Below are 229,408 nucleotides of genomic sequence, written 5' to 3'. Positions count from 1 at the left end.
TCACGGTGCGGTCGCGGGGCGGAAGCGGCGGCGGTACTCGGCCGGGGGCGTTCCCAGGGCCCTGACGAAGGCGCGGCGCATGGCCTCGGGCGTGCCGTAGCCGCTGGTGCGGGAGATCTCCTCGATGCCGCCGGCGGTGTCCTCCAGAAGGCGGCGGGCGTGCTCGAGGCGGACGCGGTCCACGTAGCGGCCCGGTGTCATGCCGGTCTCGGCGCGGAACGCGCGGGCGAAGTGGCGGGGTGAGAGGCGGGCGCGGGCGGCGAGGGTGTCGACGCAGAGGTCCGCGTCCGGGTGGTCGGTGATCCACCGCTGGACGTCCCGCAGGGGCTCGCGGTGTGCGGTCTGGGCCGCGAGCTGGGCGCTGAACTGGGCCTGGTTGCCGGGGCGGCGCAGGAACACCACCAGATGGCGGGCGACGGTGAGGGCGGCGTCCCGTCCCAGATCCTCCTCGACCAGGGCGAGGGCGAGGTCGATGCCGGCGGTGACACCGGCCGAGGTGGCGATGTGCCCGTCGCGTACGTAGACGGGGTCGGGGTCGATCTCGACGGCCGGGTAGGCGCGGGCGAGCCGGTCGCAGTACGCCCAGTGGGTCGTGGCGCGGCGGCCGTCCAGCAGCCCCGCCTCGGCGAGCACGGCCGCGCCGGTGCACACGGAGACCAGACGGGCGGCGCGCGGCCCGCGCTCGCGCACCCACGCCACCAGACGCGGGTCGGGCCGCAGGCTGCCCGGTCCGCCGGGGACGAGGAGGATGTCCGGGTCGGGCGCGGTGGTCAGGGACTCGTCGGGTACGAGGGTCAGGCCGCTGGTGGTCCGCACGGGTGCGCCGTCCAGGGACGCCGTGCGGATCCGGTACGCCCCCGGGCGGAGCAGCTCCGCGCCCGCGAAGACCTCCACGGGCCCGGTGACGTCGAGACTCTGCAGGCCGTCGAAGAGGACGGCGAGAACCGTGTGCTGGGCCATGCCGTCGATTCTCCGCAGGGCCAGAGCGTGGCCGCAAGGACGGGTCCCCCACCTTTCCTGCCATGAGATGCGTGACCATGGAGGACATACCAAGCGGTTGGTAACCTGCCGGGCATGACGACTGCCGCCCTGGAGCCGCGCGCCGGCCGACGCTGCCACAACATGCTCAACTCCCTGCACTCGACGCACTACTTCTCACCCGACCTCGGGCGCGAACTGGGCGCCGTCGGGATCACCGACCCGCGTGCCGTGAACTTCGCCGTGCGGGCCGCCGCCCTCGGACCGGTCGGGGCCGGTGTCGTGACGGCGGCCTTCTACAACTACAAGTACGAGCTCGTGGCCCGGCACGTGCCGGCGGTGTGGGAGACCGCCGCACCCGGGCAGGTCCTGGCGGCACGCGCGCGTGCGGTCGACGCGACACTGCGCCGCCTGCTCGGTGCGGACGTCCTGGCCTCGGCGGAGATGGCCGAGGCCGCCCGGCTCGCGCTGCGCGCCGCCGAGGCCTGCTCGCGCGAGGCACGGCCGCTGTACGCCGCCCACGCCGATCTGCCCGTCCCCGAGGAACCGCACCTCGCCTACTGGCACGCGGCGACCCTGCTGCGCGAACACCGCGGCGACGGGCACCTGGCCGTCCTGATGTCCGCGGGTCTCGACGGCCTGGAGGCGATGGCGACCCACACGGCGACGGGCAAGGGGATGACCCCGAAGTGGGTCCTCAGGACCCGGGGCTGGAGCCAGGGCGACTGGGACGCGGCGACGGACCGGCTGCGGGGGCGCGGGCTGCTGGACGCGTCCGGCGACCTCACCGAGCAGGGTGTCGCCCTGCGCCGGGAGATCGAGCACGAGACGGACCGTCTGGACCGTGCCCCGTACGAGCACCTGGGCCCGGAGGGAGTGGCCCGGCTGACCGAGCTGGGCGGAGCGTTCGCGCACGCGGCGCTCGTGGCCGGGGCGTACCCGGCGGATCTGATCGGCAAGGGTGACGCATAGTGACGTGGCTCTGAGGTACCCGCTCTCCACCGGCCGCCGCGGCCGGGAGTGGAGAAAGGGGAATTCCGTGTTCCGTGCTATCGCAGATGTGCTGCGCCAGATCGGCGGCGCCATCGCCACCGTCGTCACGCTGCCCTTCCGGGCCCTGGCCCGGCTGTTCGGCGGGGCGTCGTCCTCCACCCGCAGCCGCAGGGCCTGACCCGGACCGCGACCTGCCGGGTGCCGCCCTGAGCCCCGAGTGTCCGTGCCACCTGCCACAATTGCCGCGCAACCTCAGCGGAGAAGGCGGTACGGGATCGTGACGACACCCGGGTCCATCGGGTCCATCAACGCAGTGTCCATCGAAGGCAGGATCGCCGGGGAGCTCGGCGTACGGGAGCGGCAGGTCAGGGCCGCCGTGGAACTGCTCGACGGCGGTTCTACGGTGCCCTTCATCGCCCGCTACCGCAAGGAAGCGACCGAGATGCTCGACGACGCGCAGCTGCGCACCGTCGAGGAGCGGCTGCGCTATCTGCGGGAGCTGGAGGAGCGGCGGGCGGCGATCCTGGAGTCGGTGCGCGAGCAGGGCAAGCTCACCGAGGAACTCGAGGCGAGCATCCGGGGCGCCGAGACGAAGGCGCGCCTGGAGGACATCTACCTGCCGTACAAGCCCAAGCGGCGCACCAAGGCGCAGATCGCCCGCGAGGCCGGACTCGAGCCGCTGGCGGAGGGGCTGCTCGGCGATCCGTCCGTCGACCCCCTCGCCGCGGCCGCCGCGTTCGTCGACGCCGACAAGGGCGTGGCGGATCCGCAGGCCGCCCTGGACGGCGCCCGGGCGATCCTCACCGAGCGGTTCTCGGAAGACGCCGACCTGATCGGCGAGCTGCGCGAGCGCATGTGGGTGCGCGGTCGGCTGTCCGCCAAGGTGCGGGACGGCAAGGAGGAGGCGGGGGCGAAGTTCGCCGACTACTTCGACTTCGCCGAGCCGTTCACGGAGCTGCCCTCGCACCGCATCCTCGCGATGCTGCGCGGCGAGAAGGAGGAGGTCCTCGACCTCGTCCTGGAGCCCGAGGAGCAGACGGACGGCCCCTCCTCATACGAGGGGATCGTCGCCCACAAGTTCGGAATCGCCGACCGCGGCCGCCCGGGCGACAAGTGGCTGAAGGACACGGTCCGCTGGGCGTGGCGCACCCGCATCCTCGTCCACCTCGGCATCGACCTGAGGCTGCGGCTGCGCACGGCCGCCGAGGACGAGGCGGTGCGGGTCTTCGCGGCGAACCTGCGGGACCTGCTGCTCGCCGCCCCGGCCGGCACGCGCGCGACGCTCGGCCTCGACCCCGGTTTCCGTACCGGTGTGAAGGTCGCCGTCGTCGACGCGACCGGCAAGGTCGTCGCCACGGACGTCATCCACCCGCACGTCCCGGCCAACCGGTGGGACGAGGCCATCGCCAAGCTGGCCCGGCTCGCGAAGGAGCACGCGGTCGAGCTGGTCGCCATCGGCAACGGCACGGCGTCCCGCGAGACCGACAAGCTCGCCGGTGAACTGATCACCAAGCACCCGGAGTTGAAGCTCACGAAGGTGATGGTGTCCGAGGCCGGCGCGTCCGTGTACTCGGCGTCCGCCTTCGCCTCGCAGGAGCTGCCCGACATGGACGTGTCGCTGCGCGGCGCCGTGTCGATCGCCCGCCGGCTCCAGGACCCGCTGGCCGAGCTGGTGAAGATCGACCCGAAGTCGATCGGCGTCGGCCAGTACCAGCACGACCTGTCCGAGGTGAAGCTGTCGCGTTCGCTGGACGCGGTGGTGGAGGACTGTGTGAACGGCGTGGGTGTGGACGTCAACACGGCGTCGGCCCCGCTGCTCGCCCGGGTCTCCGGCATCACCTCCGGGCTCGCCGAGAACATCGTGGCGCACCGGGACCAGAACGGGCCGTTCACGTCCCGCGGTGCGCTGAAGAAGGTGGCGCGGCTCGGCCCGAAGGCGTACGAGCAGTGCGCGGGCTTCCTGCGGATCCGCGGCGGTGACGACCCGCTGGACGCGTCGAGCGTGCACCCCGAGGCGTACCCGGTGGTCCGGCGCATGGTGAAGACCGCCGGGCAGGAGGTCGCCTCGCTCATCGGCAATACCGGGGTGCTGCGCTCGCTGAGGCCGCAGGACTTCGTGGACGAGACGTTCGGCCTGCCGACGGTCACCGACATCCTGAAGGAGCTGGAGAAGCCCGGCCGCGACCCGCGCCCGGCCTTCAAGACGGCCGTCTTCAAGGAGGGCGTGGAGAAGATCTCCGACCTGTCGTCCGGGATGATCCTGGAGGGCGTCGTGACGAACGTCGCCGCGTTCGGGGCGTTCGTGGACATCGGCGTCCACCAGGACGGTCTGGTGCATGTCTCCGCGATGTCGAAGACGTTCGTGAAGGACCCGCGGGACGTGGCGAAGCCCGGCGACATCGTCAAGGTGAAGGTGCTCGACGTCGACATCCCGCGCAAGCGGATCTCGCTGACGCTGCGGCTGGAGGACGAGGCGGCTGCTTCGCAGGGCCAGGGCGGGGGCTCCGGTGAGCGCCGGCAGCGGGGTGGGCGTCCGCCGCAGCAGCGGCAGGGTGGACGTGGCGGTGGCCGTGGCGGTGGTGGCGGTTCGCGTCAGGCGCCGCCGCCCGCCAACAGCGCGATGGCCGATGCGCTGCGCCGCGCGGGGCTGGCGGATCCCAAGGGCGGCAAGCGCTGACTGTTCCGTCGGGGAGGCCGTGGGGAGCTGCGGGCCCGTTGTGGCTGGTCGCGCAGCTCCCCGCACCCCTGGGAAAGAGGCGCTTCGCGCCCTTTCCGTTCTAGGGTTGCCGAATGCGTGCCATCACCTGGGAAGTGTCCGGGAGCCACGGGTTCGAGACCGCCTGGGTCCAGCTCGGAGAAGGCGTGCTGCGGGCGCGCGGGCGGGCCGTCGGTACCGTTCCGGAGCCGTACTGGATCTCGTACGAGCTGGAGACCGCAGAAGGATTCGTGACCAAGCGGTTGACTGTCACGGCGGAGGCCGAGGCCGGGACCCGGGCGCTCGATCTGCTCCACGACGGTGAGGGCGGCTGGACCGCGAACGGCGAGCCGCTCCCCGACGTCGACGGAGCCCTCGACTGCGATCTCGGGCTGTGTCCGCTCACCAACACCATGCCGGTGCTGCGGCACGGGCTCCATCAGACGCCGGGCGAAAGGGAGTTCCTGATGGCCTGGGTGGCGGTGCCGAGCCTGACAGTGCGGCCGTCACGGCAGACGTACACGCATCTCGGACCCGGGCGGGTCCGGTACTCCTCCGGCGACTTCCGCAGTGACCTGGAGTTCGACGACGAGGGGTATGTCGTCGACTACCCCCGGCTCGCCACGCGCCTGACGGCCCGTTAGCGCTCGGTCACCTTGCCGTCCGCCACCTCCAGGCGGCGGGTGACGTGCACGGCGTCCAGCATGCGCCGGTCGTGGGTGACCAGCAGGAGGGTGCCCTCGTAGGCGTCGAGGGCGGACTCCAGTTGCTCGATGGCGGGCAGGTCGAGGTGATTGGTCGGCTCGTCGAGGACCAGGAGGTTGACGCCCCGGCCCTGGAGCAGCGCCAGGGCGGCCCGGGTGCGCTCGCCCGGGGAGAGGCTCGCCGCGGGGCGCAGGACGTGGTCCGTCTTGAGGCCGAACTTGGCCAGGAGGGTGCGGATCTCGACCGGTTCGGTGTCCGGGACGGCTGTGCGGAAGGCGTCGAGCAGGGACTCCTCGCCGTGGAACAGCTTGCGGGCCTGGTCGACCTCGCCGAGCAGGACGCCCGAGCCGAGCGCGGCGTGCCCGGCGTCCAGCGGGACACGGCCGAGGAGGGCGGCGAGCAGCGTGGACTTGCCGGCGCCGTTCGCGCCCGTCACCGCCACCCGGTCCGCCCAGTCGATCTGCAGGGAGACGGGGCCGAGGACGAAGCCGCCGCGGCGCACCTCGGCGTCCCGCAGGGTCGCGACGACGGCGCCCGAGCGCGGGGCCGACGCGATCTCCATGCGCAGGTCCCACTCCTTGCGGGGCTCCTCGACGACGTCCAGGCGCTCGATCATGCGCTGGGTCTGGCGGGCCTTCGCGGCCTGCTTCTCGCTGGCCTCGCTGCGGAACTTGCGGCCGATCTTGTCGTTGTCGTTACCCGCTTTGCGGCGCGCGTTCTTCACGCCCTTGTCCATCCAAGAGCGCTGTGTCTGGGCGCGGTCCTGGAGGGCCGTCTTCTTGTCGGCGTACTCCTCGAACTCGTCGCGGGCGTGCCGGCGGGCGACCTCCCGCTCCTCCAGGTAGGCCTCGTAACCGCCGCCGAAGAGGTTGATCTGCCGCTGGGCGAGGTCGAGTTCGAGGACCTTGGTGACGGTGCGGGTGAGGAACTCGCGGTCGTGGCTGACCACCACCGTCCCGGCGCGCAGGCCGGTCACGAAGCGCTCGAGGCGCTCCAGGCCGTCCAGGTCGAGGTCGTTGGTCGGCTCGTCGAGGAGGAAGACGTCGTAGCGGGACAGGAGCAGGGAGGCGAGGCCGGCGCGGGCCGCCTGACCGCCGGACAAGGACGTCATCGGCTGGTCCAGGTCGACCGCGAGACCGAGGCCGTCGGCAACCTCCTCGGCGCGTTCGTCGAGGTCGGCGCCGCCGAGGCCGAGCCAGCGCTCCAGGCTCGTGGCGTAGGCGTCGTCGGCGCCGGGTGCCCCGTCGACCAGGGCCTGGGTCGCCTCGTCCATGGTGCGCTGCGCCTCGTCGACGCCGGTGCGGCGGGCCAGGAACGCCCGTACGGTCTCGCCGGGCCGGCGGTCCGGCTCCTGCGGGAGGTGGCCGACGGTGGCGGTCGGCGGGGACAGGCGCAGGTCGCCCTGCTCGGGTGCGATGAGTCCGGCGAGCATCCTGAGCAGGGTGGACTTGCCCGCGCCGTTGGCTCCGACCAGGCCGATCACGTCGCCGGGCGCGACGACGAGGTCGAGGCCGGTGAACAGGGAGCGGTCGCCGTGGCCGGCGGCGAGGTTCTTGGCGACGAGGGTGGCAGTCATCAGAGCGCCGATCCTAACGGCCGGGCCGCTCAGTGGTTCACGGCCACCGCCAGGACGCTTCGGGAGGTGCGTGCCACGACGAAGGACCGGCCCCTGACCGCCTTCGCGTCGAGGGCGATGCGGTGGCGGCCCGCTTCGAGGACGCCGTCGAAGATCTCGTGGGTGTGGGTGCGGGAGAGCCGGTCGAGCCGGTAGGCGGTGACGGTGATCCGGCAGGCGGAGGAGACGTCGACGTCCGCGCTGCCGCCGGCGGCGGTGAGGCCGGTGAGGCGGCGCCGGTCGGCCGGGCTGCGGTCCAGGGCGTGTTCGATCTGGGCGACGAGGAGCGGGACGATCGGGGCGAGGCCGTCGACGTGGGCGACCGGGACCCGGGCGCGCTCGAAGGCGCGGCGGACGGCGGCACGTTCCTGCTCCCCGGCCGTGTGGCCGAAGACGACGGCGCCGTAGCCGCGGAGTTCGTCGGCGGGTACGCCGTCGGCGTCATGGGCGATGTCGGCGCCGACGCCGATGGTGCGTAAGGCCGCGGCCAGCTTGGCGAGGACGGCGACGCGGGCGCCGATCAGCAGCACGCGGCGCCGGGGATCGGGCGCGGAGCCGTTCAGCAGGGCGCTCAGCGCCGTCCGGTACTCGGCGCCGCGGAAGCGGAACGGGCCGATGCCGTGGTAGCCGTTGAGCTCCAGGTCGGCGTGTTCGTCGGTCTGCCAGGCGAAGTCCCGCCAGATGAAGTCCTCGCCGTCGCTCTGGATGACCGCGGTGACGGCACCGCAGGCCAGGTCCTCGCACTCGGGGCAGCCGTAGACGACGTAGCGGCCGCCGGGCAGCGGGGCCGCGCTCTCCAGGAGCAGGCTGCGGACCTGCGCGGTGAAGATCGCGGGTGGGACGTCGGAGGCGAGCGGGGAGACCGCGTCGAGGTCGGAGAGCTGGAACAGCAGCGGGCGTCCGTCGACGATGAAGTCCACGAAGTCCCGGTGGACCTGGTAACCACCGTCATTGAGGACTCCCCCGGCCCGCATCGCGGGCGCCAGGCCGAAGGTCGCGTACTCGGCACACATGCTGTGAGTATCCCCACACTGCGCGTGATGTGAGCACGGCATGACACATTCCGCTACGGTCCGGGCATGGCGAGTGAGTCGAGTGGCGAGATCGTGGTGGTCGGCGGCGGGGTGGTCGGGCTGACGACCGCCCTGGTTCTCGCGGAGCAGGGGCGGCGAGTGCGGGTGTGGTCGCGCGACGCCGTCGAGCCGACCACCTCAGCCGTTGCGGGCGCGCTGTGGTGGCCGTACCGGATCGAGCCGGTCGCGATGGCACGCGCGTGGGCGCTGCGGTCACTGGAGGTGTACGAGGAGCTGGCGGCACGGGCCGAACCGGCCGGCGTACGCATGGTCGAAGGGGTACAGGGTGAGACCCGCCTCGACGAGGCCGACGAGTGGCTGGCGGGGCGGGTGCCGGGGCTGCGGGCGTCCACGGCCCGGGAGTACGCGGGCACGGGCGTCCGGGCACGGCTGCCGCTCATCGACATGCCGGCCCATCTGCCGTGGCTGCGGGAGCGGTTCGTGGCTGCGGGTGGCGTGGTCGAGACGCGTACGGTGTCCGGGTTCGCGGAGGTGGACGCGCCGGTGGTGGTCAACTGCACGGGACTCGCCGCGCGGGAGCTCGTGCCGGATCCCTCCGTGCGGCCCGTGCGCGGGCAGCTCGTCGTCGTGGAGAACCCCGGGATCGACACCTGGCTGGTCTCCTCCGACGCGGCCGGGGAGCACACGTACCTGTTCCCGCAGCCGGGCGGGCTCGTCCTCGGCGGCACTTCGGAGGAGGACGCGTGGTCGCTGGAGCCGGACCCCGCGACGGCCGAGGCGATCATCCGGCGCTGTGCGGCACTGCGGCCGGAGATCGCCGGGGCCCGCGTGCTGGGGCACCGGGTCGGGCTACGGCCCACCCGGCCGGCGGTCCGGCTGGAGCGCGACGCCCTGCCGGACGGGCGGCTCCTGGTGCACAACTACGGCCACGGCGGCGCGGGCGTCACCGTGGCCTGGGGGTGCGCGGAGGAGGCGGCCCGGCTGGTCTCCGGCTGAGGACGAGCGGCGGCGTCCGAACCGCGAGGGCGGCCCGGTTCACGGAACCCGGGCCGCCCGCCGCCGTTCGGATCAGTGCTTGCCGATCGGGTCCCCCTCCACGTCCGGGCCGCGGCCCGGGCCGACGCGGAACTCGAAATCGCCGTCGTACTTCTTGTGGCCTGCCATGACGGCCATTTCGACGGCCTCGGAGCCCATCTGCTCCCGCACGATCACCGGGTCGCGGCGAAGGTCACGCATGAGGGCGACACACATGAAGATCATCACGATCACGAACGGCGCCGCCGCGAGGATCGTGAGGTTCTGCAGACCTGTCAGCGCGTCGCCCTGGCCGCTGCCGACCATGAGCATGATCGCGGCCACCGCACCGGTGACCACACCCCAGAACACCACCACGAAGCGACCGGGTTCGAGGGCGCCCTTCTGCGACAGGGTGCCCATGACGATCGAGGCCGCGTCGGCGCCCGAGACGAAGAAGATGCCGACGAGGATCATCACGAGCAGGCTCGTGGCGGTGGCGATGGGGAACTGCTGGAGCACGCCGAAGAGCTGGCCCTCCGGGGTCGCCTCCTTGGCGAGCTGCCCCTCCTCCTGCATCTTCATCGCCGAGCCGCCGAAGATCGCGAACCAGATCAGGCTGACCGTGCTGGGCACGAGGATGACACCGCCGACGAACTGGCGGATCGTGCGGCCCCGGCTGATGCGGGCGATGAACATGCCGACGAACGGCGTCCAGGAGATCCACCACGCCCAGTAGAAGACCGTCCAGCTGCCCAGCCAGTCGGCGACGCCCTCGCCGCCGCTCGCCTCGGTGCGGCCGGCCAGCTGGGGCAGGTCGCCGAGGTAGGCGAAGACGGAGGTGGGCAGCAGGTCGAGGACGATGATGGTCGGGCCGACCACGAACACGAACAGGGCGAGCACCAGCGCCAGCACCATGTTGGTGTTGGACAGCCACTGGATGCCCTTCTCCACACCGGAGATCGCCGACGCGACGAAGGCCAGGGTCAGCACCGCGATGATCGTGACGAGCAGCCCGGTGCTCACCTTGTCCATCCACTTCAGCTCCTGCACACCGGAGCCGATCTGGAGCGCGCCGAGGCCGAGGGAGGCGGCGGAGCCGAAGACGGTCGCGATGATCGCGAGGATGTCGATGGCCCGGCCGATGCCGCCGTTGGCGTTCTTCTTGCCGATCAGCGGGGTGAAGACGGCGCTTATGGTCTGCCGGCGCCGCCTGCGGAAGGTGCTGTAGGCGATGGCGAGACCCACCACCGCGTAGATCGCCCACGGGTGGAGCGTCCAGTGGAACAGGGTGGTGGCCATGGCCGTCTCCATGCGTTCGCCGGAGTCAGCCGGGTTCGAGCCGGGCGGGGGCGTGCCGTAGTGCGACAGCGGCTCGCTCACGCCGTAGAACATCAGGCCGATGCCCATGCCCGCGCTGAACATCATCGCGACCCAGGACACCGTGCGGAACTCGGGTTCCTCACCCTCCGCACCGAGGTGGATACGGCCGTAGCGGCTGATCGCGAGCCAGAGGGCGAAGACGACGAAGCCGGAGGCGGCGAGCATGAACGCCCAGCCGCCGTTGTGCATCAGCCCACCGAGCATGCTGCTGGAGACGCTTTCGAGGGAGTCGGTCGCCGTCGCGCCCCAGACCACGAAGGCGAGGGTGAGCGCCGCCGTGACACCGAAGACGATGCGGTCGGTCTGCGGCCGGTCCTGACCGGGCAGGCCCGCTTCCGACCCCGGCAGCGCGGCTCCCTCCTGGGAGCCCTTGTCGCTTGGTCGTTCTTGTGTCACAGGCGGCACCTTTCATCGTAAAAGCAGGGGAGGACGTAGGTCCTCCGTAAACGCTGCTACCACGTGTGGCGGAATTTCACCCCTCTCAACATGCAGTTTCGGATGAACCTCCTGTCAGGTGGTACTCGGCCCGGTCGTCGAGCAGCAGCGGCACGAGCGCCCGCAGGGGCTGGCGCAGGGGCACGAGCACGCCCTCGGCGTCCCGGCGTACGCGCACACCGTGCAGCGCGAGTTCGTCGCCCACTTCGGCGTACTGGGCGGGGGTGAGCCGGTAGCCACAGGGCGGATTCTGGATGATTTCGGCCGGTTCGGGTGGGTCGTTGTCGGCGCCGCCGACGTACACGGGGCCGGTGGTGGCGTAGCCCGCGAGCCGGGCTTCGGCCGTCGCCGTCTCAATCCGGGCGCGGCGCTGGTCGGTGTAGCCGAACAGGCCCTTGAGAGCATCGAGTTGGGAGGTGACCCGGCGCCGGTTGTTCAGGGCCTCGTCCGCCTTCTCCGCCTCGGTGAGCGGGTCCACGCGGCTCTCGATGAGCAGCCCGACGGAGTGCTTCACACCGGACATATTGCGAAGAATGCGCTCTTGTCCGTCGCCGGCGACTTGCTTGATCGGCTCACCGGTCTCCGGGTCCGTCCAGATGCCGTAGGTGCCGGTCGAGTGGCCGGCCCGTCGGGCGGCGGGGCGGACGTACGCCTCGGACAGGGTCTGCGCCTCGTCGTGGACCGCCTCGTGGGTGTTGAGGTTGCGCGGCCACAGATCGAAGAGGTCCTTGTCGTAGTACGGGGGTGTGGCGCCGTACTCGTGCAGGTCGTAGACGACGTCGGGGCGCTGGTCGCGGATGAGGGCGGCCAGGGCGCGGCCCTCGGCGGTCTTCAGGGCGAGATGGTCGCGGTTGATGTCGACGCCGTCGCCGTTGCCGCGCGTGTTCGCGGCCCGGCCGTCCGGGTTGGCGGTGGGCACGACCAGGACCGTGGTGCGGTCCAGGAAGCGCCGGGTGCGACTGTCACGGGCGTAGGCGAGGTCGCGGACGGTGGTCAGGCAGGCCTCGCGGCCGGAGGGTTCGTCGCCGTGCTGGCTGCAGACGAGCAGCACCTTGTTGGGGCTCGGGCGGTTGCCGATCCGCACCAGCCGGAGCGGGCGGTCCTGCTGCGTCGTGCCGAAGCGGGTCACGGAGACGCGGCTGCCGGACCGGTCGACGGCTTCGAGGAAGTCCTGCTCCTCGGGCTGGGTGGTCCAGCGGGCGCCGTTCGACTGCTCGAAGCCGGTGCGCGGCGGGGAGCCGGTGGTCGTCGCCTGGGCGGGGGCGGCGACCAGGGAGGCCACGAGGGCCGCGGTGGTCAGGATCAGGGCGCGGACGCGGGTGGTGTCGCGGGTCACCGGGTTCCCTCCGGGACGCGGTGCGTGGTGCGCGGCTCCCGTACGCCGTCCAGGACCGTGGCGTCGGGGGTGGCGAACGCGGTGCCCGTGGTGGCCCGGGCGAAGGCGGTGGCTCCGCCGGCGAACGGGACGCGCGCCGAGGTGCGGGAGAGGTCGAGCGTGAGCTTCGGCCGGTCGGCGGGAGGGTCGATGAGGCCCTGGTCGGTGCCCGCGACGATCAGCGCGAGGCGGTGTCCCTCGGGCACGACGTGGTCGGTCGCCGCGAGGTCGAGGGTGATCGTGTACCGCTTGCCCGGGGTGAGCGGGGAGCCCTTGTGACCGGAGGCGTGGTTGCCGAGGTCGGCCCAACCGCGGCTGACGACCGTGTAGTCGACGTCGGCGGTCTTCGCCTTCGTCTCCTTGAAGCAGGAGCTGTCCGCGGGGGTGCTCGGGCCCCAGCAGGTGCGGTGCGTGAGAGTGGTGATGCCTTCTCCGGCGTCGGCGTAGTCGCGGACGGTGGCGGGGCCGATGTCCACGAGGACGGCGGAGAGGTGGGCCGTCGGGGTGGAGGGCGTCGCGGTGACGGTGACCTCGGAGGAGCCGGACAGGCGCAGGTCGCGGGTGAGCGGCCCGGTGACGAAGCCGGCCTTCTCCGGTGTCGGCTTGTCGATCCGGGCGGCCCAGTCGGTCTCGCTCAGCTTCGGGTCGTCGGTGAACGTCTCGGTGCCGTGCCCGCGGTGCAGACCGAGGGTGCCGACGCCGGCCTGGGTGCCCCGGTCGGGGCGCAGAGTGGCGGCCCGGGTGCCGCTCGGCGGCCAGACGCGGGAGGTGTCCCACTGGTCGGGTGCGCGTTCGATGTCGGCCATGGGCTCGCGGTCGATGCCGTTGTCGATGCCCATGAGTTCGTGGTCGAACCAGCGGTGCAGCGTCCTGACCCAAGCGCCGCGGCGGAAGTCGAAGGGGTCGACGTGGCCGGTCTGCGACAGCCAGATCTTGCGGTCGACGCCGTTCTTCGCGAGGGCGTCCCACCACTGGCCGACGTGCTTCATGCGGACGTTGAGGTCCTGCATGCCGTGGATCAGGAAGACGCTCGCCCTGACCTTCCGCGCGGCCTTCACGTAGTCGCGCTCGGTCCACAGCGGGGTCCAGTCGCCGGTGCGCGGGGCGCCGTCGACGAGCTTCTGCTGGACGGCGTCGCACTTGGCCCGGGCGTCGGGGCTGTTGACGTAGTCGGACAGCCACTCGGGGCCGGAGTCGTAGAGCGGGGCGCCCTGCTGGAAGTAGTAGTCGTACCAGGAGGAGATGGCGCTGATCGGGACGATGGTCTTCAGGCCCTTGACGCCGGTGGCGGCGACGCCGTTGGCGATGGTGCCGTCCCAGCTCTTGCCGATGATGCCGGTGCGGCCGTTGGTCCAGCCGGCCCCGGCGCGGGTGCCGCCCGTGCGGCTCGTGTAGGCCTCGGCCCGGCCGTTCAGCCAGTCGACGACGGCCTTCGCGGACTGGATGTCGGAGCGGCCGCCGACGTCGACGCAGCCGTCAGAGCGGTTGGTTCCGGCCAGGTCGACGCCGACGAAGGCGTAGCCGCGCGGGACGAAGTAGTTGTCGTAGTACAGCGGCATCTGCGCGACGTCGCCGTCTGCGTCGTACGTCTTCTTCTGGCTCTCGTTGCCGCGCCCGCAGCAGGAGTAGTACGGGCTGGCGTCCATGATGACGGGGACTTTGCGGCCCTGCCGGGCGGTTTCGCGGGGGCGGACGATGTCGACGGCGACCCGGTCGGTCTTTCCGTCGCGGTCGCCGTCGAGCCCGGTGTCCACCCAGACGGCCTCGCGGATGGCGTTGTCGTACGAGTAGACGGGTTCGCTCCCGCGCGGGGCGCCCTGTGCGGCCGCCGGGGTGAGCAGTGTGGCCAAGAGGGCGGCCGTGGCCGCCGTCGCGAGCGGTCTCCAGGTCGTGAAGCGCGTGCGTTTCGGCATGCGCCGGACGGTACATCGGTGAACTCCCGTTCAGAAGAGGGCAGCTGACGGACCGGCGTGTCCGGGACGAGCCTTCGGGGCGGGTGTCTCATGTCGGCCGAATGGCGATCGTGTGACAGCGGGGGCCATGGACATGATCAGGAGCACAGGGAGTCAATACGCTCCGGACAGACTCCGGAAGACCTCAAAACCCTACGACTTGGAGCCTTGCGTGCACCGCAGAATCATCGCGCCGGGAGCCCTGGCAGCGGCCGTTCTCCTGCTGGCGATCCCGGCGTCGGCCGCCCCCCACTCCCCCGGCGCGCCGGGTATCGGCGACCCCTACTACCCGGCCTTCGGCAACGGCGGATACGACGTCTCCCACTACGACCTCCGGCTGAAGTACCAGCCGGCCACGGACGAGCTGGAGGGCACGGCGACCCTCGTCGCCCGCACCACGCAGGACCTGTCGAGCTTCAACCTGGACTTCCTGCTGGACGTCGGAGAGGTGCGCGTCAACGGAACGAAGGCCTCGTTCCGGACCTCGGGCGAGCACGAGCTGGAGATCACGCCGAAGAGCCCGCTGGCCAAGGACACGTCCGTCACGGTCGTCGTGCGCTACCGCGGGGTGCCGTCGTCGAAGCAGGCCTACGGTTTCACCAGCTGGCACCGCACCCCGGACGGGGGCGTCGCGGCGAACGAGCCCGAGGCGGCGGCGTGGTGGTTCCCTGGCAACGACCATCCGCTCGACAAGGCGACCTACGACGTGTCCGTGCTGGTTCCGGACGGCACGCAGGCCATCTCCAACGGCACGCTCCAGTCCACGAGTTCGCGGCTCGGCTGGACCCGCTGGAACTGGCGGTCCGACAAACCGCAGACCACGTACCTCGCCACGCTCGCGGTCGGGAGGTTCGACATCACGACCGGCACGACCGAGGGCGGCATTCCGGTCCTCAACGCCTACAGCAAGGATCTCGGCGCCCATGCCGGGGCGGCGCGGGCGAGCATCGAACGGACCGGGGAGATCGCGGACTGGCTGGCCGGGTACTTCGGGCCGTACCCCTACAACGCGCTCGGCGGGTACGTGCCGAACACGAACACCGGGTACGCGCTGGAGACCCAGACCCGGCCGTTCTACAGCCCGCGGCAGTTCGCGAACGGGTCGAACGTGTCCCTCGTCGTCCATGAACTGGCCCACCAGTGGTACGGCGACGAGGTGTCGCTCAAGGGCTGGAAGGACATCTGGATCAACGAGGGCTTCGCGCGCTACGCGCAGTGGCTGTGGTCCGAGCACGAGGGCGAGGGCACGGCGCAGGAACTCGCCGACCACGTGTACGCCTCGCATCCGGCCGACGACCCGTTCTGGACGGTGAAGCCCGGGGATCCCGGACCTGACAACCAGTTCCACACGGCGGTCTACGACCGGGGGGCGCTGGCCGTGCAGGCCCTGCGCAACAAGATCGGCGACGAGGCGTTCCTCGCGATCCTCAAGGGCTGGCCGTCGAAGTACGCCCACGGCAACGCGTCGGTGGCGGACTTCCGGCGGTACGCGGAGGAGGTCTCGGGCAAGCCGCTGGCCGCACTGTTCGACACGTGGCTGTTCCAGCCGTCGAAGCCGGGGGTACCGGCGGCCCGGGCCGCGGCGGTGGCCAAGGCGTCGGGGGCCGTTCCGCAACCCAGGTCGTGGAAACGGATCGAGGCGACGAACGGGGTGCACGGGCACGGGGAGCACGGGCCGGGACGCCACTGACAGGGCTGGCCCGGGCTGGGCTTCGGATGCCGGGGGGCTGCGGGCGGCCCAGACCCCCTGTCTCCGGTCGACCCGGCCCGCTCAGCTGCGGGCGGTCGTGCCGCTGGGGCGGAACGGGTGGGCGGCGCGGCGCCCCGCTGCGCCGGGTTGCGCAACGCCCCGCCGTCGGCTCCGAGGCAACGCGCTTCCTTCCGGCCCTCGGTCTACGGTGAGCCCATGCACCGGGCGCGTCCGTCCGGCGGGTTTGTCGGGCCGACCGAGGAGCCGGACGTGCGGAACGTGACGATCGTCGAGGCACCGTCCGTGCTCGGGCTGCGCCCCACCGGTGTCGAGGACCTGCCGGCGGCGCTCCTCGGGGCCGGGTTGGCCGAGGGGCTCGGGGCGGGGCACGCGGGCCGGGTCGAGCCGCCCCCGTACGACCCGGAGCGGGACCCGGCGACGGGGATCCTGAACCCGGACGGCATCGCCGCGTACTCCGTCGCCCTGGCCGACGCCGTGGGCGAGGTCCTCGACGAGGGCCGGTTCCCCGTCGTGCTCGGCGGCGACTGCAGCGTGCTGCTCGGCAACCTGCTCGCCCTGCGCCGCCGCGACCGGCACGGTCTGCTCTTCCTGGACGGGCACACCGACTTCTACCAGCCGTCGGCGGAGCCGGCCGGCGAGGTGGCCTCCATGGAACTCGCCCTGGCAACCGGGCGCGGCCCGCGCGTGCTGGCCGACCTGGAGGGCCGGGGCCCGCTCGTGCGGGACGAGGACGTCGTCGCCCTGGGGTTCCGGGACGCGGAGGAGTCCGCGGCGTACGGGATGCAGTCGCTGCCGACCGCGCTGCACGCGCTGGAACTGGACACCGTGCGCGCCCTGGGGGCGGCCGAGTCGGCCCGGCGCGCGGTCAGGCTGCTGACCGGTGACGGCGTCGGCGCCGGTTACTGGATCCATCTCGACGTCGATGTCCTGGACGACGCGATCATGCCCGCCGTCGACTACCGCCAGCCGGACGGCCTGACCTGGCAGGAACTGGAAACCGTCCTGCGCACGGCGCTGTCGGGCGGCGGGGCGGTCGGCCTCACCGTCGCGATCTTCAACCCCCGCCTGGACCCCGACGGGAGCATCGCGCAGAGCCTCGGCGACTGCCTGGTGCGGGCCTTCGACAGCCAGGGCTGAGCCGATCGATCCGCACCGGGGTCTCGGTCCCCGTGGTCGTCCATGACGCCACCGTAGCCGCGGCCACTGACAACGGGCCGCCGCCGACTACTTCGTCAGCTGTGACAGCTCCTGGTCCGCCGTCCGCGAGACCCGGCGGCGGATGGCGAACCAGCCCGCGACCAGCATGGCCGCGATCAGCGGGATGAGCAGGAGGGTCTTGCGGCCGACCTCGTGGTCGTTCCACATCATGCCGAGGCAGGCCAGCAGGAAGGCGATCGTGGTGATCTCGGTGACCGGGCTGCCGAAGAGGCGGAAGGACGGGCGGCGGATCAGGCCCGCCTTGGCGCGGCGGACGAAGACCAGGTGGCAGACCATGATGATCACCCAGGTGCTGATGATGCCGAGCGAGGCGACGTTCAGCACGATCTCGAAGGCCTGGGCCGGCACGAGGAAGTTCAGGCCGACGCCGAGCACGCACACCGCGCAGGTCAGCAGGATGCCGCCGTAGGGGACCTGGCTGCGGTTCATGCGCGCGGTGAACTTCGGGGCGGAGCCCGCCATCGCCATGGAGCGCAGGATGCGGCCCGTGGAGTACAGGCCGGAGTTGAGGGAGGACATGGCGGCCGTCAGGACCACCAGGTTCATCACGTCGCCCGCGGCCGGGACGCCGATCTTCGACAGCACCGTGACGAAGGGGCTCTGGTCGGCCGAGTAGACCGAACCCGGCAGCAGCAGGGCCAGCAGGACGACCGAGCCGACGTAGAAGAGGCCCACGCGCCACATGATCGAGTTCACCGCGCGCGGGACGACCTTCTCCGGCTCGGCGGTCTCGCCCGCGGCGACACCGACCAGCTCCAGCGCGGCGTACGCGAAGATCACGCCCTGCATGACGAGGACGACCGGCATCATGCCGTGCGGGAAGACGCCGCCGTTGTCGGTGATGACGCTCAGGCCCGGGGTCCGGCCGCCCACCTCGTGCTGCGTGGCGAGCAGGAAGATGCCGATGAGCATGAACCCGACGAGCGTGGCGACCTTGATGATCGCGAACCAGAATTCCATCTCGCCGAAGATCTTCACCGAGATCAGGTTCACCGCCAGCACCACCGCGAGGGCGACCAGCGCGAGCACCCACTGGGGGATGTCGGTGAACAGGCTCCAGTAGTGCGTGTAGAGCGCGATCGCGGTGATGTCGGCGATGCCGGTGGTCGACCAGTTCAGGAAGTACATCCAGCCGGCGACGTACGCGCCCTTCTCGCCGAGGAACTCGCGCGCGTACGACACGAAGGAGCCCGAGGAAGGGCGGTAGAGCACGAGCTCGCCGAGGGCCCGGACCACGAAGAAGGCGAAGATGCCGCAGACCAGGTACGCGATCGCCAGCGCCGGGCCCGCGGTGTGGAGGCGGCCGCCCGCGCCGAGGAAGAGTCCGGTGCCGATCGCGCCCCCGATGGCGATCATGTTGACGTGGCGGGCCTTGAGGTCCTTGCTGTAGCCGGCGTCGCCCGCGTCCGCGGGCACTGCGGCCGCCTCGGTACGCGGCGTGGCCGCAGCCGTGTTCACGGCGTCCTTGCTCACGGGTGGTTCCACTCTCTGGATCGCCCCGGACGTCGTGGGCCCGGGGTCCGTACAGTGCAATGGCCCGCACCACCCTTGTGACGCGGCGCAGACCAAGGCAGCACCTTCCCACACCGATCCGTGCCCATTCGGTGGCCCGCGTCACAGAGCGTCACCTCTCACAAGGTCCACTACGGACACGCACAGGGGCCACCGGCCGTTCACCGCATGGTCATCAAGGGCTGCGGGTGAGGTTTCACAGCACTGGTGAGACAGCGATACTGCTGCACATGACGACCGACACCGAGGAGCCGACCCTCACGATCGACGAGCTGGCCGCCCGGGCCGGCGTCACGGTGCGCACGGTCCGCTTCTACGGCACCAGAGGGCTGCTGCCCCCGCCGGTGCTCGGTCCGCGGCGCGTGGGGCATTACGGGCGCGAGCATCTGGCCCGGCTGGCGCTGATCGAGGAGTTGCAGCAGCAGGGCATGACGCTGGCCGGCATCGAGCGCTACCTGCGGCAGCTGCCACCGGACCTGACCGCGCACGACCTCGCCATCCACCGGGCCGTGGTGGCCTCCTGGGCGCCGGAGACCGTCGAGACGGTCGGCCGTGCGGAGCTGGAGCGGCGAGCCGGACGGCCGTTGGGCGACGAGGACGTCGAGCGGCTCGTCGCGATGGGCGTGGTCCGGCCCGCGGACGGCGGGTACGAGGCCGACCTCGGTCTGCTCCGGCTCGGCGCCGGACTGCTGGACGTGCCGCTCTCCCAGGAGGCGATCGTCGCGGCGCGCAAGGTGCTCATCGAACACGCGCGCGCCGCGGCCCGGGAGCTGTCGCAGCTCTTCCGCGGCGAGGTGGCGGAGCGTGACGCACGGGACGTGCGGTCCCTGTCGGCGCACATGCACCCGCTGGTGGTGCAGGCGCTCCTCACCGCCTTTCAGCGGTCGCTGAAGGAAGAGCTGGGCGAGTGGCTCACCGGGCCTTCGGGCTCCGGCGGGTCAGGCGCGGGCTGAGTCGCTGAACCGCTCCCCCTTCTCCGCCTTCTCCACCAGCAGCGCGGGCGGGGCGAAGCGCTGCCCGTACTGCTCGGCGAGTTCACGCGCGCGTGCCACGAATCCGGGCAGGCCGCCCTCGTAGCCGTTGATGTACTGGAGCACGCCGCCGGTCCAGCCCGGGAAACCGATGCCGAAGATGGAGCCGATGTTGGCGTCGGCGACGGAGGTCAGCACGCCCTCCTCCAGCAGCCGGACGGTGTCCAGCGCCTCGGAGAACAGCATGCGCTCCTGCATGTCCCGGAACGGGATCCGATACCCCGGCTTGGTGTAGTGCTCGCGCAGTCCGGGCCAGAGTCCGGTGCGCTTGCCGTCGTCGCCGTAGTCGTAGAAACCGGCGCCGCCGCTGCGGCCGGTGCGGCCGAACTCGTCGACCATGCGGTCGATGACGGCCTCGGCGGGGTGGGCCGTCCAGGTGCCGCCCGCCTCCTCGACCGCGCGCTTCGTCTCGGCCCGGATCTTGCGGGGCAGGGTCAGCGTCAGTTCGTCCATCAGGGACAGCACCTTGGCCGGGTAGCCGGCCTGGGCGGCGGCCTGCTCGACCGAGGCGGGTTCGATGCCCTCGCCGACCATGGCGACGCCCTCGTTGATGAAGTGGCCGATGACACGGGAGGTGAAGAAGCCGCGCGAGTCATTGACGACGATCGGCGTCTTGTTGATCTGCCGGACCAGGTCGAAGGCCCGGGCCAGGGCCTCCTCGCCGGTGCGCTCGCCCTTGATGATCTCGACGAGCGGCATCTTGTCGACGGGCGAGAAGAAGTGCAGGCCGATGAAGTCGCCCTGGCGCTCCACGCCTTCGGCGAGGGCGGTGATGGGCAGGGTGGAGGTGTTGGAGCACAGCAGCGCGTCGGGCTCCACGACGTGCTGGATCTCCTGGAACACCTTGTGCTTGAGGGAGGTGTCCTCGAAGACGGCCTCGATGACGGCGTCGCAGCCGGCCAGGTCCTGGACCTCGGCGCTGGGGGTGATGCGGGCGAGCAGCGCGTCGGCCTTGTCCTGGGTCGTGCGGCCCTTGGCGACGGCCTTGGTGCACAGCTTCTCGGAGTAGTCCTTGCCCTTGAGGGCCGCCTCCAGGGACACGTCCTTCAGGACGACGTCGATGCCGGCGCGGGCGCAGGAGTAGGCGATGCCCGCGCCCATCATCCCGGCGCCGAGGACGGCTACCTTGCGGACCTTGCGGGGCTCGATGCCCTGGGGGCGGTTGGCGCCGGAGTTGACGGCCTGGAGATCGAAGAAGAAGGCCTGGATCATGTTCTTCGAGGTCTGGCCGGCCGCGAGGTCCACGAAGTAGCGGGCCTCGATGACCTGCGCGGTCTCGAAGTCGACCTGGGAGCCCTCGACGGCGGCGGCGAGGATGTTGCGCGGCGCCGGGTAGGGGGCGCCGTTGGTCTGCTTGCGCAGGCTGGCCGGGAAGGCGGGCAGGTTCGCGGCGAACTTGGGGTTGGCCGGCGTGCCGCCCGGGATCCGGTAGCCGGGCTTGTCCCAGGGCTGCTGGGACTCGGGGTTGGCGTCGATGAAGGCGCGGGCCTTGGCGAGGAGTTCCTCCTGGGTGGCGGCCACGTCGTCGACGAGGCCGTTCTCCTGGGCGCGGCGCGGGCTGTACTGGGTGCCCTGGAGGAGGACCTTCAGCAGGGCGTCGGCGATGCCCAGCAGGCGGACGGTGCGGACGACGCCGCCGCCCCCGGGGAGCAGGCCGAGGGTGACCTCGGGGCAGCCGATCTTGGAGCCGGGCGCGTCGAGGGCGACGCGGTGGTGGCAGGCGAGAGCGATCTCGTAACCGCCGCCGAGGGCCGCGCCGTTGAGCGCGGCGACGACCGGCTTGCCGAGGGTCTCGATGCGGCGCAGGTTCCGCTTGATCGCCATGCCGCCGTCGAACAGCTCCTGGGCCGTCTCGGGCGTGACGCGGATGAGGTCGCGCAGGTCGCCGCCGGCGAAGAAGGTCTTCTTGGCGGAGGTGATGATGACGCCCCGGATGGAGTCCTTCTCGGCCTCCAGGCGGTCGGTGACGGCGGCGAGCGAGTCGCGGAACGCCTGGTTCATGGTGTTCGCGGACTGGTTCGGGTCGTCGATGACGAGGGTGACGAGGCCGGTGCGGTCCTGTTCCCAGCGGATGGTGGTGGGCTCAGTGCTCATGTGGAGGTGCTCCGTGTGATCCGTCGGGAGGGGGTCAGATGCGCTCGACGATCGTGGCGACGCCCATGCCGCCGCCGACGCACAGCGTGGCGAGGCCGTAGCGCTTGTCCTGGCGCTCCAGTTCGTCGACGAGGGTGCCGAGGATCATCGCGCCGGTGGCGCCGAGGGGGTGGCCGAGCGCGATCGCGCCGCCGTTGACGTTGACCTTGTCCAGGGACAGGCCCATGTCCTTGACGAAGCGCAGCACGACCGCCGCGAACGCCTCGTTGATCTCGACGAGGTCGATGTCGTCGATGGTGAGTCCGGCCTTGGCGAGGGCCTTGCGGGTGGCGGGGGCGGGACCGGTGAGCATGATGGTGGGCTCGGAGCCGGACACGGCCGCGGAGACGATCCGCGCGCGGGGCGTGAGGCCGTAGCGCTCGCCGACCTCCTTGGAGCCGATCGCGACGAGGGATGCGCCGTCGACGATGCCGCTGGAGTTGCCCGCGTGGTGGACGTGGTCGATCTTCTCCACCCAGTGGTACTGCTGGAGCGCCACCGCGTCGAAGCCGCCGAGTTCGCCGATGTCCGCGAAGGACGGCTTGAGCTTCGCGAGGGAGTCGGCGGTGGTGCCGGGACGCGGGTGCTCGTCGTGGTCGAGGACGACGAGTCCGCCGCGGTCCTTCACGGGGACGACGGACTTCTCGAAGCGGCCCTCCTTCGTGGCGGTGGCGGCCCGCTCCTGGGAGAGGGCCGCGTACTCGTCGACGTCGCGCCGGGAGAAGCCCTCGATGGTGGCGATGAGGTCGGCGCCGATGCCCTGCGGGACGAAGTTGACGTCGAGGTTGGTCATCGGGTCGTTGAACCAGGCGCCGCCGTCGGAGGCCATCGGCACCCGGGACATGGACTCGACACCGCCCGCGAGGACGAGGTCCTCCCAGCCGGAACGCACCTTGGCGGCGGCCAGGTTGACGGCCTCCAGGCCCGAGGCACAGAAGCGGTTCTCCTGCACACCGGCCACCGTGTCGGGCAGTCCGGCGGCGATGGCGGCGGTCCGGGCGATGTCGGAGCCCTGGTCGCCGACCGGGCTGACGACGCCCAGCACGATGTCGTCGACGGCGGCCGGGTCGAGGCCGGGGAACCGGGCGCGGATCTCGTGGATGAGTCCGACGACCAGGTCGATGGGCTTGGTGCCGTGCAGGGCGCCGCCCGCCTTGCCGCGGCCGCGCGGGGTGCGGATCGCGTCGTACACGTACGCTTCGGTGCTCACGAGGAGGCCTTTCACTGAGGGTTTCGGGACGCTGGGAGGAGCCCGGGGACGTCCCAGTCCCGGGCGACGTCCGCCGTGTCGGCGCCCGGCCGGGCCGGGCCGGTGCGGACGGAGGTCGGGGTCGCGGAGAAGCGGGGGGCCGGGGCGGGCTGGGTGATGCCACCGTGGTCGGTGAAGGTGCCGCGGGCGGCCAGGTGCGGGTGGTGCGGGGCCTCGCGCAGCGACAGCACGGGCGCCACGCACGCGTCGGAGCCGTCGAAGGCGTCCGTCCACTCGTCCCTGGTACGGGTCTTGAAGCGGGCGGCGACCTGCTCGCGCAGTTCACCCCAGCGGGTGACGTCCTTGCGGGCCGCGGCCTGGTCCTCGATGCCGAGGAGGGCGAGGAACTCCGCGTAGAACTGCGGTTCCAGGGCGCCGACGGCCATGTACCGGCCGTCGGCCGTCTCGTACGTGCCGTAGTACGGGCAGCCACCGTCCAGGAGGTTGGCGCCGCGGCGGTCCTGCCAGCCGCCGGCGGCGAGCATGCCGTGGATCATCGTGGCGAGATGGGCGGTGCCGTCGACGATGGCGGCGTCGACGACCTGGCCGGTGCCGGTCGCGCGGGCGTGGTGGAGGGCGGCGAGGACACCGACGACGAGGTAGAGGGAACCGCCCGCGTAGTCGCCGAGCAGGTTGGCCGGGACCGCCGGCGGCTCGTCCGGCCGGCCGATCATGCCGAGGGTGCCGGTGGGGGCGATGTAGGCGATGTCGTGCCCGGCGCGCTGGGCGAGCGGTCCGTCCTGGCCCCAGCCGGTCATACGGCCGTAGACCAGACGCGGGTTGCGGGCGTGGCAGGCCCCGGGGCCGACACCGAGGCGCTCGGCGACACCGGGTCGGTTGCCCTCGACCAGGATGTCGGCGCGGGCCACGAGGTCGAGCACCTGGTCCGGGCCGTCCGGGGCCTTCAGGTCCACGACGACCGAGCGCTTGTTGCGGTTGGTGACGTCGCAGGCCGGGTCGATCGCGAGTCCGGGGCCGCCCGGGCGGTCCACGCGCACGACGTCGGCCCCGAGGTCGGCCAGGAGCATGGCGGCGAACGGGCCGGGCCCGATGCCGGCCAGCTCGACGACGCGCACGCCGGTGAGCGGGCCGTGTGCTGGCGTCGTTGCCGTGGTCATCCAGCCCCCATGCTGTGACACAACTGATGTAACACCAGTGATGCTAAGAACGTGTCCCACTCGACACAAGACCTGAACGAGCAAGCGCTTAGCAATCTGCCGGACGGGGTCAGCTTCCGTCCAGCTCGACTATCAGCCGCTTCGGGGCGATCACCCGGTAGCTCTCCTCCACCCAGTCGCAGAGCACCTCCGCGGCCGGGGCGCCCTGCTGCTCCAGGGGGATGCTCACCCAGCCCGCCTTGCCCAGGCCGTAGCCGGCGGGCTCTGCGCCGGGGCAGGCCAGCGCGTGCGCGTGCGCCGTCTCGTCCTTGAGCTTCACCGTCACCCCCAGGGGGTAACTGCCGTCCTGGACGCCGAGGAAGACGAACACCTTCTTGTTGACCTTCGCGACGGACTCGCCCCAGGGGAACTCCTCGGCGGCATCCGGCAGCCCCAGTGCGAACGCGCGCACTTTCTCCCACTTCTTCAGGGCATTCCTGGGCACGGCCATCGTGGTCCTCCGGGCTCGTCGTCGGGCACCGCACTCCTCACGCTAGCCTCGGCCACCGACAGCGGCACGGGCTGCACGACCGAGGGGTGTCATGAGCAGGCAAAGCAGGACGGACCGTCCGTACGACATCGTGCTCTTCGGAGCGACCAGTTTCGCCGGGGCGCTCACCGCGGAGTATCTGGCCGCCCACGCGCCCGAGGGGCTGCGCTGGGCGATCGCGGGCCGCAACGCCGAGAAGCTGGAGCGGCTGCGGGAACGGCTGCCCGCCGAGGTGGGCGTGGAGCGGGCGGACGTCTCCGACCCGGCCTCGCTGCGCGACCTCGCCGGGCACGCACGCGTGGTCGCCACGACGGTCGGCCCGTACGTGACGTACGGCGAGGAACTCGTCGCCGCCTGCGCGGACGCCGGGACCGACTACCTCGACCTGTGCGGCGAGCCGGAGTTCGTGGACCTGATGTACGTCCGGCACGACGCTCGCGCACGGGAGACCGGTGCGCGGCTGGTGCACGCCGCCGGGTTCGACTCGATCCCGCACGACCTGGGCGTGTACTTCACCGTGCGGCAGCTGCCCGAGGACGTGCCGCTGACCGTGGAGGGCTTCGTCACCGCGGACGCGGCCTTCTCGGGCGGGACCTTCGCCTCCGCGCTCAACCAGTTCGCGCGGCAGCGGGAGATGGCGGCGGCCGCGCGGGACCGGCGGCGGCACGAGCCGCGGCTGGTGGGCCGGCGGACGTCGGCGCCGGTGGGCGGTCCGCGGTTCGCCAAGGAGGTCGGCGCTTGGGCCCTGCCGATGCCGACGATCGACCCGCAGATCGTGCGGCGCTCGGCGTCGGCTCTCGACCGGTACGGGCCCGACTTCCGCTACCGGCAGTACGCGGCCGTCCGGCATCTGCCGGTGGCTGTGGGCGGGGTCGCGGCGGTCGGCGCGCTGGTCGCGGCGGCCCAGGTGCCGTCCGCGCGGCGCTGGTTGTCGGACCGGCTCAAGCCCGGGGACGGGCCGAGCCCTCAGAAGCGGGCGAAGAGCTGGTTCTCCGTGCGCTTCGTGGGCGAAGGCGGCGGCAAGCGGGTGTACACGGAGGTCTCGGGCGGCGATCCCGGCTACGACGAGACGGCCAAGATGTTCGCCGAGTCGGCGCTGTCCCTGGCCTTCGACGACCTTCCGAAGACGGCGGGACAGGTCACCACGGCGGTGGCGATGGGCGACGCGCTGATCGGCCGGCTGCGCGCGGCGGGCATCCGCTTCCGCGTCGCGTCGACCCGCTGACGGTCCTACAGCGGCCACTCGGCGATGGTGTAGATCATCCCTGCGATCCAGCCGAGCCCGGCCAGCACGGCGAGGATCAGCCCTATGGTGACGGCCCGCTCGACGGTCTGGGTCGGGCCGGCGACAGGCTTGGGGGCGCGGTGCGTTGTCATGCGCCCCAGCCTGCCGACGGGGGCGCCGGCGGGGCATCCGTACTGCTACTCAGAGGCGGTACTCAGATCCGTCCGCCCGCCCCGCCCGCCCTCTTCCCCCCGGCTTGAGACTTTCGGCGTTCCGCCCCCGGTGACCGCTCGCAAAGTGCCAACAAGGAGTTCGATGAAACCCTTGAAGGCATGAGATTCCTCCTGGAAGTTTCCCTGGACGACGCGGCGTTGGCGGAAGACCCGGCGGGCGAACTGGGCCGGATCCTGAGGTACTGGGCCGGCAATCTGCGTCACTACGCGCTCGCCCCCGGGGACGAATCGGCGATCTACGACTCGGAGTACCGCGAGGTGGGCCGCTGGCGGGTGGACGGTCAGGCCGAGTAGGTCTCCCGAAGTGCCTCGCGGCACAGCGCGTCCGCCCTGCGCGTGGTCTCCGGGAGGCGGTAGGCGGGGGTCAGCGCGAGGGTGTGCGCGCAGGCGTTGTCCAGCGTCACCCGGTGCCCGACGGAGACGAAGACCGGCTTGACGGCGTCCCGGGTGCGCAGGGCCCGGCCGACCTCCTCGGAGCCGGCGAGCAGCGGGGAGGTGCTCCCCCGCGGCGTGTCCGGGGCGTCGTGGGTGAAGGTGAACGGGTTCTTCGCGACGCCGATCGTGGGCAGGCCGGTCAGGACGCCGAGGTGGCTGGCGAGGCCGAAGCGGCGGGGGTGGGCGAGGCCGTAGCCGTCGCAGACCACCAGGCCGGGCGGGCAGGGCAGGGCGTCGAGGGCGGCGAGGACCGTGGGGATCTCGCGGAACGCCAGCAGCCCGGGCACGTAGGGGAAGGAGACCCGGCCCACGGCCGTGGCCTCGGCGACGACCGCGAGACTCGACGCGTCCAGCACGACCGCTGCCGCCGCGACCACGTCCCGTTCGTCGTCGTACGCGACGTCGACGCCCGTCACCCGGCCTGTTCGGGGCGGCGGTCCCGGTTCGCCGAGGACCACGTGGGCGCGCAGTTCGTCCTGGACGGCGCGGGCCTGTTCCTCGGTGGCGGGCCAGTCCTCGGGGATGCGTACGGTCGTCATGGTGGCCCTGAGCCTACGGCCTTCCCGGCGGCCGCTCGGGTGCCCGGGGGTAGGCTCGTGATCATGTTCGTGCTGGAGCTGACCTACACCGCCCCGCTGGAAGCCGTCGACGCCGTGCTGGAGGCGCATGTGGTGTGGCTCGACGGGCAGTACGAGCGGGGTGTCTTCCTCGCGTCCGGACGCAAGAACCCCCGCGACGGCGGGGTGATCATCGCCGTCGCGGGGGACCGTGCGCGGATCGAGGAGATCACCGCCGGGGACCCGTTCGTCACCGCGGGCGTGTGCGCGTACCGCGTCACCGAGTTCGTGGCGACGAAGACGGCACCCGCGCTGGAGGCCTACCGGGAGACCCTGTGAGGCGGGTGTCTCACTTGTCCAGCGCGCGCTGCAGCTGGCTCTTGTTCATGCTGGAACGGCCCTCCACGCCCTTGCGCTTGGCCTCCTGGTACAGCTGGTCGTAGGTGGGCCCCTGGGAGCCCTGCCCCGACCGCTGACCGCCCCGCTTGCCGGAGGACATGTCCTGGGTGGAGGTGCGGCTGGCGGTCTTCGACTCGCCGGAGCGGGCGCGTTCCTTGTTCACCGTCCGCGCGGCGATCTCCTTGGCGCGGCCGGTGCTCTCGCCCCGGTCCTTCGCGCTCTCCTTGATGTGCTCGTACTGGCGCTCCCGCTTGGAGCTCGAACCGCGTGGCATTCTCGCTCACTTCCTTTCACGATCAGTGAACGGGTACCCACACTGCCGACGATCAGGGCATGCCGCATGTTCAGTGCTCCAGGCGGGCAACCCGGCCCTTCTCGCCGGCGGCCCAGCACCCGTGGTCCGGGGTGCAGTCGACGGTGTCGTAGGAGCCCGTGCCGACGGTCCGCCAGGTCCGGCCGGCGTCCGTGGTGAGGTCGGTGCCGGTGGGTCCGACGGCCAGGGCGGCGGTGCGGCTGTGCGGGAGCCAGGCGACGCCGGAGCGGTAGGCGGGCGGGGGCGCGGCGGCCGGGCGCCAGGTGCGGCCGCCGTCGGAGGTGCGTGCGGCGGCGCGCGGTGAGGGCTGGTCGGGGCGGAAATCGCCGCCGACGGCGAGGCCTCGGGTCCGGTCGCGGAAGGCGAGCGCGAAGACGCCGCGGGCCGGGTCGCCCGCCGGGAGGGCCGTGTCGGTGGCCGCCCAGGTGAGTCCCCGGTCGGCGGAGTGCAGCACACGCGCGCGCGGCGCCCCGCCGGTGGCGAGCCAGACGTCCTTCGTCCCGGACGTCACCAGGCACTGGCCGCTCGCCGCGAATCCGGCCTCACCCTCCTGTGCGGCCGGCATGCCCCGGTCCGGCAGCACCTTCCAGGTGCGGCCGCCGTCGCCGGTCGACAGGATGCGGAACCTGCCGTCCACCGGGTCGCTCATCGCGAGGCCGTGGCGGTGGTCGAAGAAGGCGAGGCAGTCGTAGAACGCCTTGGGGTCGGTGTTGCGGAAGGACTCGGTCCAGGTCGCTCCGCCGTCGTCGGTGCGGTAGACGCGGGACGCCTCGCCCTCGCCGATGGCCAGGACCACGGCCCGGCGCGCGTCGAACGCCTCGACGTCCCGGAACTGCAACTCCCCCGCGCCCGGCGGTGAGACGTTCCGCCAGGTCGCCCCGCCGTCGGTGGTGCGCAGGACGGTGCCGCCGGTGCCGGCGACCCAGGCGGTGTTCCGGCTGACGGCGGCCAGGCCCCGGAAGCGTGCCTCCGGGGCGCCGGTGTCCTTGAGTTCCCAGTGCGGCACCCGGTGCTCCGGTTCGTGCGCCTGTGCCGGTACGGCGGTCAGGGCTGCCAGTGCCGCCGCGCAGGCCACCAGCGCGGTCGCCCTGCCCCGTGTTCGTCCCGTCCGTCGCGTGCTCCCCATGCGCCTCATGGCGGGGGAAGCTAGCCCACCGCCCGGGTGCCGTCCAGATGGCCTCGCGGGTGCTCCGGGTGGTGCGGCGGGCGCCACACGTGCCCTCGGGGGCACACGAGGAGAGTCACGTCACTCTGGTGCATGAACGCGGTGACAGAGGTCACTCGCATTTCGTGTGCACGGATTGGCTGATTCCGTCGTCTCTTCCAATGCCCGGCCTCATCCGCCCGGAAGTGTCCGTCCAGCCGTCACAAGGGAGCAAGGCGTTGTCCATCGTCATCGAGCAGCCCGTGGAGGCCCGCCTCGTCGCCGCCGCGCCGCGTATGCCGAGCATTCCCGCGACGCTGCACTACGACCGGCGTGATCCTTTCGCCGTCCGCATGACCTTCCCCGCCCCGGCCACGCTGGAGGGTGTCGAGGTCTGCTGGACCTTCTCCCGCGAGCTGCTCGCCGCCGGCCAGAAGGGCGCCGAGGGGCACGGCGACGTGCGCGTGCGGCCCTACGGCTACGACCGCACGGTCCTGGAGTTCCACGCCCCCGAGGGCACCGCCGTGGTCCACGTCCGCTCGAGCGAGATCCGCCGGTTCCTCGAGGCCACGAGCGAACTCGTGCCCGTCGGTCTGGAGCACCTCCAGCTGGATCTGGACAACGGTCTCGCCGAGCTGATGCGGGACGCGTGCTGAGCTGACGGGCCCGCTCCAGCAGCTCCCGGGCGGCCCGGCGGACCAGGGCGCGGCTTGGGCGACGCGCCCAGGGCGGCCACTTCGGCGACCGGGGGCGCGCCGGGCCCGGGCAAGGCGACACCCTCACCGCGGCGGCCGACGGGGGGGACGCCGGTCAAGCAGCGTATCGCCACCGGCGCAGTCGGCTGTGACGTGCGTCAGGGCGAGGTCGCCACCGCAGGCCCCGTGGCCAGCGCCGTGCTCACCTCGCGCAGGATTCTCCCCAGACCGGGCGTCGACGCTCCGGCCCGTTCGGTCAGCTCCTCGGCCCGCTGGTCGGGAGTGCCGGCGCCGAGGAGGCCCGCCGCGGCGACGAGGGCGGCGACCGCGGCGTCCCGCTCGGAGATCTCGGCGGCCGGCAGCGGCCCGCGGAGGATCTGCCGCGTCTCCTCCCGCAGCACGTCGACGACAGCCACACGCTCCAGCGCGTACTCCACGGACGGGAACACACCGAGGACCCGTCTCTTCTCCGCCCGGAGGTAGCCCTCGGCCACCAGCTGCTCCCGCACGGCGTCGAAGGTCACCCGCGTCCGCAGCGTCACCCACGTGCGCCACGGGTGCGGGCACGACTCGCGGACGAGTTCGAGCAGCCCGTCGAGGACGGCGTCACCCGAGCTCGCATCCAGGTCGACCGGTGTGGCGATGCCGTCCTCGTCGGTGAGCAGCCCGCGCCGGGCCAGCTCGACGAGGGCGCCGGCCCGCACCAGGCCGGGCCGGTGTGCGCTGCCGTCGGCCGCCGGGTGCGCGGCGTCCCAGGCCAGCAGGCAGAGCCGGGCCGGCAGCGAGAGCGAGCCGTGCGGCACGGCGGCCTCCTCGGGGCAGGAAGATCGAGTTCCACGTTAATTCGTTGACAGGCTCAGAGCGTCCTCGTACGGTCTGAAGCGTCCTGTTGCCGCCGATTGGAGAAGGACGTTGCTCGTCTGAGGTCCTGAGACACCGCGTCACACCCCTGGGGTGTGTGCGCTGCGTGCGACCTCGGCGTTCGAGCCGTCCTCCGGTGCAGGGCATTTTTCATGTCCGTGACGTACCCATGGAGCCTCCTCCCCTGGTCGCAGGTGTCTCGACACGCGTTTGCCCCTGACCGCTTCGAGCAACCGCGAGTGAGGCCCCTATGCCTACTTCCATCACCGTCACGTCCCTCTCGTTCACCTGGCCCGACGGCACCCCCGTCTTCGAGGGCCTGGACGTCGCGTTCGGCCCCGGCCGGACCGGCCTGGTCGGCGTCAACGGGTCGGGAAAGTCAACCCTGTTGAAGCTGGTCGCCGGTGAACTCGCACCGGCCGACGGCACCGTCCGCGTGGCCGGCGAGGTCGGCTATCTCCCGCAGAACGTCACGCTCGACACCACCCTGCGCGTCGACGAGACCCTCGGCATCGCCGAACAGCGCGCCGCCCTGCACGCCATCGAGGCCGGTGACGTCTCCGAAGCGCATTTCGAGACCGTCGGCGATGACTGGGACGTCGAGGAGCGCGCCCTCGCCACCCTCGGCGAACTCAGCCTCGGACACGTCGAGTTGGACCGCACCATCGGCGAGGTGTCGGGCGGCGAGTCGGTCCTGCTGCGGCTGGCCGCACTACTGCTGCGGCGGCCCGACGTGCTGCTGCTGGACGAGCCGACCAACAACCTCGATCTGTACGCCCGCAGGCGGCTGTACTCGGCCGTCCAGTCCTGGCCGGGCGTGATGGTCGTCGTCAGCCACGACCGTGAACTGCTGGACCTCGTCGACCAGATCGCCGATCTGCGCCGAGTGAATCCTGCGGCGCGTAGCGCCTCGGTTGAGGGTGGTGGCGGGAGACGGGTGGGCGAGATCACCTGGTACGGCGGCAACTACTCCGACTACGAGGACGCACTGGAGATCGAGCAGGAGGCGGCCGAGCGCATGGTGCGCGTCGCCGAGTCCGACTTCCGCAAGCAGAAGCGCGAACTGACCGACGCCCAGGTCAAGCTGGCCCGCCGCAAGCGGTACGGGCAGAAGATGTGGGACCAGAAGCGCGAGCCGAAGATCGTCATGGGGGCGCGCAAGCGCGCGGCGCAGGAGTCCGCGGGCAAGCACCGCATCATGCACGAGGAGAAGCTCGCCGAGGCCAGGGAGCGGCTCGACGAGGCGGTGGTGGCCGTACGGGACGACGACGAGATCCGCGTCGACCTGCCGTACACGGCCGTGCCGCCGGGGCGTACCGTCCTCACCCTCCAGGATCTGGGGCTGCGGTACGGCGGCCGCGTACTGGGCGGTCTCGAGCTGCGCGGACCCGAGCGGGTCGCGCTGATCGGGCGCAACGGCGCGGGCAAGACCACGCTGCTGCGCACCGTCACCGGCGAACTCGAACCGGAGTCGGGCGACGTCCGGGCGCACGTCCCGCTGCGCTTCCTGCCGCAGCGGCTCGACGTCCTCGACGGGGAGCTGTCCGTCGCCGAGAACGTGGCCCGGTTCGCGCCCGGCGCCACCAACAACCGGGTCCGGGCGCGGCTGGCGCGCTTCCTGTTCCGGGGTGCCCGCGCCGACCAGAAGGCGGCGACGTTGTCCGGCGGCGAACGCTTCCGGGCCGCGCTGGCCGCGCTGATGCTGGCCGAGCCCGCGCCGCAGCTGCTCATGCTGGACGAGCCGACGAACAACCTCGACATGGCGAGCGTCCGGCAGCTCACCACGGCCCTGGAGTCGTACGAGGGAGCGCTGGTCGTGGCCAGCCACGACCTGCCGTTCCTGGAGTCGATCGGCATCACGCGCTGGCTGCTGCTGGAGGAGGGGAAACTGAAGGAAATCACGCCAGAGGCTGTCGGGTTTTCCTCCTAGCGTCGGTGGCATGACCGACTTCGCGCACGATGCCATCACCCTGACCGGAGCACGCGAGAACAACCTCAAGGACGTATCCCTCCGCATCCCGAAAGGCCGGCTGACCGTGTTCACCGGCGTTTCGGGATCGGGGAAGTCGTCCGTCGTCTTCGACACGATCGCGGTGGAGTCGCAGCGCCAGCTGAACGAGACGTATCCCTGGTTCGTCCGCAACCGGCTGCCCAAGTTCGAGCGGCCGCACGCGGACGGCCTGGAGGACCTCACCCCCGCGATCGTCGTCGACCAGCGGCAGGTCGGCGGCCACTCCCGGTCGACCGTCGGCACCATGACGGACGTCTATTCGGTGATCCGGGTACTGTTCTCCCGGCACGGCACCCCGAGCGCCGGAGCGGCGACGGCGTACTCGTTCAACGACCCGTCGGGCATGTGCCCCGCGTGCGACGGCCTCGGCCGGACGGTACGGCCCGACTGGGACCGCATCCTGGACCCGGGCCGCTCCCTCGCGGACGGGGCGGTCCGCTTCCCGCCCTTCGCCGCCGGGACCTGGCAGGGGCAGGCGTACACGAACAGCTCCGATCTCGACCCGCACAAGCCGGTGGGGCGGTTCACGGCCGCCGAGCGGGAGTTCCTGATGCGCGGGCGGCCCGGCAGCAAGGTCACCGTCAGCGGCACCGGCGGCACCTGGACCACCGAGTACGAGGGGCTGGCCGTCCGCTTCGAGCGGCTGTACCTGAAGCGGGACCTGTCGGCCATGAGCCAGAAGACCCGGGACCTGGTCCGCGCGTTCCTGGTGGAGGGCCCCTGCCCGGACTGCCGTGGAGCACGTCTGAACGCGGCGGCGCTCGCGACCCGGATCAACGGCCGGTCGATCGCCGACTGCACCCGTATGCAGGTCACGGACCTGATCACCGTACTGAAGGAGATCGACGACCCGGTGGCCGGACCGATCGCGCGGGCCGCCGTGGCCGCGCTGGAGCGCATCGAGGCGATCGGCCTCGGCTACCTCAGCCTCGACCGGGAGACGGCCACGCTCAGCGGCGGGGAGGGGCAGCGGCTGAAGACGGTGCGGCACCTCGGCTCCAGCCTGACCGGCATGACGTACATCTTCGACGAGCCGAGCGTCGGCCTGCACCCGCGGGACGTGGGCCGCCTCGGCGACCTGCTGCTGCGGCTGCGCGACAAGGGCAACACCGTGCTGGTCGTCGAGCACGACCCGGATGTCATCGCGCTCGCCGACCACGTCGTCGACATGGGGCCGGGCGCCGGTGCCGGCGGCGGCACGGTGGTCTTCGAGGGGACCCCGCGGGAACTGGCCGTGTCCGGCACGCTCACCGGGCGCTGCCTGCGCACCCGCACGGCGGTCAAGGACGAGGTGCGGGAGCCCACCGGCGAGCTGTGGGTCAAGGGCGCCGACCGGCACAACCTGCGGGACGTGACCGTACGGTTCCCGGCCGGTGTGCTCACGGCGGTGACCGGGGTCGCGGGGTCCGGAAAGAGCACCCTGGCCGGGGAATTCACCGCGGCGCACGACGAGGCCGTGGTCGTCGACCAGTCGTCGATCGGCATCTCGGGCCGCTCCACCCCGGCGACGTACCTGGGGATCATGGACACGGTCCGGAAGATCTTCGCCCGTGAGACGGGGGCCGGGGCGGGCTTCTTCAGCTTCAACTCCTCGGGGGCCTGCGGCACCTGCGAGGGCCGGGGCATCATCTACACCGACCTCGCCTTCATGGACCCGGTGACGACGACCTGCCACGACTGCGAGGGGCGGCGCTTCAAGGAGGAGGTGCTGCGGCTCACGGTGAAGGGCAGTTCCATCGCGGACGTCCTGGAGATGACGGCCGAGCAGGCGCTGGGCTTCTTCGACGACACGGGCGTACGGCGCCGGCTGCACGCCCTGCGGGACGTCGGACTCACCTATCTGACGCTGGGACAGCCCCTCTCCACGCTCTCCGGCGGCGAGCGGCAGCGCATCAAACTGGCCACGCGACTGCACCGGACGGGCGCGGTCTACGTGCTCGACGAACCGACGACCGGCCTGCACATGGCGGACGTGGAGGGGCTCGTCGCCCTGCTGGACCGGCTGGTCGACTCGGGCAACACCGTGGTCGTCGTCGAGCACAACCTCGACGTGATCGCCCGGGCCGACTGGGTGATCGACCTCGGCCCGGACGGCGGCCGGGCCGGCGGCGAGGTCGTCTTCGAGGGGACGCCTCGACAACTGCTGAAGGCGCAGGGGTCGTTCACGGGCGAGCATCTGCGGCGGGCGGTGCGGCATCGCACGTGAGCGTCTGACGGACGCGCCGGGCCGGGTCGCCGCTGCGATGGTCACGGTGACGCCGCCCGGCATCCCGGTCCTGATGCCGGGCGAGAGCGTCGGAGAGCCGGACGGCCCCCTCCTGCGCCACCTCGGCGCCCTGGAGTCCTTCGACCGCCGCTTCCCCGGCTTCGGCAGCGAGACACACGGGGTGACCCGCGACCCCGACACCGGCGACTACCTGATCGAGTGCCTGCGTCCGGACGAGCGGGAAGGTGCCGCCGGTGCGGTGACGCCTGCGCAGCGACAGGGTCTGGAGGGTGCTGGGTCGGTGGGGTGATCCGGAGGGGGCCCTCGCTGAACCGCCGGCTCGGGCTGCTCGACGCCGGCGGCCGCCTGAGTTCCCCTCTCCCCCCCTCAGCCCCTCCGTCCCTCCCCAGGGCTGTCCTCTCCCCCGTTCGCCCTGCATGATGGCGGCCGACGCCCCGATGGGTTCCGGACGATCCCGGAGGCTCTGTGGGTGCGGTCCCGACACGTCCCATCCGATACGGAGTCACGCTCGTGCCCAGCAAGAAGGCCCTCGTCCGCCGCCCCAGCCCGCGCCTCGGCGAAGGGCTGGTGACGCACATCGAGCGGGAGAAGGTCGACGCCGACCTCGCCGTCGAGCAGTGGGAGGCGTATGTGGAGGCCCTGCGCACGCACGGCTGGGAGACCATCGAGGTGGACTCGGCCGACGACTGCCCGGACTCGGTGTTCGTCGAGGACACCGTCGTGATGTACAAGAACGTGGCCCTGATCGCCCGCCCGGGCGCCGAGTCCCGGCGTGACGAGACCGCCGGCATCGAGGAGGCCGTGGCCGGTCTGGGCTGCTCGGTGAACTGGATCTGGGAGCCGGGCACGCTGGAGGGCGGCGACGTCCTGAAGATCGGCGACACCGTCTACGTGGGACGGGGCGGGCGCACCAACGCCGCCGGCGTCCAGCAGTTGCGCGCCGCGTTCGAGCCGCTCGGCGCGCGGGTCGTCGCCGTACCGGTGAGCAAGGTGCTGCACCTGAAGTCGGCGGTCACGGCGCTGCCGGACGGCACGGTCATCGGGCACATCCCCAAGATGGACACGCCCTCGCTGTTCGCGCGCTTCCTGCCGGTCCCGGAGGAGGCCGGGTCACACGTCGTCCTGCTCGGCGGCGCCAAGCTGCTGATGGCGGCGAGCGCGCCGAAGACCGCCGAGCTGTTCGCCGACCTCGGGTACGAACCGGTCGTCGTGGACATCAGCGAGTTCGAGAAGCTCGAGGGATGTGTGACGTGCCTCTCGGTGCGGCTGCGGGATCTCTACGCCTGACCGGACCCCGCACGCCCCCGTCCCACCCTCGACCTGCGGGTCCGGGGAGCTGACACGCAGGAGAGCGACCCCGCTGATCAGCGGTCTTTACAGCACCCTTAACCTACGGCATCGTAACCTACGGCAACGTAGCCTACGATGCCGTAGGTTTACCGCACACCGCTCATACGCTTGTCCCCCTGGAGAGTCCATGACGATCACCACTCCCCACCTCGGCAGCCCGGCCGGCGCCTGGACCGACGCTCAGCTGCTGTACGCCCTGGAGGAAGTGGTCGAGAAGGAACTCAACCGGCATCTGAAGGTCGCCAAGGACTGGATGCCGCACGAGTACGTGCCGTGGAGCGACGGCCGCAACTTCCCCGGCGTCTTCGAGGACGGCGAGGCCTGGGAGAAGGAGCAGTCCAAGGTCACCGAGATCGGCCGTATCGCGCTCGTCGTCAACCTTCTGACCGAGGACAATCTGCCCAGCTACCACCACGAGATCGCCTCGCTGTTCGGCCGCGACGGCGCCTGGGGTACCTGGGTGCACCGCTGGACCGCGGAGGAGGGCCGGCACGGCATCGTGATGCGCGACTACCTGCTCACCTCGCGCGCGGTGGACCCGGACAAGCTGGAGGAGTTCCGGATGTCCCACATGAGCGAGGGCTTCGAGTCGGACAACCGGCACTCGATGCTGCACTCGGTCGCCTACGTGGCCTTCCAGGAGCTCGCGACCCGCGTCTCGCACCGCAACACCGGCCACCAGTCCGGTGACCCCGTCTGCGACCGCATGCTGGCGCGCATCGCCACCGACGAGAACCTGCACATGGTCTTCTACCGGAACCTGCTGAAGGCGGCCTTCGAGCTGGCGCCCGACCTGACGATGCAGGCGGTGCGCGACGTCATCGTGAACTTCCGCATGCCCGGCCACGGCATGCCCGGCTTCGAGCGGGCCGCCGCGCAGATGGCGATCGGCGAGATCTACAACATGCGCATCCACCACGACGACGTGCTCCAGCCCGTGCTGCGCTTCCTGAAGATCATGGAGATCGACGGCCTGGGCCCCGAGGGCCGCAAGGCGCAGGAGGAGCTGGGCCTGTACATGGGCGGTCTGGACTCCGAGGCGTCGAAGTTCGACGCGAAGCTGGCCGCCCGCAAGGCCCGCATGGCGGCCCGGGCCGGCGCCTGACGCCGACCCGCACACACGGCCACAGGGCCCCGGCCGCCACGAGCGGCCGGGGCCTTGTGCGATGTCCGGCAGCGGACGTGGCGGGCCCGGGAGACCCCACCCCGGGTGGCGGCTACCGCGACACCCGCCGCAGCTCCAGCCGCTCCTTCTCCGAAAGACCGCCCCAGACGCCGAAGCGCTCGTCGTGGTCCAGCGCGTACGCGAGACAGGCCGCACGGATCGGGCACATACCGCAGATCCGCTTCGCCTCCCGCACCGAACTGCCCGGCTCGGGGAAGAAGAAGTCCGCCCCCGTCTGCGCGCACAACGCCTCTTGCTGCCATTCCAGTTCGGGCGAGGTGATCGTGTCGATGTGCATGACCGAAAGCGTTGCGGGCAGCGAAAAACGTTCGATCAACGCGGGATCAACGCCGCGTTCACTGGCCCCCGGCCGCTTCGATGGTCGCCCGCCGGACGGGCCGACGCACGGCGGCGCGCGGAAACACCGGAAACCACGTTCCGGCGGCGCTCCGGCGGCGGTCGCCACCGGGCGGTGCAAGACTCGGCAGAACGGACGACGGGCCCCTGCGCGAGGAGGGCGACGATGCTCACCACCCGTTATGTCACCGGTGCTCCGAACTGGATCGATCTCGGCACCCCCGACATCGACGGCGCCGCCGCCTTCTACGGCGGGTTGTTCGGCTGGCGGTTCCAGCCGGGCGGCCCGGAGGTCGGAGGGTACGGCCTCTTCCAGCTCGGCGGCAGGACGGCCGCCGGTGGCATGCAGACCACGCCGGAGCAGGGCCCGCCCTCCTGGACGGTGTACTTCCAGGCGCCGGACGCGGACGCCACGGCCCGGGCGGCCGAGCAGGCGCGCGGCTCGGTGGCGGTACAGCCGATGGACGTTCAGGACCTGGGCCGGATGGCGATCCTCACCGACCGGGCCGGGGTGCCCTTCGGCCTGTGGCAGCCGGGCCGCAACCAGGGCCTGGAGGTGGTCCAGGAGCCCGGCTCGCTGTGCTGGGTCGAGCTGTACACGGCGGACGTCCCGGCCGCGGCCGCCTTCTACCACTCCGTGCTCGGTCTGGAGACCTTCGGTGCGGACTTCGCGGGCGGCACCTACACCACGTTCGCCCCCGCCGGGGAGAGCGAGGACGCCATGTTCGGCGGGGTCGTCCCCCTGACCGACGACCCGGGCGAGGAGGAGGCGTACTGGCTGCCGTACTTCGAGGTGGCCGACACGGACGCCGTCGTCGCCAGGGCCGAGGAGCTGGGCGGCACGGTCCGCCTCCCCGCCACGGACCTCCCGTCCGTCGGCCGTCTCGCCAAACTCGCCGATCCGCACGGCGCCCGCTTCGCGGTGATCCGCAGCGAGCCGCGGCAGGGCTGAGGCCGGCCACGGGCTGTCACGAAAGCGGCGCCTGCCGCACGATGCCCGGCACGCCTGCGCGCCGCACCGCCCGCAGGCCCGCCCGGAGCGAGGGCTCGTCGGGCGGCGGGCCGAGAGCCGCACCGGACGCCGCGCGGCCGCCGTCCTCCGGGCGACGACGCCCCTTTCGCAGCAGGCCTACGCGGACCCGCGCCGCACCAGTGTCGTCGGCAGCACCACGCTCGACGGCGTCGCCCCGACGCCCTCCCGCGGGACGTCCCGGTCGAGGTCGCGCAGCAGCAGGCGGGCCATCAGGCGGCCCATCTCCTCGATGTCCTGACGAACCGTGGTGAGCGGCGGGTCGGTCTGTTCCGCGACGGGCCGCATGTCGTCGAAGCCGATCACGGCCACGTCGTCGGGGATGCGGCGGCCCGACTCGCGCAGGACGCGCAGCGCCCCGGAGGCCATGAGGTCGTTGGCGGCGAACACCGCGTCCACGTCCGGGCAGCGGTCGAGGAGTTCGCGCATCGCCCGCTCGCCGCCGGCCGGGGTGAAGTCGGCCTCGGCGATCAGCCGCGGGTCGGCGTCCACCATGACGTCCCGGTAGCCGTCGAGGCGGTCCGCGGCGGAGGTCTGGTCGAGGGCGCCGGTGATGTGCGCGATTCGGGTGCGTCCGAGGCCGGCCAGGTGGCGGACGGCGTCACGGGCGCCGCCGCGGTTGTCGCTGTCGACGTAGACCACCGCGCGCCGGTCGCCGCTCCAGCCGGGCCGGCCGCCGAAGACGGTGGGGACACCGGCTCGCTGGATGAGCTCCGGCAGCGGGTCGTCGAGGTGCAGGGAGAAGACGAGGGCGCCGTCGACATGTCCGCCGGCGAGGTACCGGCCGACCCGGGCATGGTCGTCCCGGCCCTCCGTGAGCAGCAGCACGAGCTGGTTGTCGTGGGCGGTGAGCTCTTTGCTGATGCCGCGCAGCTGGAGCGCGAAGAACGGGTCGGCGAAGACCCGGGTCTCCGGTTCGGCGACGACGACCGCGACCGCGTCGTGCCGCCGGGTCACCAGGGAGCGGGCGGCCTGGTTGGGCACGTACCCGAGCTCGTCCACGGCTTTGCGGACCCGCTCCACCAGGATCTCCCGCACCCCGTCCCCACCGTTGACCACGCGGGACACGGTGGCCCGCGAGACACCGGCCCGGGCGGCCACGGCCTCCAGGGTGGGACGCGGCGCTGTGTCGGTCACTTCGGGGCTCCTCACCTGCGGCTGCGGATCAGGATAGCCCCGGGACGCAGCGTGGTGAGAGCGCTCTCGCGTGCTCCGGAGCGCAGCCGCCCGGTCAGTGCTCGTGGCCGCCGCCCGGCGGCTCCTCCCCGTGCTCGTGCGGGTCGTACCCCGGAATGGTCCCGTCCGGCTTCTTCACCAGGAACAGTCCGACCATCCCCATGTCGGAGTGACTCTGGACATGGCAGTGGTACATCCAGGCGCCGGCGCCGACCCCCTCCCCCGCGATCACCTGGAAGCCGAAGGAGTCGGCCGGGCCCGTGATCTTGTTGTCGATGACCTGGCTGGGGTCCTCGGGGCCGGTCAGCATGCCGGTGCGGTTGTCCGCCCAGCGATGACCGTGCATGTGGAACGTGTGGTAGAACTCGCCGTGCGTGATCACGATGAACTCGACGCGATCCCCGACCGTGGCCTCGAAGTCCGGCCCGGAGTGCGGCGGCTTGTTGTTGATGCGCATGTCGTTGAAGACGACCGTGTGCGTCCGGTCCGGCAGGACGTCGCCCTTGCGGCGGACGACGACCGGGCCGTAGAGGCCCTTCTGGAGCCCCTGCGTCCCGTGCTCCGTGCCGACGACGTGGTCGTGGTAGTGCCAGTAGCCCGCGCTGCCCGAGCGCCAGGTGCCGTCCCTCCGGCGGCCGGGGGCGTGGGTGCGCCAGGTGTAGGTGCGGGTGCCGCCCGGCTCGACATGACTGCGGTTCAGTTTCGTTCCGTCGCTGGTGATCTCGTAGTCCAGGCCGTGGACGTGCAGGCTCACCGCCACGTCCATGGTGTTCTCGAACTCGACGTGCAGCGTGTCGCCCTCGTTGAGTTCGATCAGCGGGCCCGGGATGCTCGCCTTGCCCTTCTCCAGGCCGTAGCCCATCTGCCCGTCGGGGAGCTTCTCGGCGTAGAGCCTGATGCGCTTCACCTCGCCCCCGGCGGGCGCCGTCTTCGCCGGTCCGGCGGCGCTCACGGCCTCCGGCGCCACGGACAACGATGTCGCGACGGCCGCGCCGCCCAGCAGGACCCGCCGGTTGAAGCTGCGTCTGTCCATGCGGAACTCCCCACCCTGGTAAGGCACTTACGGAGGCGTACCTGTGATGAACCTGTGCGACGGTACCGGCCGAGCTCCCGTTTATCCACACTCAAGACAAAGTTGAGGCCATCCCGGTCATAGGTATTGGCGAGACATGCAAAGGGGTTTAGCTTCCTTGGCGGTGTTGCTGTGGCCGAGGAGGTGCCCATGCACTTACGAGGGTTGAGCAAGAGAAGACGCGTCTGGGCGGCGTCCGTCGCCGCCGGGGTCGTGACGGCGGGACTGCTGTCCGGCCCCACCGCGAACGCGCGCCCCTATCCCGAACCCCCGCTGACAACGATGTCGATCAAGTCGCCGCCGGGCGGCGCGAACGTACGGGTGCTGATCTTCCACGGTTCGGCGGCGGCCGGGGAGGAGTCCCCGGTCGTGAACGCCGGGATCGAGGCCATCGAGGAGATCGGTCTTTCGGGCCCGGCGAACCGCCGCTTCAAGGTCCAGGCCACCGACGACGCCTCGGTGTTCACCGACGAGACGAGGCTCGGCCGCTTCAACGCGATCGTGTTCCTGACCGGCGGGGGCGATGTCCTCGACGCGGAGCAGGAGGCGGGCCTGGAGGCCTATATGGAGGCCGGCGGCGGGTTCGTCGGCATTCATGACGCGGCGCGCGCGGAGCCGTACTCGGACTGGTTCACCGGGCTGGTCGGTGCCCGCCCGGCCGCGTCGAGCCCGACGGCCGTCCAGCGGGCGACCGTCGAGGTCGGCGACCGCGGGCATCCGGCCACCAAGAATCTGCCGGTGCGGTGGAAGCGCCCGGACCAGTGGCTGAACTGGGTGAAGAACCCGTCGGGTGACGTGCATACGGTGGCCCGGGTCCGCGAGTCGACATACCGGCCCGGCACGGGTGCCAACGGCTGGGACCATCCCGTCAGTTGGTGCCGGGACTACGACGGCGGCCGCTCCTTCTACACGGGCATGGGCGGGACGGTGTCGTCGTACGACGAGACCGACTTCCGCGATCATCTGCGCGGTGCGCTGCTGTGGACGACCCGTCTGGAGCAGGCCGACTGCAAGGCGACCATCAACGCCAACTACGCGGCGGAGCGGCTGACCAAGCCCAACCAGCCGGGGCAGAACGACCAGATCGGCGAGCCGCACGGGCTGGTCACCGCACCGGACGGCCGGGTGTTCTACATCGGCCGGGGCGGTGCCGACTCCTCGCAGCCCGTGGTCACGGACTGGAACAACCCCGACATCGGCAAGGGCAAGGGCGAGATCCACGTCTACGACCCGAAGACCAAACAGGTCACCCTGGCCGGTGCGCTCACCGTCTTCGGCAACAAGGGCGGCGGCGACGAACTGGTCAAGGTCGAGGAGGGACTGCTCGGCATCGAGCTGGACCCGGGGTTCGCGCAGAACGGCTGGGTGTATCTGCACTACACGCCGCACGCGCGGATCAACCGCGAGACGCGGATGGCCGAGCGGCGGGTCTCCCGGTTCACACTCGACCGGGCCACGAACAGGCTGGACCTCGGCAGTGAGAAGGTGCTGCTGAAGTGGCCGGTGCAGATCCACAGTTGCTGCCACGCGGGCGGCGGGATGGCCTGGGACTCCAAGGGCAACCTGTACATCGCCACGGGTGACAACAACTCCAGCGGGTTCAGCGGCGGTTACTCGGGCAACAACCCGGAGCCGGACTACAAGGGCGTCTCCTTCGCGGACGCACGCCGCACCGCCGGCAACACCAACAACCTCAACGGCAAGATCCTGCGCATCCACCCGGAGCCGGACGGGACGTACACGCTCCCCGAGGGCAACCTCTTCACCGGGAAGGAGCCCGACGAGGGCGGCGGAAAGACGCGCGGCGAGATCTATGTGATGGGCGTCCGCAACCCGGCACGCATCTCCGTCGACACGTCGACCGATGTGCTCTACGCGGGCTGGGTCGGCCCGGACGCGAGCGCGCCCTCGACGACCTGGGGCCCGGCCAAGTACGACACGTTCGCCGCCATCACCGAGGCGGGCAACCGCGGCTGGCCGTACTGCATGGGCAACAAGCAGCCCTACCGGGACCGCAATCTGCCGGACCCGTCCAAGCCGCTGGGCTGGTACGACTGCGACCACCCGAAGAACGAGTCGCCGAACAACGACGGCCTGGTGAACCTGCCGCCGGTGACCGGCAACAACATCTGGTACTCGCCCTCGGGCGGCGGTCCTGACTACCCACGCGACGCGAACGGCGTCCCGTCGTACAAGCCGGAGGAGGCCACGTACCGGCTGCCCTGGCTGAAGGGCGGCGGGCAGGCCGCGATGAACGGGCCGGTCTACCGGTACGACACGGTCGCGGCCGACAGCGCGGTCAAGTGGCCGTCGTACTGGGACGGCAAGTGGTTCGTCGGTGACTTCTACGACGCCGACCAGCCGCGCAACGCGGTGCTCATGGACCCGAAGACGCAAGGGGACGGCGGTCTGCCGGTGCACTCGGAGTCACTGAAGAAGATCGTGCCGGTCGGCAACGACGGCATCAGGAACCTCATGGACTGGAAGTTCGGTCCGGACGGCGCGCTGTACGTCCTCGACTACGGGCGCGGCTTCTTCACCTCGGACTCCAAGTCGGCCCTGTGGCGGGTCACCTACAAGGGCGGCGGGCCGACCCCGGCCGCCGCTCGGCTGGCGAGGGGGACCGAGTGATCCGGCAACGAAGAATCTGGGCCGCCCTGCTGGCCGCCCTGCTGATGCTGCTCGGGCTGCAGGCGCTGCCCGCGGCCTCCGAGCCGAAGGCACAGGCCGCCGAGCAGGTGCTGACCTGGACGGCCGGCAACGACATCGACAAGTACCTCTCGGCGCCGAAGACGGCGGTCGCGGGCACGGCCACGATCGTCTTCGAGAACAGCGCGGCCACCGGCAACACCACGGGCATGCCGCACACGCTGACGTTCGTGACCAGCGACCCCGAGTTCAACGACGATGTGCAGCTCAACATCCTGGCCAACCCCAACGACGCCCAGGGCGGCAAGCACACCGCCCAGGTCACGCTCACGCCGGGCCGGTACTTCTACCACTGCACGATCCCCGGCCACGGCCAGATGCAGGGCATCCTCACGGTGACCGAGGGCACCGGCGAGGACACCACGGCGCCCGAGGCGTCCGCGCACGTGAGCGGCACGCAGAACGCGCAGGGCGAGTACGTCGGCTCGGCGAGCGTGGCGCTGCACGCCACCGACGAGGGCGGCTCCGGCGTCGACCGGATCGAGTACGCGCTCGGCGACGCGGGTGCCTGGCAGCCGTACACCACGCCGGTCGTCGTCGACCAGGTCGGCAGCCACAAGGTCCGCTACCGGGCGTTCGACAAGGCGGGGAACGTGTCCGCCGAGCGGAGCGCCGAGTTCACGGTCGTGGCGCCGCAGTCGGACGACACCACCGCGCCGGAGACCTCGGCGACGGTGAGCGGTGAACGCGACGCCGACGGGGCGTACATCGACATGGCGACGGTCACCGTCTCCGCGTCCGACACGGGAACCGGCGTCAACACGATCGAGTACGCCGTAGGTTCCGGCGCCTGGCAGCCGTACACCGCGCCCGTGATGGTGCACGAGGCGGGCGCGCACACCGTCCGCTACCGCGCCACCGACAAGGCGGGCAATGTGGCGGCGGAGAAGAGCGTGCGGTTCACGGTGGTCGCGGCGCCGCCGCAGGACACCACACCGCCGGTGACGGGCGTGGCCGTGGAGGGCACGAAGAACTCCGACGGGGCGTACGTCAACAGTGCCCGGGTGACGGTCACGGCGACGGACGAACACGGGTCGGGCGTCGAGAGGATCGAGTACTCGCTGGACGGCGGCCCGTACCTGGCATACTCGGCGCCGGTGGTGGTCGACCGGGCCGGTGCGCATACCGTGGCGTACCGGGCGACGGACAAGGCGGGCAACACCGCGGCGGCCCGCACGGTGACCTTCACGGTCGTCTCCGGGCAGGTCCCGGCCCCGAACTGCCCCGAGTACGACGAGCGCTTGACGGTGATCGTCGGCACGGTCGACTCGGGCGTGCGCAACCGGGTCACCGACAACCGGTGCCGGATCGGCGAGCTGATCGAGGACGAGAAGGAGTGGACGTCCCAGGCGCTGTTCCTCAAGCATGTGACGGCCGTGCTCGACGACCTGCTGAAGGAAGGGGTCGTCGACCAGCGGGAGTCCAGGGCGATCCGGAAGGCGGCCCGCGAGTCGGGTATCGGCAAGCCGGGGCAGACCGAGGGCTACCGTGCGCTCTTCGACGGCACGGCGGAGTCCCTCGGCAAGTGGCAGCAGGTGGGCGGCGGTTCGTTCGGGCTGAACCCCGACGGGACGATCACCTCCGGCACCACGACGCCCGGGCTGGGCATGCTGTGGTTCCCGCAGCGCAAGTACGGCGACTTCTCGCTGAAGCTCCAGTGGCGTGACGACGCCCCGGGCACGGGCAACGCCAACTCCGGTGTGTTCGTGCGCTTCCCGTGGGTCCACGACCACCCGGAGGAGTCCCGGCCGGAGTGGGTCGCCATCAAGTACGGGCACGAGGTGCAGGTGTTCGACCGGCCCGACGGCGACATGTACAAGACGGGTTCGGTCTACGGGTTCGACCGGGTGGGCCTGGCCGGCGCGGGCGTGACGCAGAAGGGCACCTGGAACGACTACGAGATCCGGGTGGAGGGCCAGCACTACTCGGTGTTCCGCAACGGTGTGCTGATCAACGAGTTCGACAACACCGGCGGCCAGGAGTTCAGCCCGCCCCGCTCGGACGACCCGGGCACGGACGGGCGGCGGTTCGCCTCCGGCTACATCGGGCTCCAGGTGCACGGCACGACGGATGTGGTCTCGTACCGGGACATCCGGATCAAGGAGCTGTAGGAGGCTCCTTCTCCTTGCGGGCCCTGCTCGGCTGTACCCGTCTGGGTTCTCCCGGCATCTTCGGATACTCGGGCGGGTACGGCAGGTCCCCGAGCCCGTGGTCGTGTTCGTCGCGGCGGGCGAGGTCCAGCAGGGCTTCCAGGGAGTAGCGCGTGTCGTCCATGTCCGCGTGCACGTCGCCGAGTTCGGCGAAGCGCGCGGGCATGGTCGCGAGGTCGAAGTCCTGGGGGTGCGCGACCCCGACCTCGTCCCAGCGCAGGGGCGCGGAGACGGGGGCGTGCGGGCGGGGGCGTACGGAGTAGGCGGAGGCGATCGTGCGGTCGCGTGCGGTCTGGTTGTAGTCCAGGAAGATGCGCTCGCCCCGCTCCTCCTTCCACCACTTGATGGTCACGTGCTCGGGCATCCGCCGTTCCATCTCCCGGCCGACGGCGATGGCGGCGCGCCGGACCTGGGTGAAGGTCCAGCGCGGTTCGATGGGCACGAAGACGTGCAGGCCCCGGCCGCCCGACGTCTTGGGGAAGCCGCGCAGTCCGCCGAACTCGTCGAGCACCGACCGGAGTTCGTGGGCGGCGCGGACGGCGTCGTCGTAGTCGGTGCCGGGCTGCGGGTCGAGGTCGATGCGGAGTTCGTCCGGGTGGTCGACGTCGTCGCGGCGCACCGGCCAGGGGTGGAAGGTGAGGGTGCCGAACTGGGCGGCCCACACCACCGCTCCCGCCTCGGTGGGGCACATCTCGTCGGCGCTGCGGCCGCTGGGGAAGGTGATGTGCGCGGTCGGGATCCAGTCGGGCATGTTCTTGGGCGCCCGCTTCTGGAAGAAGTTCTCGCCGTTCATGCCCTCCGGGTAGCGCTCCAGGGTGGTCGGCCGGTCGCGCAGGGCGCGCAGGATGCCGGGGCCGACGGCGATGTAGTAGCGGGCGAGGTCCAGCTTGGTGAAGCCGCGCTCGGGGAAGAACATCTTGTCCGGGCTGGACAGCCGCACGGTCCGCCCGCCGACCTCCAGTTCCACCGCGTCACCCATGCTCGCCACGGTAGGCGTCGCCCGCACACCTCGCATATCGGGCACAACGGGGTGTATCAGAGCAGAATCGAGCCATGGACCTGCCGGTGATGCCCCCCGTCCTGCCGATGCTCGCCAAGTCGGTCGCGGCGATCCCCGCGGGCATGCAGTATGAGGCCAAGTGGGACGGGTTCCGGGCGATCGTGTTCCGCGACGGGGACGAGGTCGAGCTGGGCAGCCGTACCGGGAAGCCACTGACCAGGTACTTCCCCGAGCTGGTGGCGGCCGTGCGGGAGCGGTTGCCCGAGCGGTGCGTGGTGGACGGGGAGATCGTGATCGCGCGGGAGGGGCATCTGGACTTCGACGCACTGACGGAGCGAATCCATCCGGCGGACTCGCGGGTGCGGATGCTGGCCGAGCGGACGCCGGCCTCGCTCGTCGCGTTCGATCTGCTGGCGCTGGACGACGCGTCGCTGATGGACGCCCCGCTGACCGAGCGTCGGGAGCGGCTGTCCGGGGAGCTGTCCGGAGTGAGGGCGCCGGTGCACCTGGCGCCCGCGACCACCGACATCGAGGTGGCGCGGCGGTGGTTCGAGGAGTACGAGGGGGCCGGGCTCGACGGTGTCATCGCCAAGCCGCTGACCGTGCGCTACCGGCCTGACCAGCGCGCCATGTTCAAGATCAAGCACGAGCGGACGGCGGATGTCGTGGTCGCCGGGTACCGGCTGCACAAGAGCGGCCCGGTCGTCGGTTCGCTGCTGCTCGGCCTGTACGACGACCACGGGGCCCTCCAGCACGTGGGGGTGTCCGCCGCCTTCACGATGAAGCGGCGCGCCGAGCTGGTGGAGGAGCTGGAGCCGCTGCGCCTGGACGACGTGGCGGGGCATCCGTGGGCGGCCTGGTCCGAGGAGGCCGCCCACGAGAAGGCCCGGCTGCCGGGGGCGCCTAGCCGCTGGTCGGGCCGCAAGGACCTGTCGTGGGTGCCGCTCCGGCCGGACCGGGTGGCCGAGGTGGCGTACGACCACATGGAGAACGGGCAGCGCTTCCGGCACACTGCCCGTTTCCGCCGCTGGCGCCCGGACCGCACACCCTCCAGCTGCACCTACGCGCAGCTGGAGGAGCCGGTCCGCTACGACCTGGCGGAGATCCTCGGCGTCTAGTGCCGCGGCAGGCGACGTTTGCCCGTCAAGGAGCGGCGTCCGGTGCGTGCTCTCGGCGTGCCGGCCGGAAGCCCTCGTACTGGACGTACTTGGGCTTTCGGCCGGTGCGGCGAGTGGGGGTCCCCCCTGCTCGAAGAGCTTGGGGGAGCGTGCCGGGCGTCGCGACGGGGCGAACGTTGCCTGTCGCGGCACTAGGGAGCGTCAGGGCTGCATCAGGATCTTGACCGCGCCGTCCTGCTTGCGCTGGAACATCTCGTACGCGTGCGGAGCCTCCGACAACGGCACCCGGTGGGTGGCGAAGTCGTCCACGCCTAGGGGGTCCTCGTCGGTCAGGTACGGGATGATGTCGTCGCTCCAGCGGCGGACGTTGGCCTGGCCCATCCGCATCTGGATCTGCTTGTCGAACAGGGTGAGCAGCGGCAGCGGGTCCGCCATGCCGCCGTAGACGCCGGACAGTGAGATGGTGCCGCCGCGGCGCACCAGTTCGATGGCGGTGTGGAGCGCGGCGAGGCGGTCGATGCTGAAACGCTCGGCGATCGGGCCGCCCAGCTTGCGGGGCAGGATCGCCGCGGCGTTCTGCACCATGCGCGCGGCCGCGCTGCCGTGGGCCTCGGTGCCGACGGCGTCGATCACGGCGTCGGGGCCACGGCCGTCGGTCTGGTCGCGGATCGCTTCGACGAGTTCCTTCTCGTCGTCGAAGGACCGCAGGTCGAAGGTCTCCACGCCCCGTGCCTTCGCCCGGCGCAGCCGCTCCGGGACCAGGTCCACGCCGAAGACCCGGCCGGCGCCCTGTACCTGGGCGACGCGGCAGGCCATGTCGCCGATGGGGCCGAGGCCGAGCACGGCGACGCTGCCGCCCTTCGGGACGTCGGCGTAGGCGACCGCCTGCCAGGCGGTGGGCAGGACATCCGAGAGGTAGACGAAACGGTCGTCGGGCGGCCCCTCGGGGACCTTGATCGGGCCGAACTGTGCCTGCGGGACCCGCAGGTACTCGGCCTGGGCGCCCGGCACCGCGCCGTACAGGCGGGTGTAGCCGAACAGGGCGGCGCCCATGCCCTCGCCCTGCACCTGGGTGGTCTCGCACTGGGTGGGCAGGCCGGTGAGGCACATCCAGCAGTTGCCGCAGGCGATCTGGAACGGCACCACGACCCGGTCCCCCACCTGCAGGTCCGGTACGCCGGCGCCGACCTCCTCCACGATGCCCATGGGTTCATGGCCGAGGATGTCGCCCGGGGTCATGAACGGGGTGAGCACTTCGTACAGGTGCAGGTCGGAGCCGCACAGCCCGGTGGAGGTGATGCGGATGACCGCGTCCGTCGGCTCCTGGATCGTCGGATCGGGCACGTTCTCCACCCGCACGTCCCGCTTGCCCTGCCAGGTCACTGCCCTCATCGCCTCGCGCTCCCTCCGTCAGCGTGCGCGTCGGTCGTACGGCCACGTCCGGGTACCCGGACGCCCCGCGCTGAACCTTGAGCCGATCGACGGACGCGGCGGAGACACTTCCCCGTCAAGAACGATCGACTATGGCCATCAATGTTCAGATAAGCGCACAATCAAGGCAGATCGATGACATGAGGCGCGGTGGCGACGGTGGGCATGGGACGAGGGGCGCGCAGACGGCGCGCCGCGACGACGGCGGCGCTGCTGGCCGCCACGGTGACGGCCGCGCTGGCGGCGGGCTGCACGAGCGGGGGCGGACCGGGCGACGACGGACGGGGAGCACCGAAGATGTCCGAGCAGGGGGCGTCACCCTCGGCGACCGGCACCTCCGCCCTCGCGGTCAAGATCGACAATGCCGCCCCGGCCCGTCCGCACACGGGTGTCGACGCCGCGGACGTGGTCTACGCGGAGCAGGTCGAGGGCGGGCTGAGCCGGCTGATGGCGGTGTACGCGACCCGGCTGCCGAAGACGGTCGGGCCGGTGCGCAGCGCACGCGAGTCGGATCTTGAGCTGCTGCGCCAGTACGGCCGGCCCACGCTCGCCTTCTCCGGCGCGCAGAAGAAGCTCCTGCCGCTGATCGACGAGGCGCCGCTGCGGGCGGAGACGCCGGGCAACGCCGCCGACGCCTACTTCCGCGGCTCCGGCAAACCCGCCCCGCACAACCTCTACCTGCGGCCCGAGCGGATCGTGCCAAAGGCCCCGGGCCAGGCCGCCCTGACCACCGGATTCCGCTACGGACCGGCACCCGAGGGCGGCACGGCGACGGACTCGCGGACGGTGCGCTACCCGGCGGCCCGGTTCACCTTCACCTGGTCGGACTCCCGCGACCGCTGGCTGATCGGCATGGACGGCACGCCCGCGACGACGGCCGACGGCGAGCGGATGGCGGCCGCGACGGTCGTCGTGCAGTACGTGAAGGTGCGCGAGTCCGCCTTCCGGGACTTCCTCGGCAACAACACGCCGTACACCGAGACGGTCGGCTCGGGGAAGGCGAAGGTGCTGCGCGACGGGCGGGCCTGGGACGTGAACTGGACGCGGGAGAACGCCGCGGACGGCACGACGTTCACCACCGGCGACGGCACACCGGTGAACTTCGCGAAGGGCCAGGTGTGGGTGGTGTTCGCCAAGAACCCCTGACCGGGCCGTTCGAGCCGCGTCCGTCAGTGGGGCGCCACCAGGGGCTCCCCGGGATCGCGCAGCCCCTCGGCCGCGTCCGCGACCCGCCGGATGAGGTCGAAGAACACCGTCCGCTCGTCGGCGGTCAGCGGGGCGAGGAACACCTGGTTCATCCGGGCGGTGCGCACGGTCAGCTTGCGATGCGTGCGCGCCCCCTCGTCCGTGAGATGCAGCAGGGAACGGCGGCCGTCCTGGGGGTCTCGGACCTTGTCGAGCAGTCCGCGCCGGCTGAGCCGGCTGATCACCTCGGCGATGGTGGACCGGTCGAGCCCCACCCGCTCCCCCACCGTGCGCTGGTCCAGGCCCGGCTCGGCGACGAGCGCGTTGAGGACCGCGAACTGGGGCGAGGTGATCTCCTCGGAGACCATCGCGTTCCACAGCAGGTAGTGCGCCTGCTGGAGCCGCCGGGCCAGGTGCCCGGGGTGGGTGGTGAGGTCCGCGGCCGCCATGTGCACCCCTCGGTCGTTTTCGTCGGTGCACTGAACAATACTCAACGCGTCGGCCGCTGTCTGCTGTCCGCACAAAGGATCGCAGGCGGATATGCCGAGGTCTTGACGCCCCACCGTCCCGATGGCAGCGTGAGGAACAGCTCGCAGAAATACTCAGTGCCCTGATTAATTTGGTCGGTCGCTCGGAAGAGATGGGGCTTCTCGGATGGACAAGGTGGTCGCCACAGCCCTGGAGGCGGTGGCCGACGTGCCGGACGGCGCGTCGCTCGCGGTGGGCGGATTCGGGCTGAGCGGTGTGCCGAACGTGCTGATCGAGGCACTGTACGAGCGCGGCGTGGCCGGGCTGTCGGTGGTCTCCAACAACTGCGGGGCGATGGAGTCGGGCCTAGCGGTGCTGCTGGCCGCCGGCCGGATCGCCCGGGTCACGGGTTCCTACATCGGCGCCAACAAGGAGTTCGCCCGCCAGTACCTGGCCGGGGAGCTGGAGGTCGAGCTGATCCCGCAGGGCACGCTGGCCGAGCGGCTGCGGGCCGGGGGTGCCGGGATCCCCGCCTTCTACACCCCGGCCGGCGTCGGCACGCAGGTCGCCGACGGCGGGCTGCCCTGGCGCTACGACGGTGAGGGCGGGGTCGCGCTCGCCTCGCCGCCGAAGGAGGTCCGGGAGTTCGAGGGCACCGAGTACGTGCTGGAGCGGGGCATCCGCACCGACTTCGCCCTGGTCCGGGCCTGGAAGGGCGACCGGCACGGCAACCTGCTCTTCAACAAGTCCTCCCGGAACTTCAACCCGCTGGCCGCGATGGCCGGGCAGGTCACGATCGCCGAGGTGGAGGAGCTGGTGGAGCCCGGCGAGATCGACCCGGACGCGGTGCACCTGCCGGGCATCTTCGTGCAGCGGGTGCTCGCGCTCACCCCTCAGCAGGCGGCGGACAAGAAGATCGAGCAGCGGACGGTGAGGTCCTGATGGCCTGGACGCGCGAGGAGATGGCCGCACGGGCGGCGCGGGAGCTGCGGGACGGCCAGTACGTCAACCTCGGCATCGGCCTGCCCACCCTCATCCCGAACCACCTCCCCGAGGGCGTCGAGGTCGTCCTCGAATCGGAGAACGGCATCCTGGGCACCGGCCCCTACCCCACCGAGGACGCCGTCGACCCGGACCTGATCAACGCCGGGAAGGAGACGGTGACGGTCCTGCCGGGCGCGTCCTTCTTCGACTCGGCACTGTCGTTCTCGATGATCCGGGGCGGGCACATCGACGTCGCCGTGCTCGGTGCCATGCAGGTGTCCGAGCGGGGCGACCTGGCCAACTGGGCCGTCCCCGGCAAGCTGATCACCGGCATCGGCGGGGCGATGGACCTGGTGCACGGCGCCCGTACGGTCGTCGTCGTCATGACGCACACCGCCAAGGACGGCTCGCCCAAGATCCTCACCGAGTGCGCCCTGCCGCTGACCGGCAAGGGGTGCGTGAACCGGATCATCACCGACCTCGGCGTCCTCGACGTCACCGACGACGGGCTCGTCCTGGTCGAGACCGCGCCGGGTGTGACCGCCGACGAGATCGTCGCCAGGACCGATGCCGAACTGACCGTGCCGGAGGGCCTGAAGTGAAGGACGTCTACATCGTCGACGCGGTCCGCACGCCGATCGGCCGCTACAGCGGGGGCCTCGCGAGCGTGCGCCCGGACGACCTGGCCGCGCATGCCGTACGCGAACTCCTCGGCCGTACGCCGGAGCTGGACCCGGCCCGGGTCGAGGACGTGTACTTCGGCAACGCCAACGGGGCCGGGGAGGAGAACCGCAACGTCGGCCGGATGGCCGCGCTGCTCGCGGGTCTGCCCACGTCCGTGCCGGGCGTGACGGTCAACCGGCTGTGCGCGTCCGGTCTGGAGGCCGTGATCCAGGCGGCCCGGGCCATCGCGCTCGGCGACGCGTCCATCGCGCTGGCCGGGGGCGTCGAGTCCATGACCCGGGCTCCGTACGTGCTTCCGAAGAGCGACAAGCCCTTCCCGGCCGGGCACACCGAGCTGTACTCGACGACGCTCGGCTGGCGGATGGTCAACCCGCGTATGGAGCCGCAGTGGACGATCCCGCTGGGCGAGTCGGCCGAACTCATCGCCGACAAGCACAAGATCGGCCGGGAGCAGCAGGACGAGTTCGCGCTGCGCAGCCATGAGAAGGCCGCGCGGGCGCAGGCCGAGGGCCTGTTCGAGCGTGAGCTGGCGTCCGTGGAGATTCCGCAGCGCAAGGGCGAGCCGGTGGTCTTCGCCGCCGACGAGTGCGTCCGGCCGGGAGCCTCCCTGGCGGCGATGGCCAGGCTGAAGCCGTCGTTCCGCAAGGAGGGCGGCACCGTGACGGCGGGGAACGCGTCGCCGTTGAACGACGGTGCGGCGGCGCTGCTGCTCGTCGACGACGAGGGGTTGAAGGCGACGGGCCGCGAGCCGCTCGCCCGCGTCCGCGCGACGGGTGTCTCCGCGACCGACCCGCACTACTTCGGGCTGGCGCCCGTGGCGGCGGTCGACCGGGCGTTGGCCAAGGCGGGCAGGGGATTCGACGACCTGTCCGTGCTGGAACTGAACGAGGCGTTCGCCGCGCAGGTGCTCGGATGTGTGGCCGAGTGGCCCGAGTTCGATCCCGCGATCCTCAATCCGCAGGGCGGTGCGATCGCCCTCGGTCATCCCCTGGGGGCGTCCGGGGCACGGCTGGCCGGGACGGTGGCCCATCAGCTGGCCCGGCGGGGCAGCGGCGTCGGGGTCGCCACGCTGTGCATCGGGGTGGGGCAAGGTCTCGCCCTCGTTCTGGAACGCTGAGCGATCCGCGCGGCTGCGGGCCGTTCGTGGCTGGTCGCGCCCGCGCGGCGGAGCCGCATATCGATCCAGCCCCGCGCCCCTTAAGGGCGCGCTCCTCGCCCCGTTGACGACAACCGTAGGAACCTTCAGGGACGCTCATGACTCTCACCCAGAACGACATCGACCAGGAGATCGCGGCCCGGCGCGCCGCGTACGAGAAGCGGCTCGCCGACGGGGGGCCCGTCGAGCACCAGCCGCGCCGCGACTACGCGCCGTACCGGTCCTCGGTGCTCCGGCATCCCAAGCAGCCGCCGGTCACCATCGACGTCGGCCAGGACCCGGAGCTGGTGGAGCTGTCCTCCCCCGCCTTCGGGGAGCGGGACATCACCGAGATCGACAACGACCTCACCCGGCAGCACGACGGCGAGCCGATCGGTGAGCGCATCACCGTCTCCGGACGGCTGCTGGACCGCGACGGCCGCCCGGTGCGCGGCCAGCTCGTGGAGATCTGGCAGGCCAACTCGGCGGGCCGCTACGCCCACCAGCGCGAGCAGCACGACGCCCCGCTGGACCCCAACTTCACCGGGGTGGGCCGCACGCTCACCGACGACGACGGCCACTACCGCTTCACCACCGTCCAGCCGGGCCCGTACCCGTGGCGCCAGCACGTCAACGCCTGGCGGCCGGCGCACATCCACTTCTCGCTCTTCGGTACGGCGTTCACCCAGCGGCTCGTGACGCAGATGTACTTCCCGAGCGACCCGCTGTTCCCCTACGACCCGATCATCCAGTCCGTGACGGACGACGCGGCCCGGCAGCGGCTGGTCGCCACGTACGACCACAGCCTGTCGGTGCCGGAGTTCTCGATGGGCTACCACTGGGACATCGTGCTGGACGGCCCGCAGGCCACCTGGATCGAGGAAGGGCGCTGACCAGCCATGACGAAGATCGACACCAGCCGGCCGGACAGCGTGCTGCCCACCCCCTCGCACACCGTCGGCCCGTTCTACGGTCACGCCCTGCCGTTCCGCGGGGGCGAGGACATCGCGCCCCTCGGGCATCCGGACACGGTCACCGTGCACGGCCGCGTCACCGACGGCGAGGGCAACCCCCTGCCGGACGCCCTGATCGAGCTGTGGGGCCCGGGCCCCGACGGCACCCTGCCGACGGCCGACGGTTCCATGCGGCGCGACGCGGCCTCGGGCGGCTTCCTCGGGCGCAACGGCGTGGAGTTCACGGGCTGGGGACGCATCCAGACCGACGCGAACGGCCACTGGTACGCGCGGACGCTGCGGCCCGGCGCACGGGGGCGGAGCGCCCCGTACCTCAGCGTGTGCGTCTTCGCGCGCGGGCTGCTGGTGCACCTGTACACCCGGATCTATCTGCCGGGCGACGCGGCGGTGCTCGCCGCCGATCCGCTGCTGTCCGGGCTGGAGGACGCTCGCCGCGACACGCTGATCGCCGTGGCGGAGGGGGACGCCACGTACCGTTTCGACATCCGCCTTCAGGGCGAAGGCGAAACGGTCTTCCTGGAGTTCCAGTGACAGCTCACCCCGGCGACACCGGCCTGCTCGCCCCCGGGTGGGCCGGTTCGGCGGCCGCGGCCGCCACCGGCGACCACGCGTATCTGCGGGCGCTGCTCGACGCGGAGGCCGCGCTGACCCGCGCCCAGGCCGCCCTGGGGCTCGCCCCGGCCGAGGCGGCGACGGCGGTGACCGAGGCGGCCGCCACCGGTTCCTTCGACGTCCGGTCCCTCGCCGAACGCGCCCGTACGGGCGGCAACCCCGTCATCCCCCTGGTCGCGGATCTGACGAGCGCCGTGGGCGAGACGTACGCTCCCTACGTCCACCGGGGCGCGACCAGCCAGGACATCATGGACTCGGCGACGATGCTGGTCGCCGCGCGGGCCATGGACCTGGTCCTCGCCGACCTCGGCCGTACCGCGCGGGCACTGTCGCTGCTGGCCGCCGAGCACCGCGACACCGCGATGCCGGGGCGGACGCTCACCCAGCACGCCGTGCCGACCACGTTCGGGCTGAAGGCGGCCGGCTGGCGGGCGCTGGTGCTGGACGCACGGGACCGGGTGCGGGCCGTCCGGGAGTCGCTGCCCGCCCAACTCGGCGGTGCGGCGGGAACGCTGGCGGCCTTCGGGGCGTACGGCGCGAGCGATCCGGCAGGGCTGCCGGAGGCGTACGCCCGGGAACTCGGCCTGCGGGCACCCGATCTGCCCTGGCACACCCTGCGGACGCCGGTCGGCGATCTCGCCGGGTGCCTGGCCTTCACGGCGGGCGCGCTCGGCAAGCTCGCCGTGGACGTCCTCACCCTGTCGCGCACCGAGATCGCCGAGGTCGTGGAGGGCAGCGGCGGAGGCTCGTCCGCCATGCCGCACAAGTCCAATCCCGTACGGTCCACCCTGATCGCCTCCGCCGCACGGCGGGCACCGCAGCTCGCGGCCACGCTGTACGGGGCGCTGGCCGCGGAGGACGAACGTCCGGCCGGGGCCTGGCACGCCGAGTGGGAGCCGCTGCGGGACCTCCTGCGGCTGGTCGGCGGGGCCGCCCGGGACGCCGCCGAACTGGCACGGGGACTGCGGGTCAGGCCCGAGGCCATGCGCGCACACCTGGATCTCACCCACGGGTTGATCGTCTCCGAGCGGCTGTCGGCCGAGCTGGCCCCGGTACTGGGCCGCGCCCGTGCCAAGGAGCTCCTCACCCGGCTGGCCTCCGAGGGGCACCCCCTCGCCGAGGCACCGGAACTGGCGGACGTCGACCTCGATCCGACCCACTACACGGGCTCCGCCGGGGCCCTCACCGACCGTGCTCTGGAGCGACGTTGAAACTCCTGAACCACCATGCCGAAGGGCCCGTCTCCGCTCCCCCGCTGCTGCTCGGTCCCTCGCTCGGCACGTCGTACGCCCTGTGGGACCAGGTGGCGCCCGAGCTGTCGATCACCCATCGGGTGGTGCGCTGGGATCTTCCGGGCCACGGCGGTTCGGCGGCCGGTCTCATCGGGGCGGGCGCGACGGTCGGTGACCTCGCCGGGCAGGTGCTGGCGCTCGCCGACTCGCTCGGCATCGAGCGGTTCGCGTACGCGGGTGTGTCGCTGGGCGGGGCCGTGGGGCTGCATCTCGCGGTGCACCGTCCGGAGCGGCTGTCGTCGCTCGCCGTCATCTGCTCGTCGGCCCACTTCAACGGCTCCAAGCCGTGGGAGGAGCGGGCCGCGCTGGTGCGACGGGAGGGCCTGGCCGGGCTGGCGGAGAACGCAGGCGCGCGCTGGTTCGCCGGCGACTTCACCGTGCCGCGCCTCGTGCGGGACCACCGGGACGCCGACCCGGACGCGTACGCCGCCTGTTGTGACGCGCTCGCCGCGTTCGATCTGCGGGACCGGCTGACGGAGATCGCCGTGCCGACGCTGCTGATCGCCGGCCGCGAGGATCCCGCGACACCGCCCGCGCATCTGCGGGAGATCGCCGACGCGGTGCCGGGTGCGGCACTCGTGGAGCTGCCGGGCGCCTCGCACCTGGCGCCCGCGCAGTGCCCGGAGGCGGTGCTGACCGCCCTGCGTGCCCACATCGGCCAGGGGGCCCTGCGCGGCATGGCCGTACGGCGCGAGGTGCTCGGCGATACGCACGTCGACCGGGCGCAGGCCCGGCAGACACCGTTCACGGCCCGCTTCCAGGACTTCATCTCGCGCTATGCCTGGGGCGAGATCTGGACGGACCCGACCCTGTCGCGCCGCGAACGCAGCATGATCACGCTCACCGCGCTGGTCGCGCACGGCCACTACGACGAGCTGGCCATGCACGTCCGCGCGGCCCGCCGGGGCGGACTCACCCCGGAGGAGATCGGCGCGGTGCTGCTCCAGACGGCCGTGTACTGCGGGGTGCCGGCGGCGAACTCGGCGTTCGCGACGGCCCAGCGGGTGCTGGCGGAAGAGGACGGCACCTCATGAGAGCCGGAAGGTGACACTGCTGGGCGTAGCCCCGGCAGTATCGCGCACATGCCTCGACCGCGTGCCTACGGTGGAGGCATGTCCACGATGCTGCTCACCGGCGCCACGTCGGGGCTCGGCCGCCACCTCGCCTTCGAGCTGGTCCGTGCCGGGCACACCGTCCTCGCCCACGGCCGGGACGAGGACCGGACGGGGCGGCTCGCCGAGGAGCTGCGGGCCGAGGGCGACGCCGAGGGGTTCGTCGCCGATCTCGCCTCGCTGACGCAGGTGCGGGAGCTGGCGGCGCACGTCGGCGACGCGCATCCCGAACTGGACGTGCTGATCAACAACGCGGGCGTGGGCGCGGGGCCGCCCGGCTCCGGGCGTGAGCTGAGCGCCGACAGGCACGAGCTGCGCCTTGCGGTCAACTACCTGGCGCCGGTCGCACTGACCGGCGCCCTGCTGCCGGTGCTGCGTGCGAACGCGCCGGCCCGGATCGTCAATGTCGGCTCGGCCGGACAGGAACCGCTCGACTTCGCCGATCCGGAGCTCACCCGCCGCTACAGCGGCCTGTCGGCGTACTGCCGCAGCAAGTTCGCGCTCGCCGCCCACACCTTCACCCTCGCCGAGGAGCTCGACGGCAGCGGCGTCGCCGTGAACGTGCTGCACCCCGCGACCCACATGGACACCGCGATGGTCCGCGAGGCCGGCATCACGCCCCGGCACACGGTCGCCGACGGCGCACCGGGCGTGATCGCCCTGGCCACCCGGGACCTGGGCTCGGGCCGCTGCTTCGACGGCACCCGTGCCGCGCGGGCGGACGAGGCGGCCTACGACCCCGAGGTGCGCAGACGCCTCGCGGCGGTGACCGACCAGCTGCTGCGCGCCTGAACTACGCCGGTCCGACACCGGCCTTGAGCGCGGTCCGCGCCCGTTCCGCCAGCCCGTCGGCCCCGCACGAGACGGCCAGGTCCAGGCCGCGCCGGAGGTCGGTCGCCGAGCGGGCGGCGATACCGAACTCGATGCGGGCCGCCGCGTGCTCGTACTGGCAGGGCGAGGCCTCCAGGTAGGTGACGGCCTGGCCGTAGAGCCGGACCGCGCGCTGGCCCGTCTCCAGGTCGGCGGCGCAGCGCAGGGCCTCCCCTATCGCCGTGTCCGTGCCGAAGCGCTCTGCCTGGCGGCGGACGTCGACGGCGAGCCGGGCCGCCCGGGCCGGGTCCTCGGTGCGGAGGGCGCGGGCGAGGTCGGCCGCCCAGGGGACGAGCACGGGGTTGTGGTGGCCGCGGGCTGCCGCCGCCTTCTCCGCGGACTCGAGTTCGTTGATGCCGTCCTTGGTGCGGCCGACGGCCAGCAGCAGCCTGCCGCGCACCGAGCGGGGATCGGGCAGGACGATGGTGGACGGGTAGGGCGGGGCGAAGCCGTGCCGTTCCGCGGTGTCCCAGGCCTCCTCGACATGGCCCCGGGCGAGCAGGGTGTCGACCAGACTGCAGGTCGCGGACCAGTACAGGGGCAGGCCGCGGCCGACGCGCTCGGCGAGGCGCAGCGACTCGCGCAGGGATGCCTCCGCCTCCTTCAGCCGGCCCCGCCTGCGGTGGCCGATCCCGACGTAGGCGTGGGCCAGGGCGAGGTGGCCGCCGCTCCAGCCGGCCGTCTCGTAGGCGCGCAGCGCTTCGTTGTAGAGGGTCTCGGCGCGGTCGAGGCGGTCGGTGAAGCCGTACGCGTTGGCCAGCATCAGCAGCAGTTCGATGCCCCACTCGGTGTCGGTCCAGCCGAGTCCGGGAGCCAGGCGGCCGTTGACGAGGGCGCCGTCGCACAGCCCGGCGACCTCCTCGGCGTTCTCACCGTGCATCAGGGCGTCGAAGCCGCGCAGGATGAGCAGGGCGCGTTCGGAGTTGTCCCGGCCGGTGCAGGTGCTCGCGAGGTCGGCGAGCCGCTGGGAACGGCCGGGTGAGGTGGCCTCGCCGGCGTGCAGCCCCTCCCACATGAACTGCGCGGCCTGCAGCCGCATCCGGGCGGGACCCGGCTGGAGCCGGGCGGCCTCCGCCTCGACCGTGCGGACGGCCTCCTCCAGCTGGTCGTTGTGCAGCAGCGCCTGGGAGAGCCGGAAGACGGCGTCCACCCGCTGGTAGCCGCCGAGGCCGGGCATGCCGAGCGCGGTCCGCAGATGGCCGATGGTGCGGGCGGGCGCGGTGAGGAAGGTGGCCTCGGCCAGTTCGTAGAGCACGTGCGGCTGGGACTCGGGCCGGGGCGGTTCCTTCAGGGCGCGCTCCAGGCAGCGGCGGGCCGCGTCGGGGGCGCCGACGGCGAGATGTTCGCGGGCGGCTTCGCGCAGCTGCCCGACGAGTTCCTCGTCGTCGTCCGGGTGGACCTCCAGGAGGTGGCGGGCGGCGGCCGCGGCGCCGTGTCCCTCGTCGGAGACGATCCGGGCGGCGATGCCGTGCATGGCGGTGCACAGGGCGTCGGGGATGGAGTTGTAGACGGCGGTCGCGATCAGCGGGTGGACGAACTCCAGGTCGCCGTCGGCGCTGCGGCCGGTCGCGGGGTCGGGCGCGGTGAGGATGCGTGCGGTGCGCAGCAGTTCGGCGCAGCGGCGGGCGTCGTCCGGCCGCAGGGTGGCGAGTTTGGCGACCAGGTCGATGGAGATGCCGGTGCCGAGGATGGCGGCGGCCCAGGCGAACCTGGTGGCGTCGATGCCGAGTTCCTCCAGGCGGGCGACGAGGCCGCCGCCGCGGGCCGAGCGGTTCAGTTCGCGTAGTTCGCCGGCCCGGGCCTCGACCGGTTCGAGCTCGCTGTCCTGCACCTTGGCGAGGAGTTCGACGGCCTCGTAGGGGTTGCCCGCGGTGACGGCCCAGACCTCGCGGCAGAACGCGGCGTCGGCGTGCTTGCCCAGGGTGGCGCGGGTGAGTCCGGCCGTGGCGTCCGGGGTGAGGGCGCTCAGGGTCGTGACGGGGCCGTCCGCGGCGGCGGCGACGGTGTCGAGGTGGCGGGCGCTCGCGCCGGAGACCTCCTCGGGGCGGCGGGTGACGACGACCAGGACGGACATCTCGTCGAGGCGCTCGGCGAGCCCCGCGAGCCAGTGCAGGGTCTCCTGGTCCGCCCAGTGGGCGTCGTCGATCAGCAGCACCAGCGGCCAGTCCCGGCGGGCGAGCCGGCGCACGGCTGCGACCAGGCCGTCGCACACGCCCTGCGGGTCGGCCTGCCGGCCGCCGGGGTCCGCTATGCCGAGGGCGGGGCCGGCGATGTCGTACCAGTCGCCGAGGTACTCGCGGGCCTCCTCCGGCAGCATCGACACCAGGGCCGGCTGCAGCAACTGCCGTACCACGTTGAAGGGGACCTACCTGAGGGTCTCGCCGCCGCGCGCCGACCAGACCGTGCAGCCGCGGGCCTCGGCGAGGCGGCGGGTTTCGGCCAGCAGCGCGGTCTTGCCGAGTCCGGCCTCGCCGCGGAAGACCAGCAGTCCGCCGGACGAGGAACGGTCCGCGCACAGGCTGTCGACCGCCCGCGTGACGGCGGCGACCTCCTCGTCGCGCTCCCACAGGGAAGCCGAGGCGGCGGCCGTGGGCCGTACCTCCGTCATCCCGCTACCTCCCCAAGTCGCCCGAACGACGTACAGACGTCGAGCGTAGCCGTCCGATTGCCTGAGTGGAGGGTGGTCGGGGCACCTCTTGCCGTGACGGGTGACACCGAGTACGGCCGGTCGACGCACCTGGCCCGTCACCAGCCACCTTCGAGTCAACGACGGCCAAAATCAAGGGAGGTGACGCCCATTCAGCAACAAAGGGACACACGACGCGGCCGACGGGCGCTGGTGGCGGGGTCAATGGGCAATCTCATCGAGTGGTACGAGTTCGGCGTCTACGGCTACTTCGCGACGATCATCGCGGCGCGGTTCTTCACACCGGAGGGCGGCGGCGAGGCCGAGGCTCTGGTGAAGACCTACGCGTCCTTCGCGCTCGCCTTCTTCTTCCGTCCCGTCGGAGCGGCGCTTTTCGGCCGACTCGGCGACCGGGTCGGGCGCCGTCCGGTGCTGGTCCTGGTGATCGTGCTGATGACGGTGGCGACGACGCTGATCGGCGCGCTGCCCACGTACGCGCAGGCGGGTGCTCTGGCGCCCTGGCTGCTGACGTTCCTGCGGGTGCTCCAAGGACTGTCGGCGGGTGGGGAGTTCGGCGGGGCGGTGTCGTTGATGACGGAGTTCGCCCCGCCGGGCCGGCGCGGACTGTACGGGTCGTGGCAGTCGTTCACGGTGGCGCTGGGGCTGCTGGCCGGAGCGGGTGCGGCGGCGCTGCTCGCCACCGTGCGGGCCGGGCTGCGCGCTGATCGACGCGGCGGCGCGGGGGTTCAGCGGCGGGGCGCCGGCCTACGACACGGACGGGGCGCTGGCCGCGCGCGGCCGGGTGCACGGGCCGTTGCTGGACCGGCTGCTGGAGGAGCCCTACTACGCGCTGCCCGCGCCGAAGACGACGGGCAAGGAGCTGTTCCACCTCGGTCATCTGCGGGACGCGCTGGCCGGGTTCGGGACGCTGCCGGCCGAGGACGTCGTCGCCACGCTCACGATGCTCACGGCCCGGACCGTGGCGGACGCCGTGCGCTCGGTGGGCGGGACGGAGGTGATCGCCTCGGGCGGCGGAACACGCAACCCGGTGCTGATGTCGATGCTCGCGGACCAGCTCCGGGGAGTGGCTCTGCGCACCTCGGACGGCTTGGGTCTGCCGTCGGACGCGAAGGAGGCGTACGCCTTCGCGGTGCTGGGGTTTCTGACCGTGCACGGCCTGCCGGGCACGGAACCGGCGAGCACGGGTGCCCGCCATCCCAGCGTGCTGGGGTCGGTGACCCCGGGCCGGGACGGGCTGCGGCTTCCACGACGGGCGGCTCGGCAGCCGACGCGACTGCTCCTGGAATAGCCGATTCCGACTCCTCTCATGCCTCTTTCACCGACGCCTCATACGGTGGGGGCATGACGCAGGAGACTCCTCCCGGGTGGTACGCCGATCCCGGACAGACAAGTGACGGGCCCGCCACCGAGCGTTGGTGGGACGGCAAGACCTGGACGGATCGCATCCGCCCGGCGCAGCCGCCCGCGACCTGGGGTCCCCCGACCGGGCAACCGGCTGCCGCCGAGGCGCCGACGGGGTCCGGAGGCCCGGAGGCCGGACGGCCGGCCGGGAGCGGGACTCCGGGAACCGGACAGCCGACCGGAAGCGAGCCCCCGGGAACCGGACAGCCCGCCGGCGCCGGGGCGCCGGCTGCCGCCGAGGTTCCGGGAACGGTGCAGCCGACCGGCACCGGGGCCTCCGCAGGTGCCGAGCAGCCTCGCGATGGGCAGGTGACCGGTGCCGGGGACCCGGGAGCCGACGGGCACCCGGGAGCCGACGGGCACCCGGGCGGTACCGGGCAGACCGGAGCTGCGCGGCCTGCGGGCGCGTGGGGCTCACCGGCTGCCGGATATCCGGGAGCCGACGGGCAGCTCGGCAGCGGCACTTCCCCTGCGGCCACCGGGTATCCCGCCTATCCCGCCTATCCCGCACCGCCTGTGGACGGCAAGGGGCGGCGGCTGCGGATAGGCGCCGCCGTCGCCGCGGCCGTGGTCGTGCTCACCAGCATCGGTGTGGGCGTGTACGCGCTGACGGACAACGGCGGCGGGGGCGGGTCGCCCACCTCGCAGGGGCCCGGCGGGCCGGGCGCACCCGGGGGCCAGGGCGGGCCGTTCGGCGGGCCGGGCGGGTCCGGAGGCTCGGGTGGATCCGGGGGCTCCGGCGGGTCAGGAGGCGACGGCGGGTCCGGTGGGCGGAGTCCGCGGCCCGAGCAGTCCGAGCCGCCGAAGATCAGGAGCGGGTCGGTGACCGACGCGGTCAGCGGGATCAGTCTGCCGATCCCGAAGGGCTGGTACGGCCAGGAGGTCCAGGTCGGCGCGCAGGTGACGTCCGAGGACTCCTACAAGTGCCCCGGCGACACCTCCTCGACCTGTACCAAGGGCGGCGCCTACTCCGCACCGGCACTGGTCCTCGGCACGAAGGGCACCACCGCCGAGGAGATCGCCAAGGCGGACATCGCGAGGAACGCCGAGGAGTCCTACGGCGGCAAGTCCTACGGCGGCATCACCTCCCACGACGTGCTGGACTCCAAGGCCGTGACCGTGGCCGGGCAGAAGGGCTACCTGGTCCGCTGGAAGGCCGTCACCAGCAAGGGCGCCGACGGCATCGTGGAGTCCCTCGCGTTCCCCTCCCCCGCGAACGCGAAGCAGATGGTCGTCGTGCGGTTCGGCGTCGACGCGGACCAGAAGGAGACCGTGCTCGACGACATCGCCAAGGGCATCAAGGTGTCGACGGGCAGCGGCAACGGCCAGGACGTGTGACCGGAAGCGGGCGCCCCCGTACACACCGGCCGGCCGGGTGGGGCGCCCCCGCCGCTCACAGGGGAACCCCACCCGGCCGGGGGTGGGCGCCGCCCCCGTCCCCACGGGTCGGCGCGGTCGGGTCACCGTCCGGTCATCCGGCGGACGGCGGCCCGGGTCTCAGGTCAGGCCCAGTGCCGGCAGCACGGCGGCCTCCACGAAGCGGACCAGGTAGTCCGGGTCGGCCCACTCGCCCTCCAGGATGGGCCGCACCCGCAGGACGCCGAGCAGCTGTGCCGGGATGTACTCCAGCGCCGGATGATCGGCGGGCACCTCTCCGCGTTCGACCCCGCGCCGGATGATCTCCTTCAGCGCGGCGATCTCCGGCTCGACCAGGGCCTCGCGCAACGCGCGGTGCAGCTCCGGATCCTGGCCGGCGGCATGGGCGAGCGCCTGGAGCAGCTTGGTGTCCCGGCCCGACAACTCGCCCGCCGCCCGGGCCGCTTCCCGCAGGTCCTCGGCGAGGGAGCCGGTGTCGATGCAGCGCGTACGCCGGTGGGAGCGCAGCGCCGCCGCCACCAACTGGGGCTTGGTCTTCCACTGGCGGTAGAGCGTGGACTTGCTGCACCGGGTGCTGGCGGCGATCCCCTCCATGGTGACGGAGTCGTAGCCGCACTCGCCCAGTTGCTCCAGCACGGCGTCGTAGAACTCCTGCTCACGCTCGGGCGTGATCTTGGAACGGCGCGTGACACCGACCGGCTCGGGCCGGTCCGCAGCCTGCGACGTCATGGGCGGTAGCTCCTGGCTTTCCTCGGGCGGCCGGAACATTCCCGGCCGGCGCTGTGTCGTACGTCTATCGATACGCCAGTGTACCGGTACGCAGTCGTATCGGTACACTGACGTATCGGTACGCTCTCGTACCGATAACAGCACCACCGTCACCGAAGGGGCCGGGGGATGAATGCCCGCACCGAGCCCGCGCCGGCGGGGTCCGACGCGATAGCGCGACCGCCGCTCGTCGGGGAGCTCCTGCTCGTCGCAGGGCTCTTCCTCGTCTACACGTCCGGCCGGCAGCCGGCCACGGGCCACACCGGCGAGGCCGTCCAGCACGCGCACCGCGTGTGGGACTTCGAGCGAGCGGTCCAGCTGCCCGGCGAGGGGGCGGTGCAGTCCCTGCTGCCGCACGGCGACGGCCTGGCGCACGTAGCGAACACCTACTACGCGGCCGTCCACTTCCCGGCCACCGCCGCCTTCCTGATCTGGCTGTACCTGCGCCGCCCGGCCCACTACGTGTGGGCCCGCCGGGTGCTGGCCGCGGTCACCGCCGCCGCCCTCGTGCCGCAGCTGCTGTTCCCGCTCGCTCCGCCGCGCATGCCGGCGGCGACCGGTCTGGTCGACACGGCGCGGGTGTACGGGCCGTCGGTGTACGGCGATCCCGCGACGTACTCCCCGTCGAACCCGTTCGCGGCGATGCCGTCGCTGCACTTCGGCTGGGCGCTGATGCCGGCCGTCGGCCTGATCGTCGCGACCCGCTCGCGGTGGCGGTTGCTCTGGCCGGCGCATCCGCTGCTGACCCTGCTGGTGATCGTCGGCACGGCGAACCACTACTGGCTGGACGCGATCGTGGCGGCGGCCCTGCTCGGCCTCGCGCTCGCGCTGATCCTCCCCCGGACGTCGTCCCGGAGGACCCCCGTCTCGCTTCGTTCGCCGCACCGCACGGCGATCACGTCCACGGCCGGCCGGACGCGGGGCGGTCTCGTACCGGCTCAGCGGGACGGGCGGACACTCGTGGGAGCCGCCCGGTGAACGCCGTTCTGACCGCCGTCGCCCTGTCCCTCGTCTCCGCCGTCGCCTACGCGGCCGCGGCGGTCGCCCAGGAGCGGCTCGCGTCCCGTTCCCCCGGTGCGGGCACGCTGCGGCTGCTGGGCAGCGGCGCCTGGTGGTGGTCGGTCGGGCTGAACGCGTCGGCCGCGCTGCTGCACGTCGTCGCCCTCCGGTACGGCCCGCTGACCGTGGTCCAGCCGCTCGGCGCGCTCACGCTGGTCGCGGCGGTGCCCATGGGGGCGCGGATGGCGGGACGGCGGGTGAGCCCGGTCGAGTGGCAGGGCACCGCGCTGACGCTGCTGGGCCTGGGCGCGATCCTGGTCACGGCGTCCGGTCCGGCTCCGGACGATGTGCTGAGCGTGCCCGAGGCGGTGGCGGTGGCGGGCGCCACCGCGGCGCTCATCGGGGTGCTGTCCCGGCCGGGCGCCCGCCCCGGGCTGCGGCACGCTACCGCGTCCGGCCTCGCCTCCGGGGTCGCCTCGGCCCTCACCCAGACCGTGACGGTGGCCGCGACGGACCGATCCGGTCCGGTACTGAGCGTCCAGGTGGTCGGCGTGGCACTGCTCGTGGCGGCCTTCGCGGCCGGCGGGCTGCTGCTGTCGCAGACGGCGTACCGGGGCGGCCTGGGCGGCCCGCTCGCGATGGTGACGCTGGCCAACCCGCTGGCCGCCGCGGTGATCGGCCTGTCGCTGCTGGGCGAACGCCTCCAGGGCGGCGCGGCGGGTGTGCTGCTCGCGCTCGCCGGGGCGGGCCTGGCGTCCCGGGGTGTGGTGCTGCTCAGCCGGGCGGCACCCGCGGACGCGCCGGTGGACGACGACCATCCGGTGGCCGCCGTCCTGGCTCTGGAGCCCGGCTCGGCGGCGGCCGAACCGGCGCTGGTGCCCCGGCCGCACGATCCGGGGCACCTCGCTCCCGCTACCCGGTGATGATCGCCGGGTCGCTCACACCCGGCCGCCCGTTCTCGACGTGCCCGGCGAACCGCCGCAGGAACGCCTTGTCGCCCTCGGCGGTGACGGTCAGGTCGTACCAGCGGTGGCCGGCGGTGAGTCCGACGGTCCGGCACACCTTCGCGCCCGGGCGGACGGTGACGGTCGAGGGCCGGCCGCCGTAGCCGTCGGAGAGCTTCAGGCGGGCCGTGCCGGAGCCCTTGTTGGTGAAGGTCAGCTCGAGGTCGCCGCCGGTGTGGCGGGCGGTGACCTCGCAGCCGGCCGCCGTGTTCGAGCCCTTGAAGACGCGCACGAAGCCGTTCGGGCCGTGCACGGTCAGATCGTAGGAACCTCCGGAGTACGCCGAGTTCCAGGTGTCGGAGAGCGTCTTGCCGGCCTCGGTGGTGTACATCCAGGGACCGTCGGTGCGGTTGCCCGAGGTGATGTGGAAGGCGGCGCCGGCCTTCGCCCCGGAGGCGAAGGTCAGGGTGAGCTTCCCGGCCCTCGCGTCGACCGAGGCGTCCACGTGCGGGGCGTACTTCAGCGGCCGGGAGCGGCGCGGTCCGCGCTCCTGCCGGGGCATGCGCGGGTCGGCGGGCGGGGTCGGCCGGTAGTCCGGGTGGCGCTCGCGGTCCTGCGGCTCGTACGCGGCGGTGCCGGGCAGCGGGGCCGGGCGCGCGTCCTGGCGGGAGAAGTCGAACGCGGCCGTCAGGTCACCGCAGACGGCCCTGCGCCACGGCGAGATGTTGGTCTCGCGCACGCCGAAGCGGCGCTCCATGAACCGCAGGATCGAGGTGTGGTCGAGGGTCTCCGAGCAGACGTAGCCCCCCTTGCTCCACGGCGAGACGACCAGCATCGGCACCCGGGGGCCGAGGCCGTAGGGGCCGGCCGTGTTCTTGCTGTCGCCCGGGAAGAGGTCGAGGGAGACGTCGACGGTGGACAGGCCGCGGGAGGCGTCTTTCGGCGGTAGCGGCGGCACCACGTGGTCGAAGAAGCCGTCGTTCTCGTCGTACGTGATGAACAGGGCCGTCTTCGACCAGACCTCCGGGTTGGAGGTGAGGGCGTCCAGGACCTGCGCGATGTACCAGGCGCCGTAGTTGGACGGCCAGTTGGAGTGCTCGGAGAAGGCCTCGGGGGCGGTGATCCAGGAGATCTGCGGCAGCTTGCCGGCCTTGACGTCCGCCTTCAGCCGGTCGAAGTAGCCCTCGCCGGCCTTGGCGTTCGTACCGGTGCGGGCCTTGTCGTACCAGGGGTCGCCGGGCTTGGCATTGCGGTACTTGTTGAAGTACAGCAGGGAGTTGTCGCCGTAGTTGCCGCGGTAGGCGTCCTCGATCCAGCCCCAGGAGCCCTGGGCGTCGAGGCCGTCGCCGATGTCCTGGTAGATCTTCCAGGAGATGCCGGCCTGCTCCAGGCGCTCGGGGTAGGTCGTCCAGCCGTAGCCGAGTTCGTCGTTGCCGAGGACCGGGCCGCCGCCGGTGCCGTCGTTGCCCGTGCAACCCGACCACATGTAGTAGCGGTTCGGGTCGGTGGAGCCGATGAACGAGCAGTGGTAGGCGTCGCAGACGGTGAAGGAGTCGGCGAGGGCGTAGTGGAACGGGATGTCCTCACGGGTCAGGTACGCCATGGTCGTGGTGCCCTTGGCGGGCACCCACCGGTCGTACTTGCCGCCGTTGTAGGCCTGCTGGCCGTCGGGCCAGGAGTGCGGCAGGCCCTCCAGGAACTGCATGCCGAGGTCGTCGGCGTCCGGGTGGAAGGGCAGGAGCTCCTTGCCGTCCTTCTCCTGGTGCCAGACCGGTTGGCCGTTGTCGATGGTGACCGGGCGCGGGTCGCCGAAGCCGCGGACGCCTCTCAGGGTGCCGAAGTAGTGGTCGAAGGAACGGTTCTCCTGCATGAGGACGACGATGTGCTCGACATCCTCGATCGACCCGGTGCGGTGGTTCGCCGGAAGGGCGGCGGCGCGCTGGATGCTGGCCGACAGCGCGCTGAAGGCCGTGGTGGCACCCGCGAGTTGGAGAAAGCGGCGCCGGTTGACTTCGGACATGTAGGACAGACCTCTCATCCTGAGCTACGGGATGGCCGGAACGTGACGGAATCTGCGCGGAAGGAGTGTTTCAGGAACACCAAACGTCAAGGAAGGGGCGCGTGACACTCGTGTGAAAGTCGCCGGTACGCCGGGTGCGCCGGGGAGTTGCCAGGGGCGGGTGAGGGGCGTGACAGAGACGCAGACGGTTTCCCCGCCGACGAAACGGCCCCTTCGCCGGCTCCTCGCCGCCTCCGTGGGCAACGCGGTGGAGTAGTACGCCTACACGTTTCTGGCCACCTACATCGCCGCCCAGGTCTTCCCGAAGAGCGCGGACAACTCGCTGATGCCGCTGCCGTCCACGTTCGCGGTGTTCGCGGTCGGCTTCTTCATTCGGCCGGTCGGCGGCCTGCTGATGGGCGCGGTCGCGGACCGGCACGGGCGGCGGGCCGCGCTGACGGTCACCATCCTGCTGATGGGCGGCAGCAGCCTGCTGGTCGGGCTGACCCCGACGTATGCGGCGGTGGGTGTGCTCGCGCCGGTCGTCCTGGTGCTCGCGCGGCTGCTGCAGGGTCTGTCCGTGGGCGGCGAGTTCGCGGCCTCGACGACGTCCCTGGTGGAGTCGGCGGGCCCCGGCCGGCGCGGGCTGTCTCCAGCTTCCAGTACGTGTCGACGACGGTGGGGCAGCTCGTCGCCTCCGGCATCGCCGCGCTGCTGGTGGACACGCTGCGCGACTCGTTCGCCGTGCTGCTGCTCGTGCAGTGCGCGGGCATGGTGCTGCTGACCGGGTTCACCTCGATTAGCGCCGCCGTGAACGCGGAGATCTTCCCGCCCCGGGTCCGCGCGGCCGGTATCGGCTTCCCCTACTCGCTGACGGTCGCCCTCTTCGGCGGCACGGCCCCCTACGCGGGCACCCTGTTCAAGGAGCTGGGGCACTCGGGGTTGTTCCCCTGGTACGTCGCGGTGCTCTGCCTGGTGTCGTCGGTGGTGTATCTGCGGTTGCCGGAGACGGCTCACGCACCGCTGCGGCGGTGAGCGGACGCGCCGTCGGGGACCGGTTCTCCGTTTCCGTCGTGCCCGTGCGGCTCGTCGTGCGGTCCCGCACCGTTGGGCGACCCGGTGGCGGACGCCGGCAGTCCTTCCCTGACAGCGACTCTCTCGGGATTGATCACGGCGTCGGTGGTCCGGCCGACCTCCGACAGCGTCATCTGGGCACGGTCGTCGACGAGACGCGTCACCAGGTGCTGTGCGGCGCCGAAGACCGCGGCCCAGGCCAGGACCTGCGCCCTGTTGTCAAGGTCGCTGAGTCCGGGGACAAAGGCGCCGCGGATCAGCAGCAGCCCGAGGAAGGCCGACAGGGCGCCGGTGGGCAGCTTCAGCACCGCCGACGCCAGGGGCAGCATGTAGGGGGAGTCGGTGCCCCGGATGCGGCGCAGCGACGCGATGACGGTGAGGGCGGCACCGGCGAGTCCGGCGATCTCGACGGTGAGGATGTCCGTCGCGCCGGCCAGTGTGCTCGCGTCGGTGTCGGCCGGCCGGTTGTAGTACTCGGAGGTGGGGCACACGACGGTGACTCTGTCTCCGGAGCCGCCCTGGGGTGAGAAGCACAAGCTCAGCGAACCGGGTGAGAACCACCCGTACAGGGCCAGGTTCACCACCCCGATCATCACGAGGACCGTCGCGGCCCAGAGAATGTTGCGCAGACTGCGCACCCGGGCCAGTTCGTCGTCCAGGCTGCAGTACGCGGCGTCGAGCGCTCGGGCCATGAGGTCCCGGTCGCTCGCGGTGACGTCGCCGGAGATGATGGGACGCAGGCGCAGGGCGAGCCGGACCCGCCGTGGGTCGTCCGCGTCCAAGTGGTCCTTGACCAGTGCCATGACCTCACTGACGCGGCCCACGGCTTCGTCGTCGGACACCAGTTGAATCAGCAACACCTCGGCATTGCGGATATTCGAGCACACGCCCTCACGGGCAGCCGCTCCCGACCACGGCTTCCGCCATCCGAAATCCTCGTCCGCGGCCGCACGGGCCCTTTCCAGATGGCTTCGCATTCCCTCGATGAGCGCTGCCCGGTCGCCCGACGGAAGTCTGCCGCTCTCGTGGTCCAGCTCCGCTTCGAGATACGCGATGCGGGCCCTGGCCCGTGCGCGCCATGCGGACCGCGGCGGCCCGTTGCGCAGGCCTGTCATTTGGCTGCGCTTACGGGCCGGCCGGCTTTCGGTTCTGGTCATTCGTAAACTGCGGGCACGTGGAGCTTGTTCCAGGACGTTCGACCGGGAATGCCATCGGCGTCAGTGCCGCTGAAACCGAGCTTGCGCTGCCAGTTTGCGTACGACTTCTGGTCCGCCGAACTCCACGTCGAGTCGGGACCGCCGGAATACACCGAGCACTCCTCCTCGATGAGGCGGTACCCCATGGCCTCGATGATGGGACTGGTCACTGCCGGTTGGAAGAAGTCTGCCCCTGGAAAGGGCTCGTACTCGCCATCACCATCCGTTTCCCGGGGAGGGGCCACGCGAATTCGCTGGTCAGGGAAGATCTTGTTGCGGTCCTTGATCTGCGGGTTCCATGCCATGATCTGATCCACCGTCACATGGAACCTCTGCGCGATCTTGGTGAGATTGTCGCCGGTTTTCACTACGTAGAACTGCGTTGTCTTTTCCATACATCCACGGTAGATGAATCCCCCGAAATACAGAAGTGGTGAATTCCATTTCGATTTCACTTTTTGATTCGGAAACTGCTGACACTGTAAACGGGCTCTTCCGCCTGGCGGAAGGGCCGTTGCGGTCTCCGTAGGGCCGCCCCGACGATGACGGCACGACCAGAGACGGGAGCCAGCGCCCATGCCTCACATGACCGCCTTCGCCAGGAACCAGTGGTACGTCGCCGCCTACAGTCACGAGGTCGGGCGGGAGTTGCTCGGCCGGACGATCCTCGGTGAGACGCTCGTGCTGTACCGGACCGAGGAGGACGGCACGCCGGTCGTCCTGCACGACCGGTGTGTGCACCGCCGTTATCCGCTGTCGGAGGCGCCGACACGGCTGGACGGGGACCGGATCGTGTGCGGGTACCACGGGTTCACGTACGACACGTCCGGTACGTGCGTGTACGTGCCGGGGCAGAAACGCGTCCCGCGGACCGCGCGGGTGGCCTCCTACCCCGTCGTCGAGCAGGACTCCCTGATCTGGGTGTGGATCGGCGACCCCGCGCTCGCCGACCCGCAGTCCATCCCCCGGGCCCGGCACCTCGACGCCCCCGGCTGGATCACGGTACGCGGCATGGAGCCCATCGACTGCGACTACGGCCTGCTCGTCGACAACCTCCTCGACCTGTCCCACGAGACGTATCTGCACGGCGGTTACATCGGCACCCCCGAGGTCGCCGAGACGCCGATCAACACCGAGGTCGACGAGGGCGCCGGAATCGTCCGGGTGAGCCGGCACATGGACGACGCCGAGTGCCCGCCGTTCTACGCCAGGTCGACCGGCATCGAGGGCCGGATCACCCGCTGGCAGGACATCGAGTACCACGCTCCCTGTCTGTATCTGCTGCACAGCCGCATCGCCCCGGCCGGGGTACTGCCCGAGGCGGACGGCAGCGACCCGAACGGCTTCCACACCGAGATCACGTACGCGATCACGCCGTCCGGCGACGGCAAGGTGTACGACTTCTGGGCGGTTTCCCGGGACTGGGCGACGGACGACGCCGAGGTGACCGAGTTCCTGCGGGGCAACAACCACACGGTCGTGATGCAGGACGTCACCGCGCTGAACCTGCTGCAGAAGACGCTCGGCACCGAACGCACCGGCTACCAGGAGCTGAGCATCAACATCGACACCGGTGGTCTGGCCGCCCGCCGTATCCTCGCCCGGCTGGTGGAGCAGGGCGAGAAGCCCGTGGAGAAGGTCCAGTGACCGCTCCGACCGGCGAGATCTACCGCATCGCCTGGCTGCCCGGCACCGACACCCTGCACGGCACGTGCCACTGCGGCCGTGAGCACACCGCGCAGGACCCGGTCGAGATGTGGGAGTGGATGCTCGCCCATCCGCAGGGGCACTGCGTCGACGAGCCGCGGGGGAACAGCTCATGAGCGTGTACGAAGCCGAACTCGTCGTCGGACGGCGGGAGTTCGCCGCCGACGGCGTGCTCGCCCTCACCTTGCGCCATCCGCTGGGTGAGCCGCTCCCGGCCTGGGAGCCGGGCGCCCATGTCGACGTCCTGCTGGAGCCCGGCCTGGAGCGGCAGTACTCGCTGTGCGGCGATCCGGCGGACCCGTCGGCGTGGCGGATCGCGGTGCTGCGCGAGAGCGCCGGGCGCGGCGGCTCGGCCCATGTGCACGAGCAGCTGGGCGAGGGCGCCGAGGTGCGGGTGCGCGGGCCCCGGAACAACTTCGTTCTGGAGCCCGCTGCCCGGTACCGCTTCGTCGCGGGCGGCATCGGCATCACCCCGATCCTGCCGATGCTCGCGGCGGCCGACGCTGCGGGCGCCGAGTGGACGCTGCTGTACGGCGGACGCACCCGCCGGTCCATGGCGTTCGGAGAGGAACTCGGCCGCTACGGGGACCGGGTGACGATCGCACCCGAGGACGAGACGGGCCTGCTGGACCTGCCCTCCGTGCTGGACGACGTGCCCGAGGGCACGCTGGTCTACTGCTGCGGCCCCGGGCCGCTGCTGGACGCGGTCGAGGCCCGGTGCCCGTCCGGGGTGCTGCGTGTCGAGCGGTTCCAGCCGAAGGAACAACAGGCCGGCGGCAACACCGGGTTCGAGGTGGAGCTGGCGCGGAGCGGCAGGACGCTCACCGTCGAGGCGGACGTGTCCGTGCTCGACGCCGTGCGCGCCGCCGGGGTCGAGGTGCTGTACTCCTGCACCGAGGGCACCTGCGGCACGTGTGAGACCGACGTCCTCGACGGCGAGCCGGACCACCGGGACTCGGTGCTGACGGAGGACGAACGCGCGGCCGGCGAGACCATGCTCATCTGCGTGTCCCGCTGCCGCGGGAAGCGGCTCGTGCTGGACCTGTGAACCGGCCGCCCGATCGCCGCCCCGATCCGCCGCCCCGGCCCGTCGGCACCGGGGCGGCGATCGGTCGTGTGCGGCCGGAACGGGCGGACAGGCCCGTCAGGGCGCGGCCCACAGCCCCCTGACGTGCCCGAGGTGCCGGGCCATCACGGCCCGTACGGCCGCCTCGTCCCGGGCGAGCAGCGCGTCCAGGATCTCCAGGTGCTCCTCGGCCGACGCCTCCAGCCGCCCCTGCTCGACCAGCGCCGTCAGCCCGTAGAGCCGGGAGCGGCGCCTCAAATCGCGTACCACGTCGACGAGATGGCCGTTGCCGGCGAGGGCCAGCAGGCCGAGGTGGAAGCGCAGGTCGGCCTCGACGTAGCCGATGAGGTCGCCGGCCGCGGCGGCGGTGACGATCTCCTCGGCGACCGGGCGGAGCGCCTCCAGAGCCACCGGGTCGGCCGTGCGGGCCAGCTCTGCCGTGGTGGGGATCTCGATCAGCGCCCTGATGTGGGTGTACTCGTCGAGCTGCTGCTCGGACACGGCGGTGACCCGGAAGCCCTTGTTGGGCACGGTGTCGACCAGGCCCTCCTTGGCCAGGTCGAGCATGGCCTCGCGCACGGGCGTGGCGGAGACGCCGAAGCGGGCGGCGAGACCCGGGGCCGAGTAGACCTCGCCGGGCCGCAGTTCACCGGCGATCAGGGCGGCCCGCAGCGCGTCCGCGACCCGCTCCCGGTGGCTGGGCTTCCTGCTGCCCAGCACGGGCAGGGCGGGAGTGTGCTGCGGGGCCATGACGGTCGGGGTTCCTCTCATGCGCACGAACGGGTTCGGATCACAGGACGAACCCCGCCGGGAACGGATCCTCGGGGTCCAGCAGGTACTGGGCGGTGCCGGTGATCCAGGCGCGGCCGGTGAAGCTGGGCAGCACGGCCGGGCGGCCGGCGACCTCGGTCGTGCCGAGCAGTCTGCCCGTGAAGCGGGTGCCGATGAAGGACTCGTTCACGAACTCGGTGTGCAGCGGGAGTTCGCCGCGCGCGTGCAACTGTGCCATCCGGGCGCTGGTCCCGGTGCCGCAGGGTGAGCGGTCGAACCAGCCGGGGTGGATGGCCATGGCGTGCCGGGAGTGGCGGGCGGTCGAGCCGGGGGCGGCCAGGTACACGTGGTGGAGGCCGTGGATGGACGGGTCCTCCGGATGGACGGGCGGGTCCTCGGCGTTGACGGCGGCCATCAGGGACAGGCCGGCGGCGAGGATCTCGTCCTTGCGTTCCCGGTCGAAGGGCAGGCCGAACTGCTCCAGCGGCAGGATGGCGTAGAAGTTGCCGCCGAAGGCGAGGTCGTACGTCACCGTCCGGCCGTCGGCGAGGGTGGCCTTGCGGTCGAGGCCGAGGGCGAAGGAGGGCACGTTCCGGAGGGTGACCGTCCTGGCGGCCCCGTCCTCGACGGCCACCTCGGCGACGACCGGGCCGGCCGGGGTGTCGAGCCGGATGGTGGTGACCGGCTCGACGACCTCGACCATGCCGGTCTCGACCAGCACGGTCGCCACGCCGATGGTGCCGTGCCCGCACATCGGCAGATAGCCGGACACCTCGATGTAGACGACGCCCCAGTCGCAGTCGGGCCGGGTCGGCGGCTGGAGGATCGCGCCGCTCATGGCGGAGTGCCCGCGCGGCTCGTTCATCAGCAACTGCTTGATGTCGTCGCGGTGTTCGCGGAACCACAGCCGCCGTTCGTTCATGGTGGCGCCGGGGACGGTGCCGATGCCGCCGGTGATCACGCGGGTCGGCATGCCCTCGGTGTGCGAGTCGACGGCGTGCAGGACGAGTTTGCTACGCATGGTCCTTATGCCAATCCGGCCGCGACGGCCTTCTCCGTGGCGGCACGGACCGCCGCCTCCTGCCCGGGCAGCAGCGCCGCGCGGGGCGGGCGGCAGGGCCCGCCGTGACGGCCGACGAGGTCCATGGACAGCTTGATGGCCTGGACGAACTCCACCCGCGAGTCCCAGCGCAGCAGCGGATGCAGCTGCCGGTACAGGGGCAGCGCGGTGTCCAGGTCGCCGCCGACGGCGGCGCGGTACAGCTCGACCGAGGCGCGGGGCAGCGCGTTCGGGTAGCCCGCCACCCAGCCCTTGGCGCCCGCCACGGCCAGCTCCAGCAGGACGTCGTCCGCGCCGATCAGCAAGTCCAGTTCGGGGGCGAGTTCGGCGATCCGGTAGGCCCGGCGGACATCGCCCGAGAACTCCTTCACCCCGCGGATGTGCCCTTCGCCGTGCAGCCGGGCGAGCAGCTCCGGCACGAGGTCGACCTTGGTGTCGATCGGGTTGTTGTACGCGACGACCGGCAGGCCCGACCTGGCGACCTCGGCGTAGTGGGCGAGGACGGAGCGCTCGTCTGCGCGGTAGGCGTTCGGCGGCAGCAGCATCACCGCGCGGCAGCCGGCCTCGCCGGCCTGCTCGGCCCAGCGCCGGGACTCGGCGGACCCGTACGCGGCGACGCCGGGCATCACGCGCTCCCCGCCGATCGCGGCGACGGCCGTCTCGACGACCCGGGCCCGCTCCTCGGGCGTGAGCACCTGGTACTCGCCGAGGGAACCGTTCGGCACGACACCGTCGCAGCCGTTGCGGACCAGCCAGGCGCAGTGCTCGGCGTACTGGTCGTAGTCCACCGAGAGATCGTCGTTCAGCGGGAGCGCGGTGGCGACGAGGACGCCGCGCCAGGGGCGGTGTTCGGTCATGACAGTCCCTCCTGGGGGTGTTGCCGGGCGAGGACGCCGAGCGGCACGGGACGGGCGAAGGGGCGCTTGGCGGGGGTGGGCTCGCAGCCGGCGAGACCGGCGATCGCGGTGCCGCACATCCGGCCCTGGCACCAGCCCATCCCGGCCCGGGTGAGCAGCTTCACGGTGCGTTCGTCGCCCGCTCCGAGGTCCAGGGACTCGCGCACGGCCCCCGCGGTGACCTCCTCGCAGCGGCAGACCACGGTGTCGTCGGTGATCTGCTCGGGCCAGTGCGCGGGCGGCGCGTAGGCGGAGTCGAGGGCGGCGGCGGACCGCCTGAGCTTCGTACGGGCCTTGAGGGCGGCGGGCGCCGGGCCGGGGGCGGTGCCGTGCAGGTGGGCGGCGGCGGAGCAGCCGGCGATGTGCCCCTCGGCGAGGGCGAGGGCGGCTCCGCCGATACCGGTGGCCTCCCCGGCGGCCCACACGCCGGGCACGTCCGTGCGCTGCTCGGGGTCGACGGCAACGGTCAGCCCGTCGAGGCGGCAGCCGAGGCTCTCGGCCAGGTCGGTGTGCGGGAGCATGCCGTGGCCGACGGCGAGGGTGTCGCAGGGCAGCTGTCGTTCGGTGCCGGGCCGGACGCGCCCGTCGGTGTCGAGCGCGGCGACGGTGACGCCGGTCAGCCGGTCGTCGCCGTGGGCGCGGACGACGGTGTGACGCGTGAGGACCGGGACGCGGTGGCGCAGCAGTCGGGCCGCGTATCCGGCGCCCTCGGGGAGCTTGCCGGCCAGGGCCGGGCCGTGGCGGGCGAGTCGCCCCGGGCCGGCCGACTCGACGAGCGCGGCGACCTCGACGCCTGCTGCCGCGAGCCCGGTCGCCACGGGCAGCAGCAGCGGCCCGGTCCCGGCCACGACCGCTCGGCGCCCCGGCACCACCAGCGCGCCCTTGAGCACGGCCTGGGCTCCCCCGGCCGTGACGACACCGGGAAGGGTCCAGCCGGGGAAGGGCAGCACCTGCTCGTAGCCGCCGGTGGCCAGGACAACGGCGCGGGCGCGCACCTCGGCGGGCTGCTCCTGCGCGGGCCCGAGCAGCGCGTGCACGGTGAAGCCCTCCGGCGTCCGCTCCACGCACCACACATGGTGTTCCGTCAGGACGTCTGCGTCGCAGGCGGCGAGCCCGTCCCGCAGCCGCTCCCAGGTCCGCCACCGGTGGTGCAGCGCCTCGGGCCGCGCGGCGCCGAGTCCGGCGGCGGGCTGACGGTAGAACTGCCCGCCCGGTGCCGGCGCTGCGTCGACGAGCGTGACCCGCACGCCGCGCGCGGAGGCCGCCAGGGCCGCGGCGAGCCCGGCCGGACCGGCGCCGATCACGGCGAGGTCAGTCCGCATGCCGCACCTCCCCGTGGCCCGTGCCGTCCTGGGTGCCGATCGCATCCCCCGGCCGCACCGGCACCAGGCAGGCCCGTTGGTTGGGGCGGCCGTTGACGGTCACCAGGCAGTCGAAGCAGACACCGATCCCGCAGAACACCCCGCGCGGACGGCCTTCGCCGCGGGTGGAACGCCACGACGTCACCCCTGCCGACCACAGCACGGCGGCGACCGTCTGCCCGGGCAGCGCCTCGACCGGCCGCCCGTCGAACGTGACCGTGAAGGCGGGGCCGGGCCTGGCCCCCGCCGGCTCCAGCGGGTTCACTCGGCCTCCTCGGTGAAGCGGTCGGGCCGGAACGGGCCGAGGTCCAGGTCGGGTGTCCGCCCGGTCAGCGCCTGGGCGATCAGATGCCCGGTGCCGGTAGCGAGACCGATGCCGGCGCCCTCGTGCCCGCAGGCGTGGAAGAGCCCGGGCGCCCGCGGGTCGGGGCCGATCGCGGGCAGGTGGTCCGGCAGATACGGCCGGAAGCCGGCGTACGTGCGCATGGCCCGGACTCCGGCGAGGAACGGGAAGAGCCCGGTCGCCCCGGCCGCCAGCGCGCGCAGCGCCGGGAGCGACAGCGACCGGTCGAAGCCGACCCGTTCGCGGCTGGCGCCGATGAGGACCGGCCCGGCCGGGGTGCCCTCCACCACCGGGGAGGTCTGCAGCGGCGCCGAGTCGCTCGCGACGTCGGCCACGTAGTCGGCGGCGTACACCTTGTGCCGGACGCGGGGCGGCAGCGGTTCGGTGACCAGGACGAAGCCCCGCCGGGGCAGCACCGGCAGGGACACTCCGGCGCGGGCCGCCACCTCGCCGCCCCAGGTGCCGGCCGCGTTGACGACCGCGGGGGCGTGGAGGTCGCCCCGGTCGGTGCGCACGCCGCGCACCGCGCCGCCCGGCCCGCGCAGGACCCCGGTCATCTCCCGGCCGGTGAGCACCCGGGCCTTCGACGCGCGCAGCAGGTGCGCCGCCGCGAGGGCGGGCATCACCTGGGCGTCCTGCGGGTAGTGCATGCCGCCCGCGAGGTGGGGGGTCAGATACGGCTCCAGGTCGGTGAGCCGGTCGGGCGGCACCGAGACGGCCTCGACGCCGGCGGCGCGCTGCCCGGCGGCGAGTTCCTCCAGCCCGGCCAGGGCCCGCTCCGTGCCGGCGACGACGACACCGCCCTTGGGCTCGTACTCGACGGCCCGGCCCAGCCCCTCCCGGGCCAGCCCGGCCCACAGCCGGGCGGACAGCAGGGCCAGTTCGAGCTCCGGTCCGGGTTCCTTGTCGGAGACGAGGAGGTTCCCCTCCCCCGCTCCGGTCGTACCGCCGGCCACCGCTCCCCGGTCCACCACGACGGTGTCCAGGCCCGCGCGGGCCGCGTAGAGGGCGGCGGCGGCGCCGATCACTCCGGCTCCGACCACCACGACATCGCAGGTCAGCGACTCGCTCACGTAAGTACTATGTCACACACCATATGCTCTGGGAAGGGTGCGGACAGGGGTGGGCGAAGGGGCGGGAGCGGTCAGTCGGCCGCGGGGACGACCCTCAGGTGGGAGGCGGTACGGCGTGTGCGACGCTCCCGGGACGCTGTGCGGCGGGCCTCGCGCAGGACGAACGTGACCCGGGCGCAGCCCAGTTCCTCCAGCGTCCTGGACGTCTCGACGACGACCCGGCACTCGGTGGCGCCCCGGCGGGGATCCGGGTGCAGCAGCGGTCGTACGGCACCGTCCTGCTCGACGGCGTCCTCACCGACCGCGCGGATCCAGTGCGGCAGGCCGTGCCGGTAGGCGGCCTCCATGATCGGGTCCTGGGCGATGTCGCGGCGGATGGCCTGGAGTCCGTGGTCCGGGCCGTGACTCTCCACGGTCCGGGCGAAGTGCGCGAGCATCGGCAGGCACCAGCTCGCCTCGTGCTCGCCGAGGACCGTGGGGGCGTCGGGGTGGAACAGCACGAACCTGAGGAAGTTGTCGCCCGGCATGGCCGTCGGATGCGGGCCGACCTCTCGGAAAAGTGACCGGAAGGCACCGTTGGTCAGCACCACGTCCCAGCAGTGGTCGACGACGAGGGAGGGGAAGGAGACACCCTCCAGAAGCCCGGCGTAGTCCTCCAGGTAGGCCTGGGCCTCGGGAGTCTCGGGGACGGGCCGCGGTGCCGGCCGCTGCCCTCCTGCCTGATATGCCATCGGGAGGTCACCCCTCTTGCCTGTGCGGCCTTGACGCGGCGCCCCGATCCTGCTGCCCCGAGCTGAGGCGTGTCAACTATCGTGGCATTCCGTGCCTGTTGACGGCTGAAATTGGCCACAGTTGTGGCGAGACCTGGATGTGAGTTCGAAGCACCGGCTACGCTCCGGGAAGTTCACGCCGGGGTAGGTCACGGCATCCACTTGTGAGAAGCCTGTGAGATACGTAGGAGATCTGTCGGTGACGGGTGGCTTCGTCGAGGGTCCGGGCGCCACGCCGACGGCCGTGCTACCGGCCGTCGTCTCCCGTGTCGGCGCGCTCGCCGACCGGCTCGGCGTGCCGCATGCCGAGGTCTTCGACATCGGCCGGCTGTCCGTGGCCTCCGGGGTCCCGGACCCCGTGGTCAAGGCACTGCTCAGTGGCCGGCCGGCGGGCGAGCCCGATGTCCAGGCCCGGTTCCTGCAGCGACTGGACCTGTTGCGCCGGACCCGGCTCAAGCCCAACGGCCGCAAGTACACCCAGCAGGAGATCGCCGACGGCGCGGGCATGTCCCGCCAGCAGGCCGGCGCCCTCATCAACGGCGACCGTCGGCCGACCATGGAGCACTGCGACGCCCTCCAGCGGTTCTTCCGGGTGCACGCCGGGTTCCTGACGGCCGAGGACCCCGAGGCGCTCGTGAGCGCCCTCCAGCACACCGAGCAGGAGCTGCTGCAGAAGCTCGCCGACCGCGAGCGGCAGGCGGCTGCGGCGGCGGACGACCCGCTGGAGCGGCTGTTGCAGGACCACGGCGTGCGCGGCATCGCCTGGCGGGCCGCGCAACTGCCCACCGACCAGCACCGCGACAAGGTCGCGGAGTGGCTGGACATGCTCCTGGAGAGCGTCAAGCGGCCCGAGTCGTGACCGTGGGGAGAACTGTGGGCATCGGTAGGGAAATGCGCCGCCTGTGCGGCGAGCTGGTCGCGGAGCTGACCCTCCCCGCGCCGGCACGGCCCGACGAGCTGTACGCCGCCCTGTGCGACGGCATGAGCAGACGCCGCGGCCGCCCCGTCCACTTCCGTACGGCCGCGTTCCCGCCCGGGACCGCCAGCGGGCTGTGGCTCGACATGGCCGAACAGGACCTCGTCGTGATCGAGGAACGCACCGCTCCCGATCACCAGTTGGTGATCCTGGGCCACGAGCTGTGGCACATGAAGGCCGGGCACTGCTCCCACCACGTCGAGGGCGCCGCCGTCGCGGCCCGGCTGCTCGACGACGGCGCCGACCTCCAGGAGACCGTGCGGAAGGTCGCCGCGCGCACCCGCTTCGACCTCGACGACGAGAAGGAGGCCGAGAGCTTCGGTCTGCTGCTCGCCAGCAAGTGCCGGGCGTGGCTCGCCGGTTCGTCGTCGCGCGGGCCGGCGCGGCGGGACCATCTGGCGGGGCGGATCGAAGCGTCGCTCGGGTATCGCGGACCGCAGGGCTGACGGGCCGTCCTCAGGGGCAACGTGGTGTGGTCCGCCTCCGCCGAGCGGGCGAACCGGAGGGCGACGGGGCCGGATTGTCAGTGGTGGGCGGCAAGCTGGAGGGGCGCCACCGCCGTGCGGGGCGTGCGCGCCGCGAGGGCGCGGGAGAGACGACGCCGACACGGGGAGAGCCGACCGATGCCCACCGCCGTTCTGACCGATCGTGAACGCACCGCCGTCCAGGCCTATCTGCGGCTGCTGCACACCGTCCGGGCCGCCTTCGACCTGGAGGGCGCCCCGCCGCTCGTGCCTCCCGCGGTGCTCGCCGAGGCGGAGCGGGCCCTGGAGCGGGCCGGGCTGACCGGCAACGAGGAGGCGTTCTTCCGGCTCCTGGAGAACTGGTGCCCCGAGACGGGGCCCTGACCCGGAGTGCCGGAGAGGGATTCCTTGCGGGGTCAGGCGTGCGGTACCGCGACCGCCGTGGCGACCAGGCCCCGCCCCGCCGTCCAGCGACCGTCGAAGTGGCCGACGCGGCGGGCGCCCACCCGCGGCCCGGGGACGAGCAGCGCCGCGCGGAAGGTGCCCTCGGCGGTGAGCTCGATGTCGGCCTCCATGAAGTCCAGCCACTTCCCGGTGAGGGGGAACCACGCCTTGTAGACGGACTCCTTCGCGCTGAACAGCAGCCGGTCCCAGTGGATGTCGGGGCGTTCGGCGGCGAGCCTTCGCAGCCGGTCCGCCTCGGCCGGCAGGGACACGGACGGCAGGACGCCCTCGGGCAGCGGGCCGTGGACCTCGGCGTCGATACCCAGGGAGGCCAGGTCGGTGGCGCGGACCAGGGCGGCGGCGCCGTAGCCGTCGCAGTGGGTCATGCTGCCGGCCAGCCCGGCCGGCCAGCCGGGGGCGCCGCGTTCCCCCGGCAGGATCGGCTGCGGCGCCACGCCGAGCTTCTCCATGGCGCGGCGGGCGCAGGAGCGCACGACGGCGAACTCCCTGCGCCGCTTGGCGACCGCCCGTGCCACGAGCGCCGCCTCCTCGGGGTACAGCGGGGTGTCCGCGTCCCCGTGGCCGTACGCCTCCACGGTGACCACGGCTTCCGGCAGCAGTTCCTCGATCACCGCTCCTCGCCCTCCCCCGGCAGGATGCGCCGCAGCCGCCCGGGCGGCCGGGACCGCTTGCTCCACTCGCGTGGATAGCCCACCGACACCTCCTCGAAGCGCACGCCCTCGTGCCGGGTGGTGCGGGGGATGTGCAGATGGCCGTAGACCATGGTGTGCACGCGGAACCTGCGGTGCCAGTCGGCGGTCAGGTCCGTGCCGCACCACATGGCGAACTCGGGGTGCCACAGCACGTCCATCGGATGCCGGTGCAGCGGATAGTGGTTGACGGGGATCACCGGCAGGTCGCCGGGCAGTTCGGCGAGTCTGCGTTCGGTCTCGGCGACCCGGGCCCGGCACCATGCCTCCCGGCTCGGGTACGGGTCGGGGTGCAGCAGGTACTCGTCGGTGCACACGATCCCGGTGCCCTGCGCGTACTCCAAGCCCTGCTCCTTGGTGGTGCAGCCGGCCGGCAGGAACGAGTAGTCGTACAGCAGGAACAGCGGGGCGACGGCCACCGGGCCGCCGGGGCCGTCCCAGACGGGGTAGGGGTCCTCGGGAGTCGTCACCCCGAGTTCCCGGCACAGCTCGACCAGGTACTCGTACCGTGCGACACCGCGCAGGGTGACGGAGTCGCTCGGATGGGTCCACAGCTCATGGTTGCCGGGCGCCCAGACGACCTTGCGGAAGCGGCCCGCGAGCGTCTTCAGGGCCCAGCGGATGTCCGCCACGGTCTCGGCGACGTCCCCGGCCACGAGCAGCCAGTCGTCGTCCGTCCCGGGCCGCATGCCCTCGACCAGGGCGCGGTTCTCCGGGTACCCGATGTGCAGATCGCTGATGGCCAGCAGTTGTGCGGCGCCACCGGCCGTCGACGTCACCTCTCGCCCCCTCCGCGCACCCGGACGCCACCAAGAGATCACATCCGTGCGAGAGGGACAAGGCGGCCCGGGGGCCGTCGCCGGAGAAATCCTTCACATGCGCGTTGCACGACAGGGCTCGCCGAAGCCGTATGATCTGGCCCAACACCACCACTGAGAACTCCCCTTCACAGGGGCGGTTTGGTGTCCCTCCATTTTCCTGCCCGGGCACGGGCTGCTCAGCCCTGCCCGCGAACCGTGAAAGGCGGCCTGCATGGTCTCTCGCGTACGCGTCTGGCTCAACCGCACGTACGCGGAGAACGTGTTCTTCATGGATCAGCTGCGGAGAAATCCCAGCGACCGGGCCGTCGAGATCCATGCCACCCACGGAGACCCCGACTCGCCGGTGCTGGCCGCCGCCGACACGGCCGAGCTGGAGCCCGAGAACCTCTCCCCCGCCGGGTACGTGGAGTACGCGCTGGACCAGTGCGCGCGACGCGGCATCGATGTGTTCGTGCCACGGCTGCACCAGTCGGCGATCGTGGCGCACCGCGCCGAGTTCGAGGCGGCCGGCACGGCGGTGCTGGCGCCGCCGCCCGAGGCCGTGGCCGTCTTCCACGACAAGGTGATCGCCTACGAGGCGGTCCAGGCGATCGGCGTGCCCGTGCCGCCGTGGTGGCGGGTCCGCTCGGAGGACGAACTCGTCGCCGCTGTCGAGGAGTTGGAGGCAGGCGGGCACAAGGCGTGCTTCAAGCCCGCGTCCGGGGCCGGCGGGGTGGGCTTCCGCGTGATCACGCGTACGCCCTTCTCGCTGATGCATCTGAGCGGGTTCCCGAGCCCGTACGTGCCGCTCGACCTGGTGCTGGAGGCGCTGCGGGGGGCCGAGGAGCCGGTCGACTGGCTGGTGATGCCGCGCCTGGAGCAGCCCGAGGTGTCGGTGGACTGCCTGACCGGTCCGGACAACCGGCTCCGGATGGCCGTGGGCCGCACCAAGAACGGCCGCCGCCGGGGCTTCACCCTGCACGAGCAGTGGCTGGACCCGGCCCGGCGGATCGCCGAGGGCTTCGGTCTGCACTACCTGTCCAACATCCAGTTCCGGATGTTCGGCGACCGTCCGGTCCTCATGGACGTCAACACCCGCCCGGCCGGCGGACTGCACCAGCTGTCCCTGTGCGGGGTCAACGCCCCCTGGGCCGCCGTGCAGCTGGCCCTCGGCGAGGACCCGGGGGAGGTGGTTCCGCCGTTCCTGGGCCAGGACTACACGGTGGTGTCGGGGCTGCGCCCGCTGCGGCCGGTGTCGCTGCCGCAGCAGCGGCCGGAGGCGACGGATCCGCTGCCGGCGGTACCCGCGCCCCCGTCGGCCGAACCGGTCGGCCCGGTCGGGGCGGCGGCTCGGGCGCTGCCTCTCTAGGGGGGTCCGCACAGTCGGTCCTGGTCCCTGGTCCCTGGGACCTGGCCGCGAGCGCGTCGCACACACTGCTGGGGTCGCGCCTCGTCTCGGCCGCGGCGGGACGAGCGGGGCGACCCACGACAGGGAGCATTCCGGTGCCGGAATCGTGGGTCGATCCGGCGGTCAGAAGCGGCCCTCACCTCGGTACAGCTCCAGTTCCCCTTCCAGTTCGACGGCCAGTACGGTGGCGTGCGGGTCGAGGTCCGCCGCCGAGGGGGGCTCGATCCAGAGGATGCCGGGCGTCTCGTGGAGGCCGCCGGTGACGTGGTGGGGCAGCTCGGTGCCGCTGCCCAGGACCGAGACCCGGCGGACCTTGCTGAGCAGGCCGCGCACGTTGATCTCGGCGCGCGGGGCGTCGAAGAGGGTCAGGTAGAGGGTGCGGCGGTCCTTGGCGAGGGTGCTCGGGCCGTAGTGGTGCCCCGGCGGGAGTCCTCGTACGGTGCCGTACACGGCCTCGGCGTGCCCGGCGATCCAGTCGCCGAGCCCTTCCAGCCGCTCTGCCTGCTCGTCCGTGATCGTGCCGTCCTCCCGCGGACCGACACTGAGGAGCAGGTTGCCTCCGCCGCCGATGGTCTCGGTGAAGTAGCGGACCAGCTGGTCGACGGACTTGTGGTGGTGGTCGTGGTGCTGGTGGCCCCAGGAGTCGTTGATCGTGAGGCACAGCTCCCAGGGGCCCTTCGGGGGGATGACGGGGGCGCCCTGCTCGGGGGTGGCGTAGTCGCCCTCGCTCAGCATCCGGGCGTTGAAGACGACGTCCGGTACCCGGGAGCGGATGAGGGCGGCGAGTTCGAGGATGCGCCACTGCTCCTCGCTGCGGTCCCACTCGCCGTCGAACCACATCAGGTCGGGCCGGTAACGGCTGGTGAGTTCGCGGATCTGCCCGTCGCGGTAGGCGAGGAACCTCTCCCACGCGTCCAGGTCCTCGAACTCGGCGGCGACCTCGGAGTACCGGTTGTCCTCCAGCTCCGGCGGGCGGCCGGGCTTGCGGGTGGAGGCGTAGTCGGGGTGGTTCCAGTCGGAGTGGGAGTAGTAGAGGCCGACCTTGAGGCCCTGCTCGCGCAGGGCCTCGGCGTAGCCGGCGATCAGGTCGCGGCCCACGTTCAGGTCGCCGTGGGCGGTGTCCCACAGGGCGACCCCGTCGTGGTGGCGGCTGGTCAGCACGGCGTACCTGGCACCGGCCCGCGCGAAGAGCCTCGCCCAGTCGCGCGGGTCGTAGCGGGCGGCCGTGAACCGGTCGAGCTGGGACATGTACTGCCCGTGCGGGACGATGTCGTCGTAGAACGACCAGGACTCCTGGACGCCGTCGACGGCGTAGATGCCCCAGTGGACGAAGATGCCGAGCTTGGCGTCCTCGAACCAAGGCTGCATGGCCATGAGCTCAGCCCCTGCGCAGGCGGAGGGTGAGGATCTGGAAGGGCCGCAGCGCGACGGCGACGGCCCCGTCGATGATCTCCGCGTCCTGGAGCGGGCGCTCCAGCAGGTCGGTGATCTGGGCCCCCGCGAGCGGGAACCCGGGGCGCAGGGTGCCGGTGGCGCGGCCGCCGCGGGACTCGTAGAGCCGTACGACGACATCGCCGGAGGCGTCGTCGGCGAGCTTGACCGCCTCCACGGTCACGCCCTCGCCCTCGGCGGTGACGACCGGTTCGGGGGCGCCGGCCGCCTCCGCCACCCGAAGCGGCAGGTTGAGGGCGTAGCCCTCGGCGACGGCGTCCTCGACGGTCGCGCCGGGCAGCAGCGCGTAGGTGAGGCGGTGGCGGCCCTGGTCGGCCTCGGGGTCGGGGATGCGCGGGGCGCGGACCAGGCTGAGGCGGACGGTGGTCGTGGTGCCGCCGTCCTCGCGGACGGTGCGGGAGACGTCGTGGCCGTACGTCGAGTCGTTGATGACGGCGACGCCGTAGCCCGGCTCGCCGAGGTGCACCCAGCGGTGGCCGGAGACCTCGAAGCGGGCCGCCTCCCAGGTGGTGTTGGTGTGGGTGGGGCGCTGGATGTGGCCGAACTGGATCTCGGCGGAGGAGTGCGGGGCGCGGATGTCGACCGGGAAGGCCGCCTTGAGGATCTTCTCGGTCTCGTGCCAGTCGATGTCCGTCTCGATGTCGATCCGGGAGCTGCCGGCGCGGACGGTGATCGTCTGGGTGATCGTGGAGCCCTTGCCGAAGGACCGCTCGACGCGGATGGCGCCGACCAGCGGGTCCTGCTCGACGACCGTGACGGACGACGCGTCCAGGAGGTCCGTGTAGCGGTTCTTGTAGTGCTTGTCGATGTCCCAGGCGTCCCAGTAGTTGGGCAGGTCCGTGTGCAGACGGAGCAGGTTGCCCGGCTCGGCGAGGACTTCGCGGCCAGCACGCAGGTCGCGGACGGAGGACAGGGTGCCGTCCTCGGCCACCTCCACGCGGACCAGTCCGTTGGCGAGGACCCGGCCGTGCACCGTCACCGGCTGCGGGGCCGCGGTGTCGGTGAGGGGTGCGGAACCGCTCGCGGGTACCTCCACGTACACCGGCGCGCCGTCGGCGGTGCGGACCACTTCGGCGCGGTCGTAGGGGCCGGCGTTGAAGACGCGGGTGCCGCCGGCGCCCAGCGCGGCCACCGCCTCGGCGGTCAGCGCGTGCAGTTCGCGGGCGACGCGAGCGTACTCCGCCTCGGCCTCGCGGTGCACCCAGGCGATGGAGGAACCGGGCAGGATGTCGTGGAACTGGTGCAGCAGCACCGTCTTCCAGAGCCGGTCCAGCTTCTCGTGCGGGTAGATGTAGCCCGGCGCGTGCAGGGCGGCCGTGGTCGCCCAGAGTTCGGCCTCGCGCAGGAGGTGCTCGGAGCGGCGGTTGCCCTGCTTGGTGCGGGCCTGGGAGGTGTAGGTGGCGCGGTGCAGCTCCAGGTAGAGCTCGCCGACCCACACGGGCGCGTCGGGGTACTCCTCACGGGCCTTGGCGAAGAACTCGTCGGGGTGTTCGACGACGACCTTCGCGGAGCCCTCCAGGTCGGCCAGCCGACGGGCGCGCTCCATGATCTCGCGGGTGGGGCCGCCGCCGCCGTCGCCCCAGCCGAAGGGGGCCAGGGAACGGGAGGCGCCGCCCTTCTCGGAGTAGTTGCGGACCGCGCGGGACATCTCCTCGCCGCTGAAGCGGGCGTTGTAGGTGTCGACCGGCGGGAAGTGGGTGAAGATGCGGGTGCCGTCGATGCCCTCCCACCAGAAGGTGTGGTGGGGGAACCGGTTGGTCTGGTTCCAGGAGATCTTCTGGGTGAGGAACCACTCGTTCCCTGCGAGCTTGGCGAGCTGCGGGTAGGCCGCGTTGTAGCCGAAGGAGTCCGGCAGCCACACGCCCTTGGTCTCGATGCCGAAGTGCTCGATGAAGAACCGTTTGCCGTGGATGAACTGGCGGGCGACGGCCTCGCCGCCGGGCAGGTTGCCGTCGGCCTCGACCCACATACCGCCGACCGGCGCCCACTGGCCGTTCTTGACGGACTCCTGGATGCGGGCCCAGACCTTGGGGTAGTGGTCGCGGACCCACTCGTACTGCTGGGCCTGGGAGCAGGCGAAGATGAAGTCCTCGTACTCGTCGGCGAGCGAGGTGACGTTGGAGAAGGTGCGGGACGTCTTGCGCTTGGTCTCGCGGATCGGCCAGAGCCAGGCGGAGTCGATGTGGGCGTGGCCGACGCCGGAGATGGTGTGCGCGCTGGCGTGCGCGGGCTTGGACAGCACCGGCTTCAGCGCCTCGCGGACCGCGGCGGCCGAGCCGGACACGTCGTCCAGGTCGAGCAGGTCCATCGCCCGGTCGAGGGCGTGCGCGATCTCGTGCCGGCGCGGGTCGTGCTCGCCGAGCTCCAGCATCAGCTCGCGCAGCACCTGTACGTCGAGGTCGAGGTGGAAGACCTCCTCGTCGAGGACGGCGAGGTCGGCGCTGCGGAAGGTGTAGAGCGGCTCGTCGCCCGCGGTCAGCTTGTCGCCGAGGGGCGTGACCTTGGCGAAGTTGTCCGCCAGGATGTCCGGGTTGGAGGCGGCCTCGACCAGGTAGTCGACCGTCTCTCCGCCGCGGGCGGGGTTGGCGATCGCCACGTACTGGTTGAGCGGGTTGACGGCCTTCAGCGGGGTGCCGTCCGTGCGGTGGACGAGGGCCTCGGCCTGGTTGCCGGGCCAGTCGCCGACGAAGCCCAGGTCGATGACGGCCTCGACGCGGCGACCCGCCCACTCCTTCGGCACCTGTCCGCGCATGCGGAACCAGGTGGTGCCCCAGGGCGGGCCCCACGGGGTGCCCATCGCGAAGGGCTCGTAGGAAGCGGCGGCGGCCTCCTCGAACGGGACCGGCTCCCCCGGGGCCTGCCAGGCCTCCACCTCGAAGGGGACGGTGGCCGCGTAGACCGCGGTCTTGATGCGCTGGTCGTGAAGGCGCTGCACGCGCTCCTCGATGCGGCGGCTTTCGTCGTGCATGGGATGTCTCCAGGAAGCGGGAAGAGCGAGCAGGCGGGAAGCGGTGGGGGAAAGCGCTTACCGGACGGCGTTCACCTAAGGTACGCCAACCCGGGGTGGACCTCGGTGTAGCCCTCGACCAGCCTGTGGGCCACGTGGACGGAGTCGACGAGCGGGTGCAGGGCGAAGGCCTTCACGGCCGTCGCGCGGGAGCCGGAGCCGGCGGCGGCCAGCACCTCGCGCTCGACCGCCTTGACCGCGCAGACCAGGCCGGTGGCGTGGTCGGGCAGCGGGTCGACGGTGACGGGGTGGGCGCCGTTGGCGTCGACGAGGCAGGGGACCTCGATCACGGCCTCCGCGTCCAGGACCGACAGCGTGCGCCGGTTGCGCACGTTGAGGATCAGGGTGGTGCGCTCGTCCCGGGCGATCGCCCGCATCAGCGCGAGGGCCACCTTCTCGTAGCCGCCGGACAGGTCGTCCTCGTCGCGTTCACCGGCGCCCGCGGTCTCGCGGTTCTCGGCCATGTACGTGGCCTCGCGCTCGGCGCGGGTGCGGTCCCAGACCGTGAGGGCGGGGGCGTGGGGGTTCTTCATCTCGGCGTAGAAGCGGGCCTGCTGGTCGTGCAGGAACGCGCCGCGGGTCTTCTCGGCCTGCTGGTAGGCGCGGACGGCCTCGCGGTTGAAGTAGTAGTAGTGCAGGTACTCGTTGGGGATCGCGCCCAGGGACCGGAGCCAGTCGACGCCGAAGAGCTTGCCCTCCTCGAAGGAGCCGAGCAGGTCGGGGTCGGCGAGCAGGCGCGGTAGTTCGTCACGGCCGGCGACGCGCAGGCCGCGGACCCAGCCGAGGTGGTTGAGGCCGACGTAGTCGATCCACGCCTCGCCCGGGTTCTTCACGCCGAGCACGCGGGCGATACGGCGGCCGAGACCGACCGGGGAGTCGCAGATGCCGATGACGCGGTCGCCGAGGTGGCGGGACATGGCCTCGGTGACCAGTCCGGCCGGGTTGGTGAAGTTGATGACCCAGGCGTCGGGCGCGAGCCGTGCCACCCGCTGCGCGATGTCGACGGCGACCGGGACCGTGCGCAGGCCGTAGGCGATGCCGCCCGCGCCCACCGTCTCCTGGCCCAGCACGCCCTCGGCGAGGGCCACGCGCTCGTCGTTCGCGCGTCCCTCCAGGCCGCCGACGCGGATCGCGGAGAACACGAAGTCGGCGCCGCGCAGGGCCTCGTCGAGGTCGGTGGTGGCGCTCACCTCGGGCGCGTCGGCGACGCCGGCCGCCTGCTCGGCGAGGACGCGTGTCACCGCCGACAGCCGTCCGGCGTCCAGATCGTGCAGCACGACACGGGTCACCCGGCCCTCGGCGTGGTCCTGGAGGAGGGCTCCGTAGACCAGCGGCACGCGGAATCCTCCGCCGCCCAGAATCGTCAGCTTCACGGGGTTCCTCCGATTCGGCAGGCTGCGCGCGGCGCGTTGCGAGAACCAAGCACGAGCCACCTCCTTGAACTTGCCTCAAGACCCCGGGCTGGTTCCCACCCGGCTGGCGTCGAGGGCGTAAGACCTTGCTGTTCGCTGAACGGCGGGGCGGCCTGGGCCAGGAATCTCCCCGCCTCGGCCGGGGGAGGGTTCACGCTTGCACCCTTCCCACCACGACGACTTCGACGCCCGCCTCCTGGAAGGAGGCCCGCGTCGCCGCGTCGACCGGCTCGTTCGTCACCACCGCGTCCAGGTCCTCGGGACCGCAGACCTTCGCCATCCCGTGCCCCGGGAACTTCGCCGCGTCGGCCAGCAGCACCACCTTCCCGCCGGCCTTGATCATGGCGCGCTTGACCGGAACCTCCACGACCGTCGTGTCCATGACCTGCCCGCCGGGCCGCACGCCGCTGGTGCCGAGGAAGAGCCAGTCGGCGTGCAGCTGGCGCAGGTTGTCCTCGGTGAGGAAGCCGACCAGGGAGCGGTACTCGCGGCGGACCATGCCGCCGAGCAGGACCAGCTCGATGCCCTCGTCGTCGGCGAGTTCCTCGTAGACCACCAGGTTGCTGGTGATCACGGTGAGGCGGCGGCCGTGCAGCTGCCGGGCCAGGCGGTAGGCCGTCGTCCCGATGTCCAGCAGCACCGACTGGCCGTCCTCGATCATGGCGGCGGCGCGTTCGGCTATGGCGTCCTTCTCGGACACGCGCACCTCGGCGACCTCGGCGAAGGGCTGGTCGCCCTCCTCCACGACGGCGCCGCCGTGCACGCGCGTGAGCAGTCCGTCTTCTTCCAGTTTGACCAGGTCACGCCTGATGGTGGCGGGGCTCACCCCCAGCTGCTCGGAGAGGTCGGTCACGGCCGCGGGCCCGCCGGCGCGCAGGGCCCGCAGGATGAGTTGGTGTCGTCGTTCTGCCAGCACAGCCGGAACACTACTCGTCATCTTCAATCATTTCTATGCTCAGTTCTGCTCGGGTATTGACCAATCTCTCTGAGCGGCGCACGATTCCGGCCAGAGAAATGAAGAGTTTTGACGATCTCCGTCGAAGCCGTGAGCGAGAGGACACATCCGTGGACGATGACCGGCCCGATGTGCTGCTGACCGGGCTGCTCTTCTACGACCTCGTGCTCACGGGGCTCGGCAAGCCGCCGACACCGGGCGAGGAGATCTGGACCGGGGGCATGGGCTGCGGCCCGGGCGGCATCGCGAACCTCGCCGTGGCCGCCGCCCGCTTCGGCCTCGGCACCTGTCTGGCCACGGTGTTCGGCGACGACTTCTACGGCGAGCACTGCCGGGACGTCCTGCGCGACCAGGAAGGCGTCGACCTCTCGCTCTCCCGGACGGCGGACGGCTGGCCCACCCCGGTCACCGTCTCCGTCGCCTACGGCCACGACCGGGCCCTGCTCACCCACGGCCAGGAGCCGCCGTACTCGCAGGACGTGCTGATGGGCGACCCGCCCGACGCGCGGACCGCCCTGGTGCACCTCGAGGCCCGGCCCCGCGAGTGGCTCGCCAAGGCCGCCGCGAACGGCACGCAGATCTACGCCGACGTCGGCTGGGACCCCACCCAGGAGTGGTCGACGGCCCTCCTGGACCAGCTGGCCCTGTGCCACGCCTTCCTCCCGAACGAGACCGAGGCGATGGCCTACACCCGCACCGACAGCGCGGTGGACGCGCTCGGCATCCTCTCCGAGCTGGTGCCGGTCGCCGTGGTGACACGGGGCGGGGACGGCGCCCTCGCCGTCGACCAGATCACCGGCGAGTACGCCGAGGTCCCGGCCCTGGACACCGACGTCCTGGACGCGACGGGCGCCGGGGACGTCTTCGGCGCGAGTTTCGTCGCGGCCTCCCTCGGCGGCTGGCCGCTGGCGGAGCGGCTGCGGTTCGCGGTGCTCGCGGCCGGGCTGTCCGTCCGGCACCACGGCGGTGCCCTCGCGGCCCCCGGCTGGTACGGCGTCGAGCGCTGGTGGCGCTCGCTGACCGACCCCGGACTGCGACGCGCCTACGGCTTCCTGGCCGACCGCGTCCCGGCCGACGCCGGCCCACCCGTGCACCACGCCCCCGTCACCCCACCGGCCCCTCACACCTCCGTCGGTCCGCGCGCCTGCGAAGGGCCGCACTGACCCTCCCACCCCTCTGGCACGTCGAACAGGAACAACAGGAGTGACCCGTGGACCTTTCCCGTAGAGGCTTCCTCCAGGCCGCCGCACTGACCGCGGCCGCCTCCGGCCTGACCGTCGCGTGCGGCGGGGGCTCAGGATCGGCCGGCAGCAAGAACGGCAAGAACCTCACCTTGTGGTACTGGGGAGGCGCGCTCAGCGACAAGGTGGTCGCCGAGGCCAAGACGCACTTCAGCGGCCAGGTGAAGCTGACCGCAGCGTCCATAGGCGGCGACTTCAAGCAGAAGCTGACCACCACCCTCGCGGCGGGCGCCTCCGTGCCCGACATCACCGGCATCAAGGGCGAGGACATGGCGTCCTTCCTGCCCAACGCGAACCGCTTCCTCGACCTGAACGACCTGGGCTTCAAGAAGATCGCCTCCCAGTACCTGGACTGGAAGACCAGGCTCGCCCGGAGCGAGGACGGCCGGCAGATCGGCTTCCCGATCGACATCGGTCCCACCGCGCTCTTCTACCGCGCGGACCTGTTCGACAAGGCCGGGCTGCCCACCGACCCCGACAAGGTCGCCGCCCGGGCCGGGAGCTGGGAGGAGTACTTCGCACTCGGCACCGAGCTGCGCGAGAAGGTGCCCGGCACCTACCTGGTCAACAACATCGGCTCGGTGTTCAACATCGCGGTCGGCCAGGGCACCGCGCGGTTCATCGACAAGGACAACCACTTCATCGGCGACCAGGACCACATCCGTACCGCCTGGGACACGGCGATCCGCCCCTACACCCTCGGCCTCGACGCCAAGATCAACGACAACACCTGGAACGCCGCCATCGGCAAGAGCCTGACCACCGAACTCGGCGCTGCCTGGCACGCGCTGGACATCGAGCAGGCGGCCCCGAAGACCAAGGGCAAGTGGCGGGTCTGCGCGACCCCCGGCGGACCGGCCAACCAGGGCGGCTCCTACCTGGCCCTGCCCAAGCAGTGCCGGAACCCCGAAGAGGCGTTCAAGATCATCAGCTGGATCCTCAGCCCGGAGAACGACGCCCGCGGCTTCACCGACGCCGCCATCTTCCCCGCCGCACCGGCGGCGTACGCCATGCCGGCCATGACGGGCGGCGACCCCTTCTTCGGCGGGCAGAAGGTCATCGAGGTGTTCGGCCCGGCCGCCAAGGCCATCCCGGCGAGCTACGAGGCACCCGCCGACGCCGCCGTCATGGCTCCCTACTTCACGGAGCTGAGCAACGTCGAGGCCAAGGGCAAGAAGCCCGAGGACGCCTGGAAGGACGCGGTCGCCCAGGCCCGGCAGATCGCCCGGCGACAGGGGGTGAGCTGAGGTGTCGTCACCTCCGGTCACCGGGCCCGCCGCGGTGCCCCGGCACCTCGGCGGGCCCGGCCCGGCCCGCTTCCGACCGCGGCGCACGCCGCCCGCGGGCACCGTGCGGCCAGGGCGCCGCGGCGTGCTGTCCCACTGGCGGCAGTACCTCGCGATCTCGCCCTTCTTCCTGATCTTCGGCGTCTTCTCGTTCTTCCCGGTCTTCTACTCGCTGTACCTCGCCTTCCAGCGCTGGGACGGCATGGGCACCGTGCAGTTCGTGGGACTTCAGCAGTTCCGGTTCCTCCTGGACGACCCGGTCTTCTGGCTGTCGATCCGCAACACCCTGGTGATCTGGGTGCTGTCCACCGTCCCCACGCTGTTCGGCGCCCTGGTGCTGGCGACGCTGCTGCATTCGGTGCGCCGCTTCAAGGGCTTCTACCGCATCGCCCTCTACGTACCGAGCGTCACCTCGATCGTCGCCGTGTCGATCTTCTTCGGCGCGGTGTTCAGCAACAACTTCGGCCTGGTCAACGCGATCCTGGGCACGGTCGGCATCGCACCCGTCCCGTGGCTGAGCAATCCGTGGCTGATCAAGCTGGTCATCGCGCTGCTGATGACCTGGATGTGGACCGGCTACAACATGATCATCTACCTGGCCGGCCTCCAGGCCATCCCCGGCCAGATCTACGAGGCGGCCAGGCTGGACGGCGCCGGGCCGATCCGTACGTTCTTCCAGATCACCATGCCGATCATGCGGCCCATCATCCTGTTCACCGTCATCATCTCGACCATCAACGGCCTGCAGAGCTTCAGCGAACCCCAGGTCCTGTTCGGCAGCAACGCCGCCAACCCGAACCTCGGCGGGCCCGGCCAGGCGGGCCTGACCACGCTGCTGTACTTCTACCAGTCGGCCTTCGTCAACAACGACTACGGCTACGGCGCGGCCATCGTGTGGGCCTTCTTCGTACTGATCATGGTGCTGGTCGTCGTCAACTGGCGTCTGGTCCAGCGCGGGAGGACGTCATGACCGCAGTGGTCCCCAGGCGGTCCCGGCGCCCCAAGGGCCTGACCGCGCACATCGTCCTCGTCCTGGCGGTCCTGATCTCGGTCTTCCCGTTCGTGTGGACGATCGTCATGGCGACGAACACCACCGAGGACATCTACAAGAGCCCGCCGAAGCTGACGTTCGGTTCCCATCTGCTGGAGAACATCGGGCACGTGCTCGACACCATCGACTTCTTCGGGTCGATGCTGAACACGCTGATCGTGGCGACCGTGACCACCGTCCTGGTCCTGTTCGTCGACTCCCTGGCGGCGTTCGCCTTCGCCAAGTTCGACTTCCCCGGCCGCAAGGTGCTGTTCGCCATGCTGGTGGGCTTCATGATGTTGCCGCTCCAGCTGGCCGTCCTCCCGCAGTTCATCCTCATGTCCGACATCGGCTGGGTCGGCACCCTCAAGGCGCTGATCCTGCCCGCCCTCGCCAACGCCTTCGGCATCTTCTGGCTGCGCCAGTACATAGAGAACGGCGTGCCGGACGAACTCCTCGACGCCGCGCGCATCGACGGCGCGGGGTTCTTCCGGCAGTACTGGAACATCGTGCTGCCGATGATCAAGCCCGCGTTGTCCTTCCTCGCCATCTACGCCTTCGTCGGCGCCTGGAACGACTACATCTGGCCGCTGGTGGTGCTCAACGACCCCGGCCACCTGACCCTCCAGGTGGCGCTCGCCCAGCTCCATGTCGGCCACACCACCGACTACAGCATGGTCATGGCCGGTGTGCTCATGGCGTCCGTGCCGCTGGTCGTGGTCTTCACGATCTTCGCCCGCGGGTTCATCGCGGGGGCCACGGAGGGGGCGGTGCAGGGCAGCTGACGCCCTGAAGGGCCGCGCCCCTTCAGGGCGCGGGGAACTGCGCGACCAGCCGCAAAGGGCGCGCAGCCAAGAGCCGGAAGTCGGTCCCGAGCTCGTAGGAGCCACACCAGAGAGGCACCCGGTGACGGACGTGAGCGTCAGAGGTCAACGCCCCAAGGTCCTCGTCGTCGGCATGGACGGCCTGCGCTACGACCGGCTGACCCGGTCCCCCTCCACCGCACCCGTGCTGCACGGCCTGATGGCCACGGGGGCCCACGGCACGAGCCTGCTGCCCTACGGCCGAGCCGACGACGGGCCCTCGGCCGGCGTGGCCCACACCGACTCCGGGCCCGGCTGGTCGAGCATCCTCACCGGGGTGTGGCCCGACCGCCACGGGGTCACCGGCAACGACTTCAAAGGCGCCGACTACGCCCGCTACCCCGACTTCCTGACCCGCGCCGCCACCGCCCGGCCCGGTCTGCGCACGGCGGCGGCGGTGTCCTGGCCGGCTCTGGTCCGCCGCGGCACCCTCGGCCGGGCCATCGGCCGACGTGTGCGCCACAACGGCGAATCCAAGGGCTACGAGACCGCGGACCGCCGCGTCGCACGCACCGCCATACGCTGGCTCACCACGTCCGACCCGGACGTCCTGTTCGTGTACTTCGGCGCCACCGACGAGGCCGGCCACGCCACGGGCCCCCTCTCCCCCGCCTACGACCGGGCCCTGCTCGCCCAGGACGCCCACCTCGGGCGGCTGCTGGAGGCGATCGAGGCCCGGGTGTCGGACCCCGGACGCGCCGGGGAACGCTGGACCGTGCTGGTCACGACGGACCACGGGCACCTCGACTCCGGTGGCCACGGCGGCGACTCGCGCGCCGAACGGGAGGTCTTCGTGATCCTCGCCGAGCCCGGCGAACCCGGAGGCACCCGGCTCGGTACGCCCCGCCTCATCGACATCGCCCCCACCGTTCTGGACCGTCTCGGCATCCCCGTCGACCCCGCCTGGGGCCTGCAGGGCCGCGTCCTGCCCAGGCCCACCGCACCCACTTCGGAATGGTCATGACCGACGCTCCCCTCGATCCCCTGATCGCCCTGCGCCCCTGGCAGGCACCCGAGCTGACCTCGTGGGGCCGGCTGCCGATGAACGCCGTCGACCGGCGCTCCGGAGCCGTGCCGCTCGACGGCGACTGGCGCTTTCAGCTGCTGCCCGCGCCGGAAGCCCCGCTCGGGGAGGTCTGGTCGTCCTCGTACGTCCCCGGCGTGTGGACCATGCAGGGCACGGACGACCTCCCCCAGTACCTCAACGTCCGCATGCCGTTCGCCGCGTTCCCGCCGGACGTGCCCGCCGCCAACCCGACCGGGGTGTACGAGCGTTCCGTGGAGGTGCCGGCCGAGTGGGCCGGGCGGCGGATCGTGCTCCAGGTCGGAGCCGCCGAGAGCGTGCTGCTGCTGCATGTGGACGGGCGGCCCGTCGGGATCTCCAAGGACTCGCATCTGGCCGCCGAGTTCGACCTCACCCCGGTGGTGCGCCCCGGGGAGCGGGCCACCGTGCGCCTGACCGTGGTGAAGTGGTCGGACGCCTCCCACGTCGAGGACCAGGACCAGTGGTGGCACGGCGGGATCACCCGCTCGGTGCTGCTGTACGCCGTCGACCCGCTGCATCTCGCGGACGTGACCGTGCGGGCCCGGCGGGACGGCGACCTGCTGGTGGAGTGCCGGGTGCGGGACACGGGCGGGAAGCTGCCCGAGGGCTGGTACGTCAGCGGGGAGCTGGACGGGCACCCGCTCACGCAGGACGCGGAGTTCGACCGGGCCAACGCCGAGGACGAGCGCGTCTCCGAGTTCCTCGGCGAGGCCCGGCTGCGCGCCGCCGTGCCGGAGGTGCGCACCTGGAACGCCGAGACGCCCGAGCTGTACGGCCTGACCGTCCGCCTCCACCGCGCCGACGGCACGGTCGCCGACACCTCCCGGCACCGCGTCGGCTTCCGCGACATCGAGATCGTCGGCCGGGACCTGCTGGTCAACGGCGAGCGCGTGTTCATCCGGGGCGTCAACCGGCACGACTTCCACCCGCTGACCGGGCGGACGGTGACGTACGACGACATGCGGGCGGACCTCGTCCTGCTGAAGCGGTTCGGCTTCAACGCGATCCGCACCGCGCACTACCCGAACGACCCGGCCCTGTACGACCTGGCCGACGAACTCGGCTTCTACGTCGTCGACGAGGCCGACCTCGAGTCCCACGACCACGCCCACGAGATCGCCGACGACCCCCGCTACCTGAACGCCTTCGTGGACCGGGTCGCGCGGATGGTGCTGCGGGACAAGAACCACCCGTCCGTCATCGTCTGGTCGCTGGGCAACGAGTCCGACTACGGCGCGAACCACGACGCGGCGGCGGGCTGGGTGCGCCGGCACGACCCGACCCGGCCGGTGCAGTACGAGGGCGCCGCCAAGCGCGGCTGGGCGGATCCGGACCTGGCCTCCGACATCGCCTGCCCGATGTACGCCCCGCTGGAGGAGTGCCTGGCGCACGCCCTGTCCGGCGCGCAGACCAAGCCGATCGTCCAGTGCGAATACTCGCACGCCATGGGCAACAGCAACGGCACGCTGGCGGACCATTGGGCGGCCATCGAGGCCACCCCGGGTCTTCAGGGCGGGTTCATCTGGGAGTTCCGGGACCACGGCATCCTGCAGCGTGTGAACGACGGCAGACCGGCCGGGCGTGGGGGCGCCGGGCTCTATGACAACGGTGTCGCCGCGCCCGGGTACCGCTGGGCGTACGGCGGTGACTTCGGCGAGACGGACCACGACGGCGCCTTCATCGCCGACGGGGTCGTCTTTCCCGACCGCACCCCCAAGCCGGTGATGTTCGAGCACCGGGAGATCGCCGCGCCGGTGCGGATCGAGACCTTCCGGCACGAGGGCGTCGTCCTGGGCAACCACCAGCACTTCCGGGGTCTGGACTGGCTGTCCGGCGTATGGGAGCTGTCCCTGGCCGACGGCTCCACCCTGACGGCTCCCGCCGAACTGCCCGGTCTGCGGCCCGGTGAGACGGCCGCGGTGCCGCTGCCGTTCACGGTGCCGGAGGACGGCGGCGAGGCGTGGCTGACCCTGCGGGTCACGACGGCCGGGGACGAGCCGTGGGCGCCGCGCGGCACGGTCGTGTGCCTGCCGCAGGTGCGGCTGCGGGCGGCGCCCCCGGTGGTGCACACCCCGGTGTCGAACCGGCCGGTCGAGGTCGACGAGGACGGGCTGCTGGTCCATCCGCTGCTGACGGCCGCGCCCATGCTGTCGCTGTGGCGGGCGCCGACCGACAACGACGAACTGGGCGGTATGGCGGCCCGCTGGCGGGACTGGGGGCTTCACGCGCCCCTCCGCCACATCGTTTCCGTGCGGCGTGACCCGGGCCGGGTGGCCGTGGTGTCCGACTACCTCTGCGCGGGCGGCACCGTCCGGCACGAGCAGGTGCTGACGGCGGTGGAGGGCGGGCTGCTCGTGGAGGAGAGCGCCGAGCTGCCCGAGGCGCTGTACGACGTGGCCCGGGTGGGGACCGTGTTCGAGACGGTCGCCGGGCTGAACCAGCTGGAGTGGTTCGGCCAGGGTCCCTGGGAGTCGTATCCGGACCGGGCCGCGGGCGCACCCGTCGGCCATCACTGCCTGCCGGTGGACGAGCTGTTCACGCCGTATCTGCGACCGCAGGAGAGCGGCGGGCGGCACGGCGTACGGCGGTTCACCCTGTCCGCGCCCGACGCCACCGGCCTCGCGGTGCGGCTGGACCGGGCCCGCCAGGTCTCCGTGACCCGGTATCGCGCGGCCGGCCTCGCCGCCGTCGCGCATCACGACGAACTGGTGCCGCGGGCCGGGTGCGTGGTGCACATCGACGCAGCGCACCGCGGGCTGGGCACGGCGTCGTGCGGGCCCGACACCTTCGCTGCCTACCTCGTCGCGGCGGGCGTCCATCGCTGGAGCTGGACGCTGCGCGTTCTCTGAGTTCCTCCCTCTCCCCGTCACCCCTCTCTGTCACCTCATGGAGCACCCGTGTGTACTTCGCATGACCACGACCTGGGCGAGGCGCCCCGGGCCGGTGCCGGAAGGCGCGGTTTCCTTCGCGCGACAGCGCTGCTCGGCGCGGGTGCGGCGGCGGTGACCGCGATGCCGGCCGTCATCGCCGAGGCGGCGACCCCGACCTGGCGCCCCGACCCGCACAGCCGGCGGTTCACGCTCGCCGTGATGCCGGACACGCAGTACCTCTTCGACGGGCCGAGCATCGACAAGGCGCCGGTCGAGGCCTCGCTGCGCTATCTGCTGGAGCACGGCGGTCAGGAGAACATCGTCTTCCTGTCGCACCTCGGGGACCTCACGCAGAACGGCGCGAAGGAGGAGTTCGCCGCGATCGGCGAGGCGTTCCGGCTGCTGGACCGGCGGGGCGTCGGCTACAGCGTCCTGGCCGGCAACCACGACGTGAAGCCGTCGACGACCGACCAGCGCGGCACCACCCCGTACCTGGACGCCTTCGGGCCGCGGCGGTTCAAGGAGCAGCGGACGTTCGGCGGGGCCTCCCCGGACGGCTACAACTCCTTCCACCTGTTCACCGCGGCCGGCCGGGAGTGGCTGGTGCTGGCGCTGGACTGGCGGCTGTCGCCGCAGGGCTACGCGTGGGCGATGGACGTCCTGGCGAAGCACCCGAGGACGCCGGTGATCCTCACGACGCACGAACTGGTCGTCGAGGACGACACGCTGTCGGACTACGGGCAGCAGCTGTGGGACCAACTCGTCGAGGACCACGACCAGATCTTCCTCGCCCTGGGCGGCCACTACTGGCCGGCCGCCCGCGCGACGCGCCGGAACGCGGCCGGGCACGACGTCCATCTGCATCTGACGAACTACCAGAACCGCTACTTCGGCGGCGCGGCGATGATCCGCCTCTACCGCTTCGACCTGGACCGCGACGTCATCGACGTGGAGACGCTCTCCCCCTGGATCCTGGGCCGGGCCGCGAAGGGGATCAACGAGCTGGAGCGGCAGGAGATGGAACTGAGCGGCGACGCCGACCGGTTCTCCGTCGAGATCGACTTCGAGAAGCGCTTCTCGGGTTTCGCACCCGTGCCCGCCCGTCCGGCCCGGCCCGCCTCGAAGCTGCTGGTCCCGGGCACCACGGCGTACTGGCGCTTCGACCGGCCCGTGGACGGCACGGTCCGCGACCTGTCCGGGCGGGGCAACGACCTCTCCCCCGTCACCGTCGGCGGCGGCGCGCTGGGCTGGTCCGCGGACCACCACCCCGACCAGCCGGGCCACGGCAGCCTGGAGTTCCAGGGCTTCAAGCCCCCGCTGAAAGGCGCCTACCTGCGGACCGTCGACGGTGCTCCGCTGAACGAGGCCACCTTCGAGGACGGCTACACCATCGAGGCGTTCTACCGTCTGCCCGCCGACTGGGACCCGGACCACCACGCCTGGTCGGGCCTGGTCTCCCGCACGGGCACGGGCGGCGCCGCCGGGAAGACCGCCGACGACCCGGACGAGCCGCTGGCCACGCTGTCGCTGTCCAACGACCGCGAACCGCAGTGGGCGATGCGCCCGCTCGACCAGCAGGGCATCGCCACCAACTGGGGCCAGGAGACGCCGCTGGAGACCTGGTGGCACCTCGCGGTCGTCAACGACGGCAGGCACACGACGCTGTACGTCGAGGGCTGCCCGGTGCTCCGCAACCCCAGGGCGTCCTCGGTCGGCATCACCTCCGTCGGCCTGCCGTGGCTGCTCGGCGGCTACGAGTACGGCGGCACGATCGACCAGATCTTCCACGGCCGGCTCGGTGACGTCCGGATCGTCGCCCGGGCGCTGCCCGTCACCTCCTTCATGAACCACTGACCTCACAGAACGCACGAGGATCCGTCATGACCGAGCAGCAACTGCCCTCCTGGGCCGATCCGTCCGTCTCCCCCGCAGCCCTCGATCCGCAGGGCGTGTCCCGCCGCGGGCTCCTGCGCCGCGCGGGCCTGTTCGGCGCCGCGTTCGCCCTCGGCTCGGCGGCGACCCCGGCCCTCGCCGCCGGCGGCAGGCGGCTGGGCGGCGAGGATCCCCGCCTCGCCTACCTCGCCGGCGACCACCACATCCACTCCGTCTACAGCCACGACGCCAAGTACACCTTCTCCCAACTGGCCGCCGCGGGTGCGGAGTACGGCCTGGACTGGATGGTGTTCACCGAGCACTCCAACGTCGGGCACGCCGACTTCGGTGCCGCCCTGGAACACCAGGAGATCCTCCGGGCGCGTGCCGAGAACCCGCGTCAGCTGATCTTCCAGGGCCTGGAGTGGTACATCCCGGCGGCCGAGCACTGCACGGTGTTCACCGCGCCCGGCCCGCACGAGGTCGACGTGCTGACCCGCTTCGAGAGCGCCTACGACGGCAAGCTTCTCGGCTACGACAAGGGCGGCCCCGCCGACGCGGACACCGCCCGCAACGAGGCGCATGCCCTCAAGGCCCTCGAGTGGCTGGCCGAGCAGCGCCGTTCGGGCTACGTCGACGACGTCCTGGTCCTCGCCAACCACCCCATGCGCCTGGGCATCGACTCCCCGCACGAGCTGCGCAACTGGCGGGACGCGGCGCCCGAGATCATGATCGGCATGGAGGGCGCTCCCGGCGCCCAGGGCGCGGCCATCCCCGGCTGGAGGGGTGCCACGTCGATCCGGGGTGAGTACGAGAACAAGCCGTCCGCCCAGTCCTGGCCCGGCTACCCGGCGGACGCCTACCTGACGTACGGCGGCTTCGACTGGGCGACGGCGACCGTCGGCGGTCTGTGGGACTCGATGCTGGCCGAGGGCCGGCTGTTCTCGGTCACCACCAACTCCGACGCCCACCGGATCGTCTTCGACACCTGGAAGAACGGCGACTGGCAGCCCGGACAGACCTTCGACACCACCGGCAAGCTGCCCGACCCGGTGAACACGGACACCCCGCAGCCGGGCAGCGACTTCTGGCCCGGCCAGTTCAGCCGCACCCACGTGGGCGTGACCGGCTACGGTTACCGCGCGGTCATGGCGGGGATGCGCGCGGGCCGGGTCTGGCTGGACCACGGGCATCTGCTCGACGGGCTCGACGTCCGGCTGACCAGGGACTGCGACCGGGGCCGGGGCGTGACGCTCGGCGGCCGGCTCCGGGTGCGCAAGGGCGAGAAGCTCACGCTGAACGTCACGGTGACGACCGCCTCCCGGCCCAACCCGCACGGCGTGGTGCCCGAGTTGGCGCAAGTGGACGTCATCCGCGGTGCGGTGCGCGGGCCGGTCGCCGACCGTGACACCTGGAAGGCCCCGGACACCCGGGTCGTCCGGACGGCGGAGGTCTTCGGCCGCAAGGGCACCTACACCCTGCGCATCCCGCTGACCGCGGGCGAGGAGTCCTTCTACGTCCGGCTGCGCGGCAGCGACGGCAACCGGCACGGCACCGGCCCGCTCGGCGCCTCGGTCGACCCGCACGGGCCGGTCCCGCACCCGCCCGGGGACGGTGACCCGTGGGCGGACACCTGGTTCTACTCGAACCCCGTGTTCGTCGACGTCGAGGGGTCCTGACCCCGGGTACCAGCAGGTCACGGACTGATCTGCGGAGGTACGGTGGGCCGCGTGACCGGTGAAGAGTCGCTGCGGCCCCAGTCCCTCATGCTGACGTTCCTGGGTGACCAGGTGCTCGGACGTGACGTGTGCGTGTACTCGGGCAGCGTCATCGACGTGTTCGCCCGCGCCGGGATCGGCGAGCAGGCCACCCGCTCCACGCTGACCCGCATGGCTGGCCGCGACCTGCTGCGCCGCCAGCGCGAGGGCCGCCGTATGTACGTCGGGCTGACCGAACGCTCGGAGGCGGTGCTGCGCGACGGCGAGCAGCGGATCTGGCAGACGGGTGCCGTCAACCGGCGCTGGGACGGCACCTGGACGCTGCTCGGCTTCTCCCTGCCCGAGTCGTGGCAGCGCCAGCGCCACGATCTGCGCTCCCAGCTGACCTGGAGCGGCTTCGGCCCGCTCTTCAACGGCCTGTGGATCGCCCCCGGCGAGGTCGACGTGTCGGCCCTGGTGGCCGAGCTCGGCCTGTCCGCCCACGTGAAGGTCTTCCGGGCGCACGCGGACACCGGCATGGACATCGGCCAGATGATCGAGGAGACCTGGGAGCTGTCCGACCTGGCCGGGCGCTACGAGGGCTTCGTGCGGCGCTGGCAGCCCTGGGAGGACGACCTGCCGGACGCCGACGACGCCCTCGTGCTGCGCCTGCGCCTCCAGACGGAGTGGCTGCAGATCGTCCGGTGCGATCCACGGCTGCCCGTCAAGCACCTGCCGGACGACTGGCCGGCCGAACAGGCCGAGAAGACGTTCCGGGCCGTGCACGAACGGCTCTCACCACTCGCCCGCGACGCCTCGGAACGCCTTCTGGACCTGGTGCCCGCGCGGCCTCAGGCGTAGAACCGCGACAGGCTCTGCAGCACCGCGGCCGGCTTGGTGCCGTCCTCGATCTCGATGGCGCCCTCGACGGTGATCTGCACGCCGCCCGGCACCTCCTCGACCTCGGCGAGCTTCGCCACCAGCCGGATGCGGGAGCCGACCTTCACGGGGGAAGGGAAACGCACCTTGTTGAGGCCGTAGTTGACCTTCGTCGTCACGCCCTGGACGTCGAGCAGCTCGGTGAACAGGGGGATGAAGAGAGAGAGCGTGAGGTAGCCGTGTGCGATGGGCGCGCCGAAGGGGCCCTCCTTGGCGCGCTCGGGGTCCACGTGGATCCACTGGTGGTCGCCCGTGGCATCGGCGAAGGTGTCGATGCGGTCCTGTGTCACCTCGATCCACTCGCTGGTGCCGAGGTCGCTGCCGGCGAGCTTCTTGAGTTCGTCGAGGCCGTTGACGGTGATGCTCATGCGGATCCTTACTGGTTGCCGTAGCGGGTACGGACACGGGACTTGAGGAGTTTTCCGGAGGCGGTGCGCGGGAGTTCGTCCGCGACGACCACCGACTTCGGGATCTTGTACTTGGCGAGGCGGCCCGCGAGCGACGCGAGCACCTCGTCGGGGTCGAGGGCCGCGCCCTCGCGGGGCACGACGACCGCGCGCGGCACCTCGCCCCACTTGTCGTCCGGCACCCCGATCACCGCGCACTCGGCGATGTCGGGGTGGGCCAGGATCTGATCCTCGATCTCGGCGGGGTAGATGTTCTCGCCACCCGAGATGATCATGTCCTTGATGCGGTCGACGATGTGGACGTAGCCGTCCTCGTCGACCTGGGCGGCGTCCCCGCTGCGGAACCAGCCGTCCACGAAGGAGGCGGCCGTCTCCTCGGGCAGCCCCCAGTAGCCGGGCATGACGTGCGGGCCGCGCACCACGATCTCGCCCACCTCGCCGGTGCCGACCGGCGACAGATCGGGCCGGACGACGCGTACGTCGCTGAAGAAGTGGGGCACGCCCGCCGAACCCGCCTTGGCGACGGCGTGTTCGGCGTCGAGGAAGAGCGTGCCGGGAGCTGCCTCGGTCATGCCGTAGCCCTGGAGGAAGGTCAGACCGCGCTCCTGGTACGCGGCGATCAGCGGGGTGGGGACCGGGGAGCCGCCGCAGGTGAGGATGCGGAGCGACGACAGGTCCGCGTCCGGCCAGCGCGGGTGGCGGGCCACCTGGTCGAACATGGTGGGCACGCCGAACATGAAGGTGATCCGGTGCCGTTCGACGAGGTCGAAGGTGGCGTCGGGGTCGAAGGCCTCGACCAGGACGCAGGTGCCGCCCTTCAGCAGGACGGGGAGCGTCAGCATGTTGAGGCCGGCGGTGTGGAACAGCGGGGCGGAGACCAGGGCTCGTTCGTCGGCGACCAGGTCGTGGTCGATGAGGACGTTGATCGCGTTCCAGGTGAGGTTGCCGTGGGTGAGCATGGCGCCCTTGGGGCGGCCGGTCGTGCCCGAGGTGTACATGATGATGCAGGTGTCGTCGGCGCCGACCGGTTCGTCGACCGGCTCCCCGGACGCCTCGGCGACGGCCGCCTCGTACTCGCCGCCGGCCTCCAGATAGACGCGGACATCCGTGCTGCCGGGCAGGCCCGCGACCAGACCCGCGTAGGACGGGCCGTAGACGAGGGCCCGCGCGCCGGAGTCGGCGAGCTGGTAGGCGATCTCGGGGCCGGCGAGGCGGATGTTGAGCGGGACGAAGACCGCACCGAGGGTGCCGGCCGCGAACAGGGTCTCCAGGTAGGAGGGGTGGTTCGGGCCGAGGTAGGCGATCCGGTCGCCGCGGCGCACACCCCGGGCGCGCAGGGCGTGCGCCAGGCGGGTGGTGCGGTCGTACAGGCCGGCGTAGGTGTGGGTGGTGTCGCCGTGGATCAGGGCGGTGCGGTGCGGGGTCTTGCGGGCCCGGCGTGCGGGCCATGACCCCAGTCCCTCGTTGCGCATGTCACGCCCCTTACGGTTTCGTCAGCCCGAGCAGGCGGGCCGCGTTCTCCTTGAGGATCTTCGGCCGGACCTCTTCCTTGATCGTCAGCTTGTCGAAGTCGGCGAGCCAGCGGTCGGGGGTGAGGACGGGGAAGTCGGAGCCGAAGAGGACCTTGTCCTTCAGCAGCGTGTTCGCGTACTGCACGAGCTGCGGCGGGAAGTACTTCGGCGACCAGCCGGACAGGTCGATGTGCACGCCCGGCTTGTGCGTGGCGACGGCCAGGGCCTCGTCCTGCCAGGGGAAGGACGGGTGCGCCAGGATGATCTTCAGGTGCGGGAAGTCGGCCGCCACGTCGTCCACGTGGAGCGGGTTGGAGTACTTCAGCCTGATCCCGCCCCCGCCGGGGACGCCGGCGCCGATGCCCGTCTGGCCGGTGTGGAAGAGGGCGATCGCGCCCGTCTCCTCGATCACCTCGTACAGGTCGTACGCCACCGAGCGGTCGTTGGGGAAGAAGCCCTGGATGCTGGGGTGGAACTTGAAGCCCTTCACCCCGTACTCCTCGACCAGGCGGCGGGCCTGCTTGACACCCGCCTTCCCCCGGAAGGGGTCGATGGAGGCGAAGGGGATGAGGACGTCGGCGTTGGCGGCGGCGGCCTCGGCGACCTCCTCGTTCGGGACGGGCGCCGTGCCGGTGGCGGACTCGGCGTCGACCGTGAAGATCACGGCTGCCATGTTCCGCTCGCGGTAGTAGGCGGCGGTCTCCTCCAGGGTCGGCTTCCGCTTGCCCTCGACCTTGAAGTAGGCGGAGGAGGCGTCGTGCAGGTCGTCGTCCAGGGAGGAGTGGCCTTTGGACGACACCTCCGCGTGGGTGTGGACGTCGATCGCGACCAGGTGCTCCACGTTCATGGAGGGGTCCATCACGCCTCCGGGGACTTCGGCGCCGGGATGCCGACCGACTGGAGTTCGGCACCGACCGAGGTGGGCCAGGCGTCGGCCAGCGCGTCGGGGGTCCAGCCGCCGTCGGCGTAGGCCGACCTGATCTCCTGCGGATGCGACCAGAGTGCCACCTTGTCGCCGCCGATGCCGATGGCCTGGCCGGTGATGCCCCGGGCGGCCTCGGAGGCGAGGAAGGGAACCACGGCGGCGCAGTCCTCGGGGGTGCCGAAGCCCTCGCCCTTGCGCAGGAAGTCCGGCAGGGGCTCGCCGTCCTTCATGGCCTTGATGTACGGGGCGAAGGCCGGAATGGTCTCGGTCATCGCGGTGGCGGCGACCGGCACGATCGCGTTGACGGTGATGTGCGCCCGCCCCAGTTCCATGGACCAGGTGCGGGCCATGGCGGCGATGCCGGCCTTGGCGGCGGCGTAGTTCGTCTGCCCGAAGTTGCCGCGCTGGCCGGCCGGGGAACCGACCAGGATCAGCGAGCCGCCCTCGCCCTGCTCGCGCATCCGGACGGCGGCGGCGCGGGCGCAGGTGAAGGTGCCCTTGAGATGGGTGGTGATCACCGCGTCGAAGTCCTCGTCGGTCATCTTCCACAGCACCTTGTCGCGCAGGATGCCCGCGTTGGTGACGAGGACGTCCAGTCGGCCGAACTCCTCGACCGCGCGGTTCACCAGCCGCTCGGCGGCCTCGGAGGTGCCGACCGGGACGACCTCGGCGACGGCCCTGCCGCCCGCTTCCTCGATGGACTTCACGGCCGCCTCGGCCACGGCCTCGTCGACGTCGTTGACCACCACGGACGCGCCGTGGGCGGCCAGGGCATGCGCGTAGGCGAGGCCGAGGCCTCGGCCGCTGCCGGTGACGACGGCGGCCTTGCCGGAGAGATCGATGCTGGGCACGGGTGGGTCCCTTCACACGGGTTCGACTTCGAGATCGAAGCTAAGAGCAATAATTGTTGACGTCAATAGTTGTTGGCGACCTACGGGTGCGGGATGCTGGAATCTCCAGGAAGCGCCGAGCACAGGGAGCCCGCCATCACACGCCAGAACGTCACCCCGAAAGCCATCGACGCCCACGAGCCGTGGATGCGCGGGCTGCACGCCGACACGGGCTACCTGCTGTACCGCCTGGGCCTGCGCTCGGGGCAGCTCTTCAACGCCTGCCTCCAGGAGTCGGGCCTGCGCCTGCGTCACTACGCGGTGCTGCGCTTCCTCGCCACCGCCGAGGGCGCCCTCCAGCGCGAGCTGAGCACCCGGCTCGGCTACGACCCGAGCGCGATCGTCGGCCTGGTCGACGACCTGGAGAAGCAGGGCTTCGCCGAGCGCCGCCCCTCCCCCGACGACCGCCGCAGCCGGATCGTCGTCCTGACCGAGAGCGGCCGCGCGTTCCTGCGCGACACCGACGAGGCCGGGCTGCGAGTGACCAACGAGCTGCTGGGCCCGCTGGAGGAGGCCGAGCGGGAGGCGCTGCACGCGCTGCTGCTGCGGATCGCGGAGGACGGCCTGAACTGATGTTGTGCAAATGATTGACGGCTGCACGATAGATGCATAACTTCACGGACCAACCGCGACCCGTCCCCAGGGAGCTCCCCGTGCAGCCATCCCCGTCAGCCGCTCAGCCATCCCCGGATTCCCGGCAGTTGCGCCGTGTCGCCGTCTCCGGCCTGCTCGGCACGACCGTCGAGTTCTACGACTTCCTCGTCTACGGCACGGTCGCCGCGCTCGTCTTCGGCGAGCTGTTCTTCCCCCGGGCCGACCCGGCGGTCGGCACCATCGCGGCGTTCGGCACCTTCGCCGCCGGCTATCTCGCCCGCCCTCTCGGCGGCATACTCTTCGGCCACTTCGGTGACCGGATCGGCCGCAAGTCGATGTTGCTGCTGACCATGGTCCTGATGGGCTGCGGCAGCTTCCTCATCGGCCTGCTGCCGACGTACGACGCGATCGGCGTCTGGGCCCCGATCCTGCTGGTCGCCCTGCGCGTGGTGCAGGGCATCGCGATCGGCGGCGAGTGGGGCGGCGCGATGCTGATGGTCGTCGAGCACGCCGAGCGCACACAGGGCTCCCGGCGCGGCCTGTGGTCCAGCTTCACCCAGCTCGGCGCCCCGCTCGGTTCCGTGCTGTCGGCCGGTGTGGTCACCCTCGTCGCCGGCCTGCCCGACGACGACTTCCGCTCCTGGGGCTGGCGGGTGCCGTTCCTGCTCAGCATCGTGCTGCTGGCCGTCGGGCTGTTCGTGCGTCTGAAGGTCGCCGAGAGCCCGCTGTTCGCGCAGGTCAAGCGGGAGCCGGTGGACAAGCCGCCGATCGTGGAGCTGCTGCGCCGCCCGAAGCCGGTGCTGCTCGCCGCCTGCGTCGGCATCGGCGCGTTCACCACGCAGTCGCTGCTGACGAGCTTCATGATCTCCTACGCCGTCGGCGAGGGGTACACCCGCCCGCAGGTGCTGACCGCGGTCACCATCGCCTCCTGCGTGGCGCTCGCCGTCCTGCCCGCCGCGTCCGCGCTGTCGGACCGGGTCGGCCGCCGGCCCGTCGTCCTCGCCGGTGCCGTCGCCTCGGCGGCGCTCGCCTTCCCCGTGCTGGCCCTGGTCGACTCCGGCTCGCCCGGCCTGCTCATCCTCGCCCTCGCCCTCGGCCACGGTGTCGCCCAGTCGACGATGTACGGGCCGCTCGGCGCCCTGCTCACCGAGATGTTCGGCACCCGCGTCCGCTACACCGGCGCGTCCCTCGGCTACCAGGCGGCCACCCTGGTCGGCGCCGGTTTCTCCCCGCTGATCGCCGGCAGCCTCATCGCCTCGTACGGCGGCGGGAGCACGCCCGTCTCGCTGCTGCTGTGCGCGGGCGCGGCGATCACCGCCGTCACCGTGTGGCGGCTGCGCGAGACGCACACGGACGCCCTGGACTCCCCCGCCGCCACCCCCACTCTGGAAGGAACCCCGCGTTGAGGATCCGCCTCGCCCTCCTGACCACCTGCCTGGCCGTGGCGACCGCGCTGCCCGCGCAGGCCGCCGACGCCACCGGCGCCCGCCTGGAGGGCGAGCTCCCTTCCGGCGCCGTGTACGTGATGGACGTACCCGCGTCCTGGAACGGCACGGTGCTGCTGTACAGCCACGGCTACGCCCCGGCCGGATCCCCCAAGCTGGCCCAGAACACGCCGAGTACGGCCGCCCGGGACAAGCTGCTGACCGAGGGCTACGCCCTGATCGGCTCCTCGTACGCGACGAACGGCTGGGCGGTCACCGAGGCGGTGCCCGACCAGCTCGCCACGCTGGACCTGTTCACCGAGAAGTTCGGACCGGCCCGGCGGACGCTCGCCTGGGGCACCTCGTACGGCGGCTTCGTCACCACCATGCTCGCCGAGCGGCACGCCGACCGCTTCGACGGCTCGCTGTCGATGTGCGGGCTGGTGCAGGGCGGTGTCGCCAACTGGAACAACACCCTGGACCCGGTGTTCGCGCTGCGCACGCTGCTCGCCCCGGACTCCGGTATCCGCCTCGCGGGGTTCGCGGACCAGGCCGAGGCCGTCGCCGCAGCGAAGAGCCTCACCACGAAGGTCGACGCCGCCCAGCAGACGCCTCAGGGCCGGGCCCGCATCGGCCTCGCCGCGGCCCTGCACAACATCCCCGGCTACAACGACGCCTCGCAGACCAAGCCGGGCCCCACCGACTGGGGGACCCAGCAGTCCAACCAGTTCACCGCCGTCCGAGGCCTCCTCCAGATGCCCGCCTTCAGCTGGCGGCAGGAGGCCGAGAGCCGGGCGGGCGGCAACCCGTCGTGGAACACGGGCGTCGACTACGGGGCCATGCTCGCCCGGTCCCCGTTGTACAAAGAGGTGACGGAGCTCTACAAGGAGGCGGGCCTGTCCCTGCGCACCGACCTCTCGGCCCTGGGCCGGGCCCCCCGGATCTCGGCGGACCCGTCGGCCGTGGGGTGGATGCGCGACACCAGCGTGCCGTCGGGCCGGCTCACCGACCCCCAGCTGAACATCCACACCACGGGTGACGCGCTGATCCCGGTGCAGGCCGAGAGCGCCTACCGGCGGGCGGCCACGGCCGGGGGCTCCGCGGGGCTCCTCCGCCAGGCTTACGTCGACGGCCCCGGCCACTGCACCTTCACCACCGGCGAGACGCTGGGCGCCCTGGACGCCCTGGAAGACCGCCTGGACACGGGCCACTGGGACGTGTCGCCCGGCTCGCTCAACTCCCGTGCGCAGCAGGAGGACCCGACGGCCGGCGCCCGCTACATTGCCCATGCTCCGGCCGCCTACCCCCGCCCCTACGACCTCGCCCACCCGGGAGACGCCCGGCCATGACCGCCCCGACCGCGCCCGACCGGCTGCTGTCGGTGCTCGCGGCCTTCGACCACGAGCATCCGGCGCTGTGCCTGACGGACATCAGCCGGCGGGCCGGGCTGAGCCTGACCACCGCGCACCGGCTGGTGGGCGCGCTCACCGAGTGGGGCGCCCTGGAGCGGGACGAGTCCGGCGTCTACCACGTCGGGCTGCGGCTGTGGGAGCTCGCCGCGCTGGCGCCGCGCGGCCTCGCCCTGCGGCAGATCGCGCTGCCGTATCTGGAGGACCTGTACGAGGCGACACACGAGAACGTGCAGCTGGCCGTGCGGGACGGCTCGGACGTCGTCTACATCGAGTGGCTGTCGGGGCGGTCGGCGGTCGGCGTGCACATCCGCGTCGGCGCCCGCTGGCCGCTGCACGCCACCGGGGTCGGACTCGCCCTGCTGGCCCACGGCGACCCGGTGTTCCAGAAGGAGTACTGCGCAAGCGAACTCGCGTCCTTCACCCCGTACACGATCACCGAACCGGAGCGGCTGCGCCGGGTGCTGGCCGAAGTGCGCAGGTCGGGGGTCGCGGTGAGCGACCGTCAGGTCACGGAGGACGCCCTGTCGGTGGCCGCGCCGGTACGCGGCGCGGACGGCGCGGTGACCGCCGCCGTGTCGATCGTGGTGCCCCACGCCGACGCCCAGGTGCCGGTCCTGGGCCCGGCGGTGCGGGTGGCGGCGCGGGGGATCTCGCGGGCGCTGGGGTGGCAGCCCTGAGCGGTGCCGGGGTCCGTCGGGCCGCTTGCCCCGAGGGTCAGGTCTCCCGGGCCGGGGTCATGGCCCAGCGGATGGTCCGGGTCAGGGCCCGGCCGGCGGGACGTACGGCGAGGTCCTCGACGACCGGCACCCGGGGCAGCCAGAGCATGCCGCGCGCCCAGGGCGGGAGCAGGGTGACGGCGTTCGCGGCCAGCCCGCCGTAGAAGGGCCGGACGGGAAGGGGCAGGGGAGGCTGGAACAGCAGGAAGCGGGCGGCGGCCCGGGCCTCCGGCGTGGCCCGCAGTTCGGGCCGGTAGGCGGTCAGGCGCTCGGCCAGTTCGCGGCGGTCCCGCGGTGGGTCGACGGCCCCCAGCGCCTCGGCGACGCGCGCGGTGTCGGCGACGTAGGCGTCGTAGCCGGCGGCGTCCAGGGGACGGGCCCCGTAGCGCTCGTGGGCGCGCAGGAAGCTGTCGGTCTCGGCGGCGTGCACCCAGCCGAGCAGATGGGGGTCGGCCGCGTGGTACGGCACGCCCCCGGCGCTCGTGCCGCGGATCCGTTCGTGGATGCCGCGCACGTGGTCGACCGCCTGCTGGGCGTCCGCGGCGGTGCCGTACGTCGTCACGGCCAGGAAGGTGCTGGTGCGCTGCAACCGGCCCCACGGGTCGCCGCGGAAGCCGGAGTGCCCGGCGACCGCCGCCATCGCGAGCGGATGCAGCGACTGCAGGAGCAGGGCGGTCAGCCCGCCGATGAACATCGAGGCGTCGCCGTGGACCGTGCGGATCGGCCGGTCAGGCCCGAACCAGCGCGGGCCGGGGGTGTGGTGGATACGGGCACGGGTCGCGGGTCCGCCGGGGCCCGCCACACGGCGGAACAGGGCCTGGCCCAGCTGTTCACGGACTCCGGTCAGCACGGTCGGCCTCCCTTCTCCTGCTGACCAGTGTCCGGCATGACCGTGCCCGGCCGGGCATGGCCGGACGGCCGTCGTCAGAGGCCCGGTCCGCCGTCGTCAGGGGCCCGGCCCGCCCGCCGCACGGTCCGCCCGGCCGCCGGCGCCGAGCGGGCCGGTGTAGCGCACCGGGCCCGTGGCCTCCAGACGGGGCAGTTCGCGGCGCGCCACGCGCAGCACCACGGGGGGCATGAACGGGCGTATCGGCTGGGCCAGCCGCAGCCAGGCCGGTGCGTAGACGGCCGTGCGCCGCCGCTCCATGCCTCTGACCAGGCGGGCGGCGACCACGTCCACGGGGTACACGCGGCGGGCCGGCGGAGGCATGTGCCTGCGCAGTTCCCGCAGCACGTCGTACCGGTCGGCGTCGCGGATCATGTCGGTGTCCGTCCAGTTGAGGTAGGCGATGCCCACCCCTACCCCGCGGTGCGCCACCTCCGCGCGCAGGGCGTGCGCGAAGGCCTCGACCCCCGCCTTGGACGCGCAGTAGGCGCTCATCAGCGGGGCGGCGCCGATCGAGGCCAGGGAGGCGACCTGGAGGAAGTAGCCCGCCGTGTCGAGCAGGTCCGGCAGGAACGCCCGGGCCGTCTGGGCGCTGCCGGTGAGGTTGACGTCGATCACGCGGTGCCAGGCGGCCGGGTCCGAGGCGAGGAACGCGCCGCCCTCGGCGATGCCGGCGTTCGCCACCACGGCCGAGGGAGGGCCGAGGCGGTCCCGCACGGCGGTTGCCGCGGCCTCCAGGGCGGAGAGGTCGGTGACATCGGCCTCCAGGGCGAGGGCCGGACCCGGCAGAGAGGCGGCCACCGCGTCCAGGGCGGTCTTCTCATGGCCGACGAGCGCCACCCGGGCGCCGCGCCGGGCGACTTCACGGGCCAGTGCGGCACCCACGCCGCGGGCGGCTCCGGTGACGACGATCGTGCGCTCGGCGAGCGGGCTGCTGCGCATGGGCTGCCCTTCCTTCCGGCGCCGGGCCCGGCCCTGGAGGGCCGGGATCAGCGCCTGGCTCCGGTGCGGTCGCGGTGCGCGAGGAGCCGCTGGGCGCCGGCGAGGCCGGGGGGCCGGTTGCGGCGCAGGGCGGCCCGGGCGGCATTGGCTCCCGGCGCGCCGTGCACGCCGCCGCCCGGGTGGGCTCCGGAGGAGGCGAGGTACAGGCCCGGTACCGGGGTCTCCGGGCGGCCGGTGCCGGGCAGGGGGCGGAGGACGAGCTGCTGGTGCATCGCGGTGGTGCCCCCGTTGATGGCTCCGCCCACGAGGTTGCCGTCGAGCGCCTCCAGGGTCGGGGGCGCCAGGATGCGGCGGCCGCGGATCAGGGAGCGGAAACCGGGCGCGAAGCGTTCCACCTGGCGTTCGACGCGGTCGGCCATGCGTTCCTGGTCCTTGGTGTCCCAGCGGCCGGTGATGCCCTCGTCGCCGGCGTCGGCCCGGATCTCGTGCGGGATGTGGGTGTAGGCCCAGGCCGATTCGGTGCCCTGCGGGGAGCGGGAGGCGTCGGAGGTGGTCATCTGGCCGAAGATCAGGAACGGCCGGTCCGGGACCTGCCGCATGGCGATCTGCGCGGCGAAGCGCGTCAGCTCGTCCATGCCGTCGGCGAGGTGCACGGTACCGGCCCGGGACGCCTCCTCCGCCTGCCAGGGCACCGGGCCGTCGAGCGCCCAGTCGACCTTGAACGTGGCGAAGTCCCACTGGAAGCGCCGCAGGTCGTCCAGGAGCTGCGCGGGCAGGTGCTCGGGTTCGACCAGCTCGCCGTACAGGGCGGGCACCGACACGTCCGCCAGCACCGCCCGGCGGGCCGGCACCGCGTCGCCGGCCGCCGTCCGCACGCCGACGGCACGCCCGCCGCGGACGACGACGTGCTCGACGCGCTGCCCGCAGCGCACCCGGCCGCCCCGGGTCCGCAGGCGGTGCACCAGGGCCGCGGTCAGGGCGCCGGAGCCGCCGGCCGGGACCGGGAAGCCGTAGGTCTGGCCCAGCATCGCCATCAGCCAGCCGAAGCCGCCGCTGCCCGCCGACTCGGGGGCGAGGTCGGCGTGCAGGGCGTTGCCGGCCAGCAGCAGGCGGCCGCCCTGGCCGCGGAACTCCTCCTCCCCCAGGCGGCGCACCGGCAGGACCAGGGAGCGCGCCACGCGCAGTCCGCCCGCCGCCCGCAGGCGCAGCGCCAGCCGCGCCGTGGCGCGGACGGGCGGGAACGGGGTGAACAGGGCCGCCAGCAGACCGGGGCGCATGCTCTGCCACACCTCGTGCAGCCGCTGCCAGGCGGCTCCGTCGCCCGGCTCGAAGGTGTCGAGGGACGCCGCGGTGGTCTCGATGTTCCGGTCCAGGACGGCGCAGCTGCCGTCGGTGAGGGGGTGGGCCAGCACGCTGGGCGCGTGGCTCCAGCGCAGTCCGTGCTCCTCGGGGTGCAGCGCGGCCAGGACGGGCGAGGCGGCCGCGAGGGGGTAGAAGGAGCTGAACAGGTCGTTGACGAAGGCGGGGTCGACGCCCCGGTCGTGGCGTACGGCGCCGCCCGGTTCGGGCTGCTCCTCCAGCACCTCGACGCTCCACCCGGCGTCCACGAGGACATTGGCGGCCACCAGGCCGTTGGGCCCTGCGCCGATCACCACGGCGTCAGGCATGGCCGGGCCCGTCCGCGTCGGACCCCGCGGTCACTTGTCCCAGGCCGCGGCGGGTGCCTCCCGGGACCCGCGCCGCGGCCTCGCACAGTTTGGCCAGACGGGCCAGCATGGCGCGGTGGCGCAGCTGGATCAGCGCCTCGAAGCCGACGTTGTGCATGCGCCCGCCCGCGCCCCGCAGGGGATGCTCGTCCACGATCACCAGGCAGTGCTCGCCCCAGGGCCGCAGCTCGATCGCGATGCGTGCCGAGCCGAGCGCACCGGCATGGGCCTCCAGCTCCAGCAGTTTGCCTTCCTCGCAGTTGCGGACGATCGTCTCGTTGTCGAGCCGCACGGGGCCGAGGCGGACCTCGTAGCCGATCGCCGCGCCGGTGCGTGGCCAGTTTCCGCGCACCGGGTGGGACTCGGAGGTGCCCACGACCCATTCCGCGTAGAGGTGGCCGTCGGCGAGGACGTCCCACACGGTGCCCGGGCCGACTCGGATCAGGTGATGGCGTACGGCCACGGATGCCTCCAGCTGCCTCGACCGGTAGTCCGTCGTCCACCCCGAGTGCCCAGGAACCTCTTGTTCAACAGCGCGTCCCATCGGCTCGCCACCGCCCGCCTCGCGCCGGGCCCGGCGCCGGCCGCCCCGCTTCACCTCTTGACGCCCTGGACGGCGTGGAGCACATTGACGGCACTTTGAGAGCGCTCTCACCTCCCGTACACGATCCGAGAGGCACCCCCACATGAGCGACACCACCGGCACCTCCCCCAGACGGCGCCCCTTCCGGAAGGCGTTCGTCGCCGTCGTCAGCACGCTCGGCCTCGCGGCGGCCGCCTCCGCGGTCGCCACTCCCTCCGCGAACGCCTCCGCGCCGACACCCCCGTCGGGCTGGACGCAGGTGTTCCTGGACGACTTCAACGGCGCCGCCGGCGCCGGCGTCAACACCGCCGACTGGCGGTACGCGACCGGCAAGGGCTACCCGGGCGGCCCGGCCAACTGGGGCACCGGCGAGATCGAGACGATGACGGACAGCACGGACAACGTCTCGCTCGACGGCAACGGCAACCTCCGCATCACGCCCCGGCGGGACGCCGCCGGCAACTGGACCTCCGGCCGGATCGAGACCAACCGCACCGACTTCCGGCCCCCGGCCGGCGGCAAGCTCCGCGTCGAGTCGCGCATCCAGGTGCCGAACGTCACCGGCGCCGCCGCCAAGGGCTACTGGCCGGCGTTCTGGATGCTGGGCGCCCCGTACCGCGGCGACTACTGGAACTGGCCGGCGGTCGGCGAGCTGGACATCATGGAGAACACCCAGGGCATGAACACGGTGTTCGCGACGATGCACTGCGGCACCTCCCCGGGCGGCCCCTGCAACGAGACCAGTGGCATCGGCAGTTCGACCACCTGCCAGGGCACCACCTGCCAGGCCGGCTTCCACACGTACCGGATGGAGTGGGACCGCTCGACGAGCGTCGAGGAGATCCGCTTCTACCTCGACGGCGTCAACTTCCACACCGTGCGCGCCAACCAGGTCGACGCGACGACCTGGAAGAACGCCACCGACCACGGCTTCTTCGTCATCCTGAACGTCGCGATGGGCGGCGGCTTCCCCGACGCGTTCGGGGGCGGCCCGGACGCCGGGACGCAGCCGGGCCATGCGATGGTCGTCGACTACGTGCAGGTACTGTCGTCCGGCGGCGGCACCGCGCCTCCCCCGACCGGCAACCGCGACGCCTACTCCGCCATCCAGGCCGAGTCCTACGACGGCCAGTCCGGCGTGGTCACCGAGACGACGGCCGACTCCGGCGGCGGCCGGAACGTCGGCGCGCTGGCAGGCGGCGACTGGCTGCACTTCAAGGGCGTGAACTTCGGCTCCTCGGCGGCCCGGCAGTTCAGCGCCCGGGTCGCGAGCGGAGCGGCGGGCGGCGTCAGCGGGCTGGTCGAGGTGCGGCTGGACAGCCGCGGCAACGCGCCTGTCGGGAGCTTCGCGGTGGGCAGCACCGGGGGCTGGCAGTCGTGGCGGACCGTCCCGGCGAACATCAGTGCCGTGACGGGCACGCACGACGTGTATCTGACCTTCACCAGCGGTCAGCCGGCGGACTTCGTGAACGTCAACTGGTTCACCTTCGGGCACTGAGACCCCTCGGCCGGGGGCTCCACGCGCGCGTGGAGCCCCTTTTCGCTGCCCTCAGCGCAGTTCCGCCCGGAAGGCCGCCGGGGTCTGGTCGGTGTGCTGGTGGAAGAACTTGGAGAAGTTCGCGGCGTCGGGGAAGCCGACCGCCACGCCGACCCGGCCGATGGGCAGTTCGGTGTGGGCGAGGAGCCGTTTGGCCTCGAGGACCACGCGCTTGTCGATGAAGGCCTTGGGGGTCTCACCGGTGGCGGCGCGCACCGCGCGGACCAGGGTGCGGCGGGAGTAGCCGAGCGCGTCGGCGTAGGCGCTGACACTGTGGTTGGTGGCGAAGTCCCGTTCCACGGCGTCCCGGAAGAGGGTGAAGGTGGAGTCGGACCGCTGTCGCAGGGCCTGGGCGGAACTCGCCGCGAGGTGGGCGAGCCGCAGCAGGAACGCCGTCAGCGCATGGCGCAGGACGGCGGTGTGCAGGCTCAGCGGGAGCGTGGCCGTGTCCTCGTACTCGCGCCGCAGTTGTGCGAGCGCGGCTTGAAGACCGGCGAGTTGGGGCGCGTCGGGGCGCAGCAGGGGCGGCAGGTCGTAGCGGTACAGGCTGGTGGCCTCCACGGTCGCGCGGGGCAGAAAGCCGGGCTGCATGGTCAGCACGGTTCCGCGGTACTCGCTGGTGCGCGAGAAGCGGTGGACCTGCCCCGGGCGGATCCACAGCAGGTCCCCGGCCATGGCCTCGTACTCGGTGAAGTCGACCATGTGCCGGACCGGGCCCGCGCCGAACAGCATCACGACGTGGAAGTCGATGCGGTGCACGCGCTCCAGTGGTGCGTCGGCATGCCAGGTGCGGCCGGTCCCCATCGGGCCGACCTGCATGCCGACGCCGCCGACGCTGAGCTCGACCGGGAAGGGGAACGTATCGATCCCGTCGCCGCCTTGGATGCTTCTGTCCGCCATGCCTGCCATGTCCGCCTCGTACCGCCCCGCTCGTGCGCCCTGCTGCCGGTGGGTGTCCCACTTTCACCACAGGCTGGCACACGGCGACCTTCCGTCGTAAAAGTCAGACTTTTAGTTTTGAACACATCAGACCAGCAACTTCGCTTCCATCAAGGATTTCTTGAAGATGAGCACGCAGACAGCGGACCGCTTCGCATGGACCGAACTCGACCGGCGTGCCGTCGACACCGCCCGTCTCCTGGCGGCGGATGCCGTCCAGCGGGTCGGCAACGGCCACCCCGGTACCGCGATGAGCCTGGCACCGGCGGCCTACACGCTCTTTCAGAAGGTGATGCGGCACGATCCCGCCGATCCCGAGTGGACCGGCCGTGACCGCTTCGTCCTGTCCCCCGGCCACACCTCGCTGACCCTCTACACGCAGCTCTACCTCGCGGGCTACGAGCTGGAGCTGGACGACCTGAAGGCGTTCCGCACGCACGGCTCCAAGACGCCCGGCCACCCCGAGTACGGGCACACCGCGGGTGTGGAGACCACCACGGGCCCGCTCGGCCAGGGCGTCGCGAACGCCGTCGGCATGGCGATGGCCGCCCGGTACGAGCGCGGCCTGTTCGACCCGGACGCCCCCGAGGGCGACTCCCCCTTCGACCACACGATCTGGGCGATCGTCTCCGACGGCGACCTCCAGGAGGGCGTCTCCGCCGAGGCCTCCTCGCTCGCCGGCCACCAGAAGCTCGGCAACCTGGTCTTCCTCTACGACGACAACCACATCTCCATCGAGGGCGACACCGCGACCGCGTTCTCCGAGGACGTGCTGAAGCGCTACGAGGCCTACGGCTGGCACGTGCAGCGGATCACGCCCGCAGAGGACGGCGACATCGACGTGCACGCGCTGTACGCGGCGCTGAGGGCGGCTCAGGCCGAGACCGAGCGCCCCTCGATCATCGCGATGCGCACCGTCATCGCCTGGCCCGCCCCGAACGCACGGAACACCGAGGCCTCCCACGGCTCGGCGCTCGGCGAGGACGAGGTCGCGGCCACCAAGCGCCTCCTCGGCTTCGACCCGGAGCAGTCCTTCGAGGTCGCCGACGAGGTGCTGGCCCACACCCGCCTGGCCCTGGACCGGGGCGCCGAGGCGCACACCGCCTGGGACAAGCGGATCGCCGCCTGGCGCGGCGAGAGCCCTGAGCGCACCGCCACGTTCGACCGTGTCAGCAAGGGCGAGCTGCCCGAGGGCTGGGAGGGCGCCCTGCCGGTGTTCGAGCCGGGCAAGGCGGTCGCCACGCGTGCGGCTTCCGGCAAGGTCCTGCAGGCGCTCGGCCCGGTCGTCCCCGAGCTGTGGGGCGGCTCCGCCGACCTGGCCGGCTCCAACAACACCACCATCGACAAGACCAGCTCGTTCCTCCCGGAGGGCAACCCGCTGCCGGAGGCCGACCCGTACGGCCGCACCGTCCACTTCGGCATCCGCGAGTTCTCCATGGCCGCGGAGATGAACGGCATCGCGCTGCACGGCAACACCCGGATCTACGGCGGCACCTTCCTGGTGTTCTCCGACTACATGCGCAACGCCGTGCGGCTGTCGGCCCTGATGCAGCTGCCGGTGACGTACGTGTGGACGCACGACTCCATCGGCCTCGGCGAGGACGGCCCGACCCACCAGCCCGTCGAGCACCTGGCGTCGCTGCGGGCCGTCCCGGGCCTGAACGTCGTTCGCCCGGCCGACGCCAACGAGACCGCGGTCGTCTGGGCCGAGATCCTGAAGCGGCACAGCACCGCCCCGGCCCCGCACGGTCTCGCGCTCACCCGCCAGGGCGTGCCCACGTACGACCCGGACCCGGACGCGGCGCGCGGCGGTTACGTGAGGTTCGAGGCGGAGGGCGGCGAGCCCCAGGTGATCCTGATCGCCACCGGTTCCGAGGTGCACGTCGCCGCCGGGGCGCGCGAGCTCCTCCAGGCCGTCGGCGTGCCCACCCGGGTCGTGTCGATGCCGTCCGTGGAGTGGTTCGAGGAGCAGCCGCGGTCCTACCGCGACAGCGTGCTTCCGCCGTCCGTGACGGCCCGGGTCGCCGTCGAGGCCGGGATCGGCCTGACCTGGTACCGGTTCGTGGGGGACGCCGGACGCATCGTCTCGCTGGAGCACTTCGGTGCCTCCGCCGACGCCAAGACCCTGTTCGCCGAGTACGGCTTCACCCCCGAGAACGTCGTCGCCGCCGCGCGGGAATCCCTGACCGCCGCCCGTGGCTGATCCGACCGCCCGAAAGAAGATGATCACTGTGACCGAAGCGACCGCGAGCGCGGGAGCACTCGAGCGCCTGTCCGACGAGGGCGTGTCGATCTGGCTCGACGACCTGTCGCGCCGGCGGATCGAGTCCGGCGACCTGGCCGGGCTCGTCGCCACGAGGAACGTCGTCGGCGTCACCACCAACCCGTCCATCTTCCAGGCCGCCATCGGCTCCGGCGCGGGCTACGAGGAGCAGCTCGCCGACCTGGCGGTACGCGGTGTGACCGTCGACGAGGCCGTCCGGATGATGACGACCGCCGACGTCCGGGCCGCCGCCGACGTCCTGCGGCCGGTGTACGAGGCCACCGGCGGCCGGGACGGCCGGGTCTCCATCGAGGTCGACCCCCGGCTGGCCCACGACACGAGGGCGACCGTCGCCGAGGCCCGGCAGCTGGCCTGGCTGGTGGACCGCCCCAACGTGATGATCAAGATTCCGGCGACGAAGGCGGGCCTGCCGGCCATCACCGAGGTGATCGGCGCGGGTATCAGTGTGAACGTGACACTGATCTTCTCGCTGGAGCGCTACCGCGAGGTCATGGACGCCTACCTCGCCGGCCTGGAGCGGGCGCGGGCGGCCGGCTTCGACCTGTCGGGCCTTCACTCGGTCGCGTCCTTCTTCGTCTCCCGTGTGGACTCCGAGATCGACAAGCGGCTGACGCTGCTGGGCACGGATGAGGCCCTCGCCCTGAAGGGCCGGGCGGCCCTGGCCAACGCGCGGCTCGCCTACGAGGCGTACGAACAGGTCTTCGCGGGCCCGCGCTGGCAGGCCCTGGAGGACGCCCGCGCGAACCGGCAGCGCCCCCTTTGGGCCTCCACCGGTGTGAAGGACCCCGCGTACAAGGACACCCTGTACGTGGACGAGCTGGTCGCCCCCGGGACGGTCAACACCATGCCGGAGGCCACGCTGAACGCCGTCGCCGACCACGGCGACGTCCAGGGCGACACCGTCACCGGCGGTTACGACGGGGCCCGCGCGGACCTGGCGGCCGTCGAACGGCTCGGCATTGCATACGACGAGGTGGTGCGGCAACTGGAGGACGAGGGCGTTGCCAAGTTCGAGGTGGCCTGGCAGGACCTGCTGGACGCGGTCACCAAGTCCTTGAACAGCAAGGGAGTTGACGCGTAATGAGCGAGGGCATCCCCCAGACGGCCGAACAGGAGACCAAGGGAACCAAGGAGGAGAAGGAGGCCCTGGCGGCTCAGGAGGCGGCCGGGGTCGAGCAGACCGGGGTGAGCGGCACGGCCGGGGCCGGCCCGCGCCCGGAGTACACCGAGGCCGACTTCGTCAATCCCCTGCGTGATGCGCGCGACCGCCGGCTGCCCAGGATCGCGGGCCCGTCCGGGCTCGTCATCTTCGGCGTGACCGGCGACCTGTCCCGCAAGAAGCTGATGCCGGCCGTGTACGACCTGGCCAACCGGGGTCTGCTGCCGCCGGGCTTCTCCCTGGTGGGCTTCGCCCGCCGGGACTGGGAGGACCAGGACTTCGCGCAGGTGGTGCACGACGCGGTCCGCGAGCACGCGCGGACCCCGTTCCGCGAGGAGGTGTGGCAGCAGCTCGCCGAGGGCATGCGGTTCATCCCCGGAGACTTCGACGACGACACGGCGTTCAAGCAGCTGCGCTCCGCCGTCGAGGAGCTGGACGCCTCCCGGGGCACCAGCGGCAACTACGCCTTCTACCTCTCGGTGCCGCCGAAGTTCTTCCCGAAGGTCGTCCAGCAGCTGAAGAAGCACAAGCTGGCCAGTGCTCCCGAGGGCTCCTGGCGCCGCGCGGTCATCGAGAAGCCGTTCGGGCACGACCTGCGGTCGGCCGAGGAGCTCAACGCGATCGTGCACGACGTGTTCGACCCGGAGCAGGTCTTCCGCATCGACCACTACCTGGGCAAGGAGACCGTCCAGAACCTCCTGGCGCTGCGCTTCGCCAACCAGATGTTCGAGCCGATCTGGAACCGGTCGTACGTCGACCACGTGCAGATCACCATGGCCGAGGACATCGGCATCGGCGGCCGGGCCGGCTACTACGACGGCATCGGCGCCGCCCGTGACGTCATCCAGAACCACCTGCTCCAGCTCATGGCGCTCACCGCGATGGAGGAACCGGCCGCCTTCGACGCCTCCTCGCTGCTCACCGAGAAGCTGAAGGTCCTCAAGGCCGTGCGGCTGCCGCAGGACCTGGGGCAGGGCACCGTGCGCGGGCAGTACGCGGCGGCCTGGCAGGGCGGCACCAAGGTGCGCGGCTACCTGGAGGAGGACGGCATCGACCAGGCCTCCACGACCGACACGTACGCCGCGGTGCGGCTCCAGGTGGAGAACCGCCGCTGGGCCGGCGTCCCGTTCTATCTGCGCACCGGCAAGCGGCTGGGCCGCCGGGTGACGGAGATCGCGGTGGTGTTCCAGCGGGCCCCGCACTCCCCCTTCGACTCCACCGCGACCGAGGAGCTGGGCTCCAACGCGATCGTCATCCGCGTCCAGCCCGACGAGGGCATGACGGTCCGCTTCGGCTCGAAGGTGCCGGGCACGTCGATGGAGATCCGGGACGTGACGATGGACTTCGCCTACGGCGAGTCGTTCACCGAATCGAGCCCCGAGGCGTACGAACGGCTGATCCTTGACGTCCTCCTGGGCGACGCCAACCTGTTCCCCCGTCACCAGGAAGTGGAAGAGTCCTGGAAGATCCTCGACCCGATCGAGCAGTACTGGGCCACGCACGGCCGGCCCGCGCAGTACGCCTCGGGCGGCTGGGGACCCGAGGAAGCCGACGAGATGCTCGCACGAGACGGACGGAGCTGGCGCAGGCCATGAAGATCGACCTGACCGACACCACGGCAAGCAAGATCAACAAGGCGCTGGTGCAGGGGCGCCGCGCCATCGGCACGCCCGCGGTGGGCATGGTCCTGACGATGGTGATCGTCACGGACGAGGAGAACGCCTACGACGCGATCAAGGCGGCCGAGGAGGCCTCGCACGAGCACCCCTCGCGCACCCTGGTGGTCATCAAGCGGCACGCCCGCACCCCGCGCGACCGCCAGTCCTCCCGCCTGGACGCCGAGGTCCGGGTGGGCGCCGACGCGGGCACCGGGGAGACGGTGATCCTGCGGACCTACGGCGAGGTGTCCGACCACGCCGACTCGGTGGTGCTGCCGCTGCTGCTGCCGGACGCGCCGGTGGTGGTGTGGTGGCCGATGGACGCCCCCGAGGTGCCCTCGAAGGACCCGCTCGGGGCGCTGGCCCAGCGGCGGATCACCGACCTGTACGCGGTCGCGAACCCCCTGGAGGTACTGGAGAGCCGGGTCCGCGCCTACGCGCCCGGCGACACCGACCTCGCCTGGACCCGGCTGACGCCCTGGCGTTCGATGCTGGCGGCGGCGCTGGACCAGGCCCGGGTGCGGATCATCTCGGCGGCGGTGGAGGCCGAGGCCGAGAACCCGGCCGCCGAGCTGCTGGCCCGCTGGCTGGAGGCGCGGCTGCACGTCCGCGTCGACCGCGTGGTCACCGCCGGGCCGGTCGTGACCGCCGTACGCCTTGGCACGGAGGACGGCGAGATCGTCATCGACCGCCCCGAGGGGCCCCTGGCCACGCTGACCCTGCCGGGCCAGCCGTCGCGCACCCTCGCGCTGAAGGTCCGTGCCACCTCCGAACTCATCGCCGAGGAGCTCCGGCGCCTCGACGCGGACGAGATGTACGCCATCGCCCTGAACGGCGAGGCAACCGAGGAGACCCCTGCTCATGTCTGACTCCCCCTCCGCAACCCCCCGGCTCACCCGGCGGCCCGAGTGGACCGCCCTGGAGGACCACCGCGAGGACGCCCTGCCGCAGCCGGACCTGCGCGAGCTGTTCGCGGCGGACCCGGGGCGCGCCGAGCGCTACGTCGTGCACGTCGGCGACCTGCGGATCGACTACTCCAAGCACCTGGTCACCGACGAGACGCTGGCCCTGCTCCAGGAGCTGGCCGCCGCCACCGGCGTGTTCGGGCTGCGGGACGCCATGTTCCGCGGCGAGAAGATCAACGTCACCGAGAACCGGGCCGTGCTGCACACCGCGCTGCGCGCCCCGCGGGACGCCGTGATCGAGGTCGACGGCGAGAACGTCGTCCCGGGCGTGCACGCCGTGCTCGACAAGATGGCCGCCTTCGCGGAGCGGGTGCGCTCGGGTGAGTGGACCGGTCACACCGGCAAGCGCATCCGCAACGTCGTCAACATCGGCATCGGCGGCTCGGACCTGGGCCCGGCGATGGCGTACGAGGCGCTGCGGCCGTTCACCGCGCGGGAGCTGACGTTCCGCTTCGTGTCGAACGTGGACGGCTCGGACCTGCACGAGGCGGTGCGCGATCTGGACCCGGCGGAGACGCTGTTCATCGTCGCGTCCAAGACCTTCACCACGATCGAGACGATCACCAACGCGACCTCGGCGCGCTCCTGGCTGCTGGAGGGCCTGGGGGGCGACGAGAAGGCGGTCGCCCAGCACTTCGTGGCGCTGTCGACCAACGCGGAGAAGGTCTCCGGCTTCGGCATCGACGTCGACAACATGTTCGAGTTCTGGGACTGGGTCGGCGGCCGCTACTCGTACGACTCGGCGATCGGCCTGTCCCTGATGATCGCGATCGGGCCGGACCGCTTCCGGGAGATGCTCGACGGCTTCCGCATCGTCGACGAGCACTTCCGCAGCGCCCCCGCGGAGGCCAACGCCCCGCTGCTCATGGGCCTGCTGGGCATCTGGTACGGCAACTTCCACGACGCCCAGTCGCACGCCGTCCTGCCCTACAGCCACTACCTGTCGAAGTTCACCGCTTACCTCCAGCAGCTCGACATGGAGTCCAACGGCAAGTCGGTGGACCGCGACGGGAACCCGGTGGACTGGCAGACCGGGCCGGTGGTGTGGGGCACGCCCGGCACCAACGGACAGCACGCCTACTACCAGTTGATCCACCAGGGCACCAAGCTCATCCCGGCCGACCTGATCGGCTTCGCGAGGCCCGTCGCCGAGCTGAGCGACGAACTGAAGGCGCAGCACGACCTGCTGATGGCCAACCTGTTCGCGCAGGGCCAGGCGCTCGCCTTCGGCAAGACCGCCGAGGAGGTGCGCGCGGAGGGCGTGCCCGAGGAGCAGGTGCCGCACCGCACCTTCCGCGGCAACCACCCGACCACGACGATCCTGGCCACCGAGCTGACCCCGTCGGTCCTCGGCCAGCTGGTCGCCCTCTACGAGCACAAGGTGTTCGTGCAGGGCGCCGTCTGGAACATCGACTCCTTCGACCAGTGGGGCGTCGAGCTCGGCAAGGTGCTCGCCAAACGTGTCGAGCCCGCCCTGACCGCGGGCGCTGACGTCCCCGGTCTCGACCCGTCCACGGCCGCGCTGGTGGCCGCCTACCGCAATCTTCGGGAAGTGAACTGACATGCAGATCGGTCTTGTGGGTCTCGGCAAGATGGGCGGCAACATGCGCGAGCGCCTGCGCAACGCCGGCCACACCGTCATCGGCTACGACACCAATCCCGAGAAGTCCGACGTCGCCACCCTGGCCGACCTCGTCAACCGGTTGGAGGCGCCGCGCACGGTCTGGGTCATGGTCCCGGCCGGCGACCCCACCCAGCACGTCATCGACCGTCTGGCGGACCTCCTCAAGCCGTACGACACGGTGGTCGACGGCGGCAACTCCCGCTGGACGGACGACGAGAAGCACGCCGAGGAGCTGAGCAAGCGCGGCATCGGCTTCGTCGACGCGGGTGTCTCGGGCGGCGTGTGGGGCCTGAAGAACGGCTACGCCCTGATGGTCGGCGGCGAGAAGGAGTACGTCGACCGGCTGCGGCCGATCTTCGAGGCGCTCAAGCCGGAGGGCCCCTACGGCTTCGTCCACGCGGGCAAGGTGGGCGCCGGGCACTTCGCGAAGATGGTCCACAACGGCATCGAGTACGCGATGATGCAGGCCTACGCCGAGGGCTGGGAGCTGCTGGAGGCCGTGGACTCGGTGGACAACGTCCGCGAGGTGTTCCGCTCCTGGCAGGACGGCACCGTCATCCGCTCCTGGCTGCTGGACCTGGCGGTGGACGCGCTGGACGAGGACGAGCATCTGGAGGAGCTCCGGGGCTATGCCCAGGACTCCGGTGAGGGACGCTGGACCGTGGAGGCCGCGATCGACAACTCCGTCCCGCTGCCGGCGATCACCGCCTCGCTCTACTCCCGGTTCGCCTCCCGGCAGGACGACTCGCCGCAGATGAAGATGATCGCGGCGCTGCGCAACCAGTTCGGCGGCCACGCCGTCGAGTCCGCGAAGAAGGCGTAGGCGTGGGTGATCTGCTGCTGGTCCGCCACGGCGAGACGGAGTGGAGCCGGAGCGGCCAGCACACCAGCTTCACCGACCTGCCCCTCACCCGGCACGGTGAGGAGCAGGCCGAGGCGCTCGCCCCGCTCCTCGCGGGCCGCTCGTTCGCACTGGTCCTCACCAGCCCGCTCGGCCGCGCGGTGCGCACCGCCGAACTCGCGGGTCTGACGGGGGCCGTGCGGGACGCGGACCTGCACGAGTGGTACTACGGCGCCTACGAGGGCGTCACCACCGAGGAGGTACACCGCACCCGGCCCGACTGGGACCTGTGGACCGACGGCGGGCCGCCTGGCTCCGACGGCCGGCCCCGCGAGTCCCCCGAGGAGGTCGGCGAGCGGGCCGACCGGGTGCTGGCGCGGGCGGCACAGGCGCTGCCCGAGGGCGATGTGATGCTGGTGGCCCACGGCCACTTCCTCCGCGTCCTGACAGCCCGCCGGCTGGGTCTGCCCCCGGCGCGGGGGCAGTTGTTCCGGCTGGAGACCGGGACGGTCAGCCGGCTGTCGACCGAGCACGGCCGGCCCGTGCTCGCGGAGTGGAACAGCAGGGCGTAACCGGCCCCGGCCGGAGGTGAGTTGACAGCCTCCGGCCGGGCACGTCAGAGTCCCCGCTGATGCAGATCGACGACTTGACGCCCGCCGAGGAGCGGGTGTGGCGTGCCTTTCCGCGCGGGCAGGACGTGGACTTCCGGGGCCCGGCCGACGAGGACCCGGCGCGGGGGGCGGACTGGGGACCCGAACGGACCGTGCGGGCGGCCGTGGTGCGGGCCCTGCTGCTGAGCGCGCCGCAGGAGGACGGGGAGACCGCCGCCCTCAGGCTGGCGGGCGCGCGGATCACCGGGGTGCTGAACCTCCAGTACGGCGAGATCGACCACGCCGTGCGCCTCAGTGCCTGCTCCTTCGAGAACGTGCCCGTGCTGTACGCGGCGCGGCTGCGCCAGCTGAACCTGCGCGGCTCGGTCCTGCCCGGCCTGGACGCCGCCACCGTGCGCGTGGACGGCGTCCTGCGCCTGTCGGACTGTGTGTTCGCCGGGCCCGTACGGCTGGGCGGGGCGCAGCTCTCCGGCGCGCTGTTCATGGACGGGGCCGCCATCGACGAGCCGCCGTCCGGCGAGCCGGCGCTCCAGCTCAACCATGTGACCGTCGGGGACGGCCTGTCGGCGCCGGGCATGCGGACGCGCGGCGAAGTGCGGCTGACGGGCGCGTCGGTCGCGGGCTCGATCGACCTCAACAAAGCGCGGCTCGAGGCCGGTGCCGGTGAGGTCGCCCTCGACGCGGAGACGCTCACGGTGGAGGGCGACGCCCTGCTGCGCGAAGCGGACGTGCTGGGCTGGATCGGCTTGCGCGGCGCCCGGATCGCGGGCCGTCTCGACCTGTCGCACGCACGGCTGGCGAACCCGGGTGACGCGGCGCTGCGGGCCAGCAGCTGCACCATCGGGGAACTCTGGCTGCGCAAGGGGCCTCCCATGGAGGGCACCCTCAATCTGCGCCGCGCCCAGGTGGACGTGCTGTTCCTGGAGCCGGAGGTGGTCCCCGGAGAGGTCCTGCTCAACAGTCTCGTCTACACCTCCCTCACCCCGCACGAGCCCGCCGAGCGGCGCCTGGCGATGCTGGAGCGGGACGGCGAGGGCTATGTCCCGCACGCCTACGAGCAGTTGACCGCCGCCTACCGCAGGATCGGCGACGACCCCGCGGCCCGCTTCGTCCAGCTCGCCAAGCAGCGCCGCCGCCGCGGCACCCTGCCCTGGTACGGCCGGCTGTGGGGCCATGTGCAGGACGCCACCGTCGGTTACGGCTTCCGCCCCCTGCGGGCCGCGGGCTGGCTGGTGTCGCTGCTCGTGGTCGGCTCCCTCGCCTACGCGCTGCACCACCCCGCGCCGCTGAAGGCGGACGAGGTGCCGCAGTTCAACCCAGTGTTCTACACCCTCGACCTGCTGCTGCCGGTCATCTCCTTCGGGCAGGAGTCCGCGTTCGCCCCCACCGGCGGCTATCAGTGGCTCTCCTACGCCCTCGTGCTCACGGGCTGGATCCTCGCCACCACCGTGGTCACCGGCATCACCCGGACCGTCAGCCGCCAGTGAGCGAACGCACCGTGTGCTGCGCGGCCAGCCGCACCGGGGCGTTGGCGGCGCCGTAGCCCCGGTAGCCGCCGTCGCGCTGGACCAGTTCGAAGAAGACCCGGCCGACGGTGCGGGTGTAGCAGTGGCGGAAGACGCCGTGCGCGTCACGGTCGTAGAGGATGCCGAGGTCGCGGTAGGTCTCCAGCTCGCCGTCGGTGAACTCGAAGCGGGCGGCGAGGTCGTCGTAGTAGTTCGCCGGGACCGGCAGCAGACTGCCGCCCGCGTCCCGGAAGCGGCGGGCCGAGGCGACCACGTCGTCCGTGGCCAGGGCGATGTGCTGGGCGTGGACCGTGTCGTCCGTGGGCGCGGCGCCGACGGTGAGGGCGACCCGGACGCTCCCGTCGGGGGTGGTGACGGCGCGGCTGCGCATCAGGCCGTAGGGGTCGGCGACGTCGACGCTCTCCTGTGCGTGCAGGCCGAGGACGCCGCGGTGGAAGAGGGCCGCCTCGTCGAAGTGGTGCCAGGGCTGAGTGAGGGCGAGGTGGTCGATGCCCCGGATGCCCGCTTCCGCCGAGGGCAGCCCCGTGTCCTCGAAGTCGGCCCGCCAGTCGGGCAGTTCCGGGCGGCCCGTGGCGCAGAAGAACAGCTCCGTGCCGTCGGGTGCGGCGACGGCGTCGAGCACCGCGTCCTGCGGTGCTCGACGGCGCGGCAGGACGGGCGCGAGCAGTGCCTCGGCGCGCCGGGCCGCTCCGGCCGGATCCGGTGACTCCAGCCCGATCGCGGCGAGCTGGGCGCCGTCGCGGCGGACGGCCGGCCCGGTGTTGACCAGGATCCGGGCGTCGCCCTGCTCCCACAGGCCGACGGGCTTGCCGCGGTGCCGTGCGGTACGGGTGAAGCCCAGGGCCCCGAGCAGGGCTGCGAGGGGTTCGGCGTCGGGCGTGACCAGCTCGGCGAAGGCGACGCCGGTGGGGACGACGGGGTCGGGCAGGGGTGCCCTGCCCACCGTCTCCTGGAGGACCAGCAGCGAGCGCCGGGCGTCGACGGCGGTCGGGCCGGCATCGGCCTGCCGGAACACGTCGTTGAAGACCTCCAGGGAGAGCGGGCCGTCGTAGCCGGTGGCCAGCACGTGGCGCACCAGCCCCGCGACATCGAAGCCGCCCTGCCCCGGGAAGCAGCGGTAGTGACGGCTCCACTGCAGGACGTCCATGGCGAGCAGCGGGGCGTCGGCGAGCTGGAGGAAGAAGATCTTCTCGCCGGGGATGGCCGCGATGCCTTCGAGGTCCTTGGGGTCCGATCCGCGCGAGAGGATGTGGAAGCTGTCCAGGCAGGTGCCGAGCGCGGGATGGCCGGCCGTCTCGACGATGCGCCAGGCGTGGTCGTACGTACTGACGTGCCGCCCCCACGCGAGCGCCTCGTAGGCCACCCGGATGCCGGACTCCCCTGCCAGGTCGGCGAGTCGGCTGAGCTGCTCGGCGGCGAGGGCGTCGTCGTCCACCGCCTGCGGGGAGACGCTGGAGCAGACGAGGACCGTGTCGGCGCCGAGCCGGCGCATCAGCTCGAACTTGTGCCGGGCCCGCCGCAGGTTCCGGGCGAACTCCGCCTCGGGGACGGCCTCGATGTCCCGCATCGGCTGGTAGAGGTCGATGCGGAGCCCGAGGTCGGCGCAGCGGGCGCGGATGTTCTCGGGAGCGAGGGGGCTGGCCAGCAGGTCGTTCTCGAAGATCTCCACCCCGTCGAAGCCGGCCCGGGCGGCGGCGTCGAGCTTCTCGGTGAGGGAGCCGCTGAGGGAGACGGTGGCGATGGACGTGCGCACGGCGGTACCTCTCTCTAGTTCGAAGCCCCGACGGCCCCGGCCAGTTCGGTCAGGTCCGCCAGCATCCGCGCGGCGTCGGGTTCCCTGCCGGTGAACAGGCGGAACGCGTCGGCGGCCTGGAAGGCGGCCATGCCGCCGCCGTCGAGGGTGGCGCAACCCAGGGCGCGGGCGGTGCGCAGCAGCCGGGTCTCCAGCGGGCGGTAGACCACCTCGGCCACCCACAGTCCGGGGTGGAGCAGCTCGGCGGGCAGCGGCAGGCCGGGGTGGGCGGCCATGCCGGTGGGGGTGGCGTGGACGATGCCGTCGGCGTGCGCGAGCAGCTCGGCCTGCCGGTCCGGGCGGGCGGCGGCCGCGCGGCCCTCGCCGAAGGTCCGGTTCAGGGAGCCGGCCAGGGCTGCGGCCCGCTCGGGCAGGGCGTCGACGAGGGTGACCCGCTCGGCGCCGAGGGTGAGCGTGGCGTGGGCGACGGCCGCGCCCGCACCGCCGGCGCCCAGCTGCACGACCCGCTCCAGCGGCGCGTCGGGCAGCCCGCGTGCGAACGACGCGGCGAAGCCGGTGACGTCCGTGTTGTGGCCGACCGCGCGGCCGTCCTCGAACACGACCGTGTTGACCGCGCCCAGCGCCTCGGCCTGCGGGGCGAGGGCGTCCAGGTGCTCGATGACGAGCTGCTTGCAGGGGTGCGTGATGTTGAGCCCGTCGAAGCCCAGGTCGCGGGCGGCCCGCAGCAGATCGCCCACCGCCTCGGGCGGTACCCCGAGGGTGTCGATGTCGATCAGCCGGTACAGCAGGCGCAGGCCCTGCCGGTCGGCCTCCCGCTCGTGCAGGGCCGGGCTGAGTGACGGGCCGATGCCGGAACCGATCAGTCCGACGAGATACGACTCCTTGGGCACGCGCGCCTCCCGAGCGGCTCACTAATGTACGAACTAGTACGTTAGCTATATCAGCCGAGCACGAACCCGGGAAGACCCCGCGGGCGGACGTGCCCCTGCTTCTAGAATCACCGGCACCCGACCCTTTGCCCCCGAAGGAACCTGATGACCAGCGTCGAAGAACCGGCACGATCCGGCGAGCGCATCCGGGACGCCGCCCGCACCCGGGCCGAGATCCTCGACGTCGCCACCCAGGAGTTCGCCCGGGCCGGCTACGACGGGGCCCGGGTGGACGAGATCGCCGCCCGCACCCGCACCACGAAGCGGATGATCTACTACTACTTCGGCGGCAAGGAGCAGCTGTTCACGGCCGTGCTGGAGCGCGCTTACGGCGTGATCCGGGAGGCCGAGCAGCAGCTCGACGTCGACGATCTGGACCCGGTGGCGGCCATCCGGCGCCTGGCCGAGCTGACCTTCGACCACCACGAGCAGCACCCCGACTTCATCCGCCTGGTCAGCATCGAGAACATCCACGAGGCGCAGCACATCGCCGGCTCCGAGAAGCTCGGGAAGATGGGCTCCCCCGCCCTGGACGTGATCCGCCGGATCCTGGCGTCGGGCCAGGAGTCGGGCCTGTTCACGGCCGACGTCGACGCCGTCGACCTGCACGCCATGATCTCCTCCTTCTGCTTCTTCCGGGTCTCCAACCGGCACACCTTCGGCGCGCTGTTCGGCCGCGACCTGCTCGACGGGGCACAGCGCGCGCACTACCGCGCGATGCTGGGCGACATGGTGATCGCGTACCTGACGGCGGAGCGCGCGGCGCACTGAACGCCCCGTGCACGACCCCTTGACACCGGCGGCACACGGGCGCAGCATCACTGGCCATCCCCTACTAACTACCCAGTGGGTTAATTAGCCGCGATCCGGCCCGTCCCCTCTGCTTGCCGTTCTTCTCACTCCGCCTAGGGTGGAGCCCGCCAAGGAGCCGCCGTGTCCGTCCCCGCCACGCCCCGAGGGGCCGCCGCCCCACCCGGTCAGCCGAAGAAAGCCGCGACCGCCGCCTGGATCGGCAGCGCGCTGGAGTACTACGACTTCTTCATCTACGGCAGCGCCGCCGCGCTGATCTTCCCCGAGGTGTTCTTCGACGAGTCCGACCCGGCCACCGCGACCCTGCTGTCGCTGGCCACGTTCGGCGTCGCGTACGCCGCCCGCCCGGTCGGCGCGCTGGTCCTCGGCCACTTCGGCGACAAGCTCGGCCGCAAGAAGATCATGGTCTTCACGCTGATGCTGATGGGCCTGTCGACGTTCCTGATCGGCTGTCTGCCGACCCGGGACCAGGTCGGCAACCTCGCCCCGGTCCTGCTGGTGCTGTGCCGGGTGCTGCAGGGCATCTCGGCGGCGGGCGAGCAGGCCAGCGCCAACTCCATGACGCTGGAACACGCGCCACCGGACCGGCGCGGCTTCTTCACCAGCTTCACCCTCAGCGGCACCCAGGGCGGCCAGCTGCTGGCCACGCTGGTGTTCATCCCGGTGGCCGCGCTGCCCGAGGAGCAGTTGCTGTCGTGGGGCTGGCGGCTGCCGTTCTGGCTGAGCGTCGCGGTCGCCGTCGTCGGCTTCGTCATCCGCCGCAAGCTGGACGAGACGCCGGCCTTCGCCCAGCAGGCCGCGCAGGAGGGCGTCGTGAAGCTGCCCCTCGCGGTGCTGGCGCGCGAGCACTGGGCGGATGTGCTGCGGGTGGTCGGGGGTGCGCTGATCGCCTCGGTCAGCACGATCTTCACGGTGTGGGCGCTGGCGTACGCCACGAGCGACGCGGTCGGCATGTCGCGTACGGCCATGCTGTGGGTGGGCGCCCTGGCCAATGTCGTCGCGCTCGCCGCGATCCCGCTGTGGGCGACGCTGTCCGACCGGATCGGGCGCCGCCCGGTGTTCCTGATCGGCGCGGTGGGCAGCGCGGTGACGATGTTCCTGTACCTGTGGGCGGTCTCCACGGGCTCCTACCCGCTGACGTTCCTGACGGGCATCGTCTGCTTCGGCGTGGTCTACAGCGCCGCGAACGGCGTGTGGCCCGCCTTCTACGGCGAGATGTTCGCGACCCGGGTCCGGCTGTCCGGGGTGGCCATCGGCACGCAGATCGGTTTCGCGGCGGCCGGGTTCGCGGTGACGTTCGCGGCGCGGATCGCGGGGCCGGGGGGCGACGACTGGTCGGCGGTGGCGCTGTTCACGGCGGCGCTGTGCGTGCCGCCCGTGATCGCGGCGCTGTCGGCGCGGGAGACGCACCGGGTCCCGACCGAGGCGCTGGGTGAACGTGCGGTCCGGGAAGCCGTTCAGCCGGAGAAAGTGACGGCCTGAGGCCATCAGGTGCTGCTGCCGGGCCCTTTGCGGGCCCGGCAGCTCGTGCTTCAGCTGTTGGACCAGCCTCGCCGACACAGGACCAGGCGGTAGCCGTCCGGGTCCTCGACGGTGACTCCCCACTCGTTCCAGTAGGGGTTGGGGGACTCCACCCTCGTGCCGCCGTGCTCCTCCAGCCGGGCGACCAGGTCGTCCGGGACGGGACCGTCCACGTAGACGACGAGCAGATCCTCCTCCGTGGGGCGGGGCTCGACCGGCCGGGCGGGCTCGTGCACGAGCTCCAGGTGCCAGTCGGCGTCGGGCCAGCCGAGCATCAGCAGGTCGTGCTCCCCGGGTTCGTCCCCGCCCTCGGCCCGCCACACCACGCCGAGCCCGAGCCCTCCGCCCCAGAACCGCTCGGCCGCGGCGAGGTCCCTGGAGGGACGGGCGATACGAATGTGGCTGCGACCGTTCACGGGCATCGTGACCTCTTCTCTTCGGCGTCCCGGCCTGGGCGCGACGCCCCGAGCCTAGGAAACCGTCCGCCACCGGACCATCGGCCATCGGTCCTGCACCCCGGGCCCCAGGCATACCGCCCCCCCGGGTTGTTCACACGGGTCGACACACCCAGCCCCCTCGCTCATGCGTTCCCGCGCGATCATGAACCGTTCCTGCACCACGATGGGGTCTGAGGCGGTCCGGGCGGGGTAGGCCGGATCTCACCTCGACTAGCGCGACGGGAGAAGAGCCATGGCACAGCTGCGACAAGAGGTCGATCCGGGTGAGGCCGGGCTGGATCCGCAGGTGCTGGGCCGCCTGGACCGGACCTTCGCCCATCTGGTCGACGACGGGCGTCTGCCGGGCTTCCTGGTGTCCGTCGCCCGGGCCGGGCGCGTCGCGCACCTCGCGACGCACGGTCTGCGCGACATCGCGGCCGGGCTCCCGGTCGAGCCCGACACGCTGTGGCGGGTGTACTCCATGACGAAGCCGGTCACCGCGGTCGCCGCACTGCTGCTGGTGGAGGAGGGCCGGCTGTCGCTGGACGACCCGGTCGCCGACCACCTGCCCGCCTTCGCCGACCCGCGGGTCTACGTCGGCGGCTCCGGGGCGGACGTCGAGACCCGCCCCGCCGACGGCCAGATACTCGTCCGGCATCTGATGACCCACACCTCGGGTCTGACTTTCGGCTTCTACCACACCCACCCCGTCGACGCCCTGTACCGCGAGGCCAACCTGGAGTCGTCGGTGCCGCCGGGTGCGAACCTGGCCGAGACCATCGAGGTGTACGCGAGCCTGCCGCTGCAGTTCGAGCCGGGCACCGAGTGGAACTACTCGGTGGCCAGCAACGTCCTCGGCCGGATCATCGAGGTCGTGTCCGGACAGCCGCTCGACGTGTTCTGCGCCGAGCGGATCTTCGGGCCGCTCGGCATGACGGACGCGGGCTTCCACGTCACGGACGCGCAGGCGCCCCGGCTCTCCGAGATGTACGGGGAGAAGGAGGGCGGCGGCATCGAGCCGATCCCGGGGCTCCCGCTGCGCGGTCGGCCGCGGTTCCTGTCGGGCAGCGGCGGCATGGTGTGCTCGGCCCGCGACTACCACCGCTTCATGGAGCTGCTGCGCCGCCGGGGCGAGCTCGACGGCATGCGGCTGCTCGCCCCGCGGACGGTGGACCTGATGACCCGCAACCACCTGCCCGGCGGCGTTGACCTGCGGGCCTTCGGCAGCCGCCCCGCCCACGACGAACCCGGCAACGAAGGGCTCGGCTTCGGCCTCAACTGCTCCGTGGTGATCGATCCGTCCCGCACTCTGGTGCCGTCCGGGCTCGGCGCCTTCGGCTGGAGCGGGGTGGCCACGACGACGTTCTGGGTCGATCCGGGCCGCGACCTGACGGTGCAGTTCATGACGCAGATGCGGCCCAGGACCACCCACACGGTCTTCAAGGACCTCAAGCGGCTGATCCACGAGGCCCTCTCGGGCTGATGCCCGCTACTGGTCGACGCGGAGCGTGAACCCGACTCCGTCCCGGGCGAGTTCACGCAGCCACTGCTCGGACCGGTCGGCCGTCCCGGCGGCGCGGTTCAGGCCCGGCGGCAGGGAGCCGTCCAGGACGTGGCGGACGCCGAGGGCGAGGGTCCGGGAGACGCAGCGGGCCATGGCGCTCTCCTCGGCATCGCCCACCAGGTCCAGCAGGTAGCCGCCCGCCCAGGTCCGCCCGGACCCGGCCCGCACGTCCAGCGACACGGCGAGGACGACCCGGTCGTGGTCGTCGTCGGTGGTGGGGTGGGCGGCGGCCAGTTCCCGCGCCAGGGCGGCGATGCGATCGTCGTCGCCGGTCCTCAGCTCCTCGAAGACGCCGTCCCAGGCGCGCAGCCAGCCCTCCAGACGCAGGGTGCCGCGGACGAACGTGCGCGGTGTCCAGGCCTCCGGCAGCCCGTACTGCGCGACGAAGGGGACGCTGTCGCGGTTGGGGTAGACCTCGAACGTCTCCCCGTCGACGACATGCCGCCGGGTCGCCTCCCAGGGCCGCTCGGCGACCGTCTGCGCACCGCCCTCGATGTAACGGGCCGGGGAGCGCAGGGCGCCCAGGACACCCGCGGGTGCCCAGCTGAAGCGGTACGTGAAGTCGTTCGGGACGGCGGGGACACCGCCGCAGTACGACGTGAGGGCGTACGAGGCGGGCGTCTCGTCGCCGATCGCCTCCCGGGCCCGGGCGACCAGGGCGTGGGCGAAGAGGTGGTCGATGCCCGGGTCGAGCCCGGCCTCGGTGAGGACGACGAGCCCGGCCTTCCCGGCGGCGGGCACCTGCTCCAGCACCGCGTCCGACACATAGCTGGAGCACGCGAAGTGCGCCCCCTGCCGTACGCACTGCGCGAGGAGCGGCGCGTGCTCCGGCGCGGGCAGCATCGACACGACGACATCGCCCGGGGCGAGTTCGGCGGCGAGCGCGGACAGCGTGTAGGCACGGGGCTCGGCCCGGCCGGTGAGGCCCAGTCGGCCGAGGGCGTCGGCGGCGCGGGCCTCGGTGCGGTGCCAGAGCCGTACGCGCTCGGCGGTGTCGCACAGCGTGGCCAGGCCGCTGCCCGTGGACAGGCCGGCGCCGATCCAGTGGACGGTGCCGCTCGCCGCCGCCGGTTCAGTGGCCAAGGGACTCCCCCTTGTCGAGGCCGTGGGCGCGGGAGGCGTCACGGAAGCGGTCCAGACAGCGTCCCCAGGGCCCAAAGACGCCGAAGTCGAGCAGGTGGGGCAGCAGGGCGGCCGAGAAGTCTGCGCTGGATTCCAGCGGCAGCAGGGAGGGCAGGTTGTCGATCGCGATCAGGTCGAGCGGGGGTTCGTCGCGCAGGCGCCGGACGGGCTCGTCCCAGGAGGTGGTGTCGTCGTACACCGGAAGGACGTTGAGCGGCGAACCGACGTCGCAGGTCACGTCGCACAGGGTGCGCAGGCGGCGGTCGGGGGTGTCGAGGTCCTGCTCGCGGAGGAAGGGCGGGACGGGGGTGGTGGCGAGCACCGCGTTCACCATCACGTCGTGCCGCAGCAGGGCGGGGCGGTCCAGGTCCCGGGTCTCGGCGAGGTCCCAGCAGGTCGGGTCGACCCCGGCGGTGGCGAAGGCCGTGCGGGCGCCGCGGCCGCTGCGGCCCAGGGCGCCGATGACGAGGCCGGTGAACTCGGCGTCGTCGGCGGCGGGCTTGAGCGTCTCGTCCAGGTCTTCCTTGGTGGTCGGCGCCAGCGGTGCCCGCAGCCGGCCCCGGTGCCGGAGCACGGCCAGGGCGGCGCCCAGGTAGCCGGCCCAGAAACCGAAGGCGGCGAGGCGCCGCCCGGTGTCGTCCACCAGGTACTCCAGGTCGAGCAGCGCCCCGCCTCCGGCCGCGAACCGGCCCAGCAGCTCCGCCGCTCCTGGCTGGTTCTTGTAGGCGTGGCCGAAGAAGATGTGCCGGTGCGTCAGTTCGGCCGGGTCCTCGGGCAGTTCCTTCAGGCCGAGCACGACGGCGTCCCGCGGCGCCGTCACCCACGAGCCCGCGGGGGCGACGCGGCAGCCGGCCGCCTCGTACTCCTCGATCGGGAAGACCCGCTGCGGGGACTCCTCCACGGTCAGTTCCACTCCGTGCCCGACGAGCCGCCGGGCATCGTCGGGCACGATCGGAGTGCGTCGCTCGGTCGTTCGGGCCTCGTGGCGCAGCCACAGATGGAGCTCGGTCATACCAGTGGGCCTCCGGCGTGAGGCGTCGGCCGCTGAGGGCCGACGCTTCTGGGGCGGACGTCCACGAAGCGTACGCGGCCCGCCTGCGGGTCGCGCACGGATTCGCCCAGGTCACGTCGGGGAGCCGGAACCGGCCGAGGTGGTCAGGAGGAGCTGACCACCGCGTCCAGGTGGGGCAGATGGTGGTCGAGGCGCTCCCGCTTGGTGCGCAGGTACGTGATGTTGTTCTCGCACGGCGGGATCAGCAGCGGCACCTGCTCGGCGACCGTGATGCCGTGGTCCACCAGTGCCTCGCGCTTGCGCGGGTTGTTGGACATCAGCCGCACGGACCGGACGCCCAGGTCGTCCAGGATCCGCGCGGCGACACCGTAGTCCCGGGCGTCGACCGGCAGGCCGAGGGCGAGGTTGGCCTCGACGGTGTCCAGGCCCTCCGCCTGCAGGGCCATCGCGCGCAGCTTGGCGAGCAGGCCGATGCCGCGGCCTTCATGCCCTCTGAGGTAGACCACGATGCCGGCGCCCTCGGCGACGACCGCGCGCAGGGCGGCGTCGAGCTGGTCGCCGCACTCGCAGTGCTGGGAGCCGAAGGCGTCGCCGGTCAGGCACTCCGAGTGCAGCCGGATGAGGACGTCGTCCGTGCCGATCTCTCCGTAGACCAGCGCCACCTGTTCGTCACCGCGGTCATGGTCCAGGTAGCCGACCGCCTGGAATTTCCCGTACACGGTGGGCAAGGGCGCATTCACGACGCGTTCCACGCCGGTCCGCTGCGTCGACTTCTTGCCGAGTACGCCAATTTTTTCTGTCATGATTCTCGAGTTCCTAAGCAGAGACGAAAGGCCGTGACGTTATGAGTGATCTGGTGCCGGCGGACACCACGGAAGACGTACGGACGCGGGGCTCCGGTGTCTCACGGCAGGTCGCGGTGCTTCCCGTGGGGAGCTTCGAGCAGCACGGTCCGTACCTCCCGCTGGCGACCGACACGCTCGTCGCCTGTGCCGTCGCGCGGGAGATAGCCGGCGCGTACCCGGTGCACCTCCTTCCTCCGGTGACGATCTCGTGCTCGCACGAGCACGCGGCCTGGCCGGGGACCGTCAGCATCTCCTCGGTGACCCTTCATGCGGTGGTACGGGACATTGCGGCTTCGCTGCGCCGGTCCGGGGTCGACGCCCTGGTGGTGGTCAACGGGCACGGCGGCAACTACGTGCTGGGCAACGTGGTTCAGGAATCCTCCGCCCGCGGCGAGCGGATGGCGCTCTTCCCGGCCGCGGAGGACTGGGAGGCGGCGCGCGAGCGGGCGGGTGTGGTCACCTCGCTGCTCACCGACATGCATGCGGGGGAAATAGAGACCTCCATCCTTCTGCACGCTCATCCCGAAATGCTCCGACCCGGTTACGAGACTTCCGATTTCGTCGCTGACGACCGGCGTCATCTGCTCACCCTCGGCATGTCCGGCTATACCGATTCCGGTGTCATCGGCCGTCCTTCGCTGGGTTCGGCGGAAAAGGGGAAGGAACTCCTGGCGAGCCTCGCGGATTCCTTCGGGGCGTATTTCTCGATGCTGGCCTCCGACGCGTAGTCAGCCGCGGTCGCGGGGACGGGCTGCGGGTCCGGTACGACGGACCGGGGCCCGGCCCGCAGGCCCGCGTACCAGCGGGCGACGAGCACGATCAGGCCGGGCAGGCTGGCCACGAGGCTGAGCACCCCGTAGACGACCGCGACGGCGAGTCCCCGGCCGGCGCCGAGGCCCGCGGCGCCGAACGCCCAGGCGGTGACGCCTTCCCTGGGCCCCCAGCCGCCGACGTTCAGCGGCAGGCCCATCGCCAGCAGGGCGAGAACCGCGAGGGGCAGCAGGACGGCCACGGGTGCGGCGGTCCCGGCGACGCGGGCGGCGAGTACGAACATCGCGACGTAACCTGCCAGCACCACCACGGAGGAGACAACCACTCCGGGCCCGTTCTGTCGCGACAGCAGACCTTCGCGGGCCTCGGCGAGGACCGCGCGCAGCCTGCGGCCGCGCTGCGAGGGTGCCGCGCGGTTCATGCGCAGGGCGAGGACGACGGCGAGTGCGCCCAGCGCGGTCAGGGCCGCGAGCGGGGCGATGTGCCGGGTCTCGGCCAGCACCGGGGACGGCATGGTCAGCAGGACGACGGCCCCGACGGCGAACAACGCGATCTGCCCGGCGGCCCGTTCGAGGACGACGGCCTTCACGCCCCGCCGCAGATCCCCCTCGCTCTGCCCGTGCCGCACGGCCCGGTGCACATCGCCGAGGACGCCGCCGGGCAGGGCCGCGTTCAGGAACAGCGCGCGGTAGTAGTCGGCGACGGCCGGCCCGAACGGCAGCCGGATCCGGAGCCCCCGGGCCACGATCGCCCACCGCCACGCGCTGAACACCGTGGTGACCAGCCCGATGCCGAGCGCGAGCAGCAGCGACACCGCGTCGATCCGCCGCAGCCCGTCCAGGAAGACGCCGGTACCGAGCCGCCAGAACAGCACGCCCAGGATGGCGATTCCGGCGACGGTGCCGAGGTGCGTACGGACCCTGGGGGAGCCAAGCCGGGCCAGGGCCGTGCGGATCGGGCCGGGCGACGAGGCGCCGTCGCCGTCCGGGCCGGTGCCGTCCGAACCGGCGCCTGGCGACGGGTCTTCGGCCGTCCGGCCCGACCCTGCGCCCGGCGACGGGGCTTCGCCCGTCCGGCCTGGACCGGCCGGGTCCGAGGCGACGGGCTCACTCCTGTCACCCACGGCCGGGCGCGGCACGGCCGCCTTGGCCCGGGCCGTACCCGCCGCACGGGATACCGCGGGCGCCCGGGTGCCGCTGCCGGTCGCGCGCGACCGGGGGGTCCCGGAGAGCGTGGTGCGCGGGCGCGTTCCCGTCGCCTGGGGGCTCATGACGCTCCGCCCGCCGGGCGGGACAGGGCCAGGAGGTCGACGTGGTGGACGGTGACGTGCAACTCGCCCGCCGCGCAGGCCGCCAGCCGGTTGGTCAGGTAGACGTCGGCTTCGGCCCGCAGCTCGGGGCGCTCCTCGACGGCGGCGCCGACCCAGCCGCGCAGCCACTGCTCGGTGAGCGCCGCCTGCTCGGGGCCGAGCCGCCAGGCACTCGGGTGCAGCCGTACGGTCGCGCCGTGCTCGGAGAACGCCTCGGCCGCCGCCGTGACCGCGTCGGGGCCGAGCAGGCCGTCGCGGCGCTGGTGGTCGTTGAACGCCTGGGCGAGCTCCGCGTCCAGCGGGTGGGACGGGGTCAGTTCCACCCGCCCGGCGACGGACAGGGTCAGCAGGGCGGGGCAGCCGGCTCCGGCGCACGCGGCGGCGAGGGTGTCGACCTCCTCGCGGGTGAGGACGTCCAGCAGGGCCGACGCCGTCACCAGGGACGCGCCCTGCAGGGCGTCCGGGGTGAGGCGGGCGACGTCACCGCGCCGCGTCTCCACGGAGACCCGGCTGCCGTCGGCGGCCGAGCGCGGGGAGGAGACGGCGGCGAAGTGCAGCAGGTAGGGGTCGCGGTCGTGCAGGATCCAGTGCTGGGTGCCGTCCAGGCGGGGCGCGAGCCAGCGGCCCATGGAGCCGGTGCCGCAGCCCAGGTCGTGGATGACGACGCCCGACTTGCCGGGCAGGTTGGCGAGCCGGATCCGCAGCGGGTCGAGCAGGTCGTGCGCCCGCGCGGCGGCATCGGCCGGCTCCCGCAACTCCAGCCACTCGGGCGCGTACCGGGGCGGATCCTCCGGGTTGGCCTCACGCAGTTTGACGGTCGGCCGCGAGCCGGGCTTGCCGCTGGGGCCCGCGCCGGGGATGACGGCCCCGGGGACCTGGCCCGGAGCGAACTCCACGCTGGAGCCCAGCCCCGGGATCACGGCGTTCCGGGCCTGCCTCGCCGCGGACTCGCCGTCGGGGCCCACGCCCGGGAGCAGGGCCTCGGCGGCCTGCCCCGGACCGGGCTTCCCGCCCGGCATCGCGCTGTCCGTCACACCCGTGACCTCCCTCGGCCCGGGCTGTACCGGGATCGCCCCGCTCTGCTGGGTCGTCGTCGCCGGGTTCGTCATGCGGCACTCCGGGGTTCGGTCGGGAGCCGGCGCAGTACCGCCGCCAGGCTCTGTGCGGTCGTCGCCCAGCCGCCGAGGGCGGCGCGGCGGCTGCGGGCGGCGGCCTTCAGGCGGCGTCGTACGTCCGCCTCGCCGAACCAGCCGCGCAGTTCGGCGGCGATGGCGGCGGAGTTCTCCGGCGGGACGAGGATGCCGGGCACCCCTCCGTCGGGCGCGCGGCCGACCGCCTCGGGCAGCCCGCCGACGTCCGTGGCCAGCACCGGGATGCCCCGGGCCAGTGCCTCGGTCACCGCCATGCCGTACGTCTCGGCGTAGGAGGTGAGGACCATCAGGTCGGCGGTGGCGTAGCCGGCGTCGAGCGCGGGGCCGGACTTCGGCCCGGCCAGCTCCAGCCGGTCCTCCAGGCCGTGCTTCCTGATGAGGGACCGCAGATGGGTGACGTACTCCGGGTCCTGGGTCAGAGAGCCGACGCACACGCAGCTCCACGGCAGCTCGCGCACCGCGGCCAGCGCCTCCACCAGCCGGTGCTGGCCCTTGCGCGGGGTCACGGCGGCCACGCACAGCAGGCGCGACACACCGTCGGTACCGGGCGCGAGCGGCGCGATGTCGGCGCCGGGGGCCGCGACGTGGACCCGCTCGGGGGGAAGGCCGTGGTGGGAGACCAGGCGGCGGACCGCCCAGTCGCTGGTGCCGATCACCGCCGGCACCGCCCGCAGCACCGTCCGCTCCTTGGCGTCCAGTTCGGCGGCGACCGTCGCGTCCAGCCCGGTCTCGTCGCCGAGCGGGAGGTGGACGAGGACAGCCATGCTCAGCCGTTCCGCCTCGGGCACCACGATCTCCGGTACGCCGCAGGCCACCAGCCCGTCGAGGAGCACGACGGCCCCGTCGGGCAACGCGGCCAGGGACCGTGCCAGTTCGGTACGGGCGTCGGCTCCCGGCCGGGGCCAGTCACCGGCCACGACGTGCTTGGTCACCTGCCAGCCGAAGCCGGGCAGGTCCAGGCACACGCGCCGGTCGTAGGCGTTGCCGCCGCTCGGCGCCGTCGGGTCGTCGACGCCGCCCGGCAGCACGAAGTGCACGGTGCGCAGGGACATGGGAATGATCTCGGCGTTCTTCAGGGAAGCGTGCTGCACGGGAACATAATTCAGCCGCGCCGGCGCCGGACCCATGTGCTCGGGCCGCTCGATGGTCGTGTCGGTCACAGCGCACGCTCGTAACTCGCCCAGGCGATGTGCGACTCGTGCAGCGTGACGGTGAGGCCGGCGATGCCCTTGGCGCCCTCGCCCAGCGCCCCCTTGTGGATGCGCTCGGCGAGCCGGTCGGCGATGACCTTGGCGAGGAACTCCGTGGAGGTGTTGACTCCGGCGAAGTCGGGCTCGTTGTCGAGATTGCGATAGTTCAGTTCGCTGACGACCGCCCCGAGTTCCTGGGTGGCCAGCCCGATGTCGACGACGATGTTGTCCTCGTCCAGCTGCTCGCGCCGGAACGTGGCGTCCACGAGGAACGTGGCCCCGTGCAGGCGCTGCGCCGGTCCGAAGACGTCGCCACGGAAGCTGTGGGCGATCATGATGTGATCGCGGACGGTGATGCTGAACAACGGACGACCCTCCAGGTGCGGCGCGTCTGTTCCCCGCTCTCGGTGCCGGGGATGCCGAGTAGTACGGCTCGTTGCCTTCCCCTGTTCAGCCGTCCGTACGTCTTTTCTCAGGTCAGGCGCTCTTGTCGTGGCGAAGTCGTACCGGATGGAACGAATCGTCGGTCGATGCGTCAATCACTCTCGTCGTAACGGACGCGGTGGCACAGCGCGGGGACCTCGCCGGAGACGAGCCCGGGCAGCACGTCCGGCAGGTCCTCGAAGCGGGATTCGCCGGTGATGAGGGCGTCGAGCGCGGGGTCGGCGAGCAGGTCCAGGGCGACGGCGAGCCGGTCGGCGAAGGTGCGGTTCGGGCGGGCCGGGGAGACGGTGCCGACCTGGCTGCTGCGGATCACGAGCCGCCGGGAGTGGAAGGCCTCGCCGAGAGGGAGGCTGACCTGCCGGTCGCCGTACCAGCTGAGTTCGAGGACGGTGCCCTCGGCGGTGAGGAGTTCCAGGGACCTGGCGAGGCCCTGTTCCGTGGCGCTGGCGTGCACGACCAGGTCGCGGTCCCCTTCGGCGTCCTGCGGGGTGGCGAAGCCGACGCCGAGCGCCTCTGCGATCTTCGCCCGGGACGGGTCGGCGTCGACCAGTTGGACGCGGACCCCGGGGAACCGGGCGAGGAGGGCGGCCACCGAGCAGCCGACCATGCCGCCGCCGACCACGGCGATCCGGTCGCCGACCAGGGGCGCGGCGTCCCACAGGGCGTTGACGGCGGTCTCCACGGTCCCGGCGAGCACGGCCCGTTCGGCGGGCACGGTGTCCGGGACGGGGGTGACCGCGGTGGCCGGGACGACGTAGCGCGTCTGGTGCGGGTAGAGGCAGAAGACCGTGCGGCCGGTGAGCTCCCCGGGCCCCTCCTCCACCACGCCGACGTTGAGGTAGCCGTACTTCACCGGGCCCGGGAAGTCGCCCTCCTGGAACGGCGCGCGCATGGCCGTGTGCTGGCTGACGGGCACGCCGCCGCGGAAGACGAGCGTCTCGGTGCCGCGGCTCACGCCGGAGAACAGCGTGCGGACCAGCACCTCGCCCTCGCGGGGCGCCGGCAGGGTGACGTCCCGGATTTCGCCTCGCCCAGGCGAGTCGATCCAGAACGCCCGTCCGGTGTGCTTCATCGAAGTCCTCCTGAACGATCGGGAAGCTGCTTGCGTACCGAGGGGTGCACAGGCCGCGCACAACGTAGCGGCGTTGATCGACTCTGTCACACGGCCGGAGGGTGTTCGGTGGCCCTGAACAACACTTACGACGCGAGGCTCCAGCAGGAGACCGCCCTGGGGGCGGGCGTGCAGGTCCTGCTGCTGGCCCTGATCGGCACGGCGATCGGGATGGGGCCGGCGGGCTGGCTGACGGGCCTCGCGTTCGCGATCGCCACCTGGGCGGTGCTCTCCCGGGCCCTGCACCGCTCCCGGTTGCGCTCGTTCGGCGCGGCCAACCGGGTCACTCTCGGCCGGGCGACCCTCGTCGGCGGGGTCACCGCCCTGGTCGCCGACTCCTTCCAGAGCTCACCGCCCGTGTCGCTGTTCGTCGGCCTGACGGCGGTGGCGCTGATCCTCGACGGCGTGGACGGCAAGGTCGCCCGCCGCACCGGTACCTCGACCCCGCTGGGCGCGCGTTTCGACATGGAGGTCGACGCGTTCCTGATCCTGGTGCTGAGCGTGTACGTGTCGATGCAACTGGGCCCGTGGGTGCTGCTGATCGGCGGCATGCGCTACGTCTTCGTCGCCGCGGCCAAGGTGTGGCCCTGGCTGAACGCCGCGCTCCCGCCGAGCACCGCCCGCAAGACCGTCGCCGCGCTCCAGGGTGTGCTCCTGCTGCTGGCGGGCGCCGATCTGCTGCCCTACGCGGCCAACTTCGGCGTCGCGGCCCTGGCCCTGGGCCTGCTGGTCTGGTCGTTCGGGCGTGACGTGCTGTGGCTGTACCGGACCTCCCGCGTCGAGGAGCCGGCGGCCCCCCGTCAGGTGCGGGAACTGGTCGCGAGCTGACGCCCGGCCGCCGGTGCCGGTCAGGTGCCGAAGCGCCCCCGCGCCGTCTCGATGTGCCCGAGGTACTGGTGGGTCCAGCCGCAGATCGCGTCGACCGTGGCGCGCAGCGCCCGGCCCGGCTCGGTGAGCGTGTACTCGACCTTGGGCGGCACGGTGGGGTGCACCTTCCGGTCGACCAGGCCGTTGCGCTCCAGCATCCGCAGGTTCTGGGTGAGCATCTTGTGGCTGACGCCCTCGACCTCGTCGCGCAACTCGCTGAAGCGCAGAGTGCGTTCCCCGAGCGCCTCGATGATCAGAAGCGCCCACTTGTTGGCCACGTCGGAGAAGATCTCCCGCGCCAGGGAGTCCGCCCTCCGCAGGTCCGCGTTCCCGGGCAGGTCCCTCAACTGCTTGGTCACCATCTGGTTCCCCAGTCACTGAAAAGTGCGTTCTTCCAGGTAGGCGGTCACTCTCCTACGGTTTCCGAGTAACCGCAAGAGAGTACGAGTCCGTGCTCGACGGAAGGAACCGCATCATGACCACGCTCGACGTCTACGACCACGGCATACCGGCCGAGAGCCACTTCGGCTACACGCAGGCGATCAGGTCCGGCGACCTGATCCACGTCTCCGGGCAGCTCTCGTTCGACGAGGCGGGCGTCTTCCACCCGGAGGACGACGTCGCCGCCCAGCTCGAGCAGACCTACGTCAACCTCGACAAGGTCCTGGCCCACTACGGCGCCACCCGCAACCAGATCGTCTCCCAGACGCTGTACCTGGTGGACCTGGTACACAACGCCGAGGCGGTGGCGAAGGGCAACCGGGCCTACTTCGGCGCCCATCGCCCGGTCAGCACGGCCCTGGGCGTCACCGAACTGACCTTTCCCGGGCAGCTCGTCGAGATCGGCTGCGTGATCGACATGAGGCTGCCCGCCTGAGACTCCGGTCAGTGTCGCGTTCGCGTCCCTGTGCCCACCAGGGTCCGCTCGTACGGGTCGAGCAGCACGCCCCGGACCTCGGTGGAGACACCGGCGATGATCCGCTGGTGGGCCAGCGGCACGACCGCGTCCGTGCCGAGGATCGCGGCCTCGGCGGCCATGGCGGCGTCCTGGCGCTCACCGGTGCCGTCGGTCCTGACGGCCTCGGCGACGGCCCGGTCGGCTATCTTGTCGCACAACCGGGCCAGGTTGTAGGCGCCGTCGCAGGTGTAGTCACTGCCGAGGACGCCGACCGGATCGCCGGTGTCCAGGAGGCTGTTGCGGGCGCCGATGAACGCGTCGAACTTCCCGGCGAGCGCGTCACTCTCCAGCCGCGAGTACTCGCGCACCTCCAGCTTCACCGTGAAGCCGGCCTTCCGGAGCTGCTGTTGCACGACCTGGGCGACCTCGGGGAGCTCCGGCCGGTTGTCGTAGGTGGCGAGGGTGATCGACGCACCGTCGGGCCGGGCGGCCTTCGCGCGCCCGGCCGGCTTCACACGCTTGCTCCCGGCCCAGGTGACGGCGGGTCCGAAGATGCCGGCGCCCGGGTCGGCGTACCCCTCGAAGACGCCTTTGACGAGGGCGGAGGAGTCGATCGCCGAGCGGGCGGCGGCGCGCAGCTCCGGGTCCTTGAAGGGCCCGGTCTGCGTGTTGAGCTGCAGGCTGGTGGTCCGGGTGGTGCCGGCTTCCTCCAGGGTGGCCTTGTCGAGCGTGGCGGCCTGGGCTACGGGGATCGCCTCGGCGATGTCGACGTCGCCGGTGCGGACGGCGTTGGCGCGTGCGGTGCCGTCCTTGACGAAGCGCGCGTCGATGCCGGAGGCGTGGGCGAGGCCGCCCCAGTAGTCGCCGAAGCGGTCGAGGGTGGCGGAGCCGCCGCTGTTGACCTCGGTGATCTCGAAGGGCCCGGTGGCCGTGCCGACGGGGGTGGGGTCGCCCTTCTTCGCGTACGCCTTCGGGGAGAGGATCGCCATGCTCGGACCGGCCAGCCGCACGGGCAGGACGGGGTCGGGCGCGGCGGTGGTGATGCGGATGCCGCTGTCGCCGTCGGTCTTCGCGCTGAGGGTGACGCCTGCGAGGGCGGCGGGTGCGGGCTCGGCCTTCGCGGCATGGGTGAGCGCGGTGGCCACGGCGGCGGGGGTGACGTCCGTGCCGTCCTGGAAGGCGGCTTCGCGCAGGGTGAACCGCCAGGTGCGGCCGCTCTCCCGGCGCCAGGACCGGGCGAGCGCGGGGACTGCGGCCCCGTTGTCGTCCAGAGCGGTCAGCCCTTCGGTGACGCCGAGCCGGCTGAGCAGCGTGGCGTCGGCTCCGTACGGCGAGAAGTTCTCGGCGGGCGGAAAGGCGAGGGCGACGTGCAGCCGCGCCCCCGACGGCCCGCCCTCCGACGACGACTCCCCGCCGGGGGAGACGAAGCAGCCGGCCAGACACGGCACGAGGGCAAGGGCGGTGAGGAACCGGAGGCGGCTCTTGATGCTCTACTGACGCACTTGCACAGCATAGGCATCAAACGGAACACGCCGTTCAACCGGGTGACACGGGCCGACGGCGCTTTCAAATCCCATACGGAGTAGGCGATTTGACACCGACGAGGATCACTCCCTAAACCTGACCACATGACATCCATTTTCAAAACGGTGGGGCGGTCGTGAGGGTCGCGTTCGTCGGTAAGGGCGGCAGCGGCAAGACCACGCTGTCCGCGCTCTTCTCCCGCCACCTGGCGCGCTCCGGCGCCCCGGTCCTCGCCATCGACGGCGACATCAACCAGCACTTGGCCGAGGCGCTCGGCGGCCAGGAGGAATCCGCCCCTCCCCTGGGCACACACGTGCCGGAGATCAAGAACTTCCTCCGGGGCGACAACCCGCGCATCCCCTCCCCCGAGGCGATGATCAAGACGACCCCACCGGGCCGCGGCTCCCGCCTCGTCCGCCCGCTCGGAGAGGACGAACTCCACGCACGGCACGTCGGCCGGGCGGGCGGCGTCCCCCTCATGGTGACGGGCGAGTTCGACGAGTCCGACCTGGGCGTGGCCTGCTACCACTCCAAGCTCAGCGCGGTCGAGCTGTACCTCGGACATCTGGTGGACGGTCCCGGTGAGTACGTCGTGGTCGACATGACGGCGGGCGCGGACGCCTTCGCCTCCGGCCTGTTCACACGCTTCGACATCACGTTCCTGGTGGCGGAACCCACCCGCAAGGGCGTCTCGGTCTACCGCCAGTACCGCGACCACGCGGAACAGTTCGGCATCCGCATCGCGGTCGTCGGCAACAAGGTGACCTGCGAGGACGACCTGCTCTTCCTCAAGGAACAGGTGGGCGACGACCTCCTGACCCACCTGGTCCACTCCCCCTGGATCCGCGCGGCCGAGCAGGGCCGCACGGAGGCCGGACTGGGTGCACTGGCGTCGTTGGAGCCGCACAACCGCCATGCCCTGACGGTCCTGCGCGAGTCGGTCGACTCCCAGGTCCGCGACTGGGACCGCCTCCACCGCCACGCGGTCGAATTCCACCTGCGCAACGTCCGGGCCTGGGCGGATGCCCGCACGGGGGAGGATCTGGCGGGGCAGGTGGACCCGGCCTATGTGCCGGGCGGGCCGGCCAACGCCTGATCCCGGAAGGCCGCCGGCGCCGTCACGAACGCCTCCGGCCCGTCCCGCCACGGGAAGTGCCCCGCTTCGCTCTGCACGACGAGTTCGGCGTGCGGAAACAGGCCGGCGTACTCCTTCATCACGCGCACCGGCGCGGCCACGTCGTACTCCCCGGCGAGAACGAGGACCGGCGCAGTGAACGCGGCGAGGGCGGCACGCGTGCCCTCGGGCTCGAAGGCGCCCTCCGAGGCATACAGGGCCGCGGCCTCGTCGTTGCGCTGCCGCTGCTCCGCCACACGGAACTCCCGCGCCTCGTCGTCCCACCGGCCGAACCAGAACGGGGCGACGGCGTCCCAGTCGGCGGGCGCCGCGCGGCCGGAGGTGACGGCCTCCAAGGACGCGTACGCCGGGGCGAACCACGGTTCGCCCCGGCGCAGACGGGCCGTCTCCAGCCGGTCCTCGCCGGTGATGGCGAGGCCGACGGCGAAGACGCTGGGCGTGACGAGCACGAGCTGCCCTACCCGCTGCGGATGCCGGGCCGCGTACAGCACGGCCAGGTTCGCCCCGGCGGAGTGCCCGAGCAGATCGACCCGCTTCAGGCCCAACTCCGCACGCAGCGCCTCGACATCGCCGACCTGCCGGTCACAGCGGTACGACGCCGGGTCCCGCGGCACCGTGGAGTGGCCCGTGCCCCGGAGGTCCAGCCGGATCAGGGTGCGGTGGGCCGTGAGACCGCCCAGGTCCCCCAGGTAGACGGAGTCCTGCATGGGGCCGCCCGGGAGACAGAGCAAGGGCGGGCCTTCTCCGGTCACGTGGTAGGCGAGGACCGTGCCGTCGGGAGCGGAGAAGGTGGGCATGGGCGCGACCTTGTCAGGAGGCGGCGTCCTGGACAACGGGATTTCCGCCGGAGGTCAGTCCCCGCCCACCAGGGCGTTCCACTACTCGATGCCCGTGGCGTCGAGAAGGCGGACCACGTCCTTGCGCCCGTACCCGAGCAGTCGGGCGCGATCAGCGGCCATCAGCACCAGGTGCGCGACGGTCTTCGCCGCGTATCCGTCCTTGTTGTCCGCGTCGAACCACTCCTGGGGCTTCTCGACACCCAGGCTGTTCATCACCAGCCCGTGCTCTCGACGGACCTCCGCGACGGTACCGGCGACCGCGTCCATGAGCGTCTTCCCCGGCCGCTCGCAATCCAGGGCGAAGTCACCCCGGTCGACCGGCACACACCCCTCCGGCGGACGCGCCCGCAGCCCCGCATACCTCTCGTCCCCGAACCCGGAGGCCCGGAACTCGTCGTGCACCAGGGAGAACCGATGGAACCCGGGCGGGACCGGAGGCGGTGGAGGCGTGTACTCCCACCCGGCGTCCTCGTACAACTGCCGCTTCACCTCTTCTGCTTCGGCATGCGTCACGGTGAAGCCGTTGGCCTCGTTGCGCCCGGTCGTCGTGCCGTCGGGATTGCGGTGGAAGTGCAGGCCCATGGTGTGCTCCCGCTGCCGTGATGTCGATGGACGAGAAGCCCCCGTCACCAGCTCGAACGGCCCGCGAAGCCGACCCGTGCCCATTCTCCGAAGCCCCACCCGATCGCGTGAAAACAGACGGCGTGGGAACTGGCCGACTTCAGCGGGATCGGGCGTTGTTACGCTCCTGCGGTGAGGATTCCGGACCCCGCAGAGATCCAGGCGCTGCACGAGAAGTACGCGCCCACCGCCGAGGCGTTCACGCTCGTCCACACGCACTGCGAGATCGTCTGGGGCATCGCCGAGCAACTCCTCTCCGCGCCCCACTTGGCTCACCTCGATGCCGAACTGGTCCGCGCCGGCTGCCTCCTACACGACATCGGCGTCTACCGCCTCTACGGGGACAACGGACGGCTGGACCACGAGAACTACATCCGGCACGGACTGCTCGGCCACGAGATCCTCGAAGCGGAGGGCTTCCCCGACACCCTCCGCCGCTTCTGCTCCCACCACACCGGAGTGGGACTCACGCGGCACGACATCGTGAGCCAAGGTCTGCCCCTCCCTCCCGCCGACTACGTGGCGGTGACGGAGGAGGAGAGGCTGGTGATGTACGCGGACAAGTTCCACACCAAGTCCAGGCCGTCGGCGTTCCTCTCCCCCGACGAGTACGCCACCCACGTACGCCGCTTCGGCGAGGACAAGGTGACCGCTTTCCAGAGCCTGCGCGCGGAGTTCGGCGACCCGGACCTCACCGGGCCCGGGCCGGTCCGCGAGGCGGGGGGAGGCGCCACGACGGCCGCCGTTCAGGCGTAGAAGTCCGGAATCACCTGGTCCGCCGCCTCGACGACCTCCTCGCCACGCAGGATCTCTCTGCGTACCGTTCCGGCCTCCGCGATCAGCACGTCGGGGAGATGCGCTTCGTAGAAGCGGAAGTACCCCACCGTGCCCACGGTCGTCGTACGAGCGCCGAGCCACACTACGATCCTGCGCAGATCGTCGAACTCGTCGGGATGAGCCTCCTGCCGCACGGTCAGCGCCCATTCCGCACCATGGAGGTGCAACTCCCCGACCAGTGCGCCCCCGATCCGCGACGCCGCCCCTCGGGTCTGCCACAGCGGGTACTCGTAACCGTCGCCCTGCCGGCCACCTTCCAGCGCCAAGTGCCAGCGGAGCAGGGCGAGGTCATCGGGCGGGACGGCGCCCGGAAGGTTGAGCGCGAGTTGGAGTTCGTAGATGTCGGCCATGGCCAGAAGGCTACGAGCCCCCGCGCCGGGTCCTTCACGGCGGCTCGGTGAGAGCGCCGAGCCCCCTGCTCGGCTGATCTTGTCGCTTGGTCTTGCTGTCTCATCGAGAGGGGTGGCTGGGCCCGGCGGCATCCCACGCAGCCCTGCTCATTTCGGTGCACATCTACCAGGCGGCGCCGAACCGACCCGGGGTGCGCTTCCACGACCTGCTCGTGGTCTGGCTCGGCGGCAACGGGCAGTACGAGCGCGTCATCAACGACACGGGGTCGCCGACGTCGGGGACGTCCACGGTGCCGTCGACGGTGGTGTCGTACCCGTGAACGACCGGCACCGGCCCCTCCCTTCCGGTTGAGAAGGGAGGGGCCGTGCCTCGGCCTACCGCATCGGCGTCGCGACCGGCGCCGGCGCGTAGCCGGTGGGCCGGGCCGTGAAGGTGCCGCGGCCCTGGGTACGGCTGCGCAACCGGGTCGCGTAGCCGAACAGTTCGGCCAGCGGCACGGTGGCGGTGACGACCGCCGCGCCCGCGCGGGTGACCGAGCCGGTCACCCGTCCGCGCCGGGCGGCGAGATCGCCGAGCACACCGCCGACCGCGTCCTCGGGCACGGTGACCGTGACCTCGACGACCGGCTCCAGCAGGACCATCGCGCAGGCGCGCAGGGCAGCGCGGAGACCGAGCCGGCCGGCCGTGCGGAACGCCGTGTCCGAGGAGTCCTTCACATGGGTCGCCCCGTCGGTCAGGGTGACCCGCAGCCCGGTCACCGGATGACCGCCGAGCGGCCCCTCGGCGAGGGCGTCACGGCAGCCCGCCTCGACCGCCCGGATGTACTCCTGCGGCACCCGCCCGCCGACGACGGCCGAGCGGAAGTCGAACCCTCCCTCCTCGTACGGCTCCACGTCGAGGACGACATGGGCGAACTGCCCTGCCCCGCCGTCCTGTTTGACGTGCCGGAACACCAGGCCGGACACACCCCGACCCACAGTCTCGCGGTAACTGACCCGGGGGCGGCCGACGTTGACCTCCAGCCCCAGCTCGCGCCGGAGCTTCTCCACCGCCACCTCCAGATGCAGTTCCCCCATGCCCGACAGCACCGTCTGCCCGGTCTCCGGGTCGGTTCGCGCGACCAGCGAGGGATCCTCCTCGGTCAGCCGCGCCAGCCCGGACGCCATGCGGTCGGTGTCACCGGCCCGGCGGGACTCGACCGCGACCGACACCACCGGCTCGGGCACACCGGGCGGTTCCAGGACGAGCGGCGCGTCCGGTGCGCACAGAGTCGAGCCGGCGCGGGCGTTCTTCAGCCCGACCACGGCCACGATGTCCCCGGCGACGGCCCGGTCCAGCGGGGCGTGCCGGTCGGCCCGGACGCGCAGGATCCGCCCGATCCGCTCGGTGCGCCGCGCGCTCGCGTCCCACAGGGTGTCTCCCTTCTCGATCGTGCCCGAGTAGATCCGCAGATAGGTCAGCCGTCCCGTCGAGGTGGCGTGCACCTTGAAGGCGAGGGCGGCCGCCGGCGCAGCGGGGTCGGCGGGCCGCGCCTGCTCCTCACCCTCGTGCGTGCCGCGGACCGGCGGCACGTCCAGTGGCGACGGCAGATAGGTCACGGCCGCGTCGAGCAGCGGCTCGACACCCCGGTTGCGGTACGCGGAGCCGCACAGCACGACCACGCCGTCGCCGTCCCGGGTCACCTCGCGCAGCGCCGAGGAGAGGGTCTCCTCGCAGAGCGTGCCCGTGTCGCAGAACTCCTCCAGCGCTCCCGGGTGCAGTTCCGCCACTGCCTCCTCCAGTGACCGGCGGCGCTCATGTGCTTCGCCGCGCAGTTCGTCGGCCACCGGCACGTCCTCGACGGCACCGTCATCGGTCCACAGCAGCGCGCGCATGCGCACCAGGTCGACGACGCCGGTGAAGGTGTCCTCCGCGCCGATGGGCAGCTGGACGACCAGCGGCGCCGGGTGCAGACGCTCCCGGATCGACGCCACGGCCGCGTCGAGGTCGGCCCCGGCGCGGTCCATCTTGTTGACGAACGCGATCCTCGGCACGCCGTGCCGGTCCGCCTGCCGCCACACCGACTCGCTCTGCGGCTCCACCCCGGCCACCGCGTCGAACACGGCCACCGCACCGTCGAGCACCCGCAGCGCACGCTCCACCTCGTCGGCGAAGTCGACATGCCCGGGTGTGTCGATGAGGTTGATCCGGTGCCCGTCCCAGGCGCAGCTGACCGCAGCGGCGAAGATGGTGATGCCCCGGTCGCGCTCCTGCGGGTCGAAGTCGGTGACGGTGGTGCCGTCGTGGACCTCGCCGCGTTTGTGCGTGGTGCCGGTGGCGAACAGGATCCGTTCGGTGACGGTGGTCTTGCCGGCGTCGACGTGGGCGAGGATGCCGAGGTTGCGGACGACGGCGAGCGGGTTGAGGTGGGTGCGCACGGCCCAGGGCCTTTCGATGCGATCGGGAAGGGGGCAGCGCGATTTCCGGGCGGGAAGGGCAGGGCGGCACACAGCCCTGACGTCACGTCAGAGTGCTCCTGCGTCCGGCGTTCTTCGTCCGGTCAGCCGATGCCGCCGCGCAGCGGGCACCGGGACGACGAAGACACGAGGATCACCTCGTAGCGCGGCAGGGAGACGGCGACAGCGGTGTGGTCACGCATGGCCGTCTCCCTTCGTCCGTCACATCGGTGCACCGCGCGGGTCGTGGGCGGCGCGGGTATGTGGGTGAGTGTAGGGAGGGCAGCGGGACGGGGGCCAGGGATTATTGCGGAGTCCCGCGGGTGCGGGACGGCCGGGGTCCCGTCGCGTATCGGCCGCCGGGATCCGGCGGTGGTTGCTGGTTGAACCTGCCGAGCCGCGCTTCGCCCCTCTGGTGTCGGAGCAACTCAGGTGCCCCGTCCGGTTCGCCCTCTCTCGGCGTGCCGGTGACTGCGGACTCTGGCCGTATGGGGGCTGTTGATGACGGGCTGCGCCGATTGCGGGGCGGCCGGTACGCGTGTCCGCGCTGTCGGTTGCCGCAGGATCGCGTGGCGACGCTGGAGCACGACTGGGTTCTGCTGGAACCGGGGGTGGAGGTGCCCGCGCATCTCGTGCCCGCGGGGCACCGGTGGATCACTCTGTCGGACGGCCGGGTCGCGATGTACGGCGTGTGCCCGCCGGACGGATCGCAGCCCTGCCGGATCGAGCACCGACTGACGTGCGCGCAGCAGCCGTTGCCCGACCTGTGGCCGTGGCTGACGGCCCTGCGGGAGGAGAACGCCAGGGCGGCGGAACGGCGGACCGACCCGGAACCGCCCCGGCCGCCGGAGGTGTGGCCGGACGCCGGGTAGGCGCAGCTCCTCCGTCCGACCGGCCCTCTCGGAAGGCCCCGGCCGGACCACTATTCCGGCGGAGTCGGCGTGTCGTGGGTGCGGTACATCGCCTGGACGTCCAGCTCCAGTTGGACGGTCGGACCGACCACGGCGATGCCCCGGGCCAGCATGGAACGCCAGTTGAGGGTGTAGTCCTCGCGGTGCAGTTCCGCCGTCGCCAGGGCCGCGCAGCGCAGCTCCTGCCCGTAGCCGCCGTTGACGGTGCCGAGGTACGTCGTGTCCAGGGAGACCGAGCGGCTGACGCCGTGCATCGTGAGGGAGCCCTGCAGCGTCCACTTGCTGCCGCCCCGGTAGGCGAAACGCGCGCTCGTGAAGTCGATGTACGGGAAGCGCTCGACATCGAGGAAGTCGGCGGACCGCAGGTGGTTGTCGCGGGTGGTGTTGCCGGTGGTGATGCTGGAGGCGTCGATCCGGACGTGCACGCGGGAGTCGGTCATCTCCGGGGCTATCCGGATGCCGCCCTCGAAGCGTTCGAAACGGCCGTGGACATGGGCCATGCCGACGTGCTTGGCGATGAACCGGATCGCCGTGTGCGGCGGGTCGAAGAGCCAGGTTCCGGGCGTCGGCAGCTGGAGCGCCTCGGCGGGCTGCAGCCAGACGCGCTCCGTGGCCGTCGGGGCGCCCGGGCCCGTCTCGATCGTCTCACGGTGCGGCCGCAGGCCCTCCGCCGAGATGAGCAGGCTGTACCGGCCGGGCGGCAGCGCCGCGAGGAAGTAGCCGTACGGGTCGGTCGTGCCGCGCACGGCGACGCGGTGGGTGTCCAGGGCGGTGACGGTGACGTCCGCGGCCGCCAGGGGCGAGCCCATCGGGTCGACGACCTCGCGGGCGACGGCGCCCGCGCCGGTGGGAAGGGGGAGGGCGAGGCCCGCCGCTGCGGCGGAGGAGCTCTTGAGCCACCGGCGCCGGAGCAGTGCGAGGGCCATGGTGGTCACCTTTCTTCGGGTGTGCGGCCGTACGCGCAGCGATTCAGCGCACGCCGACGGCCGCACCTTGCTGCGGTCACACCCCCTTGTCGATCTTGACGGGCCGGGCTCCGGTACGGGTGTCTCAATACGAGACAGTCAGGACTGCCCCTTGAAGGCGTCCGCGTGTTCGGCGGCCCACTGGGCGAAGGTGCGCGCAGGACGTCCGGTGACCTTCTCGACGGTGCCGGAGACCGTACGGCCCACCTCCGGGGTGTCCCCGTACGCCATGAGCAGGAAGCCGATGACGTCCTCCGGGAGGCCCGCCGCACGCCACTGCGCGAGGGCCTGCTCCTCGGTCAGCTCGACCAGGGTGATCTCCCGGCCGGTGGCGGCGGCGATCGTCTTCGCCTTGTCGCCGACGGTGAGCACGTCGGGGCCGGTGATCACGTACTGCCGGCCGCGGTGTCCCTCCTCGGTGAGCGCGACCGCGGCGACGGCGCCGATGTCGCCCTCGTGGACCATGGCGCTCAGCCGGTCGACGAACGGCTCCCGCACCTCGCCCGAGGCCACGATGCCGTCCGCCCACTCCAGGGCGTTGGCCATGAACTCGACCGGCATGAGCACGGTCCAGTCCACGCCGTCTTCGGCGCGCACCGCGTCCTCCAGCGGAGTGGGACCGCCGCCGTGCAGCACGGTGACGCGGCGGACTCCGGCGGAGCGGGCGAGCTCCAGGATCCGGGGGCCGGTCTCCAGCGGGCTGAAGGCAACGCCGCCGAAGGTGATCAGATGGAGGCCGGTGACCCCCTCCAGGGCCGGGGCCAGGCCGTCCGGCTCGGTCAGGTCGCCCTCGACGACCTCGACACCCGCCGGGAAGGCGGCCTTCGCCGCGTCACGCGTCAGGGCACGCACCTCGTGGCCCCGGTCGAGCAGTTCGGCGACGACCTGACGGCCGACGGTTCCGGTGGCGCCGGTGACAAGAATCCTCTGCGTCTGGGTCATGCCACGACCCTAGGAAGGCTTGCGGTCACCTTCTGTCCGCAAACTGGAGTCCGGCGGCCCTCCCTCGTACGCCGCCAGCAGTACCCCCCGAACCCCCTCCGCCGTCACCTCGCGCGGGTTGGCGTACGGCTCGCCCGCGGCCCGGGTCACCGCCGGTGGCACGTCGGCCTCCGTGAGACCGAGCTCGGCGAGGGAGCGCGGTGCTCCGAGGCGGCCGGCCAGGTCCCACAGGGCGCGGGGCACGTCGTCGGCGCCGAGGGCGCGGCGCAGGACGGTCAACGCCCGCGGGGCGGCGGGGGCGTTGTGGGCGAGGGCGTAGGGCAGGACGACGGTGTGGGTCTCGGCGTGGGGCAGGCCGTACGTGCCGCCGAGGACGTGGCACAGCTTGTGGTGCAGGCCCATCGTGGTCGCGCCGAGGCACGCGCCGCACAGCCACGCCGCGTACAGCGCCCGGCTGCGCGCGTCGAGGTCCTCCGGGTCGGCGGCCAGCCGCGGCAGCGCCTCGGCCATCGCCCGCACGCCCTCCTCGGCCATGACCGAGACCAGCGGGGAGACGTCCGGGGCGTACAGCGCCTCGACGGCGTGCGCGAGTGCGTTGATTCCGCTGGTGACGGTCAGCGCCACGGGCAGGGAGAGGGTGAGCCGGGGGTCGTAGACGACGCTGCGGGGCTGGACGGCCGGGTCGCGGCCGGTGCGTTTGGCGCCGTGCTCGGTCAGGCCCCAGACCGGGGTCATCTCGGAACCCGAGTAGGTCGACGGCACGGCGATCAGCGGCAGTCCGGTGCGCAGGGCGATCGCCTTGCCGAGCCCGATCGCGGAGCCGCCGCCGACCGCGACGCAGCCGTCCGCCCCGGCCGCCCGGACTACCTCGACGGCCCGGTCGGCGTCCTCGACGGGCACGTGCATCCGCGCCTCGGCGTGCAGCCCGGCGCAGCGGTCGCCGAGCGCGTCCGCGACCGCCCGGGCGGCGGGTTCGCCCCTGCTGCCGCACACCACGAGCAGCCGCCCGAGGCCCAGGCGGGCGGCCTCGTCCGGGGTGGCGGTGACGGCCGCTCCGGGCCGGAAGACGACCCGCACGGGCCGGGTCTCGTACGTGAACTCCTCCTGGAACGTCATGCGGTCCGCTCCAGGACGAGGTCGAAGCGAGCGTGCCGGAAGGGGTTCTGCACGCCGAACTCCCGGGCCAGCGAAGGATCGTCCGTGTCCGCGAAGTCCTGGACCAGGCTCTGCTTCACGGCGAACACCGCGTCGGAGTCGAGGTAGTCGCCGCCGGCCACGAAGATGTGCGTGGTGACGGGCGTGTGGCCCTCGGCCGCGGCGATGAAGTGGATGTGCGCGGGGCGGTAGGGGTGCCGCCCGGTCGCCCGCAGCAGCCCGCCCACGGGGCCGTCGGTGGGGATCGGATACGCCGCCGGGACGCAGGTGCGGAACCAGAAGCGGCCCTCGGCGTCGGTGGTGAACAGCCCGCGTCCGTTGCCCGGGGGCTGGACTCCGGGCTGCTGGACGTCGTAGTAGCCCTTGTCGTCGGCCTGCCAGACGTCGACGACGGCGTCGGGCAGCGGGGTGCCGTCCGCGGACCGCACCCGGCCGCTGACCACGCACCGCTCGCCGTCGCCCACCAGGTCGATGTCGTCGCCGAGTGCGCGGACCGGCGACTCGGTCATGTGGAAGGGGCCGAGCACGGTCGACTCGGTGGCCTCGGGCCCGCGATCGCCGCTCAGCGTCTCCACCAGCATGGACAGGCCCAGCACGTCCGACAGCAGGATGAACTCCTGCCGGGTGTCGGTGCAGGACTGGCCGGTCGCCGTGAGGAAGGCGATCGCCCGCTCCCACTCGTCCTGAGTGAGACGGGTCTCGCGCGCGAAGTCGTGCAGATGGCGGACGAGGCCGGTGAGCAGTTCGCGCAGCCGCGGGTCGGCGGTCCCGCGCAGACTGGCGAGGGCCTGCTCGGTGACGCTGGTCCCGGTCGCGTCGGTGGTCATCCCGGCTCCTCGTCGTCGGCGTCCGCTTCTTCCATCATGGCGCGCGCTCCGGCGGGCCATGGACGCGCCGCGGCGCGTCCTCGGGGGTTCTCAGGCGTGCCCCAGGACCCGCCGCAGCGCGTCCGCCAGCAGTTCCCCGGCCTCCGGAGCGGCGGACGCGTGCCGGAAGGCGACGAAGCCGTCCGGACGGACGAGGAGGGCGCCCGCGTCGGAGATCTCGCGCAGGCGCGCCCAGTCGCCGTAGGGGTCCTCGTACTGCCGGCCGGGGCCGATCACCACGGTGGCGACCGGGATGTCCTGAGCGGAGGCGGCCCGCACCCAGTCCTCTCCCCCGATGCCGGTCAGCAGGGTGAAGCGGCCCCGGCCGATCGTGTCGAGGGTGGAGAGGGTGCGGGTGCCGGAGGTGATCCAGGCGTGCGGGAGCCGGGCGCCGGGGCGGGAGGACGGCTGGTGGTGCAGCTCGGGGTCGCGAGTGAAGCCGGGGTCGGGCGTGCCGTCCGGGATGATCGCGCCGGACGTGTAGCGCTGGTTGAGGTCGACGCCGTGGGCGTTGAACTCGTAGACCTTGAAGGCGATCGCCTCGCGCAGCTTCGCCCGCTGCTTCTCGGCGGCCTCGGTGGCGTCCTTGCGGGCGGCGATGTTGGCCCACAGTTGCTCGGGGGTCTGCGGGGAGAGCCCGTCGAGGGCCTCGAAGACCGGGGCGGTCTCGCGGATGGACCGGTTGGCGCGGGTGACGATCTGCCGCCCCACCGGGGCGCGTTCGGCGGTGTAGCTGTCGAGCAGCCTGGGGTGGGCGGTGCCGTCGAGGACCAGCTTGAGCTTCCAGGCGAGGTTGTAGGCGTCCTGGATGGAGGTGTTGGAGCCGAGGCCGTTGGACGGCGGGTGCCGGTGCACGGCGTCGCCGGCGCAGAAGACCCGGCCGTTCGCGTACGTCTCCGCGTACATCTCGTTGACGGTCCAGGCCGAGGACGACTTGACGGTCACGGCGATGTCGTCGTCGCCGACGAGCCCCCGGACGATCGACTCGGCGTACTCGGTGGTCAGGTCGGGCGCGCCGGCGCTCACGTCGTAGCCCCAGACGATCAGCCACTCGTTCCAGGGGCGCACGCAGCGCACCAGGCCCGCGCCGATACCGCCGACCGTCGCGCCCGGGGCGAGGACCCAGTAGAGGGTGGACGGGCGATGGGCGGTGTATTTGCTGAGGTCCGCCTCGAAGACGATGTTGATGCTGCCCGCCACGCCCATCTGGCCGCCCATCGGCAGCCCGGCATCCGTGGCGACCTTCGACCGTCCGCCGTCGGCGCCGATCAGGTACTTGGCGCGGATCTCGTACGTGTCCCCGCGCAGCCGGTCGCGGACGGTCGCGGTGACGCCGTCGGCGTCCTGGGTGTGGGAGAGGTACTCGCTCTGGAAGCGGAGCCGGGTGCCGCGGGCGACGGCGGCGTTCACAAGGACCGGTTCCATGAGGTGCTGCGGCATGTCGCACATGCGGGTGGGGCTGGCGAGTTCGTGCTCGGCCTGCACCAACGGGTCGTTGCCCCAGGAGCGCACCCGGCCCAGTTCCTCGCCCGCCAGGCTGGTACAGAAGGTCGTGTTGCCCATCAGGTGCTGCGGGGTGGCCTGCGCGACGACCTCGTCCTCCACGCCGAGGTCGCGCAGCACCTCCATGGTGCGCTGGTTGGTGATGTGCGCGCGGGGTGTGTCGGCGAGGCTCGCGTAGCGGGTCACCACGATGTTGGGCACGCCGTAGGTGCTCAGGGCGAGCGCGGCCGAGGCACCGGCCGGGCCGCTGCCCACGATCAGGACGTCGGTCTCGACGACGGTGGACACGGGGGCGCTCCTACGGAAGGGGGTCGGGCGGCGGGATGCGGGACGTGCCTGATCATGGAGCGCTTCGGCCGGGCGCGGGTGTCTCATTACGAGACACCGGAGTGCCGGCGAAGGGCGGCGCAGGCACCCGCAGTTGTTTTCCGTTCAACTGAACCCGCTACGGTGGGCGGTGCCGTGACCACCACAGACCCCTCCCCCGCAGCCACCGCCCGGCCCTCGCTGCGCGTCGCCCGCGAGCGGTTCCTGTCGGGGTACCCGCTGCCGCAGGGCGTGCCGGAGGAGATCGTCGCGGCATGGCGGCGGGCGCGGTTCTTCGGCGTGCCGCACGACTTGGAGGAGCCGCCGGCATGTCCCCCGGCCTCCGAGGAGTCGACGCTGCTCGGCGCCGCCCGCCCGGTCCTCGACCGGATCGTCCCCGCGCTGGGCACGGGCCGGTCGCTGCTCCTCCTGACCGACGAGCGGCTGCGCGTGGTGTGGACGGCGGGGAACGTACCCGGGTTCGGCGTGTGCACCGTCCTGTCGGAGCAGGAGGTCGGCAACAACAGCGCGGCCCTCGCCCTGCGCACCCGGAGCCGGGCCGAGGTGCACGGGCCCGAGCACTTCCTCGACCGGTGGCAGGACGTGTCCGCGGTCAGCGTCCCGGTGCTGGGGCCGGAGAGCGGGCAGGTGCTGGGCACCCTGACGGTCGTGTCCCGGCTGTGTGCCGGCGGACCGCCGCATCCGCAGGCGGCCTTCGCCGAGGCGACCGTCACGGCGGTCGAGACCGAGCTGCGGGCGCGGGCCGGGCGGGGTGAGCGGGTGTTGCTGGAAGCCTACGTACGGGCGGCTCGGGGGCCGGACCGGGCCGTGGCGGCACTCGACGGCCGCAACCGGCTGGTCAGCGACGCGGCGCAGCGGTTGCTGACGCCCGAGGTGCTCGGGGCGCTGGAGCGCACGGCGGCCGGCGCGCGGGATACGGACGTCACGGGCTGCGCGGAGTTGCCGGAGGGAGCCGGGTGCACCGCGCGTCTCACTCCGGTGCGTCTGGACGGCAGGACCATCGGCATCGTGGCCGCCCTGGAACCGCTCGCCCCTCCCGCGTTCCCGGTGCGGGACTCGGCCCCGCCGGTCGCTCTGACCGGCTCCTCGGTCCCCTGGCGGCACGCCGTCGGACGGGGCGTCGAACTGGCCCGCTCCCGGGAGCCCCTGCTGCTCACCGGTGAGCGCGGCACGGGCAAGTCCGCACTGGCACGGGAGTTGTCCGGCGCGGGCCCCGTCCAGGTCGCCGACGCGGCGCAGGACGCCGGGCTCGACCAGGCCCTGCCCGCGTGGCAGCCCGACCGCCCGCTCCTGCTCCGTCACGCCGAGCGCCTCGCGCAGCCCGGCGTGGCCGCGCTCAACTCCCTGCTCGACCAGCACCCGGACACCCGGTTGCTGGTCACCTACACGCCCGGCGCGCCGGCCGGCCCCTGCCTCCAGCGCCTGCTGGACAAGCTGTCCGCCCGCTCGGTGACCCTGCCGCCGCTACGGGAACGCACCGAGGACATACGGGACCTCCTGCCGGCCCTCACCCCCCGCCCCGCGCCCGGGCAGCCGCCGCTGACCTGGACCCTGGACGCCCTGCGCGCGCTCGAGCTGTACCCGTGGCCCGGGAACGTCACCGAGCTGGCCCATGTCGTCCGGGCCCTCGCGGAGCACCGGCGGGTGTCCGGGCCGGTCCGCCGGGCGGAGCTGCCGGACGCCGTCCGGGAAGGACCGGCCGCGCGCCCGCTCAGCCCGATGGAGCACGCCGAACGCGCCGCGATCCTGGAGGCGCTGCACCGGCACGGCGGCAACAAGGCACGCGCGGCGGCCGCGCTGGGGATCGGCCGGGCGACGCTGTACCGCAAGCTGCGGGGCTACCGGCGCTGAGCCAGGGTGATGAGCTCTGGTGATGAGCCCTGATGCACAACAGCTCGGGCGGGTCGAGAAGATCTCGACCCGCCCGAGCTGGTCTGTGTCCGAGGGGGGACTTGAACCCCCACGCCCGATAAAGGGCACTAGCACCTCAAGCTAGCGCGTCTGCCATTCCGCCACCCGGACCAGGTGTCTGCCGCCTTGCCAGGGGTGTTCCCCGCGGCGGCACGGACAACAATACCAAGCTTTCGGAGTGCCTTTCACCTGCGTTTCCGTCCGCCTGGCGGGGGTCCGGGACCTCGCGCTCCGATACCTCTAGGGTCGCACCATGAGTGACTGGATGGTTACGCAGAACTCCTCGGCGGGGCGTCGGCCGCGTGCGCTGTCGCCGCTCCGGGAGCATCTGCGGGACACGTTCTGGTTCGCCCCCATGGCGGCGATGGTGGGCGTCTTCGTGGTCTGGGTGGGAGCGCAGGCGCTCGACACGGCCATCGTCGACGCGCTCCAGGAGGACCGGGACTACGAGACGCTCGACGAGCTGCTGCGGTTCGCGGAGGACGCCAAGGCCGTGGTGAGCGCGGTCGGCTCGGCGATGATGACCTTCATCGGTGTGGTCTTCAGCATCTCGCTGGTGGCCGTGCAGATGGCGAGCGGGCAGTTCACCCCCCGCGTGGTGCGGCTCTTCGTCCGGAGCCGGATCACCAAGGCGACCTTCGCGGTCTTCCTGGCGACCTTCGTGCTGAGCCTGCTGGTCCTGACGAGCTTCGACAGTGTCGAGGACCCCCGGGCCGTCACCTCGGTTCCTCTCGTGCAGTCGGTCCTCACCCTCTGCATGGTCGCGCTGAGCCTGCTGCTCTTCGTGCTGTACGTGAATGCCACCCTGCGGCTGATGCGGATCAGCCATGTGATCGCGCGGATCGCCTCGGAGTCGTTCCGGGTCGCCGCCTCGATGCCCGTTCCGGTGGGCGGGCAGGAGGCTCCCGTCCTCGGTACCGAGACCGCGTGGGTACCGCACGAGGGCCGGGCGGGGGTGCTGCGGGACGTGCACATCGCGCGGCTGGTGCGGGTGGCGCGCGCACACGGGGTCGTGCTCCGGCTGATCCCGCGGATCGGGGACTTCGTGGTGCCCGGGATGCCCGTGCTGGCGGTCTACGGCGGTCCGGTCCCGCCCCGCAGGGTGCTGCGCTACGCGATCTCGGTGGGGGTGGAGCGGACCTACCACCAGGATCTCGGTTTCGGGCTCCGGCAGTTGTCCGACATCGCGTTGCGCGCCCTGTCGTCCGCGATCAACGATCCGACGACCGCCGTCCAGGCGCTGGACCGTGTCGTCCAGTTCCTGGCCGCGCTGAGCCGGCGGCCGCTGGACGCCGCCCTGCACCGGGACCGGGCCGGTGCGGTGCGGCTGGTGCAGCCCGTGCCCGGCTGGACCGAGCTGGTGGACCTCGGGTTCACCGAGACGCGGGGGTGCGCCGGCGGGAGCCCGCAGGTCTCCCGGCGCATGCTGGCCGGCCTGGACGACCTCCTCCTGCTCGCGCCGCCGGAACGCCGCGAGCCGCTGCTGCGCCATCGCGAACTGCTCCGGCAGGCCGTCGACCTGGCCGCGCCGACCTCGGCCGACCGGGAGTTCGCCCTGCGCCCGGACCGGCAGGGCATCGGCTGAGCGATGTCTCACCGCACCCGGGGCAGGTCCGGGGAGCGGCCCGCCCTCCGTGGCATGGCCGGACCGGGGGCGGGCCGCCCAGGCGTCCGACGCCGGCACCGACGCGACGGACCGCGTGGCGAACCGGCGTCGGACGCGCCCCCCTTCATCAGGGCAGCAGCTGGTACTCCGGGAAGTTGCCCGGCAGCCGCTCCCCCTGCGGTCCCCGCGTCACGGCGCGCACCAGCAGATCGCCGCCGACGAACGCGCCGCGCCAGGACGCGCCGAGCCCGCCGAACAGCTCGTCGCGGTCGCCCCGGGAACGGGGCGCGCCGTGGCCGACCTTGAACGCCCGGATGTGCGGGGCGAGCCGGTCGTACGTCGCCCGGGCGTCGGTGGACAGCGTGGCGACCAGCGCGCCGTTGGAGGCGTTCATCGCGGCCAGCAGCTCCGCCTCCGTGTCGACCAGGACGATCGTGTCGACCGGGCCGAACGGCTCCGCGTGATGCAGCGGAGAGGACGACGGCGGATTGAGGAGCGTGACCGGCTGGACGTAGGCGGAGGTGTCCTGGCCGGGCAGGAAGCGGGCCTCGTCGGGCCTGCCGCGGTGCAGGGGTACGGCGCCGCGCTCGATCGCCTCGGCGACCTGGTCCTGGAGCTCCTTCGCCTTGGCCGCGTTGATCACCGGCCCGAAGTCCAGCTCCGGGTACGGGTCGTCCCGCTGCTCCACGGCGAGCGGATGCCCGACCCTGAGCGTGCGTACCGCCGGGAGGTACGCCGCCAGGAACGCGTCGAACAGGTGCCGCTGGACGACGAAGCGTGGGTACGCCGTGCAGCGCTGCTTGCCGTAGTCGAAGAGCCCCGGGATCACCGCGGTGAGCGTGTCCCAGTCCGAGTAGTTCCAGATGCCCCAGGTGTTGAGTCCTTCCTGTTCGAGTACGTGTCGTTTGCCTAGGTCGGCGACGGCCGTGGCCACGGCGACGCCGGTGTCGCGGCCGCCGACGAAGGAGACGCAGCCGATCTCGGGCGCCCGCACCAGCGCCTCGGACAGCTCGCCTCCGCTGCCGCTGACGAGGGTCACGGGAACTCCCTCGCGGGCGGCGAGGGCACAGGCCAGGGTCAGGCAGGCGACACCGCCGTCGGTCGGGGTCTTGGCGATGACCGCGTTGCCTGCCAGTGCCTGTACCAGCAATGCGTGAACGAGCACGCTCATCGGGTAGTTCCAGCTGGCGATGTTGGACACGGGGCCGTCCAGCGGGGTCCGGCCGGCGAGCATCGGTTCGATGCCGTCGACGTACCAGCGGACCCCGTCGATGGCCCGGTCGACGTCCGCCTGGGCGAGCCGCCAGGGCTTGCCGATCTCCCAGACGAGCAGGAGTGCGAGCAGGCCGCGGTGTTCGGTGAGGGCGTCGAGGGTGGCCGCGATCCGGGCCCGGCGCTCCTCCAGGGGGAGGTGCCGCCAGGCGCGGTGCCGGTCGAGTGCGGCGCACACGGCCCGGTGGGCGGTGGTTCCGTCCAGGCGTGGCGGGCCGATGATCGGGGTGCCGTCGACCGGGCTGACGGCGGGCAGGACCCGGCCGTCCTCCTGCCAGGCGCCGTTCCAGAGGTTGAGGACCCGGTCGTCGCGGAAGGCCTCGGGGGCGACGGCGAGACAGCGCCGCCACGCATCGGGCCAGGACGTGCCGGTCTTGAGGGTGAGGGTGGGTGCCATGGGGGTGCTCCGCTCTCGGTGCACAGTCGGGGGCGGGGAATTCGGCGTGGGATGGCCCGGCTGTCGGCCGGGAATCGGCGTGGGCGGCCCGGCAATCGCCCGGAATCGGCGTGGGAGGGCCGGCTACCGGCCATCGAGCCGCGCGAGCACCAGCTTCGCCGTCTCGGTCGGTGTGCTGCCCACGCTCACCCCGACCGCCTCCAGGGCCTCCTTCTTCGCTGCGGCCGTGCCGGAGGAGCCGGACACGATCGCCCCGGCGTGCCCCATGGTCTTGCCCTCGGGTGCGGTGAATCCGGCGATGTAGCCGACGACCGGCTTGGTGACGTGCTCGCGGACGTACGCCGCCGCGCGTTCCTCCGCGTCGCCGCCGATCTCGCCGATGAGGACGATCAGTTCGGTGTCGGGGTCGTCCTGGAAGGCGGCGAGGCAGTCGATGTGCGTGGTGCCGACGACGGGGTCGCCGCCGATGCCGACGCAGGTGGAGAAGCCGATGTCGCGCAGCTCGTACATGAGCTGGTACGTCAGCGTGCCGGACTTGGAGACCAGGCCGATGCGGCCCGGCTTGGTGATGTCGGCCGGGATGATGCCCGCGTTGGACTGGCCGGGGGTGATGAGGCCCGGGCAGTTGGGGCCGACGACGCGAGTGCCCTTGCCCTTGGCGTACGCGGTGAAGGCGACGGAGTCGTGGACGGGTATGCCCTCGGTGATGACGACGGCGAGGCCGATGCCGGCGTCGGCGGCTTCGACGACGGCCGCCTTGGCGAAGGCGGGCGGCACGAACAGGACGGTGACGTCCGCTCCGGTGGCGCGCATCCCGTCGGCGACCGAGCCGAAGACGGGCACGGCCATGGGGACATCTCCCAGGCCCCTAAGGCACTGGGGGACGTCGAAGTCGACGGTGCGGCCGGCCTTGCGCGGGTTGACGCCGCCGACGACGTTGGTGCCGGCCGCGAGCATCCGCCGGGTGTGCTTCATGCCCTCGCCGCCGGTCATGCCCTGGACGAGGACCTTGCTCTCCTTGGTGAGGTAGATGGCCATGGCGTTCCCTCTCCTCAGGCCGTGGTGGCGAGTTCGGCGGCACGGGCGGCGGCGCCGTCCATGGTGGTGACCTGCTGGACCAGCGGATGGGCGTGCTCGTCGAGCACGGCCCGGCCCCGGGCCGCGTTGTTGCCGTCGAGACGTACGACGAGCGGCTTGGTCAGCCGCACGGTCTCCAGGGCCTGCACGATGCCGTCGGCGACCGCGTCGCACGCGGTGATCCCGCCGAAGACGTTGACGAAGACGGATCTCACGGCCGGGTCGGAGAGGATGACCGACAGTCCGTCCGCCATGACCTGGGCGCTCGCCCCGCCGCCGATGTCGAGGAAGTTGGCGGGTCGCGCGCCGCATCCCGCGACCACGTCGAGCGTCGACATGACAAGGCCGGCGCCGTTGCCGATGATGCCGACCTCGCCGTCCAGCTTGACGTAGTTGAGGCCCTTCGCGGCGGCGGCCGCCTCCAGCGGGTCGTCGCGCCCGGTGTCGTCCGCGCCCCAGCGTGCCTGCCGGAAGCGGGCGTTGTCGTCGAGGGTGACCTTGCCGTCGAGGGCCAGGATCCGGCCCTCCTTGGTGCGGACGAGCGGGTTGACCTCGACGAGGAGGGCGTCCTCGCGGACCAGGACCTCCCACAGGCGTACGAGGACGTCGACGGCCTGGGGCTGCAATCCGGCCGCGTCGGCGATCTCGGTGGCCTTGGCCGAGGTCACACCCTCGGCCGGGTCGACGGGGACGCGGGCGACCGCCTCCGGCCTCGTGGCGGCGACCTCCTCGATCTCCATGCCGCCCTCGGCCGAGGCGATCGCGAGGAAGCGGCCCGCCGCGCGGTCGAGTACGTAGGACACGTAGAACTCGGTCTCGATGTCCACGGGTTGGGCCAGCATGACCTTGCCGACCGTGTGGCCCTTGATGTCCATGCCGAGGATCTGGCGTGCGGTCAGCTCCGCCGCGGCCGGGTCGGCGACCAGTCTCACACCGCCTGCCTTGCCGCGCCCACCGGTCTTCACCTGGGCCTTCACCACGACTCGGCCACCGAGCCGGCGGGCGATCTCGCGCGCCTCCTTGGGCGAGTCGGTCACCTCGGCCCGCGGGACCAAGATGCCGTGTTCTTCGAAGAGTTCCCTTGCCTGGTGTTCGTACAGGTCCATTTCGGCTCCTGACTGCCGTGTCTTCTGGGGAGCGACCCCCAGTCCCCCGAAAATGCCGCACGCCCCTGGACACCACCCACCGGATGCGGGATAACAAGCTTCATACAGTATCCGTCGACTGTATGCAATGTACTGCGAGCCGCTCCAACCCCCTACGAAGGGACAGGACTTCGCCATGCCCGACGACACCCAGGACGTGATTTCCGGTGGTCATCTCGTAGCCAAGGCGCTGAAGGCCGAGGGGGTCGACCGCATCTACACGCTGTGCGGCGGCCACATCATCGACATCTACGACGGCTGCGTCGACGAGGGCATCGAGGTCGTCGACGTACGCCACGAGCAGGTCGCCGCCCACGCCGCCGACGGTTACGCGCGCATCACCGGCAAGCCCGGCTGCGCGGTGGTCACCGCGGGACCGGGAACGACCGACGCCGTCACCGGTGTCGCCAACGCCTTCCGCGCGGAGTCCCCGATGCTGCTGATCGGCGGCCAGGGGGCCCTCACCCAGCACAAGATGGGGTCCCTCCAGGACCTGCCGCACGTCGACGTGATGAACCCCATCACCAAGTTCGCGGCGACCGTGCCCGACACCGCCCGCGCCGCGGACATGGTGTCCATGGCGTTCCGCGAGTGCTTCCACGGCGCGCCCGGCCCCTCCTTCCTGGAGATCCCGCGCGACGTCCTGGACGCCAAGGTTCCGGCCGCCAAGGCGCGCGTGCCGCAGGAAGGCGCCTACCGCGCCTCGACCCGCTCGGCCGGCGACCCCGAGGCGATCGAGAAGCTCGCCGACCTGCTGGTGCACGCCGAGAAGCCGGCCATCCTGCTCGGCAGCCAGGTCTGGACGACCCGCGGAACCGAGTCGGCCATCGAGCTCGTCAGGACCCTCAACATCCCCGCCTACATGAACGGCGCGGGACGCGGCACCCTCCCGCCCGGCGACCCGCACCACTTCCAGCTCTCGCGCCGGTACGCCTTCTCCAACGCCGACGTCATCGTCATCGTCGGCACGCCCTTCGACTTCCGCATGGGCTACGGCAAGCGGCTGTCCCCGGACGCGACCGTCGTGCAGATCGACCTCGACTACCGCACGGTCGGCAAGAACCGCGACATCGACCTCGGCATCGTGGGCGACGCCGGCCTGGTGCTGAAGTCGGTGACCGAGGCGGCCTCCGGGCACGCTTCTCATGGATACGGCAACGGAGGTGCGTCCAAGCGCAAGGAGTGGCTGGACGAGCTGCGGGCGGCCGAGCAGAGCGCTCTGGAGAAGCGGCTGCCCAACCTGAAGTCCGACGCCTCACCCATCCACCCCTACCGCCTGGTCAGCGAGATCAACGACTTCCTCACCGAGGACTCCATCTACATCGGCGACGGCGGCGACATCGTCACCTTCTCCGGGCAGGTCGTGCAGCCCAAGTCGCCCGGGCACTGGATGGACCCGGGCCCGCTCGGCACGCTCGGCGTCGGCGTCCCCTTCGTGCTCGCGGCCAAGCAGGCGCGGCCCGACAAGGAGGTCGTCGCGCTCTTCGGCGACGGCGCGTTCTCCCTGACCGGCTGGGACTTCGAGACGCTCGTCCGCTACAACCTCCCCTTCGTCGGCATCGTCGGCAACAACTCCTCCATGAACCAGATCCGCTACGGCCAGGCCGCCAAGTACGGCAAGGAACGCGAGCGGATCGGCAACACCCTCGGCGACGTCCGCTACGACGAGTTCGCCCGGATGCTGGGCGGTCACGGCGAGGAGGTCCGCGACCCCGCCGACATCGGCCCGGCCCTGCTGCGCGCCCGCGAGTCCGGCAAGCCGTCGCTGATCAACGTCTGGGTCGACCCCGACGCGTACGCCCCCGGAACCATGAACCAGACCATGTACAAGTGAGGTGCCCCGATGACTGCTCCGTCCACCAAGGCCCTCGAAGGCATCCGCGTCCTGGACATGACTCACGTCCAGTCCGGGCCCTCCGCGACCCAGCTGCTCGCCTGGCTCGGCGCGGACGTCGTCAAGCTGGAGGCGCCGACCGGTGACATCACGCGCAAGCAGCTGCGTGACCTCCCGGACGTAGACTCCCTCTACTTCACGATGCTCAACTGCAACAAGCGGAGCATCACCCTCAACACCAAGACCGAGCGCGGCAAGGACATCCTCACCGAGCTGATCCGGCGCTCCGACGTCATGGTCGAGAACTTCGGCCCGGGCGCGGTGGACCGGATGGGCTTCACCTGGGACCGCATCCAGGAGATCAATCCACGGATCGTCTATGCCTCCATCAAGGGGTTCGGCGAGGGCCCGTACACCAACTTCAAGGCGTACGAGGTTGTCGCGCAGGCCATGGGCGGGTCGATGTCGACCACCGGCTTCGAGGACGGGCCGCCGCTGGCGACGGGGGCCCAGATCGGGGACTCGGGGACGGGTGTGCACGCCGTGGCGGGCATCCTCGCCGCGCTCTTCCAACGGGAGCGCACCGGGCGCGGGCAGCGGGTCAACGTGGCCATGCAGCACGCCGTACTCAACCTGTGCCGGGTGAAGCTGCGGGATCAGCAGCGTCTGGCACACGGGCCGCTCGCTGAATATCCCAACGAGGACTTCGGCGACGAGGTTCCCAGGTCCGGGAACGCGTCCGGCGGCGGCCAGCCCGGCTGGGCGGTCAAGTGCGCGCCGGGCGGCCCGAACGACTACGTGTACGTCATCGTGCAGCCCGTCGGCTGGCAGCCGATCAGCGAACTCATCGGCCGGCCCGAGCTGGCCGGCGACCCCGAGTGGGCGACGCCCGAGGCGCGGCTGCCCAAGCTCGGCAAGATGTTCCAGCTGATCGAGGAGTGGTCCTCGACGCTGCCCAAGTGGGAGGTGCTGGAGCGGCTCAACGCGCACAACATCCCGTGCGGGCCGATCCTGTCCACCCGGGAGATCATCCAGGACCGTTCGCTCGTCGCCAACGAGATGGTCGTCACCGTCCCCCACCCCGAGCGCGGCGACTTCGTGACCGTCGGCAGCCCGCTCAAGCTGTCCGACTCCCCCGTCGAGGTGACCGGTTCACCCCTGCTCGGCGAGCACAACGAAGAGGTCTACGTCGGCGAACTCGGCCTCGGCGACGAGGAAGTGCGCCTGCTCAAGTCGAACGGAGTGATCTGACGTGATGGCGGAAGACCGGGTCCTGCGGGTGCGGTCCCTCCTGGAGGCCGTGCGCGCCGAGGGGCGGACCGCGCTGACCGCGCCCGAGGGCAAGGTGATCGCCGACGCGTACGGGATCGCCGTACCGGGCGAGGAACTGGCGACGGACGTCGACGAGGCCGTGGCGTTCGCGGCGCGCTTCGGCGGGCCCGTCGTGATGAAGATCGTCTCGCCGGACATCCTGCACAAGACCGACGCCGGCGGGGTGATCGTCGGGGTCGAGGGCGCGGCCGGCGTACGGGCCGCGTTCCACACCATCATCGACAACGCGCGTGCCTACAACGCCGATGCCCGCATCTCCGGCGTGCAGGTGCAGGAGCTGCTGCCGAAGGGGCAGGAGGTCATCGTCGGGGCGGTCACGGACCCGACGTTCGGGAAGGTGGTCGCCTTCGGGCTCGGCGGGGTGCTCGTCGAGGTCCTGAAGGACGTCACCTTCCGGCTCGCGCCGGTGGACGCCGACGAGGCGCTGTCGATGCTGGACTCGATCCGGTCGGCGGAGATCCTGCGCGGGGTGCGCGGCCAGGCGGGCGTGGACCGGTGGGCCGTCGCCGAGCAGATCCGCCGGGTGTCGCAACTCGTCGCGGACTTCCCCGAGATCGCCGAGGTGGACCTCAACCCGGTGATCGCGACGGCGGAGGGGGCCGTCGCGGCCGACATCCGGGTGATCCTCGCCGAGTCGCAGCCCGCGCCGCGCCGGAAGTACTCGAGGGCCGAGATCCTCGCGTCGATGCGCCGGCTGATGCAGCCGGCTTCGGTCGCCGTGATCGGTGCCTCCAACGAGCAGGGCAAGATCGGCAATTCGGTGATGCGCAACCTCATCGACGGAGGGTTCGCCGGGGACATCCATCCGGTGAATCCCAAGGCCGATGACATTCTGGGCCGCAAGGCGTACAAGAGTGTCACAGACGTTCCCGGTGGGGTGGATGTGGCGGTCTTCGCGATCCCCGCCAAGTTCGTGGCCTCGGCCCTGGAGGAGGTGGGACGCAAGAAGATCCCGAACGCCGTGCTGATCCCCTCCGGGTTCGCGGAGACCGGCGAGCACGCACTCCAGGCGGAGATCGTGGCGATCGCCGAGCGGTACGGCGTCCGGCTGCTCGGGCCGAACATCTACGGCTACTACTCGACCTGGCAGGACCTGTGCGCCACGTTCTGCACGCCGTACGACGTCAAGGGTGGGGTGGCGCTGACCTCGCAGTCGGGCGGCATCGGGATGGCCATCCTGGGCTTCGCGCGTACCACCAAGACGGGTGTGTCGGCGATCGTCGGGCTCGGCAACAAGTCGGACTTGGACGAGGACGACCTGCTGACCTGGTTCGGCGAGGACCCGCGCACCGACTGCATTGCGATGCACCTGGAGGACCTCAAGGACGGCCGCGCCTTCGTGGAGGCCGCCCGGGCGACCGTGCCGAAGAAGCCGGTGGTCGTGCTGAAGGCCGGGCGGACGGCGGCGGGTGCCAGGGCGGCCGGTTCGCACACCGGTGCCCTGGCCGGTGACGACGCCGTGTACGACGACATCCTGCGGCAGGCCGGGGTGATCCGGGCGCCGGGGCTGAACGACATGCTGGAGTACGCGCGCGCGTTGCCGGTGCTGCCCGCTCCCCAGGGCGACAACGTCGTGATCATCACCGGCGCCGGCGGCAGTGGTGTGCTGCTCTCCGACGCGGTGACGGACAACGGCCTGTCCCTGATGGAGATCCCACCGGACCTGGACGAGGCGTTCCGGAAGTTCATCCCGCCCTTCGGGGCCGCGGGCAACCCGGTGGACATCACCGGGGGCGAGCCGCCGTCGACGTACGAGGCGACGATCCGGCTGGGTCTGGAGGACCCGCGCATCCACGCGCTGGTCCTCGGCTACTGGCACACCATCGTCACTCCTCCCATGGTCTTCGCGGAGCTCACCGCGCGCGTGGTGGCCGAGTTCCGGGAGCGCGGGATCGAGAAGCCCGTGGTGGCGTCGCTCGCGGGGGACGTGGAGGTCGAGGAGGCCTGCCAGTACCTCTTCGAGCGCGGGGTCGTGGCGTACCCGTACACGACCGAGAAGCCGGTGGCCGTGCTCGGCGCGAAGTACCGCTGGGCGCGGGAGGCGGGGCGGCTGGGGGGCGGTACATGAGGTGAGTGAGCGGGGGGCCGGCCGACGGTGCGCGTCGGCCGGCCCCGGGACCCGCACGCGCACGAAAGGCATGGGACAGGGGGCGCTGGCCAGATCTTTCGACGCAAGGGGTGCGACACGACATGACAACGACCGATCTGCCCACCACGGTTCCCTACCGGGAGGTCACCGACGCGAACGGGCGCGTCTACCGCCTCGGTGAGACCGACATCGACATCATGGGGCGCAAGCGCAAGTGGATGGTGATCCTGCCCTGGATCGGCATGATGGGCATCTCCTCCGCCGAGTACGCGTTCGCGTCCGCCGAGGAGACCCTGCACACGGCGCACAGCTGGAACAGCATGCACATCTTCTGGATGATGACCGTCTGGGTCTTCTTCCAGGCCGCGGTGGCCTTCCCCGCGGGCAAGCTGCGGGAGAGCGGAAGGCTGCCTGCCCGCTGGGCCATGATGCTCGGCGCGACGGGCACGTTGCTGGGCTATCTGTCCCTCGCCTTCGCGCCGCACGTCGTCTTCGCCTACATCGGCTTCAGCATGTTCAGCGGCATGGGCGCGGGCATGGTGTACGCCACCTGCGTCAACATGGTCGGCAAGTGGTATCCGGAACGCAAGGGCGGCAAGACCGGCTTCGTCAACGGCGGTTTCGCCTACGGCTCGGTGCCCTTCGTCTTCCTCTTCAACGGCTACATGGACCTGACCAACTTCCGCTGGGTGCTGGTCGCGGTGGGTGTGCTGCTGGCCGGGATGGTCGCGTGCGCCGGCTACTTCTTCAAGGACCCGCCGAAGAACTGGTGGCCCGGCACGATCGACCCGCTGAACCCGCCGGACGACCCGCGCACGGCCCGCTCACTGCGGATGAACCCGCCCGCGGTGCGTCAGTACTCCCCCAAGGAGGCGTGGAAGACCGGCCGGGTGGCCCTGATGTGGTTCTGCCTGGCGTGCACGTCCGGCGTGAACATCTTCGGTATCGCCTTCCAGGTGGAGATCGGCGAGGAGGCCGGATTCGCGGGCGGGATCGTCGCCACGGCCATGTCGCTGAAGGCCATCGTCAACGGCACCGGCCGCGGTGTCATCGGCTGGCTCTCCGACCTGTACGGCCGCAAGCGGTGCCTGCTCGTCGTGTGCGTGGTCCTGGGCCTGTCCCAATACGGCATCCTCTGGTCGGCGAACGCCGAGAACCTTCCGCTGTTCCTGGTCTTCTCGTCGATCTCCGGCTTCGGCGGCGGCGCCATCTTCCCGATGTTCGCGGCCCTCACCGCCGACTACTTCGGTGAGAACAACAACGCCTCCAACTACGGCATGGTCTACAGCGCCAAGCTCGTCTCCGGCCTGGGCGCCGGCATGGGTGCCGTGGTCGTCGGCGCCTGGGGACACTCCGGTGCCTTCATCCTGGCCGGCTCCATCTCGCTCTTCGCCGGCTGCGTGGCACTGTTCCTGACCCCGCCGGGACGCGACAAGGAAACGCGCCGCATCTCCCCCAACCCGCAACCGCTCGGCGAGGACACCGCCTGACAGGACGGCAGATCCGTACGGAACAAGCACCTCCCCCTACCCTCCGACGCCGCACACCGTCCCTACCGCGAGGTGACCGATCCCCACGGCCGCGTCCACCGCCTCGGCGAGACCGGGAGCGTGTCGACGCTCGCCGCGGTGGTCGCCTTGCTGCTGCGCCGGCCGGGACACGCACCGGCACGGCAACAGGCCGTGGGCTGACGGCCGTTCCGCCCATGAGGAGGCCCCTCCCTGTTCAGGGAGGGGCCTCCTCATGGGCGTACGCCGGTCAGCACTTCTCCCTCAGGGAGTGCAGGTGCGCGCTGGAGCGGCGCGCGAACGTGAAGGACTCGGCCGGGTTGTCGTGCTCGGCCTGCCAGTGGTGGGCCATGCGGTGGCCGCGCAGCCGGGTCACGGCGGAGATGAACCGCTGGTAGTCGATGTCGCCGTCGCCGACGTCGGTCATGCGGTAGCCGTACGGGTTCGACGGGTCGCTCTCGCCGTCCTTCACATGGAAGAGCGGGTACCGGTCCGGCTGCCGCAGGACGTAATGGAGCGGTTCGAACGGCGCGGGCGTGCCGTCGGGCCTCTTGGAGAAGCGGAACTGGCCGACGTACGCCCAGTAGATGTCCATCTCCAGATAGACGAGGTCCGGGTCGGTCTCCTTGAGCAGGATGTCGTAGAGGCGGACCTTGGGGTTGTCGGTGGCGAAGGAGAACTCCTCGGAGTGGTTGTGCTGGTAGAACTTCATGCCCCGGGCCTTCGCCGCCGCACCGTAGGTGTTGAAGTCCTCGGCGGCGCGCTTCCAGGCGTCGACGGTCGAGCCGTAGCGGAACGGGCCGGCGGCCGTGCCGATGTGCTTGAGGCCGAGGACCTGGGCGTCGTCGAGAACCTTGGTGAGGTTCTGGGCGAAGGTGTAGGCGTTCGGGTCGTCGGAGTAGTAGCCGACGTGGCTCCCGATGGGGTTCAGGCCGTGGTTGCGGGCCAGCCGCTTGAGCTGGGCGAGGGTGATGGGGCCGGCCGAGCCCTGGGTGTATCCGGCGAACTCGACCTCGTCGTAGCCGTACCTCTCCAGCTCGGCGAAGACGGGGCCGAAGCCGAGGGTGGAGACCTTGTCGCGCAGGCTGTAGAGCTGGATGCCGAGGCGGCCGGGCGGCAGGACGGGGCGGCCGCGGCGCTTGGCACCGGTCGCGGTGCCGGTTGCCGCCGTCGCCGGGGCGGCGGTCGCGGGGGCGGCGGCGCCGAGCAGGGCGGCTGCGGTGGCACCGGCGGCCACGCCGAGCATGCCTCGTCTGCTGAGGCGGTGGCTGAGTTCGGGGTCGGGCTGGGAGAAGCGGCTCATGCGCGGAACTCCTCGTGATCGCGGGGCGTTGTCAGTGGTGAGTGCTTCACTTGTGACCAGTCGGGACCGAGGGGTGTGACCTCAGCCGAGACCGGCGAGTCGGAGCAGCAGTGACTTCACATCGGTGGCCGCGACGCGGTCGCCGACAGCACGGGGGGTGGAGCAGATGAGGAGCGGACCGTCGTCGTCGCTCGCCGGAAGGCGGCCGTGGCTGCCGCGAATAGGTGACGGGTCCAGGGGCACGACCGCCATGCGGTAGCGCATGCCGAGCTTCTTGCGCGCCAGTGCGGTGGCCGCCTTGACCTTGACGTACGGGTCGAGGGGATCCATGAAGAGTTCGACCGGGTCGTAGCCGGGTTTGCGGTGGATCTCGACGAGTTGCGCGAAGTCGGGCGCGTGTTCGTCGTCGAGCCAGTAGTAGTACGTGAACCAGGCGTCGGGTTCCGCCACGGCGACGAGTTCTCCCGCGCGCGGATGGTCGAGATGGTGGGTCTTCTTGCCCTCGTCGTCCAGGAGTTGGGCGAGGCCGGGCAGGCCGTCGATCGCGGCCCGGGTGGCATCGAGGTCCTCGGGGCGGCGCACATAGACGTGGGCGATCTGGTGGTCGGCGACCGCGAAGGCACGGGACGCCATCGGGTCGAGGTACTCCATGCCGTCCTGCGTGTGCACCTCCAGCAGGCCGGCTCGGCGCAGGGCGCGGTTGATGTCGACGTGCCGGTCCACGCGGGTGATGCCGTACTCGGACAGTGCGACGACGGTCCGGCCCTCGGCGCGGGCGTCGTCCAGCAGCGGGGCCAGGGCGGCGTCCAGGTCGGCGGCCGCCTTCAGGGAGCGCGGGTCGTCGGGGCCGAAGCGCTGCAGGTCGTAGTCGAGATGAGGGAGGTAGCAGAGCGTCAGGTCGGGGTGCCGGGTGCGGATGATGTGGCGGGTCGCGTCGATGATCCACCGGCTGGAGACGAGATCGGCTCCGGGGCCCCAGAAGTGGAACAGGGGGAACGTGCCCAGCTTCTCGGTGAGTTCGTCGTGCAGTGCGGCCGGCCGGGTGTAGCAGTCGGGTTCCTTGCGGCCGTCGGCGTAGTAGACCGGACGGGGGGTGACGGTGATGTCGGTGTCGGCGCCCATGGCGTACCACCAGCAGATGTTCGCAACGGTGTAGCCGGGGTGGGCGCGGCGGGCGGCGTCCCAGAGCTTGTCGCCAGCCACGAGCCCGTTGTGCTGGCGCCACAGGAGGACGTCGCCGAGTTCGCGGAAGTACCAGCCGTTGCCGACGATGCCGTGCTCCGAGGGCATGGTGCCGGTGAGGAACGTGGACTGGGCGGCGCAGGTGACGGCGGGCAGGACGGTGCCGAGCGGGGCGCGGGAGCCGGACTGGCCGAGCGCCTTGAGGTGGGGCATGTGATCGAGGAGACGGGGGGTGAGGCCCACGACGTCGAGGACGAGCAGCGGGATGGGGCGGTCGGTGGCGGCCGGGTCGGGAAGGTCAGGGGTGCCGGGGCTCATGGCAGCTCCTTCAGTCCGAGGTCCGTCAGCAGGTCGCGGGCGAGGGCGAGTTCGGCGGCGATGCCCTCGGCGAGCTGGGTGCGGCCCTTGGGGCGCAGCTCGGGCGGGAGGGCCTGCCAGGTGTAGGTCTCGACCTCCAGGTGGCGGGTGAGCGGGGCCGGGCCGCCGACGAGCCGGGTCAGGGCGGATCGCAGGACCGGCAGGGTGGAGGTGAGGGGCGCGGCGGGGGCCGCGTGCAGGGGGACGTGGAAGTGGGCGCGCCAGGGTGACGCGTCCGGCAGGGCGTGTCCGGCGAGGGCCTCGTCGAGGTCGTCGGTGGCGCGCAGACCGGCCGCGGTGGCTGTGCGTGTCTGGTGCAGGAAGCGGGGTTCGGCGAAGGCGGCGAGGGCCTCGCGCACCTCGGGCAGATGGGGGTGCTCGGCATGCAGGGCGGCGGAGAGCTGGGATTTGACGACGGGGACGCGGGCCGCGGTGAGCGCGTCCAGGGCGGTGTGCGGATCTTCGAAGGAGGTGGCGAGATGGCAGGTGTCGACGCAGATGCCGATGCGGTCGTGGCCGATCGCGGTGAGCGGGGCGATGGCGTCGTGGGTCGTCTCGACGACGCAGCCGGGTTCCGGTTCCAGGCCGACGCGGATGGAGCGGCCGGTCAGTTCCTCGAGGGCGTCGAGGCGTTCGGCGAGGGTGCGCAGCGCGGTGCGGGCGGTTTCCGCTCGTTCGTCGTCGTACGCGGTGCGCCAGGCGAGGGGCAGGGTGGAGATGGTCCCGTCGGTGACGTCGTCGGGGAGGAGCCCGGCGAGGACGCGAGCCAGGGCAGCGGTGTGGTCGAGGCGTTCCGGGTCGGCCCAGTCCGGCTTGTAGACGCGGTACTTCACCTCCTCGGCGCCGAAGCCCTCATAGGGGAAGCCGTTGAGGGTGACGACCTCGAGGCCACGCCGGTCGAGCTCGGTGCGCAGCCTGCGCAGTGCGGAGGGGTCGGTGACGAGGGCGTGCGCGGCGTCCTTGGCCAGCCACAGCCCGATACCGAGTCGGTCGCGGCCCAGGCGGCGGCGGACGGGCTCGCAGTGGTCGCGAAGCTGGGCGAGGACGCCGTCAAGGGTTTCGGCGGGGTGGACGTTGGTGCAGTAGGCGAGGTGGACGGTGGAGCCGTCGGGGTGGCGGAAGCGCATGGTTCACGCCTCCGCGGCGGGGACGGGGGCCGGCGTGCCGGAGCCGGTGTCCGGCTCGTGCGGATCCTTCGGGGCGCCGCGGAGGATGGAGTTGCCCTCGTGGGTGGTCTCCGTGCCGGTGACGTCCAGGTTCAGGCGGCCGCTGAGCCCGTAGAAGGCGACGGGGTTGCGCCACAGCACCTGGTCGACGTCGTCCTCGTCGAAGCCCTCGGCCAGCATCAGGTCGCCGACCTTGCGGGTCTTGAGGGGGTCGCTCTTTCCCCAGTCGGCGGCGGAGTTCACCAGGATCTGCTCGGTCCCGTAGGCGCGCAGGATCGCGACCATGCGCTCCTCGTCCATCTTGGTGTCCGGATAGACGGAGAAGCCCAGCCAGCAGCCGCTGTCCCTGGCCTCCTTGACGGTGGTCTCGTTGAGGTGGTCGACCACGACCCGGTCCGGGGCCAGCGCGGACTCCCGGACGACGTCGAGGGTGCGGTGCAGCCCGGCGAGCTTGTCGCGGTGCGGGGTGTGCACGAGGGCGGGCAGGCCGTGGTCGGCGGCGAGCTGGAGCTGCGCGGCGAGGGCGGTGTCCTCGGCGGGGGTCATGGAGTCGTAGCCGATCTCCCCGACGGCGACGACGTTGTCCTTGACGAGATACCGCGGCAGCTCGTCGAGGACGGGCAGGCAGCGCGGGTCGTTCGCCTCCTTGGGATTGAGGGCGATCGTGCAGTGGTGGGCGATGCCGTACTGGGCGGCGCGGAAGGGCTCCCAGCCGAGGAGGGAGTCGAAGTAGTCACGGAAGGAGGCGGGCGAGGTGCGCGGCTGGCCGAGCCAGAAGGACGGCTCGACGACGGCGCGGACGCCGGCGGCGTACATGGCCTCGTAGTCGTCGGTGGTCCGGGACGTCATGTGTATGTGGGGGTCGAAGATGCGCATCAGGACTCCTTGCCGTGGGGGTGGTCCGTGCCGGGGGCCGGGGTGACGGACTCGGTCAGGTCCAGGACGCGGTACAGGTCCTCGGGGGCGGCGCGGCCGGCGGCGGTGCGTTCGGCTGCGTAGTCGCCGAGCATCCGGGCGAGTTCGCCGTCGCCGGCGGCGCGCCGGGGCAGGTCCGCCACATGGTCGACGGGGACGCCGGTGAACAGGCACTTCAGCACGGCGTGGCGCCAGTGGTGGGCGGTCAGGTGCCGGGCGGCGTAGGGGCCGACGGCGGCGCTGAGGAGCCGGGTGTCGTTGGTGCGCAGGGCGTCCTCGATCAGCGGGAGGGCGCCCGGGCCGGACACGAGGTGGGGCAGGGCGTGCAGAACGGCCCGGCGCTCGTCGGCGGTGCCCTGGAAGTACACCCGGGTGAGGGCGTCGATGCCGGCGCGGGCCGCGTCGAGGATGAGGACGCGTGCGGCGTCGGCGTGCGCGGGACCGCAGCGTCGGCCGGCTTCGGCGAGACGCAGCTCCCATACGGAGATGGGCCCGTGGATGCCGGGGTGGGCGGCGGCCTCGTCGAGGGCGTGGTCGAGCCAGGTGCGGGCGGCTGGGGCGAGGTGGGCGGTGAGGTGGTGGCGGAGGTCTGTGAGGGAGGGCTGGGTGGTGAGGGAGGTGCCGGGGGTGGCGTGGCCGGTGTGGTTTCTGGCGCTTGGGGTGTCCTGGGCGCTCTCGGTTCTCGCCGCGGGCGTGGCGCGGGGGTGGGTCATCTGCTGCTCCCCTCAGGGGTGGCGGAGGGAGCGCCGTGGGGTGGCGCGGCCTGCTGGAGGGCCGGAGCGGGGCCGGGCGGCACGGTGGCCGCGGTCCGCTCGGCGTGGCGGAGGAACGGGAGGGAGTGTGCGGCGAAGTGAGGGCCGGCGTGGGAGTGGCGGGGCAGTTCGACGACGGTCAGGCCCTGGTAGCCGGTGGCGGCGAGGGCCGCCAGGACCGGCGGGAAGTCGATCTCCCCGTCCCCGAAGGGGAGGTGCTCGTGGACGCCGCGCCGCATGTCCTCGATCTGGACGTGCCGCAGCCAGGGGGCGGCGGCCCGTACGCAGTCGGCCGGGGAAAGGGGTTCGAGGCACTGGCAGTGGCCGATGTCCAGGGTGAGGCCCAGGGGTTCGGGGTCGCCGAGGGCGCTGCGGAGGTGGTGGAAGTCGGCCAGCGTGGCGAGGAGGTGCCCCGGCTCGGGTTCGACGGCCAGTGGGATGCCCGCGGAGGCGGCGGTGTCCAGGACGGGGGTCAGGGTCTCGGCGAGGCGTTTCCACGCGGTGTCCGTGTCGGTGCCCTCCGGGACGACACCGCTGAAGCAGTGGACCGCGTGGGCGCCGAGGTCGGCGGCCACCCGGACGGCCCGGACGAGGAGATCGGCGCGGCGGGCACGGTCGTCGGGGTCGGGGTCCAGCAGGGACGGGCCGTGCTTGCGGCGCGGGTCGAGCACATAGCGGGCGCCCGTCTCGATGGTGACGCCCAGCCCGAGCGCGTCCAGCCGGTGTGCGACCCGGCGGGTGCGGGCGGCGAGATCGGGGGCGAGCGGGTCGAGGTGCATGTGGTCGAGAGTCAGTCCGACACCGTCGTACCCGAGGTCGGCGAGGAGGGAGAGGGCATCGTCGAGCCGGAGGTCGGCGAGACCGTTGGTGCCGTAGCCGAAGCGGAGGGAAGGGAGGGCGCCGGGCTGGACACCGGGCTGGGCGCCGGTGGTTCGGGGCGAGGCGGCCACCCGGGTGCCAGGTGCTCGCGAGACCACGCTCATGTGACGCTCACCTTCTTCGCGAACCGGGCTCCGAGCGGCGCGAGGGCGGCGATGAGGAGTGCGGTGGCCGTGCCCCGGGAGCGGGCGGTGAGGGTGGCCTGGAGGGGGATGGTGGCGCGAATGCCGGCGCCGACGGCACGTTGGGTGAGAGGAGGTGAGGGGTTCAGGGCGGCGTGGACGTAGGGGCGGGCGGTCGTCGCGGCGTAGGCGGCTGCCAGGGCGGTGGCGAGCGGCGCACCCGGCTCCTGCCCTGGGCGCCGGGCAGCTCGCGCGGTCGTCTGCCCGAGGGCGGTCGTCTGCCCGAGGGCGGTCGTCTGCCGGCGGCCTCTCATCAGCCCCGCGGAGCGACGCATCACCAGCCGGGTCAGCAGAGCCGTCGTCGCGAGGGCCGCCAGGGGTGGCAGGGGTGAGCCGCCCTGGGCCTCCTGGCGGGAGACCGTCGTGACGGCCAGGGTGTGCGTGCCGAGGAGGGCGGCGGAGGGCAGGGCTTCTCGGGTGCGGCCCGTGGTGGCCGCGGCTCCCAGGAGCAGGTCGAGGCCGCGGGCCGCGCCCATGGCCACGGGCCCGGCGGGCGTGTGCTTCACGCCGAGGTCGTAGGCCCAGACGGTTGCCGCCAGGGGCACGGCGACGGCCAGGGCCGGGCGGCCCGCGCGCGCGGCCAGGGCCAGTCCGGCGCCGGTGAGGGCGCAGGCCGCCGTGAGTGCGGCGGCCGGCCGGATGCGGCCGGAGGGCAGGGGACGGTGCGGGCGTTCGACGGCGTCCACGTCGCGGTCCGCCCAGTCGTTGAGGGCCATGCCGGCCTCGTACAGACAGAGGGAGGAGCCGATGGCGAGCAGGGTGCGCGGGGTGGGGGACGCGCCGGTCGCGGCCGTGCCTGCCAGGGCGTCTCCGGGGACGCTGAACAGGGCGGGCAGACGCAGGAGTTCGGCCCAGGCGCGGATGCGGTGGGAGCGGCCGGTGCGTGCGCGGCGGGCCGTGTCACCGGAAGTGCCGTCGGGAGCGGCCGTGGACGCCCCGCCGACGCATCCGCAAGGGCTCTCGCGCAGCGTCACAGTGCTTCCCCCGACGCGTCGGTCTGCTCCACCGGCCAGGTCTGCTCCCCCGCCCTCACGCCAGGGCCCTCGCCAGCCGCCTGCCCCAGGCTGCGGCCGAACCTGACCAGCTCCTCGTACTGCTCGGACAACCCCGGGGGTCCGTCCCCCACCGGATCCTTGAAGTAGAAGCCGAGGGCGCCGAGCGGACCGGACAGCCCTGCCTCGTGGGCGCGGGCGGTCAGGCGGGCCAGGTCCAGCACCAGGGGTGCCGCGAGCGCCGAGTCGCAGCCCTGCCAGATGGTCTGGAGGATCATGCGGGTGCCGAGAAAGCCGTCGAAGGCGATGTGGTCCCAGGCGGTCTTCCAGTCGCCGAGGGCCGGGACGTCGTCGATGTGCACCTCGCCCTCGGGGACGGTGCCGAGGGTGTCGGCGAGGACGCGTTCCTTGCCGGCGTTCTTCGCCGCCGCGGCGGCCGGGTCGGCGAGGGCCGCGCCGTCGCCGCCGCCCAACAGGTTCGTGCCGGACCAGGCCCGGACCCGCAGCGCCCGCTGCGCGAACATCGGACCGAGCACGGCCCGCAACAGGGTCTGTCCGGTCTTGCCGTCCCGGCCGGCGTGGGGCAGGCCGCTCCGGTCGGCCTCGCGGGCGGCGACGGGGTGGTGCATGCCCTCGGACGGGGTGAAGTTGACGTAGGGGCAGCCCGCGCGCAGGGCCGCCAGTGCGTACAGGGTGCTGGCCGGCAGCGGGGCGTCGGGGCCCTGGGAGGCGGGTTCGGTGGAGGCGACGTTCACCACCACGGCTCGCTCCAGGTCGTGGCGGTGTACGAAGTCGCGTATGTCGTCGGCGAAGGCCGTGATCAGCTCGGCCTCGCTTCTGGTGTCCCCGGGAGTGGGGCCGCCGGGCCTGATCTCGCGGTCGGCGGCGACGAGTTCGGAGGCGACGGCGGGAGCGATGCCGGGCGGGAGGACACCGCCGGCGGTCAGGGTCTCGGCGCGTTTGGGCAGGGGGCAGTCGAGGGTGTCGTGGCCGCCGAAGACGAGGTCGGACAGGGCGGGCAGGCCGCTGTCGGTGAACGCCGGCGTTTCGGACACCATGCCGGTGGGCGGGTGCAGCCCCGCGGTGACGGCGGCGCAGCCCGTGACGACGGTGGTGGCGACGGAGCCTCGCGCTCCGATCAGCCACACCCCCACACGCGGTCGGGAGAGGGACGCGGACATGGGCAGCCTCCTGATCGTGCGCGAGCCCCGGGGGGAGGTACGGAGACGGCGGGCGGGGGTCCGGCGTCCCCCGCCCGCCGCCGTTCAGTCGCCCGTGACGGGCAGTTCCTTCAACTGGATGTTGCGGAAGGAGACCTGGTCGTCGGCGCCATGGTTCTGGAGGCCGATGTAGCCGTCGGTCAGGCTCCGCTGGGGGTCCTTGTTGGTGAAGTCGTTGATCTTGACTCCGTTGAGGAACACCTGGAGGCGTTCGCCCCGGACCTTGATCTCGTAGGAGTTCCACTGGCCGGGCGGCCGCAGAACCTGGTCACGGGCCTTGATGTTGGCCGACTTGAACGAGTAGACGGAGCCCGTGGTGCGATCGGGTGCGTCCGTGGCGTCGATCTGGATCTCGTAGCCCTTGTTCACCGCGGACCAGGGGTCGTCGGAGGCGGGGAAGCCCACGAAGATCCCGGAGTTGTCGTCTCCCTGCATCTTCCAGTCGAGCTTGAGCGAGTACGACTTCAGCTCCTTGGCCTGGTACCAGAGCAGGCCCATGCCGCCCTCGGTCTGCAGGGTGCCGTCCTTGACGTTGAACGTGCCGGGGCCGGCCTGCTTCCAGCCGTCCAGGGTCTGGCCGTTGAAGATCTTCCGGTAGCCCTTGTCCGGCTTGCAGTCCGCCTTCACCTGGCCGGTGGCGTACTGGAGGCCGCCGAGCAGGTGGGCGCGGAACGCCTCGTCGGCGTAGGACTCCTTGGTGTGGCCGCCGCCGGTGTAGAAGGAGCGGCCGCCGCCGTAGCTCTGGCACCAGGCGATCGGGTGGTCGCCCTTCATGCTGCCGCCCTGGTAGGTGGTCTCGTCCAGGGTGGCGAGGATCTTGGCCTGCTCACGGGGGTTGGTGCGGTAGTTGTACCACTCGTCGGTGCGCTCCCAGGCGTCGTCCAGGTGCGCCGTCGACGGGTGGTCGTGGTCCTCGACGCGGACGGTGGCCTTCTGGATGGCCGGGTGCGAGTCGAAGTAGGCGCCGACGAGGCCGCCGTAGAACGCCCAGTCGTACTCTGTGTCGGCTGCGGCGTGGATACCCATGTAACCGCCGCCGCCCGCCACGTAGTTCTCGAACGCCTTCTGCTGCTCGGCGTTGAGCACGTCGCCGGTGGTGGACAGGAAGGCCACCGCGTCGTACTTGGCGAGGTTGGCCGTGGTGAACTGCTTGGCCTCCTCGGTCGCGTCGACCTTGATGCCGGCCGGGCCGCCGAGCTCCTTCATCGCGGTGATGCCCGCCGGGATGGAGTCGTGGCGGAAGCCGGCGGTCTTGGAGAAGACCAGGACCTTCTTGCCGCCCTTGAACGGCTCCTTGGAGAACTCGAAGTCGTCCACGTCGTACAGCGCGCCCTCGCCGCCCTTGAAGACCAGGTAGATGTCCGTGGTCTTCTTCGGCAGTGACCGCAGGGGCACGTCGACGTTCTGGAACGTCTCCCAGCCGCCGGTCGGCGGGATGTAGGCGGAGCCGTGCAGCGGTCCGTCGGGCGAGCCGGTGCGCAGCTCGACGAAGCCGCCGGCGCCGCCGGAGGAGGCCCGCACGGTCATCTTCTTCTGCCCGTCGAACCGGTAGGGGGTGAAGGAGATCCAGTCGCCGTCGTTGATGTCACCGACGGTCTTGCCGCCGTTGGCGCCGGTCTTGTCGATAACCGCCACGCCCGACTGGGTGGTGAAGTGCTCGCCCTGGCGGTGCAGCGGCTGGAGCACGGTGCGGGCGGTGCCGGTCAGGGCCTCCTGGCCGCCCGCGCCACCGTCGGTGTAGCCGGCGCCGACGACGCCGTAGATGTTGGCGTTGGGGTCGTGGCCGCCGTCACCGGGAGGCGGTGTCAGGGTGCCCTCGCAGCCCATCTCACTGGTTAGCTCGTGGGCGTGGGAGTCGTGGCCGAGGCTGTAGACGACCTTGACCTTGGAGCAGTCGACCGTTTCCTCGGGGTCGGTGACGGTCACCTTGAACGGGACGGGCTTGCCGAATTCGGCCAGTGCGCCGTTGCCCGGGATGTCGATCCTCACCTTGGGCTCGGTGTTGCCGACCACGATCCGGACGCTGGCGTTGCCGGTGTTGCCCTCGGGGTCCTTGGCGGTGAGGGTGGCGCTGTAGGTGCCGACCTTCTTGTACCGGTGGGTGGGGTTGAGGCCCTCGCCCTTGGTGCCGTCGCCGAAGTCCCAGCTGTAGGTGAGGTTCGGGGAGTCGGCGTCCTTGGCGGAGCCGGTGAACGTGACCTTCAGGCCGGCCGCGCCGGACGTCTTGTCGGCGCTCACCTCGACGATCGGCGAGAAGCCGTCCTCGGCGTTCTCGATCCGGTACAGCGCGGAGTTCTCGTCGCCCTGGAACCAGGACACGCCGTAGTCGAGGACGTAGAGCGCGCCGTCGGGGCCGAACTCCATGTCCATGATCTGGGTGCCGGTCCACGGGAAGTCGTTGATCTTCGCGACGGAGCCGTCCGTGTTCTGCTCGATCCGCTTGATCCAGCGGCGGCCGAACTCGCCGGCGAAGAAGTCACCGTCGTACGCCTCGGGGAACTTCACGCTGGAGTCGAGCTCAGGGTCGTAGCGGTAGACCGGGCCGCCCATCGGGGACTCGGAGCCGTTGCCGAACTCGGGCACGGAGCCGCCGTCGTACGGGATCCAGGCGGCCTGCGCGGGCGGCAGGTCGACCAGGCCCGTGTTGTACGGCGAGGTGTTCTTCGGGGCGTTGCAGTCGAACGTCGCGCCGGACTGCTTGGTGGCGAAGTCGTAGTCGACGTAGGCGTCGTTGTCGCCGGTGCAGAACGGCCAGCCGAAGTTGGCCGCCTTGGTCACCTTGGCGAACTCGACCTGTCCGCCCGGGCCGCGCTTGGGGTCGGCTGCGCCGGCGTCGGGGCCGTAGTCGCCGACGTAGACGGTTCCGGTCTCGTCGTCGACGCTCATCCGGAACGGGTTGCGGAAGCCCATCGCGTAGATCTCGGGGCGGGTCTTGTCGGTGCCCGGGGCGAAGAGGTTGCCCTCCGGGACGGTGTACGAGCCGTCCTCGGCGACCTTGATCCGGAGGATCTTGCCGCGCAGGTCGTTGGTGTTGGCGGAGCTGCGGCGGGCGTCGAAGGCCGGGTTGCGGCCCTCGCGTTCGTCGATCGGGGTGTAGCCGTCGGAGGCGAAGGGGTTGGTGTCGTCGCCGGTCGACAGGTAGAGGTTGCCGTCCGCGTCGAAGTCGATGTCGCCGCCGACGTGGCAGCAGGTGCCCCGGGAGGCCGCGACGTCGATGACCTTCTTCTCGCTGGACGTGTTCAGCGTGCCGTTGGGGTTCAGCACGAAGCGGGAGAGGCGGTTGACGCCGTCGAACTTCTTGAAGTCCTCGGCGGTGCCGGTCTCCGGGGCGTCGCCCGCCGGGGTGTCGAGCGGCGGGGCGTAGTAGAGGTAGATCGCCCGGTTGTTCTTGAAGTCCGGGTCGATACCGACGCCCTGGAGGCCCTCCTCGTCGTGGCTGTAGACGGGGATCTTGCCGGCGACCTTGGTGACGCCGCCCTGGTCGGTGAGGCGCAGCGTGCCGTCGCGCGAGGTGTGCAGGACGCTGCGGTCCGGGAGCACGGCGAGCGACATCGGCTCGCCCGTCTCGGGCTCGCCCTTGGCGAGCGGCACCTGCTGGAACTGGCCCTCGGCGGCCGCCGGTTCGTCGTGCTCCGGGTGGCCGGGGTGGGCGCCGGCGACGGTGGCCGGGGTGCCGACGGCGAGGAGCAGGCCGGTGAACAGGGCGACGGTGGTGCGAAGCCTGGGCCGCCTGGGGATGCGGGTGCTTCTGGGTCTGGTTCTGTGCACGAAGTCCCTCCGGGAACGGGGTGGGCCGTACGGGGTGGGTGCGAAGCGTGCGGTGCGGGCGCCGGGGTGCGCCGTCACCCCGGAGGTGCATGTGTCCTGAACGCATCAAGGACGGTAACCGCGTCCGTCCGGGGCGAACACCCCTTGCGTCAGACTCGGTTGGGCTTTCTCCCAGCACAGGACAAAGCAGGATCCGAGCAGGTCGGAGAGGGGACCGGCGGCGGTGCCGGTCCCCGTCCCCGACCTGCGCCGGGTGCGTGATTCAGCTGTTGAACGCGGCGTCGAAGGACGCGCTGGGCGGCTCGAAATCGAAGGCCTTCAGCCGGGTCAGGGCCTCGGGCGCCCCCTGGAGCCGGTCCATGCCGGCGTCCTCCCACTCGACCGAGATCGGCCCCTGGTAGTCGATGGAGCGCAGCATCCGGAAGACGTCCTCCCAGGGGACGTCGCCGTGCCCGGCGGAGACGAAGTCCCAGCCGCGCCGCGGGTCGCCCCAGGGCAGGTGGGAGCCGAGCCGGCCGTTGCGTCCGTCGAGGCGCTTGCGGGCCTCCTTGCAGTCGACGTGGTAGATCCGGTCGCGGAAGTCCCAGAGGAAGCCGACCGGGTCGAGGTCCTGCCACACGAAGTGGCTGGGGTCGAAGTTGAGGCCGAAGGCGGGGCGCCTGCCGACGGCGTCGAGGGCCTTCTGGGTGGTCCAGTAGTCGTAGGCGATCTCGCTGGGGTGGACCTCGTGCGCGAACCGCACGCCCTCGGCGTCGAAGACGTCCAGGATCGGGTTCCAGCGGTCGGCGAAGTCCTGGTAGCCGCGTTCGATCATCGCGTCGGGGGCGGGCGGGAACATGGCGACCAGGTGCCAGATGGCGGAGCCGGTGAACCCGATGACGGTGTCGACGCCGAAGGCGGCGGCGGCCCGCGCGGTGTCCTTGATCTCGGCGGCGGCCCGCTGCCGTACGCCTTCCGCGTTGCCGTCGCCCCAGATCCGGTCGGGCAGGATCGCCTGGTGGCGTTCGTCGATGATGGCGTCGCAGACGGCCTGGCCGACGAGATGGTTGGAGATGGCCCGGCATTTCAGGCCGTACTTGTCGAGAAGGGCCCGGCGGCCGTCGAGGTACCCGGGATCGGAGAGCGCCTTGTCGACTTCGAAGTGGTCGCCCCAGCAGGCGAGTTCGAGGCCGTCGTAGCCGAAGTCGCGGGCCAGGCGGCAGACCTCCTCCAGGGGCAGGTCCGCCCACTGGCCGGTGAACAGGGTGAAGGTGCGCGGCATCCTCGTGGCCTCCTCAGACCGCGATCGGCGTGTAGACGGCGTTCTTCTCGGCGCTCTCCTCGACCGCCGCGAGCACGCGCTGTACCTGCAGCCCGTCGGCGAAGGAGGGTTCGGGGCGGCGGCCCTCGGCGATGGCGTGGACGAGGTCGCGGACCTGGTGGACGAAGGTGTGCTCGTAGCCGAGGCCGTGGCCCGGCGGCCACCAGGCGTCCAGGTAGGGGTGGTCGGGTTCGGTGACGAGGATGCGGCGGAAGCCCGCTTCCGCGCCGGGCTCCGTGCCGTCGTGGAAGGACAGCTCGTTGAGCCGTTCCAGGTCGAAGGCGAGGGAGCCGCGCTCGCCGTTGAGTTCGATGCGCAGGGCGTTCTTACGGCCGGTGGCGTAGCGGGTCGCCTCGAAGGAGGCGAGGGCGCCGGAGGGGAAGCGGGCCGTGAACAGCGCGGCGTCGTCGACGGTGACCTGGCCGGTGCCTGCGGACGTGACGGCGGACAGTCCGCTCGTCGCGCCGGTGGGCAGGGGCCGTTCCCGTACGAAGGTCTCCGTGAGCGCGGAGACGCCCGCCAGCGTCTCCCCCACCAGGTACTGCGCGAGGTCGACGATGTGCGCGCCCAGGTCGCCGAGCGAGCCCGAGCCGGCCTGCTCCCTGCGCAGCCGCCAGGTCAGCGGGAACTGGGGGTCGACCAACCAGTCCTGAAGGTACGTCACGCGCACGTGCCGCAGCCTGCCCAGGCGGCCCTCTGCGACCATGCGGCGGGCCAGGGCGGTGGCGGGCACCCGGCGGTAGTTGAAGCCGACCATCGCCAGCTGGCCGCGTGCGTGGGCCTCTTCGGCCGCCAGCGCCATCGAGGTGGCTTCCTCGACGGTGTTGGCGAGGGGCTTCTCGCACAGCACGTGCTTGCCGGCGGCCAGGGCGGCCAGGGCGATCTCGGCGTGGCTGTCGCCTGGGGTGCAGATGTCGACGAGGTCGACGTCGTCCCGTTCGACGAGGGCCCGCCAGTCGGTCTCGGTGTCGGCCCAGCCGTGCCGGTCGGCCGCCGCGCGGGCGGCGGCGGCGTTCCGGCCGCAGATCACGGCCTGCACGGGGTTCAGCGGCAGGTCGAAGACGCGGCCCGCGGTGCGCCAGCCCTGGGAGTGGGCGGCGCCCATGAAGGCGTAGCCCACCATCCCCACGCGCAGGGGTGGCTTGCCTTTCTCGGTCCCTTCCGACTGCTGCTGCGGCTGTCCCATTCGGGTGTCCTCCTCGTCCTGGTCGGTGGCGCACGTGGGGGGTGCGGGGTGGATCACTTGAAGCCGGTGGACATGTACTGGTCGACGTTGGTCTTGTCGACGACGGCCGAGTAGAGCGTGAGCGACGACGGGATCTCGAACTCGGCCAGGCCGCCGATGCCCTTGCTCTGGCCGAGGGCGCGGGCGAGGTCGATCGCGGAGGCGGCCATGGTCGGCGGGTACAGCACGGTCGCCTTGAGCACGCCGTCGTCCTGCTTGATGGCCTGGAACGCGGCGAGCGCGCCGGCACCGCCGACCATCAGGAAGTCGTCGCGCCCGGCCTGCTCGATGGCGCGCAGCGCGCCCACGCCCTGGTCGTCGTCGTGGTTCCACAGGGCGTCGAACTTCGACTGGGCCTGGAGCAGTTGGGCCATCTTGGCCTGCCCTGACTCGACGGTGAACTCGGCGGCCTGCCGGGCGACCTTCTTGATGTTGGGGTAGTTCTTGAGGGCGTCGTCGAATCCCTGGGTGCGCTGCTTGGTGAGCTCGAGGTTGTCCAGGCCCGCCAGTTCGATGACGCGGGCGCCGGACTTCCCCTTGAGCTTCTCGCCGATGTAGTGCCCGGCGTTGAGGCCCATGCCGTAGTTGTCGCCGCCGATCCAGCAGCGGTAGGCCTGCGGGGTGTTGAAGATCCGGTCCAGGTTGACGACCGGGATGCCGGCGCGCATCGCCTTCAGGCCGACCTGGGTGAGGGCCTTGCCGTCGGCGGGCAGCACGACCAGGACGTCGACCTTCTTGTTGATGAGGGTCTCGATCTGGCCGATCTGCTGGGCGGTGTCGTTGGAGCCCTCGGTGATCTCCAGGGTGACGTCGGAGTACTTCTCGGCGCGGCTCTTGGCGTTGTCGTTGATGGCGTTGAGCCAGCCGTGGTCGGCCTGCGGTCCGGCGAAGCCGATGGTGACCTGCTTGCCGGGCTTGTCGTCGGCGGCCGGCTGGTCGTTGCCGGCCGGTTCGTCCTTGGAGTCGGACGGCTCGTTGCTCGTGCACCCCGTGAGGAGGGCTCCGGCGGAGACGGCGGCGGCCCCGAAGAGCAGTCCTCTGCGGCTCGTGATCTCGGTCATGGCGGGTGAACCCTTTCCTCAGGTCGTGCTCGCGGTACGGCGCTGGACCAGCACGGCGGCGACGATGATCGCGCCCTTGGCGATCTGCTGGACGTCGCTCTGCAGGTTGTTCAGGGCGAAGATGTTGGTGATCGTGGTGAAGATCAGGACGCCGAGGACGGAGCCGGTGATGGTGCCGCGGCCGCCGGTGAGGAGGGTGCCGCCGATGATCGCGGCGGCGATGGCGTCGAGTTCGTAGAGGTTGCCGTTGGTGTTCTGGCCGGAGCCGGCCAGGACGATCAGCAGGAAGGCGGCGATGCCGCAGCACAGCCCGGACAGCAGGTAGAGGTAGAGCCGCTGGCGGCGGACGTCGATGCCGGCGAGCCGGGCGGCCTCCGGGTTGCCGCCGACGGCGACCGTACGGCGTCCGAACGTGGTGCGGTTGAGCACCAGCCAGCCGATGACCGTGACGACGGCGAACACCATGACCAGGGGCGGGATACCGAGGACGTAGGCGTCGCGCTCCCCCAGGTCGAGGACGGACGGCACGCTGACGATCTGCGTCCTGCCGTCGGTGATCTGCAGGGCGAGGCCGCGGGCGGAGGCCAGCATGGCGAGGGTGGCGATGAACGGCACCATCGCGCCGTAGGCGATGAGCACCCCGTTGACCAGGCCGCAGCCGACTCCGACGAGGACCGCCGTGAAGAGGATGCCGGCGAAGCCGTACTCCTGGGTGGCGACGGTGGTGGCCCACACGGAGGCGAGGGCGACGATCGCGCCGACCGACAGGTCGATGCCGCCGGAGACGATGACGAAGGTCATGCCGACGGTGACGACGCCGATCACGGACGCCTGGGTGAGGACGAGTTGCAGGTTGCGGGTGTCGAGGAACTCGTCGGGCTTGGTGATGCCGCCGATGAGGATCAGCACGGCGAGCACGCCGAGCAGGGACAGCGTGCGGACGTCGGCGCGGAACAGCAGGCCGCGCCAGGCGGGGGGCTGGGCCTGGGGCACCTTGTCGGTGCTGCTGTCCCGCGGCGGGGAGACGGGCTGCGTCATGACGCCGGGCTTCCTTCCATGACCAGGTCGAGTACGCGGTGTTCGTCGAGCTCGCGGGCGGGTGCCGTGTGGACGACACGGCCCTCGCGCAGCACCAGCACGCGGTCGGCGAGGCCGAGCACCTCGGGCACCTCGCTGGAGACCAGCAGGACGGCGAGGCCCTCGTCCGCCAGCCGGCGGATGACCGCGTAGAGCTCGGCGCGGGCGCCGACGTCGACGCCGCGGGTGGGTTCGTCGAGCAGCAGCACCTTGCAGCCGCGCAGCAGCCAGCGGGCGAGGACGGCCTTCTGCTGGTTGCCGCCGGACAGGGTGCGCACCGGCACGGACGGGTTGTCGGGCCTCAGCGACAGCTCCCGGGTTGCGGCCCGGGCGGCTCCGAGTTCGGCGCCCCGGTCGATCCAGCCGCCGCGCGAGAAGCGGGACATGGAGGAGACCGACACGTTGCGGGTGACGGACTCCAGCATCAGCAGGGCCTGCGCCTTGCGTTCCTCGGGGGCGAGCCCGAGTCCGGCCCGGACGGCGGCCCGGACACTTCCCGGCTTCAAGGGCCTTCCCTCGACCAGCACCTGACCGGACGTCGGTTTGCGTGCCCCGTAGACGGTCTCCAGGATCTCGGAGCGGCCCGAGCCGACGAGTCCCGCGAGGCCGACGATCTCGCCCGGTCTGACCTCCAGGTCGAACGGCTCGAACTCCCCTTGCCTGGACAGGCCTTGGACCTTCAGGACGGGTTCGCCGGGCGGCGGGGAGAGGGGCCGGTCGGGGAAGACGTACTCGACGTTGCGGCCCGTCATGAGCGCGACGACCTCGCGGGTCGGGGTCGACTTCGCCGGGAGCCCGTTCGCGACGGCCCGTCCGTCCTTCAGCACCGTCACCCGGTCGCCGATGCGGCGGATCTCCTCCAGGCGGTGCGAGATGTAGACGACGGCGACTCCGGCGGCGGTGAGGTCGCCGACGATGCGGAAGAGGTTGTCGACCTCGTCCGGGTCGAGGGCGGCGGACGGCTCGTCCATCACGATGAGCCGCACGTCGTGGGAGAGCGCGCGCGCCATGGACACGATCTGCTGCTGCGCCGCCGACAGCTCCCCCACGAGCCGGGCCGGGTCGATCTCGGCATGGCCAAGTCGCTTGAGAAGAGCGGCTGTTGAAGCCTTGGCCGCCTTTCCGCGTACGACGAAGCCCGCTGCGGTCGGTTCATGCCCCAGGTGGACGTTCTCGGCGACCGACAGGTGCTCCACCAGGTCGAGTTCCTGGTAGATGGTGGCGATGCCGAGGCGCATGGCGGCGATCGGCGAGCGGAGCGTCACTTCCTCGCCGCGCCAGTGGAGGCGGCCGGTATCGGGCTGGTGGGCGCCGGCCAGCACCTTGATGAGGGTGGACTTGCCGGCCCCGTTCTGGCCGAGCAGGCAGTGCACCTCACCGGCCTGGACGTCGAGGTCCACGCCGTCGAGGGCCCGGACTCCGGGGAACGACTTGGTGATGCCGGACATGCTGAGCAGCGGTGGTTCTGGTGCCATGCGAATCCCCTTGGCGGGCGGGCCGGTGTCAGGGCGCTTGTCGGGCAGGCGTGTTCAGGGCAGGGCAGAGCAGGGCTCGGTACACGGAGCGTGGTGCTGACGTGCTGGAGTGGCGACGTACTGAAGTGCGCTTACGCGGGTGAGAACAGGTGGTCGCTGATGAGCCGGGCCGCGCCGATGACTCCGGCGGTGGGTCCCAACTCCCCCAGGACGATGGGCAGGTTGCCGGTCGCGAGCGGCAGCGACTGGCGGTAGACCTGGGTGCGGATCGCGGCGAGCAGGGTGTGGCCGAGGCCGGTCACCCCGCCGCCGATCACCACCAGGCCGGGGTTGAAGAAGCTGACCAGGCCGGCGATGACCTGGCCGGTGCGGTTGCCGCCCTCGCGGATCAGATCGAGAGCGGCGGCGTCACCGGCGGAGGCCGCCGCGGCGACGTCGACGGCGGTGAGCCCGCCGTTCGTCTCCAGCCGCGATGCCAGTTCGGCCGAGAGTCCCTGCTGGGCGGCCTCCGTGGCGTCCCGGGCGAGGGCCGCCCCGCTGAAGTGGGCCTCCAGGCAACCCCGGTTGCCGCAGGCGCAGGGGCGGCCGTCGGGAACGGCCTGGATGTGCCCGATGTCGCCGGCGCTGCCCGTCGTACCGCGGTAGACCTCACCGCCGACGACGATGCCGCAGCCGATGCCGGTGCCGATCTTGACGCAGAGGAAGTCGGCGACGGTGCGGGCGACGCCCGCGTGCTGCTCCCCCATCGCCATGAGGTTCACGTCGTTGTCGACCATGACCGGGCAGCCGAGTTCCTGGCTGAGCGCCTCCCGCACGGGGAAGCCGTCCCAACCGGGCATGATCGGCGGTGCCACCGGGATGCCCTCGGGGAAGCGGACCGGGCCCGGGACGCCGATGCCGGCGCCGTCGAACCCTTCCGCGAGCCCGGAGGCCCGCAGTTTCGCGGCCATGGCGAGGACCTGCTCGAAGACCGCGACGGGGCCTTCGCGCACGTCCATGGGCTGGTTGAGGTGCCCGAGGGTCTCCAGCTCGGCGTTGGTGACGGCGACGTCGACCGAGGTCGCGCCGATGTCGACGCCGAGGAAGCGCAGCTCGGGGTTGAGCCGGATGTTGTGGGAGCGGCGGCCACCGCGCGAGGCGGCGAGTCCGTCGGCCACGACCAGCCCCGTCTCCAGCAGCCGGTCCACCTCCACGGCCAGCTTGGACCGCGACAGGTCGACCTGGTCGCCCAGCTGGGCACGGGAGTTGGGTCCGCCGTCGCGCAACAGCTTGAGCAGTCGGGCCTGGTGGGCGTTTCCGGGTCGTGCGGTCATACGTCTCACGAGCCCCTCCCCGCCTCGATCGGCCTGTACGCGCCGGTATTCCGCCACCTCGGTGGCTTGCTTTCGGAGGGAACGTAGCAGCGGCTGCCGGGAGTGGGAAGAAGTCGCGCAGGAATTGCCCTCCCCTTTTTCCACTCACAGGACAAAGGGGAGGGTCGGGTCCCTTACCTGACAGGTAATCGACCGTGGGAAGGCGCCGGGCCAGGCTGGCATCGGTCCACGCCGACCCGATGGAGGCTCCCATGACCGACGCCCCTGCCCCGGAAGCGCTGTTGACGGCGGTGCCCTTCGCCGGTGAGCTGGGCATCTTCCTGGAGGAGTCCGGCCCGGCCCGGGTCAGGGCCGCGCTCGTCTGGGCCCCGGAGTCGTGCACGGTGGGCGGCGCGCTGCACGGCGGCGCGCTGATGACGCTCGCCGACACGGCCGGCGCGGTCTGCGCGTTCCTCAACCTGCCACCGGGCGAGCACGTCGACGGTCGAGTCGAAGACGAACTTCTTCCGCGCCGTGCGCTCGGGCACCGTGCACGCCGAGGCGCACCCCGTGCACGTGGGCCGCTCCCTCATCGCCGTGCGCACGGATCTGCGCGACGAGGCCGGCACCCTGGTGGGCCGGACGACGCAGACCCAGGCGGTACTGACGGCCGGCTGAGGCCCTGGGTCATGTCCGCCTGGGCGTCCGCCTAGGAGCGCGCCCGCGCGTGGTAGGACCGGCGCGTGTGCTCCGTGTGCGCGCGCATCAGCTGGGTGGCGCGCTGTTCGTCCCGGTCGGCGACCGCCGCGATCAGTTCGCGGTGCTCGATCCAGGACTGGTGGCCGCGCCGGCGGGCCACGGGCGTGTAGTACCAGCGCACGCGCCGGTCGACCTGGGCGGCGAGTTCGGCGAGGACCGCGTTGCCGGCGAGCTCCATGATCTTGGCGTGGAAACGGGCGTTCATGGCGACGGCCCCGTCCACGTCGTCGGCCTCGACGGCCTTCTCGCCCTCCGCGCACAGCGCTTCCAGGTCGGCGATGCCCGCGCTGTTCGCGTTGGCCGCCGCGAGCCGGGCGGCCTCGGCCTCCAGGAGCGTGCGGACCGTGAGGAGCTGGTCGGCCTCCTCCTCCGTCGGCTCGTGCACGAACGCGCCCTGGGCGGGCCGCAGATCGACCCACCCCTCGGTGTTGAGCCGCTGCAGCGCCTCGCGCACGGGCTGCCGGGAGACCCCGAGATGCCCGGCGAGTTCGCTCTCGACGAGATGCTGGCCGGGCTGCAGCGCACGGGTGGTGATGAGTTCGAGCAGCGCCTCGTAGACACGGTCGCGCAGCGGACCCGGGCGTTCCAGCTTGGGTACCGCCCCTTGGGGCAGGCCTGTCGACAGCATCGCGGTCCCCCTCCTCGGCAGGGCCGTGCACAGCGCGGCGCGAGCCGGTATCGCCGCAGAGTCAGTATTGATTGTCTTTCGTCTACAGTCTACGGCGCACAAGAGCCAGGCTTCAGGGGAGTTGACCGCGTCACACCGCGCTGCCGCTCACGGGCAGCGCACGACCTGCCCCGCGTACGACAGGTTCCCGCCGAAACCGAACAGCAGCACCGGGTCGCCGGTGACGACCACGCCCTGCTCGACCAGCTTCGAGAAGGCCAGCGGGATGCTCGCGGCCGAGGTGTTGCCGGACTCGGTGACATCGCGCGCGACGACCGCGTTGACGGCGCCGATCTTCTCCGCGAGGGGTTCGATGATGCGCAGGTTCGCCTGGTGCAGCACGACTCCGGCGAGGTCGGCCGGCTCCAGCCCGGCCCGCTCGCAGGCCCGGCGCGCTATGGGCGGCAGTTGCGTGGTGGCCCAGCGGTAGACGCTCTGCCCCTCCTGGGCGAAGCGCGGCGGGGATCCCTCGATGCGCACCGCGTTGCCCATCTCGGGCACCGAGCCCCACAGCACCGGCCCGATGGCCGGCTCGCCCGCGGCCTCCACCACCGCGGCGCCCGCCCCGTCGCCGACGAGCACGCAGGTGCTGCGGTCGCTCCAGTCGGCCACCTCGGACATCTTGTCGGCCCCGATGACCAGCACCCGGCTCGCGCCCCCCGCGCGGACGGCGTGGTCGGCGGTGGCCAGGGCGTGGGTGAAACCGGCGCACACGACGTTGAGGTCCATGGTGGCGGCCTGCGGGATGCCCAGTCGGGCCGCCACCCGGGCGGCCATGTTGGGCGAGCGGTCGACGGCGGTGGAGGTGGCGACCAGCACCAGGTCGATGTCGGCCGGGGCCAGCCCGGCCGCGGCCAGGGCCTTGGCGGCGGCGTGGGCGGCCAGTTCGTCGACCGGCTCGTCGGGGCCCGCGATGTGGCGCGTGCGGATGCCCACCCGGCTCCTGATCCACTCGTCACTGGTGTCCACCAGGCCCGCCAGGTCCTCGTTGGTGAGTACCTTGGCGGGCTGGTAGTGGCCGACGGCGGCGATGCGTGAGCCGTTCATTGGGTGGGTCCCCCTCGTTGCCTTGGGTAGCGGATCCACCAGTCTGATCAGTGACTCACGGGTACGAGGACAGCCAAGACGACAGGAAACGAGCGCCGGGGTTGTCAGCTTCGGTCAGCACCCTGGGCCCCCGGACACCTGTCGAACGGCTACCCGGTGAAGAGCTGCGTCGCCTTCCGCACCAGTTCGTACAGTCCGTAGGCGAGCGGTACACCGACCCACACCCAGGCGACGGCGATCAGCCACCGCCGGTCCGGGCTAGGCGGACTCTGACTGCTGTCGCCGGCCATGGGCGGCCTCCTTCGGGGCGGGGACGTGGTGGCGGGGGTCGACGGGCCGGACCAGTTCGTTGGCGACGAAACCGACGACGAGCAGCCCGATCATGATGACGAACGACAACCCGTACAGGGACGCGCCGTGCCGGCCGGCCTCCTCCTGCCGGTCGGCGATCCAGTTCACGATCAGCGGGCCGAGCACCCCGGCCGTGGACCAGGCGGTGAGCAGCCGCCCGTGGATGGCACCGACCTGGTACGTACCGAACAAATCCTTCATATAGGCCGAAATCGTGGCGAAACCACCGCCATAGAAGGAGAGGATGACCAGCGCGCACAGGATGAACAGCGGCTTGGAGGAGTCTCCGAACAGGGCGATGAGCGCGTACATCAGCGCGCCGGCGCCCAGGTAGGCGGGGGGAGGAGATACGCGTGATAGCCGCCATTTCATAGCAGAGCGTGACGCTCGAGTACGGTGAGTGTGCGCACGCTCCGTGATCTGGCCCTGGCCCCGCTACCGGGATCGTCGCTGTTTATGGTGGCCGCTGTCAGTCGGTCGGGCGTGGGGCGGTTGGTGTGGCGTCGCTGGAGCGGACGGCGTATCCGACGTTCAAGAGGCTGATCTCGGAACGGGAGTTGCGGGAGTTCTTCACGCCGTCGGCGGAGGATGTGGCGTGGGCACGTGAACGTACGCATGACCGCCCGGGCCGGGTCCTGGCGCTGCTGGTGATGCTGAAGTCCGCGGCACGGCTGGGCCGTGTCCCCAAGCTCGGGGACATACCCGGGGCGGTCGTGGCTCATGTGCGCGATCAGGCGGCGCTCGCTGCGGGGACGGCGCCAGAGACGGACTCCGAGCGGAGCGAGGAGCGCTACCGTTCCGCCGTACGTGAGCGCTTGGAGCTGAAGCACAAGCCGGGCGAGGCCCGCGCGGCCGCGGAGGCGGCGATGCGGGCGGCGGCGCCGGTGAAGGCGCATACCGCGGACCTGGTGAACGTGGCGCTGGAGGAGCTGGTCCGGCAGAAGGAGCGGCTGGAGCTGCCGGCGTTTTCCACCCTGGACCGGATGGCTGCCCGTAATCCGCTCCGAGATAGAAGCCTCGCAGTGCGAGGCGATCGTCGCGCGCATGAGTGACGCGGCGCGGGAGCGGGTCGCAGGCATGCTGGAGGTCGCCGAGGGCGAGTACCAGAGCCTGTTCGCGTGGATCAAGCAGCCCGCCCGGCGGGCGACCTGGTCACGGTTCAGGGCCCATGCGGAGCGGATGGAGAGGGTGGACGGGCTGGGGGATGCCGTCTTTGGGTGGGGAAGACACCGCCTGCGAAGGTGGGCGCGCTGACCGAGCAGGCGAGGGTGCTGTCGGTGGGCGAGATGAAGGACATCGCCGACCCGCGCCGCACCGCGATGACCGTGTGCCTGCTCGCGCAGGTGCAGGCGGCGGTGCGGGACGAGACCGTGGTGATGCTCTCCAAGCGCATGTCCCGGCACCTCAAACGGGCCCAGGAAGAGCTGCTGGAGATCGAGAAGCGGCAGAAGGAGACCACCGAGCAGCTCCTGGCCACCTTCCGGGACGTGCTGACCGCCCTGCGCGGCAGCGGCGAGGCCGCTCCCGGCGCGTGGGAGGGGGAGGCGTCGCTGGATGACCTGCTTGCGCTGAAGAACGCCCGGGCCGCCATCAAGGCGGCGGGCGGGTTCGAGGCCCAGATGGCGGAGCTGGAGGCCCTGGACGCCTACCGGGGCAGCAACTACACGGCGCTGGTAGAGCGCTTCTTCAAGCCGGACCGGCCGACCATGTTCAAGATCGCCCGCCGTCTGTCGTTCACCGCGACCTCGACCGACCGCAGCGTGCTGGACGCGCTGGACCACGTCCTCGCTCACCAGCACCTCACCCGGCCCCTCGTGGCGGACACACATCCCACCAGCACCGACGAGAACGGGGAGTTGGTACGGCTGGACCTGTCGTTCGCGCCGAAGATGTGGCTGAAGACTGTCTACTCCCGTGAACAGCCGGGGATGCTGGTCCGCCGCCATTTCGCGGCAATGGTGTTCGCCTGCCTCGTGGAGGAGCTGCGCTGCGGTGATGTCGCCGTGAACGGCGCCGAGGAGTACGGTGACTGGACCCGCATGCTCCTGCCCTGGGAGCAGTGCGAGCCCAAGCTCGCGGGCTTCTGCGACCAGGCAGGCTTCCCGGCCACCGCGAGCGAGTTCACCGTCCGGCTGCGCGAGGCGCTCACCATGATCGCCGAAACCCCTGACTTCATGGCCTTGCGCGAAAGGACCCGGACCAGTGATGGTCCGGGACCCTTCTGCCTACGCGTCGGTCGCCCAGCGCCAGGTTCCGCCCCGGCAGGACACGACGACGCCGCCGTCCCGTACATGCAGGACGTCGTCGTCCTCGTCCCACGTCATGCGCAGGACCTCGTCGTGCGGGTCCCCGCGAAGCACCCTCTTCCACAGTGGGTCGGAGGGCGCTCCCGGGGTGTGCAGCGCGATGGACCGTACGTCGTCGAGCGTCAGCGTCACCGGCCCCAGAGGCCGGTACGGCTCTGTCTCCGACTCGGCGTACGCGGCGGCGAAGGCCAGCTCCACCCGCAGGGTCTCGCCCGTGGGCAGCACGGACAGCCGAAAGCCCTCGGACTCGACGTCGATCTCACCGACGCCGGGAACGCGCCACCCCGAGATCTCCCGCCCGGCCGGGCCGGGTTCGTCGTCGAGGACCGGTGTGCAGTCATGCCACATGGGGACAGCCTTTCACTTCACAGCGCTCGGGGAGCGTGGGGGGGGGGAGGGTCCTGCCCGCCCTGCCCCACGCTCCCCGAGTCTCATGTCAGCTCATGTCAGGTTGTGACAGAGCGTCACAGGGAACGCCCGGCGCGGTAGATGTGCCGGAGGCCGGGCCGGTAGGCCCACTTTCCGTACCTCTTGCCGCCCCGGTAGTACTGCACGTGCGGGAACCCCATGTGCTTGTTCTTGTAGCGGATCCGGCGCCACCGCGCGCCCAGTCCCTTGCCCTTGGGACGAGCACCCCACTTGTTGTAGTGAGGCTTCTTTCCCCGGACGTCGACGCGGTAGCCGCGCTTGGTCTGGATGCTGTTCTTGACCGACCTCTTCGCGATGTAGCGCGTGCCGGCCTTGATCGCCATGCTGCGGAGGAACCCGCCGCCCGACACCGCGCTCACCACGCCGGCGACCTGGCGTGTCCGCTTGCCCGGGCACCACTTGGAGCAGGCCCAGGCCGCCGCGCTGACCGCGAGCCAACCCCACCGACCGTCGAGGTCGTAGCAGTTCAGGGGGTTGGCTGAACAGTAGTCGTAGGCGTTGGCGTTGCCGCCGTAGATCGGGTCCGTGGACAGGAACCGGCCCGTGGCGGGGTTGTAGAGGCGGACGCCCATCAGCGTGAGACCGGTCAGGGTCTCGGTGGACCGCTGCTTGCCGCCGAGCCAGGCGTAGCGCGTCGCCGGCTGCCCGGCCCGGGGGTTGCCGTACTCGTCCGAGTCCAGGGCGACGGGCGCCTTGCCCGCGTCCAGCGGCAGTCGGAGGGCCACGTCACCGTGCAGGTTGGTGAGCTGGAGGACCACGTCACCGGTCTTGCCGGTGGTGGCGGCCAGGTCACCGCTCGCGGAGTCGACGTTACGGGTCAGGGCTCCGGTGGCCACGTCCTCGACGATCCAGCGGGGGTTGTCCTCCTCGCCGTCGTAGTGGTTGACCTTGGACTGCTCCAGGGTCCACGTGCTGCCGCCGCCGCGCTCCACCGTCCAGGAACGGAACCGCTGCGCGGAGTCCAGGTTCCAGGTCTGACGCTTGCCGTCGGCGGTCTGGCGGTGAACCAGGTCGTTGACGTGGTAGCCGATCGTGCCGTTGCCCGGAGCCGCGGTGGTCCGGCCGAAGGCGTCGTAGGTGTAGCCGGAGTCGACGATGCGGTCGGCGCTGTCGTAGGTGGAGTTGGTGGTGGTGCCTCCGCTGGTCGGGCAGTCCGCGCCGGGCGCGCCGGTCGCCTTGGTCAGTGACGTGCGGTTGGTCCGGACGTCGAAGGCGTAGACACGGCGGGTGCAGACGGTGTCGGCGGTGTCCTCGACGGTGGTGAGGCGTCCGGTCGCGTCGTACCGGAACGTCTGCTCGGACCAGCCGCTGTGGCTGGTGTTCTGGGCGTGGATGGACTGCGTGATGGTGTCCGAGTAGACCAGGGTGCCGTCGCTGTCGCGCGTGTACGTGCGCTCCAGCGAGGCCCCGGCGGTGTCCTCGCGCTGCCGCAGTGTGTAGCCGCCGGGCAGCTTCTCACTGCTGACGGAGCCGTCCGCGTCGTACCGGGCCTCGAAGGCGCCGGCGACGGAGTCGGTGGTCCTCGTGGCCAGGCCGCGCGGCTCGACCGTGTGGTCGTAGGTGTAGGTCACCGTGGACGGGGCCGTGTCGGTGACCTTGACCGGGCGGTCCAGCAGGTCGTACTCGGTCGTCGTGGTGCCGCCGTCGGCGTCGGCGTAGGAGATGAGCCGTCCGAGCCTGTCGAACTTCTTGGTGATCGTGCCGCCCGACGCCGACGTGGTCTTCGCCACCTCGCCGTTGGCCGGGTCGTACTCCGTGGTCACCTCCGGTACGGCCTGTCCGATGCCGCCGCTGAACGTGACCTTGGTCTGCCGCCCCGCGGAGTCGTACGTCGTGGTCGTGGTCCGGGTCGTGCTGCCGGACGTCTCGATGACCTTGGCCTGGTGGCCCCACCAGTCGTACTCGCTGGTCGTGGTGGGCAGGGTGGCCGGGTTGCTGCCACCCCCGGTGATCGCGCCGGCCGGGCCGGTGCTGCACACCGCGTCGGCCCACTCCGGGCGGCCGGCGCAGGCGCCGGTGCCGGTGGCGGACCAGTACGTCGTCACCCTCGTGGCGGCGTCCGAGCCGGTGGAGCCGGGTGGTATCTGCTTGGTGACCCGTCCCTGGGCGTCGTACTCGGTGGTCGTGGTCAGCGCCAGACCGCCCGGGTCCTGGACGGACTTGACGGACAGGCCCTTGGCCCAGTCGTAGACCGTCTGCGTGGCGCGCTTCTCGCCCTTCGCCGAGGGGTGCTCACGCACCTGGGCGCCCACGGTCGCCTTGGTGATCTGGTCCTTGACCTTGGCGGTGCCGTCGGTGGGACGCCCCGCGTCGTACTCGTTCACCGTCCATGTGCGGGCGAGCACCGGGGTGCCAGCCGGCACCAGGACGGTCGTGCCGGACTTCAGGTCGGCGGTGAGGTCGATACGCCGCAGCGAACCGAACTCCTCCAGTTCCCGGGTGCCGGCCTCGTTGTAGACGGAGCGCGTGGACAGCAGCTCGGCGCGCTCGGCGGAGGAGACCTGGGCGATGCCCAGTTCCGCCTGGGCCGCCCGGTCGTCGGCGCCGAGGCCGAGCGCGACGGCTCGGTTGGCCGCCGACAATTCGCGCACGGTGTTGCCGAACCGGTCGTACTCGGTGGTGGTGATGTGACCGCCGGGGGAGGCCGAGTTGACCTCGCGGCCGGAGACCCCGAGGTAGTGCACCTCGGCGCGCTTGTAGGCGGTCGCGGTCAGCGAACCGCCCGTGTGGGAGGCCGGAACGGCGTCCGCGGGGAAGACCGCGGTGGCGTCCGTCGGAGCATCGGTCTGCCCCCATGCCTTCACGTCGGCGGCACCCATGGCATACGGTGCCGCGGCGCCGGTGAGGGGCACCCCGTACACCAAGCTCGTGGCGGCCGTGCCCTGCTCCGTGGCGGCCGTCCCCGACTGGAGGCCGGACCGGCTCGCCTTGAGCAGCATGCCGTCACCGGCGGCGGAACCGGAACCGGCCGTGCCGTAGGTGAAGGTCCACGGGAGTTCACCGGGTTTCGTGAAGCCGGTGACCCGGCCCGCGGCGTCGTAGCCGTACTCGGTCTTCAGCGCCGGGGTGACCAGCGGGTTCCAGGCCTGGCGCAGGCGGCCTTCGCCGTCGTACCGGTACGTCTGCACGGTCTTCGACGTCGCCGCGGCCGCGCCGGGCTCCGTGGACCACATACGGATCTCCTTCACCTGGCCGCTGACGTCACCGAAGGCGGTGGCGGTGGCGGTGGTGGAGGAGGCGTAGACGAACTCCAGGGCGCGGCAGCCCTTGGTCGTCGGGGACGCGGTGCAGGTGGCGGCGGACGCGGCGGAGGTCGGCGCGATGACCCGCTTGGGCCGGGCCAGCTTCTTGCCGTCGACCGTCACCGCTTCGGACACCACGGTGGTGGACGACTGCGCCAGACCGTCCAGGAGGGTGCTGGACACCTGCCAGGTGGTGGCGGCCGGGTCGGGCTTCGTGAACTCGGTGACGGTGCCCTCGGTGTCCGAGAGCGTGAACGAACCGGTGACGCCGCCGGTGAGCGTCAGGTCCTCGGATCCGGGTTCGGCGATCCAGCCGGTCTTGTTCGCGTTGGCGGTGAAGTGGATGGCATCGCCCTCCAGCAGGACCACGTCGACGGCGGTGTCGGAGGTCTTGCGGATGTGGCTGAACTCGGACTCGGTGAGCTCCGAGGCGGTGCCGACCACCCACTCCTTGCCGAAGACCGGGGCCTGCCCCTCCTGCTTGGCGCCCTGCTCGGGCCGGCGTGAAGAGGCGGTACGGGAGATCTCCAGGTCGAACGCGGATGCGTCGGTGTCCGAGAGAACGTAATCGCCGGTCAGCAGGTTCACGCTGCCCGGGCCGACCTCGCTCGTCGCGGCGCCGTCGGCGTTGCGGTCGACGACGACGGTGAGCGGCTCGGTGCTGCCGGAGGCGCTGTTCGGCCCGGTGAAGTCGGCCTTGATCTGCACGGAGCCGTCAGGGTCGACGGTCCCGGCCGCGTTCCACACCAGTTGTGCGTTCTTTCCACCGGTCAGCGCCACCGGCCAGGTGGTGAGCGGGTTTCCGCCGGAGGTGACGTCCCCGGCCGGGATTCTCACCCAGGCGTCGGCCTCGGAGCGGCGCCAGGAGAAGGACACCGCGTTGTACTTGGACGCGTCGGCCTCGGCGACCAGCGGCAGACGGCGGGCGGTGCGCTCCCCGTCCGACGGCTGGATGAAGCCGCCGGGGCCGGCGTGGAAGGTGTACTCGCGGGCCTCGGACTTGTTGTCCGCCTTGTCCACCGCGCGGACCTGGAGCGTGTGGGTGCCGTTCTTCGGCGGGGTGATGGAGATGGCCTTGGCGGCACTGGAGCCGCCGGTGGCGACCTTGGTCCAGGTCACGCCGTCCAGCGACCATTCGAGCCAGTTGTGGTCGGCGGCGGGCGGAGTGACGGTGAAGGTGCCGGCCTGGCCGACGCCCTTGACCCAGGCGCCCGACGGGTAGTCCGTGGAGGTGATGTTCGTCGGGGCGGACGGGGCGCTGGTGTCGACGGTGAAGGTCTTCCAGGCCGACCAGCCGGTGTTGTAGTGCGCGCCGTCGTACGGCGAGGTGCGGAACTTGTACGTCTTGCCGTTGGTCAGCACGCCGGACGGGACGGTCACCGAGGCGACCTGCCCGGAGGGCACGTACTTCGACACGATGACGTCGCCGACCTGCGTGTTGGTGGCGTTGTCGAAGATCTGGAAGGTGCCGTTGACCTTGTCACCGTCGGCGTCGACGAAGGTGTCCCGCAGCGTCGGCGTGGTGGTGTTCACCGTGTAGGCGCCGCTGTAGGAGAAGTACGGCGGGCCGGCCTCCTGCTTGGTGCCGGTGCGCGGCCGGTAGTTGTAGTTCACCACCAGCTTCGGCGGGTTGGACGCGGCGTTGGCGGAGTTGACCCGCTTCCACTGCGCGATGACCGACTCGTCCGTGGCACGGATGCCCATGTGACCGCGGGTGGTCTTGGCGGAGGCCCACTCCTGCACAAGGGTCGTCACGTCGGCGTTGATCCAGCCGTCCGGCTGTGTGGAGCATCCGGCGTTGCCGCGCGTTTCCGTCGAGGTGGCCTTCTTCGCCGTCATCGTCGGACGGTTCGTCCACCGGCTGGAGGTGGATGCCGCACCGGAGGCCCACACCTCCCACGGGTAGAGCTTGCAGTCCGTGTTGCCGGAGTGGAAGTTCCACAGCGACAGCTTCGCGTCCAAGACCAGCGCGTCCTGGACGGGCGTGGTGTTCCACGAGATGAACGACTGCGCCGTGCGCGGCGTGCCGTCCGCATTCTTCGTGCCCGGGTTGCCGAAGTCCAGTTCGGTGTCGGCGGACCAGTCCACCGTCTCGCCCTGCTGGACGTAGGTGTCGAAAACGTTGGACAGCGACGAGGTGGACGGGTCCACAGTGACCGGGTACTGCGTGTCCGGGTCGGCGAGGAACTCGGCGTCCGGCGTGATCACCAGGTCGACGGAGGAGCCCTTGCGTACGACCTTCAGGCCGACCTCGGCCTTGCGGGTGTGCTCACCGGACCGTTTGTCGACGGTGGAGTCCCACATCACCGGAGCGGGCATCACGGCCCGCTTCTTGTTCTTCTTGTCGGTGAACTGCACGCTGCCGTCGGCGAGTTGCTTCACCTTCAGGCCCTTGGCCTGCAGCGGCAGCGTGTACGAGTAGCCACCCGTACCGGGGCGCTGCTTGATCTCGACGAACTGCTCGAAACCGGTACGCGTGGCCTCGACCACCACGTCCGCGCCGGGAACGGCGTTGACGTACTCCGCCCGCGTCCCGTCCAGCTTCGGCTTGGGCAGGCCGCCCTTCCACTGCAGGGTGATCTGCTCATCGCCCTCGCCCAGGGTCACGAGGTCGGTGGCCTTGGCCTCACGCGCCGCCGTCAGCGACTTCGCCGGGGTCCCGGTCCTGCCGGCCAGCCGCAGCCCGTCGGGATGGGCCTTGGGCTCCACCCCGCCGCTCACCTCGTACAGGTCGACATCGACGTCGGTCCAGTGGCCGGTGTCCGGGTCACGGAAACGGATCGGGCCGGCGGCCATTTCCGTCGTCAGGCTGCCGTCCTTGTTGGCCCAGGTGGTCGACGTCTCGGTGCGCTCGCTCAGCGCCTCCACCCGGTGGCCGTGCAGCCGGGCGGCGACACGAGCCGAGGGGAGGTCGGCAGCCTCCTTGACGCTCGGCTTCTTCGCAGCGGCGGTCGCCGGCTCCTGAGTCGACCCCAGGCTGAGCGCCACGGCATCACCGGAGTTCGCGACCAGCAGCGCCGTCTCCGCGGCCAGCAGGATGGCTGCACCGAGCGCGATGCTCGGCAGCACCCGTCTGCGGTGCTGGAAGGCCAGCACAGAGCCCTCCCACTCCTGTGGAGCGGGCACGGTAGGTCTCATCGAGCAGTTGCTCCTTGAAAATCAGAACATACGGACGGTTGATCCAAGCACCTCGCCGGCCATGACGGGAGCGAGATTCTCTTCACTGACCGCGCGTACAACCATCCGATGAATCAAGGGGTCTTGAAGGCGATGAGGTGTATCAAGGGGGTGCCTCGGCTGCGGATGACACGTTTCGAGGCACACGTGCGATCGGATTCCGCATGCGCGCCGACCGTGATCAAGCCGACGGCCCACTGGCCGCATAACGGAATCAGATCTTGAACGGCGCTCGCGAGGGAGCCGCTCGTCAGCTGAGTCGACACCGTGGCGGCCGACTGGAGCTCGGCACGACCATGGGCGCGCACCCCGTGACTGCGGTGCCTCTGGCACTTGCTGAATCACCTCACCTACGGATTCCGACGGTTACACAAAGTGACCCTTCGTGGGGTTCCGGGTCCAAAGTCCCGTGGAAAACGGTTCCTCGGGCGGTTGGAGGAGATGTGCGCGAAGCGCGCCGGGATCATGATCCCGGCGCGCTTCGCGCACATCTCCTCCAACCGCCAGGTAGAGGCGGTAGATGTTCTTGCGGCCGATGAGGTCGGACGTCGACGTCCAGCCGGTGCGGCCGGCCATGTTCGCCGCCGAGAGCAGCGCGACGAAGCCCGCGGCGGCCGTCACCGACACCGGGGTGGAGGTGTCCGCGAAGAAGTCCGTGATCATCGGCGCGGCCTTCTCCAGGATGCCGATGCCGGCGGTGACGTTCATGCAGAGCACGAGCCACAGCAACCAGAACTGCGGGGTGCGCAGCGCCTGGTTCGCGGAGACCTGCGGGCCGCTGGGGGCTTGTCGCGCAGTTCCCCGCGCCCCGGGGGCATGACGCGGAACCCGGACCAAGACCACGCCCAGCAACATGAAGACGGCGTACGACAGCCCGTGCACCAGGAAGGCCAGCGCGATGCCGGAGCTGTCGCCGCCGAACGACTCCAGCATCTGGGCCGACCACGGCGAGGCGATGAGCGCACCGCCGCCGAAGCCCATGATGGCGATACCGGTGGCCATGTCGGGCCGGTCGGGGAACCACTTGATCAGCGTGGAGACGGGCGAGATGTAGCCGATGCCGAGACCGATGCCGCCGACGAATCCGTAGCCGAACACGATCAGCCAGTACTGCTCCAGGGACGCGCCCAGCGCGGAGAGCAGGAAGCCGGAGGAGAAGCAGACCAGGGGGCGACGGTCATCGCCCAGCGCGGGCCGTTGCGCTCCACGAGTGTGCCGCCGAACGCGGCGGACAGGCCCAGCATGACGATGCCCAGCTGGAAGGGCAGCGCGCTCTGGGTGCCGCTGAGGCCGAGCGCGGACTCCAGGGGCGGCTTGAACACGCTCCAGGCGTAGGCCTGGCCGATGGAGAGGTGTACGGAGAGAGCGGCGGGCGGAACGAGCCAGCGGCTCCAGCCCGGGGGCGCGACTGGGGGACTCATGAACCCCGGACGGTAGGGATCCGCAACGGAGTTGAGAAGGCGGCGCGTCGACCGTATGCGGTGAGCGGTATCCAGCATGCGCCGAACGGTCGGCGCACGGACCCTTGCCGCTCCAACCTCCATACTGTAGACAATATTTCGTCGACACAAGCCGTCCGCGAGCCATACGCGACCCGTGGGCGGCCGGACGGCAGCCACCTCCGCGGTATCCCTCAAACCGAACGGAGTGTTCCCGTGAAAGTCGCAGTTCTCGGCGCCGGTGCCATCGGCGCCTACGTCGGCGCCGCGCTCCACCGCGCGGGCGCCGAGGTACATCTCATCGCCCGTGGACCGCATCTGGCGGCCATGAGGCAGCACGGAGTCCGGGTGCGCAGCCCACGCGGCGACTTCACCGCGCGCCCGCACGCCACCGACGACCCGGCCGAGGTCGGCCCGGTCGACCATGTCTTCCTGGGCCTGAAGGCCAACGCGTACGCGGCGTGCGGGCCGCTGATCGCGCCCTTGCTGCACGGGACGACGTCGGTCGTCGCGGCCCAGAACGGCATCCCCTGGTGGTACTTCCACCGGCACGGCGGCCCGTACGACGGCCACCGTGTCGAGAGTGTCGACCCGGACGGCGCGGTCAGTGCGGTGCTCGCGCCCGAGCGGGCTGTCGGCTGCGTCGTCTACGCGGCGACCGAACTCGAAGGGCCGGGCATCGTGCGGCACTTGGAGGGCACGCGGTTCTCCGTCGGCGAGCCCGACCGGAGCCGCTCCGCCCGCTGTCTCGCCTTCAGCGAGGCCATGCGGGCGGGCGGACTGAAGTGCCCGGTCGAACCGGACCTGCGCAGCGACATCTGGGTCAAGCTGCTCGGCAACATCTCCTTCAACCCGATCAGCGCCCTGGCCCGCGCGACCATGCGGCAGATGTGCCTGCACGGCGGCACCCGCAAGGTCATCGAGATCATGATGACCGAGACGCTGGCGGTCGCCCGGGCCCTCGGCTGCGAGGTCGGTGTCTCCATCGAGCGCCGGCTCGCCGGTGCCGAGCGGGTCGGCGACCACCGCACCTCCACGCTCCAGGACCTGGAGCGCGGCAAGCCGCTCGAACTCGACGTGCTGCTGGCGGCGGTCGTCGAGCTGGCGGAGATCACCGGCGTGGAGGTGCCCACCCTGCGCACCGTGCACGCCCTCTCGGACCTGCTCGCGCTGAGGAGCGCCGCATGAGGAAACGCGACCGGACCCCCAAGACCTACACCCGGCTCACCCACCCGCTCGTCCGGGACTCCCGCGACAAGCCGTTCCGGCAGGCCACCTGGGAGGAGGCCCTGGACCGGGCTGCCCTGGGCCTCGGGCGCAACCGCGACGCCTTCGGCATGTTCAGCTGCGCCCGCGCCACCAACGAGATGAACTACGTGGCGCAGAAGTTCGCCCGGGTCGTCATGGGCACCAACAACGTCGACTCCTGCACCCGCACCTGCCACGCCCCGAGCGTGGCGGGCCTGTCGGCGGCGTTCGGCTCGGGCGGCGGGACATCGTCGTACGAGGAGATCGAGCACACCGACGTCATCGTGATGTGGGGCTCCAACGCCCGGTTCGCGCACCCGATCTTCTTCCAGCACGTGCTGAAGGGGATCAGGAACGGCGCCCGGATGTACGCGGTCGATCCGCGCCGGACCTCGACCGCCGAATGGGCGGAGAGCTGGATGGGGCTCAACGTCGGCACGGACATCCCGATGGCGCACGCGATCGGCCGCGAAATCATCCATTCAGGGCTTTTGAACGAAGCGTTCATCGAGCGGGCGACCACCGGCTTCGAGGAGTACCGGGCCCTGGTCGAGCCGTGGACGCTGTCGCTCGCAGAGAAGGTGACGGGCGTACCGGCGGCGGCGATCCGCGAGCTGGCGCACGCCTACGCCCGGGCCGAACGGGCCCAGTTGTGCTGGACCCTCGGCATCACCGAGCACCACAACGGCACCGACAACGTCCGCGCCCTGATCAACCTGTCCCTGCTCACCGGGCACGTCGGCCGCTACGGCTCGGGCCTTCAGCCCCTGCGCGGGCAGAACAACGTGCAGGGCGGCGGTGACATGGGTGCGATCCCCAACCGGCTGCCCGGGTTCCAGGACATCCTGGACGCGAGCGTCCGGCTGAAGTTCGAGTCGGCCTGGGACACCGTGATCCGGCCCCACTACGGCCTGAACCTCACGGAGATGTTCGAGGCGATGGAGGACGGCACACTCAAGGCCGTCTACTGCATCGGAGAGAACCCGGCCCAGTCCGAGGCGGACAGCGAGCAGGCCGTGCGGCGGCTGAAGGCCCTGGACTTCCTGGTCGTGCAGGACATCTTCCTGACGAAGACGGCCGAACTCGCGGACGTCGTCCTGCCCGCCACGGCCGGCTGGGCGGAGACCGACGGCACCACCACCAACAGCGAGCGGCGGGTCCAGCGCGTCCGCAAGGCCGTCACCCCGCCCGGCGAGGCCCGCGAGGACATCGACATCATCTGCGACCTCGCGGCCCGCCTCGGCCACGACTGGAAGTACGCCGACGCCGAGACCGTCTGGAACGAGCTCCGTTCCGTCTCGCCCGACCACTACGGCATGACGTACGAGCGCCTGGAGGAGCACCAGGGCATTCAGTGGCCCTGCCCGAGCACGGACGGGATCGAACCCACCTATCTGCACGGCCGGTTGTGGGAGACCGACCCCGAAAGGCGCGGCCCGCTCGCTCCGTTCGGGATCGTGCGGCACGACCCGCCCGTGGACCTCACCGACGAGCGCTACCCGATCCGGCTCACCACGGGGCGGCGGCTCGACTCGTACAACACCGGTGTGCAGAGCGGCGGTTACGCCTCGCCGCTGCGGCGCGGGGAGTTCATCGAGCTGAGCCCGGAGGACGCCGAGCGCTACGGGGTCGTGGTCGGCGAGCACGTCCAGGTGACCTCGCGGCGCGGGTCGGTGACCGCGCCCGTGTGGGTGGACACCGCGCTGCGGCCGGGCCTCGCCTTCATGACCATGCACTTCCCGGACGAGGTGGACACCAACCAGTTGACGATCGAGGCGAACTGCCCGATCGCGGGGACGGCGGAGTTCAAGGCGTCGGCGATCCGGATCGAGAAGCTGCCCATCGCGACCATCGTGGGGTGAACGCACGTGGACCTGCACTTCGGTGACAGCAAGCCGACGGACGAGGAGCGGGCGGCCGTGGACGCCCTGCTCGGGCCTCCGGAGTCCTCGTGGGAGGGCGCCGACCGTTCCGATGCCGATCTCAGGTGGGCCCGCGGCGGACGCGAGGCCCGGGACCGCCGCGACCTGCTGCTGCCGGGGCTGCACGCGATCAACGACCGGGTCGGCTGGATCAGCGACGGCGCCCTCGGCTACCTGTGCCGGCGGCTGACGGTGCCGTCGGCGGAGGCGTACGGGGTCGCCTCCTTCTACGCCATGTTCTCGGTCGAGCCGCGTCCGGCGACCGTGCTCCACGTGTGCACGGACCTGGCGTGCGCGGCGGCCGGGGCGCCTCAGCTGTGCGCCGGGATCGAGGAGCGGCTGGGCCCCGGCAGCGGCGTGCGTGTCGAGCGCGGCCCGTGCCTGGGCCTGTGCGAACGCGCCCCGGCCGCGCTCGCGATCAAGGCCGGGGATCCGGTCCGTACGGCGGTCTCGGCGCCGGCGACCGTCCAGGACGCCGTGCTCGCCGCGAGCTCGCCCGGCTCCGCGCCCGAGGAGCCGCCGGCCGCACTGGCGGTGCCCCAGGCGGGGCGGGACGGTCTGATGCTGCTGCACCGCGTCGGCGTGGTCGACCCGTCGTCCCTCGACGACTACCGGGCCCACGGCGGTTACGCCGCTTTGCGCCGGGCGTTCGAGCTGGGTCCGGCCGGGGTCATCCGCGAGGTCACCGACTCGGGCCTGGCCGGGCGCGGCGGCGCCGCCTTCCCCACCGGCCGCAAGTGGCAGGCCACGGCGTCCCAGCCCGACCGTCCGCACTACCTCGTCTGCAACGCCGACGAGTCCGAGCCGGGCACCTTCAAGGACCGGGTCCTCATGGAGGGCGACCCGTACGCGCTCGTCGAGGCGATGACGATCGCCGGGTACGCGACCGGCGCCCACCGGGGCTACCTGTATCTGCGCGGCGAGTACCCGCGCGCCCTGCACCTGCTGGAGCACGCGATCGCGCAGGCACGCGCGCGGGGCCTGCTCGGCGACGACGTCCTCGGCCAGGGCTACTCCTTCGACATCGAGATCCGGCGCGGCGCGGGCGCCTACATCTGCGGTGAGGAGACGGCCCTGTTCAACTCCATCGAGGGCTACCGGGGCGAGCCGCGCTCGAAGCCGCCGTTCCCCGTGGAGAAGGGCCTGTTCGGCAAGCCGACGGTCGAGAACAACGTGGAGACGCTGGTCAACGTCCTGCCGGTCCTGACCATGGGCGCCCCGGCGTACGCGGCGATCGGCACCGGCCGCTCCACCGGGCCGAAGCTGTTCTGCGTGTCCGGGAGCGTGGAGCGGCCCGGTGTCTACGAGGTGCCGTTCGGCGCGACGCTGGGAGACGTGCTCACCCTGGCCGGAGTGCGGGCAGGACTGCGGGCGGTGCTGCTCGGCGGGGCCGCCGGCGGTTTCGTACGGGCCGACGAGCTGGACGTCCCGCTCACCTTCGAAGGGACGCGGGAGGCGGGCACGACGCTCGGCTCGGGGGTCGTCATGGCCTTCGACGACAGCGTGCCCCTGCCCCGGCTGCTGCTGCGCATCGCGGAGTTCTTCCGGGACGAGTCGTGCGGCCGGTGTGTGCCCTGCCGGGTCGGGACGGTGCGGCAGGAGGAGGCGCTGCACCGGATCGCGGAGCGCACCGGTGCCGACGCCGCCGGGGACATCGCGCTGCTGCGGGAGGTCGGCCGCGCCATGCGGGACGCCTCGATCTGCGGTCTCGGGCAGACCGCGTGGAACGCCGTGGAATCCGCCATCGACCGTCTGGGGGCGTACGAATGACCGTCACACCGCTGGGGATCCCGCGCCGCATGCTGGAGTTCACCATCGACGGCAAACAGGCCCGGGTCCCCGAGGGCTCGACCGTCCTGGATGCCTGCCGGGCGGCCGGGAAGGACATCCCGACCCTGTGCGAGGGCGACACCCTGCGTCCCAAGAACGCCTGCCGGGTCTGTGTCGTGGAGGTCGAGGGGGCCAGGACGCTCGTCCCGGCCTGCTCCCGCAAGGCCGAGCCGGGCATGGAGGTCCGCACGGACACCGAGCGCGCCCGGCACAGCCGCAAGGTCGTCCTGGAGCTCCTCGCGTCCTCGGTCGACCTGTCGACGACACCGAAGGTCGCCGGATGGCTGAAGGAGTACGAGGCGAAGCCGGACCGCTTCGGCCCGGACGCGGCACGGCTGGACGAGGAGCCGAAGGTCGACAACGACCTGTACGTCCGCGACTACGACAAGTGCATCCTGTGCTACAAGTGCGTCGACGCCTGCGGTGACCAGTGGCAGAACACCTTCGCGATCTCGGTCGCCGGGCGCGGCTTCGACGCCCGGATCGCCGTGGAGCACGACGCGCCGCTGACCGACTCGGCGTGCGTGTACTGCGGGAACTGCATCGAGGTGTGCCCGACGGGCGCGCTGTCCTTCAAGTCCGAGTTCGACATGCGCGCGGCCGGTACGTGGGACGAGGAGCGGCAGACGGAGACGACCACGGTGTGCGCGTACTGCGGAGTGGGCTGCAACCTGACGCTGAACGTGCAGGACAATGAGATCGTGAAGGTCACCTCGCCGCACGACAACCCGGTGACCCACGGCAACCTCTGCATCAAGGGCCGCTTCGGCTACCAGCACGTACAGAACCGGGACTGATCAGGACATGGGACGAGTCACGGAACGACGCAAGGTGATCCGCATCCGGGACGGGGTGGTCTCCAGCCGCCCGGACACGCTCGTCGCCGAGGAACCCCTGGAGATCCGGCTCAACGGCAAGCCGCTGGCGATCACCATGCGCACCCCGGGCGACGACTTCGCGCTGGCGGCGGGCTTCCTGGTGAGCGAGGGGGTGCTGGCCGGGCAGCAGGACCTGCAGAACATCGTCTACTGCGCCGGGGCTACGGTCGACGGCTCGAACACGTACAACGTGGTCGACGTGAAGACGGCCCCGGGCGTGGTGATCCCCGACATCACGCTGGAGCGCAACGTCTACACCACGTCCTCCTGCGGGCTGTGCGGGAAGGCGTCGCTGGACGCGGTGCGCACCACGGCCCGGTGGACCGTCGCCGACACTCCCCCGCTCCGGGTCTCCCCCGAGCTGCTCGCGAGCCTCCCCGACCGGCTGCGCGCGGCCCAGCGGGTCTTCGACCGGACCGGGGGCCTGCACGCGGCGGCCCTGTTCTCGGAAGACGGCGAGCTGCTGGACGTCCGGGAGGACGTGGGCCGGCACAACGCGGTCGACAAGCTGGTCGGCCGCGCCCTGCAGAACGGGGAGCTGCCGCTGTCCCGGGCGATCCTGCTCGTCTCGGGCCGGGCCTCCTTCGAGCTGGCGCAGAAGGCCGTGATGGCCGGCATCCCCGTCCTGGCGGCCGTGTCGGCGCCGTCGTCGCTGGCGGTGGACCTGGCCGTCGAGACGGGCCTGACGCTGGTGGGCTTCCTGCGGGGCAGCTCCATGAACGTGTACGCGGGTGAGGACCGCATCGTCCTGCGGGCCGCGGCCGCCCAGGGCTGAGCAGGTTCCTCCGCGACACGGCGGCGGGGCCCCGACCGGCGGGGAGCGCCCCCTGCGCCGCAGGGGCCCCGTCTCAGCCCTGTCCCGCGGCTTCAGCCGGCCGTGCCGGATATCCGTCGCAGCATCCCGGTGAACTGCTCCCGCTCGGCCGCCGACAGCGGCGCGAGCAGTTCGTCGTTGGCCGCGCGGGCCGCCTTCTCGCAGCGCTTCAGCAGCCGTGCTCCCCGCGCGGTGAGGGACACCGCGTTCTTGCGGCGGTCCCTCGGATCCGGCTCGCGTACCACCAGGCCGGCCGACTGGAGGTCGTTGAGGACGCCGACCAGGTCCTTCGGGTCCAGGCCGACCCCGCGGCCGAGGTCGGCCTGGGCGACGGGGCCGAGGTCGCGGACGGCGGACAGCACCACGTGATGCCACATCCGCATGTCCTCCTCGGCCAGCGCCTCGGCCACCAGGGCCCGGCCCCGGGCGGCGGCGCGGCCGAGCAGCCAGCTGGGCAGGGAACGGATCGCGGGGAGGGGGGCTTCCGACATGACCGCAGCCTAACCAAGAAATCATTGGTCCTTCCTATGATCGTACTATACCGTTGGTGATCCCAACGAATTCGTTGGGATCACCAACGACCCCGGAGGTCCGATGCGCCGCGTCCGCTACGAATCCCGAGGCGGCCCCCTGTTCGTGGAGGAGGCACTGCTCCCCGAGCCCGGCCCGGGAGAGCTGCTCGTGCGCACGGAGGCGATCGGCGTCACGCTCCCGGCCGTACGCAAGGTCACCGAGGCGGCCGAGCCCGGCCCGCTCGGCGGTGAGATCGCCGGCGAGGTCGTGGCCGCCGGCGAGGGCATCACCCGCTTCGGCACCGGCGACCGGGTGACCGGGCTCTGCTTCGGCCACGGCTACGCAGACTTCGCGCTGCTGCACGAGGCCATGGCCTCCCCGGTCCCGCCCGGCGCGAGCGCCGTCGACGCGGTCGCCCTGGTCCGCAGCGGCCTGGTCGCCCTCGGCGCCCTGGAGGCGGCTCGCCCCGAGCCGGGCGAGTCGGCCCTGGTCACCGCCGCCGCGAGCGGGGTCGGCCATCTGGCCGTGCAGCTGGCCAGGACGCGCGGCGCCGGACGGGTCGTGGGAGCCGTCTCCGACCCGGCCAAGGCCGACTTCGTCCGGGGCCTCGGCGCCGACCACCACGTCATCACGTACGACGACGACAGCTGGGGCACCCCGGTCGACTACGCCCTGGACGCGGTCGGCGGCGAGCTGCTCACCCCGGCCCTCGCCGCCCTCGCCCCGGAGGGACGCCTGGTGGCGTACAGCTCGGGCGGCGGCACCATCCAGGCGTACGACCTGCTCGTGGGGGCCAAGTCGGTGATCGGGTTCCAGATGGCCCGTATCGCCCGCGGGAAGCCGGAGTTGTACGAGCAGTGGCGCGAGGAACTGTGGCGGCTGTTCGCGGCGGGAGAGCTCAGGCCCGCCGTCCACGGGGAGTTCGCCCTGGAGGACGCGGCCAAGGCGCACGGGGAGATCGAGGGGCGGTCCAACCTGGGCAAGGTCGTGCTGATCCCCTGACGCACGCTTCTTGTGGGGGGTCCGAGAACCCAAGTACCGTCTGTGGCCCACACATTGGACGTGGGATGTCCGAATGTCTGTGCCCATGCCCCGGTGGTCCAGCCGACAGACGCATGAAGGGCAGGTCGACCATGCCGTCAGGTCTTCGCGCACGCCTGAGATCCACCCTGACAGCCGCTGTCGCCGCCGGGGCACTGCTCGCGCCCACCGCCGCGGCGCACAGCCAACCCGGCACTCCCTTGGCGGAGTTGGAACAACAGGTGCTCTTCAAGGCGTCCCAGGACCCGGGCTACGCCTGCTTCCGGATTCCGGCGATCGTGCGCACCACCAGCGGCACGCTGCTCGCCTTCGCCGAGGGCCGCGTCCTCAACTGCGGTGACGCCGCCGACATCGACATCGTCGTCAAGCGCTCCACCGACGGCGGCCGCACCTGGGGGCCGCTCCGGGTCGTCACCGAGGGCTCGGGCGACACACACGGCAACCCCGCGCCCCTCGTGGACCGCACGACCGGCCGGATCCTGCTGGCCGAGACGTACAACACCGGACGCACGGACGCCGGGAACTGCTCCATCCCCTGCGACCGCACCCCGCACCTGCAGTACAGCGACGACGACGGCCGGACCTGGTCCGAGCCGCGCGACCTGAGCGACGAGATCCTGCCCGAGCACTGGAACTCCTGGTACGCCACCGGTCCCGTGCACGGCATCCAGCTGACCCGCGGCAAGCACCCCGGGCGGCTCGTGTTCGGCGTCAACACCGAGACGTGGAACGGCAGCCGGGTCTCCGCCAACCACGCGGCCCTCATCGTCAGCGACGACGGCGGCGACTCCTGGCGGGTCGGCGCCACGGACACCTGGCCCATAGCGCAGGACGGCACCTTCCGGCAGAAACCGTCCGAGGTGACGCTCACCGAACGCGTCGACGGCTCCCTCCTCGTCAGCGGCCGGGAGCAGGACGGCACCGACCTGGGCCACCGCTCCCAGACCCTCAGCCCGGACGGCGGCGACAGCTTCGCCACGCCCTTCCGCGACCTCCCGGACCTGTACACCCCGCAGGTCCAGGGCGCGACCCTGCGCCTCGGCGGCCGGATGCTGCTGTCCGCCCCGGCCGACCCCGACCGCCGCCGGACGATGATGGTCCGCTCCTCCTACGACGGCGGGCACACCTGGGAGAGCGTGGACCGGGGCACGGTCGTCACCACGGACTGGTCCGGCTACTCCGACATGGCGGCCGTCGACGGCACGACGGTGGGCCTGCTGTACGAGGGCGGCGCGGTCGACGCACGCGACGAGATCCGCTTCGCCCGCTTCACCGAGGACTGGCTGAAGCCGCGCCGGGGCGCCGACCCGACCACGCGCGACGCGGCGCCGGGCGCCAGGCCCGCGGCCGTGCTCGGCGGTGCCGGGCGGACGGCCGGTGTCCGCGGCGGCGCGCTGTCCTTCGACGGCACCGACGACGCCGTACGCCTGCCCTACCGATCCCGGCTACCGCTCGGCGAGGGGGACTTCACGGCCTCGCTGCACTTCCGCTACACGGCCACGAGCGGCGAGCAGCCCTTCCTGTGGATGGGCGGCATCGGCAGCACCCAGCCGCAGATCTGGCTGCGCGGGGAACCGGCGAGCGACCGGGTCCGGGGACTGATCACCACCAGGTCGGGCGCGACGACCGTCAGGTCGGCCTCGGTCTGGACCGACGGCGCCCGCAACGACGGCCGTTGGCATCACCTGGCGCTGCGCCGCGGCGGAGGGCGGCTGACGCTCTTCCTCGACGGCGAGGCGATCGGCACCGCTGACGTGCCGGGCTCGGTCAGCCGCAACTCCCCGTTCGGCGTGCACATCGGCCAGCGCATGGACAGCCGGGCGTTCCTGACCGGGGCGATCGACGACGTCCGCGTGTGGAACCGGGCCCTGAGCGACCGGGAGTTGGCCTCCGGCGCCTCGGGCGCGGCCTCCCGGGGCACGGTGCTGTGGCTGCCCATGGACCAGGTGAGCGGCAGCAACTAACGTCACGGAACGTGCCCGACGACTCAGGAGAAGCACGAGCACGACAGCGCACGGGAACCGGGATCGGCCTGCTGCTGGTCCTGGTTCTCGGCGCCGCGCTGCTCATCGCCCTGCCGGACGACGGTTCGGACGACGACCGCGGCTGTGAGGCGCTCACGGTCGGCTCCTGGAAGGCGGACGAGGGCCTCACCGCCGAGTTCGCCCGCTACGGCGACGACGCGAGCCGCACGGACGACTGGACCGGCGGCGACGGAACCCACTCGGTGCGGCTGCCGGACGGCCGGGTGCTGTGGCTGTTCTCGGACACCTACCTGGGCCGGGTGTACGGCCCGCCCAACCCGCACGGCGAGTCCTACGCCTGGCGGGACGCCACCACACCGCTGGTGCGCAACTCGGCCGTGCTGATGCGCGACGGCCGGCTCGACAGCACCCTGCCCGCCCCGCTGTTCGCCGACCCGGCTCCGAACCAGTGGCGCTGGCCGGTCGCCGCCCGCGTCGAACCCCGCTCCCCCGGCTCCTCGGAGCAGGTCGTCCGGGTGCTGCTGTGGGTGCGCACGGCGGGGCAGGCCCCCTGGATCTACGGCGTGCCCACCGCCACCGAGGTCGCCACCCTGTCGCTGCCCGGCCTGCGCCTGGAGTCGATCGTCAAGGTGCTCGACCAGCAGCTGGTCCCCGACCCGTCCCGGCGCGTGCTGTTCGGCACGACGCTGGTCGAGGAGGACGGCTGGACCTATGTGTTCGGCGGCGACGACGGCCGGGCCGCCTCCCGCCCCGCCTCGCACGCGTACGCGGCCCGCGTACCGGAGGGCGGGCTCGCGGATCCGGCGGCCTGGCAGTACTGGAGCGGCTCGGCATGGGTGCCCGGCGCCCGCCCCCGGCCGGTGCTCGGGGACGGTCGGCGCAAGGGCGTGGGCAGCGCGTTCTCGGTCGTCCGGAACGGCGGCACGTACGTGCTGTTCACGATGGCAGCCGGCCCGAAGGGGCTGACCACCGTGGCGTCCTACTGGGCCTGCTCGCCCGCCGGGCCGTGGCACGGGCCGGCGAAGGAGTTCAGCCCGCCGTTGCCGCAGGGGCAGGTGGCCGCCTACAACCCGCAGGCGCATCCGGTGCTGAGCGGCGACGGGCGGCTCGTCCTGAGCTACGACGTCAACTGGCTGGAGACGACGGGTGCCGCCGCCCAGCTCAGCCGGAACGTGTCCCTGTACCGGCCGCGGTTCGTGACGCTGCGGCTCGCTCCGGCTCGCTGACCTCCGGCACCGGGTCCTGCGCGCGCCGCTTGGCGATCACCGCGCACACGATCAGCTGCATCTGGTGGAAGAGCATCAGCGGCAGCACGGCGAGCGCCGCCTGCGCCCCGAACAGGACGCTGGCCATGGGCAGCCCGGCGGCCAGGGACTTCTTCGAGCCCGCGAACTGGATCGCGATCCGGTCCGCGCGGCCGAAGCGCAGCGCCTTTCCGCCGTACCAGGTCAGCAGGAGCATCACGGCGAGGATCACCGCCTCGACGGCGAACAGCCCGCCCAGCCGGGCGGGGCTGACCTGGTGCCAGATGCCCTGCACCATGCCCGCGCTGAACGCGGTGTAGACGACGAGCAGGATCGAGCCGCGGTCCACGAGCCCGAGGACCTTCCTGTGGCGCGCGACGAAGCTGCCGATCCAGCGGCGCAGCAGCTGCCCGGCGAGGAACGGCACGAGCAGTTGCAGCACGATCTTCAGCAGCGAGCCGGCGGAGAAGCCGCCGCCGCTGCCGAGCAGCGAGGCCGCGAGCAGGGGGGTGGCGATGATGCCGACGAGGGAGGAGAAGGAGCCCGCGCAGATCGCGGCGGGCACGTTGCCGCGGGCCATCGAGGTGAAGGCGATCGACGACTGGACGGTCGAGGGGACGAGCGTCAGGAAGAGCAGGCCCTGGTAGAGCGGGTGCGTCAGGATCACCGGCACCAGCCCGCGGGCCGCGAGCCCGAGCAGCGGGAAGACGAGGAAGGTGCAGGCCAGGACCGTGACGTGGAGCCTCCAGTGCCGCAGGCCGTCGAGCGCCTCACGGGTGGACAGCCGGGCGCCGTACAGGAAGAAGAGAAGGGCGACCGCCGCCGTGGAGGCACCGGAGGCGACATCGGCGGCCGACCCGCGCGCCGGGAACAGTGCGGCGAGGCCCACCGTCCCGAGAAGCAGCAGGATGTAGGGGTCGATCGGCATCCAACTCGGCCAGTGCAGGCGTTTCACGGTGCTCCACTTGCTTGGTACTTCGGTCGGTCCGGGGCCGCAGCGGCCCCCTTCCATCCTGCTCTCCGACCCGGCGATCGGGAATCCGGTATACGACTCTCACTGTCATCGCGATTCGCGATAACGTGGGGGTCATGTACGACCCGTCGCATCTGCGCACGTTCCTGTCGGTGGCGCAGACACTGAGCTTCACGCAGGCCGCGCGGCGGCTCGGGCTGCGGCAGTCGACGGTCAGCCAGCACGTGCGGCGGCTGGAGGACGCCGCCGGGCGGACGCTGTTCACCCGGGACACGCACTCGGTGGAGATGACGGAGGACGGCGAGGCCATGCTCGGCTTCGCGCGCCGAATCCTGGAGGTGCACGAGCAGGCGGCGGCCTTCTTCGCGGGCACGCGGCTGCGCGGCCGGCTGCGCTTCGGCGCCTCGGAGGACTTCGTGCTGACCCGGCTGCCCGAGATCCTGGAGGGCTTCCGACACGAGCACCCGGAGGTCGACCTGGAGCTGACGGTCGAGCTGTCGGGCACGCTGCACGAGCAGCTGGCCGCCGGGAAGCTGGACCTCGTCCTGGCCAAGCGGCGGCCCGAGGACCCGCGGGGCGAGCTGGTCCGGCACGACCGGCTGGTGTGGATCGGCATGGAACGCCTGCGGCTCGACCCGGACCGCCCGGTGCCGCTCATCGTCTACCCGCCGCCGGGCATCACCCGCGCGCTCGCCCTGGAGGCCCTGGAACGGCAGGGCCGCGAGTGGCGCGTGGTGTGCACCAGCGGCAGCCTCAACGGCCTCGTCGCGGCGGCCCGGGCCGGTCTCGGCGTGATGGCCCACTCCCGCGGCCTCATCCCGCCGGGACTGGTCCGGGTCCCGGACCGGGCGGGGCTGCCGGAACTGGGGCAGGTCGACTTCGTCCTGGTGCACGGCCGGCGCCGGCCCTCCGCCCAGGGCGCGGCGGACGCCCTGGCGGCGGCGATCCTGGCGGGCGGGGACCGACTGCACCGCAGCGCGCGCAAGGGGCTGTGAGCTGCCCGATCAGTCGCGCCCGACGGAAGCGGAGTGACAGAATCCGCCGCCGCCCCGCTGACAGAAGGGGCCCCGCTCGAAGGCGCATGGCACCGCAGCTGGACTCGTACAGATTCGGTGGAGATTACGGCACCGAAACTTACTCAACCGTCAGGATTGTGTCCGACCCTTCCCCATGTGAGCGCTTTTTCCCTCGCTGACCAGCGCATACAAGAGCGGTGCTCGCCTTCGTACCCCCTCCCGCCCCCTGGCCGGGTGGGGTAGCTTTCACGGCGCTGTGCGGGGCGTCACTCGACAAGAGCGCTGAGGAACGGGGAGCGGGGTTTGCGCGAGTTCACCAACCCTCCGTTGGCGTTGGCACCTCCGGTGGGCGGTCTGGCCGACGTGGTCTTCGAGCATGCCCAGGAGGACCCGCTGCACATCGCGCTGGGCCGCAAGGACGAGTCCGGCCAGTGGCGGGACGTCACCAGCGCCGAGTTCCGTGACGAGGTGCTCGCCCTGGCCAAAGGGCTGCTGGCGAGCGGCATCCGGTTCGGCGACCGGGTCGCGATCATGTCCCGTACGCGCTACGAGTGGACCCTGTTCGACTACGCGCTGTGGACGATCGGCGCCCAGGTCGTGCCGGTCTATCCGACGTCCTCGGCCGAGCAGTGCTTCTGGATGCTGTACGACGCCGAGGTGACGGCCGCGGTCGTGGAGCACGAGGACCACGCGATGACGATCGCCACCGTCATCGACCGGCTGCCCCGGCTGCGCCGGCTGTGGCAGCTCGACTCCGGCGCCGTGCACGAGCTGTACGACGCGGGCGCGCACCTCGACGACGAGGTGGTACACCGCCACCGGCAGGCCGTCACGCCGGACTCGGTCGCCACGATCATCTACACCTCGGGCACCACCGGCCGCCCCAAGGGCTGTGTCCTCACGCACGGCAACTTCATGTACGAGGCCGACACCGTCATCGAGCGCTGGGAGCCGGTGTTCCACTCCAAGCGCGGCGACGAGGCGGCGACCCTGCTGTTCCTGCCGCTCGCGCACGTCTTCGGGCGGATGGTCCAGGTCGCGGGGATCCGCGGCAAGGTGAAGTTCGGCCATCAGCCGCAGTTGAACGCGGCGGCCCTGCTGCCGGATCTGGCCGCGTTCAAACCGACGTTCTTCCTGGCCGTGCCGTACATCTTCGAGAAGGTGTTCAACGCGGCCCGCCGCAAGGCCGAGAAGGAGGGCCGCTCCGGGCCCTTCGAGAAGGCCGTCGACATCGCGATCAAGTACGCGGACGCGATGGAGGCCAAGGCCTGGGGCATCGGCCCCGGCCCGTCGGCGGGTCTGCGCATGCAGCACCAGTTGTTCGACAAGCTCGTCTACGCCAAGATCCGCGCCGCGATGGGCGGCCGCATCAAGCACGCCATGTCCGGCGGCTCGGCGATGGACCGCCGGCTCGGGCTGTTCTTCGCCGGGGCGGGCGTGCACATCTACGAGGGCTACGGCCTGACGGAGTCCACGGCCGCCGCGACCGCGAACCCGCCCGGGCGCACCCGCTTCGGCACGGTCGGGCAGCCCATCCCCGGAATGACCGTGCACATCGCGGACGACGGCGAGATCTGGCTGCACGGCGAGAACGTCTTCCACGGCTACCTCAACAACCCCAAGGCCACCGACGAGAGCCTGCACGACGGCTGGCTCGCCACCGGCGACCTCGGCTCGCTGGACGAGGACGGCTTCCTCACCATCACCGGCCGCAAGAAGGAGATCCTGGTCACTTCCGGCGGGAAGAGCGTTTCACCCGGTGTGCTGGAGGAACGCGTCCGGGACCACCCGCTCGTCAACCAGTGCATCCTCGTCGGCAACGACCGGCCGTACATCGCCGCCCTGGTCACCCTCGACCAGGAGGCCGTGGAGCACTGGCTGGCCATGCGGGCCAAGCCGCAGATGTCCCCGGCGGAGCTGGTGCGCGACGCGGATCTGGAGACGGAGGTACGCCGCGCGGTGGTCGCCGCCAACACCCTCGTATCGCAGGCCGAGTCGATCCGCACCTTCCGCATACTGGCCCAGCCGTTCACGGAGGAGCACGGGTTGCTGACCCCGTCCCTGAAGCTGAAGCGGAAGGCCATCGAGAAGGCGTACGAGAACGAGGTCGAGGCGCTCTACCGGGCGTGACGTCCACCCCGCGGGGCATGTGTGGCTTCGGAATTCTCCCGTCAGGAATGCATCACCGCCCGTGATCGTTGACGATGGGAAGTACACCTGACCACTTACCGAAGGATCGAGAGCTCGTGAGCAAGGTCCCCCCGATCATCCTGAACAACGGCGTCGAGATGCCCCAGCTGGGATTCGGCGTCTGGCAGGTGCCGGACGACGAGGCCGAGACGGCCGTCGCGGCGGCGCTGGAGGCCGGGTACCGCAGCATCGACACAGCGGCGATCTACGGCAACGAGGAGGGCACCGGCAAGGCCATCGCCGCCGCCGGGCTCCCCCGCGAGGAGCTCTTCGTCACCACGAAGCTCTGGAACGCCGACCAGGGGTACGACTCCACGCTGCGCGCCTTCGACACGTCGCTGGAGAAGCTCGGCCTGGACTACGTCGACCTGTACCTGATCCACTGGCCGACGCCGGAGCGGGGTCTGTACGTCGACACCTACAAGGCGTTCGAGAAGCTGCACGCCGACGGCCGGATCCGGGCCATCGGTGTCTCCAACTTCCTTCCCGAGCACCTGGAGAAGCTGATCGGCGAGACGTCGGTCGTCCCGGCGGTGAACCAGATCGAGCTGCACCCGCACCTGCAGCAGGAAGCCCCCCGCGAGTACCACGCGAAGCAGGGCATCGCCACGGAGGCCTGGTCGCCGCTCGGCCAGGGCAAGGGCCTGCTGGAGGTCCCGGCGATCGTGGCCATCGCCCGCAAGCACGACCGCACCCCGGCCCAGGTCGTGCTGCGCTGGCACCTCCAGCTGGGCAATGTGGTGATCCCGAAGTCCGTGACGCCGTCGCGGATCAAGGAGAACATCGAGGTGTTCGACTTCAGCCTCGACGACGAGGACCTCGCGGCGATCAGCGCCCTGAACGAGGACCGGCGTCTCGGCCCGGACCCGGCGGAGTTCAACGGAGCCTGAGCCGCACCGGCAGCGCCCCGGTCCGGAGCCCCCTCGCGGGGCCCGGGCCGGGGCGCTGTCGTCCCCTCCCCCGCAGACCGAGATACGGCCGGATATGTGGTGCCGGGGAGTCCATCAGTTGAAGCGGTCTCGAAGTCAAGGGGCTTGGAGCTGGGGTCTGTCGTTTGGATCAGGTCGCAGGGAGGCGACGGTGCTGTCCAACGCCGGTGAGCGGGGTCTGGTGCGTGTCTCTGCAAGGCGGAGGAGGGCGTCGACGCGATGGGGGTGCCCCCTGCTCGAGCGAAGTCGAGAGCTTGGGGGAGTCGGCAACCGACGACAACGCGGCAGAGGCGCGTGCCAGGCCCCGCGTCTGCGGCCTGATCCAAACGACAGGCCCTAGGCGGGCCGGACCGCCGTGTGCACGGTGTGGGCCGCCAGCACGAACACGTCCTGGCGGTGGTGCACGCTCGCCCGGTCGCCGGGGTCGAGGAGGCGGTCGAGGGTGGTGCGGTCGTCGTGGTCGAGGCCCTCCGCGAGGGTGTCGCGGAAGCGGGTCAGGGAGTCGACGACGTGGGCGCGGGCGCGGTCCGGGGCCGGGGCGGGGAGATCCAGGAGGAAGCTGTGCGTCCTGGTGTGCTTCAGGCCCGCGGCGGACAGCAGGGCGGGCCAGTTCTCCGGCTCGGCGACATGGCCCTGGAGGTCCTGCCGCATCTTCGTGAACCACTCCTCCTGCAGCGCGTCCATGCGTGCCTGGAGCCCGGGGCGGCCGATGCCGATGTCGCGGGGGAGGAACCGTGCGGGCAGCCCGCCCTCCATGACGGCCAGGGTGCCGCCGGGCGCCAGCCGGTCCGCGAACGCGGCGAGCCCGGCCCGCTGGTCGCCGAGGTGGTGCAGGGTGCGGCTCGCCCACAACAGATCGGCCGGGTAGTCCAACTCGCTCAGAACGTCAGGAAGTTCACCGGCGACCGTGCCGAAGCGGTCGGCCACCCCCTGACGCTCCGCCCGTGCTCGGGCTCGCTCCAGCAGCGGCTCGGAGCCGTCCACGGCCACGATCCGGGCGCCCGGGAAGGTCTCGGCGAACAGGCACGACACGACGCCGGGTCCGCTGCCCGCGTCGACGATCAGGCCCGGTTCGGTCACCTCCTTCGCCAGCCAGGCCAGGGCCCGCTCGTACAGCGACGCGAACAGCTCCGCCTCGGACTCCAGCATCGGGGCCATCGCCGCCCAGTCGATGTCGGTGTGGTCGTGGCCGTGGCCCTGCCGGTGAACGTGGTCGTGATCGTGCGCCATGGTGGTCAGCCTCTCGCTCGGATGCGGTCAGCGTGCGCCGACGCACCGAGCGGAGGCCACCGCTGTTGCCGGTCCCGCAAAATCCGCCGGGGCACCCGAGCCCCCGGCGGATCAGCGGTTCAGCGGTTCAGCGGTTCAGCAATAGCGGGTCACGACAGCGGCGGGTACGCGTTCTGCATCAGCTGCCGGAACTGGGCGGAGAACCAGTGCCCGGACAACGGCGCGTCCGCCAGGGCACCGGACATGTTGTTGTTGTTGCGCGGGTTGCCCGTGTAGGTCGGGTCGCACATGCGGTCGAAGCCCTTGCCCTCGTCGTTCGGGATCGCCTTGCTCGCCCCGTCGGACTCGCCCGGCGGCTTCATCCACACGTACGCGTCGATCCCCGCCGCCGGGGCGGCCTGCGGGCGCTCGCCGAGACCGGCTCCGGACTGGTTGCACCAGTTGCCGCCGTTGAGGCGGCGGTCGTAGCGCCCGCCGTCGACGTACGTGTCGACGCTGGTCGTCGCGCCCGGCCCGGTGGGCCGTGCGGTGCCGCCCCAACCGTTGCGGGAGGTGTCGATCAGCATGCCGATGTTCGAGTTGAAGCCCGTCGAGACCAGCTGGTTGCGGAAGGCCTGGGCATAGGACAGCTCGTCGACGTAGCGGTTCCAGTCGACCCACTTCGACTCGCGGACGGACTTCCCGGCCACGGTGTCGTTGATGGTGAAGTTGTTCTCCTTCAGGGCGCTGTAGTTCGCCGTGTTGGTGATGAAGCCGTGGACGTCGTTCACCGTGGCGCCCTCGGCGGTCGCCGCCTCCTTCATGATGGTGGCGGTGGGGCCGAAGTTGTCGTCCCAGCCGATCCAGCCGTGGTGCCCGGCATCGACGTAGTTGTAGACGTTGGGCACGTCGCCGAGCTTGTTGAGCGCGTAGCCGACACCCTTGACGTAGTTGCCGTTGGCCTTCATCACGTCACACTGCGGGACGGCCGTCGGGCGGCTGCCGGTGTTGGTGACGAGATTCGGCAGCGAGTCGATCTCGACCGTGGTGACGATCCGCAGCGAGGAGTACTTCGCATCGGCGAGGATCGCCTTGATCGGGTCGATGTACTCCGTCTTGTACCGGTCGATCTCCGTCGGGCCGATCTCGCCGTTGGATGCGAGGGCGGAGCAGTCCCGGCCGGGCAGGTTGTAGATGACGAGCTGGACGACGAGTTCGCCGGAGCCCTTCTGGCTCAGTGCCTCGTCGAGGTGGGCGCGCAGGCCCATCTTGCCGCCCGCGCCGTTGATGGCCGCGGTCCGGTCCAGCCAGACACCCGTCGGCTGATTGGCGACGCGGCTGCCGCCCGGCTCGGCGGCGGCCTTCGCGGACCACTCCGGGTTCACGTACACCTTGGCGCCCTCGTAGGGGTTGTTCACCCGGTTGGCGGGGCCGCCCGGGTCCGGCGGATCCGTGGGGCCGCCGGGGCCGCCGTCGTCGACGTTGCAGGTCACGCCGTCGAGGGTGAAGGTGGCCGGGATCGCGTTGCTGCCGCTGTAGCTGCCCTGGAAGCCGAAGCTGACCGAACCGCCGGTCGCCAGCTGGGCGTTGTAGCTCTCGTTGGCGGCGGTGACGGCGGCGCCGCTCTGGCTGAGCTTGGCGTTCCAGCCGCTGGTGACCTTCTGGTTCCCGGCGTACGACCACTTCAGCGACCACGACGACTTGGCGGCGCTGTTGTTGGTGACGGTCACGGCGGCGGTGAAGCCGGTGCTCCACTCGTTCTGGATCTTGTAGTCGACGGTGCAGGGGACGGCGGCGATGCCGGCGCCGCCCGGGTCGACGGCGAACGCGGTGCCGGTCGCGCCGGCGACCAGGGCCATGGCGGCCAGTAACGCGGTTCTCGTACGGCTCATGAGCTTGGCGTTTATCCTCGCTGAGCTCGGTGCTCCTTGATCGATTCAGCGCGTTTGGCTGTCTTGCCAACGTCGTGGTGCCTGGCCCTGTGCTTGTTCTTCGAGCCGGCAGGCCGTCCCGGTCCTGG

187 protein-coding genes, 1 tRNA gene and 9 pseudogenes are annotated in these 229,408 nt (G+C 71.8%); 97 read left to right on the top strand and 100 right to left on the bottom strand.

Going from position 1 to position 229,408, the window contains the following annotated elements; translation table 11 throughout:
• On the bottom strand, positions 1–960 hold the full coding sequence (locus G3I77_RS07380) for a GlxA family transcriptional regulator (protein ID WP_248501787.1): 960 nt from the start codon (positions 958–960) through the stop codon (positions 1–3).
• Between the two features lie 114 nt (positions 961–1,074).
• On the opposite strand from G3I77_RS07380, the gene G3I77_RS07375 reads away from it, so the two are divergent.
• The 4 genes from G3I77_RS07375 to G3I77_RS07365 all read left to right on the top strand — a co-directional run bounded on the left by G3I77_RS07375 (position 1,075) and on the right by G3I77_RS07365 (position 5,310).
• Positions 1,075–1,950 (top strand): hypothetical protein, encoded by an 876-nt coding sequence (locus G3I77_RS07375; RefSeq protein WP_248501786.1) that lies wholly within the window; start codon positions 1,075–1,077, stop codon positions 1,948–1,950.
• Between the two features lie 67 nt (positions 1,951–2,017).
• Positions 2,018–2,149, top strand: coding sequence for an LPFR motif small protein (locus tag G3I77_RS40605; RefSeq protein WP_252100478.1), 132 nt, complete (start codon positions 2,018–2,020; stop codon positions 2,147–2,149).
• Positions 2,150–2,248: 99 nt separating this feature from the next.
• Positions 2,249–4,648, top strand: a complete 2,400-nt coding sequence (locus G3I77_RS07370) for a Tex family protein (protein WP_248501785.1) — start codon at positions 2,249–2,251, stop codon at positions 4,646–4,648.
• A gap of 113 nt (positions 4,649–4,761) precedes the next feature.
• A complete protein-coding gene (locus G3I77_RS07365) occupies positions 4,762–5,310 on the top strand; it encodes a putative glycolipid-binding domain-containing protein (RefSeq protein ID WP_248501784.1) in 549 nt (182 codons plus the stop codon).
• Here G3I77_RS07365 and G3I77_RS07360 read toward each other — a convergent pair.
• Together G3I77_RS07360 and G3I77_RS07355 are read right to left on the bottom strand one after the other, a co-directional pair.
• Positions 5,307–6,947, bottom strand: a complete 1,641-nt coding sequence (locus G3I77_RS07360) for an ABC-F family ATP-binding cassette domain-containing protein (RefSeq protein WP_248501783.1) — start codon at positions 6,945–6,947, stop codon at positions 5,307–5,309. The genes G3I77_RS07365 and G3I77_RS07360 overlap by 4 nt on opposite strands.
• A 29-nt stretch (positions 6,948–6,976) precedes the next feature.
• A complete protein-coding gene (locus G3I77_RS07355; protein WP_248501782.1) occupies positions 6,977–7,999 on the bottom strand; it encodes an oxidoreductase in 1,023 nt (340 codons plus the stop codon).
• A 66-nt stretch (positions 8,000–8,065) separates the two neighbouring features.
• On the opposite strand from G3I77_RS07355, the gene G3I77_RS07350 reads away from it, so the two are divergent.
• Positions 8,066–9,016: an FAD-binding oxidoreductase gene (locus tag G3I77_RS07350; protein WP_248501781.1), complete on the top strand. Its 951-nt coding sequence runs from the start codon at positions 8,066–8,068 to the stop codon at positions 9,014–9,016.
• 72 nt (positions 9,017–9,088) lie between these two features.
• Here G3I77_RS07350 and G3I77_RS07345 read toward each other — a convergent pair whose 3' ends face one another.
• From G3I77_RS07345 to G3I77_RS07335, 3 genes are all read right to left on the bottom strand, one after another.
• Positions 9,089–10,813 carry a BCCT family transporter gene (locus tag G3I77_RS07345; RefSeq protein WP_248501780.1) on the bottom strand — a complete coding sequence of 575 codons (1,725 nt, stop codon included), beginning with the start codon at positions 10,811–10,813 and terminating at the stop codon, positions 9,089–9,091.
• An 85-nt stretch (positions 10,814–10,898) separates the two neighbouring features.
• On the bottom strand, positions 10,899–12,188 hold the full coding sequence (locus tag G3I77_RS07340; RefSeq protein WP_248501778.1) for a M14 family metallocarboxypeptidase: 1,290 nt from the start codon (positions 12,186–12,188) through the stop codon (positions 10,899–10,901).
• The gene (locus G3I77_RS07335) at positions 12,185–14,140 is read right to left on the bottom strand and encodes a Xaa-Pro dipeptidyl-peptidase (RefSeq protein WP_248501776.1); all 1,956 of its coding nucleotides are present in this window, start codon (positions 14,138–14,140) and stop codon (positions 12,185–12,187) included. Before G3I77_RS07335 ends, G3I77_RS07340 begins: the two co-directional genes overlap by 4 nt.
• 211 nt (positions 14,141–14,351) lie before the next feature.
• On the opposite strand from G3I77_RS07335, the gene G3I77_RS07330 reads away from it, so the two are divergent.
• Together G3I77_RS07330 and G3I77_RS07325 are read left to right on the top strand one after the other, a co-directional pair.
• Complete coding sequence (locus tag G3I77_RS07330) at positions 14,352–15,869, top strand: M1 family metallopeptidase (RefSeq protein ID WP_248501775.1); 1,518 nt, start codon at positions 14,352–14,354, stop codon at positions 15,867–15,869.
• A 270-nt stretch (positions 15,870–16,139) separates the two neighbouring features.
• On the top strand, positions 16,140–17,027 hold the full coding sequence (locus G3I77_RS07325) for an arginase family protein (protein ID WP_248501774.1): 888 nt from the start codon (positions 16,140–16,142) through the stop codon (positions 17,025–17,027).
• 87 nt (positions 17,028–17,114) lie between these two features.
• Here G3I77_RS07325 and G3I77_RS07320 read toward each other — a convergent pair whose 3' ends face one another.
• Positions 17,115–18,581: an amino acid permease gene (locus tag G3I77_RS07320; RefSeq protein ID WP_248501773.1), complete on the bottom strand. Its 1,467-nt coding sequence runs from the start codon at positions 18,579–18,581 to the stop codon at positions 17,115–17,117.
• Between the two features lie 269 nt (positions 18,582–18,850).
• Between G3I77_RS07320 and G3I77_RS07315 the strand changes: the two genes are divergently transcribed.
• Positions 18,851–19,573 (top strand): MerR family transcriptional regulator, encoded by a 723-nt coding sequence (locus G3I77_RS07315; protein ID WP_248501772.1) that lies wholly within the window; start codon positions 18,851–18,853, stop codon positions 19,571–19,573.
• Here the strand turns inward: G3I77_RS07315 and G3I77_RS07310 are convergent.
• From G3I77_RS07310 to G3I77_RS07295, 4 genes are all read right to left on the bottom strand, one after another.
• Positions 19,559–21,745 carry a 3-hydroxyacyl-CoA dehydrogenase NAD-binding domain-containing protein gene (locus G3I77_RS07310; protein WP_248501771.1) on the bottom strand — a complete coding sequence of 729 codons (2,187 nt, stop codon included), beginning with the start codon at positions 21,743–21,745 and terminating at the stop codon, positions 19,559–19,561. The two genes, G3I77_RS07315 and G3I77_RS07310, sit on opposite strands and share 15 nt — an antisense overlap.
• Positions 21,746–21,779: 34 nt before the next feature.
• Positions 21,780–22,994 (bottom strand): acetyl-CoA C-acetyltransferase, encoded by a 1,215-nt coding sequence (locus G3I77_RS07305; protein ID WP_248501770.1) that lies wholly within the window; start codon positions 22,992–22,994, stop codon positions 21,780–21,782.
• Positions 22,995–23,005: 11 nt separating this feature from the next.
• Positions 23,006–24,151 carry a CaiB/BaiF CoA-transferase family protein gene (locus G3I77_RS07300; RefSeq protein WP_248501768.1) on the bottom strand — a complete coding sequence of 382 codons (1,146 nt, stop codon included), beginning with the start codon at positions 24,149–24,151 and terminating at the stop codon, positions 23,006–23,008.
• A gap of 109 nt (positions 24,152–24,260) precedes the next feature.
• Complete coding sequence (locus G3I77_RS07295) at positions 24,261–24,641, bottom strand: MmcQ/YjbR family DNA-binding protein (RefSeq protein WP_248501767.1); 381 nt, start codon at positions 24,639–24,641, stop codon at positions 24,261–24,263.
• 91 nt (positions 24,642–24,732) lie between these two features.
• Between G3I77_RS07295 and G3I77_RS07290 the strand changes: the two genes are divergently transcribed.
• On the top strand, positions 24,733–25,905 hold the full coding sequence (locus G3I77_RS07290) for a trans-acting enoyl reductase family protein (protein ID WP_248501766.1): 1,173 nt from the start codon (positions 24,733–24,735) through the stop codon (positions 25,903–25,905).
• A gap of 5 nt (positions 25,906–25,910) precedes the next feature.
• On the opposite strand, the gene mmpA is transcribed toward G3I77_RS07290, so the two are convergent.
• Positions 25,911–26,057, bottom strand: coding sequence for a morphogenic membrane protein MmpA (gene mmpA, locus G3I77_RS07285; RefSeq protein ID WP_010042861.1), 147 nt, complete (start codon positions 26,055–26,057; stop codon positions 25,911–25,913).
• 180 nt (positions 26,058–26,237) lie between these two features.
• On the opposite strand from mmpA, the gene G3I77_RS07280 reads away from it, so the two are divergent.
• Positions 26,238–26,432 carry a hypothetical protein gene (locus G3I77_RS07280; protein WP_248501765.1) on the top strand — a complete coding sequence of 65 codons (195 nt, stop codon included), beginning with the start codon at positions 26,238–26,240 and terminating at the stop codon, positions 26,430–26,432.
• Here the strand turns inward: G3I77_RS07280 and G3I77_RS07275 are convergent.
• Positions 26,420–27,112 carry an endonuclease V gene (locus G3I77_RS07275; RefSeq protein ID WP_248501764.1) on the bottom strand — a complete coding sequence of 231 codons (693 nt, stop codon included), beginning with the start codon at positions 27,110–27,112 and terminating at the stop codon, positions 26,420–26,422. The genes G3I77_RS07280 and G3I77_RS07275 overlap by 13 nt on opposite strands.
• A gap of 63 nt (positions 27,113–27,175) precedes the next feature.
• Here G3I77_RS07275 and G3I77_RS07270 point away from each other — a divergent pair, with 63 nt between their 5' ends.
• Complete coding sequence (locus G3I77_RS07270; RefSeq protein WP_248501763.1) at positions 27,176–27,469, top strand: YciI family protein; 294 nt, start codon at positions 27,176–27,178, stop codon at positions 27,467–27,469.
• A gap of 10 nt (positions 27,470–27,479) precedes the next feature.
• On the opposite strand, the gene G3I77_RS07265 is transcribed toward G3I77_RS07270, so the two are convergent.
• Positions 27,480–27,803, bottom strand: coding sequence for a plasmid stabilization protein (locus G3I77_RS07265; RefSeq protein WP_248501762.1), 324 nt, complete (start codon positions 27,801–27,803; stop codon positions 27,480–27,482).
• A gap of 70 nt (positions 27,804–27,873) precedes the next feature.
• Entirely contained in the window at positions 27,874–28,968 is a 1,095-nt protein-coding gene (locus tag G3I77_RS07260) for an oxidoreductase (RefSeq protein WP_248501761.1), read from the bottom strand.
• A gap of 257 nt (positions 28,969–29,225) precedes the next feature.
• On the opposite strand from G3I77_RS07260, the gene G3I77_RS07255 reads away from it, so the two are divergent.
• Positions 29,226–29,642: an SsgA family sporulation/cell division regulator gene (locus G3I77_RS07255; RefSeq protein WP_248501760.1), complete on the top strand. Its 417-nt coding sequence runs from the start codon at positions 29,226–29,228 to the stop codon at positions 29,640–29,642.
• Between the two features lie 197 nt (positions 29,643–29,839).
• Here the strand turns inward: G3I77_RS07255 and G3I77_RS07250 are convergent, their stop codons facing one another.
• Positions 29,840–30,484: a GPP34 family phosphoprotein gene (locus G3I77_RS07250; protein WP_248501759.1), complete on the bottom strand. Its 645-nt coding sequence runs from the start codon at positions 30,482–30,484 to the stop codon at positions 29,840–29,842.
• Positions 30,485–30,792: 308 nt separating this feature from the next.
• On the opposite strand from G3I77_RS07250, the gene G3I77_RS07245 reads away from it, so the two are divergent.
• From G3I77_RS07245 to G3I77_RS07225, 5 genes and pseudogenes are all read left to right on the top strand, one after another.
• Positions 30,793–32,472, top strand: a complete 1,680-nt coding sequence (locus G3I77_RS07245; protein ID WP_248501758.1) for an ABC-F family ATP-binding cassette domain-containing protein — start codon at positions 30,793–30,795, stop codon at positions 32,470–32,472.
• 10 nt (positions 32,473–32,482) lie between these two features.
• Positions 32,483–34,759 carry an excinuclease ABC subunit UvrA gene (locus G3I77_RS07240; RefSeq protein WP_248501757.1) on the top strand — a complete coding sequence of 759 codons (2,277 nt, stop codon included), beginning with the start codon at positions 32,483–32,485 and terminating at the stop codon, positions 34,757–34,759.
• Positions 34,740–35,069, top strand: a pseudogene (locus G3I77_RS07235) (arginine decarboxylase); the annotation flags it as partial. The gene G3I77_RS07240 and the pseudogene G3I77_RS07235, both read left to right, overlap by 20 nt.
• 221 nt (positions 35,070–35,290) lie before the next feature.
• Complete coding sequence (ddaH, locus tag G3I77_RS07230; protein ID WP_248501756.1) at positions 35,291–36,067, top strand: dimethylargininase; 777 nt, start codon at positions 35,291–35,293, stop codon at positions 36,065–36,067.
• Between the two features lie 190 nt (positions 36,068–36,257).
• Entirely contained in the window at positions 36,258–37,235 is a 978-nt protein-coding gene (locus G3I77_RS07225; protein ID WP_248501755.1) for an acyl-ACP desaturase, read from the top strand.
• A gap of 112 nt (positions 37,236–37,347) precedes the next feature.
• Here G3I77_RS07225 and G3I77_RS07220 read toward each other — a convergent pair whose 3' ends face one another.
• Positions 37,348–37,593 carry a WhiB family transcriptional regulator gene (locus tag G3I77_RS07220; RefSeq protein WP_051814551.1) on the bottom strand — a complete coding sequence of 82 codons (246 nt, stop codon included), beginning with the start codon at positions 37,591–37,593 and terminating at the stop codon, positions 37,348–37,350.
• Positions 37,594–37,818: 225 nt separating this feature from the next.
• Here G3I77_RS07220 and G3I77_RS07215 point away from each other — a divergent pair, with 225 nt between their 5' ends.
• On the top strand, positions 37,819–38,604 hold the full coding sequence (locus tag G3I77_RS07215; RefSeq protein ID WP_248501754.1) for a VOC family protein: 786 nt from the start codon (positions 37,819–37,821) through the stop codon (positions 38,602–38,604).
• Between the two features lie 177 nt (positions 38,605–38,781).
• Here G3I77_RS07215 and G3I77_RS07210 read toward each other — a convergent pair whose 3' ends face one another.
• Positions 38,782–39,819 carry a LacI family DNA-binding transcriptional regulator gene (locus G3I77_RS07210; RefSeq protein ID WP_248501753.1) on the bottom strand — a complete coding sequence of 346 codons (1,038 nt, stop codon included), beginning with the start codon at positions 39,817–39,819 and terminating at the stop codon, positions 38,782–38,784.
• Between the two features lie 94 nt (positions 39,820–39,913).
• Positions 39,914–40,891 carry a multicopper oxidase domain-containing protein gene (locus G3I77_RS07205; protein ID WP_248501752.1) on the bottom strand — a complete coding sequence of 326 codons (978 nt, stop codon included), beginning with the start codon at positions 40,889–40,891 and terminating at the stop codon, positions 39,914–39,916.
• Positions 40,892–41,080: 189 nt separating this feature from the next.
• On the opposite strand from G3I77_RS07205, the gene G3I77_RS07200 reads away from it, so the two are divergent.
• Both G3I77_RS07200 and G3I77_RS07195 read left to right on the top strand, forming a co-directional pair.
• Entirely contained in the window at positions 41,081–43,561 is a 2,481-nt protein-coding gene (locus tag G3I77_RS07200) for a ThuA domain-containing protein (protein ID WP_248501751.1), read from the top strand.
• A 44-nt stretch (positions 43,562–43,605) separates the two neighbouring features.
• Complete coding sequence (locus G3I77_RS07195) at positions 43,606–45,750, top strand: OmpL47-type beta-barrel domain-containing protein (protein WP_248502588.1); 2,145 nt, start codon at positions 43,606–43,608, stop codon at positions 45,748–45,750.
• On the opposite strand, the gene ligD is transcribed toward G3I77_RS07195, so the two are convergent.
• Positions 45,737–46,768 carry a non-homologous end-joining DNA ligase gene (gene ligD / locus G3I77_RS07190; protein WP_248501750.1) on the bottom strand — a complete coding sequence of 344 codons (1,032 nt, stop codon included), beginning with the start codon at positions 46,766–46,768 and terminating at the stop codon, positions 45,737–45,739. The two genes, G3I77_RS07195 and ligD, sit on opposite strands and share 14 nt — an antisense overlap.
• A gap of 74 nt (positions 46,769–46,842) precedes the next feature.
• On the opposite strand from ligD, the gene G3I77_RS07185 reads away from it, so the two are divergent.
• A complete protein-coding gene (locus G3I77_RS07185) occupies positions 46,843–47,907 on the top strand; it encodes an ATP-dependent DNA ligase (RefSeq protein WP_248501749.1) in 1,065 nt (354 codons plus the stop codon).
• A 201-nt stretch (positions 47,908–48,108) separates the two neighbouring features.
• Here G3I77_RS07185 and G3I77_RS07180 read toward each other — a convergent pair whose 3' ends face one another.
• On the bottom strand, positions 48,109–49,299 hold the full coding sequence (locus tag G3I77_RS07180) for a zinc-dependent alcohol dehydrogenase (protein WP_248501748.1): 1,191 nt from the start codon (positions 49,297–49,299) through the stop codon (positions 48,109–48,111).
• A 204-nt stretch (positions 49,300–49,503) separates the two neighbouring features.
• Here G3I77_RS07180 and G3I77_RS07175 point away from each other — a divergent pair, with 204 nt between their 5' ends.
• Entirely contained in the window at positions 49,504–50,484 is a 981-nt protein-coding gene (locus tag G3I77_RS07175) for a DUF3048 domain-containing protein (protein WP_248501747.1), read from the top strand.
• A 23-nt stretch (positions 50,485–50,507) separates the two neighbouring features.
• Here the strand turns inward: G3I77_RS07175 and G3I77_RS07170 are convergent, their stop codons facing one another.
• On the bottom strand, positions 50,508–50,972 hold the full coding sequence (locus G3I77_RS07170; RefSeq protein ID WP_248501746.1) for a MarR family winged helix-turn-helix transcriptional regulator: 465 nt from the start codon (positions 50,970–50,972) through the stop codon (positions 50,508–50,510).
• 205 nt (positions 50,973–51,177) lie between these two features.
• Between G3I77_RS07170 and G3I77_RS07165 the strand changes: the two genes are divergently transcribed.
• From G3I77_RS07165 to G3I77_RS07130, 8 genes are all read left to right on the top strand, one after another.
• Positions 51,178–51,933 (top strand): CoA transferase subunit A, encoded by a 756-nt coding sequence (locus tag G3I77_RS07165; protein WP_248501745.1) that lies wholly within the window; start codon positions 51,178–51,180, stop codon positions 51,931–51,933.
• Positions 51,933–52,577, top strand: coding sequence for a CoA transferase subunit B (locus G3I77_RS07160; protein ID WP_248501744.1), 645 nt, complete (start codon positions 51,933–51,935; stop codon positions 52,575–52,577). The genes G3I77_RS07165 and G3I77_RS07160 overlap by 1 nt, the downstream gene beginning before the upstream one ends.
• Positions 52,574–53,776, top strand: a complete 1,203-nt coding sequence (locus G3I77_RS07155; RefSeq protein ID WP_248501743.1) for a thiolase family protein — start codon at positions 52,574–52,576, stop codon at positions 53,774–53,776. Before G3I77_RS07160 ends, G3I77_RS07155 begins: the two co-directional genes overlap by 4 nt.
• A 137-nt stretch (positions 53,777–53,913) precedes the next feature.
• Complete coding sequence (gene pcaH, locus G3I77_RS07150; RefSeq protein ID WP_248501742.1) at positions 53,914–54,687, top strand: protocatechuate 3,4-dioxygenase subunit beta; 774 nt, start codon at positions 53,914–53,916, stop codon at positions 54,685–54,687.
• A 6-nt stretch (positions 54,688–54,693) separates the two neighbouring features.
• Entirely contained in the window at positions 54,694–55,299 is a 606-nt protein-coding gene (pcaG, locus tag G3I77_RS07145; protein ID WP_248501741.1) for a protocatechuate 3,4-dioxygenase subunit alpha, read from the top strand.
• Positions 55,296–56,591, top strand: a complete 1,296-nt coding sequence (gene pcaB, locus G3I77_RS07140) for a 3-carboxy-cis,cis-muconate cycloisomerase (protein ID WP_248501740.1) — start codon at positions 55,296–55,298, stop codon at positions 56,589–56,591. Before pcaG ends, pcaB begins: the two co-directional genes overlap by 4 nt.
• Positions 56,588–57,706 (top strand): 3-oxoadipate enol-lactonase, encoded by a 1,119-nt coding sequence (pcaD, locus tag G3I77_RS07135; RefSeq protein ID WP_248501739.1) that lies wholly within the window; start codon positions 56,588–56,590, stop codon positions 57,704–57,706. Before pcaB ends, pcaD begins: the two co-directional genes overlap by 4 nt.
• A gap of 78 nt (positions 57,707–57,784) precedes the next feature.
• A complete protein-coding gene (locus G3I77_RS07130; RefSeq protein ID WP_248501738.1) occupies positions 57,785–58,576 on the top strand; it encodes an SDR family NAD(P)-dependent oxidoreductase in 792 nt (263 codons plus the stop codon).
• A gap of 1 nt (position 58,577) precedes the next feature.
• On the opposite strand, the pseudogene G3I77_RS07125 reads toward G3I77_RS07130, so the two are convergent.
• Positions 58,578–61,262, bottom strand: a pseudogene (locus tag G3I77_RS07125) (AAA family ATPase).
• Positions 61,263–61,442: 180 nt separating this feature from the next.
• On the opposite strand from G3I77_RS07125, the pseudogene G3I77_RS07120 reads away from it, so the two are divergent.
• The 4 genes and pseudogenes from G3I77_RS07120 to G3I77_RS07110 all read left to right on the top strand — a co-directional run.
• Positions 61,443–61,985: pseudogene (locus tag G3I77_RS07120) on the top strand (MFS transporter); the annotation flags it as partial.
• A 1-nt stretch (position 61,986) separates the two neighbouring features.
• Positions 61,987–62,589: pseudogene (locus tag G3I77_RS07115) on the top strand (anhydro-N-acetylmuramic acid kinase); the annotation flags it as partial.
• A gap of 53 nt (positions 62,590–62,642) precedes the next feature.
• A pseudogene (locus G3I77_RS41100) lies at positions 62,643–62,759 on the top strand (DUF2510 domain-containing protein); the annotation flags it as partial.
• 252 nt (positions 62,760–63,011) lie between these two features.
• Positions 63,012–64,040, top strand: a complete 1,029-nt coding sequence (locus G3I77_RS07110) for a hypothetical protein (protein WP_248502586.1) — start codon at positions 63,012–63,014, stop codon at positions 64,038–64,040.
• A 159-nt stretch (positions 64,041–64,199) separates the two neighbouring features.
• Here the strand turns inward: G3I77_RS07110 and G3I77_RS07105 are convergent, their stop codons facing one another.
• Positions 64,200–64,808, bottom strand: coding sequence for a TetR/AcrR family transcriptional regulator (locus tag G3I77_RS07105; RefSeq protein ID WP_248501737.1), 609 nt, complete (start codon positions 64,806–64,808; stop codon positions 64,200–64,202).
• 168 nt (positions 64,809–64,976) lie between these two features.
• Between G3I77_RS07105 and G3I77_RS07100 the strand changes: the two genes are divergently transcribed.
• A complete protein-coding gene (locus G3I77_RS07100) occupies positions 64,977–65,825 on the top strand; it encodes a phosphatase PAP2 family protein (protein ID WP_248501736.1) in 849 nt (282 codons plus the stop codon).
• Positions 65,822–66,769, top strand: a complete 948-nt coding sequence (locus G3I77_RS07095; protein WP_248501735.1) for a hypothetical protein — start codon at positions 65,822–65,824, stop codon at positions 66,767–66,769. The genes G3I77_RS07100 and G3I77_RS07095 overlap by 4 nt, the downstream gene beginning before the upstream one ends.
• Here G3I77_RS07095 and G3I77_RS07090 read toward each other — a convergent pair.
• Positions 66,759–68,810, bottom strand: a complete 2,052-nt coding sequence (locus G3I77_RS07090; protein WP_248501734.1) for a phosphocholine-specific phospholipase C — start codon at positions 68,808–68,810, stop codon at positions 66,759–66,761. The two genes, G3I77_RS07095 and G3I77_RS07090, sit on opposite strands and share 11 nt — an antisense overlap.
• A 169-nt stretch (positions 68,811–68,979) precedes the next feature.
• Here G3I77_RS07090 and G3I77_RS07085 point away from each other — a divergent pair.
• A pseudogene (locus G3I77_RS07085) lies at positions 68,980–69,824 on the top strand (MFS transporter).
• On the opposite strand, the gene G3I77_RS07080 reads toward G3I77_RS07085, so the two are convergent.
• A complete protein-coding gene (locus G3I77_RS07080; protein WP_248501733.1) occupies positions 69,803–70,723 on the bottom strand; it encodes a hypothetical protein in 921 nt (306 codons plus the stop codon). The pseudogene G3I77_RS07085 and the gene G3I77_RS07080 sit on opposite strands and share 22 nt — an antisense overlap.
• A gap of 293 nt (positions 70,724–71,016) precedes the next feature.
• On the bottom strand, positions 71,017–71,454 hold the full coding sequence (locus tag G3I77_RS41095) for a peptidoglycan-binding protein (RefSeq protein ID WP_374385355.1): 438 nt from the start codon (positions 71,452–71,454) through the stop codon (positions 71,017–71,019).
• A gap of 181 nt (positions 71,455–71,635) precedes the next feature.
• Between G3I77_RS41095 and G3I77_RS07065 the strand changes: the two genes are divergently transcribed.
• The 3 genes from G3I77_RS07065 to G3I77_RS07055 are packed head-to-tail and all read left to right on the top strand — an operon-like array spanning position 71,636 to position 73,814.
• Complete coding sequence (locus G3I77_RS07065; RefSeq protein WP_248501732.1) at positions 71,636–72,706, top strand: aromatic ring-hydroxylating dioxygenase subunit alpha; 1,071 nt, start codon at positions 71,636–71,638, stop codon at positions 72,704–72,706.
• A complete protein-coding gene (locus tag G3I77_RS07060) occupies positions 72,703–72,882 on the top strand; it encodes a hypothetical protein (RefSeq protein ID WP_097221972.1) in 180 nt (59 codons plus the stop codon). The genes G3I77_RS07065 and G3I77_RS07060 overlap by 4 nt, the downstream gene beginning before the upstream one ends.
• Entirely contained in the window at positions 72,879–73,814 is a 936-nt protein-coding gene (locus tag G3I77_RS07055) for a PDR/VanB family oxidoreductase (RefSeq protein WP_248501731.1), read from the top strand. The genes G3I77_RS07060 and G3I77_RS07055 overlap by 4 nt, the downstream gene beginning before the upstream one ends.
• A 96-nt stretch (positions 73,815–73,910) precedes the next feature.
• Here G3I77_RS07055 and G3I77_RS07050 read toward each other — a convergent pair whose 3' ends face one another.
• The 7 genes from G3I77_RS07050 to G3I77_RS07020 all read right to left on the bottom strand — a co-directional run bounded on the left by G3I77_RS07050 (position 73,911) and on the right by G3I77_RS07020 (position 80,067).
• On the bottom strand, positions 73,911–74,582 hold the full coding sequence (locus G3I77_RS07050; RefSeq protein ID WP_248501730.1) for a GntR family transcriptional regulator: 672 nt from the start codon (positions 74,580–74,582) through the stop codon (positions 73,911–73,913).
• Positions 74,583–74,622: 40 nt separating this feature from the next.
• Entirely contained in the window at positions 74,623–75,624 is a 1,002-nt protein-coding gene (locus tag G3I77_RS07045) for a proline racemase family protein (protein ID WP_248501729.1), read from the bottom strand.
• A gap of 5 nt (positions 75,625–75,629) precedes the next feature.
• Complete coding sequence (locus G3I77_RS07040; RefSeq protein WP_248501728.1) at positions 75,630–76,520, bottom strand: dihydrodipicolinate synthase family protein; 891 nt, start codon at positions 76,518–76,520, stop codon at positions 75,630–75,632.
• Positions 76,517–77,881: an FAD-dependent oxidoreductase gene (locus G3I77_RS07035; protein WP_248501727.1), complete on the bottom strand. Its 1,365-nt coding sequence runs from the start codon at positions 77,879–77,881 to the stop codon at positions 76,517–76,519. Before G3I77_RS07035 ends, G3I77_RS07040 begins: the two co-directional genes overlap by 4 nt.
• A complete protein-coding gene (locus tag G3I77_RS07030; protein WP_248501726.1) occupies positions 77,871–78,185 on the bottom strand; it encodes a (2Fe-2S)-binding protein in 315 nt (104 codons plus the stop codon). Before G3I77_RS07030 ends, G3I77_RS07035 begins: the two co-directional genes overlap by 11 nt.
• Entirely contained in the window at positions 78,182–79,336 is a 1,155-nt protein-coding gene (locus G3I77_RS07025) for an FAD-binding oxidoreductase (protein WP_248501725.1), read from the bottom strand. Before G3I77_RS07025 ends, G3I77_RS07030 begins: the two co-directional genes overlap by 4 nt.
• 71 nt (positions 79,337–79,407) lie before the next feature.
• Complete coding sequence (locus tag G3I77_RS07020; RefSeq protein ID WP_248501724.1) at positions 79,408–80,067, bottom strand: hypothetical protein; 660 nt, start codon at positions 80,065–80,067, stop codon at positions 79,408–79,410.
• A gap of 238 nt (positions 80,068–80,305) precedes the next feature.
• Between G3I77_RS07020 and G3I77_RS07015 the strand changes: the two genes are divergently transcribed.
• The 3 genes from G3I77_RS07015 (at position 80,306) to G3I77_RS07005 (ending at position 81,930) form a co-directional block, all read left to right on the top strand.
• Positions 80,306–80,965: a helix-turn-helix transcriptional regulator gene (locus G3I77_RS07015; RefSeq protein ID WP_248501723.1), complete on the top strand. Its 660-nt coding sequence runs from the start codon at positions 80,306–80,308 to the stop codon at positions 80,963–80,965.
• Positions 80,966–80,997: 32 nt separating this feature from the next.
• The gene (locus G3I77_RS07010; RefSeq protein WP_248501722.1) at positions 80,998–81,528 is read left to right on the top strand and encodes a toxin-antitoxin system, toxin component; all 531 of its coding nucleotides are present in this window, start codon (positions 80,998–81,000) and stop codon (positions 81,526–81,528) included.
• A gap of 177 nt (positions 81,529–81,705) precedes the next feature.
• Complete coding sequence (locus tag G3I77_RS07005) at positions 81,706–81,930, top strand: hypothetical protein (RefSeq protein WP_248501721.1); 225 nt, start codon at positions 81,706–81,708, stop codon at positions 81,928–81,930.
• Positions 81,931–81,962: 32 nt separating this feature from the next.
• On the opposite strand, the gene G3I77_RS07000 is transcribed toward G3I77_RS07005, so the two are convergent.
• The gene (locus G3I77_RS07000; protein WP_248501720.1) at positions 81,963–82,622 is read right to left on the bottom strand and encodes a 4'-phosphopantetheinyl transferase superfamily protein; all 660 of its coding nucleotides are present in this window, start codon (positions 82,620–82,622) and stop codon (positions 81,963–81,965) included.
• The gene (locus G3I77_RS06995; RefSeq protein WP_248501719.1) at positions 82,619–83,479 is read right to left on the bottom strand and encodes a metallophosphoesterase; all 861 of its coding nucleotides are present in this window, start codon (positions 83,477–83,479) and stop codon (positions 82,619–82,621) included. Before G3I77_RS06995 ends, G3I77_RS07000 begins: the two co-directional genes overlap by 4 nt.
• Before the next feature lie 253 nt (positions 83,480–83,732).
• Here G3I77_RS06995 and G3I77_RS06990 point away from each other — a divergent pair, with 253 nt between their 5' ends.
• Positions 83,733–84,869, top strand: coding sequence for an ATP-grasp domain-containing protein (locus tag G3I77_RS06990; RefSeq protein ID WP_248501718.1), 1,137 nt, complete (start codon positions 83,733–83,735; stop codon positions 84,867–84,869).
• A gap of 162 nt (positions 84,870–85,031) precedes the next feature.
• Here G3I77_RS06990 and G3I77_RS06985 read toward each other — a convergent pair whose 3' ends face one another.
• The 4 genes from G3I77_RS06985 to G3I77_RS06970 form a co-directional block, all read right to left on the bottom strand.
• Positions 85,032–86,282, bottom strand: coding sequence for an alpha-L-fucosidase (locus G3I77_RS06985; RefSeq protein WP_248501717.1), 1,251 nt, complete (start codon positions 86,280–86,282; stop codon positions 85,032–85,034).
• A 4-nt stretch (positions 86,283–86,286) separates the two neighbouring features.
• Positions 86,287–89,328, bottom strand: a complete 3,042-nt coding sequence (locus tag G3I77_RS06980) for a glycoside hydrolase family 38 C-terminal domain-containing protein (protein ID WP_248501716.1) — start codon at positions 89,326–89,328, stop codon at positions 86,287–86,289.
• Positions 89,329–89,399: 71 nt separating this feature from the next.
• On the bottom strand, positions 89,400–90,740 hold the full coding sequence (locus G3I77_RS06975; protein WP_248501715.1) for a 6-phospho-beta-glucosidase: 1,341 nt from the start codon (positions 90,738–90,740) through the stop codon (positions 89,400–89,402).
• Between the two features lie 190 nt (positions 90,741–90,930).
• Complete coding sequence (locus tag G3I77_RS06970; protein ID WP_248501714.1) at positions 90,931–91,695, bottom strand: DeoR/GlpR family DNA-binding transcription regulator; 765 nt, start codon at positions 91,693–91,695, stop codon at positions 90,931–90,933.
• Positions 91,696–91,844: 149 nt separating this feature from the next.
• Here G3I77_RS06970 and G3I77_RS06965 point away from each other — a divergent pair, with 149 nt between their 5' ends.
• From G3I77_RS06965 to G3I77_RS06925, 9 genes are all read left to right on the top strand, one after another.
• Positions 91,845–92,897, top strand: a complete 1,053-nt coding sequence (locus G3I77_RS06965; protein WP_248501713.1) for a carbohydrate kinase family protein — start codon at positions 91,845–91,847, stop codon at positions 92,895–92,897.
• A gap of 47 nt (positions 92,898–92,944) precedes the next feature.
• Entirely contained in the window at positions 92,945–94,222 is a 1,278-nt protein-coding gene (locus G3I77_RS06960) for an ABC transporter substrate-binding protein (protein WP_248501712.1), read from the top strand.
• A gap of 124 nt (positions 94,223–94,346) precedes the next feature.
• A complete protein-coding gene (locus G3I77_RS06955; RefSeq protein ID WP_248502584.1) occupies positions 94,347–95,231 on the top strand; it encodes a carbohydrate ABC transporter permease in 885 nt (294 codons plus the stop codon).
• Positions 95,228–96,076: a carbohydrate ABC transporter permease gene (locus G3I77_RS06950; protein ID WP_248501711.1), complete on the top strand. Its 849-nt coding sequence runs from the start codon at positions 95,228–95,230 to the stop codon at positions 96,074–96,076. The genes G3I77_RS06955 and G3I77_RS06950 overlap by 4 nt, the downstream gene beginning before the upstream one ends.
• A gap of 172 nt (positions 96,077–96,248) precedes the next feature.
• Positions 96,249–97,118, top strand: a complete 870-nt coding sequence (locus tag G3I77_RS06945) for an alkaline phosphatase family protein (RefSeq protein ID WP_248502582.1) — start codon at positions 96,249–96,251, stop codon at positions 97,116–97,118.
• Positions 97,115–100,048, top strand: coding sequence for a glycoside hydrolase family 2 TIM barrel-domain containing protein (locus tag G3I77_RS06940; RefSeq protein ID WP_248501710.1), 2,934 nt, complete (start codon positions 97,115–97,117; stop codon positions 100,046–100,048). Before G3I77_RS06945 ends, G3I77_RS06940 begins: the two co-directional genes overlap by 4 nt.
• Before the next feature lie 48 nt (positions 100,049–100,096).
• Positions 100,097–101,923 (top strand): LamG-like jellyroll fold domain-containing protein, encoded by a 1,827-nt coding sequence (locus tag G3I77_RS06935; protein ID WP_248501709.1) that lies wholly within the window; start codon positions 100,097–100,099, stop codon positions 101,921–101,923.
• Between the two features lie 26 nt (positions 101,924–101,949).
• The gene (locus tag G3I77_RS06930; protein WP_248501708.1) at positions 101,950–103,620 is read left to right on the top strand and encodes a PHP domain-containing protein; all 1,671 of its coding nucleotides are present in this window, start codon (positions 101,950–101,952) and stop codon (positions 103,618–103,620) included.
• A 51-nt stretch (positions 103,621–103,671) separates the two neighbouring features.
• Positions 103,672–104,499, top strand: a complete 828-nt coding sequence (locus G3I77_RS06925; RefSeq protein ID WP_248501707.1) for a PaaX family transcriptional regulator C-terminal domain-containing protein — start codon at positions 103,672–103,674, stop codon at positions 104,497–104,499.
• Here the strand turns inward: G3I77_RS06925 and G3I77_RS06920 are convergent.
• From G3I77_RS06920 to G3I77_RS06905, 4 genes are read right to left on the bottom strand one after another with little or no spacing between them, the layout of a single operon-like run.
• A complete protein-coding gene (locus G3I77_RS06920) occupies positions 104,490–104,945 on the bottom strand; it encodes a MaoC family dehydratase (RefSeq protein WP_248501706.1) in 456 nt (151 codons plus the stop codon). The genes G3I77_RS06925 and G3I77_RS06920 overlap by 10 nt on opposite strands.
• Before the next feature lie 8 nt (positions 104,946–104,953).
• Positions 104,954–106,456, bottom strand: coding sequence for a long-chain fatty acid--CoA ligase (locus G3I77_RS06915; protein ID WP_248501705.1), 1,503 nt, complete (start codon positions 106,454–106,456; stop codon positions 104,954–104,956).
• Between the two features lie 10 nt (positions 106,457–106,466).
• Positions 106,467–107,342 (bottom strand): amidohydrolase family protein, encoded by an 876-nt coding sequence (locus G3I77_RS06910; RefSeq protein WP_248501704.1) that lies wholly within the window; start codon positions 107,340–107,342, stop codon positions 106,467–106,469.
• Between the two features lie 11 nt (positions 107,343–107,353).
• Positions 107,354–108,271, bottom strand: a complete 918-nt coding sequence (locus G3I77_RS06905) for an SDR family oxidoreductase (RefSeq protein ID WP_308311362.1) — start codon at positions 108,269–108,271, stop codon at positions 107,354–107,356.
• Positions 108,272–108,457: 186 nt separating this feature from the next.
• On the opposite strand from G3I77_RS06905, the gene G3I77_RS06900 reads away from it, so the two are divergent.
• From G3I77_RS06900 to G3I77_RS06885, 4 genes are all read left to right on the top strand, one after another.
• Positions 108,458–108,883 carry a MarR family winged helix-turn-helix transcriptional regulator gene (locus G3I77_RS06900; RefSeq protein ID WP_031134958.1) on the top strand — a complete coding sequence of 142 codons (426 nt, stop codon included), beginning with the start codon at positions 108,458–108,460 and terminating at the stop codon, positions 108,881–108,883.
• An 80-nt stretch (positions 108,884–108,963) separates the two neighbouring features.
• A complete protein-coding gene (locus tag G3I77_RS06895; protein WP_248501703.1) occupies positions 108,964–110,310 on the top strand; it encodes an MFS transporter in 1,347 nt (448 codons plus the stop codon).
• Positions 110,307–111,677 carry a S9 family peptidase gene (locus G3I77_RS06890; RefSeq protein WP_248501702.1) on the top strand — a complete coding sequence of 457 codons (1,371 nt, stop codon included), beginning with the start codon at positions 110,307–110,309 and terminating at the stop codon, positions 111,675–111,677. The genes G3I77_RS06895 and G3I77_RS06890 overlap by 4 nt, the downstream gene beginning before the upstream one ends.
• A complete protein-coding gene (locus G3I77_RS06885; protein ID WP_248501701.1) occupies positions 111,674–112,417 on the top strand; it encodes an IclR family transcriptional regulator in 744 nt (247 codons plus the stop codon). Before G3I77_RS06890 ends, G3I77_RS06885 begins: the two co-directional genes overlap by 4 nt.
• Before the next feature lie 37 nt (positions 112,418–112,454).
• Here G3I77_RS06885 and G3I77_RS06880 read toward each other — a convergent pair whose 3' ends face one another.
• The 4 genes from G3I77_RS06880 to G3I77_RS06865 form a co-directional block, all read right to left on the bottom strand.
• Positions 112,455–113,306 carry an oxygenase MpaB family protein gene (locus tag G3I77_RS06880; protein WP_248501700.1) on the bottom strand — a complete coding sequence of 284 codons (852 nt, stop codon included), beginning with the start codon at positions 113,304–113,306 and terminating at the stop codon, positions 112,455–112,457.
• A gap of 96 nt (positions 113,307–113,402) precedes the next feature.
• Positions 113,403–114,284 (bottom strand): SDR family oxidoreductase, encoded by an 882-nt coding sequence (locus G3I77_RS06875; RefSeq protein WP_248501699.1) that lies wholly within the window; start codon positions 114,282–114,284, stop codon positions 113,403–113,405.
• A 47-nt stretch (positions 114,285–114,331) separates the two neighbouring features.
• Positions 114,332–115,951 (bottom strand): NAD(P)/FAD-dependent oxidoreductase, encoded by a 1,620-nt coding sequence (locus G3I77_RS06870; protein WP_248501698.1) that lies wholly within the window; start codon positions 115,949–115,951, stop codon positions 114,332–114,334.
• Entirely contained in the window at positions 115,944–116,453 is a 510-nt protein-coding gene (locus G3I77_RS06865) for an SRPBCC family protein (protein WP_248501697.1), read from the bottom strand. Before G3I77_RS06865 ends, G3I77_RS06870 begins: the two co-directional genes overlap by 8 nt.
• Positions 116,454–116,676: 223 nt before the next feature.
• On the opposite strand from G3I77_RS06865, the gene G3I77_RS06860 reads away from it, so the two are divergent.
• Positions 116,677–118,071, top strand: a complete 1,395-nt coding sequence (locus G3I77_RS06860; protein WP_248501696.1) for a glycoside hydrolase family 16 protein — start codon at positions 116,677–116,679, stop codon at positions 118,069–118,071.
• Between the two features lie 51 nt (positions 118,072–118,122).
• On the opposite strand, the gene G3I77_RS06855 is transcribed toward G3I77_RS06860, so the two are convergent.
• Entirely contained in the window at positions 118,123–119,010 is an 888-nt protein-coding gene (locus G3I77_RS06855; protein WP_248501695.1) for an AraC family transcriptional regulator, read from the bottom strand.
• Between the two features lie 166 nt (positions 119,011–119,176).
• Between G3I77_RS06855 and tkt the strand changes: the two genes are divergently transcribed.
• The 8 genes from tkt to G3I77_RS06815 are packed head-to-tail and all read left to right on the top strand — an operon-like array spanning position 119,177 to position 129,678.
• Positions 119,177–121,252 carry a transketolase gene (gene tkt, locus G3I77_RS06850; RefSeq protein ID WP_248501694.1) on the top strand — a complete coding sequence of 692 codons (2,076 nt, stop codon included), beginning with the start codon at positions 119,177–119,179 and terminating at the stop codon, positions 121,250–121,252.
• A gap of 19 nt (positions 121,253–121,271) precedes the next feature.
• Positions 121,272–122,414, top strand: coding sequence for a transaldolase (tal, locus tag G3I77_RS06845; RefSeq protein WP_248501693.1), 1,143 nt, complete (start codon positions 121,272–121,274; stop codon positions 122,412–122,414).
• A complete protein-coding gene (gene zwf / locus G3I77_RS06840; protein WP_248501692.1) occupies positions 122,414–124,087 on the top strand; it encodes a glucose-6-phosphate dehydrogenase in 1,674 nt (557 codons plus the stop codon). The genes tal and zwf overlap by 1 nt, the downstream gene beginning before the upstream one ends.
• Positions 124,084–125,019, top strand: coding sequence for a glucose-6-phosphate dehydrogenase assembly protein OpcA (gene opcA / locus G3I77_RS06835; RefSeq protein WP_248501691.1), 936 nt, complete (start codon positions 124,084–124,086; stop codon positions 125,017–125,019). The genes zwf and opcA overlap by 4 nt, the downstream gene beginning before the upstream one ends.
• On the top strand, positions 125,012–126,676 hold the full coding sequence (pgi, locus tag G3I77_RS06830) for a glucose-6-phosphate isomerase (protein WP_248501690.1): 1,665 nt from the start codon (positions 125,012–125,014) through the stop codon (positions 126,674–126,676). The genes opcA and pgi overlap by 8 nt, the downstream gene beginning before the upstream one ends.
• A gap of 1 nt (position 126,677) precedes the next feature.
• Complete coding sequence (gene gnd, locus G3I77_RS06825) at positions 126,678–127,562, top strand: phosphogluconate dehydrogenase (NAD(+)-dependent, decarboxylating) (RefSeq protein WP_248501689.1); 885 nt, start codon at positions 126,678–126,680, stop codon at positions 127,560–127,562.
• A gap of 2 nt (positions 127,563–127,564) precedes the next feature.
• On the top strand, positions 127,565–128,152 hold the full coding sequence (locus G3I77_RS06820) for a histidine phosphatase family protein (protein WP_248501688.1): 588 nt from the start codon (positions 127,565–127,567) through the stop codon (positions 128,150–128,152).
• A gap of 59 nt (positions 128,153–128,211) precedes the next feature.
• Entirely contained in the window at positions 128,212–129,678 is a 1,467-nt protein-coding gene (locus G3I77_RS06815; RefSeq protein ID WP_248501687.1) for a membrane-associated oxidoreductase, read from the top strand.
• Here G3I77_RS06815 and G3I77_RS06810 read toward each other — a convergent pair.
• Positions 129,665–131,470, bottom strand: a complete 1,806-nt coding sequence (locus tag G3I77_RS06810) for a sugar phosphate isomerase/epimerase and 4-hydroxyphenylpyruvate domain-containing protein (RefSeq protein ID WP_248501686.1) — start codon at positions 131,468–131,470, stop codon at positions 129,665–129,667. The two genes, G3I77_RS06815 and G3I77_RS06810, sit on opposite strands and share 14 nt — an antisense overlap.
• Positions 131,471–131,484: 14 nt before the next feature.
• Positions 131,485–132,360 carry a shikimate dehydrogenase gene (locus G3I77_RS06805; protein WP_248501685.1) on the bottom strand — a complete coding sequence of 292 codons (876 nt, stop codon included), beginning with the start codon at positions 132,358–132,360 and terminating at the stop codon, positions 131,485–131,487.
• Positions 132,361–132,504: 144 nt separating this feature from the next.
• On the opposite strand from G3I77_RS06805, the gene G3I77_RS06800 reads away from it, so the two are divergent.
• Together G3I77_RS06800 and G3I77_RS06795 are read left to right on the top strand one after the other, a co-directional pair.
• Positions 132,505–133,170, top strand: a complete 666-nt coding sequence (locus tag G3I77_RS06800) for a TetR/AcrR family transcriptional regulator (protein WP_248501684.1) — start codon at positions 132,505–132,507, stop codon at positions 133,168–133,170.
• Between the two features lie 162 nt (positions 133,171–133,332).
• A complete protein-coding gene (locus tag G3I77_RS06795) occupies positions 133,333–134,691 on the top strand; it encodes an MFS transporter (RefSeq protein WP_248501683.1) in 1,359 nt (452 codons plus the stop codon).
• 50 nt (positions 134,692–134,741) lie between these two features.
• Here G3I77_RS06795 and G3I77_RS06790 read toward each other — a convergent pair whose 3' ends face one another.
• Entirely contained in the window at positions 134,742–135,152 is a 411-nt protein-coding gene (locus tag G3I77_RS06790; RefSeq protein ID WP_248501682.1) for a VOC family protein, read from the bottom strand.
• Positions 135,153–135,420: 268 nt separating this feature from the next.
• Between G3I77_RS06790 and G3I77_RS06785 the strand changes: the two genes are divergently transcribed.
• Positions 135,421–136,650: a serine hydrolase gene (locus tag G3I77_RS06785; protein WP_248501681.1), complete on the top strand. Its 1,230-nt coding sequence runs from the start codon at positions 135,421–135,423 to the stop codon at positions 136,648–136,650.
• Positions 136,651–136,656: 6 nt separating this feature from the next.
• On the opposite strand, the gene G3I77_RS06780 is transcribed toward G3I77_RS06785, so the two are convergent.
• The 3 genes from G3I77_RS06780 to ribA all read right to left on the bottom strand — a co-directional run bounded on the left by G3I77_RS06780 (position 136,657) and on the right by ribA (position 139,668).
• Positions 136,657–137,814: a saccharopine dehydrogenase family protein gene (locus tag G3I77_RS06780; RefSeq protein WP_248501680.1), complete on the bottom strand. Its 1,158-nt coding sequence runs from the start codon at positions 137,812–137,814 to the stop codon at positions 136,657–136,659.
• Positions 137,804–138,865, bottom strand: a complete 1,062-nt coding sequence (locus G3I77_RS06775) for a saccharopine dehydrogenase (protein WP_248501679.1) — start codon at positions 138,863–138,865, stop codon at positions 137,804–137,806. The genes G3I77_RS06780 and G3I77_RS06775 overlap by 11 nt, the downstream gene beginning before the upstream one ends.
• A gap of 143 nt (positions 138,866–139,008) precedes the next feature.
• Positions 139,009–139,668: a GTP cyclohydrolase II gene (gene ribA, locus G3I77_RS06770; RefSeq protein WP_248501678.1), complete on the bottom strand. Its 660-nt coding sequence runs from the start codon at positions 139,666–139,668 to the stop codon at positions 139,009–139,011.
• A 41-nt stretch (positions 139,669–139,709) separates the two neighbouring features.
• Between ribA and G3I77_RS06765 the strand changes: the two genes are divergently transcribed.
• The gene (locus G3I77_RS06765) at positions 139,710–140,438 is read left to right on the top strand and encodes a creatininase family protein (RefSeq protein ID WP_308311361.1); all 729 of its coding nucleotides are present in this window, start codon (positions 139,710–139,712) and stop codon (positions 140,436–140,438) included.
• A gap of 155 nt (positions 140,439–140,593) precedes the next feature.
• Here the strand turns inward: G3I77_RS06765 and G3I77_RS06760 are convergent.
• The 5 genes and pseudogenes from G3I77_RS06760 to G3I77_RS06740 all read right to left on the bottom strand — a co-directional run.
• A pseudogene (locus G3I77_RS06760) lies at positions 140,594–141,751 on the bottom strand (lysylphosphatidylglycerol synthase transmembrane domain-containing protein); the annotation flags it as partial.
• On the bottom strand, positions 141,748–142,899 hold the full coding sequence (locus tag G3I77_RS06755; protein WP_248501676.1) for a class I SAM-dependent methyltransferase: 1,152 nt from the start codon (positions 142,897–142,899) through the stop codon (positions 141,748–141,750). The gene G3I77_RS06755 and the pseudogene G3I77_RS06760, both read right to left, overlap by 4 nt.
• Positions 142,896–144,101 (bottom strand): glycosyltransferase family 4 protein, encoded by a 1,206-nt coding sequence (locus G3I77_RS06750; RefSeq protein ID WP_374385354.1) that lies wholly within the window; start codon positions 144,099–144,101, stop codon positions 142,896–142,898. Before G3I77_RS06750 ends, G3I77_RS06755 begins: the two co-directional genes overlap by 4 nt.
• On the bottom strand, positions 144,098–144,496 hold the full coding sequence (locus tag G3I77_RS06745) for a 6-carboxytetrahydropterin synthase (RefSeq protein WP_030843501.1): 399 nt from the start codon (positions 144,494–144,496) through the stop codon (positions 144,098–144,100). The genes G3I77_RS06750 and G3I77_RS06745 overlap by 4 nt, the downstream gene beginning before the upstream one ends.
• A 170-nt stretch (positions 144,497–144,666) precedes the next feature.
• On the bottom strand, positions 144,667–145,647 hold the full coding sequence (locus G3I77_RS06740) for a zinc-binding alcohol dehydrogenase (protein WP_248501675.1): 981 nt from the start codon (positions 145,645–145,647) through the stop codon (positions 144,667–144,669).
• Between the two features lie 108 nt (positions 145,648–145,755).
• Here G3I77_RS06740 and G3I77_RS06735 point away from each other — a divergent pair, with 108 nt between their 5' ends.
• Positions 145,756–146,514, top strand: coding sequence for a CDP-alcohol phosphatidyltransferase family protein (locus G3I77_RS06735; protein ID WP_248501674.1), 759 nt, complete (start codon positions 145,756–145,758; stop codon positions 146,512–146,514).
• Positions 146,515–146,534: 20 nt separating this feature from the next.
• Here G3I77_RS06735 and G3I77_RS06730 read toward each other — a convergent pair whose 3' ends face one another.
• Positions 146,535–146,915 carry a helix-turn-helix domain-containing protein gene (locus G3I77_RS06730; RefSeq protein ID WP_248501673.1) on the bottom strand — a complete coding sequence of 127 codons (381 nt, stop codon included), beginning with the start codon at positions 146,913–146,915 and terminating at the stop codon, positions 146,535–146,537.
• 113 nt (positions 146,916–147,028) lie between these two features.
• Here G3I77_RS06730 and G3I77_RS06725 point away from each other — a divergent pair, with 113 nt between their 5' ends.
• Positions 147,029–147,430, top strand: coding sequence for a RidA family protein (locus tag G3I77_RS06725; RefSeq protein WP_248501672.1), 402 nt, complete (start codon positions 147,029–147,031; stop codon positions 147,428–147,430).
• An 8-nt stretch (positions 147,431–147,438) separates the two neighbouring features.
• On the opposite strand, the gene G3I77_RS06720 is transcribed toward G3I77_RS06725, so the two are convergent.
• Positions 147,439–148,899: an ABC transporter substrate-binding protein gene (locus tag G3I77_RS06720; protein WP_248501671.1), complete on the bottom strand. Its 1,461-nt coding sequence runs from the start codon at positions 148,897–148,899 to the stop codon at positions 147,439–147,441.
• Positions 148,900–149,111: 212 nt separating this feature from the next.
• Between G3I77_RS06720 and G3I77_RS06715 the strand changes: the two genes are divergently transcribed.
• Positions 149,112–150,071 (top strand): ATP-binding protein, encoded by a 960-nt coding sequence (locus G3I77_RS06715; RefSeq protein ID WP_248501670.1) that lies wholly within the window; start codon positions 149,112–149,114, stop codon positions 150,069–150,071.
• On the opposite strand, the gene G3I77_RS06710 is transcribed toward G3I77_RS06715, so the two are convergent.
• Positions 150,041–150,907: an alpha/beta fold hydrolase gene (locus G3I77_RS06710; RefSeq protein ID WP_248501669.1), complete on the bottom strand. Its 867-nt coding sequence runs from the start codon at positions 150,905–150,907 to the stop codon at positions 150,041–150,043. The two genes, G3I77_RS06715 and G3I77_RS06710, sit on opposite strands and share 31 nt — an antisense overlap.
• Positions 150,908–150,988: 81 nt before the next feature.
• Positions 150,989–151,531, bottom strand: a complete 543-nt coding sequence (locus G3I77_RS06705; RefSeq protein ID WP_248501668.1) for a hypothetical protein — start codon at positions 151,529–151,531, stop codon at positions 150,989–150,991.
• Positions 151,532–151,702: 171 nt separating this feature from the next.
• Here G3I77_RS06705 and G3I77_RS06700 point away from each other — a divergent pair, with 171 nt between their 5' ends.
• Positions 151,703–152,326, top strand: a complete 624-nt coding sequence (locus G3I77_RS06700; protein ID WP_248501667.1) for an HD domain-containing protein — start codon at positions 151,703–151,705, stop codon at positions 152,324–152,326.
• On the opposite strand, the gene G3I77_RS06695 is transcribed toward G3I77_RS06700, so the two are convergent.
• The gene (locus tag G3I77_RS06695) at positions 152,317–152,757 is read right to left on the bottom strand and encodes a hypothetical protein (protein WP_248501666.1); all 441 of its coding nucleotides are present in this window, start codon (positions 152,755–152,757) and stop codon (positions 152,317–152,319) included. The two genes, G3I77_RS06700 and G3I77_RS06695, sit on opposite strands and share 10 nt — an antisense overlap.
• A 155-nt stretch (positions 152,758–152,912) precedes the next feature.
• On the opposite strand from G3I77_RS06695, the gene G3I77_RS06690 reads away from it, so the two are divergent.
• Complete coding sequence (locus G3I77_RS06690; RefSeq protein WP_248502666.1) at positions 152,913–153,077, top strand: hypothetical protein; 165 nt, start codon at positions 152,913–152,915, stop codon at positions 153,075–153,077.
• Positions 153,078–153,132: 55 nt separating this feature from the next.
• On the opposite strand, the gene fusA is transcribed toward G3I77_RS06690, so the two are convergent.
• A complete protein-coding gene (gene fusA, locus G3I77_RS06685; RefSeq protein ID WP_248501665.1) occupies positions 153,133–155,175 on the bottom strand; it encodes an elongation factor G in 2,043 nt (680 codons plus the stop codon).
• 506 nt (positions 155,176–155,681) lie between these two features.
• Between fusA and G3I77_RS06680 the strand changes: the two genes are divergently transcribed.
• Positions 155,682–156,065 carry a DUF6083 domain-containing protein gene (locus tag G3I77_RS06680; RefSeq protein WP_282572646.1) on the top strand — a complete coding sequence of 128 codons (384 nt, stop codon included), beginning with the start codon at positions 155,682–155,684 and terminating at the stop codon, positions 156,063–156,065.
• A 50-nt stretch (positions 156,066–156,115) separates the two neighbouring features.
• On the opposite strand, the gene G3I77_RS06675 is transcribed toward G3I77_RS06680, so the two are convergent.
• The 5 genes from G3I77_RS06675 to G3I77_RS06655 form a co-directional block, all read right to left on the bottom strand.
• Positions 156,116–157,030: a YceI family protein gene (locus G3I77_RS06675; protein ID WP_248501663.1), complete on the bottom strand. Its 915-nt coding sequence runs from the start codon at positions 157,028–157,030 to the stop codon at positions 156,116–156,118.
• A 138-nt stretch (positions 157,031–157,168) separates the two neighbouring features.
• A complete protein-coding gene (locus G3I77_RS06670) occupies positions 157,169–158,011 on the bottom strand; it encodes an NAD(P)H-binding protein (protein ID WP_248501662.1) in 843 nt (280 codons plus the stop codon).
• Between the two features lie 9 nt (positions 158,012–158,020).
• A complete protein-coding gene (locus G3I77_RS06665; RefSeq protein ID WP_248501661.1) occupies positions 158,021–159,127 on the bottom strand; it encodes a maleylacetate reductase in 1,107 nt (368 codons plus the stop codon).
• Positions 159,124–159,993: an intradiol ring-cleavage dioxygenase gene (locus G3I77_RS06660; protein WP_248501660.1), complete on the bottom strand. Its 870-nt coding sequence runs from the start codon at positions 159,991–159,993 to the stop codon at positions 159,124–159,126. The genes G3I77_RS06665 and G3I77_RS06660 overlap by 4 nt, the downstream gene beginning before the upstream one ends.
• Before the next feature lie 90 nt (positions 159,994–160,083).
• Complete coding sequence (locus G3I77_RS06655; protein ID WP_248501659.1) at positions 160,084–161,823, bottom strand: FAD-dependent monooxygenase; 1,740 nt, start codon at positions 161,821–161,823, stop codon at positions 160,084–160,086.
• A 174-nt stretch (positions 161,824–161,997) separates the two neighbouring features.
• Here G3I77_RS06655 and G3I77_RS06650 point away from each other — a divergent pair, with 174 nt between their 5' ends.
• Positions 161,998–163,713 carry a helix-turn-helix domain-containing protein gene (locus G3I77_RS06650; RefSeq protein WP_248501658.1) on the top strand — a complete coding sequence of 572 codons (1,716 nt, stop codon included), beginning with the start codon at positions 161,998–162,000 and terminating at the stop codon, positions 163,711–163,713.
• A gap of 86 nt (positions 163,714–163,799) precedes the next feature.
• Here G3I77_RS06650 and G3I77_RS06645 read toward each other — a convergent pair.
• Positions 163,800–163,884 (bottom strand) — tRNA-Leu (locus tag G3I77_RS06645).
• Positions 163,885–164,026: 142 nt separating this feature from the next.
• Between G3I77_RS06645 and G3I77_RS06640 the strand changes: the two genes are divergently transcribed.
• Complete coding sequence (locus G3I77_RS06640; RefSeq protein WP_248501657.1) at positions 164,027–165,358, top strand: DUF2254 domain-containing protein; 1,332 nt, start codon at positions 164,027–164,029, stop codon at positions 165,356–165,358.
• Between the two features lie 148 nt (positions 165,359–165,506).
• On the opposite strand, the gene G3I77_RS06635 is transcribed toward G3I77_RS06640, so the two are convergent.
• The 3 genes from G3I77_RS06635 to sucC form a co-directional block, all read right to left on the bottom strand.
• On the bottom strand, positions 165,507–167,048 hold the full coding sequence (locus tag G3I77_RS06635; protein WP_248501656.1) for an aldehyde dehydrogenase family protein: 1,542 nt from the start codon (positions 167,046–167,048) through the stop codon (positions 165,507–165,509).
• Positions 167,049–167,171: 123 nt separating this feature from the next.
• Positions 167,172–168,086 (bottom strand): succinate--CoA ligase subunit alpha, encoded by a 915-nt coding sequence (sucD, locus tag G3I77_RS06630; RefSeq protein ID WP_248501655.1) that lies wholly within the window; start codon positions 168,084–168,086, stop codon positions 167,172–167,174.
• 14 nt (positions 168,087–168,100) lie between these two features.
• Complete coding sequence (gene sucC, locus G3I77_RS06625) at positions 168,101–169,231, bottom strand: ADP-forming succinate--CoA ligase subunit beta (protein WP_248501654.1); 1,131 nt, start codon at positions 169,229–169,231, stop codon at positions 168,101–168,103.
• Positions 169,232–169,406: 175 nt separating this feature from the next.
• On the opposite strand from sucC, the gene G3I77_RS06620 reads away from it, so the two are divergent.
• From G3I77_RS06620 to G3I77_RS40600, 5 genes are all read left to right on the top strand, one after another.
• Positions 169,407–171,104: a thiamine pyrophosphate-binding protein gene (locus tag G3I77_RS06620; RefSeq protein WP_248501653.1), complete on the top strand. Its 1,698-nt coding sequence runs from the start codon at positions 169,407–169,409 to the stop codon at positions 171,102–171,104.
• 9 nt (positions 171,105–171,113) lie between these two features.
• Positions 171,114–172,355: a formyl-CoA transferase gene (gene frc, locus G3I77_RS06615; RefSeq protein WP_248501652.1), complete on the top strand. Its 1,242-nt coding sequence runs from the start codon at positions 171,114–171,116 to the stop codon at positions 172,353–172,355.
• A 4-nt stretch (positions 172,356–172,359) separates the two neighbouring features.
• The gene (locus G3I77_RS06610; RefSeq protein ID WP_248501651.1) at positions 172,360–174,504 is read left to right on the top strand and encodes an acetate--CoA ligase family protein; all 2,145 of its coding nucleotides are present in this window, start codon (positions 172,360–172,362) and stop codon (positions 174,502–174,504) included.
• A 122-nt stretch (positions 174,505–174,626) separates the two neighbouring features.
• The gene (locus G3I77_RS06605) at positions 174,627–176,015 is read left to right on the top strand and encodes an OFA family MFS transporter (protein ID WP_248501650.1); all 1,389 of its coding nucleotides are present in this window, start codon (positions 174,627–174,629) and stop codon (positions 176,013–176,015) included.
• 72 nt (positions 176,016–176,087) lie between these two features.
• On the top strand, positions 176,088–176,216 hold the full coding sequence (locus G3I77_RS40600; protein WP_282572645.1) for a hypothetical protein: 129 nt from the start codon (positions 176,088–176,090) through the stop codon (positions 176,214–176,216).
• A 67-nt stretch (positions 176,217–176,283) separates the two neighbouring features.
• Here the strand turns inward: G3I77_RS40600 and G3I77_RS06600 are convergent, their stop codons facing one another.
• The 15 genes from G3I77_RS06600 to G3I77_RS06530 form a co-directional block, all read right to left on the bottom strand.
• Complete coding sequence (locus G3I77_RS06600; RefSeq protein WP_248501649.1) at positions 176,284–177,336, bottom strand: sugar phosphate isomerase/epimerase; 1,053 nt, start codon at positions 177,334–177,336, stop codon at positions 176,284–176,286.
• A gap of 81 nt (positions 177,337–177,417) precedes the next feature.
• Positions 177,418–178,836 (bottom strand): nucleotide pyrophosphatase/phosphodiesterase family protein, encoded by a 1,419-nt coding sequence (locus tag G3I77_RS06595; protein WP_248501648.1) that lies wholly within the window; start codon positions 178,834–178,836, stop codon positions 177,418–177,420.
• Positions 178,833–180,002, bottom strand: a complete 1,170-nt coding sequence (gene eboE / locus G3I77_RS06590; protein ID WP_248501647.1) for a metabolite traffic protein EboE — start codon at positions 180,000–180,002, stop codon at positions 178,833–178,835. The genes G3I77_RS06595 and eboE overlap by 4 nt, the downstream gene beginning before the upstream one ends.
• A gap of 3 nt (positions 180,003–180,005) precedes the next feature.
• Complete coding sequence (locus tag G3I77_RS06585; RefSeq protein ID WP_248501646.1) at positions 180,006–180,917, bottom strand: TatD family hydrolase; 912 nt, start codon at positions 180,915–180,917, stop codon at positions 180,006–180,008.
• Positions 180,917–181,669, bottom strand: coding sequence for an EboA domain-containing protein (locus G3I77_RS06580; protein WP_248501645.1), 753 nt, complete (start codon positions 181,667–181,669; stop codon positions 180,917–180,919). The genes G3I77_RS06585 and G3I77_RS06580 overlap by 1 nt, the downstream gene beginning before the upstream one ends.
• Positions 181,666–182,691, bottom strand: a complete 1,026-nt coding sequence (locus G3I77_RS06575) for a sugar phosphate isomerase/epimerase (RefSeq protein ID WP_248501644.1) — start codon at positions 182,689–182,691, stop codon at positions 181,666–181,668. Before G3I77_RS06575 ends, G3I77_RS06580 begins: the two co-directional genes overlap by 4 nt.
• Positions 182,688–183,743 carry an SCO3242 family prenyltransferase gene (locus G3I77_RS06570; RefSeq protein ID WP_374385352.1) on the bottom strand — a complete coding sequence of 352 codons (1,056 nt, stop codon included), beginning with the start codon at positions 183,741–183,743 and terminating at the stop codon, positions 182,688–182,690. Before G3I77_RS06570 ends, G3I77_RS06575 begins: the two co-directional genes overlap by 4 nt.
• Positions 183,740–184,942, bottom strand: coding sequence for an inositol-3-phosphate synthase (locus G3I77_RS06565; protein ID WP_248501643.1), 1,203 nt, complete (start codon positions 184,940–184,942; stop codon positions 183,740–183,742). The genes G3I77_RS06570 and G3I77_RS06565 overlap by 4 nt, the downstream gene beginning before the upstream one ends.
• Positions 184,943–185,026: 84 nt before the next feature.
• The gene (locus tag G3I77_RS06560; RefSeq protein WP_248501642.1) at positions 185,027–188,749 is read right to left on the bottom strand and encodes a ThuA domain-containing protein; all 3,723 of its coding nucleotides are present in this window, start codon (positions 188,747–188,749) and stop codon (positions 185,027–185,029) included.
• Positions 188,750–189,011: 262 nt separating this feature from the next.
• A complete protein-coding gene (locus tag G3I77_RS06555) occupies positions 189,012–190,010 on the bottom strand; it encodes a sugar phosphate isomerase/epimerase (RefSeq protein ID WP_248501641.1) in 999 nt (332 codons plus the stop codon).
• A 13-nt stretch (positions 190,011–190,023) separates the two neighbouring features.
• Positions 190,024–191,235 (bottom strand): Gfo/Idh/MocA family protein, encoded by a 1,212-nt coding sequence (locus tag G3I77_RS06550; RefSeq protein WP_248501640.1) that lies wholly within the window; start codon positions 191,233–191,235, stop codon positions 190,024–190,026.
• A 53-nt stretch (positions 191,236–191,288) separates the two neighbouring features.
• A complete protein-coding gene (locus tag G3I77_RS06545) occupies positions 191,289–192,335 on the bottom strand; it encodes a substrate-binding domain-containing protein (RefSeq protein WP_248501639.1) in 1,047 nt (348 codons plus the stop codon).
• 18 nt (positions 192,336–192,353) lie between these two features.
• Entirely contained in the window at positions 192,354–193,373 is a 1,020-nt protein-coding gene (locus G3I77_RS06540) for an ABC transporter permease (protein ID WP_248501638.1), read from the bottom strand.
• A complete protein-coding gene (locus tag G3I77_RS06535) occupies positions 193,370–194,887 on the bottom strand; it encodes a sugar ABC transporter ATP-binding protein (protein ID WP_248501637.1) in 1,518 nt (505 codons plus the stop codon). The genes G3I77_RS06540 and G3I77_RS06535 overlap by 4 nt, the downstream gene beginning before the upstream one ends.
• 131 nt (positions 194,888–195,018) lie before the next feature.
• Complete coding sequence (locus G3I77_RS06530; RefSeq protein ID WP_248501636.1) at positions 195,019–196,200, bottom strand: ROK family transcriptional regulator; 1,182 nt, start codon at positions 196,198–196,200, stop codon at positions 195,019–195,021.
• 251 nt (positions 196,201–196,451) lie between these two features.
• Here G3I77_RS06530 and G3I77_RS06525 point away from each other — a divergent pair.
• Positions 196,452–196,857 (top strand): annotated as a pseudogene (locus tag G3I77_RS06525) (PaaI family thioesterase).
• 31 nt (positions 196,858–196,888) lie between these two features.
• On the opposite strand, the gene G3I77_RS06520 reads toward G3I77_RS06525, so the two are convergent.
• The 4 genes from G3I77_RS06520 to G3I77_RS06505 form a co-directional block, all read right to left on the bottom strand.
• On the bottom strand, positions 196,889–197,566 hold the full coding sequence (locus tag G3I77_RS06520; RefSeq protein WP_248501635.1) for a GntR family transcriptional regulator: 678 nt from the start codon (positions 197,564–197,566) through the stop codon (positions 196,889–196,891).
• A gap of 147 nt (positions 197,567–197,713) precedes the next feature.
• Complete coding sequence (locus tag G3I77_RS06515) at positions 197,714–198,652, bottom strand: beta-ketoacyl-ACP synthase III (protein WP_248501634.1); 939 nt, start codon at positions 198,650–198,652, stop codon at positions 197,714–197,716.
• 149 nt (positions 198,653–198,801) lie between these two features.
• Complete coding sequence (locus G3I77_RS06510; RefSeq protein ID WP_248501633.1) at positions 198,802–198,942, bottom strand: hypothetical protein; 141 nt, start codon at positions 198,940–198,942, stop codon at positions 198,802–198,804.
• Entirely contained in the window at positions 198,911–199,423 is a 513-nt protein-coding gene (locus G3I77_RS06505; protein ID WP_374385380.1) for an MFS transporter, read from the bottom strand. Before G3I77_RS06505 ends, G3I77_RS06510 begins: the two co-directional genes overlap by 32 nt.
• Before the next feature lie 77 nt (positions 199,424–199,500).
• Between G3I77_RS06505 and G3I77_RS06500 the strand changes: the two genes are divergently transcribed.
• Together G3I77_RS06500 and G3I77_RS06495 are read left to right on the top strand one after the other, a co-directional pair.
• Positions 199,501–200,055: a DUF4158 domain-containing protein gene (locus G3I77_RS06500; RefSeq protein WP_248501632.1), complete on the top strand. Its 555-nt coding sequence runs from the start codon at positions 199,501–199,503 to the stop codon at positions 200,053–200,055.
• Between the two features lie 165 nt (positions 200,056–200,220).
• Positions 200,221–201,798, top strand: coding sequence for a hypothetical protein (locus G3I77_RS06495; protein WP_248501631.1), 1,578 nt, complete (start codon positions 200,221–200,223; stop codon positions 201,796–201,798).
• Here G3I77_RS06495 and G3I77_RS06490 read toward each other — a convergent pair.
• Both G3I77_RS06490 and G3I77_RS06485 read right to left on the bottom strand, forming a co-directional pair.
• Positions 201,774–208,118 (bottom strand): DNRLRE domain-containing protein, encoded by a 6,345-nt coding sequence (locus tag G3I77_RS06490; protein WP_248501630.1) that lies wholly within the window; start codon positions 208,116–208,118, stop codon positions 201,774–201,776. The two genes, G3I77_RS06495 and G3I77_RS06490, sit on opposite strands and share 25 nt — an antisense overlap.
• Positions 208,119–208,652: 534 nt before the next feature.
• Positions 208,653–209,578: pseudogene (locus G3I77_RS06485) on the bottom strand (OFA family MFS transporter); the annotation flags it as partial.
• 234 nt (positions 209,579–209,812) lie between these two features.
• Between G3I77_RS06485 and G3I77_RS06480 the strand changes: the two are divergent.
• From G3I77_RS06480 to fdhD, 5 genes are read left to right on the top strand one after another with little or no spacing between them, the layout of a single operon-like run.
• Entirely contained in the window at positions 209,813–210,784 is a 972-nt protein-coding gene (locus G3I77_RS06480) for a 2-dehydropantoate 2-reductase (RefSeq protein WP_248501629.1), read from the top strand.
• Positions 210,781–212,706 (top strand): molybdopterin oxidoreductase family protein, encoded by a 1,926-nt coding sequence (locus tag G3I77_RS06475; RefSeq protein WP_248501628.1) that lies wholly within the window; start codon positions 210,781–210,783, stop codon positions 212,704–212,706. Before G3I77_RS06480 ends, G3I77_RS06475 begins: the two co-directional genes overlap by 4 nt.
• A 6-nt stretch (positions 212,707–212,712) precedes the next feature.
• Entirely contained in the window at positions 212,713–214,536 is a 1,824-nt protein-coding gene (locus G3I77_RS06470; protein WP_248501627.1) for an NADH-ubiquinone oxidoreductase-F iron-sulfur binding region domain-containing protein, read from the top strand.
• On the top strand, positions 214,533–215,393 hold the full coding sequence (locus tag G3I77_RS06465) for a 2Fe-2S iron-sulfur cluster-binding protein (protein WP_248501626.1): 861 nt from the start codon (positions 214,533–214,535) through the stop codon (positions 215,391–215,393). Before G3I77_RS06470 ends, G3I77_RS06465 begins: the two co-directional genes overlap by 4 nt.
• Positions 215,394–215,400: 7 nt before the next feature.
• The gene (gene fdhD / locus G3I77_RS06460; RefSeq protein WP_248501625.1) at positions 215,401–216,249 is read left to right on the top strand and encodes a formate dehydrogenase accessory sulfurtransferase FdhD; all 849 of its coding nucleotides are present in this window, start codon (positions 215,401–215,403) and stop codon (positions 216,247–216,249) included.
• A 92-nt stretch (positions 216,250–216,341) separates the two neighbouring features.
• Here fdhD and G3I77_RS06455 read toward each other — a convergent pair whose 3' ends face one another.
• Entirely contained in the window at positions 216,342–216,779 is a 438-nt protein-coding gene (locus G3I77_RS06455; protein WP_248501624.1) for a MarR family winged helix-turn-helix transcriptional regulator, read from the bottom strand.
• A gap of 103 nt (positions 216,780–216,882) precedes the next feature.
• Between G3I77_RS06455 and G3I77_RS06450 the strand changes: the two genes are divergently transcribed.
• From G3I77_RS06450 to G3I77_RS06440, 3 genes are all read left to right on the top strand, one after another.
• Positions 216,883–217,803, top strand: coding sequence for a zinc-binding dehydrogenase (locus G3I77_RS06450; protein ID WP_248501623.1), 921 nt, complete (start codon positions 216,883–216,885; stop codon positions 217,801–217,803).
• A gap of 131 nt (positions 217,804–217,934) precedes the next feature.
• Positions 217,935–219,806 carry an exo-alpha-sialidase gene (locus G3I77_RS06445; protein WP_248501622.1) on the top strand — a complete coding sequence of 624 codons (1,872 nt, stop codon included), beginning with the start codon at positions 217,935–217,937 and terminating at the stop codon, positions 219,804–219,806.
• An 11-nt stretch (positions 219,807–219,817) separates the two neighbouring features.
• Positions 219,818–221,053, top strand: coding sequence for a DUF4185 domain-containing protein (locus tag G3I77_RS06440; protein ID WP_248501621.1), 1,236 nt, complete (start codon positions 219,818–219,820; stop codon positions 221,051–221,053).
• Here the strand turns inward: G3I77_RS06440 and G3I77_RS06435 are convergent.
• The gene (locus G3I77_RS06435; protein WP_248501620.1) at positions 220,989–221,999 is read right to left on the bottom strand and encodes a bile acid:sodium symporter family protein; all 1,011 of its coding nucleotides are present in this window, start codon (positions 221,997–221,999) and stop codon (positions 220,989–220,991) included. The two genes, G3I77_RS06440 and G3I77_RS06435, sit on opposite strands and share 65 nt — an antisense overlap.
• A gap of 161 nt (positions 222,000–222,160) precedes the next feature.
• Between G3I77_RS06435 and G3I77_RS06430 the strand changes: the two genes are divergently transcribed.
• The 3 genes from G3I77_RS06430 to G3I77_RS06420 all read left to right on the top strand — a co-directional run bounded on the left by G3I77_RS06430 (position 222,161) and on the right by G3I77_RS06420 (position 226,140).
• Positions 222,161–223,039, top strand: coding sequence for a LysR substrate-binding domain-containing protein (locus tag G3I77_RS06430; RefSeq protein ID WP_248501619.1), 879 nt, complete (start codon positions 222,161–222,163; stop codon positions 223,037–223,039).
• Positions 223,040–223,363: 324 nt separating this feature from the next.
• A complete protein-coding gene (locus tag G3I77_RS06425; RefSeq protein ID WP_248501618.1) occupies positions 223,364–225,190 on the top strand; it encodes a long-chain fatty acid--CoA ligase in 1,827 nt (608 codons plus the stop codon).
• 158 nt (positions 225,191–225,348) lie between these two features.
• Entirely contained in the window at positions 225,349–226,140 is a 792-nt protein-coding gene (locus G3I77_RS06420; RefSeq protein WP_248502577.1) for an aldo/keto reductase, read from the top strand.
• A 375-nt stretch (positions 226,141–226,515) separates the two neighbouring features.
• On the opposite strand, the gene G3I77_RS06415 is transcribed toward G3I77_RS06420, so the two are convergent.
• A complete protein-coding gene (locus G3I77_RS06415; RefSeq protein ID WP_248501617.1) occupies positions 226,516–227,409 on the bottom strand; it encodes a trans-aconitate 2-methyltransferase in 894 nt (297 codons plus the stop codon).
• A 149-nt stretch (positions 227,410–227,558) separates the two neighbouring features.
• Positions 227,559–229,280: a glycoside hydrolase family 6 protein gene (locus G3I77_RS06410; RefSeq protein WP_248501616.1), complete on the bottom strand. Its 1,722-nt coding sequence runs from the start codon at positions 229,278–229,280 to the stop codon at positions 227,559–227,561.
• Positions 229,281–229,408: the final 128 nt, after the last annotated feature.

Origin of the sequence: Streptomyces sp. D2-8 (assembly GCF_023184515.1) — a bacterium.
In the GTDB taxonomy this organism is placed as follows: Bacteria; Actinomycetota; Actinomycetes; order Streptomycetales; family Streptomycetaceae; genus Streptomyces.
The sequence above is the reverse complement of the archived record's forward strand: the minus strand, read 5'-3'. Positions and strand labels throughout refer to the sequence as shown.

What these genes read in the sequence shown, in the direction of transcription:
- G3I77_RS06510 (WP_248501633.1), bottom strand. Translation starts at nt 198,942, where the DNA reads ATGGCCGGCGACAGCAGTCAGAGTCCGCCTAGCCCGGACCGGCGGTGG.
- G3I77_RS07365 (WP_248501784.1), top strand. Translation starts at nt 4,762, where the DNA reads ATGCGTGCCATCACCTGGGAAGTGTCCGGGAGCCACGGGTTCGAGACC.
- G3I77_RS06740 (WP_248501675.1), bottom strand. Translation starts at nt 145,647, where the DNA reads ATGAAGCACACCGGACGGGCGTTCTGGATCGACTCGCCTGGGCGAGGC.
- G3I77_RS06855 (WP_248501695.1), bottom strand. Translation starts at nt 119,010, where the DNA reads ATGGCGGACAGAAGCATCCAAGGCGGCGACGGGATCGATACGTTCCCC.
- G3I77_RS07240 (WP_248501757.1), top strand. Translation starts at nt 32,483, where the DNA reads ATGACCGACTTCGCGCACGATGCCATCACCCTGACCGGAGCACGCGAG.
- ligD (WP_248501750.1), bottom strand. Translation starts at nt 46,768, where the DNA reads ATGGGTGACGCGGTGGAACTGGAGGTCGGCGGGCGGACCGTGCGGCTG.
- G3I77_RS06530 (WP_248501636.1), bottom strand. Translation starts at nt 196,200, where the DNA reads ATGACCGCACGACCCGGAAACGCCCACCAGGCCCGACTGCTCAAGCTG.
- G3I77_RS07375 (WP_248501786.1), top strand. Translation starts at nt 1,075, where the DNA reads ATGACGACTGCCGCCCTGGAGCCGCGCGCCGGCCGACGCTGCCACAAC.
- G3I77_RS06670 (WP_248501662.1), bottom strand. Translation starts at nt 158,011, where the DNA reads ATGACCCAGACGCAGAGGATTCTTGTCACCGGCGCCACCGGAACCGTC.
- G3I77_RS06980 (WP_248501716.1), bottom strand. Translation starts at nt 89,328, where the DNA reads ATGCACGACGAAAGCCGCCGCATCGAGGAGCGCGTGCAGCGCCTTCAC.
- G3I77_RS06665 (WP_248501661.1), bottom strand. Translation starts at nt 159,127, where the DNA reads ATGACGTTCCAGGAGGAGTTCACGTACGAGACCCGGCCCGTGCGGGTC.
- G3I77_RS06695 (WP_248501666.1), bottom strand. Translation starts at nt 152,757, where the DNA reads ATGGCCGACATCTACGAACTCCAACTCGCGCTCAACCTTCCGGGCGCC.
- G3I77_RS06610 (WP_248501651.1), top strand. Translation starts at nt 172,360, where the DNA reads ATGGCGGAAGACCGGGTCCTGCGGGTGCGGTCCCTCCTGGAGGCCGTG.
- pgi (WP_248501690.1), top strand. Translation starts at nt 125,012, where the DNA reads ATGTCTGACTCCCCCTCCGCAACCCCCCGGCTCACCCGGCGGCCCGAG.
- G3I77_RS07355 (WP_248501782.1), bottom strand. Translation starts at nt 7,999, where the DNA reads ATGTGTGCCGAGTACGCGACCTTCGGCCTGGCGCCCGCGATGCGGGCC.
- G3I77_RS07175 (WP_248501747.1), top strand. Translation starts at nt 49,504, where the DNA reads ATGGGACGAGGGGCGCGCAGACGGCGCGCCGCGACGACGGCGGCGCTG.
- G3I77_RS07315 (WP_248501772.1), top strand. Translation starts at nt 18,851, where the DNA reads ATGACGACCGACACCGAGGAGCCGACCCTCACGATCGACGAGCTGGCC.
- G3I77_RS07275 (WP_248501764.1), bottom strand. Translation starts at nt 27,112, where the DNA reads ATGACGACCGTACGCATCCCCGAGGACTGGCCCGCCACCGAGGAACAG.
- eboE (WP_248501647.1), bottom strand. Translation starts at nt 180,002, where the DNA reads ATGCGCTTCCGCCACCCCGACGGCTCCACCGTCCACCTCGCCTACTGC.
- G3I77_RS07290 (WP_248501766.1), top strand. Translation starts at nt 24,733, where the DNA reads ATGAGCAGGCAAAGCAGGACGGACCGTCCGTACGACATCGTGCTCTTC.
- G3I77_RS06565 (WP_248501643.1), bottom strand. Translation starts at nt 184,942, where the DNA reads ATGTCCGCGTCCCTCTCCCGACCGCGTGTGGGGGTGTGGCTGATCGGA.
- G3I77_RS07360 (WP_248501783.1), bottom strand. Translation starts at nt 6,947, where the DNA reads ATGACTGCCACCCTCGTCGCCAAGAACCTCGCCGCCGGCCACGGCGAC.
- G3I77_RS06815 (WP_248501687.1), top strand. Translation starts at nt 128,212, where the DNA reads ATGCAGATCGACGACTTGACGCCCGCCGAGGAGCGGGTGTGGCGTGCC.
- G3I77_RS07180 (WP_248501748.1), bottom strand. Translation starts at nt 49,299, where the DNA reads ATGAGGGCAGTGACCTGGCAGGGCAAGCGGGACGTGCGGGTGGAGAAC.
- G3I77_RS06885 (WP_248501701.1), top strand. Translation starts at nt 111,674, where the DNA reads ATGACCGCCCCGACCGCGCCCGACCGGCTGCTGTCGGTGCTCGCGGCC.
- G3I77_RS06875 (WP_248501699.1), bottom strand. Translation starts at nt 114,284, where the DNA reads ATGCGCAGCAGCCCGCTCGCCGAGCGCACGATCGTCGTCACCGGAGCC.
- G3I77_RS07200 (WP_248501751.1), top strand. Translation starts at nt 41,081, where the DNA reads ATGCACTTACGAGGGTTGAGCAAGAGAAGACGCGTCTGGGCGGCGTCC.
- G3I77_RS07260 (WP_248501761.1), bottom strand. Translation starts at nt 28,968, where the DNA reads ATGGGGAGCACGCGACGGACGGGACGAACACGGGGCAGGGCGACCGCG.
- pcaH (WP_248501742.1), top strand. Translation starts at nt 53,914, where the DNA reads ATGACTCTCACCCAGAACGACATCGACCAGGAGATCGCGGCCCGGCGC.
- G3I77_RS06450 (WP_248501623.1), top strand. Translation starts at nt 216,883, where the DNA reads ATGCGCCGCGTCCGCTACGAATCCCGAGGCGGCCCCCTGTTCGTGGAG.
- G3I77_RS07205 (WP_248501752.1), bottom strand. Translation starts at nt 40,891, where the DNA reads ATGGACAGACGCAGCTTCAACCGGCGGGTCCTGCTGGGCGGCGCGGCC.
- G3I77_RS06605 (WP_248501650.1), top strand. Translation starts at nt 174,627, where the DNA reads ATGACAACGACCGATCTGCCCACCACGGTTCCCTACCGGGAGGTCACC.
- G3I77_RS07105 (WP_248501737.1), bottom strand. Translation starts at nt 64,808, where the DNA reads ATGACGTCGCAGGCTGCGGACCGGCCCGAGCCGGTCGGTGTCACGCGC.
- G3I77_RS07185 (WP_248501749.1), top strand. Translation starts at nt 46,843, where the DNA reads ATGGACCTGCCGGTGATGCCCCCCGTCCTGCCGATGCTCGCCAAGTCG.
- G3I77_RS07280 (WP_248501765.1), top strand. Translation starts at nt 26,238, where the DNA reads ATGAGATTCCTCCTGGAAGTTTCCCTGGACGACGCGGCGTTGGCGGAA.
- G3I77_RS06950 (WP_248501711.1), top strand. Translation starts at nt 95,228, where the DNA reads ATGACCGCAGTGGTCCCCAGGCGGTCCCGGCGCCCCAAGGGCCTGACC.
- G3I77_RS07170 (WP_248501746.1), bottom strand. Translation starts at nt 50,972, where the DNA reads ATGGCGGCCGCGGACCTCACCACCCACCCCGGGCACCTGGCCCGGCGG.
- G3I77_RS06870 (WP_248501698.1), bottom strand. Translation starts at nt 115,951, where the DNA reads ATGCCTGACGCCGTGGTGATCGGCGCAGGGCCCAACGGCCTGGTGGCC.
- G3I77_RS06785 (WP_248501681.1), top strand. Translation starts at nt 135,421, where the DNA reads ATGGCACAGCTGCGACAAGAGGTCGATCCGGGTGAGGCCGGGCTGGAT.
- G3I77_RS06660 (WP_248501660.1), bottom strand. Translation starts at nt 159,993, where the DNA reads ATGACCACCGACGCGACCGGGACCAGCGTCACCGAGCAGGCCCTCGCC.
- G3I77_RS07245 (WP_248501758.1), top strand. Translation starts at nt 30,793, where the DNA reads ATGCCTACTTCCATCACCGTCACGTCCCTCTCGTTCACCTGGCCCGAC.
- G3I77_RS07065 (WP_248501732.1), top strand. Translation starts at nt 71,636, where the DNA reads ATGCCTCACATGACCGCCTTCGCCAGGAACCAGTGGTACGTCGCCGCC.
- G3I77_RS06550 (WP_248501640.1), bottom strand. Translation starts at nt 191,235, where the DNA reads ATGGGACAGCCGCAGCAGCAGTCGGAAGGGACCGAGAAAGGCAAGCCA.
- G3I77_RS07005 (WP_248501721.1), top strand. Translation starts at nt 81,706, where the DNA reads ATGCCCACCGCCGTTCTGACCGATCGTGAACGCACCGCCGTCCAGGCC.
- G3I77_RS06640 (WP_248501657.1), top strand. Translation starts at nt 164,027, where the DNA reads ATGAGTGACTGGATGGTTACGCAGAACTCCTCGGCGGGGCGTCGGCCG.
- G3I77_RS06545 (WP_248501639.1), bottom strand. Translation starts at nt 192,335, where the DNA reads ATGACCGAGATCACGAGCCGCAGAGGACTGCTCTTCGGGGCCGCCGCC.
- tkt (WP_248501694.1), top strand. Translation starts at nt 119,177, where the DNA reads ATGAGCACGCAGACAGCGGACCGCTTCGCATGGACCGAACTCGACCGG.
- G3I77_RS07010 (WP_248501722.1), top strand. Translation starts at nt 80,998, where the DNA reads ATGCGCCGCCTGTGCGGCGAGCTGGTCGCGGAGCTGACCCTCCCCGCG.
- G3I77_RS07295 (WP_248501767.1), bottom strand. Translation starts at nt 24,641, where the DNA reads ATGGCCGTGCCCAGGAATGCCCTGAAGAAGTGGGAGAAAGTGCGCGCG.
- G3I77_RS06730 (WP_248501673.1), bottom strand. Translation starts at nt 146,915, where the DNA reads ATGGTGACCAAGCAGTTGAGGGACCTGCCCGGGAACGCGGACCTGCGG.
- G3I77_RS06555 (WP_248501641.1), bottom strand. Translation starts at nt 190,010, where the DNA reads ATGCCGCGCACCTTCACCCTGTTCACCGGCCAGTGGGCGGACCTGCCC.
- sucC (WP_248501654.1), bottom strand. Translation starts at nt 169,231, where the DNA reads ATGGACCTGTACGAACACCAGGCAAGGGAACTCTTCGAAGAACACGGC.
- G3I77_RS06790 (WP_248501682.1), bottom strand. Translation starts at nt 135,152, where the DNA reads ATGCCCGTGAACGGTCGCAGCCACATTCGTATCGCCCGTCCCTCCAGG.
- G3I77_RS06410 (WP_248501616.1), bottom strand. Translation starts at nt 229,280, where the DNA reads ATGAGCCGTACGAGAACCGCGTTACTGGCCGCCATGGCCCTGGTCGCC.
- G3I77_RS06515 (WP_248501634.1), bottom strand. Translation starts at nt 198,652, where the DNA reads ATGAACGGCTCACGCATCGCCGCCGTCGGCCACTACCAGCCCGCCAAG.
- G3I77_RS06575 (WP_248501644.1), bottom strand. Translation starts at nt 182,691, where the DNA reads ATGAGCGTGGTCTCGCGAGCACCTGGCACCCGGGTGGCCGCCTCGCCC.
- G3I77_RS07270 (WP_248501763.1), top strand. Translation starts at nt 27,176, where the DNA reads ATGTTCGTGCTGGAGCTGACCTACACCGCCCCGCTGGAAGCCGTCGAC.
- G3I77_RS07130 (WP_248501738.1), top strand. Translation starts at nt 57,785, where the DNA reads ATGTCCACGATGCTGCTCACCGGCGCCACGTCGGGGCTCGGCCGCCAC.
- G3I77_RS06445 (WP_248501622.1), top strand. Translation starts at nt 217,935, where the DNA reads ATGCCGTCAGGTCTTCGCGCACGCCTGAGATCCACCCTGACAGCCGCT.
- tal (WP_248501693.1), top strand. Translation starts at nt 121,272, where the DNA reads ATGATCACTGTGACCGAAGCGACCGCGAGCGCGGGAGCACTCGAGCGC.
- G3I77_RS07380 (WP_248501787.1), bottom strand. Translation starts at nt 960, where the DNA reads ATGGCCCAGCACACGGTTCTCGCCGTCCTCTTCGACGGCCTGCAGAGT.
- G3I77_RS07265 (WP_248501762.1), bottom strand. Translation starts at nt 27,803, where the DNA reads ATGCCACGCGGTTCGAGCTCCAAGCGGGAGCGCCAGTACGAGCACATC.
- G3I77_RS06465 (WP_248501626.1), top strand. Translation starts at nt 214,533, where the DNA reads ATGACCGTCACACCGCTGGGGATCCCGCGCCGCATGCTGGAGTTCACC.
- G3I77_RS07215 (WP_248501754.1), top strand. Translation starts at nt 37,819, where the DNA reads ATGCTCACCACCCGTTATGTCACCGGTGCTCCGAACTGGATCGATCTC.
- G3I77_RS07195 (WP_248502588.1), top strand. Translation starts at nt 43,606, where the DNA reads ATGCTGCTCGGGCTGCAGGCGCTGCCCGCGGCCTCCGAGCCGAAGGCA.
- G3I77_RS07165 (WP_248501745.1), top strand. Translation starts at nt 51,178, where the DNA reads ATGGACAAGGTGGTCGCCACAGCCCTGGAGGCGGTGGCCGACGTGCCG.
- G3I77_RS06680 (WP_282572646.1), top strand. Translation starts at nt 155,682, where the DNA reads ATGGGGGCTGTTGATGACGGGCTGCGCCGATTGCGGGGCGGCCGGTAC.
- G3I77_RS06675 (WP_248501663.1), bottom strand. Translation starts at nt 157,030, where the DNA reads ATGGCCCTCGCACTGCTCCGGCGCCGGTGGCTCAAGAGCTCCTCCGCC.
- G3I77_RS06800 (WP_248501684.1), top strand. Translation starts at nt 132,505, where the DNA reads ATGACCAGCGTCGAAGAACCGGCACGATCCGGCGAGCGCATCCGGGAC.
- G3I77_RS06725 (WP_248501672.1), top strand. Translation starts at nt 147,029, where the DNA reads ATGACCACGCTCGACGTCTACGACCACGGCATACCGGCCGAGAGCCAC.
- G3I77_RS06540 (WP_248501638.1), bottom strand. Translation starts at nt 193,373, where the DNA reads ATGACGCAGCCCGTCTCCCCGCCGCGGGACAGCAGCACCGACAAGGTG.
- G3I77_RS06635 (WP_248501656.1), bottom strand. Translation starts at nt 167,048, where the DNA reads ATGGCACCCACCCTCACCCTCAAGACCGGCACGTCCTGGCCCGATGCG.
- G3I77_RS07100 (WP_248501736.1), top strand. Translation starts at nt 64,977, where the DNA reads ATGAATGCCCGCACCGAGCCCGCGCCGGCGGGGTCCGACGCGATAGCG.
- G3I77_RS07090 (WP_248501734.1), bottom strand. Translation starts at nt 68,810, where the DNA reads ATGTCCGAAGTCAACCGGCGCCGCTTTCTCCAACTCGCGGGTGCCACC.
- G3I77_RS06915 (WP_248501705.1), bottom strand. Translation starts at nt 106,456, where the DNA reads ATGCGCAACGAGGGACTGGGGTCATGGCCCGCACGCCGGGCCCGCAAG.
- G3I77_RS06945 (WP_248502582.1), top strand. Translation starts at nt 96,249, where the DNA reads ATGGACGGCCTGCGCTACGACCGGCTGACCCGGTCCCCCTCCACCGCA.
- G3I77_RS07220 (WP_051814551.1), bottom strand. Translation starts at nt 37,593, where the DNA reads ATGCACATCGACACGATCACCTCGCCCGAACTGGAATGGCAGCAAGAG.
- G3I77_RS07040 (WP_248501728.1), bottom strand. Translation starts at nt 76,520, where the DNA reads ATGACCGAACACCGCCCCTGGCGCGGCGTCCTCGTCGCCACCGCGCTC.
- opcA (WP_248501691.1), top strand. Translation starts at nt 124,084, where the DNA reads ATGAAGATCGACCTGACCGACACCACGGCAAGCAAGATCAACAAGGCG.
- G3I77_RS07020 (WP_248501724.1), bottom strand. Translation starts at nt 80,067, where the DNA reads ATGGCATATCAGGCAGGAGGGCAGCGGCCGGCACCGCGGCCCGTCCCC.
- pcaG (WP_248501741.1), top strand. Translation starts at nt 54,694, where the DNA reads ATGACGAAGATCGACACCAGCCGGCCGGACAGCGTGCTGCCCACCCCC.
- G3I77_RS06520 (WP_248501635.1), bottom strand. Translation starts at nt 197,566, where the DNA reads ATGCTGTCGACAGGCCTGCCCCAAGGGGCGGTACCCAAGCTGGAACGC.
- G3I77_RS07350 (WP_248501781.1), top strand. Translation starts at nt 8,066, where the DNA reads ATGGCGAGTGAGTCGAGTGGCGAGATCGTGGTGGTCGGCGGCGGGGTG.
- frc (WP_248501652.1), top strand. Translation starts at nt 171,114, where the DNA reads ATGACTGCTCCGTCCACCAAGGCCCTCGAAGGCATCCGCGTCCTGGAC.
- G3I77_RS06930 (WP_248501708.1), top strand. Translation starts at nt 101,950, where the DNA reads ATGACCGAGCAGCAACTGCCCTCCTGGGCCGATCCGTCCGTCTCCCCC.
- G3I77_RS06755 (WP_248501676.1), bottom strand. Translation starts at nt 142,899, where the DNA reads ATGACGAACCCGGCGACGACGACCCAGCAGAGCGGGGCGATCCCGGTA.
- G3I77_RS06430 (WP_248501619.1), top strand. Translation starts at nt 222,161, where the DNA reads ATGTACGACCCGTCGCATCTGCGCACGTTCCTGTCGGTGGCGCAGACA.
- G3I77_RS06910 (WP_248501704.1), bottom strand. Translation starts at nt 107,342, where the DNA reads ATGAACGTGGAGCACCTGGTCGCGATCGACGTCCACACCCACGCGGAG.
- G3I77_RS06620 (WP_248501653.1), top strand. Translation starts at nt 169,407, where the DNA reads ATGCCCGACGACACCCAGGACGTGATTTCCGGTGGTCATCTCGTAGCC.
- G3I77_RS06490 (WP_248501630.1), bottom strand. Translation starts at nt 208,118, where the DNA reads ATGAGACCTACCGTGCCCGCTCCACAGGAGTGGGAGGGCTCTGTGCTG.
- G3I77_RS07055 (WP_248501731.1), top strand. Translation starts at nt 72,879, where the DNA reads ATGAGCGTGTACGAAGCCGAACTCGTCGTCGGACGGCGGGAGTTCGCC.
- G3I77_RS06535 (WP_248501637.1), bottom strand. Translation starts at nt 194,887, where the DNA reads ATGGCACCAGAACCACCGCTGCTCAGCATGTCCGGCATCACCAAGTCG.
- G3I77_RS07045 (WP_248501729.1), bottom strand. Translation starts at nt 75,624, where the DNA reads ATGCGTAGCAAACTCGTCCTGCACGCCGTCGACTCGCACACCGAGGGC.
- G3I77_RS06705 (WP_248501668.1), bottom strand. Translation starts at nt 151,531, where the DNA reads ATGGGCCTGCACTTCCACCGCAATCCCGACGGCACGACGACCGGGCGC.
- G3I77_RS06435 (WP_248501620.1), bottom strand. Translation starts at nt 221,999, where the DNA reads ATGCCGATCGACCCCTACATCCTGCTGCTTCTCGGGACGGTGGGCCTC.
- G3I77_RS07160 (WP_248501744.1), top strand. Translation starts at nt 51,933, where the DNA reads ATGGCCTGGACGCGCGAGGAGATGGCCGCACGGGCGGCGCGGGAGCTG.
- G3I77_RS06455 (WP_248501624.1), bottom strand. Translation starts at nt 216,779, where the DNA reads ATGTCGGAAGCCCCCCTCCCCGCGATCCGTTCCCTGCCCAGCTGGCTG.
- G3I77_RS06985 (WP_248501717.1), bottom strand. Translation starts at nt 86,282, where the DNA reads ATGGCCATGCAGCCTTGGTTCGAGGACGCCAAGCTCGGCATCTTCGTC.
- G3I77_RS06475 (WP_248501628.1), top strand. Translation starts at nt 210,781, where the DNA reads ATGAGGAAACGCGACCGGACCCCCAAGACCTACACCCGGCTCACCCAC.
- G3I77_RS07035 (WP_248501727.1), bottom strand. Translation starts at nt 77,881, where the DNA reads ATGCGGACTGACCTCGCCGTGATCGGCGCCGGTCCGGCCGGGCTCGCC.
- sucD (WP_248501655.1), bottom strand. Translation starts at nt 168,086, where the DNA reads ATGGCCATCTACCTCACCAAGGAGAGCAAGGTCCTCGTCCAGGGCATG.
- G3I77_RS06920 (WP_248501706.1), bottom strand. Translation starts at nt 104,945, where the DNA reads ATGAGCATCACCGTCAACGGCCTCGACGAACTCAAGAAGCTCGCCGGC.
- ribA (WP_248501678.1), bottom strand. Translation starts at nt 139,668, where the DNA reads ATGACAGAAAAAATTGGCGTACTCGGCAAGAAGTCGACGCAGCGGACC.
- mmpA (WP_010042861.1), bottom strand. Translation starts at nt 26,057, where the DNA reads ATGACAACGCACCGCGCCCCCAAGCCTGTCGCCGGCCCGACCCAGACC.
- G3I77_RS06420 (WP_248502577.1), top strand. Translation starts at nt 225,349, where the DNA reads ATGCCCCAGCTGGGATTCGGCGTCTGGCAGGTGCCGGACGACGAGGCC.
- G3I77_RS07310 (WP_248501771.1), bottom strand. Translation starts at nt 21,745, where the DNA reads ATGAGCACTGAGCCCACCACCATCCGCTGGGAACAGGACCGCACCGGC.
- G3I77_RS07300 (WP_248501768.1), bottom strand. Translation starts at nt 24,151, where the DNA reads ATGACCACGGCAACGACGCCAGCACACGGCCCGCTCACCGGCGTGCGC.
- G3I77_RS06415 (WP_248501617.1), bottom strand. Translation starts at nt 227,409, where the DNA reads ATGGCGCACGATCACGACCACGTTCACCGGCAGGGCCACGGCCACGAC.
- G3I77_RS06595 (WP_248501648.1), bottom strand. Translation starts at nt 178,836, where the DNA reads ATGAGCCCCGGCACCCCTGACCTTCCCGACCCGGCCGCCACCGACCGC.
- G3I77_RS06585 (WP_248501646.1), bottom strand. Translation starts at nt 180,917, where the DNA reads ATGCGCATCTTCGACCCCCACATACACATGACGTCCCGGACCACCGAC.
- G3I77_RS06860 (WP_248501696.1), top strand. Translation starts at nt 116,677, where the DNA reads ATGAGCGACACCACCGGCACCTCCCCCAGACGGCGCCCCTTCCGGAAG.
- G3I77_RS06580 (WP_248501645.1), bottom strand. Translation starts at nt 181,669, where the DNA reads ATGACCCACCCCCGCGCCACGCCCGCGGCGAGAACCGAGAGCGCCCAG.
- G3I77_RS07225 (WP_248501755.1), top strand. Translation starts at nt 36,258, where the DNA reads ATGACGATCACCACTCCCCACCTCGGCAGCCCGGCCGGCGCCTGGACC.
- G3I77_RS06765 (WP_308311361.1), top strand. Translation starts at nt 139,710, where the DNA reads ATGAGTGATCTGGTGCCGGCGGACACCACGGAAGACGTACGGACGCGG.
- G3I77_RS06940 (WP_248501710.1), top strand. Translation starts at nt 97,115, where the DNA reads ATGACCGACGCTCCCCTCGATCCCCTGATCGCCCTGCGCCCCTGGCAG.
- zwf (WP_248501692.1), top strand. Translation starts at nt 122,414, where the DNA reads ATGAGCGAGGGCATCCCCCAGACGGCCGAACAGGAGACCAAGGGAACC.
- G3I77_RS06990 (WP_248501718.1), top strand. Translation starts at nt 83,733, where the DNA reads ATGGTCTCTCGCGTACGCGTCTGGCTCAACCGCACGTACGCGGAGAAC.
- gnd (WP_248501689.1), top strand. Translation starts at nt 126,678, where the DNA reads ATGCAGATCGGTCTTGTGGGTCTCGGCAAGATGGGCGGCAACATGCGC.
- G3I77_RS06710 (WP_248501669.1), bottom strand. Translation starts at nt 150,907, where the DNA reads ATGCCCACCTTCTCCGCTCCCGACGGCACGGTCCTCGCCTACCACGTG.
- G3I77_RS41095 (WP_374385355.1), bottom strand. Translation starts at nt 71,454, where the DNA reads ATGGAAAAGACAACGCAGTTCTACGTAGTGAAAACCGGCGACAATCTC.
- G3I77_RS06775 (WP_248501679.1), bottom strand. Translation starts at nt 138,865, where the DNA reads ATGACCGAGCTCCATCTGTGGCTGCGCCACGAGGCCCGAACGACCGAG.
- G3I77_RS06900 (WP_031134958.1), top strand. Translation starts at nt 108,458, where the DNA reads ATGCGCGGGCTGCACGCCGACACGGGCTACCTGCTGTACCGCCTGGGC.
- G3I77_RS06600 (WP_248501649.1), bottom strand. Translation starts at nt 177,336, where the DNA reads ATGAGCCGCTTCTCCCAGCCCGACCCCGAACTCAGCCACCGCCTCAGC.
- G3I77_RS07335 (WP_248501776.1), bottom strand. Translation starts at nt 14,140, where the DNA reads ATGCCGAAACGCACGCGCTTCACGACCTGGAGACCGCTCGCGACGGCG.
- fdhD (WP_248501625.1), top strand. Translation starts at nt 215,401, where the DNA reads ATGGGACGAGTCACGGAACGACGCAAGGTGATCCGCATCCGGGACGGG.
- G3I77_RS07050 (WP_248501730.1), bottom strand. Translation starts at nt 74,582, where the DNA reads ATGGCCCCGCAGCACACTCCCGCCCTGCCCGTGCTGGGCAGCAGGAAG.